This window comes from Sanguibacteroides justesenii (genome assembly GCF_003204205.1).
In the GTDB taxonomy this organism is placed as follows: Bacteria; Bacteroidota; Bacteroidia; order Bacteroidales; family Marinifilaceae; genus Gabonibacter; species Gabonibacter massiliensis.
Window position 1 is genome coordinate 115,343 of record NZ_QJPL01000005.1, and the last position, 230,686, is coordinate 346,028.

Annotated in this window: 203 protein-coding genes, 4 tRNA genes, 1 other RNA gene and 2 pseudogenes (1 of these 210 only partly in view); 73 read left to right on the forward strand and 137 right to left on the reverse strand. The window is 43.2% G+C overall.

Annotated features, from left to right (window positions below):
* Window positions 1–75, forward strand: the 3' portion of a protein-coding gene (locus tag DMB45_RS09245) for an ATP-binding protein (RefSeq protein ID WP_059025448.1). Its footprint begins 1,854 nt before the window's first position; only the last 75 of its 1,929 coding nucleotides appear in the window; its start codon lies off the left edge, out of view; it ends in the stop codon at window positions 73–75.
* Between the two features lies 1 nt (window position 76).
* Complete coding sequence (locus tag DMB45_RS09250) at window positions 77–1,258, forward strand: glycosyltransferase family 2 protein (RefSeq protein WP_041502318.1); 1,182 nt, start codon at window positions 77–79, stop codon at window positions 1,256–1,258.
* Between the two features lie 77 nt (window positions 1,259–1,335).
* Here the strand turns inward: DMB45_RS09250 and DMB45_RS09255 are convergent, their stop codons facing one another.
* From DMB45_RS09255 to DMB45_RS09395, 29 genes and pseudogenes are all read right to left on the reverse strand, one after another.
* Window positions 1,336–2,268, reverse strand: a complete 933-nt coding sequence (locus tag DMB45_RS09255; RefSeq protein ID WP_041502319.1) for a UDP-glucuronic acid decarboxylase family protein — start codon at window positions 2,266–2,268, stop codon at window positions 1,336–1,338.
* A gap of 58 nt (window positions 2,269–2,326) precedes the next feature.
* Window positions 2,327–3,940, reverse strand: coding sequence for an ABC-F family ATP-binding cassette domain-containing protein (locus tag DMB45_RS09260; RefSeq protein WP_041502320.1), 1,614 nt, complete (start codon window positions 3,938–3,940; stop codon window positions 2,327–2,329).
* Window positions 3,941–4,134: 194 nt separating this feature from the next.
* On the reverse strand, window positions 4,135–4,998 hold the full coding sequence (rfbD, locus tag DMB45_RS09265; protein ID WP_110688692.1) for a dTDP-4-dehydrorhamnose reductase: 864 nt from the start codon (window positions 4,996–4,998) through the stop codon (window positions 4,135–4,137).
* 12 nt (window positions 4,999–5,010) lie between these two features.
* Window positions 5,011–6,951 carry a polysaccharide biosynthesis protein gene (locus tag DMB45_RS09270; protein WP_041502322.1) on the reverse strand — a complete coding sequence of 647 codons (1,941 nt, stop codon included), beginning with the start codon at window positions 6,949–6,951 and terminating at the stop codon, window positions 5,011–5,013.
* A gap of 43 nt (window positions 6,952–6,994) precedes the next feature.
* Window positions 6,995–7,540: a dTDP-4-dehydrorhamnose 3,5-epimerase gene (gene rfbC / locus DMB45_RS09275; protein ID WP_059025444.1), complete on the reverse strand. Its 546-nt coding sequence runs from the start codon at window positions 7,538–7,540 to the stop codon at window positions 6,995–6,997.
* A 26-nt stretch (window positions 7,541–7,566) separates the two neighbouring features.
* Window positions 7,567–8,625, reverse strand: a complete 1,059-nt coding sequence (rfbB, locus tag DMB45_RS09280; RefSeq protein ID WP_059025443.1) for a dTDP-glucose 4,6-dehydratase — start codon at window positions 8,623–8,625, stop codon at window positions 7,567–7,569.
* 107 nt (window positions 8,626–8,732) lie between these two features.
* Window positions 8,733–9,605 (reverse strand): glucose-1-phosphate thymidylyltransferase RfbA, encoded by an 873-nt coding sequence (gene rfbA, locus DMB45_RS09285; protein ID WP_041502325.1) that lies wholly within the window; start codon window positions 9,603–9,605, stop codon window positions 8,733–8,735.
* Window positions 9,606–9,751: 146 nt separating this feature from the next.
* Window positions 9,752–10,150, reverse strand: coding sequence for a WbuC family cupin fold metalloprotein (locus DMB45_RS09290; protein WP_059025518.1), 399 nt, complete (start codon window positions 10,148–10,150; stop codon window positions 9,752–9,754).
* Window positions 10,151–10,188: 38 nt separating this feature from the next.
* Window positions 10,189–13,113 (reverse strand): FAD-binding and (Fe-S)-binding domain-containing protein, encoded by a 2,925-nt coding sequence (locus DMB45_RS09295; protein ID WP_110688693.1) that lies wholly within the window; start codon window positions 13,111–13,113, stop codon window positions 10,189–10,191.
* Between the two features lie 100 nt (window positions 13,114–13,213).
* Window positions 13,214–13,369 (reverse strand): annotated as a pseudogene (locus DMB45_RS09300) (oxidoreductase); the annotation flags it as partial.
* 63 nt (window positions 13,370–13,432) lie between these two features.
* The gene (locus DMB45_RS09305; RefSeq protein WP_110688694.1) at window positions 13,433–14,584 is read right to left on the reverse strand and encodes a DegT/DnrJ/EryC1/StrS family aminotransferase; all 1,152 of its coding nucleotides are present in this window, start codon (window positions 14,582–14,584) and stop codon (window positions 13,433–13,435) included.
* 51 nt (window positions 14,585–14,635) lie between these two features.
* On the reverse strand, window positions 14,636–15,304 hold the full coding sequence (locus DMB45_RS09310; protein WP_110688695.1) for an LbetaH domain-containing protein: 669 nt from the start codon (window positions 15,302–15,304) through the stop codon (window positions 14,636–14,638).
* A 7-nt stretch (window positions 15,305–15,311) separates the two neighbouring features.
* Entirely contained in the window at window positions 15,312–15,944 is a 633-nt protein-coding gene (locus DMB45_RS09315; RefSeq protein ID WP_181416504.1) for an MBL fold metallo-hydrolase, read from the reverse strand.
* Window positions 15,944–16,693: an SDR family NAD(P)-dependent oxidoreductase gene (locus DMB45_RS09320; RefSeq protein WP_110688697.1), complete on the reverse strand. Its 750-nt coding sequence runs from the start codon at window positions 16,691–16,693 to the stop codon at window positions 15,944–15,946. The genes DMB45_RS09315 and DMB45_RS09320 overlap by 1 nt, the downstream gene beginning before the upstream one ends.
* Window positions 16,694–16,695: 2 nt before the next feature.
* On the reverse strand, window positions 16,696–17,457 hold the full coding sequence (locus DMB45_RS09325; RefSeq protein ID WP_110688698.1) for an SDR family NAD(P)-dependent oxidoreductase: 762 nt from the start codon (window positions 17,455–17,457) through the stop codon (window positions 16,696–16,698).
* The gene (locus DMB45_RS09330) at window positions 17,457–17,663 is read right to left on the reverse strand and encodes a phosphopantetheine-binding protein (protein ID WP_110688699.1); all 207 of its coding nucleotides are present in this window, start codon (window positions 17,661–17,663) and stop codon (window positions 17,457–17,459) included. Before DMB45_RS09330 ends, DMB45_RS09325 begins: the two co-directional genes overlap by 1 nt.
* An 11-nt stretch (window positions 17,664–17,674) precedes the next feature.
* The gene (locus tag DMB45_RS09335) at window positions 17,675–18,739 is read right to left on the reverse strand and encodes a 3-oxoacyl-ACP synthase III family protein (protein WP_110688700.1); all 1,065 of its coding nucleotides are present in this window, start codon (window positions 18,737–18,739) and stop codon (window positions 17,675–17,677) included.
* The gene (locus DMB45_RS09340) at window positions 18,736–18,969 is read right to left on the reverse strand and encodes an acyl carrier protein (RefSeq protein ID WP_110688701.1); all 234 of its coding nucleotides are present in this window, start codon (window positions 18,967–18,969) and stop codon (window positions 18,736–18,738) included. The genes DMB45_RS09335 and DMB45_RS09340 overlap by 4 nt, the downstream gene beginning before the upstream one ends.
* 2 nt (window positions 18,970–18,971) lie before the next feature.
* The gene (locus tag DMB45_RS09345) at window positions 18,972–19,745 is read right to left on the reverse strand and encodes a hypothetical protein (protein WP_146216436.1); all 774 of its coding nucleotides are present in this window, start codon (window positions 19,743–19,745) and stop codon (window positions 18,972–18,974) included.
* On the reverse strand, window positions 19,732–20,454 hold the full coding sequence (locus DMB45_RS09350; RefSeq protein ID WP_110688703.1) for an SDR family NAD(P)-dependent oxidoreductase: 723 nt from the start codon (window positions 20,452–20,454) through the stop codon (window positions 19,732–19,734). Before DMB45_RS09350 ends, DMB45_RS09345 begins: the two co-directional genes overlap by 14 nt.
* Window positions 20,451–21,665, reverse strand: coding sequence for a class I adenylate-forming enzyme family protein (locus tag DMB45_RS09355; protein ID WP_110688704.1), 1,215 nt, complete (start codon window positions 21,663–21,665; stop codon window positions 20,451–20,453). The genes DMB45_RS09350 and DMB45_RS09355 overlap by 4 nt, the downstream gene beginning before the upstream one ends.
* Window positions 21,666–21,887, reverse strand: coding sequence for an acyl carrier protein (locus tag DMB45_RS09360; RefSeq protein WP_110688758.1), 222 nt, complete (start codon window positions 21,885–21,887; stop codon window positions 21,666–21,668). It lies immediately after the preceding gene.
* Between the two features lie 11 nt (window positions 21,888–21,898).
* A complete protein-coding gene (locus DMB45_RS09365; RefSeq protein WP_237143292.1) occupies window positions 21,899–23,434 on the reverse strand; it encodes an AMP-binding protein in 1,536 nt (511 codons plus the stop codon).
* A 9-nt stretch (window positions 23,435–23,443) separates the two neighbouring features.
* Window positions 23,444–24,052 (reverse strand): sugar transferase, encoded by a 609-nt coding sequence (locus DMB45_RS09370; protein ID WP_110688705.1) that lies wholly within the window; start codon window positions 24,050–24,052, stop codon window positions 23,444–23,446.
* 147 nt (window positions 24,053–24,199) lie between these two features.
* Window positions 24,200–25,204 (reverse strand): O-antigen ligase family protein, encoded by a 1,005-nt coding sequence (locus DMB45_RS09375; RefSeq protein ID WP_181416505.1) that lies wholly within the window; start codon window positions 25,202–25,204, stop codon window positions 24,200–24,202.
* A gap of 229 nt (window positions 25,205–25,433) precedes the next feature.
* Window positions 25,434–26,378 carry a glycosyltransferase family A protein gene (locus tag DMB45_RS09380; RefSeq protein WP_110688707.1) on the reverse strand — a complete coding sequence of 315 codons (945 nt, stop codon included), beginning with the start codon at window positions 26,376–26,378 and terminating at the stop codon, window positions 25,434–25,436.
* Window positions 26,378–27,169 (reverse strand): ATP-grasp fold amidoligase family protein, encoded by a 792-nt coding sequence (locus tag DMB45_RS09385; RefSeq protein ID WP_181416506.1) that lies wholly within the window; start codon window positions 27,167–27,169, stop codon window positions 26,378–26,380. Before DMB45_RS09385 ends, DMB45_RS09380 begins: the two co-directional genes overlap by 1 nt.
* Before the next feature lie 188 nt (window positions 27,170–27,357).
* Entirely contained in the window at window positions 27,358–28,896 is a 1,539-nt protein-coding gene (locus tag DMB45_RS09390) for an MATE family efflux transporter (RefSeq protein ID WP_110688709.1), read from the reverse strand.
* Window positions 28,897–29,029: 133 nt separating this feature from the next.
* A complete protein-coding gene (locus tag DMB45_RS09395; RefSeq protein ID WP_237143293.1) occupies window positions 29,030–30,334 on the reverse strand; it encodes a nucleotide sugar dehydrogenase in 1,305 nt (434 codons plus the stop codon).
* Between the two features lie 1,605 nt (window positions 30,335–31,939).
* On the opposite strand from DMB45_RS09395, the gene DMB45_RS09405 reads away from it, so the two are divergent.
* The 21 genes from DMB45_RS09405 (at window position 31,940) to DMB45_RS09505 (ending at window position 50,553) form a co-directional block, all read left to right on the forward strand.
* Entirely contained in the window at window positions 31,940–33,214 is a 1,275-nt protein-coding gene (locus DMB45_RS09405; protein WP_110688712.1) for a lipopolysaccharide biosynthesis protein, read from the forward strand.
* A 3-nt stretch (window positions 33,215–33,217) separates the two neighbouring features.
* The gene (locus tag DMB45_RS09410) at window positions 33,218–34,147 is read left to right on the forward strand and encodes an AAC(3) family N-acetyltransferase (RefSeq protein ID WP_052634387.1); all 930 of its coding nucleotides are present in this window, start codon (window positions 33,218–33,220) and stop codon (window positions 34,145–34,147) included.
* Window positions 34,148–34,151: 4 nt separating this feature from the next.
* A complete protein-coding gene (fabD, locus tag DMB45_RS09415) occupies window positions 34,152–35,090 on the forward strand; it encodes an ACP S-malonyltransferase (protein ID WP_041502350.1) in 939 nt (312 codons plus the stop codon).
* Window positions 35,087–35,314 carry an acyl carrier protein gene (locus DMB45_RS09420; RefSeq protein WP_041502351.1) on the forward strand — a complete coding sequence of 76 codons (228 nt, stop codon included), beginning with the start codon at window positions 35,087–35,089 and terminating at the stop codon, window positions 35,312–35,314. Before fabD ends, DMB45_RS09420 begins: the two co-directional genes overlap by 4 nt.
* Window positions 35,314–36,375, forward strand: coding sequence for a 3-oxoacyl-ACP synthase III family protein (locus tag DMB45_RS09425; protein WP_110688713.1), 1,062 nt, complete (start codon window positions 35,314–35,316; stop codon window positions 36,373–36,375). The genes DMB45_RS09420 and DMB45_RS09425 overlap by 1 nt, the downstream gene beginning before the upstream one ends.
* 23 nt (window positions 36,376–36,398) lie before the next feature.
* The gene (locus DMB45_RS09430; RefSeq protein ID WP_041502353.1) at window positions 36,399–37,136 is read left to right on the forward strand and encodes an SDR family NAD(P)-dependent oxidoreductase; all 738 of its coding nucleotides are present in this window, start codon (window positions 36,399–36,401) and stop codon (window positions 37,134–37,136) included.
* A 7-nt stretch (window positions 37,137–37,143) separates the two neighbouring features.
* On the forward strand, window positions 37,144–37,767 hold the full coding sequence (locus DMB45_RS09435) for an acetyltransferase (RefSeq protein ID WP_110688714.1): 624 nt from the start codon (window positions 37,144–37,146) through the stop codon (window positions 37,765–37,767).
* A gap of 4 nt (window positions 37,768–37,771) precedes the next feature.
* Complete coding sequence (locus DMB45_RS09440) at window positions 37,772–38,410, forward strand: MBL fold metallo-hydrolase (RefSeq protein WP_041502355.1); 639 nt, start codon at window positions 37,772–37,774, stop codon at window positions 38,408–38,410.
* Window positions 38,411–38,622: 212 nt separating this feature from the next.
* The gene (locus DMB45_RS09445; RefSeq protein WP_146216437.1) at window positions 38,623–39,690 is read left to right on the forward strand and encodes a hypothetical protein; all 1,068 of its coding nucleotides are present in this window, start codon (window positions 38,623–38,625) and stop codon (window positions 39,688–39,690) included.
* A gap of 62 nt (window positions 39,691–39,752) precedes the next feature.
* Window positions 39,753–40,958 carry a UDP-N-acetyl-D-mannosamine dehydrogenase gene (gene wecC / locus DMB45_RS09450; protein WP_041502357.1) on the forward strand — a complete coding sequence of 402 codons (1,206 nt, stop codon included), beginning with the start codon at window positions 39,753–39,755 and terminating at the stop codon, window positions 40,956–40,958.
* 2 nt (window positions 40,959–40,960) lie between these two features.
* Window positions 40,961–42,106, forward strand: coding sequence for a non-hydrolyzing UDP-N-acetylglucosamine 2-epimerase (wecB, locus tag DMB45_RS09455; RefSeq protein ID WP_041504790.1), 1,146 nt, complete (start codon window positions 40,961–40,963; stop codon window positions 42,104–42,106).
* Window positions 42,107–42,122: 16 nt separating this feature from the next.
* Entirely contained in the window at window positions 42,123–43,229 is a 1,107-nt protein-coding gene (locus DMB45_RS09460; RefSeq protein WP_041504789.1) for a glycosyltransferase, read from the forward strand.
* A gap of 16 nt (window positions 43,230–43,245) precedes the next feature.
* On the forward strand, window positions 43,246–43,662 hold the full coding sequence (locus DMB45_RS09465) for a sugar 3,4-ketoisomerase (protein ID WP_041502360.1): 417 nt from the start codon (window positions 43,246–43,248) through the stop codon (window positions 43,660–43,662).
* A complete protein-coding gene (locus tag DMB45_RS09470; RefSeq protein WP_041502361.1) occupies window positions 43,646–44,062 on the forward strand; it encodes a sugar 3,4-ketoisomerase in 417 nt (138 codons plus the stop codon). The genes DMB45_RS09465 and DMB45_RS09470 overlap by 17 nt, the downstream gene beginning before the upstream one ends.
* Window positions 44,059–44,580: an acyltransferase gene (locus tag DMB45_RS09475; protein WP_041502362.1), complete on the forward strand. Its 522-nt coding sequence runs from the start codon at window positions 44,059–44,061 to the stop codon at window positions 44,578–44,580. The genes DMB45_RS09470 and DMB45_RS09475 overlap by 4 nt, the downstream gene beginning before the upstream one ends.
* On the forward strand, window positions 44,577–45,677 hold the full coding sequence (locus DMB45_RS09480; protein WP_041502363.1) for a DegT/DnrJ/EryC1/StrS family aminotransferase: 1,101 nt from the start codon (window positions 44,577–44,579) through the stop codon (window positions 45,675–45,677). The genes DMB45_RS09475 and DMB45_RS09480 overlap by 4 nt, the downstream gene beginning before the upstream one ends.
* Window positions 45,677–46,930 carry a glycosyltransferase family 4 protein gene (locus DMB45_RS09485; RefSeq protein WP_041502364.1) on the forward strand — a complete coding sequence of 418 codons (1,254 nt, stop codon included), beginning with the start codon at window positions 45,677–45,679 and terminating at the stop codon, window positions 46,928–46,930. The genes DMB45_RS09480 and DMB45_RS09485 overlap by 1 nt, the downstream gene beginning before the upstream one ends.
* A gap of 9 nt (window positions 46,931–46,939) precedes the next feature.
* Window positions 46,940–47,797 (forward strand): GNAT family N-acetyltransferase, encoded by an 858-nt coding sequence (locus DMB45_RS09490; RefSeq protein WP_052634389.1) that lies wholly within the window; start codon window positions 46,940–46,942, stop codon window positions 47,795–47,797.
* Window positions 47,798–47,841: 44 nt separating this feature from the next.
* The gene (locus DMB45_RS09495; protein WP_041502365.1) at window positions 47,842–48,699 is read left to right on the forward strand and encodes a polysaccharide deacetylase family protein; all 858 of its coding nucleotides are present in this window, start codon (window positions 47,842–47,844) and stop codon (window positions 48,697–48,699) included.
* Entirely contained in the window at window positions 48,696–49,592 is an 897-nt protein-coding gene (locus tag DMB45_RS09500; RefSeq protein WP_041504788.1) for an NAD-dependent epimerase/dehydratase family protein, read from the forward strand. Before DMB45_RS09495 ends, DMB45_RS09500 begins: the two co-directional genes overlap by 4 nt.
* Before the next feature lie 7 nt (window positions 49,593–49,599).
* Complete coding sequence (locus tag DMB45_RS09505; RefSeq protein ID WP_110688716.1) at window positions 49,600–50,553, forward strand: MraY family glycosyltransferase; 954 nt, start codon at window positions 49,600–49,602, stop codon at window positions 50,551–50,553.
* A gap of 36 nt (window positions 50,554–50,589) precedes the next feature.
* Here the strand turns inward: DMB45_RS09505 and DMB45_RS09510 are convergent, their stop codons facing one another.
* The 7 genes from DMB45_RS09510 to tgt all read right to left on the reverse strand — a co-directional run bounded on the left by DMB45_RS09510 (window position 50,590) and on the right by tgt (window position 60,683).
* A complete protein-coding gene (locus tag DMB45_RS09510; protein WP_110688717.1) occupies window positions 50,590–51,735 on the reverse strand; it encodes a Wzz/FepE/Etk N-terminal domain-containing protein in 1,146 nt (381 codons plus the stop codon).
* 5 nt (window positions 51,736–51,740) lie between these two features.
* Entirely contained in the window at window positions 51,741–54,158 is a 2,418-nt protein-coding gene (locus tag DMB45_RS09515) for an SLBB domain-containing protein (RefSeq protein WP_110688718.1), read from the reverse strand.
* Between the two features lie 143 nt (window positions 54,159–54,301).
* Window positions 54,302–54,829 (reverse strand): UpxY family transcription antiterminator, encoded by a 528-nt coding sequence (locus DMB45_RS09520; protein ID WP_041502370.1) that lies wholly within the window; start codon window positions 54,827–54,829, stop codon window positions 54,302–54,304.
* The gene (locus tag DMB45_RS09525) at window positions 54,822–56,816 is read right to left on the reverse strand and encodes a polysaccharide biosynthesis protein (RefSeq protein ID WP_235375031.1); all 1,995 of its coding nucleotides are present in this window, start codon (window positions 56,814–56,816) and stop codon (window positions 54,822–54,824) included. Before DMB45_RS09525 ends, DMB45_RS09520 begins: the two co-directional genes overlap by 8 nt.
* Window positions 56,817–56,920: 104 nt before the next feature.
* A complete protein-coding gene (locus DMB45_RS09530; protein WP_059025423.1) occupies window positions 56,921–58,342 on the reverse strand; it encodes a pseudouridine synthase in 1,422 nt (473 codons plus the stop codon).
* Between the two features lie 130 nt (window positions 58,343–58,472).
* Window positions 58,473–59,552 carry an LptF/LptG family permease gene (locus DMB45_RS09535; protein WP_041502372.1) on the reverse strand — a complete coding sequence of 360 codons (1,080 nt, stop codon included), beginning with the start codon at window positions 59,550–59,552 and terminating at the stop codon, window positions 58,473–58,475.
* The gene (gene tgt / locus DMB45_RS09540; RefSeq protein ID WP_110688719.1) at window positions 59,553–60,683 is read right to left on the reverse strand and encodes a tRNA guanosine(34) transglycosylase Tgt; all 1,131 of its coding nucleotides are present in this window, start codon (window positions 60,681–60,683) and stop codon (window positions 59,553–59,555) included. It abuts the gene before it with no gap.
* Window positions 60,684–60,912: 229 nt separating this feature from the next.
* Between tgt and DMB45_RS09545 the strand changes: the two genes are divergently transcribed.
* The 3 genes from DMB45_RS09545 to DMB45_RS09560 all read left to right on the forward strand — a co-directional run bounded on the left by DMB45_RS09545 (window position 60,913) and on the right by DMB45_RS09560 (window position 66,733).
* Window positions 60,913–63,123 (forward strand): S9 family peptidase, encoded by a 2,211-nt coding sequence (locus tag DMB45_RS09545; protein WP_237143294.1) that lies wholly within the window; start codon window positions 60,913–60,915, stop codon window positions 63,121–63,123.
* A 235-nt stretch (window positions 63,124–63,358) separates the two neighbouring features.
* Window positions 63,359–64,822, forward strand: coding sequence for an aminoacyl-histidine dipeptidase (locus DMB45_RS09550; protein WP_041502378.1), 1,464 nt, complete (start codon window positions 63,359–63,361; stop codon window positions 64,820–64,822).
* A gap of 234 nt (window positions 64,823–65,056) precedes the next feature.
* Entirely contained in the window at window positions 65,057–66,733 is a 1,677-nt protein-coding gene (locus DMB45_RS09560; RefSeq protein WP_041504781.1) for an AMP-binding protein, read from the forward strand.
* Window positions 66,734–66,764: 31 nt separating this feature from the next.
* Here the strand turns inward: DMB45_RS09560 and DMB45_RS09565 are convergent, their stop codons facing one another.
* Both DMB45_RS09565 and DMB45_RS09570 read right to left on the reverse strand, forming a co-directional pair.
* Window positions 66,765–67,331, reverse strand: coding sequence for a fumarylacetoacetate hydrolase family protein (locus DMB45_RS09565; RefSeq protein ID WP_041502381.1), 567 nt, complete (start codon window positions 67,329–67,331; stop codon window positions 66,765–66,767).
* Window positions 67,332–67,369: 38 nt separating this feature from the next.
* Window positions 67,370–67,933 (reverse strand): nitroreductase family protein, encoded by a 564-nt coding sequence (locus DMB45_RS09570; protein ID WP_041504839.1) that lies wholly within the window; start codon window positions 67,931–67,933, stop codon window positions 67,370–67,372.
* Between the two features lie 136 nt (window positions 67,934–68,069).
* Between DMB45_RS09570 and DMB45_RS09575 the strand changes: the two genes are divergently transcribed.
* The gene (locus tag DMB45_RS09575; protein WP_041502382.1) at window positions 68,070–70,901 is read left to right on the forward strand and encodes a PD-(D/E)XK nuclease family protein; all 2,832 of its coding nucleotides are present in this window, start codon (window positions 68,070–68,072) and stop codon (window positions 70,899–70,901) included.
* A 294-nt stretch (window positions 70,902–71,195) separates the two neighbouring features.
* Window positions 71,196–71,810: a uridine kinase gene (udk, locus tag DMB45_RS09580; RefSeq protein ID WP_181416510.1), complete on the forward strand. Its 615-nt coding sequence runs from the start codon at window positions 71,196–71,198 to the stop codon at window positions 71,808–71,810.
* Window positions 71,811–71,871: 61 nt separating this feature from the next.
* Here udk and DMB45_RS09585 read toward each other — a convergent pair whose 3' ends face one another.
* From DMB45_RS09585 to rbr, 4 genes are all read right to left on the reverse strand, one after another.
* Window positions 71,872–74,532, reverse strand: coding sequence for a DNA gyrase/topoisomerase IV subunit A (locus DMB45_RS09585; protein ID WP_110688721.1), 2,661 nt, complete (start codon window positions 74,530–74,532; stop codon window positions 71,872–71,874).
* A gap of 53 nt (window positions 74,533–74,585) precedes the next feature.
* Entirely contained in the window at window positions 74,586–76,418 is a 1,833-nt protein-coding gene (locus DMB45_RS09590) for a DNA topoisomerase IV subunit B (protein WP_041502385.1), read from the reverse strand.
* Window positions 76,419–76,603: 185 nt separating this feature from the next.
* Window positions 76,604–77,344: a biotin--[acetyl-CoA-carboxylase] ligase gene (locus DMB45_RS09595; protein WP_041502386.1), complete on the reverse strand. Its 741-nt coding sequence runs from the start codon at window positions 77,342–77,344 to the stop codon at window positions 76,604–76,606.
* Window positions 77,345–77,497: 153 nt separating this feature from the next.
* Entirely contained in the window at window positions 77,498–78,076 is a 579-nt protein-coding gene (gene rbr / locus DMB45_RS09600; protein WP_041502387.1) for a rubrerythrin, read from the reverse strand.
* A gap of 197 nt (window positions 78,077–78,273) precedes the next feature.
* Here rbr and DMB45_RS09605 point away from each other — a divergent pair, with 197 nt between their 5' ends.
* From DMB45_RS09605 to DMB45_RS09625, 5 genes are all read left to right on the forward strand, one after another.
* The gene (locus tag DMB45_RS09605) at window positions 78,274–78,966 is read left to right on the forward strand and encodes a 4Fe-4S dicluster domain-containing protein (protein WP_041502388.1); all 693 of its coding nucleotides are present in this window, start codon (window positions 78,274–78,276) and stop codon (window positions 78,964–78,966) included.
* A 42-nt stretch (window positions 78,967–79,008) separates the two neighbouring features.
* The gene (locus DMB45_RS09610; protein ID WP_041502389.1) at window positions 79,009–80,082 is read left to right on the forward strand and encodes a CoB--CoM heterodisulfide reductase iron-sulfur subunit B family protein; all 1,074 of its coding nucleotides are present in this window, start codon (window positions 79,009–79,011) and stop codon (window positions 80,080–80,082) included.
* 24 nt (window positions 80,083–80,106) lie between these two features.
* Window positions 80,107–81,126: an FAD-dependent oxidoreductase gene (locus DMB45_RS09615; protein ID WP_041502390.1), complete on the forward strand. Its 1,020-nt coding sequence runs from the start codon at window positions 80,107–80,109 to the stop codon at window positions 81,124–81,126.
* A gap of 16 nt (window positions 81,127–81,142) precedes the next feature.
* Complete coding sequence (locus tag DMB45_RS09620; protein ID WP_041502391.1) at window positions 81,143–81,478, forward strand: 4Fe-4S dicluster domain-containing protein; 336 nt, start codon at window positions 81,143–81,145, stop codon at window positions 81,476–81,478.
* Window positions 81,479–81,698: 220 nt separating this feature from the next.
* On the forward strand, window positions 81,699–83,249 hold the full coding sequence (locus DMB45_RS09625) for a (Fe-S)-binding protein (protein ID WP_235375033.1): 1,551 nt from the start codon (window positions 81,699–81,701) through the stop codon (window positions 83,247–83,249).
* A 181-nt stretch (window positions 83,250–83,430) separates the two neighbouring features.
* Here DMB45_RS09625 and DMB45_RS09630 read toward each other — a convergent pair whose 3' ends face one another.
* The 3 genes from DMB45_RS09630 to rpsO all read right to left on the reverse strand — a co-directional run bounded on the left by DMB45_RS09630 (window position 83,431) and on the right by rpsO (window position 87,383).
* Window positions 83,431–84,531, reverse strand: a complete 1,101-nt coding sequence (locus tag DMB45_RS09630) for a PdxA family dehydrogenase (RefSeq protein ID WP_041502393.1) — start codon at window positions 84,529–84,531, stop codon at window positions 83,431–83,433.
* Between the two features lie 268 nt (window positions 84,532–84,799).
* Window positions 84,800–86,995 carry a polyribonucleotide nucleotidyltransferase gene (pnp, locus tag DMB45_RS09635; protein WP_041502394.1) on the reverse strand — a complete coding sequence of 732 codons (2,196 nt, stop codon included), beginning with the start codon at window positions 86,993–86,995 and terminating at the stop codon, window positions 84,800–84,802.
* A gap of 118 nt (window positions 86,996–87,113) precedes the next feature.
* A complete protein-coding gene (gene rpsO / locus DMB45_RS09640) occupies window positions 87,114–87,383 on the reverse strand; it encodes a 30S ribosomal protein S15 (protein ID WP_041502395.1) in 270 nt (89 codons plus the stop codon).
* Window positions 87,384–87,628: 245 nt separating this feature from the next.
* Between rpsO and DMB45_RS09645 the strand changes: the two genes are divergently transcribed.
* The gene (locus DMB45_RS09645; RefSeq protein ID WP_082027444.1) at window positions 87,629–88,327 is read left to right on the forward strand and encodes a DUF1573 domain-containing protein; all 699 of its coding nucleotides are present in this window, start codon (window positions 87,629–87,631) and stop codon (window positions 88,325–88,327) included.
* 280 nt (window positions 88,328–88,607) lie between these two features.
* The gene (locus DMB45_RS09650; RefSeq protein ID WP_041504779.1) at window positions 88,608–91,097 is read left to right on the forward strand and encodes an endonuclease MutS2; all 2,490 of its coding nucleotides are present in this window, start codon (window positions 88,608–88,610) and stop codon (window positions 91,095–91,097) included.
* A gap of 227 nt (window positions 91,098–91,324) precedes the next feature.
* Here the strand turns inward: DMB45_RS09650 and DMB45_RS09655 are convergent, their stop codons facing one another.
* Complete coding sequence (locus DMB45_RS09655; RefSeq protein ID WP_070807436.1) at window positions 91,325–91,666, reverse strand: helix-turn-helix domain-containing protein; 342 nt, start codon at window positions 91,664–91,666, stop codon at window positions 91,325–91,327.
* 130 nt (window positions 91,667–91,796) lie between these two features.
* Here DMB45_RS09655 and DMB45_RS15000 point away from each other — a divergent pair, with 130 nt between their 5' ends.
* The 5 genes from DMB45_RS15000 (at window position 91,797) to DMB45_RS09675 (ending at window position 97,540) form a co-directional block, all read left to right on the forward strand.
* On the forward strand, window positions 91,797–91,928 hold the full coding sequence (locus DMB45_RS15000) for a hypothetical protein (RefSeq protein WP_262509232.1): 132 nt from the start codon (window positions 91,797–91,799) through the stop codon (window positions 91,926–91,928).
* A gap of 99 nt (window positions 91,929–92,027) precedes the next feature.
* Entirely contained in the window at window positions 92,028–94,940 is a 2,913-nt protein-coding gene (locus DMB45_RS09660; protein WP_110688722.1) for a PL29 family lyase N-terminal domain-containing protein, read from the forward strand.
* A gap of 217 nt (window positions 94,941–95,157) precedes the next feature.
* The gene (locus tag DMB45_RS09665; RefSeq protein WP_041502398.1) at window positions 95,158–96,450 is read left to right on the forward strand and encodes an arginine deiminase; all 1,293 of its coding nucleotides are present in this window, start codon (window positions 95,158–95,160) and stop codon (window positions 96,448–96,450) included.
* A 253-nt stretch (window positions 96,451–96,703) separates the two neighbouring features.
* Complete coding sequence (locus DMB45_RS09670) at window positions 96,704–97,081, forward strand: immunoglobulin domain-containing protein (protein WP_041502399.1); 378 nt, start codon at window positions 96,704–96,706, stop codon at window positions 97,079–97,081.
* Between the two features lie 69 nt (window positions 97,082–97,150).
* The gene (locus DMB45_RS09675) at window positions 97,151–97,540 is read left to right on the forward strand and encodes an immunoglobulin domain-containing protein (RefSeq protein ID WP_041502400.1); all 390 of its coding nucleotides are present in this window, start codon (window positions 97,151–97,153) and stop codon (window positions 97,538–97,540) included.
* Window positions 97,541–97,672: 132 nt separating this feature from the next.
* Here the strand turns inward: DMB45_RS09675 and DMB45_RS09680 are convergent, their stop codons facing one another.
* The 6 genes from DMB45_RS09680 to DMB45_RS09710 form a co-directional block, all read right to left on the reverse strand.
* Window positions 97,673–101,056 carry an ABC transporter permease gene (locus DMB45_RS09680; RefSeq protein WP_110688723.1) on the reverse strand — a complete coding sequence of 1,128 codons (3,384 nt, stop codon included), beginning with the start codon at window positions 101,054–101,056 and terminating at the stop codon, window positions 97,673–97,675.
* A gap of 513 nt (window positions 101,057–101,569) precedes the next feature.
* Window positions 101,570–102,262 carry a bifunctional demethylmenaquinone methyltransferase/2-methoxy-6-polyprenyl-1,4-benzoquinol methylase UbiE gene (gene ubiE / locus DMB45_RS09690; protein WP_041502402.1) on the reverse strand — a complete coding sequence of 231 codons (693 nt, stop codon included), beginning with the start codon at window positions 102,260–102,262 and terminating at the stop codon, window positions 101,570–101,572.
* Between the two features lie 72 nt (window positions 102,263–102,334).
* The gene (locus DMB45_RS09695; protein ID WP_041502403.1) at window positions 102,335–103,063 is read right to left on the reverse strand and encodes a hypothetical protein; all 729 of its coding nucleotides are present in this window, start codon (window positions 103,061–103,063) and stop codon (window positions 102,335–102,337) included.
* A gap of 300 nt (window positions 103,064–103,363) precedes the next feature.
* Complete coding sequence (locus tag DMB45_RS09700; RefSeq protein ID WP_041502404.1) at window positions 103,364–104,407, reverse strand: DUF2776 family protein; 1,044 nt, start codon at window positions 104,405–104,407, stop codon at window positions 103,364–103,366.
* Between the two features lie 88 nt (window positions 104,408–104,495).
* Entirely contained in the window at window positions 104,496–105,488 is a 993-nt protein-coding gene (gene obgE / locus DMB45_RS09705; protein ID WP_110688725.1) for a GTPase ObgE, read from the reverse strand.
* An 11-nt stretch (window positions 105,489–105,499) separates the two neighbouring features.
* Complete coding sequence (locus tag DMB45_RS09710) at window positions 105,500–106,042, reverse strand: phosphoribosyltransferase (protein ID WP_041502406.1); 543 nt, start codon at window positions 106,040–106,042, stop codon at window positions 105,500–105,502.
* Between the two features lie 108 nt (window positions 106,043–106,150).
* On the opposite strand from DMB45_RS09710, the gene purE reads away from it, so the two are divergent.
* The gene (gene purE / locus DMB45_RS09715; protein ID WP_041502407.1) at window positions 106,151–106,657 is read left to right on the forward strand and encodes a 5-(carboxyamino)imidazole ribonucleotide mutase; all 507 of its coding nucleotides are present in this window, start codon (window positions 106,151–106,153) and stop codon (window positions 106,655–106,657) included.
* A 276-nt stretch (window positions 106,658–106,933) separates the two neighbouring features.
* The gene (locus DMB45_RS09720; protein ID WP_110688726.1) at window positions 106,934–108,997 is read left to right on the forward strand and encodes a helix-hairpin-helix domain-containing protein; all 2,064 of its coding nucleotides are present in this window, start codon (window positions 106,934–106,936) and stop codon (window positions 108,995–108,997) included.
* Between the two features lie 195 nt (window positions 108,998–109,192).
* On the opposite strand, the gene hisIE is transcribed toward DMB45_RS09720, so the two are convergent.
* The 9 genes from hisIE to DMB45_RS09765 form a co-directional block, all read right to left on the reverse strand.
* Window positions 109,193–109,804 (reverse strand): bifunctional phosphoribosyl-AMP cyclohydrolase/phosphoribosyl-ATP diphosphatase HisIE, encoded by a 612-nt coding sequence (hisIE, locus tag DMB45_RS09725; protein ID WP_041502409.1) that lies wholly within the window; start codon window positions 109,802–109,804, stop codon window positions 109,193–109,195.
* Window positions 109,805–109,809: 5 nt separating this feature from the next.
* Window positions 109,810–110,586, reverse strand: coding sequence for an imidazole glycerol phosphate synthase subunit HisF (gene hisF / locus DMB45_RS09730; RefSeq protein ID WP_041502410.1), 777 nt, complete (start codon window positions 110,584–110,586; stop codon window positions 109,810–109,812).
* Between the two features lie 11 nt (window positions 110,587–110,597).
* Window positions 110,598–111,314 (reverse strand): 1-(5-phosphoribosyl)-5-[(5-phosphoribosylamino)methylideneamino]imidazole-4-carboxamide isomerase, encoded by a 717-nt coding sequence (hisA, locus tag DMB45_RS09735; RefSeq protein ID WP_052634393.1) that lies wholly within the window; start codon window positions 111,312–111,314, stop codon window positions 110,598–110,600.
* 2 nt (window positions 111,315–111,316) lie between these two features.
* Window positions 111,317–111,895: an imidazole glycerol phosphate synthase subunit HisH gene (hisH, locus tag DMB45_RS09740; protein WP_041502412.1), complete on the reverse strand. Its 579-nt coding sequence runs from the start codon at window positions 111,893–111,895 to the stop codon at window positions 111,317–111,319.
* Window positions 111,896–111,906: 11 nt separating this feature from the next.
* Entirely contained in the window at window positions 111,907–113,001 is a 1,095-nt protein-coding gene (gene hisB, locus DMB45_RS09745) for a bifunctional histidinol-phosphatase/imidazoleglycerol-phosphate dehydratase HisB (RefSeq protein WP_110688727.1), read from the reverse strand.
* Entirely contained in the window at window positions 112,998–114,053 is a 1,056-nt protein-coding gene (gene hisC / locus DMB45_RS09750; RefSeq protein ID WP_110688728.1) for a histidinol-phosphate transaminase, read from the reverse strand. Before hisC ends, hisB begins: the two co-directional genes overlap by 4 nt.
* A 3-nt stretch (window positions 114,054–114,056) precedes the next feature.
* On the reverse strand, window positions 114,057–115,343 hold the full coding sequence (hisD, locus tag DMB45_RS09755) for a histidinol dehydrogenase (protein ID WP_041504769.1): 1,287 nt from the start codon (window positions 115,341–115,343) through the stop codon (window positions 114,057–114,059).
* Window positions 115,344–115,391: 48 nt separating this feature from the next.
* Complete coding sequence (gene hisG, locus DMB45_RS09760; protein WP_041502416.1) at window positions 115,392–116,249, reverse strand: ATP phosphoribosyltransferase; 858 nt, start codon at window positions 116,247–116,249, stop codon at window positions 115,392–115,394.
* 289 nt (window positions 116,250–116,538) lie between these two features.
* A complete protein-coding gene (locus DMB45_RS09765) occupies window positions 116,539–117,312 on the reverse strand; it encodes a hypothetical protein (RefSeq protein ID WP_110688729.1) in 774 nt (257 codons plus the stop codon).
* Between the two features lie 313 nt (window positions 117,313–117,625).
* Here DMB45_RS09765 and DMB45_RS09770 point away from each other — a divergent pair, with 313 nt between their 5' ends.
* Window positions 117,626–118,813 carry a calycin-like domain-containing protein gene (locus DMB45_RS09770; protein WP_110688730.1) on the forward strand — a complete coding sequence of 396 codons (1,188 nt, stop codon included), beginning with the start codon at window positions 117,626–117,628 and terminating at the stop codon, window positions 118,811–118,813.
* Window positions 118,814–119,001: 188 nt separating this feature from the next.
* On the opposite strand, the gene DMB45_RS09775 is transcribed toward DMB45_RS09770, so the two are convergent.
* The 16 genes from DMB45_RS09775 to DMB45_RS09855 form a co-directional block, all read right to left on the reverse strand.
* Entirely contained in the window at window positions 119,002–119,844 is an 843-nt protein-coding gene (locus DMB45_RS09775; protein WP_009292767.1) for a DNA adenine methylase, read from the reverse strand.
* A 186-nt stretch (window positions 119,845–120,030) separates the two neighbouring features.
* Window positions 120,031–120,441 carry a hypothetical protein gene (locus DMB45_RS09780; RefSeq protein WP_009292768.1) on the reverse strand — a complete coding sequence of 137 codons (411 nt, stop codon included), beginning with the start codon at window positions 120,439–120,441 and terminating at the stop codon, window positions 120,031–120,033.
* A gap of 13 nt (window positions 120,442–120,454) precedes the next feature.
* Window positions 120,455–121,798: an RNA-directed DNA polymerase gene (locus tag DMB45_RS09785; protein ID WP_032602127.1), complete on the reverse strand. Its 1,344-nt coding sequence runs from the start codon at window positions 121,796–121,798 to the stop codon at window positions 120,455–120,457.
* Between the two features lie 495 nt (window positions 121,799–122,293).
* On the reverse strand, window positions 122,294–123,730 hold the full coding sequence (locus tag DMB45_RS09790; RefSeq protein ID WP_110688731.1) for a hypothetical protein: 1,437 nt from the start codon (window positions 123,728–123,730) through the stop codon (window positions 122,294–122,296).
* A gap of 13 nt (window positions 123,731–123,743) precedes the next feature.
* Window positions 123,744–124,793, reverse strand: a complete 1,050-nt coding sequence (locus DMB45_RS09795; protein WP_032602129.1) for a hypothetical protein — start codon at window positions 124,791–124,793, stop codon at window positions 123,744–123,746.
* Window position 124,794: 1 nt separating this feature from the next.
* The gene (locus DMB45_RS09800; protein WP_110688732.1) at window positions 124,795–125,067 is read right to left on the reverse strand and encodes a hypothetical protein; all 273 of its coding nucleotides are present in this window, start codon (window positions 125,065–125,067) and stop codon (window positions 124,795–124,797) included.
* A gap of 4 nt (window positions 125,068–125,071) precedes the next feature.
* On the reverse strand, window positions 125,072–129,424 hold the full coding sequence (locus DMB45_RS09805) for a hypothetical protein (protein ID WP_227080999.1): 4,353 nt from the start codon (window positions 129,422–129,424) through the stop codon (window positions 125,072–125,074).
* Between the two features lie 30 nt (window positions 129,425–129,454).
* Entirely contained in the window at window positions 129,455–129,910 is a 456-nt protein-coding gene (locus DMB45_RS09810) for a hypothetical protein (RefSeq protein ID WP_032602131.1), read from the reverse strand.
* A 1-nt stretch (window position 129,911) separates the two neighbouring features.
* On the reverse strand, window positions 129,912–133,640 hold the full coding sequence (locus DMB45_RS09815; protein ID WP_181416507.1) for a hypothetical protein: 3,729 nt from the start codon (window positions 133,638–133,640) through the stop codon (window positions 129,912–129,914).
* Window positions 133,637–133,837: a hypothetical protein gene (locus DMB45_RS09820; protein WP_005779428.1), complete on the reverse strand. Its 201-nt coding sequence runs from the start codon at window positions 133,835–133,837 to the stop codon at window positions 133,637–133,639. Before DMB45_RS09820 ends, DMB45_RS09815 begins: the two co-directional genes overlap by 4 nt.
* 38 nt (window positions 133,838–133,875) lie before the next feature.
* A complete protein-coding gene (locus DMB45_RS09825; protein WP_005940336.1) occupies window positions 133,876–134,355 on the reverse strand; it encodes a hypothetical protein in 480 nt (159 codons plus the stop codon).
* A gap of 3 nt (window positions 134,356–134,358) precedes the next feature.
* Window positions 134,359–135,096 carry a BACON domain-containing protein gene (locus DMB45_RS09830; protein ID WP_110688733.1) on the reverse strand — a complete coding sequence of 246 codons (738 nt, stop codon included), beginning with the start codon at window positions 135,094–135,096 and terminating at the stop codon, window positions 134,359–134,361.
* A gap of 6 nt (window positions 135,097–135,102) precedes the next feature.
* On the reverse strand, window positions 135,103–135,750 hold the full coding sequence (locus DMB45_RS14895) for a hypothetical protein (protein WP_009292776.1): 648 nt from the start codon (window positions 135,748–135,750) through the stop codon (window positions 135,103–135,105).
* Between the two features lie 301 nt (window positions 135,751–136,051).
* Window positions 136,052–136,516, reverse strand: a complete 465-nt coding sequence (locus DMB45_RS09845; protein ID WP_005940344.1) for an N-acetylmuramoyl-L-alanine amidase — start codon at window positions 136,514–136,516, stop codon at window positions 136,052–136,054.
* A 4-nt stretch (window positions 136,517–136,520) separates the two neighbouring features.
* On the reverse strand, window positions 136,521–137,432 hold the full coding sequence (locus DMB45_RS09850; protein WP_110688734.1) for a hypothetical protein: 912 nt from the start codon (window positions 137,430–137,432) through the stop codon (window positions 136,521–136,523).
* A 27-nt stretch (window positions 137,433–137,459) separates the two neighbouring features.
* Window positions 137,460–138,446 carry an HK97 family phage prohead protease gene (locus DMB45_RS09855; protein WP_005779444.1) on the reverse strand — a complete coding sequence of 329 codons (987 nt, stop codon included), beginning with the start codon at window positions 138,444–138,446 and terminating at the stop codon, window positions 137,460–137,462.
* A 172-nt stretch (window positions 138,447–138,618) separates the two neighbouring features.
* On the opposite strand from DMB45_RS09855, the gene DMB45_RS09860 reads away from it, so the two are divergent.
* On the forward strand, window positions 138,619–139,071 hold the full coding sequence (locus DMB45_RS09860; protein WP_005779446.1) for a helix-turn-helix domain-containing protein: 453 nt from the start codon (window positions 138,619–138,621) through the stop codon (window positions 139,069–139,071).
* A gap of 7 nt (window positions 139,072–139,078) precedes the next feature.
* Here the strand turns inward: DMB45_RS09860 and DMB45_RS14900 are convergent, their stop codons facing one another.
* Window positions 139,079–139,351, reverse strand: coding sequence for a hypothetical protein (locus DMB45_RS14900; protein WP_237143295.1), 273 nt, complete (start codon window positions 139,349–139,351; stop codon window positions 139,079–139,081).
* Here DMB45_RS14900 and DMB45_RS09865 point away from each other — a divergent pair.
* From DMB45_RS09865 to DMB45_RS09885, 5 genes are all read left to right on the forward strand, one after another.
* Entirely contained in the window at window positions 139,344–140,579 is a 1,236-nt protein-coding gene (locus tag DMB45_RS09865; RefSeq protein WP_227195290.1) for a hypothetical protein, read from the forward strand. The genes DMB45_RS14900 and DMB45_RS09865 overlap by 8 nt on opposite strands.
* A 2-nt stretch (window positions 140,580–140,581) precedes the next feature.
* A complete protein-coding gene (locus DMB45_RS09870) occupies window positions 140,582–141,007 on the forward strand; it encodes a phage protein Gp36 family protein (protein ID WP_005779451.1) in 426 nt (141 codons plus the stop codon).
* A gap of 9 nt (window positions 141,008–141,016) precedes the next feature.
* Window positions 141,017–143,545: a phage portal protein family protein gene (locus DMB45_RS09875; RefSeq protein WP_234222745.1), complete on the forward strand. Its 2,529-nt coding sequence runs from the start codon at window positions 141,017–141,019 to the stop codon at window positions 143,543–143,545.
* A 162-nt stretch (window positions 143,546–143,707) separates the two neighbouring features.
* Window positions 143,708–144,184 (forward strand): phage virion morphogenesis protein, encoded by a 477-nt coding sequence (locus DMB45_RS09880; protein ID WP_009292779.1) that lies wholly within the window; start codon window positions 143,708–143,710, stop codon window positions 144,182–144,184.
* A 2-nt stretch (window positions 144,185–144,186) separates the two neighbouring features.
* On the forward strand, window positions 144,187–144,618 hold the full coding sequence (locus DMB45_RS09885; RefSeq protein WP_009292780.1) for a hypothetical protein: 432 nt from the start codon (window positions 144,187–144,189) through the stop codon (window positions 144,616–144,618).
* Here DMB45_RS09885 and DMB45_RS09890 read toward each other — a convergent pair.
* The 15 genes from DMB45_RS09890 to DMB45_RS09965 all read right to left on the reverse strand — a co-directional run bounded on the left by DMB45_RS09890 (window position 144,615) and on the right by DMB45_RS09965 (window position 153,248).
* Complete coding sequence (locus tag DMB45_RS09890; RefSeq protein ID WP_009292781.1) at window positions 144,615–144,962, reverse strand: hypothetical protein; 348 nt, start codon at window positions 144,960–144,962, stop codon at window positions 144,615–144,617. The two genes, DMB45_RS09885 and DMB45_RS09890, sit on opposite strands and share 4 nt — an antisense overlap.
* Before the next feature lie 108 nt (window positions 144,963–145,070).
* Entirely contained in the window at window positions 145,071–145,313 is a 243-nt protein-coding gene (locus DMB45_RS09895; protein WP_009292782.1) for a hypothetical protein, read from the reverse strand.
* A complete protein-coding gene (locus DMB45_RS09900; RefSeq protein ID WP_009292783.1) occupies window positions 145,297–145,581 on the reverse strand; it encodes a hypothetical protein in 285 nt (94 codons plus the stop codon). Before DMB45_RS09900 ends, DMB45_RS09895 begins: the two co-directional genes overlap by 17 nt.
* Window positions 145,582–145,593: 12 nt before the next feature.
* On the reverse strand, window positions 145,594–146,262 hold the full coding sequence (locus DMB45_RS09905) for a DUF3164 family protein (RefSeq protein WP_009292784.1): 669 nt from the start codon (window positions 146,260–146,262) through the stop codon (window positions 145,594–145,596).
* A gap of 31 nt (window positions 146,263–146,293) precedes the next feature.
* On the reverse strand, window positions 146,294–146,716 hold the full coding sequence (locus DMB45_RS09910; protein ID WP_009292785.1) for a hypothetical protein: 423 nt from the start codon (window positions 146,714–146,716) through the stop codon (window positions 146,294–146,296).
* 268 nt (window positions 146,717–146,984) lie between these two features.
* Window positions 146,985–147,158 (reverse strand): hypothetical protein, encoded by a 174-nt coding sequence (locus tag DMB45_RS09920; RefSeq protein ID WP_237143297.1) that lies wholly within the window; start codon window positions 147,156–147,158, stop codon window positions 146,985–146,987.
* Window positions 147,159–147,217: 59 nt separating this feature from the next.
* On the reverse strand, window positions 147,218–147,985 hold the full coding sequence (locus DMB45_RS09925; protein WP_201797294.1) for a DNA cytosine methyltransferase: 768 nt from the start codon (window positions 147,983–147,985) through the stop codon (window positions 147,218–147,220).
* A 7-nt stretch (window positions 147,986–147,992) separates the two neighbouring features.
* Entirely contained in the window at window positions 147,993–148,220 is a 228-nt protein-coding gene (locus DMB45_RS09930; RefSeq protein ID WP_110688762.1) for a hypothetical protein, read from the reverse strand.
* An 11-nt stretch (window positions 148,221–148,231) separates the two neighbouring features.
* A complete protein-coding gene (locus DMB45_RS09935) occupies window positions 148,232–148,852 on the reverse strand; it encodes a GTPase domain-containing protein (RefSeq protein ID WP_110688736.1) in 621 nt (206 codons plus the stop codon).
* A 3-nt stretch (window positions 148,853–148,855) separates the two neighbouring features.
* Window positions 148,856–149,155 (reverse strand): hypothetical protein, encoded by a 300-nt coding sequence (locus DMB45_RS09940; protein WP_237143298.1) that lies wholly within the window; start codon window positions 149,153–149,155, stop codon window positions 148,856–148,858.
* 201 nt (window positions 149,156–149,356) lie between these two features.
* Complete coding sequence (locus DMB45_RS09945) at window positions 149,357–150,226, reverse strand: ATP-binding protein (protein WP_032557934.1); 870 nt, start codon at window positions 150,224–150,226, stop codon at window positions 149,357–149,359.
* A 24-nt stretch (window positions 150,227–150,250) separates the two neighbouring features.
* Window positions 150,251–152,323, reverse strand: a complete 2,073-nt coding sequence (locus tag DMB45_RS09950) for a kinase (RefSeq protein ID WP_110688738.1) — start codon at window positions 152,321–152,323, stop codon at window positions 150,251–150,253.
* A 114-nt stretch (window positions 152,324–152,437) separates the two neighbouring features.
* Entirely contained in the window at window positions 152,438–152,731 is a 294-nt protein-coding gene (locus DMB45_RS09955; RefSeq protein ID WP_237143299.1) for a hypothetical protein, read from the reverse strand.
* A 116-nt stretch (window positions 152,732–152,847) separates the two neighbouring features.
* On the reverse strand, window positions 152,848–153,066 hold the full coding sequence (locus DMB45_RS09960) for a hypothetical protein (protein WP_005940390.1): 219 nt from the start codon (window positions 153,064–153,066) through the stop codon (window positions 152,848–152,850).
* Window positions 153,063–153,248, reverse strand: coding sequence for a hypothetical protein (locus tag DMB45_RS09965; protein WP_005940392.1), 186 nt, complete (start codon window positions 153,246–153,248; stop codon window positions 153,063–153,065). Before DMB45_RS09965 ends, DMB45_RS09960 begins: the two co-directional genes overlap by 4 nt.
* 150 nt (window positions 153,249–153,398) lie before the next feature.
* On the opposite strand from DMB45_RS09965, the gene DMB45_RS09970 reads away from it, so the two are divergent.
* Together DMB45_RS09970 and DMB45_RS09975 are read left to right on the forward strand one after the other, a co-directional pair.
* Entirely contained in the window at window positions 153,399–154,055 is a 657-nt protein-coding gene (locus tag DMB45_RS09970) for a S24 family peptidase (RefSeq protein WP_005940394.1), read from the forward strand.
* A gap of 701 nt (window positions 154,056–154,756) precedes the next feature.
* The gene (locus tag DMB45_RS09975) at window positions 154,757–155,458 is read left to right on the forward strand and encodes a PCMD domain-containing protein (protein ID WP_110688740.1); all 702 of its coding nucleotides are present in this window, start codon (window positions 154,757–154,759) and stop codon (window positions 155,456–155,458) included.
* Window positions 155,459–155,501: 43 nt separating this feature from the next.
* Here DMB45_RS09975 and DMB45_RS09980 read toward each other — a convergent pair whose 3' ends face one another.
* The 7 genes from DMB45_RS09980 to DMB45_RS10010 all read right to left on the reverse strand — a co-directional run bounded on the left by DMB45_RS09980 (window position 155,502) and on the right by DMB45_RS10010 (window position 165,914).
* Window positions 155,502–156,401, reverse strand: a complete 900-nt coding sequence (locus DMB45_RS09980; protein ID WP_052634397.1) for a hypothetical protein — start codon at window positions 156,399–156,401, stop codon at window positions 155,502–155,504.
* Window positions 156,402–156,424: 23 nt separating this feature from the next.
* Entirely contained in the window at window positions 156,425–157,849 is a 1,425-nt protein-coding gene (locus DMB45_RS09985; protein ID WP_110688741.1) for a RagB/SusD family nutrient uptake outer membrane protein, read from the reverse strand.
* Window positions 157,850–157,860: 11 nt separating this feature from the next.
* Window positions 157,861–161,454 carry a SusC/RagA family TonB-linked outer membrane protein gene (locus tag DMB45_RS09990; RefSeq protein ID WP_110688742.1) on the reverse strand — a complete coding sequence of 1,198 codons (3,594 nt, stop codon included), beginning with the start codon at window positions 161,452–161,454 and terminating at the stop codon, window positions 157,861–157,863.
* A 76-nt stretch (window positions 161,455–161,530) separates the two neighbouring features.
* Window positions 161,531–162,691: a FecR family protein gene (locus DMB45_RS09995; protein WP_052634400.1), complete on the reverse strand. Its 1,161-nt coding sequence runs from the start codon at window positions 162,689–162,691 to the stop codon at window positions 161,531–161,533.
* Between the two features lie 76 nt (window positions 162,692–162,767).
* Window positions 162,768–163,319 carry an RNA polymerase sigma factor gene (locus DMB45_RS10000; protein WP_041502420.1) on the reverse strand — a complete coding sequence of 184 codons (552 nt, stop codon included), beginning with the start codon at window positions 163,317–163,319 and terminating at the stop codon, window positions 162,768–162,770.
* A 155-nt stretch (window positions 163,320–163,474) separates the two neighbouring features.
* Window positions 163,475–164,944 (reverse strand): bifunctional metallophosphatase/5'-nucleotidase, encoded by a 1,470-nt coding sequence (locus DMB45_RS10005; protein ID WP_181416508.1) that lies wholly within the window; start codon window positions 164,942–164,944, stop codon window positions 163,475–163,477.
* Between the two features lie 896 nt (window positions 164,945–165,840).
* Window positions 165,841–165,914: transfer RNA gene (locus tag DMB45_RS10010), tRNA-Pro, on the reverse strand.
* A gap of 203 nt (window positions 165,915–166,117) precedes the next feature.
* Between DMB45_RS10010 and trxB the strand changes: the two genes are divergently transcribed.
* Window positions 166,118–167,095 (forward strand): thioredoxin-disulfide reductase, encoded by a 978-nt coding sequence (trxB, locus tag DMB45_RS10015; RefSeq protein ID WP_235375034.1) that lies wholly within the window; start codon window positions 166,118–166,120, stop codon window positions 167,093–167,095.
* Between the two features lie 33 nt (window positions 167,096–167,128).
* Here trxB and DMB45_RS10020 read toward each other — a convergent pair whose 3' ends face one another.
* Window positions 167,129–168,133: a Smr/MutS family protein gene (locus DMB45_RS10020; RefSeq protein WP_110688763.1), complete on the reverse strand. Its 1,005-nt coding sequence runs from the start codon at window positions 168,131–168,133 to the stop codon at window positions 167,129–167,131.
* A gap of 156 nt (window positions 168,134–168,289) precedes the next feature.
* On the opposite strand from DMB45_RS10020, the gene DMB45_RS10025 reads away from it, so the two are divergent.
* Window positions 168,290–170,299 carry a urocanate hydratase gene (locus tag DMB45_RS10025; RefSeq protein WP_041504767.1) on the forward strand — a complete coding sequence of 670 codons (2,010 nt, stop codon included), beginning with the start codon at window positions 168,290–168,292 and terminating at the stop codon, window positions 170,297–170,299.
* 360 nt (window positions 170,300–170,659) lie between these two features.
* Here DMB45_RS10025 and DMB45_RS10030 read toward each other — a convergent pair.
* From DMB45_RS10030 to ffs, 3 genes are all read right to left on the reverse strand, one after another.
* Window positions 170,660–170,731: transfer RNA gene (locus tag DMB45_RS10030), tRNA-Thr, on the reverse strand.
* Between the two features lie 46 nt (window positions 170,732–170,777).
* Window positions 170,778–170,851: transfer RNA gene (locus tag DMB45_RS10035), tRNA-Thr, on the reverse strand.
* A 12-nt stretch (window positions 170,852–170,863) separates the two neighbouring features.
* Window positions 170,864–170,963, reverse strand: an RNA gene (gene ffs / locus DMB45_RS10040) — signal recognition particle sRNA small type.
* Between the two features lie 217 nt (window positions 170,964–171,180).
* Here ffs and DMB45_RS10045 point away from each other — a divergent pair.
* Window positions 171,181–172,269: a PAS domain-containing protein gene (locus tag DMB45_RS10045; protein ID WP_041502423.1), complete on the forward strand. Its 1,089-nt coding sequence runs from the start codon at window positions 171,181–171,183 to the stop codon at window positions 172,267–172,269.
* Entirely contained in the window at window positions 172,259–173,392 is a 1,134-nt protein-coding gene (locus DMB45_RS10050; protein ID WP_041502424.1) for a hybrid sensor histidine kinase/response regulator, read from the forward strand. The genes DMB45_RS10045 and DMB45_RS10050 overlap by 11 nt, the downstream gene beginning before the upstream one ends.
* Here the strand turns inward: DMB45_RS10050 and DMB45_RS10055 are convergent.
* Together DMB45_RS10055 and DMB45_RS10060 are read right to left on the reverse strand one after the other, a co-directional pair.
* Window positions 173,381–173,998 carry a 3'-5' exonuclease gene (locus tag DMB45_RS10055; protein WP_041504766.1) on the reverse strand — a complete coding sequence of 206 codons (618 nt, stop codon included), beginning with the start codon at window positions 173,996–173,998 and terminating at the stop codon, window positions 173,381–173,383. The genes DMB45_RS10050 and DMB45_RS10055 overlap by 12 nt on opposite strands.
* 3 nt (window positions 173,999–174,001) lie before the next feature.
* Window positions 174,002–174,535 carry a DUF5063 domain-containing protein gene (locus DMB45_RS10060; RefSeq protein ID WP_041502426.1) on the reverse strand — a complete coding sequence of 178 codons (534 nt, stop codon included), beginning with the start codon at window positions 174,533–174,535 and terminating at the stop codon, window positions 174,002–174,004.
* Window positions 174,536–174,876: 341 nt separating this feature from the next.
* Here DMB45_RS10060 and DMB45_RS10065 point away from each other — a divergent pair.
* A tRNA-Ser gene (locus DMB45_RS10065) sits at window positions 174,877–174,964 on the forward strand.
* A 524-nt stretch (window positions 174,965–175,488) separates the two neighbouring features.
* Here DMB45_RS10065 and DMB45_RS10070 read toward each other — a convergent pair.
* From DMB45_RS10070 to DMB45_RS10095, 6 genes are all read right to left on the reverse strand, one after another.
* A complete protein-coding gene (locus DMB45_RS10070; protein ID WP_041502427.1) occupies window positions 175,489–176,010 on the reverse strand; it encodes an IbrB-like domain-containing protein in 522 nt (173 codons plus the stop codon).
* Window positions 176,003–177,298 carry a DUF3440 domain-containing protein gene (locus DMB45_RS10075; RefSeq protein WP_041502428.1) on the reverse strand — a complete coding sequence of 432 codons (1,296 nt, stop codon included), beginning with the start codon at window positions 177,296–177,298 and terminating at the stop codon, window positions 176,003–176,005. The genes DMB45_RS10070 and DMB45_RS10075 overlap by 8 nt, the downstream gene beginning before the upstream one ends.
* Complete coding sequence (locus DMB45_RS10080; RefSeq protein WP_041502429.1) at window positions 177,273–177,686, reverse strand: hypothetical protein; 414 nt, start codon at window positions 177,684–177,686, stop codon at window positions 177,273–177,275. Before DMB45_RS10080 ends, DMB45_RS10075 begins: the two co-directional genes overlap by 26 nt.
* 367 nt (window positions 177,687–178,053) lie before the next feature.
* Window positions 178,054–178,437, reverse strand: a complete 384-nt coding sequence (locus tag DMB45_RS10085) for a helix-turn-helix domain-containing protein (protein ID WP_052634402.1) — start codon at window positions 178,435–178,437, stop codon at window positions 178,054–178,056.
* Between the two features lie 215 nt (window positions 178,438–178,652).
* Window positions 178,653–181,034 (reverse strand): translocation and assembly module lipoprotein TamL, encoded by a 2,382-nt coding sequence (gene tamL, locus DMB45_RS10090; RefSeq protein ID WP_110688744.1) that lies wholly within the window; start codon window positions 181,032–181,034, stop codon window positions 178,653–178,655.
* A gap of 1 nt (window position 181,035) precedes the next feature.
* Window positions 181,036–185,784: a translocation/assembly module TamB domain-containing protein gene (locus DMB45_RS10095; RefSeq protein ID WP_110688745.1), complete on the reverse strand. Its 4,749-nt coding sequence runs from the start codon at window positions 185,782–185,784 to the stop codon at window positions 181,036–181,038.
* Window positions 185,785–186,139: 355 nt separating this feature from the next.
* Between DMB45_RS10095 and DMB45_RS10100 the strand changes: the two genes are divergently transcribed.
* From DMB45_RS10100 to DMB45_RS10115, 4 genes are read left to right on the forward strand one after another with little or no spacing between them, the layout of a single operon-like run.
* Window positions 186,140–187,684 (forward strand): acyl-CoA carboxylase subunit beta, encoded by a 1,545-nt coding sequence (locus DMB45_RS10100; RefSeq protein ID WP_041502431.1) that lies wholly within the window; start codon window positions 186,140–186,142, stop codon window positions 187,682–187,684.
* A 17-nt stretch (window positions 187,685–187,701) separates the two neighbouring features.
* On the forward strand, window positions 187,702–188,016 hold the full coding sequence (locus DMB45_RS10105) for an acetyl-CoA carboxylase biotin carboxyl carrier protein subunit (RefSeq protein WP_041502432.1): 315 nt from the start codon (window positions 187,702–187,704) through the stop codon (window positions 188,014–188,016).
* A 41-nt stretch (window positions 188,017–188,057) separates the two neighbouring features.
* Entirely contained in the window at window positions 188,058–188,975 is a 918-nt protein-coding gene (locus DMB45_RS10110; protein WP_041502433.1) for an ABC transporter ATP-binding protein, read from the forward strand.
* 12 nt (window positions 188,976–188,987) lie between these two features.
* Window positions 188,988–190,322 (forward strand): ABC transporter permease, encoded by a 1,335-nt coding sequence (locus DMB45_RS10115; protein WP_041502434.1) that lies wholly within the window; start codon window positions 188,988–188,990, stop codon window positions 190,320–190,322.
* A gap of 429 nt (window positions 190,323–190,751) precedes the next feature.
* On the opposite strand, the gene DMB45_RS10120 is transcribed toward DMB45_RS10115, so the two are convergent.
* The 4 genes from DMB45_RS10120 to gcvT all read right to left on the reverse strand — a co-directional run bounded on the left by DMB45_RS10120 (window position 190,752) and on the right by gcvT (window position 195,613).
* Window positions 190,752–192,002, reverse strand: coding sequence for a DUF1015 domain-containing protein (locus tag DMB45_RS10120; RefSeq protein WP_041504763.1), 1,251 nt, complete (start codon window positions 192,000–192,002; stop codon window positions 190,752–190,754).
* A gap of 135 nt (window positions 192,003–192,137) precedes the next feature.
* Window positions 192,138–193,058, reverse strand: coding sequence for a 3-phosphoglycerate dehydrogenase (locus DMB45_RS10125; RefSeq protein WP_041502436.1), 921 nt, complete (start codon window positions 193,056–193,058; stop codon window positions 192,138–192,140).
* A 144-nt stretch (window positions 193,059–193,202) separates the two neighbouring features.
* Window positions 193,203–194,276 (reverse strand): 3-phosphoserine/phosphohydroxythreonine transaminase, encoded by a 1,074-nt coding sequence (gene serC / locus DMB45_RS10130; protein ID WP_041502437.1) that lies wholly within the window; start codon window positions 194,274–194,276, stop codon window positions 193,203–193,205.
* Window positions 194,277–194,515: 239 nt separating this feature from the next.
* Window positions 194,516–195,613, reverse strand: coding sequence for a glycine cleavage system aminomethyltransferase GcvT (gcvT, locus tag DMB45_RS10135; protein ID WP_041504837.1), 1,098 nt, complete (start codon window positions 195,611–195,613; stop codon window positions 194,516–194,518).
* A gap of 251 nt (window positions 195,614–195,864) precedes the next feature.
* Here gcvT and DMB45_RS10140 point away from each other — a divergent pair, with 251 nt between their 5' ends.
* The gene (locus DMB45_RS10140; RefSeq protein ID WP_041502438.1) at window positions 195,865–196,203 is read left to right on the forward strand and encodes an STAS domain-containing protein; all 339 of its coding nucleotides are present in this window, start codon (window positions 195,865–195,867) and stop codon (window positions 196,201–196,203) included.
* Between the two features lie 50 nt (window positions 196,204–196,253).
* On the opposite strand, the gene DMB45_RS10145 is transcribed toward DMB45_RS10140, so the two are convergent.
* Together DMB45_RS10145 and DMB45_RS10150 are read right to left on the reverse strand one after the other, a co-directional pair.
* The gene (locus tag DMB45_RS10145) at window positions 196,254–197,255 is read right to left on the reverse strand and encodes an ornithine carbamoyltransferase (protein ID WP_041502439.1); all 1,002 of its coding nucleotides are present in this window, start codon (window positions 197,253–197,255) and stop codon (window positions 196,254–196,256) included.
* Window positions 197,256–197,370: 115 nt separating this feature from the next.
* Window positions 197,371–198,339 (reverse strand): carbamate kinase, encoded by a 969-nt coding sequence (locus tag DMB45_RS10150; RefSeq protein ID WP_041502440.1) that lies wholly within the window; start codon window positions 198,337–198,339, stop codon window positions 197,371–197,373.
* 978 nt (window positions 198,340–199,317) lie between these two features.
* Here DMB45_RS10150 and DMB45_RS15080 point away from each other — a divergent pair.
* The 9 genes from DMB45_RS15080 to DMB45_RS10195 all read left to right on the forward strand — a co-directional run bounded on the left by DMB45_RS15080 (window position 199,318) and on the right by DMB45_RS10195 (window position 207,467).
* Complete coding sequence (locus tag DMB45_RS15080; protein ID WP_394341861.1) at window positions 199,318–199,488, forward strand: fibronectin type III domain-containing protein; 171 nt, start codon at window positions 199,318–199,320, stop codon at window positions 199,486–199,488.
* A gap of 260 nt (window positions 199,489–199,748) precedes the next feature.
* The gene (locus DMB45_RS10160) at window positions 199,749–200,159 is read left to right on the forward strand and encodes a hypothetical protein (RefSeq protein ID WP_041502442.1); all 411 of its coding nucleotides are present in this window, start codon (window positions 199,749–199,751) and stop codon (window positions 200,157–200,159) included.
* Window positions 200,110–201,303, forward strand: coding sequence for a M1 aminopeptidase family protein (locus DMB45_RS10165; protein ID WP_146216438.1), 1,194 nt, complete (start codon window positions 200,110–200,112; stop codon window positions 201,301–201,303). Before DMB45_RS10160 ends, DMB45_RS10165 begins: the two co-directional genes overlap by 50 nt.
* Complete coding sequence (locus DMB45_RS10170) at window positions 201,293–201,604, forward strand: FtsB family cell division protein (protein ID WP_041502444.1); 312 nt, start codon at window positions 201,293–201,295, stop codon at window positions 201,602–201,604. Before DMB45_RS10165 ends, DMB45_RS10170 begins: the two co-directional genes overlap by 11 nt.
* A 5-nt stretch (window positions 201,605–201,609) precedes the next feature.
* Entirely contained in the window at window positions 201,610–202,035 is a 426-nt protein-coding gene (gene ruvX, locus DMB45_RS10175; RefSeq protein WP_041502445.1) for a Holliday junction resolvase RuvX, read from the forward strand.
* 2 nt (window positions 202,036–202,037) lie between these two features.
* Complete coding sequence (gene def, locus DMB45_RS10180) at window positions 202,038–202,592, forward strand: peptide deformylase (RefSeq protein ID WP_041502446.1); 555 nt, start codon at window positions 202,038–202,040, stop codon at window positions 202,590–202,592.
* 53 nt (window positions 202,593–202,645) lie between these two features.
* Entirely contained in the window at window positions 202,646–204,592 is a 1,947-nt protein-coding gene (locus tag DMB45_RS10185) for a ComEC/Rec2 family competence protein (protein WP_041502447.1), read from the forward strand.
* Between the two features lie 86 nt (window positions 204,593–204,678).
* Window positions 204,679–206,022 (forward strand): Trk system potassium transporter TrkA, encoded by a 1,344-nt coding sequence (gene trkA, locus DMB45_RS10190; RefSeq protein WP_041502448.1) that lies wholly within the window; start codon window positions 204,679–204,681, stop codon window positions 206,020–206,022.
* Window positions 206,019–207,467 (forward strand): TrkH family potassium uptake protein, encoded by a 1,449-nt coding sequence (locus tag DMB45_RS10195; RefSeq protein WP_041504761.1) that lies wholly within the window; start codon window positions 206,019–206,021, stop codon window positions 207,465–207,467. The genes trkA and DMB45_RS10195 overlap by 4 nt, the downstream gene beginning before the upstream one ends.
* A 71-nt stretch (window positions 207,468–207,538) precedes the next feature.
* Here DMB45_RS10195 and DMB45_RS10200 read toward each other — a convergent pair whose 3' ends face one another.
* The 8 genes from DMB45_RS10200 to DMB45_RS10235 form a co-directional block, all read right to left on the reverse strand.
* On the reverse strand, window positions 207,539–208,147 hold the full coding sequence (locus DMB45_RS10200) for an L-threonylcarbamoyladenylate synthase (RefSeq protein WP_041502450.1): 609 nt from the start codon (window positions 208,145–208,147) through the stop codon (window positions 207,539–207,541).
* Window positions 208,148–208,158: 11 nt separating this feature from the next.
* Window positions 208,159–208,815, reverse strand: coding sequence for a fructose-6-phosphate aldolase (gene fsa, locus DMB45_RS10205; RefSeq protein WP_041502451.1), 657 nt, complete (start codon window positions 208,813–208,815; stop codon window positions 208,159–208,161).
* A gap of 95 nt (window positions 208,816–208,910) precedes the next feature.
* Window positions 208,911–210,164 (reverse strand): YeiH family protein, encoded by a 1,254-nt coding sequence (locus DMB45_RS10210; RefSeq protein WP_041504760.1) that lies wholly within the window; start codon window positions 210,162–210,164, stop codon window positions 208,911–208,913.
* Between the two features lie 81 nt (window positions 210,165–210,245).
* A complete protein-coding gene (locus DMB45_RS10215; protein ID WP_041502512.1) occupies window positions 210,246–210,626 on the reverse strand; it encodes an SRPBCC domain-containing protein in 381 nt (126 codons plus the stop codon).
* A 64-nt stretch (window positions 210,627–210,690) separates the two neighbouring features.
* Entirely contained in the window at window positions 210,691–211,284 is a 594-nt protein-coding gene (locus DMB45_RS10220) for an OmpH family outer membrane protein (protein ID WP_041504759.1), read from the reverse strand.
* Between the two features lie 90 nt (window positions 211,285–211,374).
* Entirely contained in the window at window positions 211,375–212,055 is a 681-nt protein-coding gene (locus DMB45_RS10225) for a peptidase associated/transthyretin-like domain-containing protein (protein ID WP_041502454.1), read from the reverse strand.
* Window positions 212,042–212,662, reverse strand: coding sequence for an RNA polymerase sigma factor (locus DMB45_RS10230; RefSeq protein WP_041502455.1), 621 nt, complete (start codon window positions 212,660–212,662; stop codon window positions 212,042–212,044). Before DMB45_RS10230 ends, DMB45_RS10225 begins: the two co-directional genes overlap by 14 nt.
* Window positions 212,653–213,783, reverse strand: coding sequence for a glycosyltransferase (locus DMB45_RS10235; protein WP_041504757.1), 1,131 nt, complete (start codon window positions 213,781–213,783; stop codon window positions 212,653–212,655). The genes DMB45_RS10230 and DMB45_RS10235 overlap by 10 nt, the downstream gene beginning before the upstream one ends.
* Window positions 213,784–213,911: 128 nt before the next feature.
* Here DMB45_RS10235 and DMB45_RS10240 point away from each other — a divergent pair, with 128 nt between their 5' ends.
* On the forward strand, window positions 213,912–215,102 hold the full coding sequence (locus DMB45_RS10240) for a 6-phosphofructokinase (RefSeq protein ID WP_041502457.1): 1,191 nt from the start codon (window positions 213,912–213,914) through the stop codon (window positions 215,100–215,102).
* 658 nt (window positions 215,103–215,760) lie between these two features.
* Here the strand turns inward: DMB45_RS10240 and DMB45_RS14905 are convergent.
* From DMB45_RS14905 to DMB45_RS10265, 4 genes are all read right to left on the reverse strand, one after another.
* On the reverse strand, window positions 215,761–217,473 hold the full coding sequence (locus tag DMB45_RS14905) for a hypothetical protein (protein ID WP_236684933.1): 1,713 nt from the start codon (window positions 217,471–217,473) through the stop codon (window positions 215,761–215,763).
* Window positions 217,474–217,484: 11 nt separating this feature from the next.
* A complete protein-coding gene (locus tag DMB45_RS10255; protein ID WP_052634404.1) occupies window positions 217,485–220,601 on the reverse strand; it encodes a hypothetical protein in 3,117 nt (1,038 codons plus the stop codon).
* Window positions 220,602–220,623: 22 nt separating this feature from the next.
* Window positions 220,624–221,724, reverse strand: a complete 1,101-nt coding sequence (locus DMB45_RS10260) for a hypothetical protein (RefSeq protein ID WP_181416511.1) — start codon at window positions 221,722–221,724, stop codon at window positions 220,624–220,626.
* A gap of 84 nt (window positions 221,725–221,808) precedes the next feature.
* Entirely contained in the window at window positions 221,809–222,876 is a 1,068-nt protein-coding gene (locus tag DMB45_RS10265) for a FimB/Mfa2 family fimbrial subunit (RefSeq protein WP_041502459.1), read from the reverse strand.
* Between the two features lie 47 nt (window positions 222,877–222,923).
* Here DMB45_RS10265 and DMB45_RS15005 point away from each other — a divergent pair, with 47 nt between their 5' ends.
* Entirely contained in the window at window positions 222,924–223,046 is a 123-nt protein-coding gene (locus DMB45_RS15005; RefSeq protein WP_262509670.1) for a hypothetical protein, read from the forward strand.
* An 80-nt stretch (window positions 223,047–223,126) separates the two neighbouring features.
* Here the strand turns inward: DMB45_RS15005 and DMB45_RS10270 are convergent, their stop codons facing one another.
* From DMB45_RS10270 to DMB45_RS15045, 6 genes are all read right to left on the reverse strand, one after another.
* A complete protein-coding gene (locus tag DMB45_RS10270; protein ID WP_110688748.1) occupies window positions 223,127–224,803 on the reverse strand; it encodes an Mfa1 family fimbria major subunit in 1,677 nt (558 codons plus the stop codon).
* Between the two features lie 64 nt (window positions 224,804–224,867).
* On the reverse strand, window positions 224,868–226,295 hold the full coding sequence (locus DMB45_RS10275) for a DUF3868 domain-containing protein (protein ID WP_110688749.1): 1,428 nt from the start codon (window positions 226,293–226,295) through the stop codon (window positions 224,868–224,870).
* A gap of 12 nt (window positions 226,296–226,307) precedes the next feature.
* The gene (locus DMB45_RS10280; RefSeq protein WP_041502516.1) at window positions 226,308–226,889 is read right to left on the reverse strand and encodes a DUF3575 domain-containing protein; all 582 of its coding nucleotides are present in this window, start codon (window positions 226,887–226,889) and stop codon (window positions 226,308–226,310) included.
* Between the two features lie 525 nt (window positions 226,890–227,414).
* On the reverse strand, window positions 227,415–228,623 hold the full coding sequence (locus DMB45_RS10285; protein ID WP_059025365.1) for a site-specific integrase: 1,209 nt from the start codon (window positions 228,621–228,623) through the stop codon (window positions 227,415–227,417).
* A gap of 79 nt (window positions 228,624–228,702) precedes the next feature.
* Window positions 228,703–228,900 (reverse strand): DUF6549 family protein, encoded by a 198-nt coding sequence (locus tag DMB45_RS14910; protein ID WP_237143300.1) that lies wholly within the window; start codon window positions 228,898–228,900, stop codon window positions 228,703–228,705.
* Window positions 228,901–228,998: 98 nt separating this feature from the next.
* Entirely contained in the window at window positions 228,999–229,259 is a 261-nt protein-coding gene (locus DMB45_RS15045; RefSeq protein WP_317046868.1) for a DUF6549 family protein, read from the reverse strand.
* Between the two features lie 216 nt (window positions 229,260–229,475).
* On the opposite strand from DMB45_RS15045, the pseudogene DMB45_RS10295 reads away from it, so the two are divergent.
* Window positions 229,476–229,709: pseudogene (locus DMB45_RS10295) on the forward strand (ATP-binding protein); the annotation flags it as partial.
* A 429-nt stretch (window positions 229,710–230,138) separates the two neighbouring features.
* Here the strand turns inward: DMB45_RS10295 and DMB45_RS10300 are convergent.
* Complete coding sequence (locus DMB45_RS10300) at window positions 230,139–230,378, reverse strand: hypothetical protein (protein ID WP_146216439.1); 240 nt, start codon at window positions 230,376–230,378, stop codon at window positions 230,139–230,141.
* Window positions 230,379–230,686 lie beyond the last annotated feature (308 nt).

Genomic DNA, 230,686 nt, shown 5'->3' on the forward strand with positions numbered 1-230,686 from the left:
GGATGCAATGATTTTTTGACCAAACCGATATCCTCGTTACTCTTAAAAGAAACCCTCGAAAAATATTTAAAATAAGATGCTCGGAATAGACTATTTTTTCTGGATAGCCGCCATTATCGTTCTCTATACCTACATAGGCTACGGCCTCCTTCTCTATTTACTCGTCAAAATAAAAGAAAAACGACACCCTGTTCAACCGTTATACCTGCAAAAACCGCCCCCGACGGCAACCCTCCTAATTGCCGCCTATAACGAGGAGGATATAGTGGATTTGAAAATGGAAAACTGTAACCGGCTCAATTATCCGAAAGGTAAACTAAACATCGTATGGGTCACGGATGGAAGTACCGATAACACGAATCTAAAATTAGCTGAATATCCGGAGATCACAGTCTTGCACGTCCCCGAAAGAAAAGGAAAAACAGCTGCCCTTAACCGGGGAATGCAATATATACATACCCCTTTCACTGTATTTACAGATGCCAATACCATGTTAAACCAAGAAGCGATCCGGGAGATCCTAACCCCGTTTTCCGATCCCGTTGTGGGTTGCGTCGCCGGAGAAAAGCGAATTGTTGTCGAAGATAAAGATAACGCTGCCGCAGGAGGAGAAGGTTTTTATTGGCGATACGAATCCAAACTGAAATCGTGGGATTCCCGCCTGTATTCAACAGTAGGAGCTGCAGGAGAACTTTTCGCCATCCGTACTTCACTTTTCAAAACCATGCCGGAAGATACGCTATTAGACGACTTCGTCCTATCCATGAGCATTGCCTCTCAAGGCTATAAAATCGCTTACAGAGATGCGGCATACGCCATAGAATCCGCCTCCGCCGATATCGGGAACGAACAAAAAAGAAAAGTACGTATTGCCGCCGGCGGACTGCAAGCTATATGGAGGCTACTCCCCTTGTTGAATATCTTCCGTCACGGCATATTAAGCTTTCAATACATCTCCCACAGGGTCTTGAGATGGTCGATCACACCCGTACTTCTCTTTCTTCTGTTTCCTTTAAATATTCTACTCGTCAGTCTAAGGCCGGAACAAACAGGCTACATGATCCTGCTCGTCCTTCAATCTCTATTTTATCTTATGGCAACTGGAGGAAGTATTCTGCAACGACGACACATCAAAGTAAAAATTTTATTCATTCCTTATTACTTCGTATTCATGAATCTGAATGTAATAAAAGCCTTCTTCTATTTACAGAAACACAAAGGGACTGGAGCCTGGGAAAAGGCCAAAAGAAAACAATAAAGCCTCGAACCTACACGTGTTCCACGGCACTACCGAACAATTCCATAATTAAAAATACCTCATTCGGCCACTGAATTTTACATTTTCCGGAAATAATCAATCGTTCGTAATAACCCCTCTCGTAACGGAATAGCCGGTTTCCAATCCAATACTTTTTCTGCCATAGTAATATCCGGTTTTCTCTGTTTCGGATCATCCGAAGGCAACGGCTTAAATACGATTTTTGATTTAGACCCGGTGAGCTCTAAAATCTGATGAGCCAATTCCAAGATGGTGAATTCATTCGGATTACCTATATTCACGGGTCCTGTAAAACTATCGTCCGTTTGCATGGTACGGATCATACCTTCGACCAAATCATCCACGTATTGAAAACTACGGGTTTGCGAACCATCTCCATATATTTCTATATCCTCCCCGCGTAAGGCGTTAACAATAAAATTAGATACTACACGTCCGTCGTTTATTGACATACGAGGCCCATAAGTATTAAAAATACGTACAATTTTTATCCGAATCATCAGTTGCCGATGATAATCCATAAACAAGGTTTCAGCACACCGTTTACCTTCATCGTAACAGGAACGAATCCCGATAGGATTTACATTTCCCCAATAATCTTCAGGTTGCGGATGCACGATAGGATCTCCATATATCTCACTCGTAGAAGCTTGCAGAACCTTGGCATTGGACTGTTTGGCCATTCCCAGTACATTAACAGCCCCGATCACGGAGGTTTTCAATGTTTTTATCGGGTCATATTGATAATGAATGGGAGAAGCAGGGCAAGCCAAATTATAGATCTCATCCGCATCTTTTATAATATACGGGTATACAATATCGTGATTTACCAACTCGAAACGAGGATGATCCAATAAATGGGCAATATTTTCCCTTGCACCGGTAAAAAAATTATCCAAACAAGTAATCCGCGCTCCTGTTGCCAACAAACGTTCGCATAGATGGGAACCCAAAAAACCTGCCCCCCCGGTTATCAATATCTTTTTCATTTTTTCATATTTAGGAATTATAAATTTTCATTTACACCCCAACAGCCCCTTATAGCCCCTATCTATACATTTTCTCCGCTTGTGCTTTTATAGTATCACTCGTAATATAATCATCAAAATCCATACGTTTATCGATAATTCCGTCAGGTGTCAACTCGATAATCCGGTTACAAACCGTTTGAATGAACTCATGATCGTGCGAATTCATCAATACAACGCCTTTAAATGCAACCAACATATTATTAAATGCCTGAATAGATTCCAAATCCAAATGGTTTGCGGGAGAATCCAATACCAATACGTTTGCATTTGTCAGCATCATGCGGGCAATCATACAACGCATCTTCTCTCCCCCCGATAATACTTTCACCCGTTTATATATATCCTCTCCGGAAAAAAGCATTTTCCCTAAGAAACCGCGTAAAAAAGTCTCGCTCGTGTCCATTGAATATTGTCCCAACCACTCTACCAATGTCATATCCGTTTGAAAAAAGGCCGAATTATCCAACGGTAAATAGGCATTGGTAATCGTTACACCCCAAATATACGATCCTGTATCAGGCTTATCATTTCCGGTAATAATCTCCAATAAAGCCGTCATTGCCCGGGGATCTTTCGACCAGAATACGATCTTATCCCCCTTATCCACGGTAAACTCTACGTTCCTGAACAACCACTTCCCCTCGACCTGCTTACTCAAGCCACGTACATCGAGAATCCGATCTCCCACTTCCCGTTCCGGGGTAAAAATTATACCGGGATATTTCCGGGAAGAGGGAAGAATTTCCTCTACATTCAACTTTTCCAACATCTTCTTCCTACTCGTCGTTTGCTTTGACTTAGCGACATTAGCACTAAATCGCTGAATGAACTCCAACAACTCCTTCCTTTTCTCCTCCGCTTTTTTATTTTTAGCCTGGGCCTGACGTAAAGCCAACTGACTCGACTCGTACCAAAAACTATAATTACCGGCAAATAGCTGTACCTTACCGAAATCGATATCTACCGTATGAGTACTAACGGCATCCAAGAAATGCCGGTCATGCGATACGACTAATACGGTATTTTCGTAATTGGACAAATAATTTTCCAGCCACATCACAGTCTCTATATCCAAATCATTCGTCGGTTCGTCCAACAATAAATTATCCGGCTTACCGAACAACGCCTGAGCCAACAAAACCCGCACTTTCTGTTTACCGCTCAAATCTTTCATTAACGAATAATGCCACTCCTCCTCTATTCCCAATCCACTCAATAAAGATGCCGCATCACTTTCTGCATTCCAACCGTCCATCTCCGCAAATCTCTCCTCCAATTCGGCAGCCCTGACCCCATCCTCATCCGAAAAATCGGGCTTCGCGTATAATGCATCCTTCTCCTTCATTACATTCCATAAATCCAGATATCCCTGCATCACCGTATCCAATACCGTACACTCATTATAAGCTTGATGATCCTGTTTCAATACCGATAGCCGTTCTCCCGGACCGAACATCACGTTTCCACGCGTGGGTTCCAAATCCCCGCTTAACATCCGTAATAAAGTCGATTTTCCCGCACCATTCGCCCCAATCACACCGTAACAGTTTCCCGGAGTAAATTTTAAATTCACATCCCGAAATAAAACCCGTTTTCCAAATTGAATCTCTAAATTTGAAACTACAATCATTCTATTATATCTTTTTTATTGATAATCAACACATTTAACCTCTAAAGAAACGCCTGCAAAGATATGTTTTATTTCCAAATCTCACAAATAAAGATTAATACAATACTTTATATCGTTACTAATCCCACAAACGTTCCGATACCCGGAAAGCAATCCCCTTTCTCCCCCGGCAAATACTCTTCTCCGCCCAAATACTATGCTTTGAATCCTTTGTTCATACAGCGGATCAAGGCTTCTTTCCATTCCGGAATCTCTATTTCGAATTCCCGCTTAATCTTTGCCTTATCCAATACCGAATAGACCGGACGTTTCGCCTTTACCGGGTACTGATCCGTAGAAATAGGATTTACCCGACAACTCTCTCCGGATAAAGAAACGATCTCCTTTGCAAATTCATACCAAGAACAACTACCCTCATTCGTGTAATGATAGATACCTTCATGTTCCGGTAATTCATCATTCTCTAACATCTTTATTATAGCATCAGCCAAATCTCCCGCGTAAGTCGGAGTTCCCCATTGATCATCCACCACATTCACCTCCTCTTTTTCTTTAGCGAGGCGACAAATCGTCTTGACAAAATTATGCCCGAATGACGAATACAACCAAGCGGTACGAATAATAATATGCATGCAACCGGAACGTTTGATAGCCTGTTCTCCTTCTAACTTGGTACGCCCGTAGACAGTCTGCGGATTCGTTGCCTCTTTTTCCGTGTAAGGATGATCATGAATTCCGTCAAAAACATAATCCGTGGAGATATGTATCAATAAACAGTCCAATCTCGCGGCAGCCTTAGCCAAATTAGCGACGGCATCCCGATTGATTAAAGCCGCTTTCTCCTCCTCTTCTTCGGCCCGATCTACCGCAGTATAGGCAGCACAATTAATGATCGTATCGATTTCATGCACCTCGATGAACGAACATATTGCTTTTAAATCCGTTATATCCAACTCCTCTACATCCGTGTAAAACACCTCGTCTAACAATGAAAACTTTCTTTCCTGAAATTCCGAGCCTAACTGTCCGTTAGCCCCTGTTATCAATATATTCGCCATACCTTAAAAACACTAAACATGAACTTTATCAAATTTCTCAAATTCCGAATTTTTGCTGATGTACTCCGGTACGATCATTTTCATTTTACAAATCATTTCAGGAATATTCACAGCCGACGATAATTCACAAATCTCCTTCAACTCCTCTTTTATCTCCTCATAGTCATACTCTCTGACTTTAGCAATACGGATCTTATCGTGCATCGTGGGGCTCGTATTCTCCTTATTACTCAACAACTCCTCGTATAACTTTTCCCCGGGACGTAAACCGGTATAAACGATTTTTATCTCTTTATCCGGAACAAACCCGGACAATTCTATCATACGCCGGGCCATATCCGCAATCTTCACCGGTTTTCCCATCTCAAATATAAAAATCTCACCGCCGTCACCCATGGTCCCTGCCTCTAACACCAATCGACAAGCTTCCGGTATCGTCATGAAATAACGAATAATATCCGGATGAGTCACCGTCACCGGTCCCCCGTTTCTGATTTGCTCCCTGAACCGGGGAATCACCGACCCGTTAGATCCCAAAACATTCCCGAATCGGGTAGTAATGAATCGGGTTCGTCCCGCGTATTTCCCGTCTCGAATAGCCACACTCAAACTCTGGACATAGATTTCCGCCAAACGCTTCGAGGCTCCCATCACATTCGTAGGATTCACCGCCTTATCCGTAGAGATCATGACAAACTGATCTACCCCGTATTTTACGGAATAATCCGCCATATTGCAAGTCCCACATACATTAACCAACACGGCCTCACAGGGATTCAACTCCATCAATGGGACATGTTTATAAGCCGCCGCATGAAAAACGACTTGCGGATGGTACTTACGAAAAACGAAATCCACCCGCTCCGGAGAGCGTACGTCCCCGATAACCGGAACGAAAGAAGTCCCCGGATAACGATCTGTGAATTCCAACTGTATATTATGCATAGGTGTCTCGGCCGAATCAAAAAGAATCAACTGTCTGATCTTAAAACGAGTCAATTGCCTGCAAAGTTCGCTTCCTATAGAACCGGCAGCCCCGGTAACCATCACTACTTTACCTTCCAATTTAGCCGAAATCTCCCGCATGCTGATTCGAATCTCATCGCGTCCCAACAAATCCTCCAAGCGAATGGTTTTCATTCGGGGACGAGGCAGATTGCCATCGTATACCTCTTCGATTCCGGGAAGTATAAGCATTTCCAAACCTCTTTTTTGACAAAAACGTACCAACCGGTCCTGTTCGTCCTGGGCCGTCCAATAATCCGGAAAAACAATGCCTTTAACCTGCAAGCGCCTTACCAGACGATTAAAAGATTCCTCTCCCTTCACGGAATAAACAGAGACTCCGGATAAGCGGTAATGCTTGTATCGCCTGCCTATCGTCAAGTATCCCACTACCCGGTAATTAGGTAGGAAATTATTAGATAACGTAATATTCAACGAAGCACTTTTGCTATCCATACCATATATTAAAACCCGCTCGACCTGGCCTATCGAATGCGTCTTTAAAAATTCGTACACATTGATAAACAAGACCCTCAGGGAAACCAATACGACGGCACTAAAATTCAAATCGATAATCCCACCCAGCAACAAACGGTTTACCGAAACCTCCGGAATGATCCAATGAATGGTAAAATACAACAATATCACCTTCAAAATAATAGCCACCCCGATACGCCACGTTTCCTGCAGTGTCGTATGCCTCACGACTCCCCGATAAGCATGCAATCCCAGAAAAGCCAACAAGCTATACACGGCTGACCATACCGTCAATCCCCCCACATACCCCGCCTTTATTGGCGTTTCTGTCACATACATAATAATAAAATAAACAAACAGAGTCACGCCAACGGATAAAATCAAATCTATGGCCAATACGATCCATCTGCTTATGTATCTCGAGTGTACAATTTTAGAAGCCAAGCTCCTCAGCTCGAACAACTCATTCATGATTCACTTTAATTTAACCGATGCAACCTATAACTTTAAGGAATCATATTCCTTTTACGTCCTTAAAATAAGGACGATTCTTATCCTTTTCAGATAAAATCATAACATCCGCAGGCAATCTCCAATCAATCCGCAAATCGGGATCATCATAACAAATACCCGCCTCATACTCCGGAGCATAAAAGTTATCGCATTTATACTGAAAAACGACCTCCTTGCTTAAAACGACAAAACCATGTGCAAACCCTTTCGGGATAAATAATTGCCGCTTATTCTCTCCGCTTAACTCTATCGCCAAATGTTTTCCATACGTGGGAGATCCGGTCCGTATATCAACGACTACATCCAAAATCATACCGCTCACCGCACGAACCAATTTCGATTGCGTGTAGGGAGGCAATTGGTAATGTAACCCCCTCAATACTCCGTGTACAGAACGAGATTCATTATCCTGTACAAATACTACCTTTCCTACTTGACGTTCAAATTCCCGCTGAGAAAAACTCTCGAAAAAATATCCCCGCTCATCTCCAAAAACCCGAGGTTCTATGATCACGACTCCCTCTATATCTGTCTTAACTACTTTCATCCGATAGATTATTATACTACAATACTCTAAATAGCAGAACCGTACATCTTTTCATAATAGGTTTGATAACCGCCGCTCGTCACGTTATCCAACCACTCCTGATTTTCTAAATACCATCTTACCGTCTTCTCTATCCCTTCTTCGAACTGTAAAGAAGGCTCCCAACCCAATTCCTTATGCAGTTTCGTCGAATCGATGGCATACCGCAAATCGTGTCCCGCCCGGTCGGTCACATAAGTGATCAACTTATCGGAAGTACCCTCCGGCCGCCCCAACAAACGATCCGTTACCCGGATCATCACTTTTATCAAATCGATATTTTTCCATTCATTGAAACCGCCGATATTGTACGTATCTCCTACCCTTCCTTCATGAAATATCAAATCGATCGCCCTCGCGTGATCCACCACGTATAACCAATCCCGCACGTTTTCTCCCTTGCCGTATACCGGAAGCGGCTTATCATGACGTATATTATTGATAAACAACGGAATTAACTTCTCAGGAAATTGATAAGGCCCGTAATTGTTTGAACAATTGGAAATTTTTATCGGCAAACCGTAAGTATCATGAAAAGCTCTCACGAAATGGTCGGAAGAAGCTTTAGAAGCAGAGTAAGGGGAATGGGGATCGTATTTCGTCGTCTCCACGAAAAAACTTCCGTCGTTTTTCAACGCTCCGTACACCTCATCGGTTGAGACATGATAAAATAATTTACCCTCGAACTCTCCATCCCAAGCCAATTTAGCGGCCTGCAACAAACTCAATGTTCCCATCACGTTGGTTTGAGCGAACGAAAAGGGATCTTTAATGGAACGATCCACGTGACTCTCCGCCGCCAAATGAATCACACCATCGATTCCATATTGACGAAAGATCTCCTGAATCCTGTCGAAATTACAAATATCCTCCTTCACAAATACATAATTAGGACAATGTTCGATATCCTTCAGGTTAGCTAAATTTCCGGCATACGTCAACTTGTCCAAATTCACGATCCGATATTCAGGATATTTATTTACCATCCATCTGACCAGATGCGAACCGATAAACCCGGCTCCACCGGTAATCAATATATTTTTCATCTTATTTCAAATTAAAATATTTAAGCTAAAAATTTATGGAAGAACAAGTATACGATGAATTTACCCGTATCTTCCGACATACGCTCCGCTTCAGTTACTCATTCTAACTATTTCAACAACTTCAAAAGGTATTGCCCGTATTGATTTTTAATCATCGGTTGTGCCAACTTTTCCAATCGTTCACTTGTTATCCATCCCTTCCGGTAAGCGATCTCCTCCAGACAAGCAATTTTTAAACCTTGCCTTTTCTCTATTACCTCCACAAAAGTAGAAGCCTCGGCCAAAGAGTCGTGAGTTCCCGTATCCAACCAGGCAAATCCCCGTCCCAATAGTTGGACCTTTAACTCCTCTTCTTTCAGGAACTCCTGATTTACCGTGGTGATTTCCAGTTCTCCCCGGGCCGAAGGTTTTATTCCTTTTGCAACCTCAACAACCTTATTCGGATAGAAATACAGCCCCACGACCGCATAATTGGATTTAGGTACTTTCGGCTTCTCCTCTATGCTCAGAACATTCCCTTTGGAATCAAATTCGGCAACGCCATAACGCTCCGGATCGCTCACCCAATAACCGAATACAGTCGCTTTCCCTTCCACCTCCGCCATTTTCACGGCCTCCGATAAACTCTTCGTAAAAGATTGCCCATAAAAAATATTATCTCCCAACACCAAACAAACAGAATCCTCCCCCACAAACTCTTCACCTATAATAAATGCCTGAGCCAATCCATCCGGAGAGGGTTGCTCGGCATAGGAAAAACAAACGCCATAATCCGACCCGTCTCCCAACAAACGCTTGAATCCCGGCAGATCTTGAGGCGTCGAAATAATTAAAATATCCCGGATTCCTGCCAACATCAATACGGATATCGGATAATATACCATCGGTTTATCGTAGATGGGCAACAATTGTTTGGATACCCCTTTCGTGATCGGATATAAACGCGTGCCCGAGCCTCCTGCTAATACAATACCTTTCATTCGATACGACTATTTACTTTATGAATCGCACAAACATACAACTTTTTAACTTCAAATCTTAACTTTTAAAACAGAAATCCTTTATTAACTCATAAATTACTAATTTAAAAAGCAGAAAAGGAATATCGTTTCTTTCTCCTAAAAATCTATATCTCCATTATATTTTCCTTCCCCAAAGGCGTGTAAGGACCGTCCTTCACCTCGAAAATGACACTACCCCGCTCCAATACTTCTAACGTATGCCATTGTCCGGCGGGAATGTGAATGCCATGAATTCCCGCTAAAGGATTCAACTGGACACTCTCTGTCAATTCTCCTGTTTCATCGTAGAACAATACCTTTATTTTTCCTCGTAACAATATATAAGTTTCTGCCGTCGCAATATGACGGTGTATCGGCAAGATAGTCCCCGGTTCCAAAGCATTCAATAAACGCTGAGCCCTTGCATCCAACGTTTTATGAAAATTATAATTCATTCGTAACCTCGGATTCTCCTCCGCTTGCCGAGAAACCTCATTCAATAAATTTGTATCGATCAAATCCATATGTTTCATCTAATTCGCTAAATTAAAAATAAAAACCTTTATCCCTCCGTCTCCTGCCAGGCCTGAAACAAGACCTCGATCGGATGCAGGGCCGTTCGTCCCGTTCCATCCTTAATCTGTTGACGACAACTGGTTCCGGGTGCTGAAATACAAACGCCGTCATCCGCATTCCTTATTGCCGGAAACAGAACCTGCTCCCCTATCTTCATGGACAACTCGTAATGCTTTTTCTCGTAACCGAATGCCCCGGCCATACCGCAACATCCGGAAGGGATCACCTCCACCTCATAATTCTCAGGTAAAGACAACATGATCTTAGAAGGCTCGACCGATGCTAAGGATTTTTGGTGGCAATGCCCGTGCAATAAAATTTTCAACGGCTTACGAGTAAATTGCCCCGACCGGATATTACCTTTCCGTATCTCCCGCACTATAAATTCATCATACAAAAGGCAATTTTTCCCCAAAGAAGAAGCTTCGGCTTTCAGATCGTCTCCGACCAAATCGGGATATTCGTCTCGAAAGGAGAGAATACAGGAAGGTTCAATTCCCACCAACGGGTTCTCGTCCGTCACGATATCCTTTAATAAAACGACATTTTTACGGGCTATTTTCTTTGCCTCTTTCAACAGCCCCTTGGACAGTGCCGTTCTTCCGCTTTCCACGTGCTCGGGAATCACCACCTCATATCCTAATCCGCTCAATAACTCGATCATCCGTATACCGACCCGCACATCCATGTAATCGGTAAATTCATCGGCAAACAGGTATATTTTTCCCCGGGTCGTATCCTTATTACAAGACCGATGGCGGGTAGCCCAATGCCGTAACGTCGTTTTATACAATTTCGGTATACTCCTTTCAGGTGCGAACCGTAAAAGTTTTTTCAATAAGCCGCCTGTCAACGGATTGGAGATAAATACATTATAAAGGGAAGGCAAGTACATACCCCAACGTTGTATCCGACTCAGGTTCGCTACAAGTAAAGCTTTCAGAGGCACACCGCAAATATCGTAATGGTGTTGCAAGAATTCAGCCTTATAACGGGCCATATCCACGTTTGAGGGACATTCCGATTTACAAGCCTTACAGGAGACACAATTATCCAATATTTCCAACACTTCCGGCTGGTCGAATATCCGTTCGGTTCTCGGACGAGCCAACAGTTCCCGAAGTACGTTCGCCCGGGCACGCGTCGTATCCTTTTCATCCCCCGTCGCCCGAAAACTCGGACACATCGTTCCCCCGAACTCGGTTTCCTTCCGGCAATCCCCGGAACCATTGCATTGTTCGATAGCGCATACCCATCCCTTTTGCCGGGAAAAATCGAAATAGGTTTTCAAATCATCCTCCCCGGCATGATCCTCTTTGACCCTTAAATTCTTATCCATCGGAGGAGTATCTACAATCTTTCCCCGGTTGAATATTCCTGCCGGATCCCAACAACGTTTTACCTCCCGCATCATCTCGTATACCTCTTGACCGAACAATACCGGAATAAACTCACCCCGCAACCGACCGTCCCCGTGCTCCCCGCTCAATGCACCCTTATGTTTTTTCACCAGTAATGCCGTCTCCTCCGCCACCTGCCGAAACAACCTCCGGTCCCTCTCTTTTTTCAAATCCAAAACAGGACGCAAATGCAATTCTCCGGTCGCGATATGGGCATGGTAGACGCAACTCAATCCCATACGTTCCAACATTGCCCCGAAATCCTTCATATAAGCCGGCAAACGTTCCGGAGCCACAGCCGTATCTTCAATCACCGAAACCGGTTTCGCACTTCCCGGCATTCCCGACAACAACCCCAATCCGGCTTTCCGCAAATCCCAAACCCGTTTGATATCCGTCCCGTACAATCGAGGATAATGATAACCGTATCCGTGCTTTTTAAAATCTTCCTCTATCGTATCCGCCAACCGATCGACCTCTTCACGGGAAGAACAAGCCAACTCTACGATTAAAATGGCCGCCGGATCCCCCTGAATAAAAAAACGATTTTTATTCTGCGCTATATTTCCTTTGCTCAATTCCAAAATCGTCCGGTCCATCAATTCTACGGCCATCGGCTTATGCTTCAAAGCCACTAAATTACCCTCGAATGCCTCTTCCAGCGCAGAGCAATGAATGCAAATCACCGCCTTTTCATTCGGAGGCAAAGCCACCAAATGCAATTTCAATTCCGTGATAAAAGCCAAGGTCCCCTCGGAGCCGGCTATCAACTTACAAAGATTAAAAGGTTCATCATACCGTTTATCGAAATAACCCGAATACAATAACTGGTCCATAGCATATCCCGAGTTCCTCCGACGCAATGCCGGATCCGGATAATGTTCGAGAATTTCCGTTTTGTGCTCCCGCAACATCCCCACCACCTTCCGGTATATCTCTCCTTCCAACGTATCCGACTCCAATTTTCCTTCCACCTCGTCGACCGTCAAACCTTTCAACACGACCTTCGTTCCGTCTCCCAACACCACTTTAGCTTCCAACAGATGATCCCTGACACTGCCGTAAACCAACGAATGCAACCCGCAAGAATTATTTCCGACCATCCCTCCCATGCAACACCGGTTGGATGTCGAAGTTTCCGGTCCGAAAAACAGACCGTACGGCTTCGTGTACGAATGCAAAGCCTCCAACACGACTCCGGGCTCTACCCTCACCCACTTTTCCTGCACATTCAACTCCAGGATCCGATTCATATGACGGGAAATATCCACGACCAAACCATCCCCCACGACCTGACCGGCCAACGAAGTACCGGCCGCCCTCGGGATCAACCCGACTTCATTTTCCCGCGCAAATTTCACGATCTCCTTTACATCCGAAGCATCTTTCGGGTATACGACCCCTAACGGCATCTCCCGGTAGGCCGACGCATCCGTCGCATAAATTACCCGATGGAGCAAATCAGACTCCACTTCACCTTTTATTCTTTGGGATAAAATATGTAAGTCCATTTCAATCTTAAATCCATTACACGCTAATAAGCTACAATATTATATAAAAAAGGCATGTGATAAAAACACATGCCCTAAACTTTTTATTATTACACTCCAATTACCTCTCCCATCCGAAAGGATGCTTCGCCAAAGGCAATTTGGCCAACGGGTGATAATCCCCTTTTAACCCGACAGGGGTCGCGTGCCGGATATCATGCACGATATTGATACAATTCCGGGCCTCTTCTATCCTGAACCCTTCTCCCGCCAATATCTTTTATCACACGAACAACGGGGCGTAATATACCTTGCTGCCCCGATCAATGCATTTTTTATATTATCTGATTATTTTATGACAAATACATCCATCTATCAAAGACACGACTCGCTCAATGTCTTCATCCGTTAGTGTCGGTCCGGAAGGCAGGCAAAGACCTATATCGAACAGATGCTCGGAAGTGCCGTTCCCATAAAACGGAGCTTCGGCAAATACGGGTTGCAAATGCATCGGTTTCCACAAGGGTCGGCTCTCGATATTATCCGCATCCAGCGCCAGACGGATATTTTCCCGGGTACATCCCGCCACAAGCGGGTCGACGGTAATGCAAGTCAGCCAGAAATTCGAATCGAAATCCGAGGAAGGATTCTGCAATACACTGATTCCGGGAATATCTTTCAGCAGAGAAGTATATAAAGCATGGATTGCCCTTCTGCGAGCCACATGTTCTTCCAATACAAACATCTGGCCCCGGCCGATTCCCGCACAAATATTACTCATCCGGTAATTATAACCGATATGTGAATGCTGGTAATGCGGAGCTGCATCCCGTGCCTGAGTCGCATAAAATTTCACTTGCCCGGCTTCCTCTTCCGAACGACAAACCAAAGCTCCCCCGCCGGAAGTTGTTATCATTTTATTTCCATTGAACGACAAGGCAGCCAATTCACCGAAAGTACCGCATTTCCGTCCCTTAAACTCCGATCCCAAAGCTTCTGCAGCATCTTCTAACACCGGTATTCCGTATCGCCCAGCAATCTCACAAATCCGGTCCAACCGGGCCGGCATTCCGTATAAATGTACCGGTATAATCGCTTTGGGTAATTTGCCGGTTTTGCGCAACCGGTCTTTTATTGCTTCTTCCAACAACACCGGATCCATATTCCAGGTCGAAGCCTCGCTATCCACAAATACAGGTTTAGCCCCCTGATACATAATCGGATTGGCAGAAGCGGAAAAGGTAAAACTCTGGCAAATCACCTCATCTCCGACTCCAGCTCCCAACAAGATCAATCCCAAATGCAAGGCAGCCGTCCCCGCACTCAACGCCACCACATGCTTATCTTCCTGTAAATACGCTGCCAACGCTTTTTCAAAAGCATCCACATTCGGTCCCAGCGGAACCACCCAATTCGTATCGAACGCTTCCCGTATAAACTCCTGCTCCCTTCCCCCCATATGGGCCAAAGAGAGCCAAATTCTTGATTTCATATAATAAACGATTAAATCCCTAACAAACGAAAAAATATACCTGAACGATATCTATAGCTCTTTGGGTATTGCTATAACCCGCTCTTTATAACGATAAAAAACCGTCGCATCATCAGTCACATCTTTATCTACAATCATACCTGCCTGCACCACATTCCGGTTACCGACAGAGATTTCGGGCAATGTAGTCGCTCTGATTCCAAAATAATTATCGTTACCGATGTGATTATATCCGCACAACAAAGAGGTCGCAAAAAAATTATAATCCCCGACGATACAATCATGACTGATAATCGACTGTGAAGTCAATAGATTAAAATCTCCCAACCTCACATTAGGCCCTATCATGGTGAAAGGATCAAGAATATTCCCTTCTCCGATTATTGCCGTTTTAGCGATAATTGCCGTCGGATGAATCAAGGTCGCAAATTTTCCGCCTTTTGCTTTTATCTCACCGACAATCTTCCTCTTCACCCTGTAATTTCCCAAAGCCAAAACAAAATAATCTTCCTCCTCTACCTCATAGTCAAAAAAATTGCCCAAATAAGGACTTCGGTACTTATATTCCTTCCAATGGGTCAATCCGGCCTCATCAGACGCAACATATCCTTTGATGCAAATCCCTGCCTTTTCTCCCCAATCACTATCTTCCAGCTGTGACGTAATTTCGGCCGCAACGGCTCCTGTCCCGAATATTACTATTTTTTTAACATCTTCCATATTTAATCTAAAGAGCTTTATTCAAATCATAATTATCCAACTCGAAGCTGTCTCCGTGACCGGGATAAACGTAGATTCCCTTTCCCTGCAATCCTTTTATCCGGTTTATGGTAACGACCAGCTTTTCTTTAGAACCGCAAAATAATTTAGTAACTGTCCGGAGGTCTTTTAAAAGGGTATCACCGGTAAATAAGCTATTTCCTATTTCAAAACAAATCCCGGCATTCGTATGACCTTCCGCAACAAAAAAGGTGATATTCCACCCATTCCAATTCCAGTTAAACCCTATATCTTCGATACAAATATCTGCCGTAGGAACCTGAAAAGCTTTTTGATTATAAAACAGAGAATGATTTCTTTTAGCATCCTGTATCGCCTCAGAACACAGAGCAGAACAGATGATTTTCGAACGATATTTTTCAATCAGGTAATTACATCCCCAAATATGGTCAAAGTGCTCGTGTGTCAACAGAATATATTTCGGATACAGATTCAAGTTCTTTAGTTGCTGCTCAAGTTCGTCCGGATATTCGCTTCCCGGATCCACAACCAAACAGTCGTTATTGACTTTCCGGTCATAAAGTAGAAAACAATTTGAAGTAACCGGTTTATTAATTATCTGAACAACTTTCAGTGCCATCAACCGGTAATATTGATCGTTCGTCCGCCATCCACTGTAAGCTGTTGCCCCGTAACCCATCCGGCCTTATCGGATAACAGAAAGTTCACCGCTTCATAAATATCACCGGCTGTTCCCAAGCCTAAAGGATAGGTAGCAGCCATCCGGCCGATCAATTCCTGATCCTGATACATATGTTCCGTCATTGCCGTACGAACCCCTCCGGGCAATACGGAGTTTACCCGAACCCGTGGTGCCAGTTCCACGGCAAGCGAACGCATCAATGCATCGACAGCCCCTTTTGAGGCACCGTAAACTGAAAATGCTTTAGCACCGAAATTGCTGATATTGCTGGAAACCAAAACCACACTTTTCAATGCTGTATCATTGATTTTCCGGTTCATCAGGGATTTGACCAATAGAGCACCGGAAATCACATTCACATTGAAAGTATCCTGAAAAAGCCCGGCAGTAACCATTTTCAATGGATAAATTTTCATAAAACCGGCACAATGCACAAAATAACTGACCCGAATCTGATGTGCTGACATAAAGGCGGCAAAAGAGTTTTCCAATTCTTCTACCTTTGCCAAATCATACTGCCAGATCAATTGCCCTGCTGGATTTGTACACAACTGCCGGGTTTCTTCCAAACGCTTGGCGTCACGACCGTTCAAGATCACCCGGTAAAACGCAGAAAACCGCACAGCCATCTCCCGGCCCATCCCGGAAGAAGCACCGGTAATTAAAATACATGCTTTATTTTCCATACTTATTGAGCTGTAAAACCGCCGTCTACATTCATCACCGAACCCGTAACCCATTTGGCCATATCCGACAACAAATAAGCCACTGCATTGGCTATATCATCCGCTTCTCCCAAACCGAGAGGATGCAGGCGATTTAAGGTTTCAAGATAATTCTGATCGAAAGAGTTTATATTTGCATCCATCATCGGGGTACGGATAAAACCGGGGGCGATACAATTAAACCGGATTTTCTTAGCTGCAAATTCCATCGCCAAAGCTTTGGTAATCCCGATTATAGCAGACTTGGTCATAGCATAGCCCACGTTGGCAGCCGAACCAACCACACCATAAACGGAAGAGATCAACACCACAGAGCCGTTTTCTCCTGCATAAATTTTCCGGTTGGTAAAGAGTTTAGCCAGTTCGATAGCTGCGTAAGCGTTCAATTTATATACTTCCGTACATACCTTTTCACTTACCCCTTTCAGGGGAGTAATATAAGGTCGGCCGGCGATATGTGCAAATCCGTTTAAGGTTCCGAAATCAACGACAGCTTCACTTATTTTTTGTTTCATCTCTTCCGTATCCGTCAGGTCGATAGCCAAAAAAGAGGTCCGGTTAGGACACAACTGTTGTGTAGCCTGTAAACCTTCAGCATTCAAATCGACAAGCAAAAGTTCCGCACCCAGGCGGGATAAAAGAATACATGTTGCCTTACCTATGCCGGAAGCGGCACCGGTTATCAGATAACGTCGGTCGGCCAGATTCAACGGATTGAATTCCATTACTTTAACAAAGCTAAAAGTCCACCGACCGTTTTGGCTTCATTTACATCCTTTGCCAAAAGTGTTTTCCCGTAATTTTCGGAAGCCCAGGCTATAATAGAAAGAACCGTTAAAGAATCCCAGCATTCAAAGTCTGCCAAGACTTCATTTTCTTTTATTTCGTCTACTTCCAGTAATTCTGCCAATTCTTCTTTCATCTTTTCCATAGTGTATTTTTTTAGTAATAAATAATCTCATTAAAATCCAGATTTCCCATATTCAGAAGCAGCGCCCCCCATGTCAGTCCGACTCCGAATCCGGCCAGACAGAACGTATATTGTTCCTGTTTTAAACGGTTGCCGATATTAAAGCTGATATTGGTCGGTATCGTCGCTCCGCTGGCATTACCGAAATTCTCTACAATATTGGAAGGCATTTTTTCATGAGGCACTCCTAACTTATCGGCCAGTTTATGTAACATAAAACGATTGGGCTGATGAAACATATACCAATCAACCTTTTCTTTTGGACATTCTGCTTCCTGCAATAATTCCTCTATCATCGGAGGTACTTCACGCTGAACGAAATTGAATACTTCATCCCCTTTCATCACCAGATTGTCGAGTGAACGAAAATTTCCGGCCGCATCTTCAGTCATCCTCCCGGTTTCTTCTGAAGCAGGCAAACGGAATCCTCCTGCCGGAATCATAAGGGCATCGGAAGCGGTACCGTCCATTTTCAGGAAACCATAAATGACAGTATCCACATCACTTTTTTCGACAATAGTGATCGTTGCAGCATCTCCCGTCAAGGGATTGCTATTGCGGTCTCGTTTCGATACTTTGCGACTCAAAACATCCGCATTAAGCAACACAACCTTATGAATACTCTCCTGCTCCAACAGCATAAATGCTTCCATCAAACCAACGATAAAACCACAACATCCCTGATTGATATCCATACAAAAAACATCTGTTCCCAAACCCAGTTTTCCCTGTATGATATTGCTCGTCGCCGGCATAAAATGATCAGGCGATTGGGTAACCAATAACAGAACATCGATATCCTCCTTGCGAAGCATCCGGTTTTCAAAAAGGAAGTTCAAACCATGTACACACATATCCGACACGCATACCCCTTCTTCCACAATCCGGTGCCTGTTATACCCCATTGCCATCTTCAGTTTCATCGATTTGGCGGCAGAAAAATTGTAATTCTCCATCTCTTCTTCGAATGAAACCTCCCTGGAAGGCAACACGGTCAATATCCCCGTTATTTTTTTACGATGAAATTTCAGTTTCATGCCTTTACTCCGTTTTTTCTTAACAAAGCCTCTATATTTTCCACCGACGAAAAATTATCGGGCAAAACATCCGTACCGTCGATAGAGATACCGAATTCACTGTCCAAAGCAGTCACCAGATTAATGACATCAAAAGAATCCAACATACCCTCTTCGATAAAATTCAATGGTTCATTAAAGTCGAACTCCGGACGAAGTTCCGCCAATATGCTTACAATTTTCTCTCTCATAATTATTTTTTTATAAATGTATAATCCTTCAAACCATCGGGAACTGCACCTAATAACTCATGAATTTTTTTTACATTCGTATTCGTACTGTTTACCCAGAAATAGGCATAGCTAATATTTTTCAAATGCATAATACAATACACATCAAACAATAATTTCAAGCCGTTCTCCCCTCTGTCATACCAGGCCCTCAGATAACATTTACGTCCTTCCAGTTCATATACAAAGGCACCGCATACCCGACCCTCCGAATAATTTACAATAACATTCCCTTGCTCCACCAGTCCGGCTAATTCGTCTTTCGCCGGTAAATAATCCGTATATGAAGAAAAATGATTCTGAAACAAAGCATATATTACCTCTGTTTGCTCTTGTGTCGCATAGTTTATCGCCTGTGCGTTTTTCCGCTCTTTGACCTTTTTATAATAATATCTCTCATACATCGAAATCATATCAAATCCGGCAGACTGCATCAAAATTCTCCACTCGGGAATATCATTTTTGGCCGGTATATTCAAAATATTGACTCCCGGCAATTTTTTAAGAATATCAACAACATCAGCGCATGATACCGACATGATATATATTCTGTAAAAATCTCCCTCTTTCTTTCTGAGTACCAGCGAAGAGTCCGTCTCAATATAATCATCTCCCTCCTCTAATTGACGACCGTAATAGTTCGAGTAACGGGGTTTTAAAGAGAAAGCCCGGACAATTGCCAAACGGACCGCTTCTTGCTCGTATGGCCGTATATTTAACATGCTATATCGTTCCATTGTCTATATGAATATTTTGTCCCGTTATACTGCAAGCTTTTTCTGATAACAGAAAAACGGTTGTCTCTGCAACGGAACGAACAGAAGTCGCCTGTTTCATCGAAGTCCGTTTGTATATTCTGTCTTTTTGTTCCCGGGTTAAACTTGCACTCATCTCGGTTTCCATAAAACCGGGAACAACGACATTGGAACGGATTCCCAATTCTCCCCACTCCCGGGCCGTATCCTTTGAGAAAGCTTCCAATGCTCCCTTACTGGAAGCGTACATTGCCAATCCTTTATATCCCGTATGTGCACTTATCGAAGATATATGAACAATACAACCTTTTTTACGATGCAATAACATATTGCGAATCGCATATTTCGTTATCATCATCGGAGCAAATACATTAACGGCATACATCGCTTCCAATTTCTCCAGTTTAAGATTTGTAACAATATCATCATAAGCCATCGCTGCATTATTTACGACACCGTCCAAAGCTATCCGATTGGTCACGAATTCCTTAAATACTTCCTGGTGAATTTCTGCAGGACCCGATAGATCAACACTTTTAAAAAACAGTCTGTCTTTATACCGTATCGCCAATTCTTTCAAGTCATCGGTATAATTGCGGGCCACACCATAAACGGTATGCCCCTGCTCCAGTAAAACCCGGCATATCTCTAACCCGACTCCGCGGGAGCAGCCTGTAACCAATATATTCATCTTTTAATCTTACCTGTACGTGTTAATAAAAATTGTTCTACGAACTTAATGCGGCGGGGAATTTTGAAATCCTGTAACTTTCCCTGAAGATATTGACGGATCTGAAGTTCTGTCAATTCCATACCGGGTAATACTTTCAATTCTGCACACAATACATTCCCCAGTACAGAATTCGGCTTTCCATAAACAACGGCTTGCTGTACGCCCTCTATCTGCAGCAGGACATCTTCTACTTCTTCCGGATTTACCTTATACCCCCCGGTATTGATCAATTCATTTTTACGGCTTTTAAACTGGAAAATTCCTTTACTTTCATCCACCCATTCGATCAAATCCCCCGTCCGGTAATAATCTCCGGAATATTGAAAACTTTCCGACTCCCCCAATAAAGATTTATGTATCAGTAATTCGCTGTCCTCGACCCTGAATTTTCCGGAAAGACTTTCCGGAATCTGAAAGTTTTCGCCTCTGGCAGCAAATAAAGAACCTGCCTCTGTAGAAGCATATACATTATTTATCTTGGCACAGGGAAACAATTGCCGAATAAAGTCATACAACTTCTGATCCGACTTCTCTCCCCCCAAAGTAACCCGCTGCACTTTCTCAAAAACCTCTTCTACGGGCAACAACAAACGGTAAAAAGTCGGCGTTGCGGAAAGATGCGTAATTCCTGCAGATTTCAGTACGGTATTTACTTCCGAACGGCTGCGATTAAATATATTCACCAGTGTGTTCAAATTTTCAAAAGCCTGAAAAAACACCTGTAATCCAGCCATATGTGTAGGATTATAAGCGAATCCCCATACTTGTCCCCGGTAACCTACTCCTATTCTGACAGAACGAGCTAAAGTCTGAACGGTATGCCGGACCTGTTTGGGTTGTCCTGTGGTTCCCGAGGTAAAAATAGTTATCTCCGAAAGAGAGGTCTGAACGGCCTTCACCAAATCCTCCAATGTTGCATATTGCTTTTTTACAACAGACTTCTCAACATTGATTTCCCAGACATTCAAGCCGGATAATTCTGAAAGATTCAAATCTGCGTCCAGCAACATCAAAGGAGAATCAGAAACAAGCCCCAACAAGAAATTCGTAAAGAAGTCATACAAATCATTTGTTTGGAAACAAGGCTTATAAACAGAAGAATGATTTATACGATAAAGTAAATCTTCATACCTGTAAACCTTATCGAGATCCTTAAGAAAAACAGACATCTACCTTAATTTTGAATAAATTTCTCCGACCGTATTAATTAACCCGTCCTCAAAAATATCCACCCCAAATTCATCCTCTATTCGTACAGTCAATTCTGCTAAATCCAACGAATCAAAACCCAATGTCTCTCTTAATCTATCATTGGGAGACAAATTGTTTACTTTCGATTTAGAACGATTTTCCAAAACTAGATTTACAATCTCAAAAACACGTTGTTCCATAATTTCTTTATTCAATCGTTAACTTGTTTATTATAATATAATCGATCTATTTTGCCGTTTGTATTCCGTTTCAACTGCTCCAGACAATGATAAACCGTAGGTATCATATATTTCGGCAGTTCTTTACCGATAGCCAGCCGGAATTCCGCAACCGTCAATTCCTTTTCCGCTTCATAAAACAGCGTAATCTCTTTCCGTGCAAAACTATAAACGATACATCCGTTCTTTACCAACTTCAATTTATTGATAATCACATGCTCGATTTCTCCCAATTCGATGCGGTATCCCAAATGTTTTACCAGCGAATCTTTTCTTCCTTTAAACACGATCTCACCAAGTTCATTGATAAATACGATATCACCGGTACGATAGATAATTTCCGGATAAGCTTTATTCAAAGGATTCTGAACAAAGGCGGCAGTCGTCTTTTCCGGATTATTATAATATCCCATGGCCAGCGAAGTTCCCCTGACACATAATTCACCCTCCTGATGTTTTTTCGCTACCTGTTGATTATTTTCGTCCAAAATCAAAATATCTGTATTCCGGCAAGGAAATCCGATCGGAATAGGTTCTTCATCCTTTAACTCACGTTCCACTTTAAAATAGGTACAATCCAGCGTGATTTCAATAGGTCCGTATAAATTGGCGAACAGGACATGAGGCAATTTACGATGCCAGTAATTGAATTGCTTCGTCGGAAACACCTCTCCGGCAAACCAGCATAATTTCAAATCAGGCAACTGCATCTGACTCAATAAATCCATATTAGCGATATTGACCATAATAGTCGGTACCCAGAAAATAAAAGAAACTTTCTTCTCTTCCAAAAGTTTCAGAATGGTTATCGGAAAAGCCGAAAGATTATCCGGGATCAATACCATTGTACTTCCCCGGGACATCAAAAGACACAGTTCGTAACTATAGATATCGAAAACCAAAGGAGATAAAGAGCCGATAACCTCATGATCCGTAAAACCGAATTCTTCCTGCGCCCATTCAGTAAAGTCGAAAAAACTACGGTGATTCAATACAACCCCCTTGGGCGTCCCTGTCGAACCGGAAGTATTGATAATACAAAGCGGATCGGTATCAATCAACGTCTCCAAACGTTGCAACAAAGTTTTATCATCACATTTTATATCATCCCATATCACCGAATCCAGATTAATTACGTCGATTTCGGTTGGTATTACATCTTTTATATTTTTCTCAAATTGGTTATTTGTAATAATCGCTGCAGGTTGTATAAGCTCCAGTATGTTTTTTATTCTTTCTGCCGGAGTCTTTACATCCAGATTCATATAAAAATTACCGCTGTAAATAATCGCCATATCTGCATAGACACTCTCGATGCTCTTATTCAGATAAACAGCTACCGGCTTTTTCATTGTTCCCTTATCCCGGACTATTTTCCAGGCTAAAGCTTTACTGTAATTTTCAAGACCGGCAAAAGTCACATGGCGCTCCTTATCCCATAGGGCAACTTTATCGGCATATTTTTTTACCGTATTTTCAAAATACTCAATAAGGTTAATCTTTATCATATCTTAAACTTAATTATGTCCGTTAAACGGAACTGTGGTTGACATACCTTCCTTTGCGACACCGTCACGCTTTATCACTTTCCAAACTGTCAGAAAAGCGATCTTCAGATCCAGTCGGAACGAAAGATGGTTGACATACCAAAGATCCAATTCAAATTTTTTACACCAACTTATATCATTTCGTCCGTTCACCTGTGCCCAACCTGTAATTCCGGGCCGGACATCATGCCGGCGAGCCTGTTCCGGTGAATACAACGGTAAATATTGCGGTAAAAGAGGACGCGGACCGATCAGTGCCATATCACCTTTCAATACATTTATTAACTGAGGTAACTCATCCAAAGAGGTCGAACGGATAAACTTCCCGATCCGGGTCAGGCGAATTTCATCCGGTAATAACTCTCCGTTTTTATCGCGTTCGTCGGTCATCGTTTTAAACTTGATAACGTTAAATATCTTTCCGTTTTTCCCGGGACGTGCCTGAAAGAAAAAAGCTCCGGCCCTCTTATTGGTATACATCAGTACCCCTGTTGCAACCAGCAATACAGGCAACAAAACCAAAATTCCAGACAAAGACACCAGAAAATCCAAACAACGCTTTAACCCGTTCTTGTACATCATTTATAGTATTTCCAAAGCATTAACAATATGCATTTTTAACATCTCGCTTGCTAGTCGATAAGCACGATTCGTTCAGATTAGAATTTTTTATTTTCTCTCATGAGAACTTTTCATGAATTTCAGAAAAAATTCATATAATCAGTTTTATTTTACTAAAGGCCGCAGTTTCTTTTCCAAAAGCCTTTTATACATTAGAGATACGGCTATCATATAAGATAAAAAAAAGTATCTGTCTGAAAATGGGTTTTCTATAAAACACATACCTAAAAAAAAGAATTGCCCGTAAAACGAATATATAATATCCTTAGGGATAACATGATATTGTTTGATTATTGACAATGTTTTGATTAAATTATACAGGAAGAAAGACAGTAAGATAACGGCTCCTACAATCCCGGATTCACACAATAGCTGAAGATAGGTGTTATGTACGTCTTGCCCTTTAGCATCAAAAAAGAATTTAAATCCCTTTCCCCAAACCGGACTTTCACTGAAAAAATTATAAGCATGAACAATCAAAGACAATCTTGAAGATGACAACTCGTTGACCGAATTATAATCCATCAGGTTAACGGTAGAAATATCAAATCTGTCAAATACTTCAAAATCCAATCCAACTATTTTCAAACCTTCTATCAAAACAAAAATACCCAATAAGGCAATTCCTCCAAGCATGATCATTTTTATTAAAGAGTACTTTTTTACAATCACCCAACAGGAAAAAATGCCTATAAACGAAAATGCCAATGCTCCTCTTCTACTGGTAGTAAATAAAACGAATAGAATCAATAGGCTTAAAAATACAAACTGTAAGTTTATTCTGCATCTGTATTTTATAAATAAAACTCCCAATAACTGAATCAAATAAAAAGCCAAAGGAAAGGTCTGGGCATTAATGCCTGTATTTCTCCCATCCGCATGAAATTCCCGCATAGCAGTTAAAACATTTTCTGGTAAAAAATACTGGAATATAGCTAATAAAGAAGAAAAAGACAGCAAATACCACAAGCCAAAAAAGAATTGAATACATCCAAAAATGATAATCCATCTTTCTATAATCTCATATTCTACTTTTTGAATCAAAGCAATTCCGATCAAAAAAGTAGTTAATGTTCCTAACAAAAATGACGGACTCTTATAAGGAGACAAAAAGAAATGTATTATCAAAAACAATATAATATAGCAACAATATCGAAAAGGAAAAAATTGCCATGTAAGACGACAATCCGTTTTATAACCATTAAACAAAAATAAACACGCAATTGAAAGGAATAGATAAGTTCCTATACTTCCCAGTATTCCAACAAAAAAAACATAAAATATCAACAGAAACAGAAGAATCCTGTCAACTGTTGTTGTGTAGGGAAAAGAAAACATATCAGGATTTTCCTTTTATTAGATTTTTTCTATTGATAAATTGTGCACGTTTAGAACGATTAAAAAATAGTTTTAGCATCTGAACATTCAGATTAATCAGATCAATCCAAAAATAAGACATATAATACCCCAATGTTAACAGACGCATCCGCCTGAAAAATGAACGCCTTTCCCAATATCGTATACACAACAAATAAGGAATCAAATTTATTCTGTAACTACTTTTATGTATATCATGTAAGAAATAATTGATATTTCGAAATACCAATAAGCGATCTTTTGCAATTGCCTCTGAATATTTGTGACTGACAGAATTTCTGTCACAGGTTATGCAATAAATCTTTGTAGCATCTACCTCTACTTTTTCGGCATAATATCCGGATTTCACACTAAACATCGCATCATTATTGGCTAATGTTTCATCAAACTTCAAATGATTTTGTCTAACCAATTCACTTCGTACCATCTTGCTGACCGGTCCTAAATTTTTGTAACGAAGCTGATCGAAATCCTTTGTTGTTATAGCATTCTTAATCATCTGGTCGATCTCGACTCCCCTGAAACCAGGTTTAAATGAATCGGAATAAACACTATTCACAGAAAAATATATAATATCTGCCTCGGAATCCACATATCGATCAATAGTTTCTATAAAGCAAGAATTGAAAAAATCGTCCGCATCTGCAAAAAACAACCATTTCCCCTCTGCCTTTTGTAAACCTTTATTTCGCGCAGCCCCGGCACCTTTACCCTCCTTTGAAAAAATAACCTGAACATTATCGATATCGTTCCCCGGAAAATGCTCAAAATCAACTTTCTCCGGATCACTGTTATCATCAATAATAATAACCTGAATATCTTCCCGACAAGGAATAGAAGCCAGACAACGTTGTAATAAATCCGGGGTATTCTTATGTGGAATTATAAATGAATAATTTACTCCCATTACAATACATTTTTGCCAGGTAATACAAGCTGTGCCCCCAACTCCTGTCGATATTCAGGCGTATAATAGGTTTGGAAACCAGCTCCGGGTGTAAAAGTCATTTCACTGAAAACCGGTTCACCGTTTATTTCATACCAATCAACTCTGATTAACGGAAATTCTTTTGCAAGAATTTCACTATATGCCAACATTTTATCAAACGAAACAGGTTGGGGATATATCTTATGCGTTCTGTAATGAGCTGTTATTTTTTCCGGTTGTAAATTCCAGTTCAGATCATAAATAGAGTAATTTACTTTTTCTTTTATTCTGTCCGAACAAAGGAAAACAGAATAAGCCTTACCATTATAACAATTGAATTTATAATCGACAAGAGAATTTTCATCTTTCAAATCAGAATTCAAGTATTTTTCAATCAGAATCCGGGGTTTAATTTTTAAATAATGAGGCTCTGCACTTATTAACCCAAACGGATATTTTAACCATTCATTTAACTCTTTTCTTAAATATGTGATATTCAAATTTCCCTTGTTTTGAACAAGTTTTACATATTTTCCACCTCCACCATTTGTCAGTTTTATGACAAAAGACTCCGGTAAAGTTTCAAAATTTATATCTTCGCTTTTTTCATATACACCGTAGATTGTGTTCAGCGTATGTCCCAACCCTTTATTTTCTACATACTGCCGTGCCAGATATTTATCCGTCAGTTCCGACCACTTGTCCGTATTTGTATTAAATTTCAACCAGTTTATTTTTTCATCTATATCAGAAGGATTTTCTAAATCCATACGATATCCGTGACATTTCTTAAATAATATGGCAGCTAATTCTTCGGGATCTTTTTTCCCGATTTTCGCATAATACCCATCCCTGAATTTTCTATACAAAGGCAAAAATGGACTGATTATTTTTCTGCTCAAACTATTCTCTTTCATTTTTTTTATAAAACCGTATAATAATTGATATACTTTTAATCCTAAAATATCTGCAACAATCTCGCTTTCAATCTATGCATAAATGATACGGTCAACTCTTTCTCTGTACGGGTCAATCCGCAATAATAGACTGAAAAGATAAAAAATAGACCGACAATAAAATAAGTCACCAAAAAGAAATGCTCTGGAATGAACAGTGAACAAATATAGGTCATAGCTAAAAGTACGGCAACTGGTATTAATTCATAAACAAATACATTATTAATAAAACTGGTAACAGACAATCCGCTTTCTATTTTAAGTAACAAAACCCTGGAAAGCGTACATACTATTTCAAAAAATACATAACACACCATAACGGAAACGGCAGACATTCCCATTTTTAAACAGAGATAAGCAAATGGTAAAGCCAAAATTTTTATGGTACTTGTAACAATTGAATATATTTTTATTTTTCCTATTGCTCTGTTTGCCACACCCAACCCCATCGTAAATTGATCCATCCAGGCTCCAAACAAGCTATACCGGCAAAAAGAAACGGCATAATCAGGTATTTCTCCCAACCATACCTGTAAAATCCGGTCCATATAAAAAAGACTGGGAATCGTTATCCAGGCAAATAGCAAAAAAGAAAACTTACTTGCCATTTCTGATAATTGAAACATTTTATTCCGGTCTTTAGCCCCTTCCGCCTTAACGATTTGTGGCTGCATGGCATTTATTAAAGAAGTCGATAAAAAAGAGATTTGTCCTATTACCTGTTGAGCGATCCCGTATGAAGCATTTAACGCTGTTCCGAAAAAACGATTCAATAATATAGCAATCCCTTGTGTACGCCCGACGATACAGCCAATACTATAAACTGTCCATCCCGTAAATACAAACAATTCTTTAAACAAATAAGGCTTAAATTTAAAAATAGAAGCCTGTTGACACTCGACATAATTTTTTTTACAATAAACATAATAACAAACAAAATCAAACAATGGCACCAAAGCAATTAAACAGGCGTAGTAAATCAGTTTATCAAAACCGACATAGGCAAGTGATATTGAGATAAATAATTTCAAAATGACATCTATCATCTGTATAATGGAAGTGTATACGATATTTTCATGCGCAATCAAAACGGCAAAATAAGAAGTACTTTGCATCGTAAAAAAGAGCATAAGCAACATACTATTATACACCCAATAAGCAGCCTCCACCCGGCTTTTATCAATATTCAGAAATTCTGTCAATACAAATTTCCGGCATAAAAACAAGAGCAAAACCAGACCTATGCTTGTTAACGATGTAATCACCAAACTGTTGCTCAGAATATCACATTGCTTATTCAAATCATTTTTCCCTTGATAAAAAGATAAAAAACGCTGAATTGTCGATGCCAAAGAATCTTTTATAAAAGACAACAGAGCAATAACCCCCGCAATAAGACTGTATAAACCGAAATCATCTACTCCCAGTTCTGCCAATATCAAACGAGAAGTATACAACAATATACCTGCAGATAATATACTTCTGATATATTGAACACCTGTATTTACAAAAACTCTCGTTGAAGTTCTTTCTATCCACACCTCTCTATTCTTATTATAAAAGAATTTTTACTTTCTATCACTGTAGATTTGCCCATTTACCAATGTTATTCGATTAAATTTCAAAATCAAAAAAAACAACAAATCTTTATATCAACAAATTACTCCTTTCATCCTATAACCTTCCGTCTACGATCGTCTTTTCGAGCACACCTTTTACATCATAAATCACACCATTATCTTTCAAAAATTTTTGAATCGGTAATTTTTTAAACTCATCGTGAGCGACAGCTAGAATAACAGCGTCAAATGAATGTTGCAAATCTTCCAATCCGGAAGCAAGAATTCTGATATTATATTCGTGTTCAACCTTTTCTTGATTTGCCCACGAATCATAAACGGTAATATTGGAGGAATATCCATGCAATGTAGTGTAAATATCTACAACCTTTGTATTTCTAATATCAGGACAATTTTCTTTAAACGTAATACCCAGAATTAAGATATTGGCATCTTTTACCAAAATCCCTTTTTTGTTCATCAATTTTATCACTTGATTGGCGATATAATTCCCCATACCGTCATTTAAACGCCTAGCAGCGGACATGATCCGGGGCAATACGCCGTATACCTGAGCTTTCTGTATTAAATAATAGGGATCGACACTGATACAATGTCCACCGACTAATCCCGGTTTTAACTTTATAAAATTCCATTTAGAAGAAGCAGCAGCAATCACCTCATTGGTATCGATTCCCATAGCATTAAATATTTTAGCCAATTCATTCATAAAGGCAATATTGACATCACGCTGGGAGTTTTCAATAATTTTAGAGGCTTCAGCCACCCGGATAGAAGATGCTTTATGAGTTCCGTTCACTAAAACGGAATTATACAAATTATCAACTATTTCAGCAACCTCAGGCGTAGAACCGGAAGTCACTTTTCTGATTTTTTCAACAGTATGTTCTTTATCTCCGGGATTGATCCGCTCCGGAGAATAACCGGCAAAAAAATCAACATTAAACCTTAATCCGGACACTTTTTCGACAACCGGCAAACACTCTTCTTCTGTAACACCCGGATAAACAGTTGATTCATAAATAACAATATCACCGGAAGAAATTACGTTCCCGACAGTTTCACTTGCTTTTATCAAAGGGGTTAACAAGGGTCTGTTATTATCATCAACAGGTGTGGGAACAGCAACGATATATACATTACAATCACGAATATCGTCTAAAACAGAAGAACAAACAAAACCATTTTTTAAAGCAGCTTGCAATAATTCGTCAGAAACCTCCAGAGTCGAATCATGACCTGACATTAAGGTATTCACACGTTCAACATTCAGATCAAAACCGACAGTTTGATATTTTGTCGAAAACAAACGCGCTAATGGAAGTCCGACATAACCCAAACCAATTACAGCAATTTTAACTGCACTATAATTATATCCCATTGATTCACTGAAATTCATACCAATAATTATTTACATTATGATTTCATTAATACTTATATACCAGCCAATTCTTATATATCACAAGACATTTATATTTATTAACTCCTAATAATCAGTAATCTGTACACCGTAATATTTTTATTTGGAAAATAAAAAATCATGTAAAATTCACGATCACCATTTATTGAAAAATTGCGGTCTCTAAATACTATTTGTAAGTTGATCAAATTCAGATATTTAGATTTTTGTCATTTCTTTTTGAACATTATTTAGACGAGTGTTTTTATTGAATTGGGTGTGCTCAGTGATTGTTTTTGTTGTTTTTCAAAAATCATTAATTGCTTTTGTGTCCATAAAAATCAGTCCGTTGTTTTTCCTGAAGAATAATCAGATAATAAATTTGACATTTGATTATATTTTCTGTTTTTTACAGGCTATTGAAATATTATTTTTAATAATTGCCCTCATGATACCTAAAGCTTTATGGTTAGAATTTTTTCTTACTGCAAAATCTTTTTATTCCAATATTTTGCATATATCCTTCTCGTGCTAAATAATTTTTTGATGACTAATAAATATTGCTGTATTGCGATACAATATTATGAATATTTATAAAAAGCGGATGTCGGTATACCAACTTCGAGTCTTGGCTCGATAATATATAATTTCTTTTGATTGGTCATTATAACTAAACACGGGTTAATATCTCTTCCGTATACATTAAATGCTATATTTGATGATAATAATTATATAGACAGTTCGTTATAGTCTGAGTCCATAAAATGAACTTTCATTTGTATAAATTGTTTAGTCAATAATATTAAGTTACATTTTGTTTATTTTGAAGTATAGCTACATCTTTAATTGTCAATATCATATTGTGTTTGTGTTAAATGTATTTATGTTAAATATGTGGCGTGTTTTTATCTTTCAATAAACGACCGATTAATGATAGTCATTTTTACATATAAATAAATCAGAAAAAAGATTAATATATATTATATTGGAATTTCTAAGACCTATAAATTATTTTACAGCTCCGCCCGGTCAATCCCATGTGGGATCTAATCAGACTTTTCAGTTTTGTATCATAAATGATACATTTTCGACCGCATTATAACGAGTGCAAAAGTAAAAAAATAATACTACATACAAAATAAACGACTCTTTTATCTCGCATTTAGCAAGCTTTTTTATCGATCATGCTCTTCACTATCATTTTATTGTTGAATTCATTTTTTCTGTTGCCGACATTTATTTTTTATATAAACCATTCATCATAGAACGTAAAGTTCTGTCAGGATTTATTATGTATATAAATTAACTTAATTATATATATAATTACATATCAAACATCAACTGAAAATATCATTAATCGGTCGTTTATTAAAAGATTTTTCACAACATAAAAAAACATTTAATAAGGTTATATAAACCACTAACAAACAATAATTTGACATAGTCAAATATAATAAAAAACAACTAACAATATTTTATAATTTAAAGTACTAAATATCCGCTTGCTGAGAATTAAAATACAATTACAAATTAGTTATATCCCAAAATAAGTAATCATTGAGATACAATCGCTCATCAGGATAGTACTTCGCAATTTATTAATTAATGGCATTTGATTTTTTAGGTTTTTATAAAAACAGTTCTTTTGCGAGAAATGCATTGACCTTAACCATAGGTACAACCATTGCTCAATTTTTGCCACTATTAATTTATCCTGTTCTTGCGCGAATTTATAGTCCTGAGCAGTTCGGCATCTTGGCATCATTAACTTCGCTCATATCGATTCTAACTGTTATCTCTACAGGAAAATACGAATTTGCTATTCTGGTAGCAAAAGATGATAGAGATGCCGCCAACATCACTTGTTTATCACTGGTAATCAGTGCTCTATTCTTATTATTTATTTTATTGCCATTGTTTTTCTTCCGGGACGAAGTTGGGAGATTATGTGGTAATAATTCGGAATATTGGATATTAATTTGTCCGTTTGCTGCTTTCTTTATCAATATTTTTAACTGTTATAATGAATGGTGTGTCAGAAAAAAATATTATTTCAATTTATCTATAAATAAAATTACCAATTCCGTATCCGTAACGTTAGGTAAACTACTATTCGGATTTACAAAATTTCAAAATTCAGGTTTGATCATCGGAGATATCATTGGGCGAATAATCACTGCCTTATGTTGTGTTTTCCGTGTGTTAAATAAAGATTGGGATATCTTTAAAAAGGTTACCTACAAAGGGATAAAAACAATGGCTCTTAAGTTCATCGAATTCCCTAAATATACAATGCCAGCCCAATTACTGAATACTATAGGAGGATCTGTTCCAATATTAATACTCGGAGCTTATTACAATAACACTGACGTCGGTTATTTTTCTATGGCAATAACAATACTCAGCGTACCGATCAGTGTAATAAGTATATCAATACGAGACACTTTTAGACAAAAAGCGAATGAAACATATTTGGAACAAGGAAATTTCAGGGGACTATTTGTGAAATTATTTAAGATTCTTTTTGTATTAACTTTAATGGCTTCCCTAACCGTTATCTATTTTTTACCCGATCTTTTTGCATTCGTATTAGGTAAGCCATGGTCAGTAGCAGGCAAATACGCCCAAATATTACTTCCCATGATCGCCATTGATTTTATTGCAATATCCTTATCTGGGGTATTAATCATAACCAACAAACTAAAACAAAATTTAATATGGCAATTATACTATACATTCGCCTCTATCGCACCGTTAATAATCGCTTATCTATGGGATTGTAACATTTACTATGCGTTAATATTATTTAGTGCCTTCAGAGCTTCTGCCTATATATACTTATTGTTTTTATCGTTCTATTATTCAAAAGGAGAAAAATAGACAATGATTCATTATCAAGGTTTAAGAAAAAAATTAATTAGAATCGCAAAAAGAATTTTGGGTATACCTCAAAATCAAACATTAACTCTTAGAAGTTTTCAGAAGTATTTTAGGTTAAGATTCGGACCTTGGGTATATAAAAAGAAAATAAATACTAAAGATATTATAGAGGAGATGAAAAAAATGGGAATGAAAAATGGAAGTAATATCTTCATTCATTCTACCTGGGATGAAATGTATAATTATAACGGCTCTGAAGAAAATCTGATAGATGCGATTTTAGAAGTAATCGGCCCTGAAGGGACATTAATCATGCCGGCCTTGCCCCTATTACGTAAAGGGAAAATTTTTGATGTGAAAAAGAGTATTACAGGAGCAGGGACTTTGGCCGAAACTTTTAGAAGGTATCCCGGCGTAAAAAGAAGCATCAATGTGCAACATTCGGTTTGCGCTTTAGGTCCCCAAAGTGACTTCTTACTCAAGGAACACCATTTAGGAGAATCTTGCTGGGATGAGAAATCTCCTTATTTTAGGTTGTCTCAGATTGACGCATTAGTTTTTACACTCGGTCTAAGAAGATATTATATCGGAACAATGCTACACTGCGTAGAATCTGTATTAAGAAAAAGTTATCCTTATTATTCTTCTTTTTACACCCGGGAGCCGGTCAAACATGAATATATAGATTATGACGGCGAACATAAGTATTATTACTGCTATGATAATAGATATGTCAGATATAAGTTTTTCGCAACCAAAAGAATGACAAAAAAGCATTTCAATAAAAATTGGTATGCCTGTTCTCAAATCTCAAATTTAATTATCGGAGTATATCACGCAAAAGAGATAATACCTCATTTAATCAACTTGGGAAAAAAAGGAATCGACGTGTATCAAAACTCAGGAAAAAGAGGTTATAAATTTGACAAGTAATAAAATGAAGAAAGCATTCATATTTCCAGGACAAGGCTGCCAGAAAGAAGGCATGGGAAAAGAACTTTACGAAAACTTTCCCCGGGCCAAGGAACTTTTTGAACGGGCTAATGATTTTTTCGGCAGGCGTATAACCGATGTTATGTTTCGTGGAGATGAACTGGAATTAATGGAAACTAAAAATACACAGCCTGCCGTTTTCGTGTATGAGGTCGCCACGGCCTTAACACAAAATGAAATTCAACCGAATGTTGTCGCTGGACATTCTTTAGGAGAATTCGCCGCTTTGGTTGTAAACGGTTGTTTATCCTATGAAGATGGTTTAAATCTTGTTTTGAACAGAGCTTTAATCGGCCAAAAAGTATGCGAAAAATTTGACACGGCCATGGGAGCCGTTATCGGTTTTCCGGATGAATATATTCAAAAAAGATTAAAAGAAATCTCTGAAGAGTCCGGTGAACCTATCTACTTTGCGAACTATAACGGCCCCGGTCAGGTAGTCATTACAGGCTCGAAGGCAGGAGTAAAAATAGCCTGCAAAACATTTAAAAAAGAAGGAGCCAAAAAGGCCGTACCCTTAGCCATCGGGGGATCGTTCCACTCCCCGTTTATGTTAGAAGCGGAAAAAGAATTAGGTAAAATAATCAGAGACACGGAATTCAGAAAACCACGTTGTCCCATTTACCAATGCGTGGACGGGAAAGCTCATGTCAACCCCAAAGAGATCCAAGATAATCTCGTTATCCACATAACACATTCCGTATTATGGACTGCCATGGTCAATAATATGGTAAAAGACGGAGTAACGGATTTTTACGAAGTCGGCACGGACGATACGCTGCAAAAGATCGTTACTCGCATGTATCCCGATAAAAAAGTAACTTCCATTTGGGAAATAGAAGAGTATAATAGTATAAATCCATTTAAAGAAAAAGAATCATGAAATTAGAAGAATTCGTACAGTTATTCGCAGAACAATTTGACGATACCCCGGTTGAAAAATTCACACCTTCAACAATCTATAAAGACTTAGGTGAATGGGGATCATTGGTGGCACTGTCTATAATTGCCATGGTCGACGATGAAATGGGGAAACGCATTTCGGGAGGAGATTTAAGATCTTGCAAAACCATAGAAGATTTGTATAATTTGATTGAGTCCAAGTAATGGCATTTCTTGAAGTCAAAAAAGTAAAGGTAGCAGGAATTTCAGCTTGTGTTCCTTCCGGCGTGGAAGAGACATTCGATTACGATCTTTTACCAAGAGAGATGCTGGAAAAGTACGTAGAATCAGTAGGTGTATTGAAAAAACACCGGGCAAAGGAAGATCAATGCACCTCTGATCTCTGCTGTGAAGCGGCTGAAAAATTGATAACGGATCTGCAATGGGATAAATCTGAAATCGATTTGTTAGTATTTGCCTCGCACACGGGAGACTATAAACTCCCTTCCACGTCTTGTACTCTTCAGCATCGTTTGGGTCTACCGACAGACATCATGGCATTTGACATAAACCACGGATGCTCCGGGTATTTATACGGTCTGAGCATCATCGGCAATTTGATGTCAACCGGATCTTTTAAAAAAGGTTTACTTCTGGTCGGAAATACGCAATCCAAAAATGTCAGCTATTACGACCAAAGTACCTATTTGATATTCGGCGATGCGGGAACGGTTACCGCTTTGGAATATCAACCGGACAATTACGACTTAATGAAGTTTCACTTTCTCACGGACGGTTCCGAGTTCAGCTCCGTGTATATTCCCGAGGGGGGATACCGGCATCCTATCACTCCGGACTCTTTCGTCATGGAAGAAGACGAGGAGGGCATAAAGCGGAACAAGACACACCTGAGAATGAACGGGACAGATGTTTTCTCTTTTGCCAATTCTTATATGCCTAAATCTATCGGGGCCTTGATGAATCACTACGATATCAATAAAGACGATATCGATTTCTTAGTCATGCATCAGGCCAACAAATTTTTATGCGAAAAGATTCGCAAAAAAATAAAGATACCGGCAGAAAAGACTCCTTATACGTTTCCCGATTACGGAAATACGAGTGGGGGTTCCATCCCGTTAACCATGACGTTAAAATTAAACCAGCCGTTAGCGAAAGAGAAATTAAAGTTACTGATGTCGACTATTGGAGGTGGGTTCTCCGTGGCATCTGCATACATCGAGACGCAAGGTGATATACATTGCTCTGACCTTGTATATTTATAAATCTACATGAATAACGCGAATACATGAATCCCTTCAATTTACAAAACAAGACCATACTTGTCACGGGAGCCTCGTCGGGGATAGGTAGGGCTACCGCCATAGAATGCTCAAAAATGGGGGCCTCCCTGATCATCACGGGACGTAACGAGTCCCGTCTACGGGAAACATTGAATTTATTGGAAGGAGAAAATCATCAATCCGTGCAGACCGATTTAACTTCCGATGCCGGAATTGAAGCACTATGCCATCGGATTGATAAAATAGACGGGGTCGTGTTATGTGCCGGTATTAATGATAAATCGTTAATTAAGCATGTCAATCGGGATAAAATAGATCGAATGATGAACATTAATTTATTCGCACCGATTTTATTAATTCGCTCTCTATTAAAATCAAAAAAACTGAACAAATTCGCATCGGTGGTCATATTATCATCCATTTCCGCCTACTATCCGGCAGTTTCCAATGGATTGTATGCAGCCTCAAAAGGAGCATTAAATTCATTCTCTAAAATATTAGCGTTGGAATTACTACCTCTAAAAGGCAGGGTTAATTGTATCCAGCCCGCTTTCGTTGAAACCGAGATGCTAAAAAAATATACACTGCAAGAAGAGATTGAAAAAATAAAAGAAGATTACCCATTAGGAAGATTTGCCCGACCGGAAGAGATCGCCTATGCAGCCATCTATTTTTTGTCTGACGCATCCCAATGGGTAACCGGTAATTTTTTCATCATGGACGGAGGATTTACTTTAAGGTAAGTATGTTATGAAAAAACTGATCATAATCGGCACCGGCAATTTCAGCAAAGTCGTTGAAGAATACGCACGCAAAAGCATGGCATACAACAAGGAGTGGGTGATAAAGGGATATCTAAAATCTGAATTCGATACACCGAATGACACACCCACCCTCACTTCAACGGTAGAGGAATACTCCATAGAACCGGAAGACGTTTTTATCTGTTCGTACGTGAACGGACAGGAACGGGAGATTGTAACACGGTTCATAGAAGCTAAAGGCGGACATTTCATCAACATTATTCATCCTTTCGCTAATATTTGTTCTTCCGCCAAATTAGGAAAAGGGAATATAGTAGGAGCTTTTACTACGATATCGGTCAACACGACAATCGGGAACCACACTATTGTACAAGATCATTGTAACGTGGGACACGACTCGGTAATCGGGGACTATTCCCATCTTTACGTTGGAACACTTGTCTGCGGTAAAAACAGGATCGGGAACGGAGTATCCGTTTTCACGGGATCGGTTATTTATCCCGGTTTACCAATCGGGAATAAAGCAACCGTAGGAGCGGGAAGCGTCGTGATGAGAAAAGTGAAAGAAAATTCGATCGTGGTGGGAAATCCGGCAAAGGTAATGGATTAAAGACTTGGTTCAGATAAAAAGAATAATAAATTCTCCGGTCTCTTCCAATTGCTATATCGTGTCGCTCCCGAATCGGAACGATTGCATTGTGGTGGATCCGGGAACACCCGATCCTGTTTCAATCGTTTCTTTCTGCCGGGAGAATAATTTGGAACCAGAATATGCCATACTGACACATGAACATTATGACCATTGTATCGGATATAACGAATTAAAAAGATATTACCCGGACATCAAGTTAATATGCTCATCCGTCTGCGCCCAAAATATCCGGTTACCGGAATGGAATCTTTCCAAATATGCAGAAAATGTCATGCAGACAAGTATTCAAGAGGCAGATATCCATATTGAAGATACAAGTAATCCGCTAAATTGGAATAATTGTTTCATTCGCTTCTTTCTAACCGAAGGGCACAGCAAGGGAAGTATCTGTTTCAGTATCGACGAGAAGTTTTTATTCACGGGAGATACTCTTATACCTGGTTATAAAACGATTACCAAATTAAAAGGCGGTTCAAAAGAAAAATTATCGGAATCTTTGAATAGATTATCAAATTATTTCAAGGGTAAAGAAAGTGAACTAATAATCTACCCGGGACACGGGGAAAGTGTTTTGTTCAAAGAAATTAATCATAAAGATTGAATCTTATTACAATTCGAAAAATGTTTGAAACCAAATACGGCAATCTTTGGATTATTCTTTCAATTATCTTATACAGAATAACATTAGATTATTCTTATGAATTGGTTATATCAGATACATTCGCCTATATGGGACTTGGTAATAATTTTAATACAAGCAATTACATCATATCATGGTGTTTTTTATTGACATTCGTTCCGTTTATCACGAATATGAATAAAAATATCACATATTCCAATTGTGTATTATTACTGCTTTCCGCCATATCGCTCGTTCCTTCCACGACTTTAATAGCCTATTTGGATTTCGATGCTAAGTTTGTTTTACTGCTGTATATTTATTGGTTATGTTTTTTTTCATATAACGCCTTTTTTCCTAAATTTCAAATCAAAACGAATAGTAATAAAAAATTGTTTCTTCTGATAAGCCTGTTATTATGCATGAGCGTACTGTACATATCGTGGAAATACACCGGATTCAGATTCCATTTCGGGCTTAAAGATGTTTATGATCTGAGATTAGAGGCAAGAGAATACAACGTCGGAGCGATCGTCGGTTATTTAGCAACAGCAGCCAATAAATTATTGCCCATTATTTTGATTTATTGTATTTTAAAAAACAAGAAAATCGCATCTATCGCATTGATAGTTGTTATCCTTCTCAATTTTGGTATAGAAGGTAGTAAAGGTGTTTTATTTTCATTGTTTTTGTGTGTATTAGGTTTCTATTTTTTTAGGTATAAACGAACGATACTGGTATACGGAATGCTTGCTCTAATGAGTACTTGGAGTATTGTGGAATTTATTTTTCTTAAAAAATTTTTTTCCGGTTTTATAATTTATAGAATGTTATTGATTCCGAGTCAATTGAATTATTGCTATTATGACTTTGTTAAAGATAACGAGCTCGATTTCTTCAGACAAGGTTTTTTAAGACATTTGGGATTCGAATCTCCCTATGAAGGGGGAATCGAATTTTTAATTGGTTCCAGATATTTCAATGATTATGAGACACGGGCAAATAATGGATTATTTACCGATGCCTATTATAATTGCGGGATCATAGGAATATTAATGTTTCCCCTGATATTGATTTTTTTATTAAAATTAATAGAATCCGTATCGAATGGAGTAGATGAAAGATTGATGTTTGTTCCTGTGTATATGGTCGCTTTGGCATTTTTAAGTACGACATTTACAACGGCACTATTAACCCATGGCCTTTTATTGTTGATGTTGATGTTATACTGTATTCCCCGGAATAAAGATGTCTATCAATAAACTATTTCCACCCAACTATTCTTCTGTATTCTGGATTGTTTAAATTAATATATAAATAATTTATGAAAGCATGTTTTATGGGGTTAGGCTATATTGGCTTACCCACAGCTATTATTGCCGCCAAGCATGGCATACAAGTAACCGGTGTAGACATCAACCCTCAAGTGGTAGAACTTACCAGCAAGGGACAACTACATATTATAGAGCCCGGACTGGAAGAATATCTTCAAGAGGTAGTTCAAAACGGATATTTGCGTGCTTCTTTGCAACCTGAGACAAGCGATGCTTATTTCATCGTGGTCCCCACTCCTTTCAAAGGGAATCATGAACCGGATACCTCTTACGTTGAAGCTGCGACCCATAGTGTTTTACCTTTCTTAAAAGAAGGAGATTTATATGTCATCGAATCAACGTCCCCGATCGGCACCACGGATAAAATGAAAGAATTAATATTTTCTAAACGCCCGGAACTAAAAGATAAAATTTACATTGCTTATTGTCCTGAACGGGTTTTACCGGGAAACGTGATTTATGAGTTGGTCCACAACGATCGGGTAATCGGGGGTATAAATCCTGAATCTACCGAGAAGGCTTCTGCTTTTTACGGTCAGTTTGTTCAAGGGACCTTACATAGGACCAATGCACGAACGGCTGAGATGTGCAAACTTACCGAAAATTCCTCCCGAGACGTCCAAATCGCCTTTGCCAACGAGTTATCATTGATTTGTGACAAAGCCGGGATCAACGTGTGGGAATTAATAGAACTGGCCAATAAACATCCGAGAGTCAACATCCTTCAACCGGGTTGCGGAGTCGGTGGACATTGTATAGCGGTAGATCCTTATTTTATTACGGCTGATTTTCCCATGGAATCCAAAATTATTGCCGACGCCCGGGAAATCAATAACTATAAATCATTTTGGTGCGCAGAAAAAGTACAGAATGAGATGCTGAAATTCGAATTGAAGAACCATCGTAAGCCGGTCGTAGCTATGATGGGACTTGCGTTCAAACCCAATATCGACGATCTCAGAGAATCTCCGGCCAAATACATAACCAGCAAAGTAATGCAAAGCTGCAATAACGCCGATATTTTAGTTGTTGAACCTAATGTTCAGGACCATAAAGTATTCAAACTGACTAACTATAAGGAGGCTTACAACAAAGCTGACATCGTTGTTATGCTCGTCGCACACAATGAGTTCAGGGAACTACCTTGGACAACTCAAAAAATAATGCTCGATTTCTGCGGAATCTATAAAAAATAAGGATGAAAAAAATAATGCTCGTTTTTGGAACGCGTCCGGAAGCAATTAAAATGGCTCCTCTGGTAAAAGAGTTTCAGAAATACCCGGAACAATTTCAGACTGTTATCTGTGTTACAGGTCAACACCGAGAGATGTTGGATCAGGTACTACAAATTTTTGATATAAAGCCAAATTATGATTTGAATATCATGAAACAAGGCCAAGACCTGTATGACATAACAGCCAGGGTCTTAACAGGTATGCGAGATGTATTGAAGGAAGTTCTACCGGACGTCGTGCTTGTTCACGGGGACACTACCACCTCGACAGCCACGGCTTTAGCTTCTTTTTATCAACAAATCCCGGTCGGACACGTAGAAGCGGGATTGCGCACGCATAATATTTACAGTCCCTGGCCGGAAGAGATAAATCGACAAATTACAGGAAGAATTGCAACTTATCATTTTGCCCCGACGTCTTTGAGTCGGCAAAATCTATTATCGGAAGGGATACAAGAGGGAACAATCACCGTAACGGGTAATACCGTGATTGATGCCTTATATATGGTAGTTGAAAAAATAAAACAAGATGCGGCTCTAAGCTACCGATTAAAACTCTCTATACAAAACAGCGGCTATGATGTGGAACGGTTAAAAAACAATCGCCGCCTGGTTTTAATTACCGGCCATCGTCGGGAGAATTTTGGGGAAGGTTTCATTCATATGTGTAATGCAATAAAAACTTTGACAAAAAAATACCCTCAGGTAGATTTTGTTTATCCTATGCACCTTAACCCAAATGTTCGTAAACCTATTCACGACATTTTCGGTTCAGAGCAACTAATCAATATGTTTTTTATCGAACCGTTAGAATACCTGTCGTTTGTTTACCTCATGGAAAAAAGTACTATCGTACTCACGGATAGCGGCGGCATACAAGAGGAAGCTCCAGGGTTGGGAAAACCAGTTCTGGTAATGCGAGACACAACAGAAAGACCAGAAGCCGTAAATGCCGGAACAGTAAAATTAGTCGGGACTGATTATGAAAAAATCATTTATGAAGTATCCGAACTATTAGACGATATGAACTATTACAATCAAATGAGTAAAGCAGTAAATCCTTACGGAGATGGAAAAGCATGCGAAAGAATTATAGATAAATTAAAATAATCATCATTGAACAATAATGAAAATTTGTCATTTGACGGTAGCACACGGACGTTATGATGCACGTATATTAAAAAGAGAGTGTTACAGTTTGAAAAAAGTCGGCCATGAAGTAATACTACTATGCGCTGACAATAAACCGGATGAGGTTTTAAACGGTGTGAGAATTGTCTCCTGGGGTAAAAAAACTTTATCTAAATTTCAACGCGCAAAATTACTACTATTCCCAAGGAGGTTAGCGAAAGATGCATTAAAACAAAATGCTGATATATATCAATTTCATGATTTGGAACTTATCGTCTTGGGATTATATTTAAAAAAAAGAGGAAAAAAAGTAATTTTCGACGCTCATGAAAACTGGGAAGCCTATATAACAGAGATAAATTTTTTACCGAAATTTCTTTCTAAAATTTTATCAAAAAGGCTGACCTTTTTCTACAAAAAACATTTGAATGACTTTGATGCGATCTTCACGGTCTCCCCTAATATGGTAAGCAATCTGAAACAATATTCGGATCAGGTATATTTCGTTCCTAACTATCCAATAATAAATCATTTACATGAAATATCCCAACAAAAAGATCAAACATTCATATATGCCGGAACCGTATATGAAATGAGTAATCAAAAACAGATTTTACAAGCCCTCACTCGCGTGCCAGCAGCCAAATATACGATTGTAGGCAAGATTAATCCCGAATTAAAAAAACAACTTCAGACCATGCCGGCATCAAAACGTGTTACATTTATAGATTGGGTTTCCAAAACGGATTTAGACCAATATTATTCTAAAGCACTCGCCGGACTTGTCGTTTTTGATTACGTGGGAATCTGTTGTTATACCGAGGGACAGTTGGGATCGAATAAAATCTTCGAATACATGGACATGGGATTACCTGTAATCTGTACAGATTTTCGACTATGGAAAGAATTGATCATAGACAAGTATCACTGTGGAATATGCGTACCTCCAGGAGACAGCAAAGCCATTGCCCAAGCCATGCAATACATCATTGACCATAAAGATGAAGCTTACCAAATGGGTAAAAACGGACAAAAAGCAATCTCGGAAGAGTTTAATTGGGGAAAATACGAAAAAGAATTTTTGTTGAGATACAACGATTAAGTAATAATTTTAAATTATGACGTTAAATAACGTAGAGATTATACATCTCCCTCAATTTTTAGATAATCGAGGGAATTTATCTTTTATAGAGCAAATGAAGCACATTCCTTTTGATATAAAACGCTCCTACTGGATATACGATGTGCCTGGCGGACAGATTCGAGGAGGACATGCTTATCGTAAAAACGAGGAATTCATCGTGGCTTTGTCCGGAAGTTTTGATGTCGTTTTGGATGACGGAAAAGAAAAAAAGATTTTCTCCTTAAATCGTTCCTATTTCGGATTATACGTTCCTAAATGTATTTGGCGACAAATGCAGAACTTTTCAACGAATTCCTTAGCCTTGATATTAGCGTCAACTCCATTCGATGCAAACGATTATATCTACGATTACGAACTATTTAAATCATTATCAAATGAGGAAAGAGAGTAGAGTTTACGATTGTACGATCATCGAGCTGGATAAACACCATCAAGAAAGAGGAAATATTTCCGTTGTAGAGAATAACAAGACCATACCTTTCGCGATTAGACGGGCTTACTATTTATACGATATTCCGGGAGGAGAATCAAGAGGAGGGCACGCTCATAAAAATTTGTATCAATTGATAATTGCGGCAAGCGGTAGTTTCAATGTTACTCTCGATGACGGAGACGTGAAACGTACTTTCACATTAAACCGCCCTTATCAAGGCTTGTTAATCGTTCCGGGAATATGGAGAACATTGGATGATTTTTCCTCCGGTTCGGTCTGTTTGGTTTTGGCTTCGATGGAGTATGACGAAACGGATTATGTAAGGGATTATCAAGAATTTTTAAATCTCAAAAAATGAGTTTTATTCACCATTTATCTGATGTCCAGTCTAAGAAAATAGGAAAGGGGACAAAAATATGGCAATACTGCGTTGTACTTCCCAATTCGATTATTGGAGAAAATTGTAATATTTGTGCACACGTGCTGATCGAGAATGAAGTACAAATAGGGAATTACGTTACGGTAAAATCGGGTGTACAGCTTTGGGACGGAGTTATCGTGGAAGATCATGTTTTCATTGGCCCTAATGTTACATTTACAAATGATTTAGTCCCTCGTTCCAAAATTTATCCTCCCGCATTTATAAAAACTTACTTAAAAAAAGGATGCAGCATCGGAGCCAATACCACGATTATAGCAGGAGTAGTGATCGGTGAATACGCATTTATCGGAGCAGGGAGTGTTGTTACTAAAGATATTCCTGCTAATACGGTTTGGTATGGAAATCCTGCAAAACAAAAAGGGTACATAACGTGTGACGGAATTCTTTTAGACATGGAGATGAAGGATAAAAACGGAAAACAATACAAGATATGATTAAATTTTTAGATTTACAAAAAATAACGACCAAGTATCAGGGAGAAATCCATGCAGCAGTTAAGCGAGTTATAGATTCCGGTTGGTATTTGCAGGGAAAGGAAAACGAAGCATTTGAAATTAATTACGCCCGATATATAGGAACGAAATATTGTGTCGGTTGCGCAAATGGATTAGATGCATTAATTTGGATATTTCGAGCATATATAGAGATGGGAATCATGCATCCCGGCGACGAAATCATTGTTCCTGCAAATACTTATATAGCTTCCATATTAGCGATTACGGAAAACGGTTTAAAGCCTGTCTTGGTAGAACCCGATATAGAAACCTACCAAATAGACGATACAAAAATAGAAGCTGTGATCACGCAAAGAACGAAAGCGATTCTAATTGTTCACCTGTATGGGCAATGCGCCTATTCCGAACAAATCGGAGAGCTTTGTAAAAAATACAATCTGAAATTGATTGAAGATAACGCCCAGGCTCATGGGTGCCAGTTTAACGGTAAAAAAACCGGTTCGTTAGGAGACGTCAGTGGTCATAGTTTTTACCCGGGCAAAAATTTAGGAGCATTAGGAGATGCAGGTGCAGTTACCACGAATGACAAAGAGTTGGCAGAAGTAGTCAGAGCTTTGGCTAACTACGGGTCAAGTCAAAAATACATTTTCAAATATACAGGACGGAATAGTCGCTTGGATGAAATTCAAGCAGCCGTACTAAATGTAAAATTAAAATACCTGGATCAAGACATTGCGATCCGCAAACAAGTAGCCCGACATTATATAAAGAATATTAACAATCAAAAAATTACTCTTCCGATCGTGAAAGATTGGAAAGCTCATGTATTTCATTTATTTCCGATCCGTTGTAAATACAGGGACGAGCTTCAACAGTATCTTACTCAAGAAGGAATTCAGACTATCATTCATTACCCAATCCCTCCACATAAACAGAAGTGCTATAAAGAATGGAATGATCTATCATTCCCCATTACAGAGCAAATTCACAGAGAAGAACTTAGTCTCCCGATAAGTCCTGCTATGACTGAATATGAGATACACACGGTTATTGAAACTGTAAACTCCTTCAAATAATGGAACAGAAAAAAACGGTTTGGTTAGTTTGTGTAAACGCACAACCCCCAGAATTAGATACACATTTAAGACATCAAAAATTTGCAGAAATGTTAATAAAGAAGGGGTATCATGTTATCATTTTTGCAGGTAGCTTTTTACATTATAATAAATCGAACTCTATCAACAACTCTCAAAAATACCTCCTATCAAAATACGGGGACAAACAATACGTTTTCATAAAAACTCCATCTTACACTTCCAATGGATTAAAACGAATATTTTCCATTTTTTTATTTGCATGGAGATTATTGTATTACAGGAAAAAATTTCCCAAACCTGATATTGTAATACATAATTTAAGGGTCCCTTTCGATTTTCCCGTATATGTTGCCGCTCGAAAGTTAAAAGCTAAATATGTTACAGAAGTATGGGATTTATGGCCGGAAGATTTTGTTGCTACCGGACTCATGAAACCCAAAAATCCATTTATTAAAATAGCATATCGAATTGAAAAATTTCTTTACGAAAAAGCTGATCGATTGATATTTACAATAGAGGGAGGAAAAGATTATATAGTAAACAAGGGGTGGGATACGGAACACGGCGGAAAAATAAATATCGATAAATACAATTACATCAATAATGGCATCGATTTAGATGAATTCGAATATAACAAAAAGAACTACATCCTACAAGACGATGATTTATCAGACAACTCTCACTTTAAAGTCATCTATTTAGGTTCAATACGTTTAGCAAATAACATACAGCAATTAATAGATGCCGCCGCTTTTCTTCGTGACAATTCTAAAATCAAGTTTTTGATATACGGAGATGGAGACGAAAGAGAAAGACTAATAGAATATTGTAAAAAGAATAACATAAAAAACGTCATTTTCAAAGAAAAGTGGGTCGACATAAAATACGTTCCCTATATCTTGTCGTGTAGTTCTCTAAACTTAATGAATTATAAAAAAGTAGAAACTCAAAAATACGGAGGAAGTCAAGGTAAATTATTTCAGTATTTGGCGAGCGGTAAACCAATCTTATCCAATAACGTGATGGGATACGATATTGTAAACAAATATAAAGCGGGTATATCGAAAAATATAAGTAACGCCCAAGAATACGCGGAAATTATCAATGAATTTGCATCGTTGGATAAAGAGGAGTATAATATGCTATGCAATAATGCGCTAAAGGCTGCTCAATTTTTTGATTACAAATATTTATTCAAAGCTTATTTTAAACTTATAAACGAATTATCATAAAGATACTTTATGGACTATGAAATCAGACAATTATTTTTTGATGACGGTATAGCATCATTGCAAAAGATAGTTGATTTACAAAATATCGTATATGCCGGCTCTAACCACGAGTTCTCTGTTGCCGGGTTTAAATACCTGTACTTGGACAATCCTTTAGGAAGAGTAATTTCATTCAACGCTTTTCAGGGCAACGATCTTGTCGCTCATTACGCTTGTATCCCCATGAAAATGAACATCGCCGGCAAGCTTGTTCTCGGCTTGTTGGATATAGCGACGGTAACACATCCGGATCATCGAGGTAAAGGACTCTTTAAAATGCTGGCTCAAAAGACATTCGACCACGCTAAAAAGAGCGGTTTCGGGTTCATTTTGGGAGTGGCCAATGCCAACAGCATACACGGTTACATGAAGTACTTCAACTTTACCCTTATCTCTAAACTAACGGTAAAATACGGCTGGGGAACAAGCATAAGACCCGCTTCGAACAAGACGTATAGCGTTTACTGGGACGAGGAGTTGTTGAACTGGAGATTAAGAAAACAGGAATACGCTGTCCATAAAACCTCTATCGTCGGGAAAACGAACTTCTACAAATTCCGAAACGTGTTGGGAGTAAAAACATTCATGGGTGTTTTCCCGGAAAAATTGCTGTCTAAGCTAAATTTGAAAAAATCCAACAATTTCTTGCGACCGCTAAATCTTTACGTGGGGCTGGGGGCAGACTTGAAAAATGGCCACTATTTCGGTATACCGAGTTTTATCAAACACTCTCCTTTCAATTTAATCTTCATGGATTTAACAGGTAACTTACCTCCTGTTACGAAAGACAATATCTTTTTCCAACTGATCGATTTCGATGTGGCTTGATCCCAATTTATCATCCGGCATAACCCTTTTACCACATTATTATAATGAACATTCTGACCTTTGATATAGAGGACTGGTATTGTCATGACAATTACTCCCAAAACATGGAGTGGGACAAGCACGAAGTTCGAATACACGAGCCCCTGGAAAGAATATTATCGGAACTGGAAAAAAAGAAAGTCAAGGGAACTTTTTTCTGCCTGGGATGGCTCGCGCAAAAACATCCCGAAGTGATCCGGACGATTCACGAGAAAGGACACCACGTGGGATGTCACTCTTACCAGCATGAACTGGCATTAAGATTAGATTATAAAGCATTCAAAAACAACACTTTCAAATCGAAAGCTCTGCTGGAAGACATCACCGGAGAAGCGGTGGATGCTTTCAGGGCCCCCTCCTTTTCCGTCATGAAACAAAACCTGTACGTTTTTGACGTGCTTGCGGAGCTGGGTTTTAAATACGATTGCTCTATATTTCCCGCCAACCGGGAATTCGGGGGATTAAAAGAATACGGGGAAGGTGTTCCCGGGATTATAAACGTCAACGGTTACCGATTAAAAGAATTTCCGATGAACGTGTATCGTTTCCTCGGTAAAGATATCATTTTTTCCGGCGGCGGGTATTTCCGGATTTTACCTTACCGGTTAACAAGGTATTTCATGCGACATAGCGATTACGTGATAAACTATTTCCACCCGAGCGATTTCGACCCGGCACAACCGAGGATGAAACACTTGCCTTTGATGCGCCAAATCAAAAACTCGATGGGCTTACGAGGCGCTTTCGAGAAATATCAGAAACTCATCCGGGATTTCGACTTCGTCGATATTCGCCAAGCCGATTCCCTGATAGATTGGGACAAAGCAAAAACTTTCGACATCAAAAACATACAAGTAATATGAATTTACTTTTCACGGGAGCTTCCGGTTTTTTAGGGAAAGAGGCAGGTCCTTTATTATCAAAAAAGTACGAGTTAGAAACGATCGGGTTAACCTCGTTTGATAATTACACGGTAAACCTGGCCAAAGAGGTACCGGTCTTGTCCAAGAGGTACGACGTGGTACTGCATGCTGCCGGTAAGGCTCACGTCATTCCCGGAACGGAGAAGGAAAAACAGGAGTTTTACGAAGTAAACCTGCAAGGCACGAGGAATTTATGCGAGGCGTTGGAAAAAGCGGGAGTACCAGGTTCATTCGTTTTCATCAGTACAGTTGCCGTTTACGGGTGCGAATCGGGAAGGTTGATCGGTGAAGATCACCCGTTAAACGGGAATACTCCTTACGCCGACAGTAAAAAACAGGCGGAAATCTATTTACAAGAGTGGTGCTCGATACATAACGTCATATTAACAATCCTGCGCCCCTCTCTATTAGCGGGAAAAAATCCCCCGGGAAATTTGGGATCCATGATCGAGGGGATCAGAACCGGACGTTATTTAAGTATTGCCGGAGGGAAAGCCCGTAAGAGCGTGTTGATGGCGGAGGATATAGCCAGGTTATTATTCATGGCTGTCGACAAGGGGGGTATATACAACGTGTGTGATAACGAACATCCGAGTTTTCGGCAACTCGAAAAAACGATCTCGGTTCAATTGGGCAAGAAATTACCGGTGAACATACCTTACTGGTTGGCTAAAGCATTAGCGTTAGCAGGCGATTGTTTGGGAAACAAGGCCCCGATCAATTCCTCGAAATTAGACAAGATAACGAGATCGTTGACTTTCAGTAACGAGAAAGCGAAGAGAGTGTTGGGCTGGGAACCGTTAAACGTGTTGGAACATTTTAAAATTCATTGATCCGGTCGTGTATTATTTTTTAGTTTTTGCTTTATTGCTGGTCCTCGAATTGATCTATTTCCATATAGCGGACCGATTCAATATTATCGATAAACCGAACGAAAGGAGCTCGCATACACGAGTTACCCTACGGGGAGGCGGAATTATATTCTATTTCGGAGCCTTGTTTTACTTCCTTACAAACCGTTTTGAATACCCGTGGTTCGTAACCGGGCTGACCCTGATAACCATCGTGAGTTTTATCGATGACATTCATTCCGTGTCCAAAAGGGCACGTTTAGCGATACACGTCACGGCCATGTTACTGCTATTCTACCAGTGGGGACTTCTTACTTTGCCCTGGTGGTATATCCCGATCGCCTTGATCTTCTGCACGGGAATAATCAACGCATACAATTTCATGGACGGTATTAACGGCATTACCGGGGGATATAGCTTGGTCGTAACGGGAACTTTACTCTATATAAACGAATACCAGGTGAATTTTATAGAAGCGCAACTATTATGGGTTATGGTGATCGCCATCACGGTATTCAACATTTTTAACTTCCGCAAAAAAGCGAAGTGTTTTGCCGGGGATGTCGGATCAGTCAGTATAGCGTTTATCATTTTATTCCTGTTAGGGAAGTTAATTATACAAACACGAGATCTCGGCTATATTATTTTACTGGCGGTATACGGGGTCGACAGCATACTCACGATTATACACCGGCTTCTATTACACGAAAACATCAGTCTCCCTCATCGAAAACACCTCTACCAAATAATGGCAAACGAACTTAAAATTCCACACGTTGCTGTTTCTGGGTTTTATATGTTACTCCAAAGCATCATAAGCATAGGCTACATCTATTTTGAAGCTTATAAATCCTGGTACTTTATAAGCATCATCCTGATCTTGAGTTTCGGGTACATATGGTTTATGAGAAAATATTTCGGATTGCATTCCATAACACAATAAAAAAGCGGGAGACTTATCGATTTCCCGCTTTTTTATTTATTCTTTAACTATCCGCCTCAATTTCGCACTTCCGGAGATTTCAGCCACGAAGGGCAAACCCAACACCAAGCCGATACCGGCAAATCCTCCCAAAAAAGTAAATAATACACAAATCAATGCCCGCTTAGGTTTGGATCGTTCATTGGGAATAACGACCGGATCCACGACCGTCAATATGGGAGTCGTCTCTTTTACGGCAATTTTGGCCTGTTCCAATTGTTTGGCCAACTCATTGTAAACATTATTAGCCAAAGTATACTCTGCCGTCAATCTCTCCTCTTCAATCTTAGCCATGGCCGAAGAGAAATTTTTATTACGATCCTGAAAACGGGCCAACTCTTTCTGTTTCTCTTCAAAATCATTCTTGGTCTCGTTATAACGATCCTCGACAAACTTCAAATTAGAAGCCACTTTTTCTAATTTAAATTCCGTGATATATTTCTGTAACAAAGCCTGTGCCTGTTGAGCCAATTGAGCTACAGCAAGCGGTTCCGGCAATTCCGCAGATAGTTGGACATATCCGTCTTTATCATTGACATTAAGAGAGATGATATCTTTCAATTTTTTAGATACTTCCAATTCATCTTTGGTCATATACTGAATCAGAGAGTTTACCCCTGTCGGTACGATAGAAGTCGTATCCTTCCCACGAATCGCTTCCATAATAACTCCTGGTAAACCGATCGTATACTTTTTAATAAATCCGATCAAACTAAATTGCTGGTATTGATCCTCCGTGAAGTACTCGAAAAGCGTCACCGGGTGGTCAATACCCTCAAATGTCAAAGGAGCATTCATCAACTCTTTTTGAAAAGGGACACTGGCGATAATTTTCGGATAGATTTTAGGCGAAAGGACCTCTCCCGCACTCATACTTCCCAAATTGATACCCACCATCGAAGCCAACCCCGACAAACCTCCCGACATATTCTTCTCTCCCGACTGGGGTACCATCGTACTACCGGCCGTATATACTTTAGGGCTAAAAAGGGCTACCAAAATTCCGATCACCATAAAACAAACGGTCACCTTCAAAATCAATTTCCTGTTTTTCCACAATTTACGAACCACTTCAACCAAATCGATCTCTTGTTCTTCAGGACGTATTTTATTTTGTTGTGATATTGTTTCGTTCTGTTCCATATCGCTTATTTCGAATTATTCATAATGGTTGTAATCATGGCCGCCATCGAAGTCGTAGAAGAAGCTAAACTCATGATTTCAGCCAAGCTCATTCCCTTCCTTATCGGTCTAATCGGTACGATGATCTCACATCCCGGTTCTATCTGTTTCGCACTATTCCCTTTTCTCTTAGCCACCATTCCATTCATATAAACAATATACGTCCCCCGTTTTTTAGCTCTGAAAGCAAAACCGCCTGCACTGGCAATATACTCTTTCAATTTCTTTTTAGGATTGTAGGTAGTGGTATTGGGACGCATCACGGCTCCGTCTACTTTCACGGTTCCGTCATAAAGCGGAACGATAATGCGATCTCCTTCCCGAAGTACCACATCGTAATCCGATCCGGGATTAGCCATCGCCTTATCCAATTCGATACCCACGTAATAGGTATCACCTAACTCTAAAGTTTTAACGTCGATAGAATCCTTACCGACCCCCTGAGTCATCAACTTCAATTTGGATTCCAATCTCCTGCGTTCATCTTCGTTCAATTTTCTCTCCAAACGGGCTCCTTTAATATAAGCCTTGGTGGTTAGTCCTCCCGCACGATTGATAATACTCGATAAGCGTTCATTTTTTACCGATTTAGCGTATTGACCTTCATACATCACCTCTCCTTTTACCATCACATTCTGTTGTTCACTATAACCGGGAGAACGACGGACCTCGATCTCGTCGAAAGGTTCCAAAACAAAGTCCTTCGGACCGTCGATAATCAAACCGTCTTTTAGCGTATAACTAAATATTTTCGCCTCAAAAAGAGCCTCCTTTTTCGCTTTGGGATTTTTTACCCGACGAGCCACATCCACTTTTACCATAGAAGCCGATTCCAAAAGTCCTCCTGCCTGCAATACCAAATCTTCCAACGACATATTCTGTATATAAGGATAAATACCCGGTTTCTTTACTTCTCCGCGGACCGTAACAATATAATTTTCCTGCAGTTCCGAAGTAGAAGGTATATAAAGCAGGTCATTCTTTTGTAAGAGCATATCCTCTTCCCTTCCGGACAATATCTCTTGCAAATTCAAAGATTGAACCTGCTTCGTCAAATCCGGATTTTCCCGATACAATAAAACCCGTCCCGTAAAAGCATCTCCTTTCAAACCTTCAGCCACCTTTACCAACTGGGCCACCGTTTGAATATCCTTATCCAAGGAGTAATCCCCCGGACGATACACGGCTCCCTGTACAGAAACCTTATTCTCAAAACGCGACACGATAGGATCGACCTCGACCACATCCCCGTCATCCAATAGGAAAGAAGGAAAATCCTCCTTTTTCACCGTGTGGATCTGGTATTCGGAACCGCTCTTGCGAATCAAACGTACATTCTTTTTATATGCATCTCCCGTAAACCCTCCGGCATAGTCCAATAACTTCTGTAAGTTCTCTTCCGCAGTCATTTCGTATTTCATGGGTCTTTTCACCCTTCCTTTTATCTGTACCAAATCTTTATAAGGACCGACAACAACGTTATCCCCGTCCTGCAAAACGATATCCCCGATATTTCCCCCCTCCAGAATATACTTATATACATCAAGGGTTGCAATCTTATTTCCCTTTCTAAAGATATTAATCTCCCTTAAAGTACCGATATCGTTAACCCCTCCGGCAGAATAAAGCGCATGAAAAACGGATGCCAAGGAAGGCAAGGTATAGCTCCCCGGAACAAGCACCTCTCCCATCACGTTCACCTGAATACTTCGGATCTGTCCCAATGTCAGGTTAACAAAAGTAGTCGGTTGCGCGGCCGTTATCGCGGAGTAAATCTTAGAAAATTCGTTTTTGATTTTTCCGTTCGCCTCTTTTACGGAAAGACCGCTCAAATAGATCGGCCCTAAATTCTCGACGATAATACTTCCGTCCGGGGATATCACCGACCGCACGGTCTGTTCCGAATCCCCCCACACATCGATGATAACCTCGTCACCCGCCGCCAACTTGTAATTTTCAGGAGTGGGGATATTCAATATCGGCTCAAAAGTTAATTTTTTATTATTAAACAGATCCTTACCGAACACCTCCTCCGAACGATCGGCAACAAGGGCCGGAATGGAATCCATCATGACAAACAAAGAGTCCATCGAACTCAACATCTCTTTGTTTATGGTCCTCAAACGATTTCCCCCCGACTTAGTATCGGTCATTTTACCTGCTCCCCCCTCCTTCTCTGCCATCATCTTTTCGTATTGTGCCTTCAGACGTAACATCTGTTCCTGAGTCACTCCACGGTCTTTTAACATCAGCATCATCTCCTGCTGTGTTTTTCCGTCTTTTTGAGCCTGCTTCAACAATTGAATGACCTGCGCATCGGTCATCTGGGCAAAAGAAGTGACAACCGCACCAAACAAAAATACAATAAGCAACAAGAATCTCATATAATCGATTTTAATCGTTTTAAAGTTTTCACTAAAATATTTAACCGCAAAACCACCAAAACAACTCTATTTTGCAGGCGACGGCAAAGATACGTTTTTAATTGAAAATCAAAAAAACATATCTGAAAATTATCTATCCGTAGCTACGTACCGGAAGCGACTCTTCGATAAGGTTCCACACAACTTAAAGGCACCGTGGTCAAAGCACACCCCAAATGCTCCAAACGGACCATAATTCGATGTTTCCCCCTGACCTCAACCAACTCTCCTTCCAACCCCGCCAGCTTTCCCAACACAACCCGCACATAAGAACCGACAGGCAAATCCACGGTAGAAATTTCCACCTCCTCTTCCGCGTTATCGTTCATAAAACGCAATGCTTTTATCTGTTTATCCGGTATCGGAGCCGGTATCCCGAATTCCTTCAAAAAAGAGACCACTCCAAAAGTCGTCAAAACCTTTTGCATCTGCAATAAATTCACGTATACGAATATATATCCGTTTATCAAAGGGATCTCCACCTTTTTGCTACGGTCACTCCATTTTCTGATTACGACACGCAACGGCAAATAATTTACAATCCCCTGCTGATCCAATCGCTCCTTTACTTTCTTCTCTGCCCGGGAAGCCGTGTAAACAGCGTACCAACGCGATTGATTTTTCTCAAACATCACCCGACACCTCCTGTTTCTCTAATACTTCCATACGATCGAGTACGCCTTGCATCTGTTTGTTCATTCCCTCTTCTTCCATTTGGAAATCGATGGATTCGAAAACAGAGTTTTTAGACTTGAATTCAGGAACGATGTTTTTCATCTGTTTCACAACCATAAAACTATCCGCGGTCTCCAAGGCTGAATGCAATCTATTTATCTCTTCCAATACCCCCCTGTAATCGTATTCCCTGACCTTAGCTATCTTTATTCGATCGTGAACGGTGGGAAGAGTTGTCTCCTTTACATTCAAAACTTCCTCGTATAGCTTCTCGCCGGGACGCAACCCGGTGAAGACAATATGAATATCCTTACCGACTTCAAAACCGGACAATTTGATCATTTTCCGAGCCAAGTCTACGATTTTCACACTTTTCCCCATGTCAAACACGAAAATTTCCCCTCCATGCCCCAAAGCACCCGCTTGCAAGACCAGTTGACAGGCTTCCGGAATCGTCATGAAGAAACGGGTTATTTCCGGATGAGTTACCGTAACCGGCCCCCCCGTTTCGATCTGCTTTTTAAAACGAGGGATAACCGATCCGTTCGATCCCAATACATTTCCGAAACGGGTCGTTATAAAATTAGTTTGTGATATCTTGTTTAAAGATTGCGTGTAGATTTCAGCAATACGCTTACTGGCTCCCATGACATTCGTCGGATTTACCGCCTTATCCGTGGAGATCATAACAAAACGCTTGCAGCCGTATTTTACGGCACAATCCGCCATATTCTTGGTTCCGAACACATTGGTCTTCACCCCCTCCACGGGATGCATCTCAACCATCGGCACATGTTTATAAGCCGCGGCATGATAAACGATATCCGGATGATACATTCTGAACATACCTTCCACCCTCTCTTTATCACGAACATCCCCGATTTCAATCTTATAATTAAAAAAATGAAATTCCTCTTTCAATTCCAGTTCTATATCATACAACGGAGATTCTGCCTGATCAAAAAGCACAATCAAAGAAGGTCTGAAATGAGTCAATTGACGGATGATCTCGCTTCCGATGGATCCGGCCGCACCGGTCACCAAAACGACCTTATTAAGTAATTGCTTCCGCAAATTATCCTCATCCAATTTGATCTCTCCCCGCTCCAACAAATCTTCGATCTTTATATTTTTTATATGCCGTATACTCAGATCCCCGTTAATCCAACTTTCGAAACGAGGAACCTCCAACACGTTGACATTATATTTCAGACAGGTTTCGACAATCGTTCGCTTTTTATCGTAAGCGATCATCTTTTTAGCGATAATAACTTTATCCACCTTATTCCGCTTCAACAGATACCCCAAAGAAGACATCTTGTAAATCTTAATTCCCTCCAATACTTTCCCGGCTTTTTTATCATTCACATCAATAAACGCAAGGATATTATAAGACACGTCCTCCGCGTTATCCAACGCGTGCTTGGCCATAATCCCATACTCATCGCTTCCGCAAATAATGACATTCTTCTTTGCCTTTTCCGCTCCTATATATTGGATAAAAAGAGTTTTTACAATCAACCGGCTCACAATCATCATACTCATTAACAACACGTACTCCGTCAAAAGCACGGAGATAGCGATCAATAGGCGGCCGGTCACCAAAAAATAAGCACCGCTTCCTAAAAGAAGTACCAACTCTCCAGCCGTTAATACATAATAAATCCGTAAAGCATCTTCTGTTCCTGTAAATCGAACAATACCGGAATAAGTTTTTCCCCAAATAAAACTAACAATCCTTACCCCCACGATACAAATCGCCCCTCGTGAAACAAGAGACATGTTTATGCGGTCTAACTGAAAATTCCCAAGTATCAAATAAGTGACACCGACCGCGACGCAACTCAACATCACGTCGATTATAAAAACGATCCATCTTGGCGTATAGGAGAAAGAGTGCAGCGCTTTCATCCTATTCAATCCATTTGTAACAAATGCAACCATAAATTCCCGTTATATTACATCTCTCATGGGTCTATGCAACCGACCCATGAAAGATGTTGTTAAAGTATAAAAAAACACAATAGTATCTACAAAGATCTACCTATTTAATAAACTTTTAACACAGTCACCTCTTCAGGCGTCAAGAATCTCCATCTTCCGCGAGGCAAGTTCTTTTTCGTGATTCCGGCAAAATAAACCCTATCCAATCGAAGAATCTGATAGCCGAAATGTTCGAATATACGACGAACGATACGATTCTTTCCGGAATGAATTTCGATGCCGACTTGCGTACGATCATCAGCAGCTATTTGAATATCGTCGGCCTGAACAAAACCGTCTTCCAACTCAATTCCGTCCCGGATGGATTGAATATCTCCCATACTCACAACCTTATCCAAAAAAACGTGATATATTTTTTTCTGATTGTACTTCGGATGCGTCAATTTTTTAGCCAAATCGCCGTCATTCGTGAATAAAAGCACTCCCGTCGTCTGGCGATCCAAACGTCCGACCGGATAAACCCGCTCCTTACAAGCCCCCTCGATCAGAGACATAACCGTCTTGCGCTCCATGGGATCATCTACGGTAGTCACGTAATCTTTAGGCTTATTCAATACCAAATACACTTTACGTTCCGGCACAACAACACGATCGTCCACTTCTACCCTATCTTCCCGTTTAACCTTCACACCTACTTGTTGTATCACCTCACCGTTTACTTTTACCCGTCCGGCTAAAATCAATTCATCTGCATCCCGGCGGGAACAAATTCCCCCTTTGGCAATATATCGATTCAACCGCAATTCCGTTTCATCGCCTTCGTTCTCCAACCGATGAGCCAACTGTTTCTTCTGAGAATAGACACTTCTCTTTCTCTCTCTTGCTTCCGGAAAATTTCTACGTTCACGATTGGGACGATCTACCCGGTTGAAACGGTCGTTTCTCTCTTCACGTTCTCCCCGGTTATACTCTTCCCGCTCAGAACGTGCTCCTCTCCTGAATTCATTTCTTTTTCCCGGCTCTTCCCGGTAATTCCTCTGCTGGAAACGCCGTTCTCCCCCCTCGCTCCGGTTCTCCCTGTCGGAAGTATACCTTTCGTTTCTATCTTCCCGGCTTTCTCTTCTCGGAAAACGGTTTTCCCTCCGTTCTCCTTGTTCTTCCCGTTTCTGGTAATTTTCGTCCCGGCGACGGAATGAACGTTCTTTTCTTTCCCCGTCACGATCTCCCTCGTAACGATCTCTACGGAATCTCTCCCCCTCATCGTTACGTTCCCCTCTGTCAAAACGATTTTGACGAACAAATTTACCTTCTCGTTCTTGATTCAAATCCCGAATCTCAACCCGTTTAAACCTTCTGACCGGACGATCCGACTCTCCCTCTCCGGAAAAAAAATCATCTCTCCGCTCCCTGTTAAAACGATTTGCCCTCTCATCTCCCTCACGGGTGTCAGGCTTCCTTTGCCGATTCTCGTCACGATGCCCGGCATTTCGACTAATCCTTGGTCTTTTCTCTTCCCGATTGTACATAACAGACTTCTAATAAATTAAATATTAATTATAACTGAGCATACTATAAATCAACAGTATATTAAATGCTCTTCGATTTTTAGACAACTGATCTTTCTATTTTTTAATTCAATTGTACTCCCGACTCAACTTACTTCGGAGCCGTTCGATAAACAAAAAATGCCACGAAAGCATACAAGATATTAGGTATCCATACCGCTAATAACGGATTCATATTTCCATTGGTTGCAAATACCGTCGAAAATTGCATGAATAGAATATAAGAAAAACTGATCAACAACCCTAATCCTAAATGAAATCCCATACCTCCCCGAATTTTTCGGGAAGCAATACTCACCCCTATCAATGTCAGTATAAAGGTGGCAAAAGCATTGGAGAAAATTCTATATTTCTCAATCTGAAACTCAACAACATTACTACTTCCCCTCAGCTTTTGTCTGTCGATGTATTCATTTAATTCCGGCAAAGTCAAACGTTCCTTTATCTTCTTGGGATCTTCTGAAAATTCCGCCGGAGTAAAATTTAATAAGGTATCGATCTGTCTACCCGTCGTATACGTCTCTTTCATTCCGTCGAACTCCCTGTAAGTCCAATCCTTAATCGTCCATTTTCCTTTCTTCTCGTCCCATTCGATCAACCGGGCGTTCAATTTATTTATTAACGTATCTCCCCGGAAATTCTCATATGAAAAATCATATCCTATTTTAGGACCAACGGAAAAAGAGGACATATATATATAAGAACCGGGAGCCACTTGACGATGAATATTCTTCTCTCGATTTTGAAAAGTTTTCCAAATGTATTTCTCCGAAAACTCTATCCGTTTCTTATTGGCATTAGGGATGATAAAAGCAGTCAACAACAGGGACAACGTCGCGATAACACCCGCCGAAATCATATAGGGACGTACCATCCGGCGAAAACTGGTTCCCGTACTCAAAATGGCTATGATTTCACTATTGTAAGCCATCTTGGAAGTAAAGAAAATAACAGAAATAAATGTAAACAGAGAAGAAAACACATTCGCGAAATAAGGAACGAAGTTGAGGTAATAGTCAAAGACAATGGCGTTGACCGGAGCACTGTTCTCTATAAACTTCTCCAAACGCTCCGAAAGGTCGAAAACGATAACGATACTGAGAATGAGTACCATTGAGAAAAAGAAGGTACCCAGAAACTTTCGTATAATATATATATCCAGTTTTTTCATCTACAGCCGAGTTGTCACTTTTTTTACTGTTTTCGTTTTCCATGCAAGGAAATCACCTTCCAATATATGCTTCCGCGCCTCTTTTACCAACCACAAATAAAAGGACAAATTATGGATCGAACAAATTTGCAACCCTAAAATTTCATCTGCCTTAATCAAATGGCGCAAATAAGCTTTTGAATAATCTTTATCCGCGAAAGAGAGAGCTAAAGGATCAATGGGGGAAAAATCCTTTTCCCACTTTTTGTTCTTAATATTAATTACCCCCTCCGTCGTAAACAACATTCCGTTTCTTCCGTTCCGGGTAGGCATAACACAATCGAACATATCGACGCCTAAAGCAATGGCCTCTAAAATATTCTCGGGCGTACCGACACCCATCAGGTAGCGGGGTTTATCTTTCGGTAAAATCCGGTTCACCACCTCAATCATCGCGTACATCGACTCCGCGGGCTCTCCTACCGCCAAGCCTCCGATAGCATATCCTTCCCGCTCCAATGACACCGCATGCTCAGCAGCACGTTCCCGAAGATCTTTATACACACATCCCTGAACGATCGGAAATAAAGACTGACGGTAACCGTATAACGGCTCCGTCGCATCAAAACGTTTTACACAACGTTCCAACCACCTTTGAGTCAACTCCAAAGATTTTTTAGCATAGACGTAATCGCTTTGACCGGGAGGACATTCGTCGAAAGCCATCACGATATCGGCCCCTATCTTACGCTGGACATCCATTACGTTTTCCGGTGTAAAAAGATGTTTCGACCCGTCAATATGAGAACGGAAGGTAACCCCTTCTTCCGTGATCTTCCGGCTATCGGTCAAAGAAAATACCTGAAAACCGCCGCTATCGGTCAATATCGGTCTATCCCACGCGTTAAATTTATGTAAACCTCCCGCGGCTTGCAACACATCTGTACCCGGTCGCAAGTAGAGATGATACGTGTTTCCTAAAATAATTTGAGCCTGAATATCCTCTTTCAACTCCCGGGCATGCACAGCTTTTACGGTCCCTACTGTCCCCACCGGCATGAAAATGGGAGTTTCAATAGTTCCGTGGTCTGTCGTTAACAGGCCACATCTTGCTTCGCTATGCTTATCTTTCGCTAAAAGGGTGTAATTCATTCGCTTTCATTTTTGAATCGGCAAAGATAGTGATTATTTTAGATTAAAATCGTCTCTCTTTCCCCTAAATATCGCAAAAACGTACCCTTCCCTCTCAAATCAGGCCGAAAATTTAAAATCCAAGCCATTAAATCGTTATTTTAAACTTAAAATCAGCAAATCATTTTCAAATAAAAGAAAAAAATAGAATCTTTGGAACTTGATTCAAAATGCTAAAAAATTATAGGTTATGAGAATGTTTTACAAGTTAATTGTATTCCTTTTTATGGTGGGGTTGGTTTTACCCGGATATGCACAAAGCGAAAATAAAAAATTTAGTCTGGCCGATTTCTGTCTCAATTATACATTTATGCCCACGGGGGTTCGGGGACTTCGTTCACTGAACGACGGAGAACATTATACGGTTTTGGAATCCAACGGACAAAAATTAGTCATGTATAGCTACAAAACCGGAAAGGCCGTAAACACCCTGTTAGATCTCAGTGATCCCAAATATAAAGAGGTAAAAACGATACAAGACTACGAGTTCAGTCCCGATGAAAGCCGTATTTTGATATGCACGAACGTAAAACCGATTTACCGTCGTTCTTTCACGGCTGACTATTACGTTTTCGATTTTAAAAACAGGGAACTGAAACCGTTATCCACAGGTGGACCTCAACGTTTGGCAACCTTCTCCCCGGAAGGAACCAAAATAGCATTCGTACGGGATAACAATCTCTTTATCGCGGATTTACGCTTCGGCTCCGAATTACAGATCACCTTCGACGGAAAATTCAATCAAATTATTAACGGGGCTCCGGATTGGGTCTACGAGGAAGAATTTGAATTCAATAAAGCATTCGAGTGGGCCCCCGACGGATCCGCCATTGCTTTCATGAAATTTGACGAATCGGATGTAAAGATATACCATATGAACATGTTCAAGGGAGAGAGACCGGAACTGAAAGAAAATGCCGTCTATCCTTCCAACTATTCTTATAAATACCCGAAAGCCGGTGAAGCGAACTCCAAAGTCAGCGTACACGTGTACGATATAAAAGATCGCGTCACAACTCCCATGAACATCGGGGACGAAACCGACATCTATATCCCGCGTATTAAATGGACCACCGATCCTAAAAAATTAGCCATACTGAAATTAAACAGATTTCAAAACAAGCTGGAAATTTTGCTGGCAAACGCCCGGGTAGGCAATACGACAATGCTGTACAGGGAAGAGAATAAATACTACATAGACGAGAATAACTTCGATAACCTTATTTTCCTGGAAGACGGACAACATTTCGTACTCAGCAGTGAAAAAGACGGTTATCTCCATCTTTATCTCTTCGACATGGCCGGAAAGGAAAAACAAGCCATTACCTCCGGTCATTTCGACGTGGTCGATTTTTACGGTTACGATCCCGAAAAAAGATTATTCTACTACTCTTCTCACGAAGTATCTCCTATCGAGAAATACGTCTATTCCATCGATCTAAAAGGACGAAAAAAATTACTAACTCCCACGCAAGGTTGGAATAATGCGGAGTTTAGCAAATCTTTCAAATACTATGTAAACACGGTTTCCAATGCCGACACTCCTCCTGTCATCACTCTTTACGGGGCGAATGGAAAAGACATCCGTATACTGGAAGACAACGCGGCGCTAAAGGAGACCTTAAAAGATTACTCCGTGGCTCAACGGGAATACATTCAAATACCGGCCGCAGACGGGACGACACAACTCAACGCGTGGATTATGAAACCCGTCGATTTCGATCCTGAACAAACTTACCCCTTATTGATCATTCAATACAGCGGACCGAATTCTCAACAGGTACATAATTCTTGGGCCATCGACTGGACGCAATACTTGGCACAAGAAGGTTATATCGTAGCTTGTATCGATCCCCGGGGAACCGGTGCAAGAGGAGAAGAATTCCGAAAATGTACTTACATGCAGTTAGGTAAAATCGAAAGTGACGATATGATTGCCGCGGCCAAATGGTTGGCTGAAAAACCGTATATCGACCCGGCAAAGGTCGGAATCTGGGGGTGGAGCTACGGAGGATTCATGTCCTCTCTTTGCCTGATGAAAGGAAACGATGTATTCTCCACGGCCATAGCGGTAGCCCCGGTTACCAACTGGAGGTTCTATGACTCCGTGTACACGGAGCGTTTCATGCGTCGTCCCCAGGACAACCCGAACGGCTACGATGACAACTCTCCGATCAACTGGGCAGATAAACTGAAAGGACATTTATTAATTTGTCACGGAACGGCAGACGACAATGTTCACATCCAGAATGCTTATGAATTATCGGAAGCCTTGGTACAAGCCAACAAACCATTCGACATGCAAATTTATACCAACCGCAACCACAGTATATTCGGAGGCATGACACGTCTGCATTTGTACGGCAAATTCATGGATTACCTGAATCAGCATTTGAAATAAAAACTATTTCAATAACCTTTATACGCCTGGTTTCTTCTCGATTTCATTTGAAGAAGCCAGGCGTAATCTTTAAGTACGAAAACCATTTTTAACCCTTACGTTACTTTATCCAACGATTTTTTTATAACTTTAGGCGTTTAAAACGACATGATAGACAAATTATACCCGAATCTTTCGGGAAAATATTCTTCATTGCCAACAAAGTATGAATCGTTTAACTTAAAAAATAAAGATTATGAGCAAATGCATATGCACGCTGGAACCTCAGGCTATCTGGGAAAACTTTTATAAACTCACGCAAGTTCCCCGTCCTTCCAATCACGAAGAAAAAGCAAGAGAATTCGTTATGAATTGGGCAAAAGAAAACGGAATAAAAGCCGAGATGGACGAAGCCAATAATATACTATTGAGCAAACCCGCAACACCGGGAATGGAGAACCGTAAAGGAGTTATTTTACAAGGACATCTGGATATGGTTCCTCAAAAAAACGAAGATAAAAAACATGACTTTACCAAAGATCCGATCGATGCTTATATCGACGGAGAATGGGTAACAGCAGACGGCACGACCCTGGGAGCTGATAATGGGATCGGCGTCGCCACCGGCATGGCTTTACTGCTGTCCAAAGATATTCCTCACGGGCCGTTAGAAGTGTTGATCACCGCCACTGAAGAAACAGGAATGGACGGAGCCAACGGCATTCGTCCGAACTGGTTAAAAGGTGATATCCTTTTGAATTTGGACTCGGAAACGGAAGGCGAATTATATGTCGGATGTGCAGGTGGTATTGACGGAGAAATTCAATTTACTTATACTCCGGAAGCCGTGCCGGCCGGAAATAAAGCCTATAAATTGGCCTTAAAAGGATTGAAAGGCGGCCATTCGGGTATGGACATTAACCTGGGAAGAGGAAACGCGAACAAGTTATTTTTCCGCTTTTTAAAAGCCGTAGCGCAGGAACTCGATATAAGAATCGCTTCCATAGAAGGAGGAAACATGAGAAATGCCATTCCGCGCGAGGCATTTGCCATTGTAACCCTTCCCGCAATCCATGTTGATAAATTCCAAAACAGAATCAAAGAATACGAAACCATCTTTAAGGCGGAACTCAGTGCAAAAGAACCGACATTGCAACTATTCGCAGAGGAAGTTTCCATGCCCGGAAACGTGATGAATGCTCAAATTCAAGCTAATATCATCAACGCAATCGTGGCTTGTCCGAATGGAGCCATGAGAATGATCGATTCTATGCCCGACACGGTGGAAACATCCAATAACCTTGCCATCGTCAAAGGAGGAGAAGGCAAAGTAGAAGTTTATATGTTGATGCGCTCTTCTGTTGAAACGGCAAAAATGGCATTAGCTCAATCCGTTCAGGCTGTGTTCGAACTGGCCAAAGCGGACCAGATCAATTTCGTGGGAGAATACCCGGGCTGGAAACCCAATCCAGACTCGGCAATCCGTAAAACGATGGAAAACGTATACGAGAAATTATACGGTAGAAAACCGGCTATTATGGCCATCCATGCCGGATTGGAATGCGGTATTCTCGGATCCACGTACCCGAACTGGGATATGATTTCGTTCGGACCGACCATCAGCTCTCCGCACTCTCCGGATGAAAAGGTAAACATCGCATCCATCGTTAAATTCTGGGATTTTCTGAAGGCTACCTTACAGGCTATTCCTGAAAAATAATACATCTTTGAAGACAGATTTATTTTTCGTCTTTTGAATGCTATTCAAAACATAAAAAATAAATCTGTCTTTTTCATAAACGCGACATCTCCAAACGCAAACGTTAGCATCTTTTACGAAACCGCCCCGCATCCGCCTTTCATTTAACAACATCCCCTCTCTTTTTTTTATTATTTTAACCATAAGGGACGATTTTCTGTATTATCTTTGTTGGGAAAATTCAAATGTTTAACTATGACTTTAAAAAAATTGACGTTACCCGAACTGCTGAAACACAGCTGTTCTAAGTTCGCAAAAAACCTCTCGTTAAATTTTGTCGCAAACGGAAAAAGAACTTACCAAGATTTATATAATGACGTCATTGCTGTTGCCAATCATCTGATTCGCTTAAATATAAAAAAAGGAGATAAAGTAGCCATCTTAAGCGCTAATATGCCCAACTGGGGAATCACTCAATTTGCAATAGCAAGTACGGGAGCCATTGCCGTTCCGATTTTACCCGGGTTCTGCTCCACGGAACTTCAAAATATACTGGAACATGCTGAAGTAAAAGTAATTTTCGTATCCCGCCTTTTGGCCAAATGTTTAGAAGATGTTAAGACCCCGTTCTTAAAACATAAGATTCTAATCAATAATTTTGCAACCATCCCGGAAGGCTGTTATGCCCCCGAAGAATTAGATAAGTTGACTCCCGATATCGACCTCAACGACTATACTCCGCTACCCGATATTACGGTAGAAGAGGAAGATACGGCATCCATTATTTATACTTCCGGCACGACAGGATTCTCCAAAGGAGTAGAATTGACACATAAAAATTTAGTATGGGATGCCCGTCAATGCCGTACGATACAGCATGTAGACGAATCGGACCGTTTCTTAAGTATCCTCCCTATGGCTCATACCTATGAAAATACTTTGGGCTTGCTCTTACCGCTTATGTTCGGATCCCAGGTTTTCTATCTGGACCGGGTGCCGACCCCCAAACTTTTGGTTCCGGCCATGCAAAAGATTCATCCTACGGTTATCCTATCCGTACCGCTTATTATCGAGAAGATATACAAGACTCAAATCGTTCCCAAATTCAACAGTAACAGAATCATTCGAGCCTTATACGGTTTTTCCGTAGCACGTAAATTCTTCCACCGGATGGCAGGTAAGAAATTAATGGAAACATTCGGGGGAAAATTAAAATTTTTCGGTGTCGGAGGCTCTAAACTTGACGGAACAGTAGAAAAATTTTTGAAAGAAGCACGCTTCCCTTACGCCATAGGTTACGGACTGACCGAAACAGCCCCCATGGCCGCCGGCTCCAACCCTTCAGGAACATTCTTGCAAGGCGTGGGACCGATGATGGAAGGTGTTTCTATAAAAATCAACGAACCGGACGAAAAAGGAGAAGGAGAAATCTGGATCAAAGGTCCTAACGTGATGAAAGGTTATTACAAACGCCCCGAACTAAATGCCGAAGTCTTCACGAAAGACGGGTGGTTTAAAACGGGAGATTTAGGCTCTTTCGACAAAAAGAATCGCTTATCTATCCGAGGCAGGATTAAAACCATGATCCTGGGAGCATCGGGAGAAAATATCTATCCGGAAGAGATCGAATCCATCATCAACAATTTCCGTTTTGTTAACGAATCCTTAGTCGTGGAAAACAGCGGTAAGTTAGTCGCTATGGTTCATTTCAACATGGAAGAGTTAGAAAAGCATTACAAGAACCTCAAAAGCCAAGCTGATAATTACAAGACAATGATCAGCGACTATATCGAAGAACAGAAGAAAGAGTTACGCGAATATGTAAACGCCCGGGTCAATAACTTCTCCAAATTACAGTTGGTCATGACTCAACACGAACCTTTCGAAAAAACCCCTACCCATAAGATAAAAAGATTCTTATATAACAAGTAAATTAAAAAGGTCGAGTTCTCACTCGACTTTTTTAACGAATACAAAAATCCAACAGTAACTTCCCGTCGAGGTATCCTTTAAGATGATCTCCAATCTGAAGCCCGCGATAGCGAAAAGGATTTCCACAGTATATATAATCTCCGATTTTCAACATATAGTACTCGGACATTGCGGCTATAACCTGCTCCGGCGTCACGGAAGAGTCCGTCACATTCCCTCGAAAGATCTCTTTCCCGTTCAACTCCAAAATATACTCTCCCCTTATCTTATCCCGGCTGCACAAGGAAGAAATGGCAGCCGCCCCGTCAAACGAATAAGCCACGGCCGGAGATAATCCCTTCTCCAATAACTCCCTCTCCCGGTTATCCGCGTAAAAACGAATACCTATTCCTACCTCCTCGTAATACCGGGAAGCAAAGCGTTCGGATACACACTTACCAATCTTGCAAATACGCAATACCAATTGCGGGACACAACTCAATTCCGTTGCAAAAGCCGGAAGATAAAAGTCTTCATTATTCCGTAACAAAGCATTATCTCCGAGAGTCACCCCTGTCCGTTCTCCGAAAACATTATACTCCGTACACAACAATTTCATTTCACCAGTATTTATGAATAAAATAACGCGTCTTTCGTCTAAACCAACAAATCCTGCACCGGACGTTTAGGAACATGGTGAGAACCGTCGTTTTCCCTCCAATATTTATAATCTTTCCCCCGCATCTCTTCCAATACGACGGTCTCTTTCGGCTTTCCCAAAGCAATCACGTACGTGATCTTCAAATGATCCGGCAATTGCAGGATAGTCCTCAACGACTCGTTTTTAAAAGCCTTTACAATACATCCCCCATACCCTTTTTCTACTGCCCCGAGCAAAATCGTCTGCGCCTGTATCCCGTCGTCACACAAACAATTCTCCACGATACCCGTGTCCAATAACTGTATCAAATAAGCGGAAGGGCGTTCTCCCTCATCCGGTCCGGCCCAATCAGTCAAATAACCGGCCCAAGACAAGGTATGAAAAACCCGGTCGCACTCCTCTTCTCCCGTAACCATTCTGTATTTCAAGGGTTGCGCATTCCTACCGGAAGCACAATAACGGGTTAACCCCACGAGATCCGTCAGCCCTTCGGACGTTATCCTCACCTCCTGATAAAAGCGACGATAACTTCTATTTCTCAACAACAACTCTTTCAACATAAATCTGATTTTAGATTGTAAATTTAAATCGTAAATTTGCTTCGAAGCAAAATTAATAATAATAATTCGAAATCCCACGGATATACAGGCTATCGGTAACAAGCACGACAGTTTGCAATCCATAATAAATAAAACGATGAGTTCATTTCTGCATCTATTGGCAAAGGACCTGATACAAAGACAGGGTGATCATTTCGATGACCTGTCAATCATTTTTCCCAATAAACGCGCCGGTCTGTTTTTTGCAAAAGAATTAGCCACTTTTATCGACAAACCAGTCTGGATGCCGGAAATTATTACGCTGGGCGAATTTATAGAACAACATACCGGACTAAAAAAAGCAGACGACCTTCCCCTCATTATCAAACTCTATAAAGCCTACCAATCCGTCTCCGGAACAACGGAACGCTTCGATGATTTCTATTATTGGGGCAATATGCTACTCGGGGATTTTGACGACATAGATAAATACCTCGTTAACGCGAAAGATCTTTTTTCAAACCTGACGGCCCTGAAAGAAATAGAACGATCCTTTCCCTATCTCTCCCCGGAACAAGCCGAAATCATACAAAGTTTCTGGAGCAGTTTCCATCCGGACAAATTTAGCCAGGAACAACTGGAATTTATCCACGTGTGGGAAAAACTATACCCGACCTACCGATGCTTCAAAGAAAAACTACTCTCCGAAAAACTGTGTTACGAGGGTATGGGACAACGGCTTTTCTGTGAAAGCATACATACCGTTCATACGGATAAATCCATCATCTTCGCCGGATTTAACGCGTTGAACTTTTGCGAGAAAAAAATATTCTCTCATTTTAGAGACAATGGAAAAGCTTTATTCTACTGGGATTACGACCTCTATTACCTGACAAACGAAAATCATGAAGCCGGGAGATACATCCGGGAAAACATGAAGCTATTCCCCAATGCTTTAGGCTTGGAACATTTCAACAATTTCCGTTATAACAATAAACACATCGAATACATCTCGGTTCCCTCGGTTATCGGACAGGCCAAATTAATTCCTTCTTTGCTGGAATCTTTCCACCTGGATTCGAATATTTCCCCTATCGATACGGCTATTGTTTTATGTGACGAAAAGCTACTGACGCCGGTTTTACATTCCATTCCGGATTTTGTCAAAAAAATCAATATCACGATGGGGTATCCGGCCAGGAATACGGCCATTGCCGCCCTGATCTCCATGTTGGGAGATCTGAAACACTATGCCAAGAAAGAAAGTACGATGACCTATTACTATTACAAACCCGTCATCGCCCTGCTGAATCACGAACTGATTCAGCCTACTTGCCCCGGGGAGGTCCACCGAATAACCGATTATATAAATACGCGAAATATCGTATACGTGAAAGAAAAAAGTTTACAGTTCAACGAAATAACCCGGACTATCTTCTCTTCTCAAGAAGAGAGCTTACCGACTTATCTGTTGAACGTGTTAAAAAAACTACTCGCATCCCTACCGACGGAGAGTCAGGCTAACGCCGCTATTGAAAAAGAATTTATCTTTACCCTGTACACGATCATACAGAGCATCGAAAATACGTTCCACGAGGAAGAAATTACCCCGGATGACCCTTTCTACATTCGAATGATCGGCAAGATTCTTCAAGAACTTTCCATCCCCTTCTCGGGTGAGCCTTTGGAAGGTATGCAGATCATGGGATTGATGGAGACCCGTATGCTGGACTTCAAAAAACTGATACTTCTATCCGTCAATGAAGGTATTATTCCCCAAAACAGTTACAGTTCCTCTTTCATACCGTATAATCTTCGAATAGGTTTCAATTTACCCACCCCGGAACATCAGGATGCACTGTTCGCTTACTATTTTTATCGGCTGCTTCAAAGAGCGGAACAAGTTGAATTATTATATGCGAACACCACCAAAGGAACCTCCGGCGGGGAAATGAGTCGTTTCCTTTATCAAATAAAATACGAGTCGGGATTACAGATCCGGGAAACGAACTTCCAAAACGATATCTCCGTCCAAAACATTCCCTCGCTAACCATTCCTAAAAACAAAAGCATACTACAACAATTGGAGCGTTATACACGACAGGGTGAAAAGGGGATCTCACCTTCGGCGTTGAATACCTATATGGAATGCCATCTGAGGTTTTATTTCAAATACATAGCCCGCATCAAAGAAAAGGAGGAGATAGCCGAAGAATTGGATCAACGCCTCCTGGGTACTATTTTTCATCAGGCAACCCAAACCCTGTATCAAACGCTCTCGCGGGAAGAGATAACCCTCGAAAAATTAGAAATACTTTCTCAAAACGATACCTTAATCGAAGAACACATCCGGCAAGCCTATTCCGAATTGTACGATACCGCGGTATCCCAAATGATGGAAAGCGGGACCAACGATTTGGTATTAAGTGTAGTAAAAAAATACATCAAAAAGGTCTTGGAATACGATAAAACGCTCTGTCCTTTTCAGATCATCTCCATGGAAAAAAATTACCGGAGCTCCGTTCGTATTCAATCCTCCGAGGGTGCTAAAACCGTCTACGTGGAAGGAGATATCGACCGGGTAGACAAGACCTCCCGGGGAATTCGGGTGATCGACTATAAAACGGGAACGGACAAAACCGAATTCAAAGATCTTGCCTCCATATTCGACATGACGAATAAACAAAGGAATAAAGCGGCTTTTCAAACCTTACTCTACTGCATGATGTACGAGTACGGAAATCCCGATGCAGACCCGATACAACCGGGGATATACAGTACTAAACTACTGTTTACCCCCAATTACGACTATTTGCTGAAATACAACAACGAACCGATCTACCGGTTTAAACCTTACGAACCGGAATTCAACCGTTTACTCGTCCGGCTGCTGGAAGAACTTTTTTCTGCCGATCATCCGTTCGAACAAACCCCGATACGTGAAAAATGCAAACATTGCCCCTACAATGAAATCTGCAAACGGAAATAAAAAGATTGTAGATTCAGAGATTAAGTGATTAGGTGATTGCCGATTGCGGATTGAAGAAGCGGGGATAAAAACGGAGGGGCATACATAGTGGACGGCGAGCGTCGTGTTAGCTTTTAGAAGCGACCGGACGACGGACTGTCCGAGCACGGCGAGTCACGGAAGAGTTATCCCCTTTGCAATTGCAGATGAACGATAAAAAACGGCAAGGTCAGAATTGAATCGTAAATCAAAAAATTCATTTAGACCTTATAATAAAAATCACTATTTTTGCATAAAACAATCAAGACGGTCATGATAGATACAACCATCATAGGAGTAGCAGGCGGAACAGCCTCCGGCAAATCAACCCTGGTGCAAAAATTACAGGAAGCTTTCATCGGCGAAGACGTACTTACCTTATGTCACGACTACTACTATAAGGCACATGACGAATTATGCTACGAGGAACGTACGAAATTGAATTACGACCACCCGGCCTCCTTCGATACCGACATGATGATAGAACACATCCTTACCCTAAAAGCCGGTGTTCCCGTCGAACGCCCGGTCTACTCTTTCGTGGAGCACAACCGGTTGCCGGAGACCGTTAAAATCTATCCGGCAAAAGTAATTATTCTCGACGGTATCCTGATTCTGGAAAACAAAGAACTCAGGAATCTCATGGACGTTAAAGTATACGTGGATACCGATGCCGATGTCCGCTTAGGACGCCGCTTGCTCCGGGACGTCCAAGAACGGGGTAGAAGTATGGATTCCGTTTTGGCCCAATATTTCGGAACCGTAAAACCTATGCACGACGAATTTGTCGAACCCTCCAAAAGATATGCCGATCTCATCATTCCCGAAGGCGGTTTCAATTCCGTCGCTCTCGGCTTACTGATCGAAAACATCCGTTCCCTGATCCGCTGAATTTATAGCGTAAACTCCAAAAGTAAAATAAATCAAACTTTTGGAGTTTATTCATTCGTTATCATTCAAAATCTATGGTCATCTGAGATTCACCGCTCAACATATCCGGATTGGTAATTTCAAAGTCGACGGTTCCCTCTTCCTCTTCCGACGTTGTCTCCTTCTCTCCCACCTCCAAAGGTTCTATTTCCCGGATTTCCTTCACCTCATAAGTTGTCATCCGTTTTCCACGGGCCTTATAAGACTTTTCGGCAATAAACTCGTCGGCAACAATGATCTCGCCCGGCCGTTTCTCGTAGCGTCCGCCGAACAGAATCTCGAACCGGGGTCTGGTTTCTCCGCTTAAACATACTAAACGAGAGCCTTCCGTATCCCCTATAAACGACAACAACTTCGCACTATCTTCAAAACGGAACCGCTTCAGATAATAAAATTGTTGCTCGGCATCAAAGAAGACAACCGACCATATTTTATCGGGTTCAAATTTTTCTAATTTCAGAAAACCCTCTTCATAATGGTTGCTTAAATCAAAGTCGGAAGTATAATAAGTCCCATTTTTATTTACCACCAATATTCTATCGTCTCCCTGAAACTCTCCTAAATAGCGTCCCCGCTCGTCCGTGCTCAACCGCAAGATGTCCTCGTCAAACCAGATCTTCCGTCCGCCTAAGGTCGAGATTCCTTTCTGCACCAACGATATTTTGTGAATATCGTTCTTACTCAAGACATTTCCCTGCGAATCGCGACCTTTGATCGCCAGATTGGCAAAATCATACTCGAAAACCAACTTTTTCATTCCCGGCTTCGGTTTCAGACAAACCTTAATCACCTCTGCCTCCCCGTTAGGATTAGCACTAAAATAAAGCACCCTGGAACCGGCAGTGCCTTTCGTCAGATTATATTGCTTATCTCTTGTCGTTCCCGTCACAAAAAAACGTTTCACGTACGAAGCCCCGACTTTTCCATCCCGGTAAGCTACATTATAGATCGTCCGTTTATCACTCTTCTTAAATACGCTCACGTATAATACATCCTTTCCGACAAACAACTTATCGGCCACCTTAGTCACGTAATACGTACCGTCCTTACGGAAGACGATCACATCATCGATATCGGAACACTCACACACGAACTCATCTTTTTTCAACGCGGTACCGATAAAACCTTCCTCCCGGTTGATATAAAGTTTCTCGTTAGCGACAACGACCTTCGTCGCTTCGATATTCTCAAAATTCCGGATTTCGGTAAGCCGTTCCCGCCCTTTTCCGTACTTGTCCTTGATGTTTTTATAGTATTTTATCGTGTAAGGAATAATATGTTCTATGTTGTATTTCACCCGCATAATCTCCTCTTCCAACCCTTTGATATAATTTTCTGCTTGTTCCGAGTTGAATTTAAGAATGCGCTTCATCTTAATTTCCAACAACAGTTTTATATCCTCATCCGTAACGGGGCGTAACAATCGCGGCAAGAAAGGCTCTAAACGTTTACGCACATGACCGATAACCGCCTCTATCGTGGCACTCTCTTCAAACTCCTTATCTTTATAAATCCGTTCTTCGATGAAAATCTTTTCCAACGTGGAATATTGCCAGTCCGCCTCCAACTCTCCCAAACGGATTTTCAACTCTAATAAAAGCAAAGCGACCGTATCGTCTACCGACTTTTTCAATATGTCGGTTATCGGCATAAACACGGGCTTATCGTTCTCGATCACACAGGAATTGGGAGAAACAGAAAGTTCACAATCCGTACAGGCGTATAAGGCATCGATGGTTTTATCCGAAGATACTCCCGGAGCCAAATGAACCAAGATTTCCACGTCGGCCGCCGTATTATCATCGATTTTCTTGATTTTGATCTTTCCCTTTTCGTTCGCTTTAAGTATACTGTCTATCAAAGAAGAAGTGGTACGACCGTAAGGAATCTCCGTGATCTTTAAGATTTTATTACTTGCCTCCTTCTCGATCTTCGCCCGAATTTTCACACTTCCCCCCCGAATACCGTCGTTGTATTTCGAAACATCGACCATGCCTCCGGTCGGAAAGTCCGGGTACAAAACAAAATCCTCGCGTTTCAAATACGCGATACAAGCATCCAATAACTCGTTAAAATTATGCGGCAATATTTTAGAAGCCAAGCCCACGGCAATACCTTCAACTCCCTGAGCCAACAACAAGGGAAATTTCACCGGCAGAGTAATAGGCTCCTTATTCCGTCCGTCATAGGATAATTTCCAGTTCGTGGTTTTGGGATTAAAAGCCACCTCCAAAGCAAATTTAGATAATCGAGCCTCGATATAACGGGGTGCCGCCGCCGAATCCCCCGTCAATATATTTCCCCAGTTTCCTTGACAATCGACCAACAAATTTTTCTGTCCCAGTTGTACCAAAGCATCCCCGATAGAAGCGTCTCCGTGGGGATGATACTGCATCGTACTACCGATAATATTGGCAACCTTATTGTAACGTCCGTCATCCATTTGCTTCATTGCGTGCAAAATACGACGCTGTACGGGTTTTAACCCGTCATTCACGTAGGGAACGGCCCGTTCCAGTATAACGTAAGAAGCGTAATCCAAAAACCACGTCTCGAACATTCCCGACAAATGACGTATGGAACGGATCTTTCCATTCTCATCCTGTCGCTTCTGAACTTCCGCATTTTCGGTATCATTCTTTAGCTCGTTTTCTTCCGTCTTATCCTGATCTTCTTCCGCCATAGTATTAATCCAAATTTAAAACTTATGATTATGTCCGATTTTACATCCGGACCTCAAATCTCATCTTTTTCCACGTAAAGATTCTCAATAATGAAATCCTGACGATCATTGGTATTTTTCCCCATATAATAAGCCAGTATATCATCTATCGAATCTTGCCTTGTCATTCGTACGGGTTCCAAACGAATATCCTTCCCGATAAAATACCGGAACTCATCGGGAGAGATCTCGCCTAAACCCTTGAATCGGGTAATCTCGGGTTTCGGCCCCAGACTTTTAACCGCCTTTTCCCGGTCCACGTCAGAATAACAATACCGGGTCTCTTTCTTGTTTCGCACGCGGAATAGAGGCGTCTGTAAAATATACAAATGACCCGCCCTGACCAAGTCAGGGAAAAATTGTAAAAAGAAAGTCAACAGCAGCAAACGAATATGCATACCGTCCACATCGGCATCCGTGGCGATAATAACATTATTATACCGTAAATCCTCCAAACCGTTTTCAATGTTTAAGGCAGCCTGCAAAAGATTGAACTCCTCGTTCTCGTAAACGACTTTTTTCGTCAATCCGTAAGAATTCAAAGGTTTACCGCGCAAACTGAATACAGCCTGGGTATTCACATCCCGCGACTTCGTAATAGAACCGCTGGCAGAATCCCCCTCGGTAATAAAGATCGAAGATTCCGTCTTTCTCTCGTGATTCGAATTAAAGTGGACCCGACAATCCCGTAACTTCCGGTTATGTAAACTTACCTGTTTAGCTCGCTCCCTGGCAATCTTCTGGATTCCGGACATAGCCTTACGCTCCTTCTCCGCCTCTATGATCTTACGCAATAACAACTCGGCCGTATCCGGATTCCGGTGCAGGTAATTATCCAACTCTTTTGTCACGAAATCCATGATAAAATTACGAACCGAAGGCCCTCCCGGAGCTATATCTTTAGAACCCAATTTGGTCTTCGTCTGCGACTCGAATACCGGCTCTTGTACTTTTATGCTGATGGCAGCGATAATCGATGTACGGATATCGGACAATTCGAAATCCTTTTTGTAAAAATCACGGATTGTCTTTACCACAGCCTCCCGGAAAGCAACCAGATGCGTTCCTCCTTGCGTGGTATTCTGTCCGTTCACGAACGAGTAATACTCCTCCCCGTATTGACGTCCGTGCGTCATGGCCATCTCTATATCGCAACCTTTCAAATGAATAATCGGGTAAAGTCCCTCCCCGTTCATGTTCTCCGTAAGAAGGTCATATAGCCCCCGTTTCGAGTAAAATTTCTGTCCGTTAAAAATAATGGTTAACCCGGAATTCAAAAAAACATAATTCTTAAACATGGATTCCAAATACTCCATGATAAAATGATAATTCCCGAACAACTCCTTATCTGCAACAAAGGTGACTAACGTACCGTTAGGCTCTTTCGTCGGCTCGATCCCCTTCTCCTCCACGACGACAGCCTTACTGTAACGTACGTATTTTGTCTCGCCGTCCCGAAAAGACTGAATGGTAAAATTTTCAGAAAGAGCATTGACAGCCTTAATACCAACTCCGTTCAACCCTACGGATTTTTTAAAGGCTTCGGAATCATATTTCGCCCCGGTATTCATCTTAGAGGAGACATCCACCAATTTTCCCAACGGAATGCCTCGTCCGAAATCCCGCACGGACACGGTCCGTTCCTCTACTTTTATGACAATCTCACTCCCCGCCCCCATGGCAAACTCATCAATGGAGTTATCGATCACCTCTTTCACCAAAATATAAATTCCGTCATCCATTGCCGCCCCGTCGCCTAACTTCCCGATATACATACCCGGCCGTAGCCGTATGTGTTCCCGCCAGTCCAACGTTCGAATAGATTCTTCCGAATAATTCTCTACCATATTTTATGTTCGTTTTGCACAAAAATAATAAATATCTTTTTTCAATCCTTCTCCTGCACTTCACTTCCCGGCATTTTTTAGCCTTATCTTTTTATTTATCAATAAGAAAAAATTAGAAAATCCGTAGTCCGACGTTTATTCTATCCGGAAATCAGATACTTCCGCCTATCACTACCCGAAATCGTCTAAAGATACGCCACCTCTTTAAAACCGTAAATCCGCTCTTTTCCCTCCGTATCTCTCAACAGGAGCTGTCCGTATTCATTTATACCCAGAACAGAGGCTTCGAAAGTCCCTTGCCCGTCTCTCCAGCGAAACATACCTTCCCGACGATAAAGTCCGGATACGAAATCCTTTTCTAATTTATCGTAATCATAAACTTGCTCGTATCTTCGACCTATTGCAGACAACAACTCGGCTAACGCTTCGGTCAGATCCTTCTCTTTTCCAGTCAATTGCACGAGGGAGACCGGATTAGGAGCATCCGATAAAAAACGGGATTGGTTTACATTCAACCCGATGCCGCAAAAAGAAAAAGCGACCTTCTTCCCCACAACCGTATGTTCGATCAATATTCCTGCGATCTTTCGTTCGCCCGCGTAGACATCATTCGGCCACTTCACGGATACATCTTCCACATAACGGGAAAGGAAATCTCTTGCCCCCAAAGCGATCACCATCGACATGGCAAATTGCTCCCCCGCAAGTAAAGCCTCCGGTTTAAAAACAACGGTCATGGAGATATTTTTACCCGGTTCGCTCTCCCAACGGTTCCCCACCTGCCCCTTACCGTGCGTCTGCCGGTAAGTCAGAATCACCATTCTATCCTCCAACTCATTCCACCTCAAACGAGCGGCTTCACTATTGGTAGACTCCAATTCGTCATACTCGAGAATTCGGAATCCACTTAATCGATATTCCTGCATACCCATTGTCTTTAACCAAGCAAAAATAACAAGAATAGTCGAATCTTCCTCATAAATTCAAAAACAAAAGATGCCGTCCCCAAAAAAGACAGCATCTTTTACATTTCCCGAAATCGTCTAAAACAGAAGACCTGCTTCAACCGAATACCCACATCAGTAGTTCTCCTTAAATAATTCGAAATAAGCTTGCGGATGCAAACAAGCCGGACAAACTTTAGGAGCTTCCGGTCCCTCATGGATATAACCGCACCTCCGACAATACCACCTCGTCGGTTGAGAACGTCTAAATACGATATCCTCATCTAAATTCGACAAAAGTTTCAGGTAACGGGCCTCGTGATTTTTTTCGGCTTCAATAATCATCCGGTACATCGTGGCAATTTTTTTAAATCCCTCTTCCTCTGCAACCCGGGCAAATTCAGGATAAAGATGATGCCATTCATCGTATTCCCCCTCTGCCGCCTCTCGCAAATTATTGGCCGTATCCGAAATAATTCCGTTAGGATAAGAAGCTGTTATCTCCAACATACCTCCCGGCAACTCGCTGAAAAAACGCTTCGCGTGTATCTCTTCCTGAAGAGCCGTCTCGTAAAATATCCCCGCAATTTGCTCGTACCCTTCTTTTTTAGCCACTTCGGAAAAGAACGTATACCGATTCTTTGCCTGTGATTCTCCGGCAAATGATTTTAAAAGATTGGCTTCCGTTAAAGTCCCTTTAATCTTCTGTTCCATAAAATAATTGTTTAAAGTGATTCATATCTTTTGTATACGGAAAGCAAAAATCTAAGTTTCAAACGGATGGTAAAGGGGTGGTATAAATACACATTCGTAATAGGTATTTGCCTCCTTTAATATACCGATCATAAGGTTTAATTTTGCAAAATCTCATCGTATGGGAAATTTTTTATAAAACGGTAAAATCGAAAGACATGTCCGAGATATTAAAAAAATTACGCGAAGACATCCATTTCATCGAGGGAATGAACAGCTGCATGAATTGCGGGGTATGTACGGCAATCTGTCCTGCTGCCGAATTCTACAACTACGACCCGCGCATGATCGTGGAGACCGTTCAACGGGGTGACGAAAAAGAAATTGAAAATTTACTGAAAAGCGATACCATCTGGTATTGCGGAGAATGTATGTCTTGCAAGACCCGCTGTCCTCGCTGTAATACCCCGGGACTTATCATCATGGCGTTGCGTCGGGCCTCCCAGGAATTAGGTTATTTCGTTTATTCCGAAAAGGGACGCCAGCAATATGCCCTCAAGCATGTCATCGGAGAATCGGTACTAAAACGGGGATATTGCGTGACTCCCGACCTGGTCAAACCGGAAATGCACCCCGAACAGGGACCGGTATGGGAATGGATATACGAACACCTCGACGACGTGTATGACCGTTTACATTCCAATTACCGGAAACCGGGAGCAGGAGCCATGAGGGAAATCAACGCGGAAAGCATGCAGGAACTCCGGGAGATATTCAACGTTACCGGCGGGACCGAATTTATGAACCACATCGAACAATGCTCGCGAGACAAAGCGAAAGAGACCGGTACCGACCTGGAAGAATCCTATTTCCTGAAAACTTATATGGAGAACAGCAACAACCACCAGTAAGGTCATTCAAAATCGTAAATCATAAACCGTAAATAGCATAGTATGAATCTCGAGGGAAAACAACAAATATGGAAAGACTATCAAAAAGAGATTGCCGATGATAAATACTACTACGCGAGGAGTTGTATCCGTCAGACTTTCTTTCCCGGATCGGAGTGGGCTTATGTGGATATCATGAAAAACAAACTGGGAAAAGACCTGTTGGATGATCCCCGCCATACAACGTGTACCGGAATAGGCTACCATTCCGACATCGTCCCTGCCGAAACCATTATGACGGTCGTCGCCCGCCATTTCGCGTTAATGACAGAAGCAGGATACGAGAATATGACGCCCTCTTGCATCACCTCTTTCGGTATATATACGGAAATCTTAGAGACTTGGGAACACCATCCCGAAATAGAGGAAAAAATACGCGAATACCTTTGGAAAGCCACAAAACGGGAATTCAACAAACCGAAGAACTTAGCTCATACCTCCGACGTGATGTATAAATTCCGGAATGAGATCTTTCAACAAGCTCAATACAAACTCGTCGATGTACACACCGGCAAACCGCTCCGGGGAGTGGATCATATCGGTTGTCACTATTCTAAAATGTTTCCCACCAAAGGCATCGGTGGAGCGGAATTTCCGGCAGTACTTTCAGGCATGATCTATGCTTGGGGAGGGGACGTTATCGACTATCCGGAACGACGCCACTGTTGCGGATTCGGATTCCGGCAATACTTAGTCATGGCGAACCGGGGATATTCCGTGGCAAACTCCAAGAAAAAATTCGAGTCCATGCAACCTTACGAACCGGATTTCATCGTGGCCAACTGCCCGGGATGTGCCATGTTTTTAGATAAATGGCAATACACGATCAGCGAAATGGAAGGCATCACGTACGGTCCCGACGGCTATGGAATCCCCGTACTGACTTACGAGGAGTTAGCCGCGTTGGTGTTAGGATACGATCCCTGGGAAATAGGGCTGCAAATGCATCAGGTATCCGTCGAACCTCTCCTCGATAAAATGGGGGTCCGCTACGATCCCGAAGCCAAATATAAAAATAAAAAAGGGGAGGATATCGGCCGCCCGAAGTGCCCTACATATCTAAAAATCAGAGAATAAACATCACAAATTAAAACAAGATAGATGGAAACCGTTATCATCATAGGAGCAGGACCGGCAGGATGTGAAGCCGCCTATCAATTGGCCAACCAAAATATCCGCGTGGAATTAGTGGAAAAAAACAATGAAACGGGAGGTAACCTGAATAACTGGTACCAGCTATTTCCAGACCGGAAATATGCCCAAACCCTTAACGACCAACTGAAAAAGCACCTGAATCATCCTAACATCAACCTACACGTGGGAATGGAACCCCGGAAAACAGAAAAATCGAAAGAAGGAAACTATTCGGTATTACTGAGTGACGGCAGCCTGATAGAAGGAAAAGCCATGTTGATAACGACGGGTTTCAGATTATTCGACGCCAGACGAAAAGAAGAGTACGGTTACGGTATATACGAAAACGTGATCACCTCCGTCGAATTGGAAAACATGTTCTATAATCACTCCATCCGAACCCGTAAAGGCAAAATACCCCAAAGGATAGGAGTCATTCATTGTGTCGGTTCCCGTGACGAAAAGGTATGCAATTACCATTGCTCCAAACTATGTTGTATTACCGGGGTAAAGCAAGCCATTGAGTTACGGGAATTGCTTCCGGAAGCCGAAATTTTCTGTTTCTACATGGATATGCGCATGTTCGGACCGGGGTATGAAGAGATGTACCGGGAAGCACAGGAAAAATATAACATTAAATTTGTTCGGGGACGACTTTCGGAAGCCGCTGAAAACATGGAAAAGCAAATCATCATTAAAGTGGAAGACACATTAGTCGGTAAACCGTTGCGAATGACTCTCGACATGATGGTTTTATTGATCGGCATGGAATCTTCCGAAGGCAATCGTTATATGGCGCAAGCACTGGGACTGGAGCTGGCTCCGAACGGTTTTATCAAATCGCAAGATCCTCACTATCGGAACAACCTGACCAACAAGGAAGGCATTTTTATAGCGGGATGCAGCGGGGCCCCGATGAACCTAACCGACACCTTAGCCGATGCCCGTTCTGCCGCAACCCATATTTCGGAATACGTGAAACAATAAAAGAAAGCAGACTGTCATGAATTTTTGGGGATTTAACATATCGGAGACCAGAAGTATCAACTACGATACAAACGACAAGGGCATGATGGAATATGTAGCAAAAGAGGTGCCCAGCAGTAAACTTTGTATCGGATGCGGAGGCTGTACAGCCGGCTGTACGGCGGGCAATCTGACTGATTTTAATATCCGGAAAATTCAGATGCTGATGAAACGGGGAGAATACAAAGAAGCGAGAGAACAACTACATAAATGTATGTTATGCGGAAAATGCATGTTGGTATGTCCCCGCGGGGTGGAAACCCGGAAAATGATTTTAGTAATGGAAAACTATATTAAAAACAACTCGAAATAAAGAGCTTATGTATTACGATCATTTTGTTTTACCCTTTACTATCGGGCTCAATATATTACTAATCTATTTGTGTTTCAAATACTACAGATGGATCAAAAGTTTTCCGAAAGCAGACCGGATAAAAATACGAAAAGGATTGTTTTCAACCCGGACAATCCGTTCCGCGAAAGAAATTTTTCAAGAAAGTTTAATACATCGCAATATATTCAGAACCAATCCTATGTTGGGATATATGCATATGACCTTTGCTTTCGGTTGGTTTCTGTTGATCGTCATCGGAAAGATCGAATCCATGGTCTACCACACGAGTGCGTTCAATCCGCCCTATTTCGCCATCTTTTTCCGTTACTTCCATCCGGCAAAGGAAACCTTCCCGTATAGTGAAACCTTTGCCTTCCTGATGGATACGATTTTGTTGTTTTTATTGATCGGAATCCTACTGGCCGTAACCAAACGCTTCTATTCCGCCTTATTCGGAATGAAAAAAACGACCAATCAGAAACCTTACGACCTGCTCATCCTGACCGTATTATGGCTTATTTTCCCGGTTCGCTTTTTAGCGGAAAGTTTTACCAGCGGGACAAACGGGGCCGGTAGTTACCTTACTTATAACGCTGGAAACTTCTTCGCCCAGTATCTTCCGGTGGAACATCTCTCCTATGCGGCGTGGTGGACCTACTCCTCCTTGCTCGGGCTATTTTTTCTGCTTCTCCCGTTCTCGAGATACATGCACATTCCCACGGAAATGGTCTATATTTTCCTGAAAAACTGGGGAATAAAACAAGGGAAGAAATACAACGGTTTCAGTGAAATACAAGTCAACGCCTGTTCCCGATGCGGAATATGTATCAATGCTTGTCAGCTAAATTCTTCCTGTGAAATAAACGATGTACAACCGGTCTATTTCTTACGCCGGCTAAGAGATAAAAAAGAGTATGACAAACAGGCCGAAAACTGTCTGATGTGCGGCAGATGCGAACAATCCTGTCCTGTCGGCATCAACCTGAATGCCATTCGGCTCAGTAAACGCCCGGATATAAACAGAGTCACGAAGGAGACTTACGCGTACATCCCCCAACCGGATATCCAACCGGCCAAAGTAGCTTATTTTGCCGGTTGCATGAGCCACCTGACTCCGGGTATTATAAAATCCATGCGACAAATTTTCGAACGGGCCCACGTAGACTACACTTTCATCGACAAAGAAGCCGGTATTTGTTGCGGACGTCCGTCTGCCCTCAGCGGTAACTGGAATGCCGCAAAAATCATCATGGATCACAACCAGGAAGCGATCGAGGCTTCCGGGGCACAGATTTTAGTAACCTCCTGTCCGATCTGTTATAAAACTTTCAAAGAAGATTATACGCTGAAGTTACAAATTATGCATCACACGGAATACCTCGACCTTCTGATCGAAAACGGTCAGCTTCAAGTCCGCTCCAACGATCTGAAGACCGTGTTCCATAATCCTTGCGAATTGGGTAGAGGATGCGGAGTCGTGGAAGCTCCTGAAAATGTCTTAAAACAGGTGAGTCGTAAAATAGCCACAGCCTACGACGGGAAAAAATCGCTTTGTTGCGGGGGCAGCTTAGCCAACACGGCCATCGATTCGAACCAAAAGACAAAAATCAGTACAGATACCGTGAAAGCCTATGCCGCCTATCAACCCGATGTGATCGTTACTGCCTGTCCCCTTTGCAAAAAGACCCTCATGAAAACGTCCCAGAACATTCCGGTAAAAGACATAGCGGAAGTCGTGGCCGACAATTAATAATCGGCAATTGGAGAGGGACGATCTTAAATAAAAAAATAAGTGATTAAGAACTTAATCACTTATTAACCGTATCTTCCAATCTACAAAATTACATCCGAAACTATTCGCTCCCCCTCAATCACATAATCTCCGAATCCCTCAATCACTTATCCTTACAATTTAGACCGCTTGTTCGTTTTCAATCGTCTATTTCCTCCCTCACTCCTTCGATCTGCTCCACGTTCAGATCGGTTTCGTTACTGCCGGATGCAATATCATAATGAGGCAGTGGGTTTTCCTGAAGGAATAAATTCTGTTGACGATTATTAAAAACATCCATAGCCAAATAGACGGCATTCCTCAATCCCTGTTCGTCAGCTACTCCCTGCCCGGCGATATCGTACCCCGCATCGTCTAAAGAAGAGGTGCAAACGACAGGTACTCCCGCCACATAAAAAGCCCCGTTATCTTCCTGGATCGTACTGAAAGGAACAGCTCCCTGGTCATGATACATGGCCAAAACCGCATCGAACTTCTTGTACATCTGTTCCGCAAAGAAACGGTCTGCCGCGAAAGGCCCTATGGCAATGACACCTTTCTCCCGGGCACGTTCAATAGCCGGATGGATCACGTTAATTTCCTCTTCCGTCAACTGTTTGCAATCCACTTGGGGATTTAACCCCAACACGGCGATTTTAGGTTTCTGAATCGTAAAATCCAACTTCAACGCATCGTTCAACAGATTCAACTTCCTCTCGATATTTTTTACCGTAATTTGATGGGGAACATCACGAAATTTCACGTACTCCGTCACAAACCCTATCTTTATATTATCGTTCACCAAAATAGACATAGCCTCCGGCTTATTGTACCGTTTCGACAGGTATTCGGTCAAAGAACCTACCTCCTCCAAAGCGAAACTTGAATTTCCCTGCGGAGTAACGACCAGCACATCGACAGCCTCCTTGTCCAATTGTCCTAACGCGTAAGCGAGAGCTGTCATAGATGCGGCATCCGATTCGGAGGTCTCCTGACCGATATCCACCTTCACGTTATCGTCAACGCAGTTAACTACATTTCCTCTTTTCGGATTGGCTTCCGAAGCTTCCCGAATCGTATTCAGACTAAAATTCTCCACATTCAACGCCTTCCGGTAATAAGCAGCAACCTTGGGTGAACCGTAAAGAACGGGAGTACATAACTCACAAATTCTATTCTCGGCCAATAATTTTATGATCAACTCATAAGATATACCGTTCACATCCCCTTGCGTAATCCCTACTTTTAATCTGTTTTCCATAATACTGATTATTTCATTTTCGCAAAGGTAAGAAAAAACAGTTAAAAAAGAACGAGGCGGCCCAAAAAGAAAGCAGGCCGCCTCGTTTCTTCCATTTCTGAATATTTTCAAAAATACGGATAATTCAACTCTATATCGTCAATCCGTAATCGTGACTCTCTCCCCCAATCACATCCTATCACGGAGTCCCTTAATCACGGAATCTCGAAATCTCAGAATCTCGATAATCACCCAATCCCTGAATTACCCCATTTTTAATTACCGAATCTTATTCCGGTTTATTTTCTTTCCGTTCCGGTCTTTGGGGGCGAGGTCCGCGATTCGGACGTTCTCCTCTCTCCTCTCCCTCCGGACGTTCCGGTTTCGGAAGCAAAACTTTTCTGGAAAGTTTAAACTTACCGGTTTTCGGATCGATATCGATCAATTTCACTTGGATCTTATCTCCCTCCTTCAAAGCATCTTCTACTTTCTCCAAGCGCTTGTGGTCAATTTCGGAAATATGAAGCAATCCGTCTTTTCCCGGCAGGAATTCCACGAAAGCACCGAAAGTCGTGATATTCTTTACCACACCCTCGTATACCTCGCCGATCTCCGGCTTGCTGGCAATCGCTTTAATCCGTGCCACGGCAATAGCGATAGACTCGGCATTAGAGGCGGAAATATCTACTATACCTTGATTGCCGACCTCTTCGATAACCACGACAGCCCCGGATTTCTCCTGAATATCTTGTATGATCTTACCGCCGGGGCCAATGATCGCACCGATCTGATCCTTATCGACCGTCAAAGTAACCATACGGGGAGCATGCGGTTTCAGATCCGGACGCGGTTCCGGTAAAGTCTCCTTAATAATATTCATAATATGCAAACGTCCCCTTCTGGCCTGATCCAGGGCTTTCTCCAAAATTTCATAGGGAAGCCCGTCCACTTTTATATCCATCTGGGTAGCCGTAATACCATCCACCGTTCCGGTCACCTTAAAGTCCATATCGCCCAAATGATCCTCATCACCTAAGATATCCGACAACACGGCATACTTGGCGCATCCTTTATCGGTAATCAACCCCATGGCAATACCCGTTACCGGCTTCTTCATCGGAATTCCGGCATCCATAATCGCCAGTGTTCCGGCACAGACCGTAGCCATAGAAGAGGAACCGTTGGATTCCAATATATCGGAAACCACACGTACGGTATACGGATAATTATCAGGCAACATCACTTTCAAGGCGCGATGAGCCAAATTCCCGTGACCTACTTCCCGGCGTCCCACTCCCCTCGAAGGCTTCGCCTCACCGGTAGAGAAGGGCGGGAAATTATAGTGCAATAAGAATTTTTCTTTTCCCTGTTCGGTAGCTTCGTCCACGATCTTCTCGTCTAACTTCGTTCCCAAGGTTACCGTTGCCAAAGCCTGTGTTTCGCCCCGGGTAAAGACTGCAGACCCGTGAGGACCCGGCAAATAACCCACTTCACACCATATCGGACGAATTTGTTCTGTCGTACGACCGTCCAGACGAAGTCCCTCGTCCAAAATCATCCGGCGAACGGCCTCCTTCTCCACGTCGTGGTAATAACGTCCTACCATCATTTTTTTCTCTTCCCTCTCCTCTTCCGGAATCGTCTCCAGGTATCCTTCTCTCACTTCGGCAAACAACTTCTCGCGCAAATGCTTGTCGGCATTACATTGACGAGCGACCGCATAGGCTTTGTCATAACACTTTTCCCATACATCCTTACGCAACTCCTCGTCGTTCACCTCGTGGCAATACGTTCTCTTCTCCTTGTTCACGGCAGCAGCCAGTTCCATCTGGATCTGACATTGTTCCTTGATAGCCTCGTGGGCGAACTTAATGGCATCCAACATCTCTTTTTCAGATACCTCTTTCATTTCACCCTCCACCATCATGATATTATCCATCGTGGCGGCTACCATAATATCCAAATCGACCTCTGCCATCTGGCTCTTCGTCGGGTTAATCACGAACTCCCCGTTGATACGGGCCACGCGCACCTCTGAAATCGGTCCGTGAAAAGGGATATCGCTCACGGCAATAGCAGCCGAAGCGGCTAATCCGGCTAAAGAATCCGGCATTGACTCTTCGTCGGCTGAATACAAGGTCACCTGTACGAAAGTCTCCGCGTGATAATCATCCGGAAACAACGGACGCAAAGCCCGGTCGATCAAACGAGAAACCAAAATCTCGTAATCGGACGCCCTTCCCTCTCTCCGCGTAAATCCTCCCGGGAAACGACCGACAGCGGAAAATTTCTCTTTATAATCCACGGACAACGGCATAAAATCCACGTCCGGCCCAGCTTCCTGAGCTGAAACAACAGTTGCCAGAATCATCGTGTTGCCCATCTTTAACATGACGGCACCGTCAGCCTGCTTGGCCAACTTCCCGGTTTCCAGCGTAATTACCCGACCATCTTTCAGGGTAATACTCTTTTCAATCACATTCATAGTAATAAATAATACAGTTAAAATATCAATAATTTTAACGGAATTCTTTTAGACAAGGAGGAGGGAGGGAGGGTAAATAAAGCAAATCCGAGGAGTACCTCGGATTGCCTCTATGTAACTACTTACGTATATTCAATGCTTTAATAAGTGTACGATATCTTTCGATATCTTCTCTCTTCATGTAATCAAGCAGTGCTCTACGCTTTCCTACTAATTTGATCAATGATCTTTGCGTTGCAAAATCTTTATGATTTGCTTTCATGTGCTCAGTCAAATGAGCAATACGGTAGGAAAATAAAGCTACTTGTGACTCAACAGAGCCGGTATCCTTATTAGACTTCCCGTACGTTGAAAAAAGTTCTTCTTTCTTTTCTGATGTCAAATACATGATGTTCAGTCTTTTAATTTTAAAGTTTATTTTAACGCCGCAAAGATATACTTTATTACGATACAAAACAAGACATTTTAATTGTAGATTGCAAATTGACGATTGTAGAATACAAAGAGTTAGTAATTGAGAGATTACAATTTCAATTACCACAATCACATAAATGCTCAACCTTTTTAATTTACAATTTAAAATCGTCAATCTACAATCATCAATTATTTATATCTTTGCAAATAAAATAAGTAATGATCAGAAACTACATTATATTCATATTTCTGCTTTTTCCGACGTTGCTGTTCGCCCAGAAAGCAAAAATAGCCTTTGACTCCAAGGAGCATAATTTTGGCCGAATACAGGAAAAAGGGGGGAAAGTATCCTTTGAATTTACCTTTAAAAACGAAGGAGATTCTCCTCTTATCATTCGTCACGTGGAAGCCAGTTGCGGATGCACCGTTCCCAAATGGGACAAACGTCCCATACCGCCCGGAGGTACCGGATCGATTACCGTGACCTTCAATCCCCGCTCACGTCCCGGTAATCTTTTAAAAAAGATTGTCGTCTACACGAATGCCACTCCCCCGAACCATCTCCTGAAAATTACCGGGAAAGTTGTCGAGGAGCCTATCGATATTCAAAAGGAGTATCCTTTCGCCATAGGATCTCTGCGTTTCACGACCGATACCATCCGTTTGGACGCGCACCACCCGAAACAAATCATCGGTATGTTTCAAAATGAGAAGAAAAGAATCTCGTTAGATCGGATACAGAAACCGACCTATCTCGAATTGGACTACTCTCCCTTAATCATTCAAAAACAACAAAAAGGAGATATTATCATTACATTAAAAAACGATATGATGAGAAACGTTTCCCCTTCCGACACGCTTATTATCACGACCAGTGAAGGAGTACAAGGAAAATTCATTATCAAAATAGAAAAATAATCCCGAAATGATCAATAAAACATACAAAGTCAAAAGTATCACCGAATCCCTCAATCACAGATTCACCAATCCACCACCGCTTATTGTAAATTTCAGATTGTATTTTAGGGGAATTCTGCCATGCAATACTTTCGTGATTACGAGATAAATTTGAATCACCTAATCACTAAATCACCTAATCGCTCAATCCTTAAATCTACGATCCTCAATCTTTTTAATCACCCAATCACATAATCACTTAATCATTTAATCACTTAATCATTTAATCACTTAATCATTTATGATTTATCCCGAAAACTTTGAATCTAAAATAAAATTCGACAAAATACGTCAGTTGATCTCTGCCTACTGCCTCAGCGATATGGGCAAAGAACTGGTCGACGCTCTATCGTTTATGACCGATCCGACGGCCATTCAGGCCGCCCTGGAAGAGACCGGGGAACTGATGCGCATCTGTCAGGAAGAAGACCATTTTCCGGTCTCCTTTTATCATGATGCGCGACCGTTTCTGACTCGAATCCGGGTAGAAGGACTTTTTTTAGAGGTTCATGAATTGGTGATACTGAAAAATTCATTAGAAGCACTAAACGCCATCATTCGCTTTTTCCGGGGAAAAGAGGAAAAATACCCCCGCCTAACGGCACAGGCAGGTAACCTGCAAATGTTTCCCTACATTCTGCAACGTCTCGACAACATAATCTCCAAATACGGAACCGTCAAAGATTCAGCCTCTCCGGAACTGAATACCATCCGACACGCCATCATGAAAAAGCAATCGGGTATCTCCCGGCGGATGCAGACACTCTTACAAAAAGCCCAGGAAGAGGGTTGGGCCGACAAAGAAAGTGCCGTATCCATCCGCGACGGCCGCATGGTCATTCCCGTTCCCTCGGCATTCAAACGTAAACTGAACGGTATCGTACATGACGAGTCGGCTACCGGAAAGACTTCCTATATCGAACCGACGGAGATTATCGAAACAAACAACGAGATACGGGAATTGCAATTGGAAGAAAAACGGGAAATCACCCGTGTTTTAAAGCGGTTCGCCGATGACCTGCGTCCCTATATCGACGACCTGCTCCCGGCTTACGGTTTCATGGCTTTTGTCGATTTTGTCCGGGCAAAAGCGCTCTTCGCCTTAAACCTGAACGCTATCGTTCCGGTTTTCGAGAACACCCCTTCCATGTTATGGTACAAAGCCAAGCACCCCTTACTCTACCTGAACTATAAAACAAGCGGAAAAGAGGTTGTTCCGTTGAACTTAGAGATCGACGAAAAACAACGTATCATTCTGATATCCGGTCCCAATGCCGGAGGAAAATCTGTCTGTTTGCAGACCGCCGGCCTCCTCCAGTACATGTTCCAATGCGGCCTCCCCGTCCCGGTAGAAGAGAACAGTAAATTCGGTATTTTTCACAAGATATTAATCGACATCGGCGACGAACAATCCATCGATAACGACCTGAGTACTTATAGTTCACACCTCCTGAACATGAAAAATTTCGTGCGCTACGCCTCTTCCGATACCCTTATCCTGATCGATGAATTCGGTACCGGAACGGAACCCATGCTGGGGGGTGCCATTGCCGAAGCGATCCTGAACGCCTTAAACGACCGGCAGGTCCGGGGGGTGATCACCACCCACTACACCAACCTGAAACACTTTGCCTCCTCCGTTGCCGGAATAGAAAACGGGGCTATGCTTTACGACACCCATCACATGCTTCCCCTGTTCGAATTGGAGATCGGCAAACCAGGTTCTTCTTTCGCTTTCGAAATAGCGAAAAAGATCGGATTGCCGAAAGAAATTTTAGATGAGGCTGCCGGGAAGATCGGGGAAGAACATGTCAACTTCGACAAACACCTGAAAGAGATTATCCGGGACAAACGCTACTGGGAAGAGAAACGTAAACGGATACACCAAAACGAAAAACGGTTAGAAGAAATTCTCGCCAAATACCAAAAAGAATTGGATGAAGCCTCCAAACTCAGGAAAGAAGTATTGAAAGAAGCCAAAGAAAAAGCCCGGCAGATTATAGCCGGGGCAAACAAAACCATAGAAAACACGATCCGGGAAATCAAAGAAAGCCAAGCGGAAAAAGAACGAACGAAAACGGCAAGAACTGCCTTCGAACAGGAAAAAGAGCGTCTTTTTGACGAAAATACGGAAGAGGAAGAACGCCTGAAACGAAAGATCGAGAAATTGAAAAACCGGGAAAAAAACAGACGAACAAAAGGGCAACAACAACCCGGACAGATAGAAACGAGCCAAGAAGACGAAAAGGAAAAAACCGTCGTCTTTAAAAAAGGCGATCCGGTAAAAATCAACGACAATACCGTGGGAGAGATCATCGAAGTAAACGAGAAAACCGCGGTCGTCGCCTTAGGAGCTCTGCTGACCACGGTAAAACTGGAACGCTTGACAAAACTCTCCGGCAGTCAGGCTAAAAAATTAAAACAAAATAAACCTCAAACCGGTTATTCCAACTATTTGGAAAACATCAGTCAAAAACGGATGAGCTTTAAACCCGATATAGACGTCCGAGGCCTCCGGGGAGACGAAGCCCTGCAAAAGGTAGTCGCATTTATCGACGAGGCCGTCATGCTGAACATGAAAGATTTACGAATATTGCACGGCACGGGTACTGGGGCTCTCCGGCAAATCATCCGGGATTACTTAAAGACCAACCCTGTGGTCGGACATTTTGCCGACGAGCAAATACAACTCGGCGGAGCCGGAATCACGGTAATCAAATTGGACTTATAATTAGTTAAAACCGTAAGAATGACTTAGCCTTATCCGATCACCCAAAGCCGCTTTAATGTATCCATTGATTGTCGTACCCGCTTCTTGTACAAGCTGGGTTATACAGCCGAATTCAAGCGATCATACGGCCAAATTCAGTTTCAAAACAAAATTAATTCAGCCATTTCTGTCAGACGAACAGAATCATGAGCTCAAAAAAAACAAGCGAGATCAAAATCCCGCTTGTCCTATTTTTTTTCCTCTAAAAACTTAGTGATTAATTTCCGATAAACATCGTCCTCGACCTCCATCTCTACCATAACCTTCCTTTTGGAAGAAAGATTCTCCGATCTGCGACTACACGCCTCAACCACAACATTCTCCTCTCTCAACTTCTCCGAAAACAAACGGAACAAATCGATATTCAAGGCCATGCTGATTTTATACAACAAATCCGTGTCTATCGATTGACGCTTAAAAAGATGATATACCAGACTCCTCTCCTTATTGATCATCCGGGCAAATTGGCTGGCTGATAAGCCACTCTTTTCAAATTCCCTCTTAATTATTTCTCCTATATCCAATTCCATAATAAGCAAAATTACAAGATTTATCGGGAGAAAAGATTTAATGTTTGTGATATTATCCTACATTTTTGTTGAAAAATATTTGCACATGTGAATTTCAAAACATACTTTTGTGAAATAAAATCACATTTTAATGAAACATGTGGAAATATTCACACAAAATTATGATAAGGTTTTCACGGATAAAACGATAAAAAAAACAGGACAATATACCGGAGACGATTTTTTAACGGCATTAACCCATAAAAAAGGAGGTAGAAAATAAAAAAGACATTGAAAAAGAATAGAACCTAAATCCGAAACTATGAAAGAAGTTTCTATCGCGTGACTTCAAATTTTATTTACTAATATAATTTTAATACGTATGAATAAAAAAGGGAATTTTGCAAAAACCGCATTGTTATGTGCACTGCTTTATGGACTTGCAGGACCTACATTCGTCGGTTGTAAAGACTATGACGACGATATCAAAAACCTGCAAACACAAATCGACGCCAATAAAGAGGCTCTCGCTAAAATCAAAGACTTGATTGACAAAGGAGCTGTCGTGACGAAAGTAGAGACCGATAATGAAGGAGGTATCTTCTTAACTTTATCCGATGGAACGAAACACCACATCACCAAAGGTGATAAGGGGGAAGACGGAGCCGAAGGACCGCAAGGTCTTCCGGGAGCAACGGGAACAAACGGTAAAACACCGACCTTCTCCGTAATCGACGGAACTTTAGCTTATCAATACGAAGGTGAAGAACCTGTAAAAATCGAAGGAGCTACGCTTCCCAATATAACCGTAGACGATTTTGTTTTCACCTACGACGAAGAGACCAACCAATTATTACTGAACGGTAACCCAGTGGCAACCTTACCACAAGGACCAGAAGGACCAGCCGGAAAAGGTGTGGTAAAATTCGAAATCATCGACGGACACCTGTGGTGTACCTATACCGACGGCAATAAAGCCGACCTTGGCCAGGTAAAAGGCAACGACGGTACGACCCCGGAAGTACAAGCCCCGAAATTCGAATTCTCTATCGTGGACGGCAAACTGATGGTCAAAGACCTCAACAACCCGCAGGCACTACCTGCTGAAGCAGGTGACCTTAGCGGTATGTTCCAATTCGGAGCCGACGGAAACGGCAACTGGACCGTGAACGGAACCGTTGTCGGTCAAATCGCACAAAGCGTGAAATTGACCGTGGTGAACGACGTGCTTCACTTAAACGGAGTAGCTATCGAGCCGGAGATCCGGATGAACAGCAACATCTACATGATCAAAAACGCCAACGGAAGCATCACGATCAACATGCCGAAACAAGAAAACGAAACCATCGTGTACGAGCAGGTAACTCTTCCGACTGTGGAAATGCTGGGTGCCGCCCTGAGAAGCATCGCTTTTATCCCGACCAAGTTGGGCGACACGGACGTGGAGATCAATACACTGAATACCTATGCGACTATTGCTGAAATGACAGCTGCTTCCGGCGGAGAGATTTTGGCAGGTAACAAAAACGTGGAAATGTTATTCCAGGTATATCCGACCACCTTCGACCTGACACAAGCAACATTGAAGTTCAATACCGAAGCTCCTATCGCAAGAGCTGCCGGCCCGGCTTTCGGAACCCCGGTTATCGAAGCCGTTACGGGTACTCCCGGTAAGTTCAAAGTAACAGTTGCCGTAAACGGTTTACAAGAAGGTAAGGTATATCCCGTTTCTGTCGTGGTAAACGACGAGATCGCCTCTTCTTTTATCAAGATCGAAAACGCGGCTCCCCTGGCAAAAGCAGACGTGAATATCAAAACAATCGACGGAGAAGGTGTTGTCGGTAGCATACTTGCCAATACCCAAAGACAATTGAAATACAACAACACGACCGGTATCAGTTACCAGTTAGCTGTTGTAAGAGACGCAGACGATGTTTTATTGAATAATTTAGGTTTCACAACCGGTATCGAATTGGCATTTGCCGATCCGACCGATCCGAACAACGCCTATTTCGAGTTGGATCAAGCCACGCTGACCGTTAAAGCCAAAGCAACCAATACCCCGGCAGAAGCTCTCGAAAAAACATGTAACGTTATTTTCTACGCTAAAAACGGTGCGAACTACATCACCTCCAGCGTCGCAATCCCTTACATCCTGAAAGAGCAGGACGAAACGACACCGCCGACCCCGGGTACGATCCCGACGGCCTTCACGGCGACCTTGTCCGCGCAAAGAAACACAGGTGATGCTATTAACCTGAACACGGCAACGGGATGGAATTTCAATGCCATCGCCAACGAGTTGGTTATCTCCGCCACGACCTTAGAGGGATATACCTATAATACCTCGGCCGGAGACGGAAAATATACCGTGGAGATCGAAGGAGAATCTGCAGGAACTATAACTAATAGTAACTGGAGTGTAACCAACATAGACGGTGTTCCCACGATCACAATCCCGGGAACGGCAGCAGTAGAGGATTACACCATCACGATCACCTACCAAAAAGATGCCGACACGAAAGTACAGGCTAAAGTGAACCTGACCGTAACGGAAGAGGCTTCTACCTTGCAAAAAGTACCCGGATTCTGGACGGAAGGAAATACCACGTTGAATATCAAAGGCAAACAAGCCGCCGGAGGTGATCCTCAAAACTGGGACATGAGTTTCGACCTGACGAAAGCCATGACCGTAACAGGTACTCAGACGTTGGCCTTCGAAATGGTTGACCCGAGTAATCCTTACGCTGAAATGAACGGGGACGGTAAGACATTGCAATTGAAATCAACAGCATTTGACGGGGGAGACCTTAGTGCCATTCAGGGAGTACAAGTGAAGGTAATCGTTAAGAACAGCGCGGATGCAGCAATTTACGAGGAAAATATCGTTGTAAAATACGTGAATCCGTTAGGAAACTTCACGAAAATAGCAGGTGCCGAATTTATTGCTTACAATGCAGCCGGAAACAACACGGTAGAAATCACCAAACAATTGTCCTTAAAGGCAATCGACGGTTTCGAACTTGTTGCCGGAAACGGCGAAATTGATGCGACCTCTCCTTCCGTATTCGAAGGAACAACCGAAATCGAGGTTTTCAATCAAGGTACTTCAACCCCTGCAATCAACGTAACGGTAAACCAAACAAACGGATTGTTGACCTGGACGGTAGTTGAAGAAGCACGATTCACTGAAATCACCGTAGATGTAGTAGTGACCTACTCGACGAAATACGGTGACCGCACGATCACGATCCCGGTAACGATCAAACCGGCAAGTGAAGTGCCTGCACCTTAAAGGATAAAAAAGTTATGAAGATATAGCTTTAAATTTCAGACCAATGCAACCGTTCGGGAGCGAGTGCAAACTCCCGAGCAGGAGAGGGGGTACGGAGGTACCCCTTCTCTCTTTTTATGCATAATTATTTTCTCTTTTTGCATAATTATAGTGGTGATTTATACGATTTATCCTCCATTATATACTATTTTTGTGGTGTAAATCAAAAAAATACATTATGTCTAAGATTGTTGAGGTAAATGTTCAATCCGAAATCGGTAAACTAAACGGAGTGATACTCCACACGCCGGGAGAAGAGGTGGAAAACATGACTCCTGAAAACGCTGGCAGAGCACTCTACAGCGACATTTTAAACCTATCCATTGCCAAAAAAGAATACAAACAGCTCAGTGAGGTTTTGGGGAAACTGACCAAAACCTATCAGGTAAGAGACTTGTTGACAAACATTTTGAAAGACGACAAGATCAAGCAAACCGTGCTCGATCGGATCGAAAAAATCGAACCCTTTATCGCCGATGTTACCCCGAAAGGCTCCATCAAAGAGCGGTTATTGGATGAAAATGCGGAAGACCTGGCCCGTCTGCTCATCGAGGGAGTGGAGATGACACGCGACACGTTGACCAAATTCCTGAACAAGGATTGGTACGACCTGCGTCCGCTACACAACTTCTTTTTCACGAGAGATGCCTCCATGAGCATGTATAACGAGGTACTGATCGGTAAAATGGCCAATGCCGTACGCGATCGCGAATCCGTGATCATGCAGTCGATTTTCGACTTCACCCCGGAATTCAAAACCAAAACCCTGAACCTCGATCCGGCCTGCAACGCGGCCAGTCGCAAATGCACGATCGAGGGTGGCGACGTACTGATCGCGCGGGACGACATCTTAGTCATCGGAAACGGATGCCGTACCAACACTCACGCCATCGACATGCTGATGAACGAATTCATCAACCGCAAGGAAGAACGGGTACAACACATTCTCGTGCAGGAACTCCCGCACACCCCGGAATCCTTCATTCATCTCGATATGGTATTCACCTTCCTGGATCGGGATAAATGCATGGCGTACGAGCCCCTCATCATGAGCCCGGGCAACTACCAGACCGTACACATCAAAATCCAACACGGCAAACTGATCTCCATACGCCGGGAAAAGAACTTGCTGCATGCCTTAAAAAAATTGGGCATGGACCTGGAACCGGTATATTGCGGAGGAGAAGACGACACCTGGAATCAAGAACGCGAGCAATGGCATAGCGGGGCGAACTTCTTCTGTGTAGCCCCCGGAAAAGTGATCGGTTACGCCCGCAACAACTACACGGTAGACGCCATGAATCAGGCCGGATTCGAAATCATCCGTGCCAACGACGTCATCAACAACAAAATAGACCTGAAAAATTACGAAAAATACATGATCACCATCGAAGGCTCCGAACTCCCCCGCGGAGGAGGCGGAGCCCGCTGCATGACCATGCCGGTCAACCGCGACAACGTCGAATGGTAAAAACACAAAAGAGAGCTCCCGCTCTCTTTTTTTATAACCCACAGGGAAGGGTACAATGTGCTATCAATCCAATATACACCTATCTTCTCGCAAATTTTAGATTTTCTCCATCAATTAGCTTATTTATTATTATTTTAATTTTATAAGTCTTATACTTATATATATTTAAACAAAATATCAAATAATATTTTTGATATATATAATTATTTTTAGTTAATTTGTTATTATTATATAACACATAAAATTTTTAATTATGAAAAAGAAAATTCTATTCATTATGATGTTCGTCATGACTCTCACGGGGAGTTATATTGGCACGACAAATGCAGCAAGTAGTTCAGGAGAAACAATGCCAGAATTTAGCTCCGTACCGCCACCCAGAAAATCTGCATCAACAGACCAAAACATTGAAATTGAGGCCAAAGCTGTAGGGACTCCAACTCCCGAAATTCGTTGGTATAAACATGGCCGCAGAATCGTCGAGAGCGATAAGTATTCCATATACTACAAAGATGGAAGATCTACATTAACGATAAAAAACGCAAAAATCAGCGACTCGGGTGTATACGAAGTGGTGGCAGAAAACGATTTAGGCAAAGTTAGTGCAACTTGCGAAATTCTTGTATTATAATTTTGAGTTGAATTTAGTCTTTATAAATCCATCCTATTTACTAAACTTGTAATATATAAATTTTTAACCATGAAAAAGAAGATTTTATTTATCATGACATTATTCATGGCGCTCACAGGAGGCTATATTTGCACGACAAATGCGACAAGTAATGCAGAAAATTCCATGCCGAAATTCATAAAAAAACCATCCGACCAAACAGTACCGCAAGGCGGAACAATTAAGATTGAAGCTATCGTCAAAGGAACTCCAACTCCCGAAATTCGTTGGTATAAAGAAAACCGTAGAATATACAACAACGATAGAACAACGATAAAAAACGATACAACAACGGGTAAAGCAACGTTAACGATAGTAAAGGCAAAGCAAGAAGACAACGGAGTTTATGAAATAAAAGCAGAAAATATAATAGGCAGAGTAGATACGACTTGCACGGTACATGTATCAAAAAAACGATAAATTCATCTGGCTCGAAATCGAGTTCATGTCTTACCCATAGAAAAGAGTCTGTTTGACAAGCAGCCTCTTTTTCTTTGTCCCGACTCTATTTAATAGTATCAGCTATTAATCTAACCTTTAAATCCACTATCGTCAATCTATTTTCACCCATTTCACAGCATCGGCAGTCAATACTTTACCGGGCAAAATTCCCTTGTCTAAAAGCACCACTTTTACATTACCCGGAGAAAGTTTATATTTCCCAGAAATAATCCATCCGTTAAAAAAATCAGAGCCTTTCTCCTCTGTCGAATAATTCAATTTAGTCTCCTCTTCTCCCCCGACAGCCGGACGTAATTTAACCGTAAAATCGTACTCTCTTTTCGTCTCATCGGGAGGGATAAAAAATATTTTATCTTCCACACCATCATGAAAAAAAGAGTATTCAACCGGTGAATCTTTTTGAAATGACAAAGGACTTCCACTAGTGGGAACATGCTTGATAAACAGCTCGTATGTTCCGGCTTCCCCGATTGAAGCATTCCACTCCACCCGGGATTTACCGCTGCCCCCCGCTTTACTGTAAAAACTTTTCACCACATCACCGTAAGCGTAATCCGAAACAAATAGCGTCCACCGCCACTCGGATTGCTTCGGGGGATAAAGATTATACTTTTTATCCTTACCCGGTTTTTCAAAATATGAAGATCGTTCTTCTCGAATCACGAAACCCTCATCCTCGTTATCCACGATAATCTCATTCACGGGAGAAAAATAAGTCGTGTCGATCTCCCGGATCGTGTCTCGCTCCACCCAAGCCTTACCCGGGTTCCAAACAGAAAATTCTTCCGGGATATTTCTCGAGAAACCGGTACTGAGAAAAAAATAATTCGAATAACCTTTCAATTGAGCGGCCAGAGCGACCTCTTCACAAGCCCGGGGAGCTACCGCAACGTATCGCAACACGCCCTTTCGGGCAAGACCCGTTTGCATTATATATTGATAATCCACACGGACGAGACCTTCCACGTCACTCTTGTTCCAAATTTTGAAATAAATCGTCGCCTGCTTTTCATTCCGGTTCTCGTTTATCTCGATATCCCGGATAGCAAACGCCGGGACTCCCTTGCCCGTGTACCAAACGCTCAACACGGGATAAACATCTATATTAAAGCGACTATTCAACTCGTCACAAAACACGTCAAAATCCACCTCCCGGTATTTATAGCGTTTCTCGAAATCATCGACAAACCGGATCAAGGAATCCCCCGTCAAATTCCGCAAACGATTCCACAAATCGACGCCCTTCACTCTCACGACATCTTTCATCCCGGGAATTTTCGCCCCCGGCTGAAAAGCTTGCTCCAGGCTATTCCCGGAAAAATACTCGATAGCTTCCATGTCTCTTGCCACTTTGACCTCCGTAATACCCGTTATTTTATCCGGCTTCATCGCCTTAAAGATCGAGTTGATCATGGGATAACAGGAGGAACTCAACAACAGGGTCCCCTCTCTCCCGAGGAAGGAGCACTCGTACTTGTTCCAGGAATCTGCCGTGAGAGAACTACGATCCTTATCTTTTCTCACGAGAGGCAACCACGAGAAAAATTCCCGTACTGGCCCCGCTTTATAATGCATACTGAAATTATTTACAATGATATCGGCCTCAATGTCTGGCAACGGGGTATCTTTTATTCCTTTTGACCTTAAACGCGACTGTTCATTCCGTATCCTTCTTTGAATCACCTCCTCGCCACCTCCCAATTGACTTGTTCGCCGTTCCGGAACAAGAAAAAGTTCCGGGTGAATGTAATCAGTCCCTTCTCTCCACGGCCGAATAAACGTGCAAAAAGAGACGGGAACTTCCACGAGAGCGACCCTATCGCACGGGTAACCGTAATACGTGACAAATTGCCACTTGATCTTTTCAGCAGCTTGACTCTTTCCCTCCTCCGACGCCCAAAAGGCTCCTGAACAAGGAAACTCCCCACGAGGATAATAATACTCGCTTAAAAAATCTTGGGCTTGGAATTGTTCTTTATCCATATCACCCGCCACCAAACCGATCCCGAAAAGATTTCGCTCGTTATTGAAACAGGTCGTGTCGCCTTTCTCGGACATCTCCCCCTGCGAGAGCACCGTTTTCCTATCGGGATTCAGCACTTTCAACTTGTATTGCGTGTAATCACGACGGGAGATCCACGGGAACCCCACGTTCACGACAGGGATCGTCGTGGGATACCAGAGCGACTCGGGGGTCAACAAGGCGAAATCATCCGTCAAAAAGAAAAAACGATGCCCAAGGCACAGCATGTTGTTAAAATCCATGGCGGTAAACTCCTTGTCATCGATTTCCGGATAACAAATATTCTCCTCGATCTTACCGGAATATTTCATCGCGACGAGCGAACGAGATCCCGGCTCCATCCTAAACGGTACCACGATCACCTGATCCTTCCGCTCGAAAGACAATTCCTTGCCATCAATTACTAAACTGGAAAGCTCCAAACCCGGATTAAGGTAAAACAATACCGTATCTACTACTGTCACGTTACGGTTCTCGATCAAGAGTTTACTATCCGACGATAAACGCTCTCCCTCCCGTCGAAACGTGATCTCGTGCTCCACCGTGTTCACTTTAGCGGCGTTATCGTACTCCCGGTAAATAGCCCGGTAGTGTTCCCGAAGCTCGCTTTGACACGTGAAAGGAAAAAGATAAATAAAACTCGTCACGATACCCGCCACAAAACAAAAGGTGATAATCAACCCGGCCCGTCTCCACCTCCCGGTTAATCGCTTAAAGCCGACAACGGAGAGAGCGAATAAGCCCAGGGCAATCCAGGTAAAGATCATACGCTGCAACAGGTAACTCCCTATCCCGGGATGACCCGCCAAGGGCGAGAAAATATTCGGCACCCGGGAAGCCGTGAAATCAAAAACACCGTGAGCGAGAAAAGGAAGCAAGGCTAACGATGCCCACAGGTAGAGTAACAACCCCAACAAAACAAAAATTGGCGAACGAACGAACATTTTCACGCAGACGACCAAGGCCGTGGTGAAAAGAATCGTCGGCAACGTCAGCGTGAGGAAATAAAACAGGTACAACAAGGGAGAAAAGACAGAGTCTGTCACGAAAACGTGAAGCATCCCGGTCAATACCATCAACACGACATTTAACATGATCAAAAGTTCCACGACGGCCAAGCCTTTCCCAAGCAGGTATTCCATGTTATCGACCGGGCGGGACAGCAACGCCTCGTTCGTGTTTTTCGACCGTTCGCGTTTAATAAAATCTCCCGCCACAAAAATGGCCCAAAAAGCCTGAAACACGCAGAAGAGGTAAGCGTTCGTGTAAGGGATGGCGGAAGGAATATCCGCCCGAAAAGCGTAGGAATCGACACGCCAGTAGCTATGAGCGAAAACGTGAAAACCCAAAATACCTCCCACTAACAAAAAAGCCAAAAGAATAAAAACGAAATTCCTCGTCATCATCTTTCGCTCGTAACCCGCAACTAAATTTATATTCCTAAAATTCATCTCCCGTCTATTGTTTAACAGTTAAATCTCATCTTATTGTTTTCAATATTTTAATAGAGCAACCACATTTTTATTCCTTCTATTAATAAAGAATACTAAAATATTAAAATCGTACCACAAGATAAGAATAAATAAATATAAAATATAAAACATATGTCATAAAAACATATTTTATAAACTACACTTAGGAAAACAAGTATTATGCGACGCTTTATACCCATCAATTGTAAATAAAAAGAACAAGGAATTCTAAAATTAAGTGATATCCTATTTACAATTTACACCTATCTATAAGTTACGATAACGATGGAAAAGCAATGTTAACGATAAACAATGTAGAAACAAGTAATTCAGAAACTTACCAAATAGTAACAGGAAACCCCGTAGGTAAAGACGACAAGAAATGCGAAATGGTTGTATCAATAATTCCATAAAACCATCTGACACAAAATCGAATTTATTTTTTATCTTTTACATCCATTCATCACGAAATCATTCCATCGTAAATTACTCTTATTTTTCCCCCACGTAGAGAGAGGCGATACCGAAAGTCAGCCGACACTGAGTGACCTGTCGATAACCGCATGAACGCATAATCTTCAAAAATGCTTCCCCTTGAGGAAAAGCAAAAACGGAAGTCGGCAAATACTCGTAGGCCTTTCGATTCCCGGAAACGATGCCTCCGATCCAAGGAAGTACTCTTTTAAAATAGAAACGATACAACTGCTTCATGGGAAAACGCTCCGGTGTTGAAAATTCCAATATCACCACCTTTCCTCCCGGCTTTAATACTCGGTACATCTCCGTCAGTCCCTTTTCCAAATGTTCGAAATTCCGCACTCCGAAAGCCACGGTTACCGCATCGAAGGTATTATCCGGGAACTCCAAGTTCTCGCTATCCCCGTAACGGAAGTCCAATTGCTCCGTCAATTTCCGTTCCTTTGCCTTCTCCCGGGCAACAGTCAACATATTTTCCGAGATATCGGCTCCAATCACCTTCTTTACCCCGTGTTTCAAGGCCTCCATCGAAAAGTCGCCCGTCCCGCAAGCCACGTCCAAAACAATGTCCTTACATCCCGCTCCGACCACCTTCATTGCTTTTTTCCGCCACCTTTTATCAATCCCCATCGATAAAAGATGATTCAGCAAATCGTATTTCGGCGCAATTCCGTTGAACATCTCCTGTACCCTCTCTTTTTTCGCCATCTTCTTTTATTTAGTTTCAACAGAGCAAAAATACAAATTTAAACGAGATTTGAATCACACCAACCCTCTCCGTTATTTATTTTGAGGTTTTAATACAAATTGGAGTCGATCCTGCAACTGTACTTGTTGAATAAATAACTGAAAACTCTCGTAAGCCTCTTTCGGGTAAACTCCGGCATTCAACACAAAATTTCTTTTCAAATAAAGATTGTCTTTAAAACATGATATCTCCGTAGAGTACTCCCCATAAGGGCTATACAAAAAAACCGGAGAAATTCCCATCTCCACGACATAACCTTCCGGTATACGCACGGAAATCGTATCTTTTTGAGCAACCGGATAACGCACCTCCTCTTCTCCGGGAGACAAACGAAGATTCTTTATCCCGGAAAAAGAAAAAGGAGAAAAGAAAAGCCGATCTCCAATTTTACGACAAAAACCACTTAGAGTTCCTTTTATCTCATAACCGATCTCCTGTACTTCGTCCCCCTCCGATTCGAAAAACCGAAAATTCTTCAATTCCAATTTTCCACACGCCACGTGATCCAATATCCATTTGTGTCTTTCACTCTCCGACTTTTTCATCTCCAAAAGCAAACTATCCTGTTCCGCCTTTAGTCGCGGAAATACCCATTTTATATCCAACCCGACCTTACCGCTCGAATCAATATCCATATTAACCCGCACCTTTTGAATGTTCTCACTCCCGGAAAACTTCTGCGCACAATACAATTCGTCTTCTTCCTGAGCAAAAATAAAACCGAACCAAAAAATAAAACCAACAGTCAATAACCACTTCATACTTTTTTTTCTTTAACCTGAAATTACTTCGATAAACCCGAACAACGATTCAAAAATATTCAAATCGAAATAAAAATCACAAGCAGAAATTTCCAACTCTTTTTTACTGAAGGTTAGAACTTCCTTTGTCCATACTTATTCTTTTGATCTTACTTTGGGATAAAGGTATCATTCTGTTTTTAATTTGTAAATTCTTTCATAAAAAAATGTATCCCGTTCCTGTCAAAATATTTTCCATAAAAAAAAGGCAACTGAAAATTAATTTTCAATTGCCTATATATCAAATTGTACATTTACATTTTACTTCCCGGAAGTTCCGCTCTCCAAAATACTGACGATGGAGAATAACGAGAAGCAGATTCCCCCTAATCCGACAAGCACGCGGGCAGGAACAAAAAACGCCCCATCCAACATAGCCTCTTCAAATAGAAAAGCTCCTAAGAACAAGCAAAGCAAAGCCGTTATAACGGGGATTAAAGGAATACGATTTGCCAACTTAAACTCCTGTTTCCATACCTTAGCCAATAAAAGGATCTTACTGGAAATACTGAAACAAACCAACCCCAAACCGATCAAAATAAAACCGGTCGTATTCACCGGAGCTGAAGCGGCAAACAACTCGACCAATCCCCATACCACACAAACACTACCCATGAAAAAAACCAACATAGGCCAGTATTTGCGATCCCGGTCGGTATAGTCATTTCGTATCTGCCGGGCAATACTCGCCACCAAACCGATCAAACTGGTACAAATACAAGCAAGGCCCCCCATAACGCTACCCGCAACAAAAGAATTCGAATCCGAAGAGTCGGACAACAGGACAATAGCCCACACCCAAGCTACGGCCGAAAACAAAATAACCAGGGCAATCAAAACACTTTCCGTTTTCGCCGAAAATCCTTGAATATTAATTTTATTACCGGGAGTATGGGAATTCGTGGGAATAAGTGCAAACTCGGTGGAAGAAGTCGCCGCGGTAGAGATACAGGCGGATATCAATCCCACCCCGCAAATCACATGACCGGAAACAAACAATTCCGGCATATCGTGTGCACTGAATATCCATATGCCGAAAGCGATCGTACCGAATGCCAGCAAATAAGCGAACCCCGGCAATACATATTTAAAAACAGGTTTATACGTGTGGATCAATTGTCGAATGATTGTCGCCGCAGTTGCGAATAACGCCATACAAATCACTCCCAACGAAAAAACGACCGGTCCCGCAACAAATCGAGCCGTATCGCTTCCGTAATAAAAAATATAACCTCCCAGGAAAAAACATATTAATGCCATAAACACGGGAATTCCTCTGAACAAAATACTAATGCCGTAATTCATATCCAATTCTTTTAAAATTCAATGAATATACGAGGTCATATCTCCCCTATGTTCCTGATTTTTTCGTAAATTTCCCTAAATTAAGCCTTTATTCTTCATTCAATACCTTCCAAAGCAGATCTTTAAGCTCTGTAATTCCCTGCCCGGTGACGGAAGAGATAAAAACATAGGGGATATCCGGTAAATCCGTCTCCATCTCCGCTATCAACTCCTTATCCGCGTAATCCGATTTGGTAATGGCCAACACGCGTCTTTTATCCAATAGCTCAGGGTTATACTGTTTCAATTCATTAAGCAAAACATTATAATCGTTATGAATATTAGGACTATCGGAGGGAACCATAAACAGCAGAACGGAATTTCGTTCGATATGACGTAAAAAACGAATTCCCAACCCTTTTCCCAAATGGGCCCCCTCTATAATTCCGGGAATATCCGCCATCACGAAAGAGCGATCATCCCGATACTTCACAATCCCCAGATTAGGTACCAAAGTAGTAAAAGGATAATTAGCGATTTCAGGCTTTGCCGCCGAAACCACCGATAATAAGGTCGACTTTCCGGCATTCGGAAAACCGACCAATCCTACATCCGCCAAAACCTTCAGCTCCATGATAACCGTCCGTTCGACGCGAGGTTCTCCCGGTTGGGCAAAACGCGGAGTCTGATTCGTGGCCGAACGGAAATTCCAGTTTCCTAATCCGCCGCGGCCGCCGGCAACAACGATACATTTCTGCCCCTCTTCCGTAATTTCACAGATCAATTCACCCGTATCCGCATCCCGTGCCACCGTTCCCAACGGCACGTCAATGACGACATCATTTCCGTTCGCCCCGGTACTCCGACACTCGCTACCGCTCTTCCCATCCTCGGCAAAAATATGCCGCTGGTATTTTAAATGGATCAACGTCCAATAGTTTCGATTGCCTCTTAATATCACATGCCCCCCCCGGCCGCCGTCTCCCCCGTCAGGTCCACCCTTGGCCGTCATCTTATCCCGGTGAAGATGGGTTGAACCGGGACCTCCTGCCCCGCTGCGACAATATATCTTTACATAATCAACAAAATTGGTTGCTGCCATTATAATCAGTTTTAATCTTTACACAACGTATACAAGTCCGGGAGGTTACGCCCTAAACCGTCGTAATCCAACCCTCTCCCCACGACAAAATCATTTTCCAAGGCAAAGCAATGGTAATCGACAGTCAATTCATGCACCAAAGCCTTAGGCTTATAAAACATCGCTACAATCTTGATCTGTTTGGGACTCTTCTTCAATAACATCTCCTTCAGATGTACCATGGACTTACCCGAATCGACCATATCCTCTACGATCACAAGCGTACGTCCCGTTATATCTTCATTCAACCCGATCAACTCCTTTACCCGACCGGTAGAAGAAGTTCCGGCATAAGAAGCGATCTTCACAAAACTGACCTCCGTTCCCTCCAAGGTGATGCATTTCAACAAATCGGAAGTAAACATGAATGCCCCGTTCAATATGCTTAAAAACAACGGACGTTCCCCCTGCAAATCACGGTTAATCTCTCCTGCAACCCGTTCGATCTCCCTATCAATCGCAGCCGCCTCAATAGAAACTTGAAATTCCTTATCGTGCAATCTGACTTTTTTCATTCCTGTTTAATTTAATCCATTGAAGATCGGGCCAATTCGTCCCGAATTCGTTTTTTTTTATTTACTTTGCGCAAAAGTACAATTTTGAATTTAAAATCCCGTAAAAATATGAACCCAAAAGTAAGTATTATTATGGGCAGTACCTCGGACCTGCCCGTTATGGAAAAGGCTGCAAAAGTATTGAACGACTTTTGTATTCCTTTCGAGATAAATGCCTTATCGGCCCACCGCACACCTGCAGAAGTAGAAGAGTTCGCAAAGAATGCAGGGAAACGAGGCATCGAGGTGATTATTGCCGGAGCCGGAATGGCCGCCCACCTTCCCGGTGTCATAGCCGCAATGACCCCCCTACCCGTTATCGGAGTTCCCATTAACGCTTCTCTTGACGGCATGGATGCCCTGTTAGCCATCGCCCAGATGCCCCCGGGAATCCCCGTGGCAACAACAGCCATCAACGGTGCCATGAATGCCGGAATTTTAGCCGCACAAATTTTAGCGGTCGGAGATGCCGAACTAAAAAACAAAATCGTGGAGTTCAAAGAATCACTTAAAAAGAAGATTGTCGATGCCAACAAAGAGTTGGCACAAGTAAAATACGACTATAAAACCAACTAAAAATAAATCCGGTTTAAAATAAACCGGATTTATTTTTACAGAGAGTTGGTTCCGTCCCGACTTTTTCCCGGGATTACCGTTATCCCGCCATAAATTGACCCGTAGCCCCGATTTGTTTTAAAAACAACCCGTCACATTCATCCAAAAATATATCATTTAACACCACATACGGAATACACGTATTTCATTTTTCCATAACTTTGAAAAAAGAATAGCTCCCGTGTGTCTGTTCACACACTCTTTTACGATTAAGACCTCATTTACAATTGGTATATCATGAAACGAGTACTCCTCCTCATCGGTCTGTTTCTCCTTCCATGTTGGGACTGTTTTGCCCAAGAGACATCCGATATAGAGAAACTTCTGGAAGAGAACGGCATTCTCGATTCAGAGGAAAACTACGAAGAGATGCTTACCACCCTGTTCTATCTTCGACAACATCCCCTCGATATAAATACGGTCGGATTCGATAGCCTGAAAATGTTATTTTTCCTCTCGGATAGTCAAATCGACCAAATCCTAATTTTCCGAAACAAAATAGGAGCCTTCAAGCATCCGAATGAACTCCTGTTAATTACCGGCATTGGAAAAAGGGATCTGACCAATATTCTCTCCTTTATTCGAATCGGTACATCTGCCACGACACCCGCTTTCAAGAAAAAAACTCGCGTTAAACAAGAATTATTAGCCAGACTCAAAACAACATACCCCACACAAACAGGTTACCGAAAATATACGCGGGAGGCTTTCCTCAAAGAGAAAGACTTAAAAAAAACTCAGGAAAAACAATTCCGGGGGCCACCGTTCGGAACCCTGTTAAAATACAAAATAGGAAACCGTTCCCGTTGGGCAGGAGGTCTTACGCTCGAGAACGACCCGGGAGAAAGCTACTTCACGAGGTATCAAAAAAGCGGTTTCGACTTTTTATCCGCACATTTGATGTTAACCAACAAACATTGGCTTCAAAAAATCATTATCGGGGATTACAAATTACAATGGGGACAAGGTCTGGTCGCCTGGCACGGATTCTCAGCCGGAAAATCCGGAGCCTCTCTGAACAACGAAAAATCAGGAAACGGAATCGCCCCCTATACCTCTACCGATGAGAATCATTTTCTGAGAGGAATAGGCATATACATGACCCCGCACAAAAACATCAAAACCATTCTGTTCGTTTCTTACAAAAAAACGGACGGAAATATTATCAACCGGGACAGCCTTGATCCGGAAGAACTGGAAACAGCCTCTCTCTATCAAAGCGGCTATCATAGAAACCTATCCGAGTGTAAAAAAAAGCACACCTTAAAAGAGTTCACGACCGGAGGTTCCTTTAACCTGAATCATCAACGTTTTCGAATCGGCATCCACGCCTTATATTACGACTTCACCCCACAACTATCCGTTGGAAACCGCACATACCAACGTTATAACGATACCGGCAACAAACGATTTCTAAGCAGTCTGGACTACAAAACAGGTTTTCGAAGCTTTTACCTTTTCGGAGAGTTTGCTCTAAGCGATAAGGGCGCCATCGGAACCATTCACGGACTGCGTTACAGCGGATTCTCCAAAGCCTCCGCCTGCATCATATACCGCCATTACGACAAGAATTACCGTTCCCATTATAACCAGGGATTTGCCGAATACTCCAACACCTCCAATGAAGAAGGAATCTATATTGGCATAGAAAGCTCTCCCGTGAAAAACCTGAAAATAAATCTCTATTACGACTGGTTTCGCTTTTTTGTCCCCCGCTATCAGGCCACGATTCCCGGTTCCGGTCAAGAAATAGTATGCGACCTCACCTATTATTATCGCAAATGGGAATGCTATTTCCGCGTTAAACACGAATCCAAGCCCGAAAATCCGGTAAGACAAACATTAGCCCGTGTTCAACGGCAGAGAAACGAGCTCAGATTCCAATTTTCCAACAAAAGCCTGTCTTTTCTCGAATTTCGTAGCCGTCTGGACTATATTCATTATCAAAAAGATACACGAAAAGAGGAAGGAGTACTTATCTATCAAGACTTTATATTCTCCATCCGTAAGCAAAACGTCAAAACCCAATTCCGTATAGCCTATTTCAACACGGACGGATACTATTCCCGGATCTATACTTATGAACATAACGTATTATACGGCTACTCTTTCCCGGCTTATCAGAATAGAGGCCTCCGTTCCTACCTTAACCTGAACTGGAAGGTACTCCAATCGATTACTTTTTACTTGAAAGCAGGAATGGTATACTATCCCGCAAAAGAATACCTCAGTTCCTCTCTCACCCGAGTCAATGATAATAAGCTATTCGACCTCTCCTTCCAAATACGCATCTCCATTTAAAGATTCTGAGATTGAGAGATTGAGGGATTCTGAGATTGAGGGATTAAAATAGATTGCAAATGGTAAATTAAAAAGCCGTGTTCAATTCACAATCTGCAATCAAAATGAATGCGTGGATTAGGAGATTGAAAGATTAGGTGATTCAAATCTAATCTTTCAATCACAGAATCACCAAATCACTAAATCACTAAATCACTAAATCCTATTACATCTATGTCTTTCTTTCAACACGTTTATCACATCTTCCAACTCATATCCCTTTGCCATCAACAGAACCAAATAATGATACAGCAAATCGGCCGCTTCGTTTAAAAACAATTCCCGATTTTCGTCTTTTGCCTCTATAACCAGCTCCACAGCCTCTTCTCCCACCTTCTGGGCCACCTTATTTATTCCCTTTGAAATCAATTTTGCCGTATAAGAATCCTCGGGAGAATCATTCTTACGTTTTTGCAAAAAATGTTCCAGGTATAATAAAAAATTATCCGAACCGTTCTCCTCACCCCAACAAGTATCTTGTCCCGTATGACAAGTCGGACCCTCCGGTTTCACTTTTACCAGTAATGAATCCCCGTCACAATCCACAAGTATATCCCGTAAGTACAAAAAATGCCCGCTCTCCTCACCTTTCGTCCACAAACATTGCCGGGAACGACTGAAAAAACACACTTTCCCGGTCTCCAACGACCGCCTGACAGAGATTTCATCCATATACCCCTGCATCAAAACGACACGGGTATTCACATCCTGAATAATAGCCGGAATCAAACCGGACTTATCAAATTTTAAACGACCAATATCTAACATAACATTTATATCTTATTGAATAATACATTTCTTACCTCGACTCCTTTCGTTGCCAAATAGGATTTCAATCCCGGAATTTTAATCCTTCCGTCATGAAAAACACCTGCCGCCAAAGCCGCATCCGCCTCTCCTCTCGTGAAAACATCATAAAAATCCTCGTACTTCCCGGCCCCACCGGAAGCAATAATCGGTATGGTCAACTCGTTAGCCAAGGCAGCTATCGTATCACAAGCAAATCCCCGACAGGTTCCGTCATGATCCATGGAAGTAAACAAAAGTTCTCCAGCCCCTAAATCAGCCGCTTCCCGTGCCCATTCCCGCAAAATCAAAGACGTTTCCCGATTCCCTCCATGACTAAATACCCTCCATTCTCCCTCTCTTACAGAGGCATCAATAGCAATGACAACGCATTGTTTCCCGAAATTAGTTGCAAGCCGACGAATCAAGCCGGGATCCCCGATTGCCGCCGAATTAATAGAAACCTTATCGGCTCCGCATTTTAATAAAACTTCAACATCCCGTTCCGAGGCAATGCCGCCTCCCACGGTAAAAGGAATACTTATTGCTTCCGCAACCTCCTTCACCCACTCTGACACCGTTCCTCTCCGATCAGTACTGGCCGCAATATCCAAAAACACCAATTCATCTGCTCCCCAATCAGAATAAAAAAGAGCCAGATCCACCGGACTTCCGACATTTTTCAAATTCTGAAAACAAACCCCTTTTACGACACATCCCGCCTTTACATCCAAGCAAGGAATAATTCTTTTTGCTAATCCCATACCAAGCCTTGTTATAATTTCATCCGTACCATCTCTTCCCAAGTCAACCGTCCCTCGTAAAAAGCTTTCCCGATAACAACCGAAGTTATCCCTAAACGAAATAAAGCCGTTACATCTTCGCCCGAACTTATACCCCCCGAAGCGATTAAATTTATTCCCGGATACTTCGTCCGCAACTTACCGTACAACTCTAACGAAGGCCCGGAAAACATTCCGTCCCGTTCAATATCGGTACACATCAGGTTCCTCAACACGCCATCGTATTGTTCGATCAGGTCATAAATCGTTTTATCCGACCTACGTTGCCAACCGTTGATACAGACCTGTTCTTTCCGAACATCCGCTGCAATTATAATTCGATCGGTCCCGTACTTCGTGATCCAACACCTAACCTCCTTCGGATTTGTTTGAGCCATACTCCCGATGGTTACCCACCGGGCCCCCGCATCCAAAATCCGTTGTACCTCTTCTCCGGTTTTTATTCCCCCGCTGAAATCCACCTGTAAACGGGTCGAAGAACAAATCTTCCTCAATAAATCGAGATGTACGATTTTTCCTCTCCGGGCTCCATCCAAATCTACCAGATGAAGCCTCCGGACTCCTGCCTTTTCAAAACAAAAGGCCATATCAACCGGATCCCCGGTATAAACACAACACCTATCGTAATCTCCCTGACTTAAGCGAACACATCGTCCACCCATAAGATCTATTGCCGGTATAATCTCCATATTCAAAACATTAAAAAGTTACGTAAAATCATTTCTCCCATGGCGGAAGACTTTTCCGGGTGAAATTGACACCCCCAGAAATTCTCTTTCCGAACGGCTGCACAAAACTCTCCCCCGTAATCACAACCGGCAATCTGATACTCGTTACAAGGAAGATAATAGGAATGAACAAAATAGCTCCACTCCATTTCCCTTACCCGTCGAAACAGGTCGGAATGCAAACCGTATATTCGATTCCAACCCATATGAGGAATCTTTTTTCCGTTCTTCATCTGTTTCACCTCCAACGGGAATATACCCAACCCCGTGGTATCTCCCTCTTCCGAGAAAGTACACATCAACTGCATTCCCAGGCAAATACCCAAAACCGGTACTTTCAGTCCCGGAAGAATCTTATCCAATCCCTTTTCCCGCAATTGCTCCATAGCAGTAGCAGCCTGTCCTACTCCGGGAAAAATAACCCGCTCAGCTCGACAGACGACCTCTGGATCCGAAGAAACAACGACCTCTTCCCCCAAGCGCCGAAGAGCAGTCTGCACGGAAAAAACATTTCCCGCTCCATAATCGATAATTGTCACCATACCTCTATCCGTTAAAGTTGTCCTTTAGAAGAGGGTATACTGGTTCCCGTCACTTTTATCGCCGTATTGATACAGCGCCCAAAAGCTTTGAATATGGCTTCAATCAAGTGATGGGTATTCTCCCCTTTAGCCACCACATGCAGATTACATCCGGCTTCCCTACAAAAAGACTCGAAAAAATGCCGGGTCATCTCGGTTGGGAACTCCCCCACGTATTCTCGTTCGAACCGGACTTCCCAAACCAGATATCCCCTCCCGCTGAAATCAAGTAATACTTCGGCACGGGAGTCGTCCATCGGCAAAGCAAAACCGTAACGCTCTATGCCTTTTTTACTTCCTAAGGCCACCGCAAAGCACCGCCCTAAAAGAATAGCCGTATCTTCGATGGTATGATGCTCATCCACCTCCCGATCACCATTCGCCACGACAATCAAATCAACTCCTCCATGACGAGCTACCTGTTCCAGCATATGATCGAAGAAGCCTATGCCCGTACGGATATCACTCTCTCCAGCTCCGTCCAAGACTAACGTTACCCGAACTTCCGTCTCGGAAGTCTCACGGGATAAACTTACCCGACGGGAACAGGATTTCAGATAACGATATACCTTCTCCCAGGAAGAACAAACTATTGCTTCCGGACACCCTTCCGCTTTCTTTTCCCCGAACAAGATTCCCTTTAGTCCCATATTCGACGCCAGCTCCATATCGGTCAAACGATCCCCGATCACATAAGAGTTCTCCCGGTCCAACCATTCGTCGATATACTTCTTCACCATACCGGTTCCGGGTTTCCGACAAGGAGAATTCTCTTCCGGGAAACTACCGTCTATCAGCACCTCGTCAAAAACAATCCCTTCACCCGCCAAAACTTTTAACATAAAATCGTGCGGAGGCATAAAAGCGGTCAAAGGAAAAGCAGTCGTTCCCAAACCATCCTGATTACTAACCATCACCAGGCGATAGTCCGTTTCTTCTGTTATTTTCCGCAGAGCGCCGATAACTCCCGGCTTAAAGCGCAATTTATCCATTCGATCCACCTGAAAATCACCCGGAGGTTCTTCTATGATCGTTCCGTCCCGATCAATAAATAATATTTTTTTCATAAATAACCCTGTTTTAAATACCTGTCTTCCAATTCAGACAACACATCCATAAAAAAATCATTTTCGCGCGAGGTCCCGACCGAGATACGTAGTCCGTTCTCTATTCGAGGAGGCATCCGCCGGACCCTGACCACGATTCCCCGTTTCAGTAGCTCCAGATACAAACATTCATATTCTTTGCTACATACTAAAATAAAATTAGCTTCCGAAGGGAAAACCCGGTCAAAAAGGGCATTCCGTTTCAGGTAATCATAAAGCCTCTCCCTTTCCCGTTTTATTTCATCTAAACACCTTTGAAAGAATTCTGTATTTTCCAACATTCGTAAAGCTTCCGTTTGCACCAAAGAGCCTACATTATAAGGCAATCTTACCCGATTCAAATAACGGGTTAACCCGGGATGCGCCGCAAGTAACCCCACGCGCAAGCCGGCCATTCCCCAAGCCTTGGATAACGTTTGCAAAACAACTACATTAGGATAATCCCCTAATCGGCCGATTATCGATTCTTGACTCGCGAAATCGATGTAAGCCTCATCGATAACAACCAAACCGGAACACTTTTCCGCCATCTTCAATACACGTTCTACGGGCAAAACATTTCCTACCGGATTATTCGGATTACAGAAAAAAACGATTTTACTTCTATCGTCCATACAGGACTCCACCCTATCCCATTCAGGCATAAACGCCTCATCCAACCTCAATTTCAAAACCTCTATCCCGTTGATCCGGGCACAAACCTCATACATAGAGTACCCCGGATCAAAAAGGATTACCCGATCTCTCCCCGGTTCGCAAACTGTCCGGATCAACAAATCGATCAGTTCGTCACTACCGTTCCCCAAGACCAACTGATCCGTAGAAACCCGCTTCAGATCTGCCAAGCGTTTCTTCAATTTCTGTTGAAAAGGGTCCGGATAACGATTAACCCCCGTCTCAAAAGGATTCTCGTTCGCATCCAAAAACAGGATTTGTTCGCCGGCGAATTCCGCACGAGCGCACGAGTAGGCTTCCAACTCTTTTATACAGCCACGAATAATACTTTCAAACATATTCTACTCTTTTTCAGCATTCATTCGTACGGTTATCGCGTTCCGGTGTCCCCAAAGTCGCTCGTACTCCGCCATGATCTCGATCGTTTCGCCCAACACGGACAAACCTTCGGAAGATATTTCCTGAAACGTGATTTTTTTCATAAAAGAATCCAGATTCACCCCACTGTACACCCGGGCAAACCCGTTAGTCGGCAAGGTATGATTCGTACCCGATACATAATCACCCGCACTTTCGGGAGAATAATTTCCTAAAAAAACAGAACCTGCACTTTTGATCTCCGCGAGCCAACGTCCATAATCCCGAACACAAAGCATTAAATGTTCGGGAGCATACCAATTGGCCAACTCCATACATTCCCGTATCGTCTCCAACACGATGCATTTCGAGTTCTCCAACGCCCTTGTTGCCAAATTCTTCCGGGGAAGTTCTTCCAATTGTCGTTTTAGTTCGACCTCAACCTTTTTCGATAAATCTTCACGGTCAGTAAGGAGAAACACTTGACTATCCGGCCCGTGTTCAGCTTGAGATAATAAATCGGCCGCAATAAAGCCGGGCCGGGCAGAATCATCCGCAACAATCATCAATTCCGAAGGTCCGGCAGGTATATCTATCGCTACGCCATAACGCCCGGAACGTAATTTGGCCGCAGTCACGAACCGGTTCCCCGGACCAAAGATCTTATCGACCCGTCCGATCGAAGAAGTTCCTATTGTCATGGCCGCTATCGCCTGAATTCCTCCCACCTTATATACCTTCTTCACCCCGCACAAGGCAGCCGTCCATAACACGACAGGATTTACGTTACCATCGGCAGACGGCGGAGTACAAAGGATAACCTCCTCACACCCGGCCAACCGCGCAGGTACAGCCAGCATCAGGACGGTAGAAAATAAAGGAGCGCTCCCCCCGGGAATATACAACCCGACCCGTTGTATGGCTCTTGCTTCCTGCCAGCAGCAAAAGCCCCGTTCATCCTTGACTTCGACTTTCAACGGTTTTTGCAAAGCATGGAAACGATAAATATTTTCCTTTGCTTCCCGAATAGCTACTTTCAATTTTTCGTTTACCGACTCATTCGCCTCATCAAACTCTTTTTCCGTAACCTCAAAATCATCCAGTTTTACCCGATCAAAATACCGGGTATATTTTTTTAACGCCTCGTCTCCATTTCGCTTTACTTCCTCAAAAACAAGATCACACACCTTTTCCAAATCAACCGTCTGATCCGATGGACGCTTTAACAACTCCTTCCATTCTTCTTTTGTAGGATATACTATCTTTTCCATATCTATATCATTAAATTAGCTTTATAAACATCATAAACGCAGATCAAATTACTCGATCATCTTTTCTATCGGAACGACCAATATTCCCTCCGCCCCGGCCTCCTTCAATCGATCGATCGAATCCCAGAACTGATTCTCGTTTACCACGGAATGCAAAGAATACCAACCGGACCGTCTCAAAGGCATAACCGTGGGACTCTTCATTCCGGGCAATATTCTGCAGATTTCATCCAGACGCACTTCCGGGGCATTCAACAAAATGTATTTATTGCTTTTTGCCGCCAACACGGCCTTCATCCTAAAAACCAACTGCTTCGCTAACATCTGTTTTTCCAGATCCGGAGAAGGATTCGACACCAATACCGCGGTAGAACGGAACAAAGTATACGCCTCGGAAAGGCCATTTTTAAACAAGGTGCTGCCGGAACTCACGATATCGCATATGGCATCCGCCAAACCTATATTCGGGGCGATCTCCACGGATCCGGAAATCACATGAATCTCGGCCCGCAAGCCGTTTTGCTTCAAAAAAGCATTCAACGTATTCGGGTAAGAAGTGGCAATTCGCTTTCCTTCCAAGTAAGAAAGTCCCGTAAAAGTCTCCGACTTCGGGATAGCGATGGAAACACGACAGGAGGAAAATCCCAAATCCAATAATTTCGTAACCCGGGATTGTTTCTCTATCAACGTATTTTCACCGATAATGGCCAAATCGACAATACCATCCTCCACGTAATGAGGAATATCCGAATTTCGCAGATAGAGAATTTCCAATGAAAAATTGGACGCTTGAGCTATCAACTGATCTTTCCCGTTATTGATCGAGATTCCGCACTCCCGCAAAAGAGCTAAAGAATCGTCATACAATCGTCCCGATTTCTGAACAGCAATTTTCAATCTCGTCATAATTTTTGATTTAAAAACTCGCTGAATCCGGGAAGGCCAAAAGAATAAAAGACAAACGAGCCCGCCTGAATCCAGGCGAGCTCGTTTATACTTTCTATTTCAAATTACAGCACAACAGCATCATCTCACCTGAACACAGTGATGGTAATGATGATGGATATGATGTAAATTTGTTCTCATATTTTGTCTTTTATCGCTGCAAATATAAAACTATTTTTATAAAAACCATCCATAATAAAAAAATCCTGCGGTTTTAACGGCAGGATTTTTATCTTCTTTATCGGAAAAACTATTTCTCCAATCTGATTCCTATTTTGAATTCGGTTGTTTTAGCCCAAACTCCGGGAAGTGCTTCCACTATCGGTTTGATCATTGCAATCGTCTCATCGGTTGAATCTTCCGGAATTAATTTGGAAAGTACCGGCAGCAAAGCCATTACCTGATCAAAGAAAGCCTTATCAAGAGAAATCTCGAGCTTCTTATCCTGATCAGTCATTTTGTAAGTTGCAGGAATTCCCTCTGTCGTCACCTTATTGACAAAAGTCATAAGCGTTTGCAAGTCGGCTTGCGACAACCCGAGGGTTCCCAAAGACTCCAAACTCAAATCAGCCTCAGCCAAAATATTAACGATATTGGGATAAAGAGCGATTTTAGTTCCGGATACGATCTTATAACTCAAATATTTCGGTTCAGATGTTTTCCAGGTAGGAGTAACTGCTTCGTCAAGACTTACTCCGGCATCGGAATAAGTGGCTACCACCTGTCCGTTCTTCTGGAAAGTAACATCTTTCAATACCTGTGCTAAAAGTATGCTTCCAAATCCTTCGGCCATACCGGAAATAGACTCTATCGGGAAAGGAATTCCGAACATAGGAAAAGTGGTTCCCTCCTCAGCTACCCATTGGAAAGACAAAGGACCGGAAACGAACGTCTCACCATTGTCCGTTTGCACGCTTCCTAATTTCCAAGTACCGACAAGAGCATGATCGTTATCGTCATCATCACTACACGCCGAAAAGAACGTAACACCTAAAATCAATAATAACAAAAGTTTGTTTTTCATAGTCATTAAATATTAATTAAACATATTGTTTTTCATCATTAAACCTTCCTTTTTTGATAGGGAATAAAATAAAGAAAATGAAAAAGGTTATAATTGTGTGTTTTTATTTAACATTCGTAGTATAATAATGCATGATGCACGCAATTAGATATATAGGAAAATAAAATGTTAAAAAACAAGGGGAAGTTTAATTTTTGATTATTTTTGCATGTTTTTTGCTGCTAATAAATTCGTCGTACTGGAAAAAAGAACGTTTTTTGATAGAAGGTACGGTTATTTATAATATAAAAATTTAATTAATAATTAATGACTTATGAAAAACAAATTACTCCTTATTTTAATTTTAGGCATGAGCATTTTTTCCGCTTGCCATGATGACGACAAACCGGAAGCTCCGCCTACCATCGACGACATTGTCGCCACTTACTCTTCCGACAAGCTTCAAGCTACTGCCAACGGAAAAAACCTCCCATCGAATGCCGCCGTCAATATCATAAAAGAGACCGATGAAACGAGTACGATCAAACTACTGAATATCGTGCCGGGTGTTCCGGAATTCGCTATTCCCAATGCAACTTTTGAAGCGGTAAGCAAAAGTGCTTATTACAGTAAGCTTGAGGGAAGCGTAACCGACAGTATTGCCGGATACGATGTACAACTGACAGGAAGTGTCGAAGCGGGGATCCTAAGTGCCACGATTACGATAACCGACATGGGTGGGGAAAGTATAGATGCTACAAGTTTTTATAACAAAACTTACAAAGGAGAGATGACCATCAAAGTTTCCAACCTGACCGAGCCCGTGGTTATGACCCAACGAATCTACACCTCGCGTCCTTCCACTAAAGAGAAATCTCGTATCCAATTGGAGATAAATAATTTCTCTTTCTCAGGCATGTCGTTAGGAACGATAAAATTAGATACCCTTCCTGTCCTTCAAAGAGGACGTTATTATTCCTTCAAATCAATAGACCAAGAGATAGAAGTACAGGGAATCGGAAAAGTGCAGGCGGATGTCAACGGAGTAATTGTCGGTAACAACATACAACTCTCGTTAATCGTAAAAGCAGGCCCTTTAACCGTTAACGTTTCGTTTGACGGAGAGAGCGTAACGGAGAGTACGGACATGAAAGCTACGATTACCATAAACAGTAACGTTCTACTCGATCCGATCGCGGTCAGCGGGTCCAACTACACGTTCAAAGTATGGGATTCCACCCCGACCGAGCTATTGGTTCTACTCCCTGAAATAGAGATCCCGGCAGGAGCAACTTTGGACTCCGTTATAATTTATAATGCCGCGGATAAGAGCACTACCCCAATCGATAATAAGACAGCTATCGATTTTTCTAAATTCACCCCGGAGTGTTATGTAGCCTACTACATTACAGCCGAAGACGTTCGTAAGAACAGCATAAAAAAATTATTCGTTGTAAAAATAGAGGATAAAGACCTGGTATATACGATGTATAATCGGCAAAACGAAATGCGAGCGGTGTAAAAAACGAAATGTGAAAATCAGGGTATAAAACGAAATGCGAAAAAATTATCGCACACGCACGATAAAAGCAAGGCTTTCAAACGTCATTCGAACAGCGTTTGAAAGCCTTTAAAATCATTGTATTTTCACACAAAAACACATTCAAATATTTGTGTAATTCATTAGAAATGACTATCTTTACAAAGTATTTAGGAGGCATCTGTTGTATCAACATCGCTGCTATCTTTGTAATCAAACAAAGTTCGCTGCGGGTGTTCTTCATAATTGCATACCATCCACTCCTCCTGCTTTCTTCGGCTCGTCTTTGATGCGCTGATGGTTCTTTCTACCCGGTGGATTATCCATCCGTTTTTGTTTGCGTATTCCTCTATCATTGGCAGGGGAAACATTGTCAGCATGAACTTGCCTTTCACCTTCTCCAAAAGCTGCAGGAGCTTTTCCATGCAATATTCATCAAACGTACCCTCGTAATGGCCGCAATCGCTATTGATATAGGGAGGATCCACAAAATGAAACGTATCGGGCGAGTCATAAGTGGAGATGACATCCAGCGCATCCCGGTTCTCTATGGTCACGTTATCAAGCCGGGAGCATAGCCATTCGGTAAACTCATCCTTTGCGTTACGCAGTTTTTTCGGCATTCCGCCGCCAAAGTCATAACCGAACGAACCGTCCATCATGCTGGCAAAGGACATTTTACACAACGCCCAAACAGCCCACGCCCGCTGCACCGGTTGGAAGAATTGAGGATACTGCAGGATATGTCCGGCATGGGCGTGCATATCCCGGCTGTGCAAAGTCTTCTCAATCTCCTGTTTCAGGTCACGATAATAGACTTTAGCCATCCAATAAAAGTTCGTTATATCCATGCTGATATCGTTTATAACTTCGCCATCAGCCGGACGCTTGGCAAACAATACTGCAGCACCGCCGCAGAAAGCCTCTGTATAAAGTTTATGATTTGGGATCAGAGGCAGAATATGTTTCAGGAGGGTTTGCTTGCCTCCGTAGTAAGAAATAGGTGTTTTCATTGCTGTTATTCCTTTAAATATTACTATCTTTGCGACATCTCACTCACATAACATACAAATGCGACCAACCGCAGCAGAGGGTATTTAGCCCCCGGCTGTGCGGTTGGTCGCATCTTTGTGTAAGTATGTGGGTGAGATAACTACTTACAGGCCGGGGGCTTTTTCTTGCCTGCCCCCGACAGGCATTTATCCGTTTATAAGCGCATTGGCTTGTTCCTTGCATTGTTCCCGGTAAGACTGGAAATCATCCCACTCGGAAATAAATTCAGCAGCCCGTTCATGCTCCGGATTGACAAAGGCTATCATACGGTTTGACTGGATTGCCTCCACCCGGCTGGCCGAGTACCTCGTGCGGATCAACCCGGAAACAAATTCGTCATAAGTAGCCTCTCTCGCTTCAATCAGAGTACCTCCGTCCGCCATACTTCCTGTATAGGCATATCCCAATATGGGAGCGGACACCGGTTCAGTCACCTCACCCGAACGGGCATCCGGTTCAGGAGAATACTCCTCACGCTGCTCGTTCAGATAGCACAAATAATGTTCGTTATCGAACTTTGAAAAAGTCTTTTTTTCTGCATAAATCCCTTTGTACATAATCACCGATATTTTAATCGGGATCGGTTATCTTATAAAAGCATTTACCCCGGTCACCGATTGGTTGTTTAATAATCTTTGCCGAACAGGGTTCATCCAACACCACATCTTTCAACTGTTTGATAAGAGCCTCCGAACCGGTGAAAGTGATATGCTCCACCCAATCCATTTTTGGAGAACCGTCATCATCAGCGAGCAAAGCTCCGGTCTTGTCCTTTACCTGCTCGTAGATGTCATACTGGATGATCAGGCATTCACCCTTGTACTTGGAGGCTTTTATCTCGAAGCCTTTCAGGTGGATTTCCCTGTTCAAAATGTCATCAATGTGGTACTTATCTCCCGTGAGATTACCACTGCTGTTTGTTACTTCACTGAATGTTTTCATATTGAGAGTTTTTAATAAATAAATGCTATTGCAATGCTGCATGAACCCCAACCGGCTGGATGCCTTTATCCGGATCTCCTCATCGCTCAGCCCACGTTTTCGTAATTTTGCCACCTCCCGGCAGAGGTTTTTCTTGTTCTGCTTGCGGGCAAGGCAATAATCATGAAACGTCACGTATCCCACGTAATTGACACCCCTGCTCTCTACCGGGAAAACCTGATAATTAGGTTTTATACTCAAAGCACGTTCATTATTCAGGTAGTGGTTGATAAACACAAGGGTTCCGTGGAGTTTCCCTTTATCCCCATCCAGCAGGACAATATCATCCGCAAAACGATAATAGTACCGGATACCCATTTCTTCTTTAATGACATGATCTAGCTCGGACAAATAGAGGTTGGCAAAGAATTGGGAGAGATAGTTCCCGATGGGCACCCCGTTCTCCGCCGAGTCCACGATACCGTCAAGCAAGGCGAGCAATCGGGCATCTTTCAGTTTCCGGCGGATCACTTGTTTCATGATCTCATGGTCAATACTCGGATAAAACTTGCGCACATCGATTTTCAGGCAGTACCGGGTTCCCTCCGGATCCGCTTTCAAATCACGGCGAAGCTTGTATAAAAGAGGATGAATACCACGCCCACGGATGCAAGAGTATGTATCACGGGTAAAATTGGAGAGCCATATCGGTTCAATCACCTGCATTATCGCCCAATGAACGACACGATCACGGAATGGCAGTTTGAATATCTTCCGCTCTTTGGGTTCGTAAATGGTAAAAGTCTTGTACTCGGAGGTGCGGTAAGTACCGGTGGTAAGTTCACGCTGGAGCTGTAATAGGTTCGCCTCCAAACGGGAGCCGTACTCTATTACTTCGCTTCGGCGGGTTTTGTGACGGGCGGCGTTGTGAAACGCCTCTTCGAGATTGCCGTATTCGACAACTCGTTCAAACAAGTTTCCATACCTTTTCATGGCCTGTGTCTGCGGTTCTGAGTGTCTGAGTGTCTGCTTTGCCTTACTCGGAAGCGTTCGAACCGTTAGCGGCCTACCAGCGTCCTTCCAGAGCGTTCGTCATCTTTTGCCAAGTGGCAAGGCCTTTCACCCATCTAACCGTTTCCTAACTGCAAAGTATAGGGGAGCGGACACATTCGCATTCGAATTCGAGGCTGCATTGTTCGTATTCGTAGCAAACGCCCCTGCATTCGTGCCATTGTTAGCGTTAGCACCGGAGAGGCGGACACGAAGCCTGCGTCACACTAAGGGTAAAACAACCTGTTAAACTTGGTTTAACGATGCAAAGATAAGCCTTTTAACGCCATTTACACCATACTTATTCAAAAATCACAAAAATCGACTCGCCTTACGGCGAGTTTTGAAAACAGCTGAACCGCTTTTACAAAACTCTCAATACAAAATTTCAAAGAACGCTCTTTTCTCGCTTCCCGTTTCCGTTTTTTCGTTCTCGCTTTAAGCTGACATGACCGGATCCGCATCAAAGAAGCAGAGGGGAGCGGACACACTCGCATACGAATACGAGGCCGCATGGTACGTATACGCAGCAAACGCCCCCGCATCCGTGCCATAGTTAGCGCTAGCACCGGAGAGGCGGACACGAAGCCCTTTGGATGATGCTGAATTCTCCCAAAAATAGTCACAGAAATAAGTCGAGGCGGTCGCTCCGATTTCGGTCGGCATGGCGCAAAGCAAGTAGTAACTTTTCTGCTTGATATAACCGGAGGTTCTCGGAACCTCGCAAACCTTGATAAGGCCGGAAATCGAATTGTCATCATAACCGGCATAAAGGGACGGGGCAACGTAAACCTCGGATTTTTTCTCTCCCACGTTATCAACAAGCCCACGGACAATCTTCCAAATATGACCGAAAGGATGTTTCAGGCCGAAGAACACCGGAACCTTTGCTGCATAATGCAACGAGCCGTCCTCCTTTAGCACGTTAAAGGTGGCTTCACCGCAACCGTCACCAAGCTCGATACCGGCAGAGGTCGGAACAACCGGGTAATAACCCCACTGATCCCAATTCGGCATATTGGTGGTGCCGGATCCGAGGCCACCCTGATACAAACCGTTGCTGTCCTTTTCCGCAATCACGGTCTCCTGCATGTTGCGGGTTCCGAATATGATCATGAAAAGAATTTCAACCACCGCCTGAGCCACGTACCAGTTGGCATCCCAACCCTCGCCACGCTTGCGGGCATAAGTTGAAAAATTACGGTACTGCATATTGGTTGCAACCATCCCCAACTGCGTGCGGTAAGTACCGTCCCGGCTTGCATCATTGTTTCCACCACGATATTGGGCGGCATCACTCACAACCGAACAAAGGATATTGTTCGTCCTGTCCATCACGCCACCACCGAGGGCGGAAAGGCCACCGGCGGGAATATACACGCACTGTTTGCCTTTGATGGGAGAAAGGGAAACCGCATAATATTTCAAATTACTCACTTTCCACTCGGCAAAATAAAAACCAATATTCCAACACCACATATACTGTCCCATCGTGCCGTCCAGCTTCGCCGGTGTACCGTCCTCAAAACGGTAGTGGTTCGTGGGATCCAGCTTGCGCCGGGTACGGTCATCCTGAACGAGGTAACAACCAAGTCCTAACAGCTCTGGCAGCTTGCGGAGCATATCAAGGCTGCCATAGTAACCGGCAGCCCGGTACGTGGAATTCGATTCATTCCAATAACGCCCACAAACGCCGTTTGCGGCGGTGGTAACCGCCTCGGACAAATTCATAACTTTGGACTCTCCGTCCGTGTCCAGCACCTCGATGCGCATATCGCTCACGCTGCCGGAGGCAGTATCAAGGTCACTGATCTTCTTTCCGGCCTCGAAAGCCGCAAGCATCGCTAACACACGGGTTTCCTGATCGCTTGTCATATTTATCAAGTTTTTAAGTTAAACGTATTCTACCTTTACTGTCAACCCGGATTTTACCGCCTCCGGTAAGGCGGACGGACGGAGCCTGAACCGTCACGTTTATGGTCTTGTACAAGTGGGTGGCCTGTGTCGGGATCACGTGGATCCGGCTCGTCCCAATTTTCAACGGGGTTACAACACCCGCAGGATCCACGCTCACGGCCACGTCATCACCCAAGAACAAAACATTCTGCAGCGAGTACGAGGGGAACATCTTGGCCACGATACGCTGAACGTAAGGATTACGCTGGGTGATGCGTTTCGTGTAGGTCAGTTCCATTCTCGTGGGAGCCAACGAAGCCGCACCCGATATGGACTCCTGCAGCTGCTTCATCTTCTCGATCTCGGCCTCTGCGGTGGTGGCCGTACTGCTCGCACGGGCGGCAGCGGCAAGAGCTTCCGATTTGGCCGCATTTACAGAGCTGGCCTCCTTGTTCGCCGTATCAGCGGCGGAGGACGCTTTCGTGGCGGCATTCGTGGCATTTGAAGCGGCTCCGTTAGCAGCGTCCGTGGCTTTCTTTGCCGCTTCGATAGCGGTTCCCGCAGCACCGGCGGCATCATTGGCACTTTTGGCAGCGTTATTGGCCGCAGTGGTTGCCTTGTCTGCATTCTGTTTGGAAGTATTCGCGCCGGAGGCGGCATCATTGGCGTTTTTGGTTGCAGTTTCCGCTGCCGTTTTTATCTTGGTCAGATCCGTACCGGCATCATTCGCATTCTTGGCGGCATTGGTGGCATTTGTCGTGGCCTTTTTCGCTTCGTTCGTGGCTGTTATCGCTTTTGCCGTGGCATCAGCGGCCTTTTGGGTCGCATCCGCAACCGCATCGGTTGCCACGTCCTGCAGCAAATTAACGGGAGCCTCGACAACTTCCGGGATACCACCGTTCATTCTCAAGGCCGGGAGTGTCAATACTCCATCCAAAGAGGAAACAACAGGAAGCTCACCCACACCTTTGGATTCGGCTCGCAGTATGTTCCGGACACGGGCGGCTATCGCCTGTATTTGGGATTCTGTCAAGTTTTCCATATCAGACCTCCGTTCTTAACTGTTCTATTAAACCATCTATAAACATGGGAGTACACCATTCATTTGCAACCCTCACGATAAGCTGTTCCTCTTTTCCCGTGATCGCAACCGGTTCTTCACTATTATAGATCTTAAAAGCAAGGGCGTGGGCTTCTATCCCGATCGTATGCTGGTATATCAAATCAGCAAAATCCTTACGTGCGTCACCGGTAATTTTCTTTTGCCTGGAAATTCCGGTATAAGCCTCAAATTTTTTAAAGTTCACTTTTTTCATATCGTCATTTGTAATATTTATAACTGAGAGAGTTAAATCCCAAAACACACCACCCACATTTATTTAGGAAATCAAAACCATAGGTGATCTCCTCCATATGTTCCCCGGTGTATATATAAAGATACTTCCACGTGGTCATGTATATCGAATTTTTTTTCGGATCCTTTGGTGGCGATGATAACATTCCCAGCCACGTTATGCGTAAATCTTCGGATTCGTCACCATAAACAGGAAATTCTACCCATTCGCCATACCAATACAAGTAATTCCGGTTTTCTTTCTCGTTATAATAGAGCCAACCACTTTGAGGGTTTATTGGCGGTTGTACGAGTTCCCCTCTCCACGATATCAGACCGGCCATTTCTCTGCCATTATGTTCCGGCGTGCCAATAAGTTCGATTATTCCGCTTATCCATTCTATCTTATAAGGATCGCTATACGACAACAAACCATCTTCGCCCAAACCCGAGTTGGTTCCACGAATCTGACTTCCATCATCAATGCGCACGGAACTGTAACGGATAGAACCCACCGTTCTCGTGTAAGGAGGATGACATCCGTTATACAAGATCACTCGTGATCCAATATACTTTACATCATTTGACAATATGATATCGGCTCCATTAGTTGCTCCTTTCATATCAACCTTCAAACTTAATTCCTTGTTGATCTTGTATCCGTATTCTTTTCGTGCGGAATCAGTCGTGTATATGGCATCGCTCGATTCCACTAAATGAAAATTAGTCTTTAAATATCCGGAAAACGTACCCGCATTCGCTTCAATCGAACCATCCTCCAACACCTTAAAATATTCATTGGCGGTAACGAGCCCCTCCAGCCTGATATGTTCCGCATTTATTGCCACGTCCTCAGCCGATTGGTTGATAAAGGATACGATTGTACCGCCATTCTCCAACGACTTGCTTGCCCATAACCTGTTACCGTCAGCAGAGGTAATCCACCCGGCCCTGCTGATGGTTCCGTCTATCGTGTCCACACGGCTCACGATGGCGTTGATCTGCTGCGCCGTCACGTGAAAGCTGCTCTCATGGGTGGTCAGGCGGTTACCCAATACGTCCACCCTGTCAATGGTCGCCCATAACTTGTTGCCGTCCGCAGTGGTAATCCAGCCTGCAGTCTTTATCGTGTTGTCAATAATTCCCAGTTCATCCTCCGCCTTATCGATACGACTCACGATGGCATTGATTTGATCCGCCGTCACGTGGAAGCTGCCCTCATGGGTGGTCAGGCGGTTACCCAAGCCATCCACCGTTGAAATTGTAGCCCATAACTTATTGCCGTCCGCAGTAGTTATCCAGCCTGCTGTCTTTATCGTGTTATCAATTTTATCCACCGCCTCGGCCACCGCAGAGATATGTTCAGCCGTTTGCTCAAATTTCGTGCTTACAACCTTTTGATAATCCTCCAGCGGGTGGTTGGTCAAAGTGAGCCGCTCGACATAAATATCACCGGTAAACTGCAAAAGGAAATCACCGGATCCGCTCCATTCTCCCGATACCTCCAACACCTGAAATCCATCGGCTGCCTCGATAGCTTTTGAAACATAAGGAGCGGATCCGCTGAAACCGGCAGTCAGGGTTCCACCGGCATCACAATGGTATTTTATAGTCAAATAAAGGATACTCCCTTTTTCAGGTTTGGTTATATCTTTATTCAACTGCTTTATATAACTACGTTTAACACGGAGCATGAAACGCCCGTCAAAAGAAACCACGTCCGAAACCTTGTTCTTTTCGGAATAAAAGTTTATACCCAAATCAAGCAGCTGCCCGTTCACGTCATAGATGCTGATATCATTCTCCCGGATCCAGCCGGTCAGGTCATCCTGAAAGGTGGCGTTCGTCAGGTAATTGTCCTTTTCGGTCATCGTGTTGATAACCCCCTGCATGGCACTCTGCAACATCCCCTCAACGATTTCAAATTTCGTCCGGACATCCTCTCCCGTACGCAGGCGAAAATCACCGGTCAGGTAAGCGTTCTCCGAATACAGCCCGTAACCTTTTAACTGTCCCCAGCAATAAGTGATGATTCCAGCCAAACGTCCCAAACGGGTACGGACGGCATTGTCAGGATCCGTTTTCATCCCGTACAGGACATCGAGGTAAGGGCTGCCCTCCTCCACGCTGGTTTGCTTTAGGATACCTTTTCTGTCTGAGTTCGTCAAAGAGTCCACACGGGTAAGCACGTCACGGGCGGCCACGCTGCCCACGTCACCGACAAAATTTTTATAGGTGACACTATCCATCCGGTTCTCTCCATCAGCCAATGCCCCGACCTTGGCATCCACCACCTCAAACTCGTATTGTTTTCCACCGTGGCCATTCACGGAAAATTGTTGCACCATCACGATATCACCGGCACGGAAAGGATTATAAAGGACACCTTTCTCAGTGTCGAGATATATCGTTTTTGTGGCCGGGTTGATAGAATGAACACGCATCATGTCGGAGGTGATACGGGTTCCGTTCTCACCCACGAGCTGGGAGATCACGAACTCGTAAACTCTCATCACGCCACGGATGGTCATGTCATCAAGCTCCATGACCGCTTTTTTCTCCGTTACACCGGCGGAGTTAATGACCTCTTTCCAGAACAAAGCCCAGCCGGATCCGCCCGGAAAACCGGAGATGAAGTTCTCGGAGGAGAGGGTATCTTTAAAGAATGCGTTTTTATCGACCGTGAGCTTTTCAACCAATGCCGTGCCGATCACGCTGATCCCCTTTAAAAAGGTTTCAAGTTCACCCGCCTCGTCAGGAATATCTTTCCGCAGGAATTTATCGGAAATTTCCTTTTCCAGCCTGCTGATCGAATTCGCTATCGCTTTGATAGTCCGGACGGCGGAAAGGACATTGTATTCAGTAGGATCAATGCTGTCCCAGCTCTTTAAAACAGCCAGCACCTCCTTGTTCAGCTGCTCCTTGTAAGCGGCCTGTATATCCACGATATTGTTCTCTATTTGGCTGATACGCCCGTAATCAACCGCATACGTGCATTCAATATCCGCCTCGAAGGGATTATTCAATTTCCGGGAGATTTTCGTGATACGGCTCTCGTGCGCCCCTGCCGGAAAATAGATCTCATTTTCCAAAAGAACACGCCTACCGATTTGCAAGGATATCCGGTTTTCTTCCAAATAGACATAATCAGTGGGAGCCTTGTACACGGAAGTATCAATACTGATTTTATCCATGTATTTGGCCACAGCTTCTGCAAATTCCTGCTCGGCCAGCGGATAATATTCTTTAGGCATCCGGATGTTATACAGGATATATTCATCACCCGGTTTCGGGATCAACAAACCGCCCGGCAGCTGCTGGTTCTCGTAAGGGAATTGCGTTACGATTTCAAACTCTTTCGTTTTGGAATTAAAATTCAACTCAAAATCACGCCCGTTCAGCTCTCCGCTTTGAAACACCACATTCTTGACAAGCCCCTCAATCTCATAATCATTCGGATCGAAATCGAGAGAGGAGTCCGTAAAGTAATATATCGTGAATTTATTGCCGTCCTCACCAGTGGCCTCCATGCTTCTAACCGTAGATACTTTACCGGTACGTCTTGGATAAATATTGGAAAAGAAGTTTTCCTCAGATTGCTCCACGATACCGAGGTAGGTATTCTTTTCTACATAGCGCACGCCACCGGGTAACTGCAGACGCTTATAACCGTAATCAGACTGCACGATATTACGGGTGCTGCCAAGCGGGTAAAGACGGGTAAAAAACGGAACCGTATCATTTGCCACACGGGTGAGTTTTTTCAATCCTTTCCCATATCCCAAAGGAACGGCAGTGCCATGCTCGCACCGGCTCAGGTTGATGGTCGAACCCTCGATCCACCACTCCGTGTCGAAGTTCTTGGCTATCTCGGAAAGAGCGTCAAAACAAAATATATTATCGTATTCTATGTTCACGTTACCCGTGGAAACAACCTCCCCGATAACCCAAGCATTACCACCCTTGATCCGGTTGATATTGTCGCATATAAGCTGGAGATGTTCCGCAGCGGTGGCATCATAAGAGAAAGACAACTCATTCTCGTTATCTACCAGCTTGAGGACTTTCGCCTTTTTAAGTTCACTCTCGATCCCGTAAAATTTGCAGTTATACACGTATTCCACGGTGGAATTCTGCTCAGGTTTATAATCCTCCAATAACGTGAAACGCTCCCCGTCAAAGTCCACGTAATCGTTCACGCCCAGCCCGACATACTCGTAAAGCGTGAATGACAAATTCAGTACATTGTCATTCATCACCTCCTTAACATGACGATCCGAGTCCGAGGGTGACACGGTGGCTTTTAAAACGCCTTGCTGATTGTATATTTTAAGTTCCATTTGAACGCCGTTTGAATTTATTTGAATAGCCTATAACACCGGAGCCGGTTCCCTGAATTTCACGCTGAATTTTGCGGCAACCTCGCCACCGAAATCGGTCAGCTGGCTGTAGTCCGTGCATTCCTTGTAATACAGCCGGAATGAACGGTCAAGCTCCTGCAGGTATAAATTTAGCCACCCTTTATTCCCGGCCTTTAAAAAAGCCAAGAAAGCGGAATAACGGATAAGGAATTGCCGCCGGTCTGATGCCATGATCGCAAAATGGAGTGTCACGTCACGAGCCTCCCAAGCCGGAACAAGTGTTTCAGGCAGTTTCTCGCCATCCTGTTCCCTGAATGATACAGCCGTGTGCGTTTTGGTTGCAGGTGGTTTCAAAAGTGAGGAGTAGTTCTTGTTCTCACCGGGCTTTTCCTCCACGAGGAAAGCCCCGTAATCCGTGAATATATCCACATCATTAATCAATAATAAGCCTTTCAATACATCCATATCATTTCATTTTTAAACCGTCACGCTTTATTTCCACGATCTCATCATATATTTTCGGCAGACTGTCGGTATTCTCTTTTATCTTGTTGATGGTATCAATAGCCCCGCCGAGTCCCTCGGAGATATTCTCCACGTTCTCATCGATGGAGGCATCGTGCATCTGCAGGGAGGTCATCAACCCCTCCAGCTTTGTACCCTGATCCTGAGAAAGGGATTGAAACGCCCCGGCTTTACCGCTCTGAGTCGTGGTATCCTCTTTCCAAAGGTCGAACCCCATAGCCGCCGCTTTATCTTTCCACGATTCCATCCATGACTGCGCAGCATCCACGTTACTGCCGATATTATTGTAAAAGTCATCCACGAGCCGCATGGCATCATTAGCAATCTGTTCCTCGCTTTTACCACTGCCGTAAACCTCTTTGAGCTGCTTCTGCAGGTCATCAAATTTATCAGCGAAAAACAAGGAGTATGCGATCTGCTCACCGAGATCCTCAAACACGGATACTGCCTGATCCGCAAAGTTCTCCAAAGCCGTACCGCCCCCTTTGATGGCGGAGGTGATGGAGTCCAGCATACCCGGGCCGAGGCTCCCGAATGTTTCCTGCAGGTAATCCTCCAAAGCCTGCTCTGCCTCGTCCATCGCATCTTTCAGGTCGATCAGGTTCTCGAGGTAGTTCCGGGTTTCATCACTCATCTTACGGGTATCGAGGATCACTTGGAGCATTTCCGTATCCAGCTCACCGTTGGCCTTGATCAGCTCCGGGTAAACATCGAGAATGCCGCTATAAACGTCTTTACCCTTTCCCCAACCGAACAGACCGGTTTTCTTGTGGCCGGTTACGATCTGGGCATCGTTCAGACCGCCGAAACCTTTCTGATAATTTTCCAACCGTTTGCGGTAAGTTCCGGCAAAATCTCCCGTCATGCGTTCCATCCAGCTCATGGTCGGGGCTTCTCCGGAAAGCTCGTCCTTAAATTGGGAGAGGGCATCCCGGTAAACCTCTATCGCATTGGCGGCCTTTGCCACCTGACGTTCCCCGAATATATTCTCAGCCTTTTCCAGCAAAAGATTCTGCTCCAGCAAAAGGAGATTGTATTGCCGCTGAAAATCGAGCTTTGCCTTTTCAATCTCTTTTAAAGCCTCTTTGTGACGGGCTTCCGCCGCAAAAGCCGAGGTGATAAAATTGGCAGCCTCGCCGATGGCCGCACCTATACCGCCGATCAAACCGCCTTTTGCAAATCCTTGCCCGATGTTGGAAACCGCACCCATGACCTGCTGCATTCCACTCAGGGCATCCGCCGTCTGAGTGTCACCCATTTGGTCGAACATATTAGCAAGCTCGCCAGCCGCATCTGATGCAGCACCGCCAATCGTGCCGATAGCTCCGGATAGTTCTTTGGCTCCTTTGGCTCCCTTTAGTTCGGCAAAGCCTTTCTCGAATGTCTTGAAAATGCTTTCCCACTTGTTATTGCCGCCTTTGTCGGAATCGAGCAATTTGTCAAGTGCTTTCTTTAACTTTTCAAGTTTTTCCGGGCTTTTCTCTATATTCTTTAATTGCTCAGGCGAAATAAACGTGATGCCTTTCGTATCCCCGTTACCGGAAAGATACGCCCGGAGCTGTTTGGCCTGCGAAATAAGTTTTTGCAGCGAATCAAAGGACATGGAAGAATAGTCCCCGAATAATTTCTTTAAAAAATCGTTATCTTTGGATGCCTCCTCGGCCTCGGCATCATTAATGGATTGGATGCCTTTCGTTACTTGTTCCTTTGCAACCGCTATCGCACGGTCAATCTCATCGGAATTTTCCGCTGTACGCTGGGATTCCAGCTGGGCGATATCATCATCACCCTGTTTCTTTATGGCGGCTCTTTGCGCCTCGAAATCACGATATTTGCTCAGGAGTTCTTGCAGGGTTTCCTGCTGTTTCTTTTTCTTCTCGGTGGCATCCCTGTTTTCCCTGCTATCAATATCTGCAACGGTGGCATCATATATCTGCGCCGCTTGTATGCGTTGCGTGGCCGCCTGAGCGGATATATTGGCAAGTTGTTCAGGAGTAACCTTTTCCCCGGCGGCTTTCAGCTTATTGTACAGTTCAATGCGCTGCTGTTCCTCACCCGTGATACGGTCTTTTTCTCTCTCGAAATTAAGCAAGGCCTCCGCACGCTCCCTCTCGTATCCCTCTTTCGTCAGGGCGATACGCTGATCCTCTATCTTTTGACGGGCTTTTAGTTCCAGCTCGGCAAGGTTATTCACAATTTTAGCGGGCTGTTTCGGATCCTTGTTATTTTTATTCGGATCCACGAAACCACCGATACCGGACTTTTTACCCAGCTCTGCATATTCTTCCTGCAGCTTCTTTGCCTCATCCAAATAAGCATCCCGCTGTTCCTCTGCAGCTTTTATAGCTGCGGCCTTTGCCTCTTTATTATGCTTTTCAATCAAAGCCTCGGCATCGAATTGGCCATAGGATTCAGCCTGAGCCATACGCAGCCCCATTTTAGAAAACCACCCCATTGAACCCTCGACATCAGATTCGGGCGTGACTTTTACCTCGTTCACCTTTTCGTCCGCTTCCACGGCTTTGTTCACGAGGCTTTGGGCTTTCGCTTGCAGGAAAAGCATTTGGATATAGTCATCACTCTTTTGGATCAGCACATCGTACCACTCGGCAACGGTATTGTAATATCCGAAGCTCTCGCCGTATTTCCGGTTCAACTCCTCAACTTTGGCCTTTTCCTGCTCCTTGCTACCGGTAAAGTCTTTCAGGCTTTTCGTGGTATTCTCTATCTCAAAGCGGGTTTTGATCATTTGGGAACGCCCGTCACTTTCTATTTTAACCCGTTCTTTGGCCTTTTCCGCCGCTGCCTCCTGAGCATCGCTGTATTTATCCCAAAGCACGATAAGCCCCGTTATAACGGCGGAAAGCCCCAGCGTAAGGGTGGCCATCAAAGCGGTGGCAGCCGCATTGGAGATGCCCAATGACACGGCCAACTTTGTATTGGCCGCCGTCAGCAGCTTTTTCATCTTGACAACGGTGACCAGCCGGAAAGCGGAATCCTTGTTCAGGGTATTCATGACTTGCTGCAGCCCCATAGTGACGGCCATGACGCTCTGCACACGGGTTTGTATCTTTATCAGATCCTCGTTTTCCGAGGCAAAAATCCCCATGACACCGGTGGCGGTCGTGAACAGACCGGACAAGCCGTTCACACCGCTCATCACTCCCTGCAAGGCTGCATCATCATTGGCGAGAATATTCGTTTGGGTACGCAGATCACCGATGGTATCGGCTAATACAGCGGCTTTATCGGCCATCTCCGCATACTCTTTGGTGTTCTGTTTGCCCTCCAAACGCAGGCGAGCCATCGCATCCTGCATCTCCCGGAGCTGCATCGAAAGACGTTTGGTGGAAACGGATGCCTTGTCATGCTCCGCCTCAAGGGAGGAGAGAATGTTCTTGTCCTCCTGCAGGGCTTTGGTACAGGCATCTATCTCCGCACGCATCTCCAGCTGCGCCTTTCCGGGTGCAAGGTTGTCGTATTGCTTCTTTAAATCCTTGAGACAGGATTCAACATACTTGATCTGCTCTTTTTGGGCGGCAATACGGTCTGTGATGCTTTTAGACACCTGCTCGGCCTTATCTCCCAGCGTTTCGGCGGACTTGCCCGCCTTGTCAATGCCGGGAGAGAGCTTGTCTCTCATTATGAATTCTATCTCAACGGGTTTCATTGTTCTTTCAATCGTGATTGGAAAAATCCGGAAAGGCTTTTAGGTTTCCCTTTACCGCCTTTGCTTCCGGTTCGGTTGTTATCATTCTCTTTCTCGTAATGTGGCGCATCGGCAAGCATCATCCGGAGGGTTTGGTAATTGACACCCCAAAGAATGTATTTTACACTCCAGCCGGTGGCCGCAGCTATCTGCCACACTATACCAAAGGGGCTATGGGATCCGACATATTTCGTTCTTAACTCCCCTTTCTTTTTTGGCTCTCTCTCGGTTTCAGTGGATTGGATATCTGAACCGATTCGATAATACGCATAAAAGACTTTGTACCAAGCAAAGTGACAAAACGCTGGTTAGCACCCTGCAGGTACTTGTCAGGAACAAACCATCTCAAGAGCCATGCGACAATACCGGAAAACAATAGACCGGAAACCGCCCCACGGCAGATGGTCAGGGATACCATCTTGGAAACACGTTTGCCATGAATGGCAAGGAACGCCATCTCCTCATGCTTGTTGAACTGCTCCATCTCCTCGTATGTGATACCCAACTGCAGGTATAGCCTTGCGATCCGGATCTGACTCCCCAAGCAGGGACGTTTCATGGTTACCCTGATCGATACCGGTTTCTTTCTGAATGGCATCTTAAACTGCAAAAAAGGCAGGGAAACCCCTACATCAAGCAAAGCCTCCGCTGCCTCTATTTCCACGTTCTTTTTCATGGGTTACGCATTACCAGCCGCCTGACTCAACGTGAGGGTGGCCTTTTTGGTATTATCAGCCGCAAGGATAAACTCTACCGATCCGTTTCTCACAGCCCCGGTATTGGCATCCGCCGTGATGGTAATCCTGCCGTTTACAATCTCAAGGCTGAAACCGGCGGGAACCTTTCCAACGGAAAACGCTCCGGAGGCTTCAATATCCACCGTCTTGCTTTCTCCACCTTTGGCGAATGACAAAGAGGTGGGCGTTATGGAAATAAATGGAACCGTGTCATCAAAGCTGAAAGGAGAACCTCCATCCAGCGGGTTCAACATTTCCATTTCACACTCGATACCCAGCGGATCATCACCGCCAATCTTGCCACGTACAACACCGTCCAGCGTCATACGCTTGACCTCGATAGTCTGGCCGGTTCCGCAAAGGATTTTCAATGCACCCTCTAACGAAACGGATTCCGAGGGAGCCTCCCATTTTGTACCGTCCACCGTTCCGCCCATCACGTCCTTACAGTTCTGAGGAACAAGTTCAATCAGGGTAAACTTTAGCAGATTGGTAGCATCCTTTTTCTTTATTTTCTTGACCGGGGCATTACGAACCTGTGCGGCAAAGAGCTTGATATATTCAGCGGCATCACCGCCCCAATCGATACCGTCCTCAGAAACATTGCCGATCTTTTTACCATTGAAATAAATGGCATCAAGGAGCATCATGTATCCATCATTCACATATACTTTTGACATCGTTCTCTATTTTAAAAAGGTTAATATTCTATTCTTTAGTTTCTTTAGTGGAGAGGTAAGCAGCAAACCGCCCACGAATCCGGCTAAAAGCCATTTATACCATGTAGCGGGAGGTTTTTCCTTGATACTTTCAGCGGCATCGCTCTCCGCCTTGTAGGTTTCATCACTCCGGCTGCTCGTCTGTTCCATCCGGGAAATAACCCGTTTTAAGCTATCCACCTCGTTGCGCTGTCGGAACACCTCACGCTCGTAAAAAAGGCATTGCCGGGCGATAGAGTCACATTTACCCGTAACCGTGATATTATCGCCATGCCTTTGCACGCTTACCGATGCCTGACCGTCTTTGGCCGTGTAGCCAGCACCATCCGGCAGGTTAAGGAGGTTCTGTATCGGAACATCCACTTTCGCCTCCGACTCCGGAATCCCCTCCCGTGTCAGGGCGGTTATCGTCTGTCCCTGCAGTAGTTCCCCCGTCCTCTGAGCCGTCACGTCTGACTGCTCTCCGGTTACTCCGGTGGTGGTTCCGCTTTTCGTCTGTTCCGTCAGCGTGTGTGACTGCTGGCTCTTGGTTAATTTCGCCGTGGCACATCCCATCAGGCAGAACACGGCTATAAGTAGCACGAGGGTTACCCCTCGGATTGGATTTCTCATCATTTCCTGTTTGTTTATTGATTACTTTTCTTAATCTCTCCACCTCTTTGGTAAGACGGGAGAGCTTTTGGATCATCTCCTCCTGATTCGCTTTCAGGTCGGCATTCTCTCTACGGAGTTGGATATTCTCATCCAATATCTTCCGGTTCTCACTACTGAGCATATTGATGGACGCCTGAAGCTGGGATAACATATCATTGTTCTGCTTTCTACGGCCAACAAACCATGTGAAGATGCTCCCGATAAAACCACCCGGCAGGGCGAACATTAAAAAATCCATCAGACCGTCCATCTCTTTGCTTTGTTATTGGTTAATGCCTATTTTCCTGAGCCATGCCTGAACGTCAAATGACGGGCACGCCTTGGCCGCAATCTCGTTATGACCGATGATTCTCACCCGTGGGAAACGGCGGTGGAAGTCTTTCACGTAATCCTCCAACGCTTTCAGCTGGCCGGGAGTACGGGTGTCTTTGGGAGTCTTGCCGTCAGCGGCCACACCGCCAACGTACACAATGTGCCGGGAAATGGAATTGTACCCTTTTGCTCCATTGGTAATCTCCCACGGATCCACCCGTGCGTCCTCGTTGTTCCGGGCCAATCGCTCCACCGTTCCGTCAAGGTGAAACATATCGGTATATCCCACCTGCTTCCAGCCACGCCCACCCTTACTCACCGGGTTCGTGTGCCATGCCCGGATATCGTTACCCGTTACCTTACGGCCTTGAGGCGTGGCGGTACAGTGGATTACCAAATATTTCAATTCTGCCATAACCTTATCCCGCTGCAGGGGTTCCCTGCACTAAAGCGATTACACCCTTTTTATCTTCCCGCATGATACGGCCACCGGCACGTACAAGGAATGAATAAATATCACCGTAATAGGTTGCGTCACCCTCGTTCTCGAACGCTTTCACCTCACCCAGCGCACGGCAGACGCTTTGCTCGTGCCATGCAAGACCGGCGGCGAGGTCGGTGGCTGCACCGGCGGTACTCCATGCTTTGGGAGCTTTGGCCGCAGTGTAAAGGGCTGCCCTGCTACGCATCATGATATTAAAGCTGAACAGCTTACCGAGGATACCGTTCTGCGCATCGGCGGAAGCGAGGAACGCCGTGTTCTCGTTCTCCGTCAGGCTGTTCAACAGTTGGGAGTACATCTGCGCATCCAGCAGCAAATAACGCCCCTCCTGCGGGATATCATCATTATTGAACTTGGTCATCAAGCCCAACACGTCTGCCTTGCAGATACCTTTACGTTTGCCGGTAGCCTTATCCGTGTAGGCATCGATCTCCGTACCGGTAGTTTCAATGCACTGTGCGGCGGCAGGACTCCAGTTGAAAACGAAATCGAGTGCCACATCATCCTGCAGTTTGAGTTTATCCTGACGCAGGACGGACTCCCGTTTGTCATAGCTGAGTTCCACCGTGTCGGCGTTAGGGATAAGTACCGGATCAGTGGTGTATTCATCCAGCGGGAACGTCACATCGATATCCGTTCTTTTGGTTACCGTAGCCGGGAGGCTGGTTCGGTTTTTCTTGGTTCCGGATGCTGCACCGGCATTCGGGATGTGAACAATCTTGCCGTTGTTCACGTACTCATCGGCGTTGAACGCCTTGCTCAGGAAGCTATTGGAGGCAAATAAACCCTCCACGATAGCCGCCATCCAAATTTCTTTCTGAATTGCCATTTCTATTCTTGCTTTAATGGTTAATAATTACAGATTCGGTTCGATACCGAAACGCTCTTTAAACTTGGACTTATACAAGTCCGGAGCGGCATCTTTCAGCTCAACGAGCTTACCGGCTTTATCCAGCTCGTTCCATGATTTGTCTTTCCAATCACCGAGTGTTACACCGGATCCTTTATCCGTGTTGATTTGACCGGCCACGTTTGCACGGCACGGGATAGCTGCCAGCATAGCCTTTGTTCCCTCGAAATCCTTATCGAAAAGGTTCAGCAGGTTCTCACGGCCTTTCGCATCATAGCGTCCGTCTTTAATGGCCGCATCGGTCAGGGAAATCGCCTCCCGCTTTTGGGATTCCTTTTTGGCCTCGTTCATTTTATCCACTGCGGCGGCCAGCGTCTTGTTTTCTTTTTCCAAGCGGTCGGCATTGGCAATGATTCCCTGAATGGCGGTTACGATTTCCGCCTCGCTTGCAGAGTCCTGCAGCTTCAATACTCCTGTAAGTACGCTCATTTTTAATTGTTTTTTGGGGTTATTACTGTGATCTATCAACCGGATAAGATTACCCTTATCATTCAGGTCGATAATCTGTTTGCTCTCTCTGTCATAGAATACCAGCGCATTGTGATTGGCTCCGATTGTAACGACACTGCCCTCACGAACCGTCCATCTTGTAACGGTAGGGAGCATTTGTCCGGGGAGCATCAGGTCATAGGCATCGCTTTTCTCCTCCGGAGGCCACGCACCGATAGAGGCCATACGGATAAAGTCATTCTCAACTTTACGCTTTACCTCTGCGGCACGGGCATCTCCCTCATCGAACACGGCATCGGCTAAAATCTTACCTCCCTCAACACGTATATTTTCCCACCGGCCAATCGGCAGGGAGTAATCATCGTGATTCAGAAGCATCACGGGATTCTTTTTAAACTCCTCCAAATTGGCTCCGCTGGTGAGCATCCTAAACCCGTAGGTGTTCACCGACTCATCATGTAATACAAAGGTTAATTTGCCCATTTCGCTCGTTTGATTTTGTGACAAAATTCAGGGTAAAAAACGGGCTGTACAAATCGGCCTGTAACCGTTTCAACTTAAACCGCAGCCATTTCAGTTTAAACGTAAACCATTACAAACCAATTATTTTCACTCACCGCAAGGCTTTACCTTTGGGCTATAAAATGATATAGCTATGGCGGAAGAATTGAAAGCAAATCAACGGAAAGAATGGGCGAAATTGATGTATCTAAAAGAGAACATCACCCAGCAGGAAATTGCCGACCGGGTGGGTGTTTCCCGTGTCACGGTGAACAAATGGGTTAAGGAATGGGAGGGCTTAAAGCTCAACCTCCTGCAGACACGGGAGGAACGGATCAGCTCCACGCTCACGCAGCTGGACGAACTCGACCGCTCCATCGCAGGCAAAGAGGAGGGAAAACGGTATCCCTCAGCGGCGGAGGCCGATATACGGCGCAAACTGACGGCTGACCTTGAGGCGTTGGAGCAGGATGCCTCCATCAGGGACATATACAATGTTTCCCGTGGGCTGCTCGATTGGCTCCGACAGCAGGATCTCGAAAGGGCAAAGGAGCTGAGTGATTATTTCGATGCGTATATAAAGGAGAAAATGAAATGGGTAAAATAGATGATATTCAAGCATACAAGGAGTGGACTGAATACCACCGTTCACTCAAAAGGGACAAAGCCGCCGACAACCTCTCGCCGGTGGAACGAAAAAAGAAGCTGGAAAAGCTGGAGGCGAACGTCATCGAGTGGATCCTGTTCTTTTTCTCAGAATTCGCAAAGTACCCCTTTACCAAATTCCATAAAAAGGCCATCAAACGCATCACCACGAATATGGAATGGTACGAGGTTCTATCGTGGTCACGTGAGCTGGCAAAATCCACCATCGTGTTCATGTGCATGATGTACCTCGTGCTGACCGGAAAGAAAAAGAACGTGCTACTCATCTCAAACAGTCACGAGAACGCCGTCCGGCTTTTGGAACCTTATAAAAAAGCCTTTGAGAGCAATTCCATGCTAAAGGCATATTATGGTGATTTGAGGGAGTTCGGGAGCTGGACGGCGGACGAATTCACGCTCACTACCGGGGCAACGTTCCGGGCTATCGGTGCGCTGGAGTCACCCCGTGGTACGAGAAAGGACGCTGTACGTCCGGACACGGCTCTCGTGGATGACTTCGATACGGATGCAGACTGCAGGAACCCGGACATCCTGAAAAAGAAATGGGAATGGTTCGAGGAGGCTCTGTTTCCAACCCGATCCATCAGCGAGGATTTGCTGGTGATATTCTGCGGAAACCTGATCGCTCTCGACTGCTGCGTGAAACGTGCCGGTGATAAAGCTGACCATTGGGATATCGTGAACATCCGGGACAAGGATGGCAAATCCAGCTGGCCGGAAAAGAACACGGAGGAACGCATTAACCGCATTCAGTCCAAAATCAGCACAAAGGCGTTCCAGCAAGAATACATGAACAACCCGCTCTCCGAGGGTGACACGTTCAAAGAAATGGTATGGGGCAAATGCCCGCCACTCTCAAAGCTGCAGTTTGCCGTTGTTTACGGGGATCCGGCTCCGTCCAACTCAAAGAATAAGGCCACCTCTTTCAAAGCCTGTTTCCTTATCGGGTATTATGACGGTAAATTCTACGTTTACACCGGTTATCTTGACCATGTGGTAAACGAGGAGTACGTGAACTGGTATTATTATCTTCGGGATTACGTGGGGCAAAAAACGCAGGTATATAATTACATCGAAAATAACAAGCTGCAGGATCCTTTCTATGAACAGGTGTTCGTTCCGCTATTTAGCGAGAAAGGAAAACAACTCGGATTTATCGGGATCATACCGGATACCCGGAAGAAACCGGAAAAGTTTGACCGTATCGAGGGAAACCTTGAGCCGATCAACCGGCGAGGACAACTCATCCTCAACATTGACGAAAAGGATAATCCGCACATGAAAAGGCTGGAGGAGCAGTTCCTGCTCATCAACCGAGCTATGAAATCACCCGCTGACGGCGTGGACTGCATCGAGGGTGGCGTGTGGATCATCAACCAAAAGATAAGCACGCTCTCGGCTGGATCCTACACCGTGGGCGCACGTGTAACCAATAAAAAGAGATTTTAATCATGGCATTTATCACACCCAAAGAATTGGAAACGCACCTCTATAAAGAGAATATAGAGGCTATCAGCAGGGAGGATGAAACAATCCTCACGGCAGCCATAGACGCTGCCCTGCAGGAAGCATACGGATATCTTGGTGCGTATGACCGCAAAAAGATTTTCGAGGCCACAGGGAGCCAAAGAAACGCCCTCCTACTCATTTTTGTAAAGGACATAGCCGTGTGGCATTTCGTGAACCTATGCAATGCCGGTACTGACCTGCAGCTCCGGCAGGATAGGTACGAGCGTGCCGTGGCATGGCTCCGGCAAGTGCAGAAATCAGACATTAAGCCTAACCTCCCCATTATAGACGAGGACGGTGACGGGAAACCGGATACTGCAGGTGAATATATCTACGGGAGCAATCCCAAGCGTAATCAACATTTTTAATATATGACTATGGCGAACAAGAAAAAAAAGACGGCCACGACAAATGCCGGGGCAAAATCAAAGGAGCAGCTGGTCATCCATCAGATCGTAGTCAAGGCTCCCCAGCGGAAAGTGTATGACGTGGGGAATTGGCGGACGGCTCTCTCCTCTGCAGACAATGGACGAACAAAGCAGCTGTATGACCTGCTCGATGATATCATGATTGACGGCGTTTTGAGCGATGCCGTTCAAAAGCGCATCGATGCGGTCACGAACTCGGAGCTTACTTTCCAAAATGCGGCTGGGGAGGAAGTGGAGGAGATCGCAGACCTGATGGACACCACCGCATGGGAGGATCTGCTGACTGAAATCCTGAAAAAGAAAATATACGGGCGTTCAGGCATTGAAATGACCTTTAATGACGGTTTCAACGTGGAACCGATTCCGGCAAAGCATATCAACCTGAAAAACCGCACAATCCTCCGGCAGGACACGGACGAAATAGGCATACCATACGAGGGAGATTCACAGCTGCTCATTCTCGGCAAAGACCGGGATTTCGGTTTGTTACTCAAGGCGGCTCCCTATGCCATCTACAAACGTGGAGGCTTTGGGGATTGGTCACAATGGATCGAGCTTTTCGGGATGCCCCAGCGCATCGGTAAATACAACACGTATGATCCGGAGAGCCGCAAGCTGCTGGAGGAGGCTTTCGATAAAGCCGGATCCGCACCGTATGTGGTCATCCCAAAAGAGGCGGATGTGGAAACCAAAGAGGGCGGAACGGGTTCAGGATCCTCGTACAACGAATTCCGGCAGGCCAACAACGAGGAGATGCTGATCACTATCCTCGGACAAACCATGACCACCGTACAGGGAGAGAAAGGCGCACGTTCATTGGGTGAGGTTCACAAGGAGGTAGAGGAGGGAAAGAATAAATCTGACCTCCGGTACGTGCAGCGTGTCCTCAACCAAAAGGTACTCCCCATGCTGGAGGCGAGAGGGTATCCCGTTGCTGGCGGAAAGTTCATTTTCCCCAAAGCGGCGGAGCAGCTCTCCGTTGCCGAGGTGGTGCAGCTCTCCGACATCATGGATATCCCGCAGAGCTACCTGCATGAAAAATATTCGATTCCCGTGCCTAAAGATGGGGAGCCGGTCGCAAAACGTGCCTCCTCTCAGGCCGCTCAGTTCGATATAGGAGAGGATTCGGAGGAGGATACAATCAGTAATGCAGACCGTAATTTCTTTATGCGCTTATGGGATTTTTTCGTGCAAGCCCCGCAGGTCGGGGCATCCATTGGAAAAGCCCCCATCAGGCTGAATGATAACGCTCCGATGTCGGAAAAGCTGGCCGCAAGGATTGCAAACGGCGAAACCGGGAAGTTCGATGCGGAGTTGTTCTCCTTTATTGCTACCGACTTTTTGAGCGGTGTTCAAAGTGCGTTCAAACGTTCAATGAACCATGCGGATGTAAGATTCGCATACGGCCTGCAGGATGACGCTTTTATCACCGCTTTGGAGATGAACCTGTTTCATTTCTCCGCCGGTAAGACGCTGGCGGAAATTCAGGAGCTGAACAAGGCGTTCAGGGAGAGCGGTAATTTTCAGGAGTTCTCCAAAAAAGCAGAGCAGATATGTGGCACGTTCAATAAAACGTGGCAAAAGACGGAATACGAAACGGCGGTACTAACGGCGGAGTCCGCCAGCAATTACCACCGGCTCATGGGAAAAACGAAAATGTTCCCTTATTGGAAATATGTCACTGCCGGGGATGAAAAGGTAAGGGAGGAACACCGGAAGCTGGACGGGGTGATATTACCGGCCAACGATCCACGATGGAAAAAGATATTCCCGCCTAATGGATGGAAATGCCGTTGCCGGGTGGTTCCGCTCATGAAACACGAGGTAGAGGGTATAGACATCAACGCCATGCGTGCCATTGTCGATGAATACCTCGGTACGGGTGAATGGAAAATGAACGAGGCTCAGGGATGGGATTCCAACCGGGGAGAAACGGCTGAGGTGTTTTCCAAGAACCAGCATTATATCCGAAAGTTCCCCGATAAGGCCGCCTCCCTGCTGGGTGACTTGCATTATAATGACTATGGACTGGATTCCTTTGGAAAGAAAGCGGCTGCAGCAACCGAAAAAGCACCGGTGTTCACCGGGGATCCGAACGAATGGAGGAATTCGCATCAGGTGATGGATGACTATAAAGGCCGAAAGGTACAACTCACGGAGGAGGTGTTCAAACGTCACACCACAAAGAAATACGAGGAGGCTCGTGTCCCGCTCGTGGAGTGTATCCCGGACGTGCTTAAAAACCCGGACGAGGTATGGATAAACGACTATCAGAAAAAGTTCGATAACCTGAACTTTATCAAGTTCTACGAGGATAAGGTGATAAACGTGGTTTGCGAGGTCAGGAACGGGAAGCTCTATCAGGTCACGACATGGTTCGAGATAGAGCGGAACGCCAATATCAAGGTGAAAGGACGCAGGAGCAGAAAGATAGATCCACGCTGGAGGTATCGCCGTGGGCTGCTTATCAAAAAGTAAAAGGAGGCTCTGAGAACCTCCTTTTATCTACGGATTGACATCCCGCTCCGCCGTATAAAGCCCGGACTTTTTGATGCCCCCGTCATCCGTCAGGTGTTGGCACATTCGATTCATCCCCGGAGCGATATGCTTACGGGAGCAAATATACAAAATTATTTTAATATGAATATCAAGGAATTAAATAAATATCTGCAATCGCTCCCGGAGGAGATAATCTCCGATGCGGCAGAAATCGTGGCGGAAACGGCCACGGAATACTATAAATCGACTTTCAAGAAGAAAGCCTTTGACGGGAACCCGTGGACTCCGGCAAAAGTACCGAAAACAACCGGATCGCTGCTGATCGACTCCGGTGCGCTGGTGAATAGTATCAGACCGGCAGTGATAACTCCCCAGCGGGTGGTCATCTCTGCGGGGAATGAAAAGGTGGATTACGCTCAGGCACATAACGAGGGTTTTAAAGGAGTAGTGTCCGTACCGGCTCATACTCGAAAAACCAAACGGAAAGATGTGTCCGTCAAGGCGCACACCCGGAAAACCAATATCCCGAAACGTGAGTTCATGGGAGATTCAGAAGAATTGAACGGGCAGATACACGCACGGATAGAGGGATATATTGACTCACTTAACAATAAATAGCCATGAACAAAGAAATTTTTATCGCCGTTTGTGACCGGCTGAAAACAGAAGTGCCACAGCTCAGGTGGATAGATGCCGAGGAGGGACAACTGAACACGGGAGAACGACCTGCAGTGGCTTTCCCGTGCTGCCTGATAGATATCTCTTACCCGTCTTGTGAAACCCACATGGGTGGCCGTCAGAAGATAAAGGCACAGATACAGGTCAGGGTGGCCTTTCAATCAGGAGGGAGTACAAACGCCGCAGCCCCAAAACTCGTGAGGGAACACGCCCTCCGCTGCATGGACACGCTGGATAAGATACACGAGGCTTTGCAATGGTGGAACGGGGGGAACCTTTTCAACCCGATGCGCCGCCTCCGGGGTGCGCCGGAAAAGAGGGCGGACGGCCTGAAAGTCTATAACGTGATCTACGAAACAGAGTTTATGGATTAGTTCCAGTCAAAGCCGGGAAACATCGCTTTGAGCTTGCGGGCGGATGCTTTGGAACGCAAGAGTTCATTGTAAAAATCATCCTGCTCCACCAGCGTGTTGCTGATGGTTCGTTCCTCGACAAAGAACTCGTTATCGGAAAGGATCCTCAGCACATCATCAAAGCGGCGGCGTTTGATCTCAGTCCAATAGTAATAACGGGCGGTCATGATACGGTTCCGCTTTTCGAGCCGGTCACGGCGGGAGGTGATGGCAGCATCGGAGGAGGCAACCGTGCGTGTTCTGCGGCGGTTACCGGCTTTCTCTATTTCCGGGCAAAAAAAAGGTATCACGAGCTGCTCCTGCATATTCATTGGATTACTTAATGCAAAAGTACATCATTTGCACCATAGTACGAAAAAAAGTCCGCTGAAAATTAGGAATTCAGCGGACTTTTATTATTGATCAGCGGGCTTTTACATGGTAAGTTCGCCCTCTTTGTCATCCTTACCCGGAACGAACGGCTTTATAGTGGTTACCACCGAGCTGGTCACTTTCACCCTGCCGGATCCGAGGCAGGTCGGACACCTGCAGGATCCGGACACCTTTGTCCTGTTCTCATCGCTGTACTCGAATACAACGCCTTTTCCCCCGCAACGCTTGCATACAGCCACACGGGTGGGAATATACCGGGCTTTCGCATTATTCACCTGTTCCATCTGATTCCTCCTTTATTACGGTTAATTCTTCACTTGATTTCGGGTGATACATGAAATCGGTTTTGAGCTTTTTGAAAACCGTAAGTTCCACCTGAAAATTCTCAAATTCCTTGTTCCGGCTGGAAAGCTGGCGTTTGATGAACTCGGTAACGTCACGTTTCATTTCAGGAACTGACATCTCGCCACCCGTTTCCGGGACGTACAACCCCTCAAGCCGGAGCTTGCGGTAACCTCTGCGATGGATTTGGAATTGAACTTTGTATATCATGACCACCCCTCCTTATGCCTCTGTCATACCGAGGGGAATGGTCACCCACATACCGTCCTCGTTCTTCATTTCCGCCCTCACGAACTGTTTGCTGATCGCTGGCTGGTATGCCTCCTCAATGATACGCACCCCCTCCATGAAACGCTCGTTGTCGCTTTCCTCGGCAACCTTGCGAAGCTGGACGATGCGGCTGGCTTTTAACGTGCCTTTGGAATCACGAGCCAGCAGTCTCAAGACCATGTTCACGAGTGATTTCGTTTTAGCATTGTCGGCGAGGCTCTCGATGTACTCTTTCACGATGGCGATGCCGTCCTCCACCGTGTCACGGTAACCGTCCGTCACGTACACGCCGAGGGTAATGCGCTTGTTCCCCTCCGAATTGGTAAAGGTATGGCTGCGCTGGTCATCCTTTACGACTTTCAAAACCTCGCATTTCATGTCGAGGATACTCTTAAAGTTCTCCAGCACCGTTTTTTTGGTTTCCTTGATATCCTCACTCAAGGAGAGGAGTACCGGGATTGCGCTGTTCACTTCGTCATCCACCATTTGGCGGTACGTTTCACGTTCGGCTTTCGCCTTTTCCTGTGCCTCTTTTTTGGCCTTTTCCTTACGGAATACCTCGAACTGAGCCTTTTCCTCTGCCGTCATTTCAACGGTCTGCTTTTCTTCAATCTGTGCCATAATATCACATTTTAAATGGTTTATAAATAAGTTAATTGAGTTCTTTCTTTGCTTTCTGCATATCCTTTTGCCGTATGGAACGGATTCGGAGCAACACCGCATCCAAATCATCGGCAGATAACTCCCTGAATTTCTTTCCTGCGATACGAACGCCCAAACAAAAGTTATCCACCGCCGCCCAATTTGCCGTATCAATACCCATCAACTGCATTTGGTGGAGAACGGCGGAACGTTTCTTTTTCAGAACCTCGTAACTGACCGGACGGCTGGATCCGGTCTGCTTCTCCATCTCCCGTATCATCGAGTTATATTCACTCAAAGTCATTTCTCTCAGAGAGTCCGTCCGGCCATTCGTAAAGCTGGATACAAGCTGCAGCTTTAAACCGTCCCTGTCAGAACAGGGTATTTTCGCCAGCAGCGTCCAAAAACGTGAATAACTGTTTGTCTTTGCCATAATCAGTCAAGTTCAGGGGTTTCACTTTCTTTTAAGGATTGCAGGACGTACAATTCGGTAATAGCCGGGTTCGTCCCCAAATTACTTTCGCCGGAGTCATAGGCCAACTCAAATTCACGCTGACAAATGGCTCGCTGTTCCTGCAGCTTGGATGCCGCATACTATTTCATCGCATCGACAATACGTTTCAAATCTTCGTGAGAAAACTTTCTGCCGAGTTCCTCGTTCTTTTTCAGGCTGAATACCTGTCTTAATGCTGATAATGCTTTCATATTTGCACGACTTTTACAGGTTGTTGTACTACTTTTACCATTGCCTCCGGCACGTCCTTGATGATAGCTGCGGCCAGCTCCGGGTTCCGGAGTTCAACCACCGCCCATTCATCTTTCTTGGCCGGGCTGATCAGCAATTTCTCCGGTCGATTAGAGCAAGTCCAATCCATCAGGACTGTACTTAAAGAGGCTACCGGTAAGCCTATTTGATAAAGTTCTTCGTTCATATTCATATACTTTCACGGAATTTTTTAATACACTCAAACAAATAATACGCAATAAGAGGGATGACAGCATTTCCCATATCCTCTATTCTTCTTTTGTCCAATTCACGGGAAAACCCATCATCCATTCGTACATTATCATAGCTTGATTTGCCGTTAAACCGTTCAATTGGAATTGAAATAGGGCTTTGTCTTGGTGTCCTCTCATGTAATATTTCTTGTATTGGGCGGAAGATCTCAAGATGATTTTTGCGTCCGATTTCGATGGCGTAGGCAATACCGTAAATTCGTTCTCTCTTATGATTGAAACCAAATTGTGTAGCCGATAAACATTGCCATTGACAATCATACCCGCTTTTGGTAAGATCGCAAAGGACTTGTTCAAATCCTCGAATAGTGAGCATTGGGCTGTTTTCAAAGACGATGAATTTAGGTCTAATTTGCCCCACAATTCTTTTATATTCTTTCCATAAACCGGAACGTTCTCCATTGATTCCTTTAACTTTTCCATCTTCCCAAAGTTTTTTATTTGAAACATTTGCTATTGATATATCTTGGCAAGGAAATCCTCCGCTAATAATATCCACACAAGGGGGATCAATCATTGCACAAACATCTACAAATTGAACGGCATCGGGAAAATGACATTTAAGGATGTTCCGTTTATGCTCCTCACATTCGCAATTCCAAATTGTTTTTATTCCCGACATTTGGGCTCCAAGGTCAAAACCTCCAACCCCAGAGAACAAACTACCATGTGTCATTGAACTCATACAATAATTATTTTGCAGGTTCCCACTCGATTGTTATCACGGCATCGAGTTTACCGCTACCTTTACAGACCGGGCAATCTATTTTCACCCGTTCCCGTTGTTCCTCTCCCCAAAAGAAACCGTTACCGTGGCAATGGCTACACCGGTGGCCTTTGCTGGAGATACTTTCTTTCCTGTTTCCCTCCCCGATAAACATGGGAGGCGATATCAATATCATTTGGTTGTTTTTGCTCATTTCCATTCGTTTTAAATGTTATCTCCCCAATATCTTACCGCACCCTCGTCCCAAATCGTAAAATGCCCCACGGAGCCGAAAAAACGGCCTTTCGAGAAAGCCCGGAACCCCTCCACGTAAATTTTCAGGGAGGCATCATACATCACTTTCTTTGCGCTCCGGCCATCAGGGTTCCGCCCGTCCGCATGGGAGATAAAGATCAGCAGCTTGTTCCGGTGCGCCTCCTTGAATTTGATGTACTCCTTATAGCTCATTTGGGTGTATTGAAAACTGTCGATGACGTAAAAATCGGGGCTTTTATGTTTATCCATCCTCTCACCAAGTTCGGACATCGGCTCACAGTCGAGCAGCTGGAAACGGCGGTTTACCTCGGCCATATTGAAACGGCGGAGCGTGTTCTGCATGGTAAGGCTCGCACCCTCTTCGAGGCTGTCATAAGCCACCCGCCCGAACTTTGCCAGCTCCTTGCAAAGCTGCATGACAAAGCTGCTTTTCCCGTTACCGCTGTTGCCCCAAATAAACCAAACGCCGATCCGTTCAGGCTCGCCGAAAGCCTCCGCCCATGCGCCTGTCAGCTTGAGCGTTTCTTTCTTCATGCTTACTGCCTCTGTTACCGATAATGCCCGTGCCATAAATCAATACCTGAAATCTGTAAAATGAATAACCACTCCCTCGAAAGTATCAGAGGTCTTAAAGAACCAGCTTACGAAATCATCGAGAGTCATCCCGTCATTGGCTGCCAGCTGCTCCACGTTCAGAAGCTGTTTCCCGTCTATGAAAACGGACGGCTGCTCGATATCGGAGTCCCATGTCATCCTTACCTGCTGGATACCGATTTTTCTCAGCCTTTTCACCTCCAGCTGCGGGGTGTGATAAGGGCGGCCAATCCACCGGCGGATAGATAGCTCCGCATTGCGGGAATTGATCTGTTTCATGTTGTACTCCCATTTGCCCGGATCCTCACGGAACGTGTGGATCTTGGTTCCTTTAATCACTTTCTCAGGAAAGCCGGTGAGCTGGCCTCCTTTAAGATGGCCTGCCGGGAACCGGCTTGCGAGTGGTAAAACAATTTGTTTCATATACTTTTTGAATTACGTTCAAACGCCGTTCAACCGGCATTTGAACAGGGTTCTATACTATTTCGCTGCCGCCACTTTTTTCTCCCGGTGAATGGCATCTTTCACGCATCGCAAATCAAACTCCGATTTCTCCGTCACATCGATCACGTTTGCAATAAGTTTTTTATCCATCAATCCGTTGGCTTGGCAAATGGCAAATACATCATTACAGGAGGTTGGTTCCAGCTTAAAGAACTTACGCCCAATGCGGGAATAAATCTCGTTATAGCCTTTCCGGTTGTGGTTCAAACCGCAGTCAATACGATGCTGGATGTAATCGGTGGATAAGAAAGTAATCCCGCATTTACCCTCCAACCGATTATACAGGTTGATAAAGTAGTGGAACACGTTATCGTTCAACTTGTCACCCTCATCGAACACCAAAAGCGGATTTTCCATCTGTATGATGCTCTCGATGGCCAAGTCCAATATTTCACGGATACGCATCCCGCAAGTCTTAAAACCGAGTTTACGGGCGATCTCCCGAACAAAATCACCTTTCCGCATATCCTCATCACAAAGGATGACGAACACCTCATGATTCTTTTGAGCGTACATGGTGGCTGTCGTTGTTTTGCCACATCCCGCACCACCCACGATCCAGCGGACTTTTTTAAACTCCTGCGCATCGCTCAGGGCATACCATATTTCCTGAAAGGAGTTCGTTTCCACGAGCTGCCATCCGGTGGCTGCAGCTGCCGGAGTAATTTGAGCGATGATATTGCGGAACATATCATCACTGATACTCTCATACTTGCCGTTAATCACGGCACTCAGTGTCCCTGCAGACACGCCGTTCAAACTTGCCGCAGCCTTTTTTTGGCTGGAATACTTCGCTGCATATACCCGGAGAGCCTCACGGATATCATCTTTCTCTTTCTGTGTCATTGTACTGTTCATTTTATATTAGAATTATAATTTTCCTGCTACTTTCTTTTCATTCAGGCGGATATCACCATTCAGCTGGTCAAACGTGATGTTGCTTATTAGCTTTGTCACCTTACCGGCGGAGAGCTGTTCCGGATCCTGACTGTACCGGCGGACTCGGCGTTCAATTTCACGCTCCGTTTCGCTCTTTGCACCTTTCAATTTCGGACGTTTGAGTCCCTGTTGTTCCATACTCACGCCATGCGCCTGCTCGATGATACGTGCATCAACCTGACGCTCGATGCGATCCTCCGTGTTCGCCTCTATATTCCGGCGGATAAAGGACATTTCACCCTCGGTCTGTTCCTGAATATTCCGGTGGATAACGATATAAGGCTCTGCAGTCCGTACAAATCGCAGCTCTCCTGCTTTATCTTTCTTGTATAGCCGTACCGAGGTATGATCATAAGGATCATACATGGTGTAGAACTTTTGCCCTCTATTTTTTCTTAGGAATTCGTGATCAGGCACACCCGGAACCTCGTAAACCTCGTATGTAAACTCACGTTTTTTAATGGTTATTTTCAGACCGTTATCTGTATAAGTGGAGGGCTTATCAGTCATCACCCAAAACATCTCGATCATGTCGAGAACGCCCACTGTCGGGGTATCAGGATTCACGCTGTTTCGGTACATCTCGATGCGGTTCATCCCGGTAGCAAAATGCTTGCTTTCGTTCCATTCTTTCCGGGCGGCAGCGTATGCTGCTTTCAGTTCGGCCAAAGTGTAAAGTTTATCCTTGTTTGCCTCGATACGCTCTAAATTCGGGCGGCTCGTGTCCTTTTTGGTGGTGATATTTTGACCGGTGAACCTCCAATCCTTATGCAAAACCTCAGCCTGAAAACGTCCGAAAACGCTCTCTATCGTTTTGGATTGCCCGCTGTATGGAGCCGTGGTTCTATGAACATGGCCGACAATCTTATCAAAGAAATGGCTATTCTGCAGTTTCTTGTGGCCTCCCTGATTATCATGCACCAGCTCGTAAGGCTTATGACCTGATACCTGAATGGCCATGCGGTAGGCATTATATTGCGCCTCGTAGTCCTCGCTGTCTGAAATGTGGTATCCCAAAAATACCTCCGAATAAGCATCGATGACCTCGTAAACCTGAGTGGTACGAACCACCAGCTTACCGTCCTTGTCATAGTCTTTATAGTACAAATTGATTTTCGTACCGTCACCATACCACAAGGAGTCACGCATCGAGGGAAGCTCGGTTTTATTCTTGCGGCTGTAACGCTGGTGGGCTTTCAGCTCCCCGTGAACGGCATCGTACCACAACGGTTCGATGTCAGGACGGTTCAGGAACCCACGGAGGCTCTGAATGCTCCGGAGCTGCTTCCAGCCTTTCTCTTCTGCAATCCGGTTGAATTCCACGAATATTTGAGCATCAGTATAAACGGGAACGCTACTCCGCTTTAACGCTATAATCATGTTACCGGCTTCCTCGGTTATTTTCAGGGTATTGTCATTCCCCATTTTCTTGCTGATCAGGCAGGAGTAACCCTCTTTCTTGTATTGGTTTATCTTGTCTTTCAGCCGGGCGGCGTTTTCAGGCAGTGTGTGGCCATAAGAATCACGGAGGCGGTCTGCCGTTCCGATAATCGTTTCCCATACTTTCTTTGTACTTCCACCCAAAGCCTTGCGATAGCCCTCCCGGTCATTCAGGATCGATATCAACTCGTTCAGTACCGAGGCGTTTATGGTGTATTCCTCTTTTTTCCTTTCGGTAAGGCTCACCATCTCGCCGGCCTTGTCATACCGGTAATCCTCAAAGAATGTTCGGGTGGCATCATCTATTTTAAGCCTGTCTTTCATGCACTGCTCTTTGATTAGCTCCACCGGATCACCATACTTTTGCTCAAAGCGGATCCGGTAACGTTCAGGTAGGGAGGAATAGACATATAAAGCGATGTTTCCTTCACCGCCTCCACGAGAAATAACATCAACACGTTTCCTGTATTGCAAGGACTTCAATGTTCCGGGTTTTATTACCGGATCATTTCCTGATGTTAATTCATCGTAAGTTGCACATACTGTTTTTCCAAAATACTCCATACCTTTTTAAACTTTGTCCCCGGAGGCGGAGTCGAACCACCTCAAAAGACCGTCCGGGATTTTTCTTACCTTTGCAAAATCAAATCGTTATCATCATGGAAACATCATTTTGTATCACTTTTTACATTGATCAGGAGATTGCCCAGCCTGACAACGTTCGCACAGCGTTTGCAAATCAGCTAAGGAGATTGAACCTGAGATACAGAAGTAAGCCTTATTATCCCGAATCCGGATGGTTAACCCCCGCGTTTGGAGTTCCGGTGGAGTTGAGTTTCTATACGTCAATTCCAAAAGGCCGGCCAAGCGGAAGTAAGGCTCTTCATCAAGTTCTAAAAAACGCCGTGAACGAGATTGAGAGGGAGCATAAGGAGGTTGTAAAGACAGCCATAGAGAGGGCGTGTCATCCATCTCGTTGACGATTTCGGGGCATCTTGCGGAGTACAAGGTTCTTTCCGCATCAAGCAGATCTTCAAACGATTTTCTGATAGTGTCATCTTCTTTAACGTGAAATACTCTTTTCATGATTAATCCTCCTTTATATTTAATGGTACTTTTTTAATCAGGCGGGCGGCATTGGCAAAATTCAAGACTACCACTATAATAGCCCATATCGGACTATCATCAGTTATACATAAAAAGCATAAACTTAGGCAGAAATACCACACGTAAAACTTTTGCCTCGCAGTCAAAGAGAAATACTCCCTGAACTCATCTCCAAAGAGAAGTAACAACACCTCTTTCATACCGCCTCCTTTTGATCTCCGATTTCAACACCTCCACGTTCAAGGGCTACCTTACGGATAAGCCTCGCCTTGCTGCTGTTACTGCGATAAACCAGTGCCTCCCAAACGGCTTTGCTCGTGACTTTAAAATCCTTTGAGATTTTCTTGATCTCACCACGATCTACTACTATTCGCTTTCTCATATCACATTGTTTTTAAAAGTTATTCATTGTCATATCAGCCGTTTTCACTACCTTTACAGCCGGTAATATTAATACGGTGATGCAAATATATAGGATAATTATCACAATATAAAGCAAAATCGTGATTATTTTCACAGAAAGAATAAAATTATGATTGAACGAATTAGCCAATTTATACAAAATCAAGGGATTAGCGTTAGATCTTTTGAACAGTCAATATCTGCGAGCGATGGCATGATTAGGCGAGCCATAAATAATAAAACAGATATTCAAAGCAAATGGCTTTCCGTTATTGCGGATAATTATCCTCACCTCAATTTAGAATGGCTAATAACAGGGCGAGGCTCTATGCTAAAGGAAACCCCACAGCCGCTATCACTCCCGACTATTAATTATGAATATAAGGGAGCACCTTACTACAATGTAGATTTTATCGGTGGATTTGATCTCGTTTTAAATGATCAAACAATTAATCCGGATTACTATATAAATTTTGAGCCTTACAATAAACCCGGTGTTGTGTGGTGTAATATTACAGGTCATTCTATGGAACCCGAATTAAGCAACGGAGACTATATCGCCCTCAAAGAAATGACCGATCCCGTCCAATATCTCCCCTATGGAGAAATATATGCCATCGTGACAGAAAGCTATCGGACTGTTAAACGAATAGGAAAAGCAGACCAAAAAGATTTTATTCGCTTAATCCCCACCAATAAAAGCCCGGAATACAGTCCGCAAGACATTCCTATTTCCATGATACAGAAAGTATACGCAGTATTAGGAAGTATGCACAGATTGTTCTAAATAAAAGAGACACACGCACGTTTTCAACACAAATAAAACAGAAATTGCCAGATACCTTTTTATAAATCAGCATATTACTCTATTATATATGCTGATTTGCATTATTCTTTATATGGTATTTTCCCCCCTTGAATAATACATAAAGCCATAAAAACGGGTAGTAAAATGGTAACTTGTATAATTCAACCCATCTTAATTTTGCTTAAATTGCATATCCAAACGCATACCCAATCAACACATTTCGTTTTTTTCTTGACAAATTTGCATACCCAAACGCATATCCTACTGCATATCCAATCCTCAAAAAACGAAATATTCCCGTTAAAATCGCCACTCTCCTCCCCCATCCCTATTTTCGCTATTTTGAGCACTAAATTTCAACTATTCAAAAGTAGGAAGCCAATCTATCTATAAAGCACAAAAAGGGCTGCAAAACGCCTAAATAAAGCATTTCGCAGCCCATGTACCGCATTTCTCCTACCCTACTCTACTCCGTTTATCACATCTCCATTGCCATGTAAAGTTGACGGGCGTTCAAACCGTTCAAAGTAAAGTCCAAAGTAAAGCCAAAGTAAAGCAGAGTAAACTTTTCGTTTTTTCTCTCTCCCCTCTCCTATTCGTACATAACTATTTGTATATCAAAACTATTACCGTTTATGCGGAATAACTCAATTTATCGCATTTCGTTTTATCCCCCTTAGATGGAAAACTGGAATTCCATTGGTAAATATTTTGAACCTGCAGGGCTCACCTCTTCCAACACGGCAGCCTCTCTCTTCTCCATCATGGGCATTCCCGTGGAGCCTTACCCCGTCTCAAAAGCTGAAGACGGAGCCGCAAAGGTCATAACCAGAAAAACCGTTAGCGAAACGTCTCCAAGCGGTATGGTTCCTGCCATGACAGCCGGAACGTTGTTCAACGGTGAATTCAAACTCAACATTTTAGATCAACTGAAAAGCACCAAATTCGGTGTTCCTTACCGGAAAAAACCGGTATCCCTGAAAGTTTCTTATAAATACACCCCGGGAGCACTTTATTATAAAACGGAAAAAGTATCGAACGGAAACTCCACGATCAATACGGCCGTAGAGATGCCGAATGCAAAAGATACTTGTTCCATCAACGCTTACCTGTATGAAGTAAGCTCTTACGATGAAACCTTAGACGGAAGCAATATAAATACTTCCCCTTCCGTAATCATGAAAGCAAGCCTTATCGACGGGAACTCGACAAGCAGCTATACCGAACGAACCATCAATTTCACGGAAACGGGTAACGGAACATTCGATCCCTCGAAAAAATACAAATTAGCTATCGTTTGTACCCCCAGTAAAGACGGGGATCAATTCATGGGAGCCGAAAGTACGCTATGGATCAAACACATGGAAATAATTTCCGAATAAAAAGAGAGGCGGCCCTAAAGGCCGCCTCCTTGCTACCACCAACCTACTGAAGTGATGAGATATCGAACTCACCGCATTGTTTCATCGCTTCTTTCAATATATCGTATTTCTTTTTCATCAGGGGATATGCTTCAAAAATGGCATCTCGTTCCGTTTTCGTTACCCTGAAAACGAACTCCAACCATTGAGAAATATCGATATCTTTCGATGGTGCCTGAATCCACCAACCTCCCCAATCCGGATCCGGATCAAAATTCGTCATCCCCGGATCATAGGAGACAAATCCCATTTCATGCCAGTCGACATCATCCGGGGTTTCCACATCCCAGTCCCAATCGGATTGCTTATAATACTCTTCACTCACTTCATAAAACTCCTCCGGAATCTGAAATACACCTTTGATGGCCAGTAAATAATCCTTCCAGAATTTACCGTTCACCTCTCCTCGAATTTCCCGGATATCGGCATCCGTGTAACTGTCCATCTCCGGACGAATACCGGCAATCGCCACATAGTTCGTGCTTACGAAAGCATGATAACTGGGAGTCTGATCCTCCATCCCCAAAAAGAAAATGGAGTCGGCCATGATCACGGAATAAGGCAGGTATTCCTTTAAGAAACCCTCGGTATAAACATCGACAAACACGTCTTTTACCAAAGACAACCCCTTTTCAAGGAGCTCCTTTTCCTGAAGAGGAGAGACTACTCTGATATTGTTCTTCTTCTTAAAGTTATAACGGTAATCCCGAATATCCGGATCTTTTACTATAATCGTCTGGTAGGTTTTGTAAAATTCATAAATATAATGTTGAACGGGATCCGACGGATCGTCCTCTAAATTATACCAGCTATCTCCTACGGAAGCATGAATCTTATCCTCATCGGAACAAGCATTCAAACAACATACCAATGCACAAAACAGTATTAATTGTATTGTTTTCATCTTCATCTAATTTTTGGTTTTCATCATTTTCTCCGTTGCGGACGGTCTATTTGCTCTATGGAAAGATTCATATCCCGCTCTTTCTGCGGTATCGGCAAGGTATAAGCCGGATCATCTCTTCTCAACACATACTCGGTATAGTTGCTCGGGTTCTCTACCGATGTATATCGATGTACGATCTCAGGACGATCCCAACGACGTAAATCAAACCAACGGAATCCCTCGAAACAGAATTCCATCCGACGTTCCTCCTTCACGTAATTCAAAGCCTGTGCCGTCGTCGTGGCCGAAAGAGTGTAATCCCCTGAAATTCGCTTCTCCCGGATAGCATTTACATCCCGCATGGCATTTTCTATGTTTCCCTTATTGGCATAAGCCTCTGCCCGATTCAGATAAGCCTCCGACAAACGGAAAGCGTAAGCATAAACTCCATCGGAAGAAGCCCCGTAAAATTTCAACGGTTTTTTCTTCGTGTTGTCAAAAAACAAGTTGGTCGTTTTCCGCTTATCGGTAGCCGGATAGAGATTCATCAACTCTCCCGAGGGAATAAAAGAAGCCGCGTAAGAAGAACCATAAAGAAATGCCTGACTCTGGGTCGAGAGATTGCCATAAGTAAACAGTATCTCTCCGTTTTTTATAGACATAAATCTCTGATTCGAATAGCTTCCATTCATATCAAACAATTCGGCATTCGTCGTCATTATGACCGAATCGGCATAAGCAATTGTCCGGTCATAATCCTTCCTGAACAAAGCAATCCGACAAGCCAACAAATAAGAGGTGGATAAATTCGGTCGAAAAATCGTTTTTTCCATTTCAGCCTCTCTAAAAGAAGCAATCGAACGTTTAATATCCGCCTCCATCAAATCATACACCGCTTTAACAGAGGAACGGGATAACAATCTGTCTTCTATGCCTGTCGCGGAGTTGATCGGTACACAAAAATCGATGGCAGCCTGCTCCTCGTTAATATAAGGCTTACCGTACAAATTAGCCAGCATAAAATAGGACCAGGCTCTCAGGAAATAAGCTTCTCCGGCCAGATCGGCTTTCTCCTTCCCGCTACCTTCCATACTATTTAAATTATCAAGAATCACATTTGCCACAAATATCCGATGATAATACTCCCCCCAGGCCTGATCTTCCATCAGCGCATTATTCATTTGCAATTCAGGATATTGTTGCCAGGAATAATAGGACCAGAACCTGGCTCGCTTGTCTTCCCGATCAAGTCTCTTTAAATTAATATACTCTTCCGCATCATCCGTCATCACATCCAAGTAATCACATAGGATAAGCTTATTGTTCAAACCTTCCCCGTATAAAAACTCTTTATAGTTCTGAACGGTTTTGGGAATTAACAAGTCCTGCGAACTTTCATCCAGAAAATCACTACAAGCTCCGAACAATAGGATAGATATAATATACAATAAATTATGTTTTTTCATCACAGGCGATTTTAAAATGAAACATTCAATCTTAACGAGTATCCCCTTTGAGGAGGAACAGTCCCGGATCCCATGGTTACTTGTTCCGGGTCTCGTCCTTTCAGGTCTTTACTCTTCACCACAAAAGGATTCGTCACGTCAAAACTCAGGCTTGCCGAAGAGACGCACACCTTTTTCAGCAACTCTTCGGGAAAATTATAACGCAGCGTCAAAGAACGACATCTCAAAAAGTCTCCCGATACGACTCTCAAATCACTCTTATTATACATATCCCATCGGTTATTGGCTATCGGATACTTTCTTTCATAAGTGGTAAATGCCATATCGTCATCGGACAGAGCCGGAATATTCGTATAATCCTCATCTCCTTTCTGGCGCCAACGATCCACAAATTCGCTCGACATATTCTGTTGAGGGAAAGGCAATGCTTGTCCGGACGACAAATAGAGGTCGTTCAAACGGACCTTATTACCTAAAGCAAAAGAGAAAAGAGCATTCAAACTGAATCGTTTATATCTTAAATCCGTTGAAAAACCTCCGGCAAACGTCGGTTCCCTCCGTCCGGCGTATACAAAAGCAGCAGCATAGGCTTCTTCTTGCGAATTGATCACCTTTTTCCCGGTTTCATCCGATTCCGACTCTCCATAGAACGTAGGAAGCCCTTTATCATTCAACGCCTTAAACCGATAAGCATAAAAACTATTGATCGAACGGCCGTTCCGTACTAAGGTCCCGTTGATATAATCGCTCCAAGATACGGATTCCGCCTCACCCGCGTTAGTAACCTTATTATAATTTTTCGCCGTATTAAAAGAGATTCCCCATGCCCAATCTTTCGTACGAATCGGATTCACGTTTACACTGATCTCCCAACCCGAATTATTTACGTCACCATCATTAATAGCCACATAATTCGCCCCGGTAGAAGGAGCAATTATTTTCTGTACGATCTGGTCTACTCCCTTCTTTTTATACACCTCTACCGTACCGAATACCAATCCTTTAAAGAAAGAGACATCTATACCCAGATTGTAGGATTTAGTCTTTTCCCATTTCAAATTATTATTCGGAAATTTATATAAGGTCGATTCGTATTCCCTGGAAACATCATCCAAAGTTCCCATGCGCACGATCAGGTTCGGCGTCTGATCGGGATGTACATTACCCTGAATACCGTAAGATGCGCGTACGGCAAACTCATCCAACCAATTTATCCCCCTCATGAAATTCTCATTATGCATATTCCACCTCCCGGAAACAGACCATACCGGTAAGAAACGAACACTCTTATCCTGTCCGAACTTATTGGATCCGTCCGTCCGAATATTGAAATTGGCAATATACTTATCGTCATAAGAATAGGTAAACGTACCGTACCAGGATACAATATTAGTCAGATTATCCGTGATCACGTCCGGCGTATTGGTTATATTCTGAGCCAATTTTCTCCATTTTGTCAGATCGACTTGGGCAAACTTTTTCCCACGTTCGGGCAGGTATCCCCATTGGGTAGATTTCAGGGCGTCGTATTTGGAAGAAGAGATCTCACTTCCGACCATCGCCGTTACATTATGTTTTCCGAAATCCTTGTAAAAGGTAAAACTGTTTCTTATGGTATAACGAACGTTACGCGTATCCTCGTTGACAAGCTCTCCTCCCATAGGGATCTCACACCTATCCAGAAAATCGTTCGACGGATCTTTCGGAAGCGGTGTTCCGTAAGGCGTCTGGCGCTTCATCGAAACATAATAAGACTTTTCACCAGCCCAATAGGTCTGGTAATTATTATTCGTGGAAATACCCAGCAAAGAACTAAATTTCAAATACGACAAAATATTCCAATCCACTGTCAGATTCAACCTGACAGCATGATTCTTTACTTTTGTTCCGCTCTCGGACAACTCATTCAAAATATTAAACGGGATCATGTCGGAATAACCTATTCCGTTATCGTAAAAGAACAAATCACCGTTTGCATCATAAAGAGGAATCGCTCTCGACGTCTGCGCCGCGTATTGATACACGTCAATGGAATTATGGGGTCGCTTGGTATTGGTCAAAGCAGCACTCAGGTTCATACCCACTTTGAAACGATCGGTGAAACGGGTATTTACCTTGATCATCGCATTGTAACGATCCACGTCTTCCTTTTTATTCACACTCTGGTCGTCCGCGTATCCCAAAGAAAAGTAATAATCTCCCTTATCGAAAGCACCGGAAACAGAAATCGAATGCTGATGGCTGACCGAAGTACGAAATAAAAGATCATACCAATCCGTGTTCAACTCTTTCAACTCTTTTACCTGTTGCCGAAATTCATCGTAAGAGATCGTCTTGTTCCACAAATCCATCAGTGCTCCTTCATAACCCATATGAGTGGGTTTATAAGAGGTAAATTCCAATCCTTTTTCATGCATCTCTTCCGACATCTCAATCCGCTCTTTGGAATCCATTAAGCGCATAACCTTATAAGAAGGAGGAGTCATGATAGAGATCCCGCCGTAATAATTAATACGTACTTTGCCCTCCCGTCCTTTTTTCGTGGTCACCACGATTACGCCGTTTGCGGCTTTCACTCCATAAATGGCCGTCGCACTCGCATCTTTCAATATATCGATCCGTTCTATATCACTCGGATTCAAACTGGAGATGGCATTCCCGATCAAATTTACCTTGTCCATGCTATTCAACTCTTCTGTAGAAATCTGTACGGGCTCGTCCAAAATAATCCCGTCGACCACCCAAATCGGCTCGCGGTTTCCCGTGATAGAGGATGATCCTCTAATTCGAATTTTCGGTGCAGCTCCCGGAGTCGAGGTCTGGTTCAATACAGTAACACCGGCTAAACGTCCCTGTAACATCTGATCCACAGAAATGGCCCCGCCCATTAATATATTTTCTCCTTTTATAGAAGTCACCGAACTGGACAACCTTCTCTTATCAATTTGTTGGTAACCGGTTACGACCACTTCATCCACCTCCTCCACCGACTCTTTCAAAATTACTTTCATAAAAGCGGTATCGGCTTTTATTTCCCGTTTTTCCATTCCTATAAAAGAGAAAATCAGGAAAATCTCTTTATTGGCCGGAACACTTATTTTAAATTTTCCGTCAATATCCGTTACCGTTCCCACGGTCGTTCCTTTCAATAGAATCGTAACTCCCGGTAACTTCAATCCTCCCTCATCCTGCACGACTCCTTTTATCTCTCTTTTCGCAATGACGGAATCCGTTTTAACACCCCGGTCCGGCAAAATCAAAACATACCCCGTCGTGATCTCGTAACGGTAAGGCAAGATCTTAAACAACTTAGCCAAAGCCGATTCCAAAGACATGTTATTCAGTTCCACGCTTACTGTCCGATCGACATCCACCTCCCGGTTATTATACATAAAATAAACACCGGTCTGTGTTTTGATCTCCCGCAAGACCTCTTTCAAAGCCTTATTTGAGAATTTCGCATTAACCACACGCTGTGCCGAAGTTTCAGCCGCCAGATGCAATGTAAAGACAAACATCAATAGCCACGTTAATTTCATAATTTTCATGATTTTGTTTGCACATTTTCCCCGTGCAAACGTGTACCATCTACTCTTTTTTTTCATAATTTTGTTTTTTACGTTAAAATCAACTCCTGTTTAGCCGACAGGAGTTCGGAAAGGAGTGTTAGCCGCACTCCTTTCATTTTTTAGAAACAGTAATAATCCTATCTTTTTTAATAAACTGAATTTTTGACAATTTCTCTATCATCCCCAGGATAACACTCATATCCCGGTGCCGATCGGCCGCCCCGGTAAATAGAATATGACGTAAAGATTCATCGGAATAAATAAATTCCACGTCATACCAACGCCCCAACTGGGCGGTAATTTGTTGCAACTCCATCTTCTCAAACTCGAAAACACCCGATTTCCAAGCAACGTATGTTCTGACGTCCACCTGCCTTACATCTATTTTCGTAGCATCGGAAACAGCTTGTTCTCCCGGTTTCAACAACAACGAATCCCGCCCGTTAGATATCCGCACACAACCTTCAACCAAAGTCGTTACCACTTTCTCTTGTTGTTCGTAAGCCGATACGTTAAAATGAGTTCCTAAAACCCTTATTTGTGCCCCCCGGCTCTGAACCAAAAAAGGCCGGGACTCGTCTTTTGCCACCTCGAAATAGCCCTCTCCCTCCAATCGTACGCTTCGATTCTCTTTACCAAAAACAACAGGATAAACTAACTTCGAATCCGAATTTAACCAAACCTTCGTCCCGTCCGACAGCTGTAAAAAATACTCTCCCCCGCGAGGAACAAGAATCGTATTTACACAAATCTTTTCCCCAGCCTCTTCACCCTTCGCGACATATCGGATTTTGCCCGCCGTATCCTTTTCTATCACAGCCCCGTTCACCTCGTTTAATCGAAATAAAGAATCCCGGGAAAGATCTACCTGCTTCCCGTCAGACAACAGCAATACCGCCTTGGAAGAACCCGGCAAAACAGCCATGCTTTTCTCCCCGGAAGTGTCCGCATTTTGTTGCATGTACCAGTAAAGCGAAACGGAAAGTAACAAAACAAGCATGGCCGCATAGGGATAACAACGGGTAATCCATCTCCTCTTCCCGGTATCGGAACGCCTGATCTTTTTCTCAATCTTACACCAAGCCTCACTCGTATCCGCCGTATCCCAAAAGGCCAGTTGCCGGCCCCGACGATATCTCTTCAAGTACCCCCGAAAAATCTCCACGTGCATTCGATCCTCCCGTAACCAACGCCTCAACTCGCTCGCATCCGTAGAAGTCAACTCTTTCTTGCAGTATAAAACGACCCATTCGATAACTTTTATCTCATCCATTTTTTAAGGCTTTTATACGGATAAGCCCAAAACGATTCAAATGGGTGAATTAATAACGAATTTTTTTTGATTTTTTTTAATGAAGCAGTACCAACACAATCGTGTTCAACGAACTCCTCAACTGTTTTAAAGCCCTTGACAAATGTGTTTTCACCGTATTTACGGATAAATCCAAATACTCCGCCGCCTCCTTGTATTTCATATCTCTCAATACGACCGCTTCAAATACCTTACGGCATTGTTCGGGTAATTTTTCAATTTCCGCGTATAATTTTTCCCGCTCCTCCTCTATGGCCTCGGCAGTATACTGGACATCCAGCATCTCTCCGTAAGGCTCCAATTCATCAAATTGATATTTCCGTCTGATTTTTACCAACTTGACACAATTGTGCCGAACAGACGAAAACAAATAGGAACGCAAGGAACCTTGAAACATCGTTTTTTCCCTTCTCTCCCAAAACTTCACGAATAACTCCTGGATCACATCTTCTGCCTCCTCATACGAATCAATGTAATTCAATGCAAAAACACACAAAGGTTTATAATACAAGTCGAAAAGTTCTTTTAAGCCAGACTCATCCCCTTTGTTGATTTTTTCCAAAAGATTACGCTCATCCCGATTTATCATACACCACCCGTTTATTTCTGCATTTGACGAAAATATACAAAATAGTCAACGCAACAAAATAAACAATTAATTTCTACAATATCGAAAAAGTACGCGCGATTTAATAATCGAGTGATTAAATCCTCCCATCACTTCATCCATAAATCCTCCATCTCTTACTTAGGATTTATAAATGTACGCTTTTTGTTATAAACCACCGGTCCCGCCTTTTGTAAATATTGCATTACCGCCTCCGTGATCGATAAGGATTTTTCTCCTTTACCCTTTCCCGAAAAATCATAAGTAGTACTCACGTAATTGCTCAATCCGATCTTATACCGCCGCCCCTCGTTCAATTTACGACCGTTCTTATCTTTAAAAACCACATCCACGCCTTTTCCCGTCTTATCCCGCAAAATCGTATAACTTCCCTTGGAAATAAAAAGATCGACACGACGATATTCATTACTCGTTTCACTATTGAATCGATTCAAAACCAACGCCTTCATTTCCGGCAAGGAAAGCTCGTGTTTCACCACATAATTATCAAAAGGTTCTATCTGATAAATCATTCCCTTCGTAATATCTCCTGCCGGAATAGTATTTAAACGAATCCCCCCGGAGTTATAAAATGCAAAATCACACTCCGCCCGGTCGGCCATAGCATCCGTTACCAGAGAGGCAACGTTCTCCTTATATTTCATTGGTTCGGCCGCTTTCCCGACCACAACCTTAAAATCAGGATCATTGCTGTAACTTTCAATCATAGCGGCAACCTCAGCATCCGGAGTTTCGATATTCGCCAAATCGACTACATGGTAGGATTTATCCGTTAACTTACCCTTCTCAAATTTTAACACCGTAACTCCGGCATAATGCAATCGACTTCCCGTTTGGCTGATCATGACCCCATTCACCATTTTAGGTTCTTTCAAAAGCGTATGGGAATGTCCCCCGATAATAACATCTAATTCCGGCATGATCGCGGCCAACACCGAATCGGCATATACCCCCAGGTGTGTAAGTCCGATAAAAGCATTACACTCGTTCTTCAATTTCCGGTAGGTATCTGCCTCACCCGTAAAATCGGCAAATGTAATACCCTCCAGATGCTCGGGATTCGTGGCGGGGATATGACTCGTCGGACTGATTTCGATAAAACTTAAAAAACAGAGTTTTATCCCGGCCTCTTCCACGAACAAATAAGGCGGTAATTGTCCCAACTCGCTCCCATCCGAGCGAATGTTGGCGCTAATCACTTTGAATTGCGCTTCGGAAAGTCGTTTTCTTAATACCGTTTGACCGTAATCAAAATCATGATTTCCCATCGTTGCAAGGTTGTATCCCATTTTATTCATCAATTCGATCATCGGCTTTCCCCTCTCTTTAGCATGATCGACGAAAGGACTGCCGGAAAAACGATCTCCCGCATCTACCAATATTACATTAGGAAACTTCTCTCTCGTCTCCTTCACGAAAGTAGCAAATTTAGGAAATTGGCTGATCTGAGCGTGCATATCATTCGTAGAAATAATAACGATTTCGGCATCTCCTGATTTGGATGATTTCTTGTTGTTAAAACATCCAAACATCACTACAACAACGAGTAGTATAAAATAAAGATTAAAGCTTTTCCTCTGTTTCACGACCATTTTGTTTTAAATTAATCCTAAACAAAAATAAACAAAAATAACGGGGAAACAACAAAAAAAGGCGGGTAACCGTCACGGCCCCGCCTCAAAATTAGAATTTTCAAAAGTTGCTATACAAAAATATAACAATATTTTCAGTCCAACGTTCAAACGACACAGAAGATTGTAAAAGCCTCCGGTATTAAATAAAGATCTCACTCAAAATTTAATAAAAAACGTGCAATTGCACACCGGAGGCACTATCTTCCTATGCAATGCACGTATTATTACTTGAGTGAGATATGCAAATGTAGAAATTAAAATTTAAAAAAACACTATTTTCATGAAATTATTCATTTATATTCATTCTTTTCTACATCTAAAACAAGGTCTTTACGACTAAAATCAGCCATCACACAATCGTACAATACCCGCATTAACATCCCGATCGAAGTTTACACGTTTAAATAGAAATCAAATCACATAAAGAGAAAACAAGAAATACCCCCACCCAAATAAACACTCACAAAAAGATCAAGACCAAACCGCCCGGCATGTGTTAATAATCAATAATTTAAATCATTTATTACAAAATTACACATATACTTACACGAAAAGTTTAGCATTACAACAAAAGGGACGGCCACTCAAAAGTTTTATCGCTAAAAAACTTCCTTTAAAGGATAGACGCTTCATCTTTCCTCACTCTTGTCATCGTACAGAGTATAACCAATAAACGATCGATATTCTTTCGCGGACCGGCATCGGTGTCTCATCGCTACACTATTCCCGCTGGCATAGAAATCCTCTCTCTTTATTTTTCGGGGCCAGGCATTAGTCAGCTTACAATATATCGCACCCGCAAAATAAAAGAGGTCGGACTTTTGGTCTAACCTCTTGATGCTCAATAGTCGGGATGACAGGATTTGAACCTGCGACAACACGCCCCCCAGACGTGGACTCTACCGGGCTGAGCTACATCCCGAAATGCAGGTGCAAATTTAGAAAAAAAATTTTAGAATAGATGCATTCCGGTACAAAAAATATTTATCAAGCACAAGCGGGTAGTTAATATTTTCATTCTAAAAGAATTAACGCGAATGACCAATTGACCGTAGGTGATAAAAGTTGGTGTTCCGATTTTAATTTGATAAATTTGCAGGTAAAGGAAAACATAATAAGAAACCAATGAATACAAATATGTCATCAGAAGAGATTCCCGAAAGAGTCAAATGCCTTATCATCGGCTCAGGACCAGCCGGTTACACGGCTGCCGTTTACGCCGCGCGAGCCAACCTCGCTCCCGTACTATACACCGGATTACAAATGGGGGGGCAGTTAACCACTACCACCGAAGTTGAAAACTTCCCCGGATACCCGGAAGGAGTCAGCGGTCCCGTCCTCATGGAAGACATGAAAAAACAAGCCGAAAGGTTCGGAACCGATATACGCTTCGGTATTGTTACCCAGGTTGACTTCTCCGGTCACCCGCACAAAATAACGGTCGATGACACGAAAAAAATAGAAGCGGACGCCGTTATCGTTGCCACCGGAGCCACGGCAAGGTATCTGGGACTACCGTCGGAAGAAGCCTACAGAGGCTCAGGAGTCAGTGCTTGCGCCACCTGTGACGGATTCTTTTATAAAAATAAAGACGTGGCTGTCGTCGGAGGAGGAGATACGGCATGCGAGGAAGCGACCTATCTCGCAGGATTATGTCGCAAAGTGTATCTCGTTGTTCGAAAAAACTACCTGAGAGCCTCGAAAGCCATGCAAGCGAGAGTCTTCGCCACACCTAACATCGAGGTATTGTTCGAGCACAATACCGTTGAACTGTTCGGCTCCGATATGGGGCTGGAAGGAGCCCGGCTCGTTTACCGGAAAGGGACTCCGGAAGAATGCACGAAAGAGATCAAAATAGACGGCTTCTTCTTAGCCATCGGTCATACTCCCAACACGGATATTTTCAAAAAATACTTGCAATTGGACGAACAGGGATATATCCTTACGGAAGGTGTAACCACGAAAACCAACATCCCCGGTGTTTTTGCCGCGGGCGACGTGATGGACCCCATCTACCGTCAAGGGATCACTTCCGCCGGTAGCGGCTGTCGCGCCGCAATCGACGCGGAGCGTTATCTAAGCGAGTTGGAGTGTGGAATTTAAAATAAAACACCGGGAGATCTCCCCGGTGTTTTGTTATTTTATCGTTACCATCGTTGCTCCATAACCATACTGCTTGAAAGAAGCATCCTGATGTTGAAAGCGTTTATATTTAGTCTGCAACTCCCATAAAATACGTTGTTTTAAAACTCCGTCCCCTTTTCCGTGGATGAAAACAATTTTTTGTCCCCGACGTAATTTATACTCCTCCAAAGTTTTACGAAATACATCCAACTGATATTCGAGCATATCCTTACTTTCCATACCCGCTGTCGTCTCAAGCAATTGAGAAATATGAAGATCTATTTCAAGCATGTTTCCCACCATTTGTTTTGCAGGTCTCCTTCCCGGCAACTCATCGATTTCTTTTTTGGAGGCCTGCAACAACGGTCTCGCCTCCAAATCGACTCGCTCCGTCATCGAACTATCCCTTTCGAGAGGGCGAACGAAAGCTACCGGTTCAAACCAACGCACGTGCTTATAAGCGCCAGCCTTACACAAAGAAACCGGATTCAGTTTCACAGGCGCATCAATCGCACTTTTGAAAGTAAAATACCCCTTTTGATAAAAAATAGCTTGCACTTGAATGCTTTTCACCCCGTCCAACTCCTTCAAAGAATAATTACCGACAAGATAAGCAGCATCCGGATTACAATTCCCGGCCGTAATCCCATTGTATCTTTTACCATCATAAAAAGCAACGGAACACAAGCATACCAAATCTGTATCGTTGACTAAATAAAGATCGAAACGACTTTCGTTCAAATTATTAAAATTCTCCGGAACAAAAGCCAAATACAACGTGTCCGACGACGACATCTCCACTCCCTTTTGTGCCTGAACCGGCACATCTGTCGCAACAGAAACGGTTGTCGCGTGAAAATCCGAGCGAATGACCACCAGGTCGTTTATCGAAGCCGGGATCTCGAAACCATACTCATCGCAATATACGTTTACGCTGTTCGCATCAATTATTCCGGTAACCTTACCTTCCAGTTTCTCGGAAATAAAGCGAACGATATCACCTATTCTTACATTCATCGTATTCCTTATTTTATTTTGCAAAAATAAGATTTTTCCCGTAGAGGTAATATAAAAGAGAGCTGCAAGTAAAAAAAACGGCATGAATGCGAAAAAAAACATTAGAAATTATTAACTTAGCCCTTGAATTGGATCATAAGTTAAAAATACATAATAATGACATTACAAGAATTTCAAAAATCCATCACGGAGGGTATTCCCGATACATTACCCGCCCCAAAGCCTTACGAGCCTGAAATCAATCATGCCCCGAAGCGGAAAGATATTCTCACGAAAGAAGAAAAGCGATTAGCCATCCGAAATGCATTGCGTTATTTCGATCCCAAGCACCATGCCGTTCTTGCAGCCGAATTTGCAGATGAACTTGAAAAATACGGACGTATTTACATGTATCGTTTTCGTCCGGACTATAAAATGTACGCCCACAACATCAACGATTACCCGCACAAAAGCTTACAGGCTGCCGGCATCATGTTGATGTTAAATAACAACCTGGACATAGCCGTCGCCCAACATCCGCATGAATTAATCACTTACGGGGGAAACGGGGCCGTGTTCCAAAATTGGGCCCAATACCGATTGACCATGAAATACCTGTCCGAAATGACGGACGAACAAACACTCGTCTTGTATTCGGGACATCCCATGGGATTATTTCCGTCACACAAAGACGCACCGAGGGTGGTTGTAACGAACGGAATGGTTATTCCCAACTATTCCAAACCGGATGATTGGGAACGTTTCAATGCCCTGGGAGTCTCTCAATACGGACAGATGACTGCCGGCTCGTTCATGTACATCGGTCCCCAGGGAATTGTTCACGGAACAACCATTACCGTGTTGAATGCAGGACGCAAAATTTCACGGCACGGGGAAGGATTAGCCGGTAAACTCTTTATTACCGCCGGATTAGGCGGTATGTCCGGAGCTCAGCCCAAAGCAGGGAATATCGCCGGATGTATCAGCATTACCGCGGAGATCAATCCGAAAGCCACTCAAACCCGTTACAACCAGGGATGGGTAGATGAAGTCATCGATGATCTGGACAAACTGGTAGAAAGGGTAAAAATAGCCAGAGAGAAAAAAGAAGTTGTTTCCATTGCATTCCAAGGAAATATTGTAGACGTCTGGGAACATTTCGCAAAAGGAGATATCCCCGTTGAATTGGGTTCGGACCAAACCTCGTTGCATAACCCGTGGGCAGGCGGCTATTATCCCGTCGGAATCAGTTTCGAAGAGAGCAAACGCATGATGGCCGAAGAACCGGAGCGATTCAAACAAAAAGTTCAGGAATCTTTACGCCGTCACGTGGCAGCCATCAACAAATGCGTGGAACGGTTCAATACTTATTTCTTCGACTACGGTAACGCCTTCCTATTGGAATCCTCCAGAGCAGGTGCCGATATCGTAAAACCGAACGGAGACTTCAAATACCCTTCGTATGTTCAGGACATCATGGGCCCCATGTGTTTCGATTACGGGTTCGGTCCGTTCCGCTGGGTATGTTCCAGCGGCGACCCGAAAGACCTTGCCAAGACCGATGAGATCGCCGCACAAGTATTGGAAGGGATCATGTCTCACTCTCCCGAAGAAATTCAGCAACAGATGGCCGACAACATCCGTTGGATTAAAGCCGCGGGAGAAAATCATTTAGTGGTAGGTTCTCAGGCACGTATCCTGTATGCAGATGCAGAAGGACGTATAAAAATTGCAGAAGCATTCAATAAAGCCATCGCAAATGGAGAAATATCCGCTCCCGTTATTCTGGGACGGGATCACCACGACGTATCCGGCACGGACTCTCCCTATCGCGAAACGTCTAATATATACGACGGCTCGCGCTTCACCGCCGATATGGCCATTCAAAATGTCATCGGAGACTCTTTCCGCGGAGCAACCTGGGTCTCCATCCACAACGGCGGCGGCGTAGGCTGGGGTGAAGTCATCAATGGCGGGTTCGGAATGATGCTGGACGGAAGTAGCGATAGCGACAGACGCTTAAAGAACATGCTGTTCTGGGATGTCAATAACGGAATTTCCCGTCGCAGCTGGGCCCGTAACGAGGGGGCCATATTTGCGATCAAACGGGCCATGGCAAATAACCCGAATCTGAAAGTCACACTCCCCAATTTAGCTGACGACCAACTCATCGAATCTTTATTTTAATCAATAAATAAAACGTTAAAGGATCGTGCGGATAATTTCTTCCGCACGATTTTTTTTAATTTCATATTGCCGAAATATAAAAAAATCGTATATTTGTTTGGTCAAGGATGTGGTTATGTTGATACGAAAGCACACTACGATTATTTAATGTTTTTATCAATAGATCACGGAACACGCACTGAAGTGATCTTTGTATAATCCTTGACATAGCGGCCTCCCTCCCCGGTGGCCGCTTTTTTTAACGAACAACAATTCTCGTACACACAAATCGGGAACGGTTTTCAAGGATCAAAATGCCACCCAAAAACCGTCCCGGGGGATTATAAAACAAAAAAAGCCATCATTTCTGATGGCTTTCTGAGCTGTTATCGGGATTTGAACCCGAGACCTCTTCCTTACCAAGGAAGTGCTCTACCCCTGAGCTACAACAGCATTTAAATCCCTTATTCTCCTTCTCCGGAGATATTTCCTTCACTTGAGCCTCTTGTCGGATTCGAACCAACGACCCCGAGATTACAAATCACGTGCTCTGGCCAACTGAGCTAAAGAGGCGAATTTCATAAAAACGGGTAAGCTTACTATGTCGCACCGCTACAACCATCTACCCTTGCTGCCTTCCGACCCTGGGGGAGTTCGACAGGAGCTGGTCGCATAGGACTTACCCGGGCACAAAAGTACAAAATTCTTCTTTCGTACCAAACATTTTCAAAGATTTTTCTTACATAGAATTTAACCTTAAGATAAGAATCTGAATATAAAAACCTTAATCTGAAAAAGGATGCGAATAGAATGCAAAAAACAGATTTAACGTAACATGTTCTACCCGAATGAAGTATAAAAGTAAAAACAAAAGTAAAGAATAAAAAATATCGATACAATATATGCAGAACAATATACATTCATCGGATTCGGATTTTCTTTCAGCATTAAGTGTTTTGCTTGCCGCAAATCTGGAATCAGAAAAGAATATTCAACTGGCACTTAAAAAATTGGGAGAACACGAGAAAGCAGACCGAATACATATCATTGATATAAAACACGACATGAGTTTTTCTATCTCTCACGAATGGCTGAGGGAAGGGATGACCTCCATCCAAAACAATATGTCCCAAAACATCTTCTTACTCGATAAAAAATTAGCAAAACAACTTGATGAAGATAATTATATTTACATCAAAAATATAGACGACGTCGCGGATCCGAGTATAAAAAATATCCTGAAAGCGACTCATGTTCGTTGCGCTCTTCTTCTTCCGCTCTTCATCTCCAGTCATCTTCTGTCGTTTTTAAGTCTTAGCAGAGTGGATTGCAAGGACGAATGGCAAGAGGAAGATATCCGCTTTCTAATCCAAGTGGCCAGCGTATTTTCAGGTGCGCTTGAAAAGGAACTTATCCTTTCCAAATTAGTGAAGCACCACACGTTGTACCAAGACTTCATCGAAAACAAAATTGATTTTATCCTCCGTCTCGATCGGAAATTGCATATCAACTATTCCAATAAAAGATTCTACTCCCTTTTCGGAAAAAACCCGGAAAGTGTCCTCGGCTGTAAATTTACAGAACTAATCCCCGCACTGATTCCCTATACCCAAGATATAGAAGATCTTCAGGATAATCAGGAATTAGTCTTGTCTATAAACACTCCATTAAAGAAAGGGGAAGAAACGTTATGGATGAAATGGCATATTTATTCCATTCGACTTGAAAAAAACTCGGTAGAGCTCCATATCATCGGGCACGATATTTCCGAATATTATAAAGAATTTGAATTATTCAAATCGGAATTACGAGCCTTCAATCAAAACATGTACCCGATCTGGCTTGCTATAAAGGAAGGATTGTCCAATTGTAAACTATCGGATTGTAACGGTTCCATGGATAGCATACACGAAAAGGTTTTCGCGTTCAACCATCGTTATGAAGAACTATTGTTAAAAATAGATCCCAAATTCACTACCCATGCACATTGATTACCACGAATACACCATACTTATCGCGGACGATTCAGCCTCAAATCTCGAAAAAACAAAATATATTCTCGAGCAGGAGGCTTTTAATGTAATCACGACTCCCGTGGGTGAAGAAGTTATTCCCATTGTTAAAACAAAATCCCCGGATATCATCATATTAGCTTTAACACACGTAAACGGGGAAGGAATGAAAATTACTCAAACACTGAAATCCGACCCACAAACGAAATTAATCCCAATCATCTACCTGACTACAGGTAATAAACATGAAGAATTTGTCATGGTATCTCAATATGAAGGTGTCGAATTCATTTCCAAGCCACTAAGTAAACAGGAACTGCTCACCAGATTAAATAATCAGTTGTTGCTATTGGAATCTTTACGGATCATTGAACGACAAAATGAAAAACTCCAAAACGTAGTCCGGGCAAAAGATAAACTTTATTCCGTCATTGCCCATGATTTACGGGCACCGATCGGAACTATCAAAATGATCCTGGAAGCAATTGACAATCAAAAAAACAAAATCCCGGATGAAAATATACGCCAATTGCTACGGATGGTAATAGAAACCACGGATGAAGCTTTCTCTCTTCTGGAGAACCTTCTGTTATGGAGCAACAGCCAAAACGGGAGACTGGAAGCGAACCCGCGGGAGTTCAATTTAACTGCCACGATCCAACAGGTTATCGCCCTCTTGGATAACGTCGCCAAAGCAAAAGGGATCACGATCTTTAACGAGGTAAAACAACATTTTGAAGCTTATGCCGATACGAATATGATAAATACGGTCATTCGCAACCTGCTCTCCAATGCCATAAAATTCACCTATCCCGACGGAGAGATACATGTTGACTGCCGACAGAACGAGAATAAATTGATTATATCCGTAAAGGACAACGGACAAGGCATCAAACGGGAAGACCAACGTAAACTATTGGATAAAGGGAGCTATATTACTTCATTCGGGACCCAGAAAGAGAAGGGCAGCGGATTAGGTCTTCAACTCAGCCAAGAATTCGTAAAATTGAATCACGGGAAACTATGGTTCGAATCAACGGAAGGGAAAGGAACGACTTTCTATTTCTCTGTTCCCATAAAACCTTTGCGATCAATAAAGTAAGATATTTTGCTTCTCTCCGGAACGTAAAGCCTCGTACATTCTCAAAGCCCCCCAAGCGTCCGTTGCCGCGTAACGTATTTGTGCGGTCGTTAACACGGGAGCTTCCCAATTCGATGTTCTTTGCCGTTTTGAAATCTTCACGCCAAAGACGATAGACATCAATTTAGAAAACGACATCTCTTCAATACCAAAGGCTTTTACAAACAACTGCAAGTCCACAAAAGAAGCCGGTAAAAAATCAGCCATTTTACGTAATGCCCGAATATCATCCCGGATTCCCACCCCGACCTTCAAAACATCCTCGTTCACCAATAATTCCCGTAAAGAGTAAGGTAAACCGCATTTATTCAACCGAAACAAATAAACCCGTTCCTTCGACGCCAATTGCAATAACCCCACTTGATGAACAACCCCTTTCTTAAAAGAAGGCTTGGTTTCCGTATCGAAACCTAAAACAGCATTATCTCTTAAATCTGCAACAGCAGCAGCCACCTGTTCCGGTCTATCCACCACGATAATTTCTCCCCTATATAAAAAAACAGGAAACTCTTCAACCTCATCGGGCTCTATCTTCCTTTTATATTCTTGCATGACAATTTTCCCCATGAATCACTCAACCTCATTATCCATTATTCGAAAAACGGCTACATGAACAGCTCTTAAAACACTTGCACATGCCCGTCCCCAGTAAAGTTCAAAACTATTATTCAATTGCCACAAGGCCTCCTCTATCACATCTGTCATTCCATGCCTGTAAGCCGATATAAAATTCTTCAGGTCTTGATAAACATCACAAACTTTCTCCGCTATAGAATTAACAATCGGAGTCTCGCTATATTGCATATTATCATCAAATACCTCCAGGTATTCATCCTGTTCCCCCATCAATTGATGAAGCGCGGCATACAAAGCATTATAATCTTCTTCGGTTACCGTATCCTCCAACAGTCCCAACTCGTCACTCTCGCAACGAGGCAATAAACTCCCCTTCAAATAGATCAAAGGAATAAATTTTTGCAATCTGGAAAGAAAAAGCTCTCGCCCTCCACCCGCGGCAGCTTCAACAAAATCACAAAATTCCTTTGCCACAGCCACGAACTCGATTACCTCTTTACTATAACCGACATGCTGAAAATCGTCCATATTCATTTTATTAAATTCACCACAAATTTACCAAATATATCAGACTATGTATATAGACCGATTCAAAAGTTTCAAAGAAAAGTGCGGTTCACTTCATCACGAAGAAAACCGCACCGAGACTAGCAACAATCTACATTCACGTGTAATCCCAAGATTGTATACCAGGGATTCTCTCCTACCCTAATGCTAGTAGTCTCTTTTCCAATCCCCATATCATATCTCCCCACTAAATTGTACTATTGATACGCCTTCCATTTCATTTTCGTTGTTGATTTTCCGTTAAAAATCGATAAGAATGGAGTTGTTAATAGAAAATTATTTCTATATTTGCCTCCGCATCCGGAGAGATGCAGGAGTGGCTGAACTGGCACGCCTGGAAAGCGTGTATACCCCTAAAGGGTATCCGGGGTTCGAATCCCCGTCTCTCCGCTTAAGTAGCTAAAAATAAAAGAGAATTGGCAATAAACCGATTCTCTTTTTTTACATTAAAGGGATTCGAACGAAGCGCAAGACGGGGGTCGTAACGAGTTCTCGAGGGAGCACAACTCCCGAGTCATCCCCGTCTCTCCGCTTAAGTAGCTAAAAATAAAAGAGAATTGGCAATAAACCGATTCTCTTTTTTTTACATTAAAGGGATTCGAACGAAGCGCAAGACGGGGGTCGTAACGAGTTCTCGAGGGAGTACAACTCCCGAGTCATCCCCGTCTCTCCGCTTAAGTAGCTAAAAATAAAAGAGAATTGGCAATAAACCGATTCTCTTTTTTTTACATTAAAGGGATTCGAACGAAGCGCAAGACGGGGGTCGTAACGAGTTCTCGAGGGAGTATCTCCCGACTCATCCCCGCCTCCACGTGTTCGATTTTGATTTACAACTTACAAGCAACGGAAGCGGTCAATCGTTTAACCTCCTAATTACAAGATCATCGAATCCCTAAACTGTCTTTATCACTTAATTATCTAAGCAAAGTTCTCTTGGGAATGCTGAAGTTTTTATCGGCGAAGAGTTCAGCCAAACCGGAGATCTGTTTCAATCGTAACAACTCGTCTTTATCCATACCAATATTTTTAAGGATCCACTCATCCGACATACCGGCTTTTGTCAATTCGGAAACAATCTCCGTCATCAGCTCGATGCTATGCGATCCTCTTGCCCTATTATGCCGTATCGTGGAAGCCATCCGGTTCGACAAGTCTTTTTCAATCACGACAATCGGCAACAAACCCTTTTCCCGTTCGTAAATACGTTTTGAGTTTTTCAATACCTGATAACGGTGATACCCGTCCACCAGCTCATACACATCTTTTTCGGCAAGGTAATAACATACGCAGGGCATCGTATAACCATCCTCCCAGATAGAAAGTTCCAATAACTTCATTTCAGGAGGTGCGACGATATTCGGATTGTAATTATTGGCACACACTTTTTCAACCGGCACGGCTATCACTTTATATACGGGACTTATGTAATCACTCATAGTGTAACAACGATTGATATTTTTCCATTATGCGTTTTTTACGCTCCTTTTCGCTTTTATTCAATGCAAATCCCATGTATTTACATGCATGATCATTTTTCAAAATACAGATACAGACCCGCTTAAACGTGGGTAAATCTTTAAACTCCGGCAGATCAATATCATCAAGGTATTCCATGCGAACCGGCTTTTTGAATGTTTTATAGTTACTCTTTTCTCCTACTTCTATCGTTATTCCGGCTTCACGCAATTTCTCTATCGTTTTATCTGCCAAACAACCACCCCTTTTCCTCCAAAAATCGATACTCACGGACAACTTTTCCAAGTAATTCTGTCGAGTCTCTTCCGGTAAGGTTTGCAACAGAAATTCCATATAGCTCACCCACGTATGTCCCTGAGGTAATTTCACGGACTGCCAACCGACAGCAGAAGTTCCGCCATATATCCCGACGAAATTTATTCCGTTCACCCGATTCACCATTTTCCCCCAGGTATTGGGATCCAGTACCCTGTACAATTTCAGGCTGGTTTGAGCCGGAGAGATAAACGGACTCGACACCCGTTGCTTCTCAATGGGTATTCCGGCCTGATAATAGAGATCGTACAACCTATTATAGTCCCAATGAAACTTACCATTTGCAGTCCACACATCCGTGGTCAACCAATCGTATATGGGATAAGCATTATAAACATAATCATACAGCTTACGCGTCCATCTCATTCCCCGATAAGTATAATATTTCTTCTCCCCGTGTATCGAACGCCATCGATTTAAGCTCTCTTGCGTCCGGATTCCCACCAAACAACAGGTTCTTTCCGCTTTCTTATACTCATGAAACCACCGAGCGAATTGCATCTGGAAATCATAATCCCATAACTCTTCCGTATAAAAAGAAAAATCTTTTCGGGTATAACTTCCCCGAGGTAAATTCCGCACCCAAATAGCTCGACTCTCTTCATCCCAAGGACGCCAAAAATTCTGATACATCGAAGTACAAGTCGGTACTTTAAACGGCACGCAAACATGATATACCTCCAAGATATCGGCATTGGAACTTAACATCCGTTCCACGTAACGGGTAGTCTCTTCATATTGTACCTCGTAATCCATATGAAAAACCCCCAATTTACGATTCAACTTGTTTCGCCGAATAAAATCGATACAAAGATTGAGCAAGACGCCACTGTCCTTGCCTCCCGAAAAAGAGACGTAAACATTATCAAAGTCAGCAAAGATCTTACTCAAACGAATCAAAACCGCCTCATAAACGTTTCTTGCCATCTTCATTACTTTTTTCCATTTTTACATATTGCTTCCACTCCCGCACGGAACGAAAACCATTTTCTTTAAACACGGAAACATGGCGGGACAGCGTCACGGATGTAATTTTACACTCCCGGTCGAATGCTTTTAAGACCTCCTTAATCAAAGAAGAAAGCAAAAGCGTGTCATCACCTCTTACATAATAATTATTAATAATGGCTTGTTGTGTTCGGAGTTCTACCGGAACGAAACCGTACACCCACCGCTCGTCACACGCGATAAACCAAACATGATTTCGAGAAGTTTTAAAAGGATAGTTGTTATTTTGACGCAATACATTGGGACTCATCACCAAAGGTGCAACCAGTTCATACAATCGGGATTCCGTACCTGTCAATTTCTCAATTTTCATAATTCTCTCATGATAAAAAGTTTATTTTATACCTGGAATCCGGCACGTATGACCCATGATAAACATCTACCGCACAACGATTAAAACGCCCATTCTTCCACCCCTTCGGAATATTATACTACCACACTTTTGATCACATGTTCCAATATATACCCATTCCCTGGACCATGAGTAATAATCAATCTACTTGTTTTATAATCCCATCCCCCCTTATTCTATACAACCCACTTAAACTTTACAAAGATATAAAAATTATGACAAATAAAAACAAAGAAAAGCACAAACATTCAGCCTTATAGCAGTAAGCGTTATACATAAAAAAACGGAAGATCATTGATCTTCCGTCCATTCCAAGATTTTTCGACATCTATTTTTCATTACCTAACGGAGGCAATTTACTTATCAACAACTCTGCCGTATTAATCAATTGAGATATTTGTTGGTCTTTCTCCCGGATACTATCCGTATGTTTTTCCAACAAATTCAAAAGCCTATTAACCGTATTCTCGTCTTCTTCCGGTTTCCCGTCTTCCGCCACTAAACGTTCCTTTTCCCCCTCCCCGGAAATCAACCATTTTCTGTTTACGCCAAGATAACGACTGATGACTTCCAATTTTGTAATATCAGGCTTAGTGCGCTCGTTCAAATAATTGGAAAGCGTGGTAGCTGATAGATTCAACTCCTTAGCGACACGATAGTTCGTGTAGCCTTTCTCATCCATAACTTCTTTTAATCTCTCTGAAAATCCCATAATAGTTTATTTAGAATCATTTAAAATTTTACTTACAGCTTACAAATAATCCAATTTTATTTGCGCGACTATTAAAATTGTATTATATTTGTGATCTGTCTACTACAAATATAACAATTTATTGATAACATTGCCAATATTCCCATGGTAATGTTATAGATTGGTGGTGTCTACATAGAAAAGAGGTACGTTATTGAATTAACGTACCTCTTCCGTCAGAACGGATAACCAATGGCCAAATGAAAAGCCAACCCGTCTTTAAATTTAGAAATGTTATAATACCCGCGTTTATCCGGATTTTTATACGGAGTATGAAGTGCAATACCTAAATCCGCCCTTAAAACAATGTAACTGATATCGTATCGCAAACCGAATCCGGTACCTAACGCAATCTCTTTCCATAATCCTTTCAATTTAAATTCTCCGCCGGGACGCTTCGGATCGTTTCGAAGCAACCAAACGTTTCCCGCATCCAAAAAGATAGCCCCGTTCAAACGATAACCGATCTTAAAGCGATATTCGATATTTCCCTCCAATTTAATATCTCCGGTCTGGTCCAAATAGGCCGTCGAATTACGACTCTCCTGATGATAGCTGCCGGGACCGATAGAACGAATCGTAAACGCCCGGATGCTATTGGCTCCCCCGATATAAAATTGCTCGCTATAAGGCATCACCTCCGAATTTCCGTAAGCATATCCTATTCCCCCCAATAAACGCATAGCCAATAACGATTTTTCCGTCATTCGACGATACACGACAATTTCCGATGTCAATTTCAAAAACTGAGAGTAAGGATTACCGAATATGGTTTTACCGCTCCCCTGACGATTACCTGTCAAGAATAAAATTCCGGACAAAACATTTCCGGCGGACATCAACGTACTCTGCCACATAAATCGATTCGGATTCCGAGAAGTAGCCGCACGGTCATAAGTGTAAGAATAAGACATAGACGGAATAAACTGGTTCTTAAAACTCAACGCGATGGCCGGATTATTCGTCATTGTCGAGTCAAATGCAGAAGAGGTCCGAAGCAGATAAGTATAATTGATTTTTAAAGGCGTAATCGTATGGTATTTCCTCAAAGATGACTGGAAATTATAATTAGCAGCCCCGGTAAAAGAGATCATCCGGAAAAAGGTATGGCGATTTAAAAAATCCACTCCTAACTGAAAATGTGTCCTCTCCGCAAAATCCCTCTCTCGTTTCATAAAGCCGGGAACCAACAGACGAGGAACGGATAAATCGGCATTCAAGCCGATTTCATAAGAATTAATCAGGCCCGAAGTCGATTTTCCCTGTTTTTTTCCCGTTTGCCATTCATAAGCTCCATTCAAGCGGAATGATAGATTTTCTCCGCCGCGGAATAAATTTTTATTCGTAACGCTTAAAATCAAACCTGGTCCCAGTAAATTATTGGATTTCGAAGAGACATCAACCTCTATTTCAGTTTCTATCGGCAAATCATAAGCTGCCGTAATCCTTACATCCAATTTTCCGAAAGAATCCCTGACCAAAGTATCAGCCGGAGTTACGGCCAAATTCGCGTATTTAAAAATCCCCAGACGAATCAAATTAGCCTGCGTCCTATTTTGCCGGGCGGCGGAATACACCTCCCCCGGCAACAAACGAATAGAGGAAGCTATGATTTTAGGTTTTATTCGCAAAGGCTTCGCGTAATCTATATTAAACCCGTGAAAATAAAAAGAATCCCGAACCACACCCGTGAAAGAATCCTCCAGTAGCAAATCGACCTGATTGATCTTGTAAGGTCGGAGAGCGTTTTGAGGAACGCCCCTTTTTAAAGCAACCCGAATATCAACGACTCCTCTCTCCTGCGTCGTATCGGCCAATATCTCTATATAATCCGGGCGAAAATAATAATATCCCCTATTGCGTAAAACGGTCGCCACCCGTTCCCTCTCATCCTCCAACGTGGTAAGATCGTATTCGTTTCCTTTGACCAACAAACTTCTTCCCCACGTATTTTGAAGAATACGCGACATCCGCCCTTCCCATCCCCACAAATGAATATCCCCCAACACATAAGCTTTAGGGATATATACATGATAGCTGATTTTCGCCTTTTTGGGATTACGCTTATTATAGATCAATCGATAATCGGATTTCACTCCAAAATAACCGTAATCTTTAGCCGCATAATCGACAACCTTAAGCCGTAAATCCGGTTGAACATCCGAAATCAAGACAGGCTTTTTCGCTAATTGTTTATACAACCAATATTTAAAACCTTTTTTCTTCTTAATATTCCAGTTATACACCCACAAACCTATCGGAAAAGGAGTCCGCACGTAAGGTGAATACAAAGGATTGTTCGGAGGATAAGACAAAGGACCCGTAATAGCGGAACTTTTCGGACCTTCCAATCGGACACCCTTTTCGGTTTCGATTTTCATCTTTTTTACCCCGGTATACAATACCTGCCCTTCCGTCAGCTTCTTCGTAGTAGAACATCCTCCTAAAAACAGAACCCCTGCACAAATACCAAAGAATAACACCTCCCGGAATAGATTTACTCCGTAATACCTATGTTTATTCCCTTTCGCGGCAGGCCAATAAATTTCTTCCCTCATGCTACTTTTCTTTTTCTGTTTTTAAAGTTCCGTTTCTAAGTTCTCTTACACTCTTTTTCCGGAACAAATCTAAGAATTTCTGAAATTTCTTTCTTAAAACGACACCAATACCGGTTTGAGTCACCTCTCCTTCCAATACGCTTTCATATCCGGTATGCCTGAATATTTTTAAGAAAAAATTCGGATTCTTTCCAAACAAATATTCCACGGAAATATCGTCTATCAAATTCTCTTCAAGGCCACCACCTCCCTCCGCCGGATCATTGTCCGTGGAAATGCGCCCCCCGACTTTTACTCGCACCTTATTGTTAAACAGTCGTTTAGAAAACTGATACGAATAATCCGTTTTCTGTGTTTCCCCCGACTCTGTTGTCTGATTATAAGTGTTTATACCAAAACTTAAATCCATCCCTTTCAGGTATCTGCGAGACCATTGGTTCAGCTCCTTTTCAATCAATCCGTTCAACGCATTATTGGACGCGTTCGATTTTGCCACCGTCCCCGGACCGTTATAAGAACCGTATATCATCAGATTCATGGCTTCTTTAGACCGCTCTTCCGGAGTCATGGCAGCCAACTGGTTTTGTATGGTCATATCTCCGGTTGCCGACAAATCAAACGTTATATCCGGATGCTGCAAGGTATTGGTAATCCGTATCAATGCTTTGAAATTTACCATCCTTGAATTTTGATTATCATCGGAAACATTAGCCGAGATATTTTCCGCCGCCGTGATATTCAACATCGGATTAGCCATATCCCCGGTCCACTCTACAAAATTTCCATCCTGAATCGTGAAAACCTTTTCTCCAATTACGGGGATACTATAATTCACAGAGCCGCCCGTCAAAACGTACTTACCCACCAAACGACTTTCATTCAAAGGGCTCAAAGAATAAGTCAGTTCTCCGCCGCCATTAATAACGACCCGATTCTGTCCGTTATCAGAAAGCAAAACGTTCAGATTAACTAAAGGAGAAATATTCAATAGCAATAAAATATCCAAACTACTATTTTGTATTGTTCCGATACGATCATCCAATTCCGCCAGGGTCGTATCCCTGAAAGAAACAAAACGCACGATATTAGAGCTTTTATCATTTACTTCCAAAGGCGATGATTTCAAAACATAGTTTATTACGCTATTATCCAACAGGCCTACATTACCCCTTATAAATAAAGCATTCAAAGCTCCTTTAACCTGAACGTCCAGATCAATAAAAGCTTTACCGTAAACCATGGTTGTATCATTCGGGTTTACCTTGATCACTTGAAAATTTTTAGCGTTTACAGTCGTATTCATTCGAATATCCGAAAACGAAGCAAAATTTACATCTCCCTGCAATTCCATCCGTTGGCGATTGGGTGCTATCAGACCGAAACCATTAAACGACAAACGATTATCTGCAATTGAGATTCGATTCGAATCGATTTGAAATAATGTGCCGACAGGTAGAACTGTTACGCGGCCTTGCTGAAATAATATTCCTCCGTTAATCAGGGGATGCTCCGGATCTCCCCGAAAAGCTATCGTCCCACGCAGATCTCCTTGCAGATCGACAAGACCGGAAGGAATAAAAGCGTTTACCACACGCAAAGGGAACTTGGGAATATCTATATCTATAGACATGTTCTTATCCTGATTCCCCGTCAATACCTTTCCTTTGGCCAAAACGGTTTTCTCTCCATCCAAATGCAAGGCAAAATCCATTTCATGAAGCTGCTCCCGCGTCAAGCGATATCCTGCATCCAACTCCAGGTTGCCGACCCTCCGGTGTTCATAAAAAAATTGATCAAGCCGGATATTCCCGGTCACATCCAATACATGTCCCTGGTTTTTCAACTCCAAGCCGGCAGAAAAGATTCCCGCCATATTCGGAATAAAAGGGAGCATCTCCGAAATCAATCCCACCTCGATACCCTGAATATCAACACTCAAAGTTTCTCCCGACCTCTCTGGTTCCTGAAAGGACAACAGCTTAAATCTCTTTTGCCCGCTTGTCAATTGCAAATCAGCCGACAATCTCTTTTCCGGAGATAAACGAAGATAATTATCCTGGTTTACTTGCCAGGGAAGGTAACCGAAAATCAAAGAATCGGAAGCAATATTAAAGGTAAATACACTATCGCGCAACGTAAAATTCATTCCCACGTTAACCGCCGTCTTTCCTGACAAGGTATTTCCTTTCAATCGAGCATACAATTGATCAAAAACGGCTCCTCCGCTTAAAGAAATCCGGGAAAAATTGGCTTGTATATCCTTCGAGTTGTAAAGAGTCAGCCCGTATTTCAATACAGCTCCTTCCTGCCATACTCGCACCAATAAGCTGTCCGCCCTCATTTTCTCCATAACGATTCCCCGTACCTCTGTTGTGATATCCAACTCTTTTCCCTGAGGAACCCTCATATCTACATCTAAACTTTTAAAGAGGATACCGTTCATTTTTAAATACTGATTCAACAGATTGTCGGTTCCGGCAGTAAGGTACAATCGGAAATCCGGCAAACTTCCCCGAATGGAGTCCATATCCAAGGCGTACTCTTTTATCTGTTGAACCATTCGCTCGCCCGTAGCCGTAAATTGACGGATCAGTTCTTCTCTTCCCTCGCAGCTTTTAAAAGAAAACCTCAAATCACCCGTTTCCATGTTCACATCCGTATGGCCTACTCCACTGGAAGCGGACAGATCGAATTTGCCCAGATTCAATTTTCGCCCCTTTTGGTTTAATTTGATCTCAGAGAGTTGCAGCTGCAGGGAAGACTCTCCATCCGTTTTTAATGACGCATCCAAATGGACGCTCGATGCAAAAGCCAACTCGTCCGGCATAAAATGCAATTCCCGCAAATCGACCCGGTGAACTTCTCCGTCTAAAACGGCACGATAATCCCCGCGATCAGAATCTAACCCGAAATTCAAATCCAAAGACATATCTTCAACCGGACTTTGCAGTTTGCCTTCTAATTTTCCGGCCTCAAGAGAAGCGTTCAGAGTAATATTCTCATACAAATATCCCCGATAAACCAACGATTGCAATTCCATGGCTGAAGTAGCTACCGCCCTTTCCCAATCCCATCCTCGTCCGGATGCGGAAAAATTCATCGAGACCATCCCCAAGGAATCTCCAGGAAAGAATTCAGCAAGATCCACCTGTTCGATATTCACATCAAGCCGGTACGAATCCGTTTTCAATCCATAATTACCGTTCAATTCGACCGCCCCCTTACCGGGAGTTACTCCCAATTTAAAACTAATATCCCCATGGGATGCCACCACCCCTCCATCCATTTCAATCGGACTGGGGAGTCGAAACCCGGAGGTGGAATCACTCATCAAAAAAGGAGATAAAAAACTGCTATCTTCAATTTCCGCGATAAAATCAAATGTACCTGTCAACCGTTCCGGATCATTCCAAAAAGCAACCGTTCCGTTCCCGTCAACAGAAAAATAAGCATCCGAATGTACCCGCAAATATTCCAAATTGACCCGTTCTCGTGTTCCCTCCGCCTTTACGCCCCAATCTATGGATTTACCGTATAATTCATTCTTCAATTGATTATTACTATCCGGAACAAACAAGGCAATATCTCGACCGGAAACACTCCCCCGCGCCAATACTTCCATCGGAGTAGAAGAGTTCACTCCTGACAAGCCGCTTCCCACTTTTGCCTGTAAAGAAAAATGACTATACGGCGTTTCTACGGCCAAATCGGATATTATCATTACCTGCTCTCCCATTTTCACGCGTCCCGACAGATTACGAATATCCAATCCGTTCTTTTCTTTCAATCGGATACTCTTAATCACAGTGGCTATCTCCGTCCCGCGATTATAAATGCTATCCATCGCAACGGCTAAAGAATTGATATCGATCACCTCCGGGAATGCCATGCTATTTTCGTGCTCAGGCCCCATCTTAAAACGTCCGTCCTTCAGATCCAGCTCATCCATTTTTACTTCCCAAGCCGCTGTATCCGCCGCGTTCTCCCGGACGACAGAAACCGCGTTGCCCGTTTTCTCTTCCTGTTCAGTGGTCCGAAGTTCACAATAAGCCCCTTTTAATTCCAATCGCCTGATCGCAACAGACTGACGTCCCATATCGACCAGACCGGCATCCAACGTCCCACTTCCCACTCCTGACCGAAGCTTTCCCATGGGTAATCCCATCATCTCGTAATTTACGTTCTCCAAAGAGATTTTATCCAATAAGAATCGCCATGCCAAAGGAGTAGTAGCCGTATCGGCAACATCTGCCAGCCTTTCACCCGCCCGAAATTCAACCTTTCCATCCGTTAACGACAATGAATTTATCTCCGCATCCTGCCGACTTAAATCGGCTCTACCCGACTGCAAACGCAATTGTCCCAAAACGACGTCTAATTTCATTCCCGACAAGCTGTCGGATAAACGGACGACCACCTTTTCCAGTAGCAATCGACGAACCTCGACCTCTTTTTTCAACAACTTTAGCAAAGAAACATTGACCTGAATCTGGCCAGCAGCCAGTAATGTATCTCCCTTTACCTGCTCGACATAAACCTTCTCCACGTAAAGATCCAGGGGAAACTTCAACAATACTCTTTTCACCGATAAATTCACTCCGAGATTTACCGCCGCATAACTTTCGACTTTTGTCTTTACATAATCCTGAACTGCAGGGATATACAAAAGCAGCACGAGTAGTACGATGACTCCCCATAAAAACAATACGCCTCTCAATATATATTTCAGAACCTTACGTAAGACTTTCATTTTCTTTTACAGTCAAAAATCTCAACAAAACTACAACTATTTCTTTTTAAATCCCTACCTGCAACACCTTAAATCTCTCTTCGGCCGCCACTCCCGCAAGAACCCTCCCTGTTCTCGGTTCAGAAAGAATAATCCTTAGATTTACTTCAACGAATAACCCGAAATACAAGTTACGAAAACCCGTTCATTTGCTCTTCTCAAAAAACAGCGAATAAGCATTTAAGTATCAAATCATTATATCAAATCTCGATTCAAGCAGTTTTTTTCCTCGTTTTTTTTTCGTAATCTTGCAAGCTGGTAGATGTGTTTTTTCTAAAAAAGAATGACACATTATTTATTAACCAAAATGTAAAATATGTCACTTAAAAGAAATGTTCTTGATTTAAGAAAGAGAAAAGAGATTGTTCTTCAAGGAGGTGGCGAAGAGGCGATTAAGAAGCAAGTTGCCATGGGAAAACTGACAGCTCGCGAACGAATTGAAGCCATTCTCGACAAAGATTCTTTCCACGAATACGACATGTTCGTAGAGCATCAGGCAAAAGATTTTGACATGGATAAAAAGGTTCTTCACGGGGACGGTGTAATCATCGGTACCGGTACCATTTATGGTGAACCTGTATGTATTTATGCACAAGATTTTACGGTAGCAGGAGGTTCCTTAGGACTTATGCATGCCCGCAAAATCACCAAAATCATGGACCATGCCTTAAAAATGCGTATGCCTTTAATCGGTATCAATGATTCCGGTGGAGCGCGTATTCAAGAAGGAGTCGACTCTTTAGCCGGATACGGAGAAATTTTTTTCCGTAATACCCAAGCATCCGGAGTAATCCCCCAACTATCTGTTATTTTAGGTCCTTGTGCAGGAGGAGCTGTTTATTCTCCAGCTTTGACAGACTTCGTTTTCGTGGTAGATAATATCTCTAAAATGTTTATTACTGGACCCGAAGTCGTGAAAACAGTTTTGGGAGAAGAGATTTCCATGGAAGAGTTAGGCGGTGCAAAAGTACATAGCCAGGTCAGTGGAAACGCCCATTTCTTCGCATCAACCGAGCACGAATGTTTTGAGCAAATCAAAAAGCTATTAACCTTCATTCCGTGGAGTAATCAGGCGAAAGCAAAGCCATTCCCTCCTAAACCTCCCAAACCGGAATATAAAATCGAAAAAATAGTTCCATCAGATCCGACTCAACCTTATGACGTGAGAGACGTCATCAGGGCTGTTGCCGATGACTCGGATTTCTTGGAAGTTCAACAAGAATTTGCACAGAATATCGTTGTAGGTTTCGGTCGTATCGACGGAGAAACAATCGGTTTCGTCGCCAACCAGCCTTGTGTATTGGCAGGTGTACTGGACTGCGATTCCTCTGATAAAGCCGGAAGATTTATCCGTTTCTGCGACGCTTTCAATATTCCATTGGTAACTTTCGAAGATATGCCGGGATATTTACCGGGGACCGAACAAGAACACATGGGAGTTATTCGTCATGGGGCAAAAGTTTTATATGCCTATAGCGAAGCTACCGTACCCAAAGTAACCGTTATCTTGAGAAAAGCCTATGGTGGAGGTTACATTGCCATGAACTCGCGCCATTTGAAAGCAGACTTCATGTTCGCTTGGCCAACGGCAGAAATTGCGGTAATGGGTCCTGAAGGTGCTGCCAACATTATTTTTAGAAAAGAGATCATGTCGGCCGAGAATCCGGAAGAGATGCGCAAAATCAAGGTAGCCGAATACCGGGAAAAATTTGCAAATCCTTATGTTGCCGCATCTAAAGGATACATAGACTCTGTTATCGAACCGGAAGAAACCAGGAAAATATTAAAACACTCCATCGAGGTATCCAGCAATAAATCGGTAATGACTCCTGCTAAAAAACACGGGATTCCTCCATTTTAATTTTAAAACATACCACGATGAGTAATTGTAAATACGATAGCCTGGAAATCGACGGGTTAAAATACAAGACCCATCTGACGACAAAATTCACGAATCGCCAGAAATGGGAAAAGCCAAATCCGGGAAATGTTACAACTTACATTCCGGGATCTATTATTGATATCTACGTTCAAGAGGGGCAAGAGGTCGAAGCAGGTGATTTGTTATGCCTGCTGGAAGCCATGAAGATGCACAATAAAGTGCTTGCTCCGATTTCCGGACATGTGAAAAAAATCCATGTGAAAAAAGGAGACAAACTTCCTAAAAACACGTCAATGTTCGAGATAGAATAACGAAGCCGCCCCGAAGGGCGGCTTTAAACCAACCTTACATCATGAGTTTCTTTAAAGCGATAGACATCGTTAAAACTTATACCCAACACGTAGCTTTAGACCATGTTTCCATTGACATTCCGGAAGGTTCAATTTACGGTCTGTTAGGTCCCAATGGAGCAGGAAAAACCTCTTTAATCCGAATCATCAACCAAATCACCGCTCCTGATTCCGGAGAATTGTTATTCAAAGGTAATCCCCTACAACGGTCAGACGTCAACCATATCGGTTATTTGCCGGAAGAACGGGGATTGTACAAAAAAATGAAAGTCGGGGAACAAGCCGTATACCTTGCTCGCCTTAAGGGAATAAGCAAAAAAGAAGCGATAGACCGATTAAAAATGTGGTTTGAAAAATTTGAAATCGGAAATTGGTGGGATAAAAAAGTGGAAGAATTATCAAAAGGCATGGCACAGAAGGTTCAATTCATCACCACAGTCCTCCACGAACCGGAATTGTTAATCTTCGACGAACCTTTCAGCGGATTTGACCCCATCAATGTAGAGCTATTGAAAAAAGAAATCCTGGAGTTACGACGTAAAGGGACAACCATCATTTTCTCTACTCATAATATGGCGTCTGTCGAAGAAATTTGCAGCCATATCGCTTTGATTAACAAATCCCGGAAGATTATAGAGGGGCCCATTAACCGAATCCGGGAAAAATACGCGAACAACACCTATAAATTAACCTGTAGGTACAATCCTTCATTTTTTCCGGAACAAATCCTCGGAAACGAATTTGAAATCATATCTCAACGGGTAGAAGGAGACATCCAGGAAATCGTCCTGCAACAAACCCGGCCTTGTACTTCGAATATCTTATTAAACAGAGTATTACCCGAAACAGAAGTCATTTCATTCCAAAAAATCATTCCCGGAATGAATGATATTTTTATTAAATTGGTAAAAGAGCAATAAGATCAAACTATTATGAACAAGATTTTAATTATTATCAACCGGGAGTTCACGACAAGAGTTCGTAAAAAAACATTCCTGATCGTCACCATCTTCGTTCCGATTCTTTTTGCTTTATTTTACGCCTTCTTAATGTGGATGTTATTAAGAAACGACCAGCAAAAACGAGACGTCGCCGTCATCAACCACTCTTCTATCGAACAACCGTTCGAGCAGATTAACAATACCAGTTTCACCTATTTGGACCAGGATATTCCGGAAAGTGATTTCGCCCGATATTTGAAACAAAACAATTTTTACGCCATCACAATCATTCCGAAAGAGGTCATGCGTGACGGCGAATTTTCTATTTACTCTTTCTCACAGGTCCCCATGGAGCTAAAGAACGAGTTTTCGGCCCAATTGCGTCAGAAAATTGAAAATATCAAACGTTCTCGAGTCATCGCGGAAAGCCAAATTCCCGATTTAGAAGAAAAATTACAAAACACGCGAACACCGGTATTGGTTCGCACGATGGTCGTATCGGAAAAAGGTGACGCCAAAGAAAGTTCCTCCGAAATTGCCTCGATCATAGGACTTGTTCCGGGCATAATCATCTACTTCTTTATTTTCATGTATGCCTCCCAAGTTTTAAAAGGTGTTATTGAAGAAAAAACGAACCGGATTATAGAAGTGCTCGTCTCTTCCGTAAAACCTTTCCAATTTCTCCTGGGTAAGATCATCGGGGTTGCCGCTGTCGGTCTTTTGCAGTTCCTGATCTGGATCGTAATATGCTTGCTCGTAATCATTATCGTACAGATCGTTTTCATGCCTAATATAGATATAGAAGCTCTGAAGAATGCGACCGATTTAGGAATAATGGCCCAAGACTCAACCTTCAACCCGCAGCAACTTGCCGTTATTCAAAGCCTCGTGAAGACGATAGACCCGTCATTTATCCTCAAATTCATCGGAGCCTTTCTTTTCTATTTCATGGGAGGATACCTATTATACGCTTCTCTGTTTGCAGCCATAGGCGCCGCCGTCGATAACGAAACGGACTCTCAACAATTTATGACGCCTCTGTCCATTATCTTAGTCGTTGCTTTCTATATTGGTATCGCTGCCATGAAAAATCCGGACTCGTCGATCGCATTCTGGGGTTCGTTGATTCCGTTTACCTCTCCCGTTGTCATGCTTGTCCGAATTCCTTTCGGAGTTCCCACGTGGGAAATTATAACCTCCATGCTCTTGTTGGTGGCCGCCTTCCTGTTCTTCACCTGGTTATCCGGCAAGATCTACCGCATCGGAATTCTAATGTACGGCAAAAAGGTCACCTGGAAAGAATTGTACAAATGGTTAAAATATTAAACGAAACCGGGTAGGGTCACTACCCGGTCAACAACACCACCTCTGTCACCAACATGAACACTTATCTCTCAACCGCATCTTTAAATTCCTATAGAGAAATGTAGTCTTTCCTGCCTCCCGGTAACCCTATGCTACATATCACGTATACTCTAAGCGATCTTTTTTCGAACTAAAACCAGTTCTTATTTTGTATATCCTATCTGTTTCTGTTACTTTTGCTCGTACAAAAAAAGAGCAGGGTTCCTCACTTTGCCAAAGTATACACGGATAAATACACGTGCGAGGAATTCCCTGCTCTTATATAATAAGACGGACACCATCTACTGCGGTATTTACCCGATAAATATACTTTGGCAAAACAAAGGTACAAAATTGTCTAAATTAATAAAGCTTCAAGACATAAAAAAAGCGGCCCGAAGGCCGCTATAATCAGATTTTATGAATTACCATTCCGGAACGAAGCTTCGGTTCAAACCAAGTAGTCTTCGGCGGCATAATATTACCCGTATCTGCAATGTTAATCAATTGCTCCATAGAAACGGGATAAAGGGCAAAAGCCACTTTCATTTCACCGTTATCGACACGACGTTTTAACTCACCCAAACCGCGGATTCCACCGACAAAATCTATACGAGTAGAACGACGCAAATCCTGGATATCAAGAATATCCGCCAACACATGATTGGACAGGATCGTCACATCCAATACTCCGATAGGATCATTATCATCGTAGCTTCCCGCTTTAGCTGTCAGTTTATACCACTTGCCACCCAAATACATGCTGAATTCATGCAATTTAGCCGGATGGTATATTTCAGTTCCCATACACTCCACGGTAAAATGATCGGCTAATTTAGCCAATAACTCCTCCTCCGTCAACCCGTTCAAATCCCTCACAACCCGGTTGTAATCGATAATTTTCAACTGAGTATCCGGGAAATGCACGGCCATGAAGAAATTGTACTCCTCTGTTCCGTTATGGTCCGGATTCTTAGATTTGAACTCGGCTCCGATACGGGCAGCAGCAGCTGTTCTGTGGTGTCCGTCGGCTACATAAGTATAAGGAACTTTTGTCGCGAACAACTCTTCCAAACGTTTATTGGTTTCCGGACAGTTGATAGCCCAAAAATGATGTCCGAAACCGTCTTCGGCCACAAAATCATAATCGGCTTTCCGGTTTTTCACGATATCATCCACGATAGCGTCAATCTCAGGAACAGCCTTATAGGCAAAAAATACGGGTTCCAGATTGGCCTTCACGTAACGGGTTAAGATCATACGATCCTCTTCCTTATCCGGACGAGTCAATTCATGTTTCTTAATGATTCCGTTCATGTAGTCTTCGCAAGCGGCACAACCCACGATACCGTATTGAGTTCTTCCCTCCATCGTCTGAGCGTAAATATAAAACTTAGGTTCGGCATCCTGTATTAACCAACCTTTGTCCTGAAACATTTTAAAGTTCTCTACACTCTTGTTATAAACGGTTTCCGAATGAATATCCGTACCCGGAGCACAATCGATCTCCGCACGGGTAACATGCAATAAAGAACGAGGCTTTCCGGCAGCCATCTGAGCGGCTTCCTCCGAATTCATCACATCATAAGGCAGACACGCCAACTCTTCGCAAACCTCTTGGGTTGGTGGACGTAATCCTTTAAATGGTTTTACTATAGCCATATTTCATTTTGATTTAGCAGTTTACGACTTAACTATACGAAAAATTAGTAATTGGGCGATTATCTAAACTCTATATTCAACCTTCGAATCACCTATTTCCCGAATCCTCTTCATCGTAAACCCAAAATTTACAATTTATTTGTTTACTTTAAATTTTTGATCGCCTTTCTCGAAGAAATTAACAATTTGATGCGCTGCAGCCAAACCTGCATTCACGTTAGCCTCTTCTGTCTGAGCTCCCATTTTTTTAGGAGTGGCAAAGAAGCGACCTTCGAATTTACTGAAACAATCACATACCGGAGCAATATCGGTAATATAGTGGAAATCGTTTCTCTCTTCCATCAATTTAGCCAACCCTTCTTCGTCGATTACTTCCTGACGGGCTGTATTTACCAGAACGGCTCCCTTCGGCATGTCTTTCAACAAATTGTAATTGATCGATTTTTTAGTTTGTTCCGTTGCCGGGATATGCAACGAGATGTATTGACATTTTTTATACATCTCCTCAGCAGAGTGCAACGGAGTAGCACCAGCAGCTTTGATCTGCTCGTCCGTCATGAAAGGGTCAAAAGCGTATACTTCCATACCGAATCCCCGGGCGATACGTCCAACATTCTGCCCTACATTTCCATAAGCATGAATACCGATCGTCTTGTCTTTCAACTCGGAACCCGATTTTCCGTTATAGAAATTACGGGCCATGTAAATCATCATACCGAAAGCTAATTCGGCAACGGCATTTGAATTTTGTCCCGGAGTATTCATGGCAACAATGCCACGTGCAGTACAAGCGGCCAAATCGATATTGTCGTATCCGGCTCCCGCACGAACGATTACTTTCAAATTCTTGGCAGCATCGATCACTTCCTTGGTTGCTTTATCAGAACGGATAATCATAGCATCCACATCAGCAACAGCTGCAAGCAACTCGGCCTGTGAAGTATATTTTTCTAATAGGACGAACTCATATCCCTGAGCTTCAACAATCTCTTTAATTCCTTTCACTGCAACAGCAGCAAACGGTTTTTCTGTTGCGACTAAAACTTTCTTTGCCATCTCGATAAATTTTAAATCACGAGTCTCCTGAATCGGAATACATCGTATGTTTTAAATAATAAAAAAAAGATTTACGATTCCGGATCACAGTCGGCCCGCCCCAAGCAAACCGAATGTAGATCTGAAATCGTAAACCTATAATCGTTAAATGTGTTTTGCTTCAAATTCTTGCATAGCGGCGACCAAAGCTTTTACATCTTCAATCGTACATGCGTTATAAGTAGAAGCACGGAAACCACCTACTGAACGGTGACCTTTAAGACCTACCAAATTCTTGGATTTTGCGAAATCAAGGAATTCTTTCTCCAAAGACTCGTATCCTTCTCTCAACAAGAACGGAATGTTCATTCTGGAGCGAGAACCTTCTTTAACGACCGGACGGAAAACTTTACTTCTCTCCAATTCAGCGTAAACCATATCGGCTCTTTCGATAGCCAACTTCTCCATGGCTTTCACTCCACCCATCGCTTTAACCCATTTCAACGTCTCTTTTACGCCAAAGATGTTGATACAAGGAGGTGTATTGTACATCGATTCTTTGTCTACATGAGTCTGATATCTCAACATCGTCGGAATCATTCTGTCTTTTACCACGTTATTCAAAAAGTCATTCTTAATGATCACGAAAGTAACACCGGCAGGTCCGAGATTCTTTTGGCAACCGCCATAGATCATTGCATATTTAGCCACATCAACCGGACGACTGCAGATATCAGAAGACATGTCGGCAATCAAAGGTACCGGAGAAGTCGGATCTTCAAAAATTTCAGTACCGCGAATGGTATTGTTTGAGGTAATGTGCATATAATCCACGTCAGAAGGGATAGTAAATTTCGGATAGTAAGTAAATCCGTCAGCTTCAGAAGAAGCCACGATTTCCACCTCACCCCACATTTTAGCCTCCTTAATGGCAGCCGTAGACCAAGTTCCGGTATTCACGTAAGCAGCTTTTTTGTTTAAAAAGTTGTACGGAATCATACAAAACTGCATGCTGGCTCCACCTCCCAAGAAAAGTACAGAATAACCTTCCGGAATGTTCAACACCTCTTTGAACAAGGCAACGGCTTCATCGTAAACAGCTTGAAAATCTGCAGAACGGTGAGATACCTCCATAATAGATTGCCCCGTGTTTCCGAACTCAAGAACAGCCTTTGATACATTTTCCAATGTAGAATCCGGTAATTTACAAGGACCGGCATTAAAAATATGTTTTCTCATCACTAAAATTATTTAATAGATTTAATACGAAAATCTTATTTATAAAAACACTACAAATATGCGAAATAAGTCTGTATAAAAAACCTTTTTACCGTTTTTTTATTCGTTTTTCTTATTAACTGAAAATCAAACAACTTGCCTCCTTACCAAAGTCCTTTACAGACCTACTTTGTATTTTAAAAAAAGAGGAAGCATCCGTCTCCGGATGCCTCTCTGATTATACGACTCCGTGCATCCGATTAAAAGAACGGCGTCTTTACAATCTTTGCCTTAAGAGCTTTATTTCTTACCCGAATATAAATCTCAGTATCCAATTTATGGAAACCGCTCTTCACGTATCCGGTTCCGATAGATTTTCCAGTCCAAGGGGAAACAGTCCCGGAACAAACGACTCCGATCTCGTTTCCTTCGGCATCTTCGATCACATATCCCTGACGAGCGATACCTTTATCCAATAATTCGAACGGTTTCATGTAACGGGAAGGTTTATCCGCTTTCAACTTCTCGTGATAAGCCCGGTTGATAAAATCATTTCCCGGAACAAATTTGGTAATCCAACCCAAGCCTGCTTCTATCGGAGAATGAGTATCGTCAATTTCATGTCCGTATAAACAGAAGCCCGCCTCTAAACGTAAAGTATCCCGGGCTCCCAATCCTGCCGGCTTTATTCCGAATTCGGCCCCGGCTTCGAATACAGCGTTCCAAATCTTATCGGCATCTTTATTATAAGCATAAATTTCACATCCTCCCGCCCCGGTATAACCCGTGGTGGAAAATATCACTTTGTCCACTCCTGCAAAAGGAATTTCCTGGAACGTATAATACTCCATATCCTCAACATTTGCCGTAGTCAATTTTTGCATCGCTTTCAATGCCAAAGGTCCCTGAACTGCTAACTGACAAATATTATCCGATGCATTTTCCAAATCCGTATCGACATTCATTCCCAACTCTTTGGCCCACTTTGTGCACCACTCCCAATCCTTGTCGATATTGGCGGCATTTACCACCAACAAATACTTTTCCGCGCTGAAACGATATACCAAAAGATCATCCACTATTCCACCCGTCTCGTTGGGGAAGCAACTATATTGAACTTTTCCGTCCGTTAGCGCGGCTACATCATTGGACGTTAATTTCTGAACCAATTCAAAAGCCTTGGGGCCCTTCACCCAAAATTCGCCCATATGGGAAACATCAAATACCCCGATCTTTTCCCGAACCGTATTGTGTTCTTCCTTGATGCCAGTATATTCTATCGGCATGTTATAACCGGCAAACGGAGCCATTCTCGCTCCAAGCGCTTCATGAAAATGTGTAAAAACGGTAGTTTTCATTTTATCTGTTATTTTTATATTTATATTATTTTCCGCACGTTGTGTCAAACGTTCCGCAAAGTTAAAATTTTTATTTATCCTTGCCATCCTTTCTGTAAAAATATTATCTTTCGGAATTATTCTGCTTTTTATTCCAATAAAAAATGATTACTTTTGTAACATAGTACCCGGATAAAGGGAAAAAACAATACCTTTTCGAATGAAAAAACATAAACTACGATAAATATTAATCCTTAATAAACCAATTAACAATGATTCTCAATGTAACAGAACAAAACGGAATTACTCTTGTCGAGTTTGTGGATGTAACCCGATTTACATTATCCATCGCCGACGAAGTAAAACAACAACTCAGACCACTTTTAAACAACAAGGAGTGTAAAATGGTTTTCGATCTCCATGGAATTGATTTTATCGATAGTAGTGGTATCGGTTGTATCATTGCTCTATTCAAGACTGCTAAAAGTATCGGATCTACTTTGAAATTATGCAATCTTACCCCAGAGGTATTAGAGATTTTCAAATTACTGCACTTGCAAGTAATCTTCGATATTACCGGAACCAGAGAAACTTGTTTACAATCGATGTAAATAAAAAAAAAGCGGGTTTCAACCCGCTTTTCTTGTTATTGTATCTTGCATTAGTCACCTAAAGTAGCAACCATAACAGCTTTGATCGTATGCATACGGTTTTCGGCTTCATCGAATACGATTGAATTTTCAGATTCGAATACCTCTTCGGTCACTTCGATTCCATCCATCCCGAATTGTTTGTTCACGTCGCGCCCTACCTGAGTTTCCAGATTGTGATATGCCGGTAAACAATGCATAAATTTACAATTCTTGTTTCCTGTCATCTCCATCACTTTCTTATTCACCTGATACGGGGTCAAAAGTTTGATTCTCTCCGCCCAAACCTCTGCAGGCTCGCCCATAGACACCCATACGTCCGTGTACAAGAAATCGCACCCCTTCACTCCAGCTTCAACATTATCCGTAATCGTAACTTTGGCTCCGGTTTCCTTGGCGATCTCCTGACATGTGGCTACTAATTCCGCATCGGGCTGCAATCCCTTCGGTGCAACAATACGTACGTCCATTCCCATCTTAGCACCACCGACCATCAACGAATTGCCCATGTTAAAACGAGCATCCCCGAGATAAGCAAAAGTAACCTGATTCAACGGTTTGTCCGAATGCTCCATCATTGTCAGGAAGTCAGCCAGGATTTGGGTCGGATGAAACTCGTTCGTCAATCCGTTCCACACGGGTACACCAGCATACTCGGCCAACTCTTCAACTGTTTTCTGAGCAAATCCGCGATACTCTATTCCGTCGTACATGCGTCCCAGAACACGAGCCGTATCCTTCATCGACTCCTTCACGCCGATCTGAGATCCGGAAGGACCGAGATAAGTCACGTGAGCTCCTTGATCATAAGCGGCTACCTCAAAAGCACAACGCGTACGAGTAGATGTTTTCTCGAATATCAAAGCGATATTTTTCCCTTTCAAACGAGGTTGTTCTGTTCCGGCATACTTCGCTTTTTTCAAATCAGCAGCCAAATCCAACATGTATTTAATCTCTTTCGGAGTGAAGTCCAATAACTTCAAAAAATTCCTGTTTCTTAAATTAAAAGCCATACTAATATAATTTTAAATTTATGATTCCCTATTTCATATTGAAAAGGACAATATTCTTTCCGTTATAAAATTCCGTCAAATTTACAATATAGAAGCGAGAATAGAAAGTGAAAAATCATCTTCTGTCGTCCTCGTACTCCATGGTGATTTTCGAACCGTATTTTTTATCTTCCAACTTCGTGGCCTCCGTAATCACGGCTTTTTGCCCCCCATTCTTTACAAAGCGCAGACAGGCCCTGATTTTAGGTGCCATACTCCCTTCCGCAAACGTACCATCCTCCAAATATTTTACCGTATCGGCATAATCCAAAAACTCCAACACCTTTTGAGTCGGTTTTTTATAATCCTTATAGATATAAGGTACGTCCGTCAATATATAAAATTCGTCCGCTTTCACCCGACTACCCACCATGGAAGAAGCTAAATCCTTATCGATTACACCTTCCAGCGGTTTAATTTCTCCTTGTTCGTCCAGATACACGGGAATTCCTCCCCCCCCCGTGGTAATAACGATATTGCCTTCCCGGGCCAAGCGTTCTACCAACTCGGCATTCATAAAATCAATAGGCTCGGGAGAAGGGACAACCCGTCTCCAACCTCCTTCCACTTTTATCTCCTCCTTAAATACCCATCCCTTCTCTTTTGCCAAGCGGTCGGCCTCCTCTTTCATGTATATCTTTCCGACACGTTTCGTCGGATTGCTCATGGCGGGATCATTCTTATCCACGATTACCTGAGAAACCATAGAGATTACATTCCGTTTAATTCCATGCTTTTTCAGAATATTACGCAGATTCCGTTCAATCATATACCCGATTTGTCCCTGAGTATAAGCGACACAAACATCTAAAGGCATTGCCGCATTTCCGAATTTCTCCACACCGGCAGCATTATCCATCAAAACATTTCCCACCTGCGGACCATTCCCGTGAGAAATGATCAGATTATATCCGTCTTTCAATAAAAAGACCAAATTTTCCAAAGTATCAACCGTATTCGCATTTTGCTCCTCGATTGTTCCTTTTTGATTTCCTCTCAGCAAAGCGTTACCTCCCAAGGCAACCACAGCCAGTTTCTTTTCCATACAACAACTTTTATAATTATTTTTCTAACTCTTTTCAATGTTTCATTTTCGTCCACAAAGCTAACGAAATAAGTCATACGAAAAATAGGTAAATTCCATTTTTATATTTACATAAATCACTGATTATAAGTTATATGTATAAATATTCCCTTCGTTTTTATAAATATGCAGCGCAAAATCGATCTTTTCCCGTAAAAAATTTCCACCAGAACTTTCGTTTAACTTTCTCTTTTTTGCATATCGGATGTCGTTGGCAGATATTTGTTTGACTACAATAAGCTTACAAGAGTTTATCGAGAAAGAAGGCTACAACAAAGCATTAGATACACTTTGATTTACACCATTAAACGACTCAAATACCTGAACTACATTCTACTCCATTTAAGAGAATTTTCAATCCCCTTCTGACTTTTCGCCGATAGTCGCGCAAACCAAAAATACAAAGGGCTGTCCAAGTTTTTCGGACACATTCTTTTAATCTTCCCAAAAGTGAAATACTGGCATTCCATCAGGGGATATATTCTTAGTCAAACCCTGCAAATTTGCAATCTCGTCTTTGTTTAAACATTTAAATCAGTTTTATACGACGCAAAAATATTCTTGTTATACTCGCAAGTTACAGCTGGCCTCAAAACCACGTTCCCCTCTTGCGGAATACCGCCCCCTTTACAAGAATGTCCTACTAATTAAAAGGCTTAAACTCCAATTTTTCGGTAACAGGAAAACCTCATCCCTATTTGAGATAGGGATAATTGAACTCTTATCAGCACCGCAGCTATTGAAAAAAGAAATACGGATCAATAGCAATAAAAGCTAAAATTTCTCTTCATGAATAAATTTTATTAAAAGAATAATGATAATTATTTTCAATATTAGATCATATTATTTCTTTTAAAACTTAATTACACTATAAACATCAAAATTAAGAAAACTATTAAAAAGAACATTTTGAAACTATTCTTGTTTGTCAGTTTGGGCTTGATCACGACACTTGTATTTACGAGTGCAAACCTACATATTGATGCTCTTGGTCCTCCGGGACGGCCCGTTATTACTGATATAAACAGACATGGATGTACTATAACATGGACACCACCCCGATATGACGGGGGGGCACCAGTGACACACTATCAGGTGGAGTATAGATAGGTAACGTCGGAGAGTAGGTGGAAAAGATTCGAAGCTGATCCGCCTATTACTGCTATTACATATACCGCCACAAATATGGTTGAAGGAACTCAGGTGGAATTTCGAGTGTATGCTTTTAATGCAGCAGGACCGAGTAAGCCATCATTAGTTAGCGATCCTATCACATTTATGGATCCATACGCAACATACTAAAAATGAAAACTCCCGGGAAATCATGATATGAATTGCCCGGGAGTTAAACGAACAATGATTGAAATAACATGACGGCCCTAAAAACCGCAACCTTTTACGTGAGCAAACTGGTAAGAAGAAACTGGTTGTTTTACTTCTTTATTCTCGGGATACTGGGATACACGATAGGTGTATTGATCCCGCCGGATACGAATCGCGTTCTAGGGTCGAATATCGCATTCGCGTCATCCATTCCCTTACGCGGGATTTACTTTTTGAACCTGTTTCAATCGTTAATCATTACTTTCATCGTTTGCGACACCCGGAGAAAGCAAAAAAAAAGCGGATACCCGGGAAGTGCTTTCCACGCGACCTGTCGGCAACGGGCAATCCTATTTATGGGAATTTTCAGGTGTTCTTCTTCCGTTCCTTGCAGTAGATGTCATTTTCATGATTGCTTGCGTGTTTATCAATATATTCGTGCCGGATTCACCGGTTAACCCCTTGATAAATCTATTTTACCTTCTCACGCGCATACTGCCCTCGCTCGTTTTCATCACCGGGTTATCCTTGCTTGTCAACAGGTTGGTCAAACGCCCTTTTTTAAATTGGCTTATCCTGACCGTTTTTCTCTACTTGGCGTACGCTTACCTGACAACACCCCTTCACGGGATACTGGATTTCCGCGGCAATTGGTTGCCAGACTCTTTTTCCACGATAGCCGGCTTTATGCATCTCGAGGATTACCTGCTCCAGCGCATCGCTTTTTTATTGTTAGGAACCAGTTTTCTTTGTTTTGCCGTTCCACTCGCGAAGAGATTACCCGGAGTCCCCGGACAAAAGCCTTATTTTATAGTTTCCGCCTCCCTGCTTCTGGTATTTTCCTCGTGCCTGGGGTACATTTACGTCGAGAAGTTTCAAACCCGCTTGAAGAATAGAATCGCCTATCGCGAAGCGTTTCTCGAATACAATAAATACCCCACCTCACGCATGCTCACCCACGACATCACGTATCAACCCAAAGGGAGTCAGTTTTCGGCAACAAGCCGGATGAAGGTCCAAAACCAGAAAAAAGTAAAAATGGACCGGCTCTTACTCTTTTTAAACCCGGGACTCGAGATCGACAAGATTGAATCCGACGGGCAAAACCTTCCCTTTCACAGGGATCGCCAGATTGTCGTCATCGAACATTCCCTGGCTCCCGGCGAGAAGATCGAACTGGAGATCGAATACGGGGGAAGTATCGACGAGGATATTTATCAGGTAAATATCCCCGACGAGGATTTCTTCGCACCCGTCGTCTACACCTCCTTCCATGAAAATTACGGTAAACGCTCGGCTTTCGTTTCAGATAAATTCACGTTGCTTGTACCGGAAGTGATGTGGTACCCGACAGCGGTTCCACCGGTCGAAATGCAGGCATCCAAAGAGGTTAATTTCACAGCCTATACCCTTCGTGTTAAAAAACCGGGCGAGATGACCGTCTCGACCATGCACATAGGTAGAACGGTAGTTCATAAGCGTGTTCTTCTCTGTGTCCACGCCTGCACGCTTTTGAGATTTTCAACCAATTACTTAGCTATTTTCGTCCAGGTTTTGCATATTTTCCGCGAATTCTTCGTATCTTTGTCATATGCAAGGTGAAAAAAAACAACCTATCCGGTACTTTTTTCAACGATTCGCAAACAAGTACACGTTTGTTACTCTGGTATTTGTTATTTGGATCGTTTTATTCGATAAATACAGTTTTATCGACAAGATCCAATTACAATCCAAAATTCTCAAACTGGAAAACGAAAAGCGGTATTACAAGAAAAAGATTGAAGAAGACAACCGGAAAAAAGAGGAGTTATTGAGTAACCGGGATAATCTCGAAAAATTCGCGAGAGAGCAGTATTTAATGAAAAATGAAAATGAAGATATTTTCATTGTGATAAAAAAGTAAACGTATTGGGAAGAATTGTTGCTATCGATTACGGGAAAAAACGGGTGGGAGTTGCCGCAACAGATCCTTGTCGTATTATTGCCAACGGTATCGCAACGGTCGGATCACATGAAATTTTACAATTTTTGGAAGTTTATACTTCTAAAGAAACGGTTGATCTGTTTGTCGTGGGCTACCCGAAGCAATTGAATAACACGGATTCCGAGAGTATGGTTTATATTAAACCTTTCCTCACGGCACTAAAACGAAAATTTCCGACCATTCCCGTGGAAATGTACGATGAACGTTTTACCTCCGTATTAGCTCATAAGGCCCTGTTGGAAGGAGGAGCTAAAAAAAAACAAAGGCAGAATAAAGCGATCGTCGACACGATCAGCGCAACTATCATCCTACAGTCTTATATGGAAAAACAACGGAATTTAAACATTTAACTATGCTTTTACCTATTTATATCTACGGACATCCGATCCTTCGAAAAATATCGGAAGATATCACACCCGATTACGAAGGACTACCCAAATTATTGGAAGATATGTGGCAAACCATGTACGAATCGGATGGCGTAGGACTCGCCGCACCCCAAATTGGAAAAAACATCCGTATCTTCGTGATAGACGGAACTCCGTTTGAAGAATACGATCCCCGGTGTAAAGATTTTAAAAAGACCTTTATCAACGCGCACATCATAGAACGGACAGGAGAGAATGTATTACAAAACGAAGGATGTCTCAGTATCCCCGGGATCCACGAAGATGTTCTCAGAAAAGACAAGATAAAAATTGCCTATAAAGACGAAAATTGGGAAGATCACGTGGAAGAATTCGAGGGGATGCGTGCCCGTATCATACAACACGAATACGATCATTTGGACGGGATAGTATTCACGGATCATCTTTCCGTATTGAAAAAAAGACTATTAAAGAGCAAGTTAAACAATATTAGCGCCGGTAAATTTAAAATAGACTACAGGGTCGTATTGCCGAAATAATCCGGCCGTCCAAAAACATACGCCGTAGTTTATTCATTATAAACGAATCGCGTATGTTTGCCTTATTCAAACATAAATATCCTTTTATACTGCTATCCTTTCCGGTAACAGGCGGGATTTTATGGAGCAGCCATATAACGGCCTTCACGCTCCAAGGATACACGGTAGGTATACTTCTCTCGCTCGCGTCGATTGCATACACTTTCCTACTATCCCGAAATTTTCTATTTCAAAATCTATCCCTTGTCCTGTTCCTCTTTTTCCTCGCCGCGTATAGAAATTATTCCCCTGAAGTTCCTATTCCCCTGAACGGGAAAAACTATGCCATAACAGGAGAATACACCGGTCAATTCTCCCCCGATCACTACATCATAAAAAACAAAGCGTTATGCATACGTTTACAGGTTAAGGATTCTCTCTGCCCGGAAATCGGGGATTGTTTCTATTTCCAGGCCAGGTTATTTCCCCTCTCCTCCCGTTCCAACATTTATGAATTCGATTACAACGATTATCTCCGACAACAGGGAATTCATCTACAAGGGATCGCACTCTCTCCGCTGACTCCCGTCAAACACCGATCTTCTTTTTGGGGACTTTCGCAAAAAATCCGGAAAGCGTTACTTGAAAAATTAAATCACACGGTAAAAGATACGACGACACGCTCTCTCTTACAAGCACTTTGTCTCGGCTACAAATACAATATCCCCCCGGATTATCGAAAAGTATTTCAATCCACCGGAACAGTCCATTTATTAGCGATCTCCGGTCTGCATATGGGAGCCATCTATCTGTTATTAACGTCTGTTTTATCTGTACTTCATCTAAAAAAGGGAGAATGGCTGCTTATTCCTTTATTATGGCTGTTCGCTTTCGTATCGGGACTCTCTCCGTCGGCATGCAGGGCTGCCTCGATCTTAAGCTTTATTGTCATAAGTAAATTATTACATAAAGACCATACCCCTTTAAATGCCGTCGGGGCCTCCGCTTTTTTCACCCTGTTGATAAAACCGGCGCTACTTTATTCCGTAAGCTTCCAGATGTCCTACGCGGCATACACGGGAATCGTACTGCTTTATCCCGTTTTTCGGGTAAAATCCAACCGCCGGCCCGTCGTTATTCAAAAAATATGTTCGCTTTTTTTTCTCAGTTTAGCGGCACAGATCGCCGTCCTCCCCCTGACAGCTTACTATTTTCATTCTTTGACGTTAAACAGCGTTATCATTAATATCGCGGCCATTCCCTTGGCCACGGCTCTATTATACGGGGGTATTTTAATACTTGCATTGCCGGGATGTATCGGCTTGCTTGTCTCTCCTTTTATCGTAGGTATAGAACGATCTCTTTTATTCCTACTACATATTTTTGACCGCTTTTCTCTCGTGCAGGATAATCTTTACCCTACCCCCGTACAACTCGTTTTAATTTACCTCCTCCTCTTGTCTTTTCGGGCCTACACAACCAATCGCAAATCATACATCCGACATATCATATACCTCGTCTCTCTCTCTTTGCTCCTCTTCAACGGTATCTCCCGATACGAAAAACAAAGCAATCAAGAGGTCGTTATCTATCACCGCTATAACAGCTCTATGATTCTTTTGAATTACAAGGGATATTATACCTTTTTAAAGAATACCTATCCCCATTCACGGCATCTTCCCTATATCGAAGCGAACCGTCTGAAAGCCATCCCTCCTCATCACAGCTTCATTGCGGACGAGATACAACGTTTGCATAATCGGCTTATCTCTCCCTCCTTTTCATTATATATTGCCGACTCTTCAACCCGGAACATTCCTCCTACCGACTACCTCGTTATCACCGGCAATATTTTTCCGCACCAGCTCTCCTGTCTTTCCGAAAGCCAATTGAAAAAAATCATCCTCGACGGCTCCAATCGCAGTCGTAGCATTGAAGCCTGGAGGATATGGGCAAAAGAAAAAGGACTTCCCTTGCAGACCACTAATGAAAACGGATCGCTACAACTCAAACTAAAATAGCTCTTTTATTGCAATTTCATTCGGCAAAATTATGGTATTAAAATTATAATTCTTTATTTTGCTGGCTTAAATAACACCTAACTAAAATGAATATCGTTATAGCGGGAGCAGGAGAAGTCGGAACACATCTCGCGAATATGCTCAGCAAGCAAGAGCATAACATCATGTTGATAGACAGCGATCAGGAAAAACTCGAATTACTCGAAAACCAACTGGACGTGTTGTCTATCGTGGGGTCGTGTACCTCTATCGGAGCCTTAAAAGATGCCGGTGTAAACAAATGCGATCTCTTCATTGCGGTAAATCATTTAGAAGACCAGAATATCAACTCAGCCATATTGGCCAAAAAATTAGGGGCAAAACAAACGATCGCCAGAGTAAATAACAGCGAATACTTAGAAAATGAGAACAAAGAGTATTTGAAAATGATCGGGATCGACTCTTTGATCTATCCAGAACGTTTGGCGGCAGAAGAGATTGTCGCCTCTTTAAAGCAAAGCGGGTCAAGACAATTACATGAATTTTCCGACGGGAGGCTTCAGCTGCTGGGTATTAAGCTATGGGAAAATGCCCCGGTTTTGAACCTGACCCTGATCAAAATGGCAGAACGCTATGGAGCACAGAACTTTCGGGTCGTCGCTATCAAAAGGGCAGACAGGACCATTATTCCCAGAGGATTAGATTCATTCATGTACGGGGATTTGGTCTTTATTGTGACAAAGCCGTTTTATGTACCCAATATCTTTGCCCTCTGCGGAAAATCACAATACGAAATTAAAAATGTCGTTATCGTGGGAGGTTCCCGCATCGGAGTGAAAGCAGCCTCCTTGCTGGAAAAAAATTACAATGTAAAAATTATCGAGAAAGACCGGGAAAAATGTATCCTCTTGGCCGACAAATTAAAATCGACTTTGGTTATCAATGGTGACGGAAGAGATCTCGCACTCCTCCGGGAAGAGGGAATAAAGAATACGGATGCATTCATCAGCGTTACGCACTCCTCCGAAACAAATATATTGTCTTGCCTATTAGCCAAGAAATTAGGAGTGAAAAAAAGCGTGGCGGAGGTAGAAAATATCGATTATATCGATCTCGCCGAAAATATAGGTATCGGAACATTAGTCAATACGAAATTAATCGCCGCTTCACACATCTATCGCTATACCATGAATGTAGATGTAAAACACCTGAAGTTCCTGACGTTTTCCGAGGCGGAGGTTTTCGAATTGACAGCAGAAGCAGGCTCCAAGATTACCAAAAAAACATTGGCAGATATAAACTTTCCCCTCAACGCCACAGTCGGAGGGGTCATCCGGGATGGCGAAGCCATTATCGCCAAAGGAGACGTGCAAATTGCAGCCGGAGACAACGTGGTTATTTTCGCTTTGCCCAATGCCGTAAAAAAAGTAATTAAGCTCTTTCAGAAATGATCAACTTCCGATTTATCGTAAACATCATAGGAAAACTTTTATTAGTAGAAAGTGCCTTTCTCGTGCTTTGTATCGTTGTCGCTTTAATTTACGGGGAAAACGATTTACTGGCATTCATCTACTCCGCCGTAATCACCTTGACAGCCGGATCGCTTATGGCATTTACGGTAAAAGTAAAGGACCGGGTTTTAGCAAAGAAAGACGGATATTTTATCGTAACCTCTACCTGGGTCATTTTTACCGTATTCGGTTGTCTACCTTACTTGTTTGGCAATACCATCCCCTCTATTGTCGATGCCGTCTTCGAAACGATGTCCGGATTCACCACGACGGGCTCTTCCATTATTAACAATGTCGAAGCCCTACCGCACGCGACTTTATTCTGGCGCTCCCTGACCCAATGGATGGGAGGTATCGGTATCATCGTATTGCTGCTGGCCATCTTACCCGGTTTCGGAATTGAAGGACGGGATATGTTCGTGGCGGAAGTAACAGGCCCGACCCACGATAAATTCACGGCCACCTTCACCTCAACGGCCCAGCGCATGTGGACTCTATACTTGTCCTTGACCCTTCTGCAAACGGTTTTCCTTCTTTTAGGCGGGATGGATCTTTTCGATTCCATCTGTCATTCATTCACCACCATGGCGACCGGAGGGTATTCAACGAAACAAAATAGCATCGCTTACTGGGACTCAGCCTATATTCAATATGTATTTATTATCTTCATGTTTTTGGCAGGAACCAATTTCGGACTCATGTACTCCGTAATCTTAAAAAAGATACGCAATCCTTTCCGGGATGAAGAATTCAAACTCTATTTTCTTATTGTCGTCGTATCCAGTACGATCATCGCTTTAGGGCTCTATTTTAACGGATATTCCGATTTAGAGAAAAGCATTCGCGATGCCCTGTTCCAAGTCGTTACCATACAAACGACCACCGGCTACGCGACGACCGATTACCTTCTGTGGCCTCCTCTCTTGGGTATAATTATTTTCGTCTTGATGTTTGTCGGAGCCTCGGCGGGTTCCACCTCCGGTGGACTAAAATGCGTTCGCATAAGCCTGTTGTTTAAAAATTCGTTCATCGAGATGAAGCGAATCATACACCCCAACGGCATCATTAACGTGAAATACAATAACAAAAGCGTGCATCCGAACATCATGAGCGGAGTGATGGGATTCGCCATTCTATACATCTTCATATTCGGCATCTCCAGCGTTATCATGTCTTTTTTCACGAAAGATATCGCGACAGCCTGTAGCGCCGTTATTACCTCCCTGAGTAACGTGGGACCGGGATTTGGAGAGATCGGCCCGATGGGTAACTTTTCCATCCTTCCCGGTATTGCAAAAATATTCCTGGCAATCCTAATGTTAGTCGGTCGTCTGGAGGTATTCACCGTACTCGTTTTATTTAGCAGAACTTTCTGGAAAAAATAATTGCGTTCGGAACAAACAATAAAAAACGGCGCCATCTTAAAAGAAAGCGCCGTTATAGCATAAAAGCGGTCTTATAATTCCCCTAATCCCTGACGGATCACGGCTATTTCATCTCCCGTACAATCCAATACGGTAGAAGGAACATTTTTACCGTACCCTCCGTCAATGACCAGATCTACCAATTTTTCATATTTTTCATGAATCAATTCCGGATCCGTAATGTATTCGACCTCTTCATCGGGACCTCCCTTTACGGAAGTCGTCAGCAAAGGCCCGTCCAACTCTTTTACAATGGCCTGCACTATAAAATTATTTGGAATGCGAATCCCTATCGTTTTCCGCTTATTCATCAACACATTCGGTAATTTATTCGTGGCAGGCAACACGAAAGTGTAAGGGCCCGGTATATACTGCTTCATCGTCCGGAACACCTCATTATTCACTTTTGCATAAATGGATATGTTACTCAAATCTTTACATATCATCGAGAAATTCGCCTTTTCCGCTTTCACGCCGCGGATGGCCGATACCCGTTGCACCGCTTTCACGTTATTAATATCGCATCCGATAGCATAGATCGTATCGGTAGGATAAATAATCACGCCTCCGTCGTGTAACAAATCCACAATCTTTCGAATCTCCCTTTCATTGGGATTATCCTCGAATAAGCGTACAAACATAACCCGCTGATTTACGAGTTCACCTTCTTGTAATCAGCCAGAAATGCGGCTAAACCACTATCCGTCAACGGATGTTTCAATAACCCCTTGATAGCATTCAACGGACAGGTCGCTACATCGGCTCCGGCCTCTATACATTGAATAATATGTTGCGTATGACGAATCGAAGCGGCTAACACCTGAGTATTGTATCCGTAATAAGCATACATATCAACAATTTTTTCCACTAATTCAATACCGTCACTACTGATATCATCCAATCTACCAACAAAAGGAGAGACGTAAGTAGCACCAGCTTTAGCAGCCAATAAAGCTTGCCCCGGTGAAAAAACCAAAGTACAATTCGTACGAATTCCTTTTCCAGAGAAATATTTTATCGCTTTAATTCCATCCGCGATGCAAGGTACCTTCACCACGATATTGGGATGTAAAGCAGCTAATTCCTCTCCTTCTCTTATCATTCCTTCATAATCCGTAGCGATCACTTCCGCACTTACATCACCATCTACAATATTGCATATTTCGATATAGTGTTTTTTGCAATTTTCTACTCCCTTTATTCCTTCTTTGGCCATCAACGAAGGATTTGTCGTCACTCCGTCCAATACCCCCAAATCATTAGCTTCCCTAATCTGGTCCAAATTTGCGGTGTCAATAAAAAACTTCATATAATATCATTTTTAGGTTTAACATCATGAACTGCACACAAAAATATAAACAATATCCGAATATTATTAAAAATGAAGAATTAAAAATATCATTCTCAACTCAATACACCAAATAACAGCCAAGCTATCAATAAGGTAAAAAACACATTAAATACCTGGGCTCCCAGAAAAGCATAAGTCGAACGTCTGTTTTCGGAGGTAATCAAACTCCTGAAATCCGTTTCCAAACCGATTGAAGTAAACGCAAGGGCAAACCAGAGACCCTGAATATTTTTCAGAATCGGTTTTGCCTCACTCACAACGGAAGGGTCTATCAGAAAAGAAAATACCAAAGAAGCAGCTACAAAACCCAACACGAACTTCGGGAAACGGGTCCATATCACTTTTAAAGTCGGTTTTTCCTCTACGCCCTCTACCTCCTTTTTGGTATAGGACCAATATATGCTGATTAAAAAAGCGGCAATACCCAACAATACGTTCTGAGAAAATTTCACAATGGTACTGGTCTGTAAAGCGACTTCCCCGTATATAGCGCCTGTTGCGGCCACCGCCCCGGTAGTATCGATAGTTCCCCCGATCCATGCTCCGGCCATATCTTCCGGCAAATCGAGCAATTTAGCCAGGGCCGGCATAAGTATGATCATCGGAACCGCTACTACCAAAACCAACGAAACGACATAGGACAATTTGGTTTTATCCCCTTTGATTGCTCCAGCCGTGGCCACGGCTGCCGATACGCCACAGATGGAAACAGCACTGGATAACATTAAAGCCATCTCTTTATCAATACCCATTCTCTTGCATAACCAGAAACAAAAATTCCACACCACGAAGACAACGATACAAGACTGTATCAACCCCAGCGAACCGGACTTCAGCAAGTCTCCGAACAATACGGTCGTTCCTAATAACACCAATCCGATTTTCACAAAAAGCTCCGAAGAAAGGGACTCTTTCAACCACTTGGGAATAGAAAAAACATTGCTGATGAAAAGGCCGATTAATAAACTGAATATCACCGTCTCCAATCCCCAATCCTTTAAAAATTTATTCCCGCCGACCACCATAGCCAAAAGCGTCAAAAAGAACACGACAGGGAAACTATAGATAACGGATCTAAAACTACGGCCGTTCATTCTTCCGGCAATCAACGCCATAATAAACATAAACCCAAAAACCAAAAGAGCATGCCCCACGTTATCTAAAGCAAATACCTTATTAATCAAGACATCTGCATCCGGCCAGCTAAAGGAAGGCCACTGCGGTTTCAACTGAAAAATTATCAATAAAATAATAAACCACCCCACTATTGCTGAGGTCCAATCTTCGGAAATCTTACATTTACTCATCTGACTAATTCTTAAATTTATTCAGCGACAAAAATAAGATACATTTTTTTTCAATACATCCGCATTTTTACTGATTTTATATCAATACATTTCCAACATCCCCTTTATCGCCCCCCAGTAATACTCTTTCCAGCCTTCCACGATTTCATCATACACCTCGTCCGGAATATGAGTATGCAATAACTCCACGCGAGTCGTCTCTTTTTTCTTCTTCAATTCGATCGTTACTACCGAAGGGTTTTCTGTTTCTCCGAAAAACCACTCCTGCACCACCCTCTTGTAAGGCTCTATCTCTAAGTTCACACCACAGATATCTCCTTCCCAAAGAGAAAAAACAAACCCCTTCTCAGCCTTCATTTGTGCCGGATAACCGCTCCAAAGCTCGATTTGAAAAGGATTGGTCAAAGCTGCAAACACCTCTTCCGGATCGGCAACTATTTCAATCGTATACTTAAAATCCATAAACTTTTTCATATAAAAGAAAAGGCTGATTTATTCAGCCTTTTCTCTTTATTATCTATCCTATTTATTTCTTCTTATATTGTGCATTCAACTGTTTCAATATGTCTTGCGTTATATCAAATCCGTCTTCTGCATAAAAAACAGTTCCACCCAAGGTTGTACTCAAAATTAAATTATAACCTTTTTCCTTGTTGTATTCTTTCAAAAAAGCAATAATAACATCATACAACTTTTTATTGATTTCGTTCTGCTCACGCAGTATACTCTCTTGAGTTTCCTGTTTCAAACGCTCCATATTCTGACTTTCGAGTACGATATCGTAATACTCCTGATTGGCACTCTCCCGGGTCACGAACCCGTTATTCTCCAACTTACGTTGATATTCGTCTTGTCTCTTTACCAGGGATTTCATTTTCACGTTCATGTCCGTCTTATACTTCTCTATCTTTTTCAAAAAAGCCTCATTCAATTCTCTCGACTGAGTGTAATTACTCAATAAGGTATCCATATTGATATAGACGATTTTAGCCTCAGGATTAACAACTTTTACTCCTTCCGATTCATTGCCTGCTTTATTACTTCCTGCAAAATGCAAAATATACAACACGACCACGGCAACTAACAATAACACATTTAATCCTATCGAAAAATTTTTCATAAAATATAACTTTGTTATTAATAAATCGATTAACTGGAAACGGACTTCCCGGTGGAAATAGTTTCAGTTACAAAGATAGTCTTTCTTCTTTTAGTTGGCTCGTTTTTCCCTTTTTTCTACATAAAAAATTTTCTTTAACAGGTCCACTTCATCCTGTCGAATCGGGCGAAACCGTTCATATAATTTCCGAGACATATAAAGCTTACGAATCGTCCTTATCGATTGGACCCCCACTCCAAATCCAACATCCACATGTCCCTTGTTCTCTACCGTATGAGCAAATTTTTCTATCTGCATTTTCCGATTCATCTCCCGGTCCATTTTCGTTACCGGAGAAAAAGCCCCGGCAACAATCCCTTTTTCATTATATAAGGCATTCTCCATACTGCGGTCCGGCTTATAATCTTCCAATACATAACGGGGGATGACCACAACCTCCGCCAATAATACAGTATCCCGAGTCATAAAAATCCCTAACAGATAATCTCTTTGAGTAAGCGTATCGCTAACGACTATTTTCACGGGCACATACCCCACGTGAGAAAAGACCAACGTATCCCCCATCTTTACCTCAAAAGCGAAACGCCCGTCCTCGTCTACTCCCCGGTAAGTACTATCCAATCGGCAGAGAGCGTTCCGGAGCGGAAAAATACTATCCCGATCGCACACTACTCCCGTAACGAACAGATTATCCTGCTTCTCAACCTGTCCGTTAACACTATATATGCCATAAAAGAAAAAAAATAACAGGAAAAACTTAAATCCTCTCATTCTCCCGAGCAATTTCACTATTCTGCAAAATATTCAGCAATAGCTCCCTTGCCCGAAACAACTGAGCTTTAACAGTTCCTAAGGGAATCGCCAACTCCTGAGCAATCTCTTCATAAGAAAATTCGTCAAAGTAACGTAATTCGATCAATTTCCGATAACGTCCTTTCAACATCGCCACTTTTTCACGCATGAATTCTGCGCGTTGATTGCGAATTGTCTCTTCTTCCGGGCTTAATACATCCGCCGGAACACTATTGATATATCCCCGGTCGTCCGGATTGATATCATCTTTATCTAAAGAAACGGTTAAAGCTTTTTTCTTTCGTATAAAATCAATGGTATTATTCGATGCGATCTTAAATAACCACGTACTGAAAGCAAATTGAGGTGAATAATAATTTAAACTCGCAAAAGCCTTTTCAAATGCTTCGAACATCAAATCTTCCGCATCGGTACGGTTATTCACCATCTTCAATATCATGAAATAGACGGAATCTTTATACCTTTTAAACAACTCTGCATAAGCTTTTTCGTCACCCCCAATCGCTCGCTTTACAATTTTATAATCATAAAGCGCTTTTTCTGATAAATTATTCGTTATCTCCATTTCTTTCTGTTAAAAAATGAATATCCATTCCAGTACCATCGATAGGCAAAACCCACTGTACTTACGACTAACGAAGTTAGGAATAATTTTCTTTGTTTTAGATGCTTAGAGTAAATATTTAACAATATAAAATCTAATAAAAATGTTAAAAGAACTAATATTAATAAATATTCCTCAAAAACACCCATAATTATAAAGCAAAATGACAAGCCGTAAAATAAAATACGCACAATCTCATCCCCTTCCACTTGCGCACGCAACGCGATCGGCCATTTGAACTTACTGGCAAAGTAATAAGAAATCTCATCCACTCCACCCTTCTTATCGTTTTCATCTACAATCATATAACTATTCGGGTCTTTTACCACTCGAACCTTTCCAAATTTAGACAATTCCCTAACCATATCGTTATCGTAACCTAAATATGATTGCGAATTTCCCGTGAAACCGCGATTCTTTATGTAATACGATTTTCTATACGCCATGTTACATCCATCACCCAAAATATATTTTTTCGATTTCACAAGAAAACACATTTTCAAAAAACGTAATAACCGAAAACACCGCCGTTTCATTATACCCGGTCCATCCTCGATATAATTGGAGAATCCCAATACGACCGCCGTATCTTTATCAAAATAGGATTGCATCGTTCTTACCCAAAAAGAGGAAGCAGGACGACAATAACTCTCTGAAAACAGCAATATGTCATGTTTCGCCGCCAATATTCCTATATTAATCGCCAGTTTCTTCGTAAAACGAAATTTCGTGTCGGGAAAGATACGCGTATAGCGTAACTGAGGATACGCCTTTTGTATCTCGGCCAAAACATCCTGAGTATCGTCCTCCGAACACTCATCAACCACGATCACTTCGTAGTTTTCATAAAACTGCATTAAAAAACTCGGCAGATTTCTCTTCAGGAATTCGGCATTATTATGGGAAACAATAATAACCGAAACCCCTTCCTTCGAACCTCCCACTCTTTTTTTATCCTTTCGCAAAACGGAGGTACTCTTATATATGACGTAAAACAGGTGAATCCCCCACAAAAAAAGCAGAAAAATCGCCACATACCCGTAAAACCCATACCCTTCCCATATAATCCGAAGATTCTCCATAATAAAAATATTTGTTCCATCGTGCAAAAATCGGACAAATATACATACTTAAACCTTAAATTACCGTATCTATTGAACAATTTTATTTACATTAGAAGAGAATTTACGAACACAAAAATAGCTAAACTATGAAAGGACAAAAAACAAAAGGAATCATTGGAATATTAACGGGAGGAGGAGATGTCCCCGGCCTGAATCCGGCCATCAGAGCCGTAACAATAAGGGCTCTGAGAGAAGGCTATAAAGTAATCGGAATACGGAGAGGTTGGAAAGGACTCATTGACATTATCCGTGATCCCGAGTATGACAATTCGGATAACTTTTTCGAATTGACGGAAGAAATCGTAAACAGAGCAGGACGTACGGGAGGAACTTTTCTCCATACCTCGAGAACACGGGCATCCCATGTACCCAAAGCAAGCGTTCCGGAACATTTACAAGACAAGTACACGGACGATATAAACGATTTAACACCGGAAGTATTGAAGAACTTAGATTTTATAGGAGTAGATTTTCTAATACCCATTGGAGGAGACGATACCCTCAGTTACGCGGTCAGATTGAGCCAAGAAGGGGTAAGAGTTGTCGCCATTCCCAAAACGATGGATAACGATGTGCCCGGAACCGATTACTGTATCGGCTTCAGCACCTGTATTACCAGAACCATCTCCCTTACTCATGATCTAAGGACCTCTGCCGGTTCACACGAGCGTATCCTGGTTTTGGAAGTGTTCGGCCGATACGCCGGATTCACGGCCATGTTACCCACGTTGGCCGGAGCAGCCAATCGATGCGTTATCCCCGAATACCAGTTCGATATAGAGCTGTTGACGGAGTTGCTCTGCGAAGACCGGTTTACCAATCCAAGCAGGTATTCTGTCGTCTTGGTTTCAGAAGGAGCGACTTATTCCGGAGGAGATATGATTTTCCAAAGCGAAGAAAAGGATATGTTCGGGCATAAAAAGTTGGGAGGAATAGGAGACCTGATTTCTCGGCAACTGAAAGAGCTGACCCCCCAATTCAACCGGGGAGAAGCCATTGACACCATTACCCAAAAATTAGGTTATCTCGTGCGTTGCGGAGATCCGGACGCTTTAGATTCTATTGTTCCTATGGCATACGGGAATCTCGCCTTGGATTTAATCAACAAAGGATTACACGGACGATTGGTCATCCTCAGGAACGGTCGCTACGACAACGCTCCCATCGAGATCGTCACCAGCTCGAAAAAATTAGTCGACGTCCAAAAATTCTATAACACGGAACGGCTTCGTCCCAAATACAACAGTTTTGAATTTATGCCCCAAATGATCTTATAAAAAAGCGGTCTCTTTGTGGGTTACCTTTATTTTCGAAATGAATTTTAATTTTGCTTAAAATTCACTGATTGATAACGTGTTAACAAACGATACAAGTACGGATTAAACCGTATAACCACTATTTCGCCGAGAGTCCTACACTTTTCAAATAGGCTTCTATGTAGGTTAATTAAGCTGACTTGATGCCTACCAAGGCGAATTAAAAGTACCATTTAACTAACACGTTATCCTTATTATGTACACGATCAACATCCGGGGCAAACAAAACCCCAAGGACCAGAAAATGGTCAAGCTGGAGATGATATTCTTTAAAACCGGCTATACCCGCGTACCAAGGGTATTAATATATTACCGGTTCATTAGAGGATTGAGACGCCAAATCACAGAGTTTCCGTGTCGGCCGTGCGGAAGCGACTGCCAAGAACAAACTGTTGTTCGATTTGCGTACCAAATACCTGCATATGGCCGACACGCGGGAATCGGAAGAACGCAACAGGTCTCCGGTTCAACATTCACATTGCTTTGACGAAGTGAAACAAACCTAATCGGAGGTCAAGTCGGTTCTTCAGACTATCTCGAATTACGTTTCAAAGAAAAAAAACGCATCAAAAACAACCAAATCGTCGACAGTTCCAACAACGCGAAAAAATACGCCGAGTTACGCAGGACCAATGCCTGTAGGATGCACTTTTTCCTCGGTCTCCTTTTTCAAGGCGAATTCGGTAGATTCCGACCGCTCTTTTTCGCCTTTCCGGTTCCTTTCTTTTTCCCGCAGGTTACGGCGTTCCATAAGTTCGGGGAAATGCCGTTTGATAAATTGTCCCAGCGAGCAGGCGTGCAGTCCGAAACGGCGGGCGATGGATTTCAAGGATTCCGGGGTCGTTTCATACAGGCGTATGGCTTCCGCGTATTTCTCCATGCTTTGAGGCGATACCATTTTACCGTTCTCCGTCTTTTTCATTCCCAAGCTGGCGTGCAGTTCCGGCTCGTGTTCTTTCAGGTATTGTCTAAAGCATTCCGGATGCAGACCGAACTCGGCGGCGACCTTTGCCGTTGTAAGTCCGCCCTCTTTCAACCGGGCTATGGCGTCCGCGTATTTGGCTGCCGTAGCAGGGTTATATCTTCGCACGGATGACCAGTCCACAGGCTTGCCTTCCTCGTAAGGAATGCCTTTTCGCCTGCAAACCAAGTCCTTGTGCCATGTTTGCAAGTATTCGTAAAACCCTTTTATCGACACCCCCGTCTGCTTGGCTATCTTTCTGGCGGACAACGGCGTAGTGCGGTACCAGTGTAGGGCTTCCGCGTATTTCTCAATTGTTTCAGGGGAAGGAGCATGAAGCGTTCCACGCCCCGTTATCTTGCCCTTGCGTTGCTGTCTTACAGCCCGTTCGCGTATCTTGATGCGATTTTCAACCAACTCCTTGTGGTAGAATATCAAGTGTTGTTTCAATCCGGTGTAGGAGACATTGCAACGCTTGGCGGCATCCTGTAGCGTGATATAACGGTCGGCACGCAAAAGTTCCACCGCCTCGGCATACTGTTCTTTGCACCACTGGCGCATACCGCGCGGCAGGTTATCGTTCAAACCCAACTGTTGACGTGTCCGCTCACGAAATTCCAGCACGTCGGGATAATGTGTAATCAACTGTCTGGCAAGGTTCGTACCGTCCAATCCGAATTCACAGGCAATCTGCGATACGTTGCATGCAATATATTCCATGCTGTCACACGCCGCAATAGCCTCCTTGTATTTGGCATGTGTTTCGGGACGCTGTCCGCATCGCTGACTTATTTTAATACTGCCGGCTTCCTCCAGACTGTATTTGATACCCTTTCGTTTCAGCATCAAATGGCGATGATAGGTACGGATATATCGGGAAAATCCGCTGAGAGAAACTCCGCACTGCCGACCTATCTCGACATAGGAAAGATCAGTGGCAGTGTACAACTCCAGTGCTGAACGATATTTCGCTTCCGTCTCCGGCTTGCACCCTCTTACCCGGTTAGACCCGTTCTCTTTTTCAAGGCTGCTCCGATTGATTTTGCTTTTTCTGGTGATGTACAAACCACTTACACCACCGCTAATCGTCAAATCTCCACCGGTGACTGTCAGGTTATGCCCCGTACCATCAAGTGCATATCCATCCGGAATGGTAAGCGTGATGTCTCCTGCTAACCCGAGCTGCAAATCGTTATAGACGCGGATAACCTTGTCCTCGCCGCAATACGCATCCAGCTCTTCCGCGTTGCCGGAGGCGAGGGCCGTAATGAGGTTTTCCAACTCTTCCTGTTCGCGGATTTCTTTCACGGCCATCTTGACAATACGGTACCGTTCCTGCACGGTGCTATAACGAAACTCGGCATCTTGCATAACGACAAACTTTAAGGCGTGTTTATGCCGTGGTTACCGTTGCGGACCGGACGCACGGGGAAGCCGTCACAAGGATAGAAGGTGTTTTTCGGGCGTACATAGCTATTGCTTCCTTCATCCATGCGCGAAAACTCGAAATTGTAAGAGTTGTTGTCGTCATTTTTCACATTTCCCGCTGCCCAGACATAGCCGATCTTGTCCAGATGATAGACATCCGCATAACTATTCCAATCCCGATAACCGGTCTGGGGGAATATGATCGACTGGTATTTATCGGGATTCGTATAAAACTCGTAGAGGTTATCCGAATATATTCCGCACGACTGGGTCGTCTCATCGTAGTCAGCGATGTTCTCAACCCGCACATCGTACCATTCCGGAGAGTAATCGGTGTTGTTACCCGTGGTCGTGAAGCCGGTGAAAGCATTATAATGGGATACCTGATAACCTACCGGACATGGATCATATATGGTCTTAAGAATTTGAGCTGACGGGTCTGTTCCGGGGCGTCCTTCCCACAGATTGGCGTATGTTTTGTTGTCGCTGTCAAAATCATGTCCTCCCGTCCCCGTTGTTCGTGGTGGATTGTGCCATGTATCTGGTTTCTGTATAAGCAAGTGCAGGGCAGCACGTGTGGTCAACTTTGAATCATCGAAGTAACCTGTGAGCAGCGGAGGATTATCGTTGACATCATATCCTATGTAATTCCATCTCTTCTTATTAACCCTGTCTTCTGTTCTTCCACCGAAAGGATCCTTGCGCCCCCACTGGTAATAGGGATTATTGCCACGGGTGAAAGCCATGTGCGATTTTTTGACAATCTTTATCGTCTGTATCTTATTACCGGAAATAAACTGGACCTCACACTCGCGTTCTTTGTAATACTTTATTTCCTCTCCGTCTTCGGAACACCAGCCTAGATTCATCGGCATGAATTCAAACTTGCGATTAGTATCATGGGCGGTGACCTTGATGGTCTTGTCGCTGTCCTCGACATCGAGACGGGTTACCCAGATGTGCCAGCTCCATATAGCATTGGGATAAATAACCCTCCACGTACCATCATTTACTTTTTCAGGTGCCTTGTCGCTTATCGCTATAATGGCATTTCCCTGCTTAATATTCGCACCGACATAGAATCTGATTCCTCCTTTTCCATCGTAAGCATCCGGTAAATATGTCGGGGATTCGTCATGCGGCTCACTTTCCCACGTATAGCTTGGACGCAGAAGATCGTTCACGTCCTGCCATACGAAGTACGCGTTTGTGGGGTTGCAACCTTCGTTTTTTTTGATATAGGGACTTGTAATAGGCTTATTGAGATGGTTCCTGAACACTGACAATATATTATCACCAGTACTTCCGCCGGTATATGTGTAGGAACTTTTATTATCTATCCCGTTGTGAATCGCATTGCCATATACCAAAGGAAAGATATACCATCCCGGAGCATCGACCATGTAGCAGTTGGCCGTGCAGACGATACTGTTAGGTGTACCATTCGGATCTGCAAGATTGTAAGGGGCGTCTTTCGAACCTTTCGAGGGAGCGGATTGCAGTTTGGCATTTATGTTTATTTTTTCATCGGGTTGCAGTCTCTCTTCTTTGACTTTGAACCCCACCTTTTTCTCGTATGGGACATCGCCATCTTCAATAACGCATTCGAGCCACTCGGAAGCATCGGAAAAATCCGCCTTACCGGAGTCACGGTACTTTATCGAGAAATCCATCTTTATTTTCTCGTTCTCCTCTATATAGCTCGTAACTGTTACAGTGTTTTTGTCACTGAACTTATGCCCGCGGTTGGGCAATGAATTGTCAGGGACGAAGACCTTTCCCTGGTAATTCATCACTTTAGGCTCTGTCACCTCAAGGACCTGTTCCTTGTATTCTATGTGCCAGTCATAATCATTGGCGAAATTGTTGAATTTCAGGGTCAGTTTGTAGTGATGGTTACGTTCTGCGTTGTAGTCCCTGTATATGTCTTTGCCGAGCATGAAGCGATAAGTTATGATTCCGTTTCCGGGGCGCTCGGTATTCGTCGATTGGTATATCGCCTTGACCTCGATATAAGTGCCGTAAGGTTTGTTGTCTTTCCAGCCGGAACCCTCGACATCTTTATCCGGATTGGGATAGCCTATGGCATGGTCATTGCCGTTGTTATTTCCCGGTCCGGGGGCCGTCTGCGTCTTGTCCTTACCTTCGCCCTGCATATTCTCGTAGAAGAAGAGAGCATCAGCCGTTTCCGAATGATCCGACCCGTATGTCGGCGTTTGGTTAGTGATAACGGCCTTATAATGGTCTTTGAAACCGTCCACATCGGGTTGGATATCGCCCTCGAAATATTTTATAATACCTCCGTCATGTACGAGTAAATCATTGTGGGCAGGTGTATTAGGCATTCCCAGCGGACATGATCTGGGTATGTCCTTTATGGAGGCAGCCATAATATAGATGGATACATCTTTTTTGAGGTTCGAGCCGTCATAAGCGATGGTCACTTTGGAAGCCGCACGGCGCACCCACGCGTGGAGTTTTACGCTTTTTTCATTCACTACAAGAGACTCGTCGTCCGCTGATAGAGCGGGAACAGATTTTTTTGTAAAAAAGCCTATCATCTGGCCATTGTTAGCTATGTTTTCGGAGTCCCATGCGAGGGGAATATTCTTGAGGTCTTCCACTGTTTTTATGGCTTCAGAGTACTTCGAGTTTGTAAGTAAGTCGGGGATGTTCGCAACGGCATACATATAATACTTGCCGAATTCGATTTCTTCCGGCAGCTTGAAAGTGGCGCGTCTCGTTTTTTCTTCCGCGCTGTGCCCGTTTTCCGCATCCGTGTTTTTACGGTCTTCATCGGACATGGTGTATCCTTTTATCTCCCAGCTCTTTTTCAGTGCCTTTGTTTCGTAATCATACAACAATACATGCAGAGAGCTGATATCCTTTAGGGCATCCCCGGCAGTCCGTGCACGGGCTAGCGCCGAGGACATGGGTTTGAAGTCCAATGTGGCGGAAACCATCGCGTGACCTTCGCCTATGGTTTCTTCCTTCAGAAATTCGTCCTGACAACCGGCAACGATAAAACTCATCAGGAAGACAATCATATATTGTGTAAAACTCTTCTTCATATACTTCTTTCCATTTATTTTTTTACAATCCAAATGCTGGATAAAGGAATTTTTCGCTATATGGAATCACATCAACTACGATTTCATTACTATTATACAATGTTATGTCCACCACGACATGGGTGTTACGAAAAAGTGCCTTCAAGTTGGGCAGCGTGTAGACAAAAGGTTCACTCCTTCCGTCTATATTAATTGTCAGGGTGTACTCCTGCTCGCCATCCGTTGTACCCGCCTTGGGGTTCATGCTCTCGGGCAGGTAGAAAACGGGAACATTCTCTGCTACACCCGGTTTTGAGTTATCAGGGTTTTCCATATCAACTGCCGGTACTCCTAAAGTAACCGTCCCGTGGGTATAGGTCTTTGTCTTATCCGCTTGTGTAGGTAATTGGTAGTCCTTCAACCAGCCGGCGGCTTCCGTGGTGGCGTAATCGTCATTTTCGGACGAAGCGTCGGAAACCTCCTTCAACCAATTTATCCAAGTTTTCCCATTGAATAATTGTCGGTTCTGTTCGGTGTCATCGACATGCGCCATCAGAAAGTTCTTGTCGGCATGGCTCGCTATGGTGAAATTGTTCACAGTCACTTTCTCGCCACGCCAGTTCATAAAGTTCACCGTGAACTTGGTGGCGACACGTACCACGTAGAACGTCCCATAGAAACTTCCTTTTTCAGGGAAATCTATTTCGTACATGGAGGACATCGGGATGGATTTTCCGCCCGAGTAGTCCGGAGCGAAATAGAGCCCGTTCACCGCAGCTTCAAAGCCGGACGTACTCTCTGCATAATTGTCGAAGAAACCGGTCAGCGTTTGGTTTGGCCCCGCTACGCCTTCTACAGTCGATACGCTCTCTTCATTGGCGAAGAGGAATATCTTTTTCTTTTCGTTGGGTTTTACCTTAAGTAATATGTATTTTCGCTCTACCGCACCGCCCAACCGATAAAATTCGTTATGTTCCACCGTCCCATCAGCATGCAGGATCACGACGCGCACACTTTTCATCTTCTCGTTGTCAGGCAGTTCTGCCAGTTCCGACCTCGTCTGTACAATCGGCTCTATATTCAAACAAAGAGCAGCTTCCATAGTGTCCTCCGGTAAGGATTCTTCCCGACTGCTGCACGCCACCATAAAAGGCAGTGCGAATGCCGCCAGGCAGACTGCAATGCTATGTATAATGTTCGGTTTCATCAGTCCAATCCTTCTTCCTAATTATTCAACATCAACGTTACTCAGCACCACCCGCCAAGATTGAATCAGTATGTAGCTGCTAATCCACTTGTTGTTCTCGTCGAGGAAGAAGGTCATCACATAGTCGTCCTCGCGGTCCAGAAACTCCTGATCGGTCATCGTGCGATTGTACTCCTCCTCGTAATAGTCTTTCGCCAGCAGAGCATGGTCGATCACCGGGATGCGGGCCACAATCCCGCCCTCTCGGTTGGTGATGGTAAGGAACATCTTTTCACGATGGGTTTCCATCATGCGTCCTACAGTCAGGTCAGCGATAGCACCCTTTACATGGATGATGGCACGGGAATCGGCTTTCCCCAGGCCGGCCTCGCCGTTCTGCATTTTCCAAGGACGGTAAGTGATGTTCTCGTCTTCCAGCAACTCGTTGTCATGAGCCATCAACCCGTTCTCGTCCTCTATGCGGAAGGTGAATTGATTGACATCCACATCCTCTCCCGATAGATGATGCAGTATGATGCGGATATGGTTGGTGTTCTTGGTCAGGTACATGGTATAGTCGTAACTGCCTCCGTCGTCGTTAGAAGGCAGCGATACATCCAAAGTGCCGTGAAAGAGTCGATAAAGCCTTTCTTTGCTGTAGGCACCTGACTCGTCATGCTGGCGGTTCAACGCACATTGCAACTGCTCCATCCGGGTCTCGCCGACACGGGCTTCAGGTACGGAGAAGGACTCTTCATGCCCGCCGTCGTTCCTGAGACCGCACCATGCCAACAGCCGATAGTCGCCGGCAGGCAGGTCGAGCGATATCGAATAGTTCTCCGCCGTAGACGGATCTATCTGTTCTTCCCGCTGCCATGTCAGTATGCCCGACGTGTCGAAGGCATACAGATGCACCGATGAAACCTCGTTTGCAAAAGCATCCGCCCACTTCAGGTTCCTGTCGTAACGGAATTTGAGCCGGTAATACACCGAACAATCGCCTTCTTCTTCATTGAGCCAGTTGTTACTGCATGACGGAAGAACCAACAGGCAGACCGACGCCACGCCGACCTTCACTACCACATTCCTTATCAATGCCTGTATATCCATATCGTATACTCTTTTGTATAGTTTATACCAGTGTTACTTATATATGTATGATGTGCGGAACTTCCGCATCCGGATTTCCTCGTCAAGTGGGATACCTGTTTTATGTACAGGTTTCCGATGCCGCACCTCCCTTGTGTGCCGGTGGGCGGGTACTGTGTTTATTTATTTGATTATTGTATGATGCGTGGGAGACGGTAGCCGTTTCCCACTCATCATAAGTATCAGGAACGCCTTCGGGCGGTCAGGTTCATTACCAATCCAAAGTATAGTCATTATTGACAATGCGCCAGGACAGAATCTTGACTTCAGCCGCAATGTAGTGATCATTGGGGTCGGGCTTCTCGGGATAAATCACCTGCTCAGGATCGTAGACAGGGGTGCCGAAGCCAGCTATCCCTGTCACGTTTGTCTTATACACGTGGTTGCGGACTACGCCCTTAGTAGCATTTTCACCTTCACCATTATGAATAATCTCGTAATAATAGTAGGTCATACCGGATTTCCAAACCAAAGCCCAGTCAATTATATTCTTGTTCTTAAGTTTCTCGTTAATCGTATCTGCTTTAATAGTCTCTGTTACAGTTTGATCCGCAGAATTGTACCATGTTTTCTTTTTTGCGACTTCTGTCAGTTGGGCATATACATAACAGTTGTTCGTACTGTTCTCTTCTTCCAGCTGTTTAGCAATTACAATCTGAAGATCGTCGGTACCAATCTGTGTACGCGTTGTACTGTTTCCATAATAGTAGTTATAGCCGTTGGCTTTCAGCTGGGCAAGGATACTTGCCTTCAGGAGGGGGAGGTTTTCAGACGGTATCTCGGAATATGTATCGGCATAGTGGGAACCCATGTGTCTTACCAAAGTCAAGCGAGAGCCGTCTTCATTGCAGAGGAACCCCTTTAGGATAACCTTGGTTTTGGCCAGTTCGGCAACATCACTACCATCAGCCTTAGCGGCGTTCTCATTGGTGTACAATACAGTGTCAATAGCATTAGGGATATCGGCGTACTTATTATACTTGTTCTTTGCATTAGAAGAATTCATGGCCCAGAAACTGCGGTGTGTGCCGTTCCACCAATCACTTGGCCACGTGGGATTAATTTTCTTGACAAGTCTGCTGTTATCGGTTTCTGCGGTCAGGGCCCAGCCTTCAAGTGTTAGGTAAACCTGCTTTCCGTCAGCTGTGAGTGCATTCCCTTTCTTATCTTTCAGTGGCAGTTTGTCAGTGCCAGCGAGTTTTACTGCACCACCCAAACTGACCGTAACTTTGGCCACACTGCGCTCAACATATATGGTGACGGGATGTAATTTGGCCTCAGACTCTTCCTTACACAGGTTTTCAGCCTTTACGGGAACAGCGCAGACCTCTGCACCCTTATTTCCATATACGGAGTTGAACATAACGAACGAGCCCTCTTTGGTGAAGTCGTCGGAAGCGTAATCTTTGGAAATCGCCTTTAGGTCATCAAGACTCTTTGACTCGTTGCCCAAATTAGTGGTGGGATTCAGCACAGCCGCCATCATCTGGGGAAGTTTGTCTCCGGACTTGGTGCTGATGACAATAGTGGCCTTAAGTTTACTTTCAATATCATCCGTGTCAATTGTACCACCTATCTGCTCCACGTTCGGCCAGTCGTAGTAATTTACATAAGTGGAGCCCTGAAGTTTGACATCAGTGGCGGCACCGTTCTCGGTGAAGAAATAGAAACGAACTTTGGTAACTTTGTTTTCATAATCTTCTCCATCCTGGTAACCGGAAGCGGCACGTGCACGTGTAACATCTGAAGACACCAGGTTTACGGCAATGTAGCTGGTATTAGCCTTACCGTTGCCTACATCCTCCTCGTTCGGAGCAATCTCATCCCGTGAGCATCCCGCGATAAACAGGGATACCAATACAGATATAAATAAAAAGTTCTTTTTCATATCGTTAAATTAAATTGTTTGAAAATATGTTTCTTCTCTTTTGATTTATATTATTGATTTGATGTCATTTCTGCCTTTCGTTCAGTTCGTCAAGCGTCCTGCCGGCCTGTTCAAGTCCCATCTCTTTCGCCTTGCCGAGGTAGCGGCGTGCCGTGTCGTAATCTCCCTCCCGCACGGCAAGCGCTCCACGTGCATAGACAGCCTCGGCGGAGTCGCCGGCCTTGTCGAGATACTTGCGTGCCGTCCCGAAATCATCACGGCGGATGGCGGCGTTGGCGGCGTTCAGGTTGGCTGTTTCATCGTTCGGGAACATGCGCACCGCCGTTTGAAAGACATCCGTGAACTCGTCCGTGCCGGGTTCATACTTTCCGGCAACGAGGTAAAACTCGTCCAAGCTCAATTTCTGCGGCTGCTCCGCCATGATGCGTTTTATTTCATCCACTTCGCTGAACGTGCGGATGTTGTAGTCTATGCGGTAGTCGGTATGGCGCAACGCGGGATAGAAATTTTGCAGCATGAAGCGATACTCGTTGGGGTAAGTGCGCTTAATTTTCGACTCTTTGGCATCCGGTTCCATATCGCTGTCTATCAAAGCCAGAATCTCCGCACGGTGGTCGATATTCGATTGTTCCACGTAACGGCGCAATCCAGTCCAGTCCTCAGGCTCGTAATCGGTTTGGATGACGCTATCCGCAAAACGGTATAGTTGTCCTATGTGCTTTTTGAGTGCGGCGGTACGTCCGATGGCAAGTTCCGTGTTGTGTTTGTAGGGGCTCTCCGGCGAGGCGTACCCTTTTAACCATACGGAAGTGATGGTGACATCCTTGTCATTGCGCACGGAGTCGATGGTCGCCTGTATCTTGCCTAACTCGACCGTATTCCGACGGTAGTCGGGATAAATCACCGTTTGATCCACCGGGAAGTCGATGTATGCCGAACCGGATAACGAACGGCTTTTCATGATTTCTGCCTTGGGCTGCACGAATACCAGTTCGGGGAAAAACGCCTCATGGTGGCTTCCCAGATCGCCTTCGTATTCCGCCAGTATTTCCTGACAACATCCCCAGTCGCTACGATGTAGCTTGAGCGTGGCTCCGTTCATCCAATCTTCGTAGAGAATAGGGTTGTTATACTCCAGTTGTTCCGGTTTTTTCGATACTTGAAATGACTTCTCCGACCCGCCCGAAATGGTGCTTATACCATTTCGTACATAATAATAATACCGACGGCGTCCGTAAATACCTATCGACGGCAAGTCCAGAGAATCCGCCCCGTTGACCAATCGAGGGGTAAGCAGTACGGTGCGGTTGGCGTCCACGTCGAGTGCGGTCAAATCGACATCCATCTCTACAGTAAGGTATTTGCCGTTACGATTCATATTGAAATTCTCGATGGAAACACCGGGTAGAATGTTTTTTGTGTCTTGCGCCATCGCTCCCGACATATTTCCCATGCCCAGCAAGGTTGCCAGTATGAATATCGTCTTTTTCATGTTCGTTGCAATTTAGAATAGATAAACCAGGTTAATGGCCGCCTTGGTGGGTCCCACGTAGTGGTGCGGCTTGTTCGTTTCTATCTTTTTCCCACATCCTGCACACCGGAACTTATCGTAACGGGTATAGGAATAACCGAAACCGATTTCCGCCTCCAAGTTCCAATAGTGACCGAGAATCCATGCATAGCCGTATGCCACGCCCGCACCTACAAACCAGCCTTGATAACGAGAATCCTTCAGTTTCCGGGCATCCGTCCCCAAAATGTTGATTTTGCCATCGAAACCGCCGATGTTGTACTGTCCCCCATGTAAATGCGCACCGAAAAAATGTGCGCCGAAACGATCACACAGCCAATAACGGACCTCGGGCTGCACGGCCCAGTGTTTCCAGCGACGGTCGTGCGAGAGAGTCCACGCGTTGAATTGTCCCGTAATGTCCAAAGTCCATTTCGGAGCAAGCCCCACCTCGATACCGAGGTTCGGGTTGAAAAAGCCATCGGCGAGCAGGTTCGTCTTCAATGCTACATCCTGCGCCTTGACACTCGAAAAAAGTGTCAGCATGACAGCGATGACAGTTAATTTCAGTCTCATATCCATTATATGTTACATATGTTGTTTTATATATCCTTCTATGGCAATCATTTGCAATACATGTATAATGCGTATGCAAATACAAGAAAATTAACACGACACGGCATTTCTTGATATACATACAACTTTTTCTAACCACTTCTCTTTTTAAGAGAAAGACAGAAATAATATTGCCTTATTTTTAGGGAGTTATAGTTAAAGGATGGCAGAATTGTACAACAAATTCCGGTATTCACTTAACATCCGACCAGATTCATTTTTGAAAACCGATTTTTTTTTATCGGTTTTCATTGTCGTTTTCAGCGTTTTCACTAATTTTGCGTCTGTATGCTATTTCTCTTAAAAAGAATTTTACGGGTTACAAAGCAGACTTACGCTATTTTTAATTTGTGCAGGCATTTTTTTTTTTTTTTATCTGTCCGAGATTTAATGTTTGCCACGTTTTCACTAATTTTGCAACTGCGTACTATTTCTCTTAAAAAGAGAACTTTACTATTGTCCGACAAACTCCGGCGACCTCATCACTTACAAAGATTTCAATATCTGGCTGTTGGCCTTATCCACAGCGGACGTATCCAGTGAAGCCAGATAGATTCGCGTAGTTTTCTCGGAATCGTGCCCCATCGCCTCACTGATGGTTGCCAGCGGCACGTTCTTGCTTTTGGCGATGGAAGCCCACGCATGGCGGGCCACATAACTCGTCAAGGGCATGGCCAGTCCCAGTTTTTCACCGAGCCGTTTAAGCTTACTATTGACCAGATGCGCGGCATTCTTGTACTGCCAGCGTTCATCCGCATTCACGTTCTTTATAATCGGCAGCAGATAGGGACTCCCGCCCGTATCGTACTTGTCGATGATCTCCTGCATCGGTCTTTCCCATTTGATGAAAAGTAGCTGACCCGTCTTTTGCCTGCGGTATGATAGTATACCGTTTTGCAGGTCCTTCTTTTTCAGGTAGGCCATATCCACAAACGACATTCCGCGTGTGTAGAACGAGAACATGAAAATGTCCCGGGCGAAGTCCATGGCCGGAAACAATGTCAGGTCGAGTTTCCTTATCTGCCGGATGATTTTCAAGGGCACGGCACGTTTGACGGTCTTGTCGATTCCTGTATAGACGTGCTTGAAAGGGCTGCGCTGTATGGTCAGTTCCTTTTCGACGGCACGGTTGTAGATGGCCCGTAATCCCCGCATATAGTAGGATGAGGTATTCGGACACGCATCATTCGCATGCAGAAAGATTTCATACTCGACCATCAGGTGGGAGTCCACCTCGTCCAGAGGAACGTCCTTCTCCCCGAGAAACCTTCCGAAACTGTTCAGGACGGTCGTATAACGCTCGGCGGTACGCATTTTGCAGATTTGTTTCAACTGCCGCACAAGTTCACGGCCGAACGACATGAACCCTCCGCTGTCCGCCGAGACAAGGAAGCGTTCCGCCACCTCTTCGGCCGTATAGTCCCGGGCCGCCCGTTCGAAGCGGGTGATGATGCCTTTGAAACGTCTGACATCTTCCGCCAAAGCGCTTTTCAAGGAAACAAGATAATTCCGGCGACCGCTTTCTATACCCGGAGGAAAGACGATTTCCGCGTTTGCCGTATCCCATTCATCCGGGTAGAGTTTGTAACCGGGATTGACTTGTCGTACCACACGGTTATGAATCACTTGATAAAATACTGTGCCTTCCTTCGTCGGGATGGTAGAAGCACGAAATTTCACTTTTACTGTTGCCATACGATTTGTTTTTGATTTCAGCCAATAAAAAAGCCTTCATTAAAAAAATGAAGGCTCCTATTTTTATTTTTACGTATTCCTATACATTCGGAATACCTGATTCCGCATACGGATTGTCACCCGAAATCGTTTGATAGACCGCCTTCACCCGACTCCAAAACCACCAACCTCGGTATTCTATCCATACAGCCTGATGCAACGTCACCGCTACCCGCATCTTACCATGCGGCCGGTTATCCTCGATAATACCGGCCAACCGGATGTACGGCGTAATCATCTACACTTTCCGTCTCAGAACCGAAACCGTATCCCGCCCTACGACCGTATCGCGGATAGCCGCATCAATGGGACCTGCAACCTCCAACTCATGCCGTGTCACTGCTTCAAGGTTTTTAATTTCACCCGGAGCCGCTTGAGGGATGCGGCATCTTCCGCCCTGAACCGCTTATATGCGCCGAGAGTCAACCGCAATGTCTCGGAAGCAAGCGCCATCGTCACCGAATCAACCTGCATGCGCTTTACCTCAGAAAGCAGCGCCGTACTATTTGATTGGTAACGGTACCGTTCCGTCCTCAGCCGCACGGCATGTCGGTGTCGTAACCATATGACTCCGCCGAGAACCACGAAAGCCGCCATCTGGAATATCCAGCGGAAGCTGCCCCCATAAACCAAGCGATTCTGCCCCTTTGTGCCAAATAAACATCCCCCTTGATACCAACATAAAAATGCCCCTGCCGAACGTTGTCTGACAGAGGTGTTTTCGTAGATTTGATTCCCGTCTTGACCGGTGGGATAAAATCATTCTACTATGCAACAAAGATAGCAAACATTCTCCAATGTCATGCATTGGGGATGGGAATAAAGCAGATAAGCACGAGCTTTAAACTGTCCCGCAACACGTTGACGGTCGAACCGATGAACCATATGAAACTCCGCGGCATGACTACCGCCTCCACTGAAAGCCTAACCTCTACTATGGCCGAGACAATGACAATCGACTCCTTTCTGCACATGTTGCTTGCCAGGGAATGGGATTACCGCACCGATGCGGCCATCCAACGCCTTATACGCGGGGCATCGTTCCGCTAAAGGCATGGAACACATTCTCGAACACGAGCACATAGGCTTGCTCGTCAAACCCGTTTCAAGGAGATATTCCTGATTCGGCAAGTGGACAATACCGAACTCCGACTGCAACCAATAGCAATGGAGAGTACGTAACATCAACCAATATAGACGAATAATAATCAGCGGAATAAGTAAGCGGCGCATGTACGGTAAAATTGCCCCCCTACACACGTCGCTTTGTTTTGTATACGCATTCCGGTAAAAGAGACTCTCTTTCTGTGTTTCAATCCAAAAATTTCATATACCTTTGTATTCGCAATTAGTTGGCTGTCCATGCCATCTATGTATACTTACAAAGACAGATGCGCAATTCTCAGCAAAACCAGTACTGATAATCAATCAGTCAAAAACCAAAAGAGTAGTCCAAATAGAGACCGCCTCTTTTCCTTACTTCGTAGGTTTGGTTTGCTTCGCCGGAGCCGTTGTATCGGGGGCGATGCTATCCGTTACGATAAGAACCTCCGATTCTTCGACAACAACATCCGTAGAATCAGGTACCGATTGAGATTGCGTTACCGACTTTTGATTCGCATTTTGATTTTTTTGCTTATTTCCACAAGCAACAAACGTTAAAGCCGCAACGACCATTAACAAATTAATCCATCCTATTCTTCTACAAGTTTTCATTTTTTTCCCAGTTTAAATTAACAAGTTGTTCCAACACTTTCCCTTACGGATGTATACATAAAAAGTTTCACCCGAAGCCTTCTCTTTCCCCTATTCTTTTCCCCGAAAATGAAAAGTGCCGATGAAATGAATCATCGACACCCTGCACACTTTATAAATACTGTCTGGTTGCATGACAGTCTCTTTTAAATAATCTACCACTCTAATTATGGTAATTATCCATATTTATCATTAAATTATAAACGATATTTAGGACAAAAGTATTGATTTTGTGAATAAATATGTATGGGAATCAATACATGTATTGA

What these genes read in the sequence shown, in the direction of transcription:
- DMB45_RS09515 (WP_110688718.1), bottom strand. Translation starts at nt 54,158, where the DNA reads ATGAGATTCTTGTTGCTTATTGTATTTTTGTTTGGTGCGGTTGTCACT.
- DMB45_RS09620 (WP_041502391.1), top strand. Translation starts at nt 81,143, where the DNA reads ATGAATTTTTGGGGATTTAACATATCGGAGACCAGAAGTATCAACTAC.
- DMB45_RS09860 (WP_005779446.1), top strand. Translation starts at nt 138,619, where the DNA reads ATGGCGGAAGAATTGAAAGCAAATCAACGGAAAGAATGGGCGAAATTG.
- DMB45_RS09880 (WP_009292779.1), top strand. Translation starts at nt 143,708, where the DNA reads ATGAATATCAAGGAATTAAATAAATATCTGCAATCGCTCCCGGAGGAG.
- DMB45_RS09615 (WP_041502390.1), top strand. Translation starts at nt 80,107, where the DNA reads ATGGAAACCGTTATCATCATAGGAGCAGGACCGGCAGGATGTGAAGCC.
- DMB45_RS15045 (WP_317046868.1), bottom strand. Translation starts at nt 229,259, where the DNA reads ATGGCGGCTTTCGTGGTTCTCGGCGGAGTCATATGGTTACGACACCGA.
- DMB45_RS09905 (WP_009292784.1), bottom strand. Translation starts at nt 146,262, where the DNA reads ATGGCACAGATTGAAGAAAAGCAGACCGTTGAAATGACGGCAGAGGAA.
- DMB45_RS09930 (WP_110688762.1), bottom strand. Translation starts at nt 148,220, where the DNA reads ATGAGCAAAAACAACCAAATGATATTGATATCGCCTCCCATGTTTATC.
- hisB (WP_110688727.1), bottom strand. Translation starts at nt 113,001, where the DNA reads ATGAAAAAAATATTATTTATTGATCGGGACGGAACGATCATAGAAGAA.
- DMB45_RS09720 (WP_110688726.1), top strand. Translation starts at nt 106,934, where the DNA reads ATGAAACGAGTACTCCTCCTCATCGGTCTGTTTCTCCTTCCATGTTGG.
- DMB45_RS14910 (WP_237143300.1), bottom strand. Translation starts at nt 228,900, where the DNA reads ATGATTACGCCGTACATCCGGTTGGCCGGTATTATCGAGGATAACCGG.
- DMB45_RS09470 (WP_041502361.1), top strand. Translation starts at nt 43,646, where the DNA reads ATGAGGAAAGAGAGTAGAGTTTACGATTGTACGATCATCGAGCTGGAT.
- DMB45_RS09480 (WP_041502363.1), top strand. Translation starts at nt 44,577, where the DNA reads ATGATTAAATTTTTAGATTTACAAAAAATAACGACCAAGTATCAGGGA.
- DMB45_RS09900 (WP_009292783.1), bottom strand. Translation starts at nt 145,581, where the DNA reads ATGATATACAAAGTTCAATTCCAAATCCATCGCAGAGGTTACCGCAAG.
- DMB45_RS09320 (WP_110688697.1), bottom strand. Translation starts at nt 16,693, where the DNA reads ATGGAAAATAAAGCATGTATTTTAATTACCGGTGCTTCTTCCGGGATG.
- DMB45_RS09675 (WP_041502400.1), top strand. Translation starts at nt 97,151, where the DNA reads ATGAAAAAGAAGATTTTATTTATCATGACATTATTCATGGCGCTCACA.
- DMB45_RS10080 (WP_041502429.1), bottom strand. Translation starts at nt 177,686, where the DNA reads ATGAAAATTGAGAAATTGACAGGTACGGAATCCCGATTGTATGAACTG.
- hisC (WP_110688728.1), bottom strand. Translation starts at nt 114,053, where the DNA reads ATGTTTGAAAGTATTATTCGTGGCTGTATAAAAGAGTTGGAAGCCTAC.
- DMB45_RS09610 (WP_041502389.1), top strand. Translation starts at nt 79,009, where the DNA reads ATGAATCTCGAGGGAAAACAACAAATATGGAAAGACTATCAAAAAGAG.
- DMB45_RS09565 (WP_041502381.1), bottom strand. Translation starts at nt 67,331, where the DNA reads ATGAAATTGTTGTGTACGGAGTATAATGTTTTCGGAGAACGGACAGGG.
- DMB45_RS09665 (WP_041502398.1), top strand. Translation starts at nt 95,158, where the DNA reads ATGTCTAAGATTGTTGAGGTAAATGTTCAATCCGAAATCGGTAAACTA.
- DMB45_RS09970 (WP_005940394.1), top strand. Translation starts at nt 153,399, where the DNA reads ATGATTGAACGAATTAGCCAATTTATACAAAATCAAGGGATTAGCGTT.
- DMB45_RS09850 (WP_110688734.1), bottom strand. Translation starts at nt 137,432, where the DNA reads ATGGCAATTCAGAAAGAAATTTGGATGGCGGCTATCGTGGAGGGTTTA.
- DMB45_RS09830 (WP_110688733.1), bottom strand. Translation starts at nt 135,096, where the DNA reads ATGTCAAAAGTATATGTGAATGATGGATACATGATGCTCCTTGATGCC.
- DMB45_RS09655 (WP_070807436.1), bottom strand. Translation starts at nt 91,666, where the DNA reads ATGGAATTGGATATAGGAGAAATAATTAAGAGGGAATTTGAAAAGAGT.
- DMB45_RS09575 (WP_041502382.1), top strand. Translation starts at nt 68,070, where the DNA reads ATGAGTTCATTTCTGCATCTATTGGCAAAGGACCTGATACAAAGACAG.
- DMB45_RS09405 (WP_110688712.1), top strand. Translation starts at nt 31,940, where the DNA reads ATGGCATTTGATTTTTTAGGTTTTTATAAAAACAGTTCTTTTGCGAGA.
- DMB45_RS09800 (WP_110688732.1), bottom strand. Translation starts at nt 125,067, where the DNA reads ATGAAAAAAGTGAACTTTAAAAAATTTGAGGCTTATACCGGAATTTCC.
- ubiE (WP_041502402.1), bottom strand. Translation starts at nt 102,262, where the DNA reads ATGGCGAAAAAAGAGAGGGTACAGGAGATGTTCAACGGAATTGCGCCG.
- DMB45_RS09520 (WP_041502370.1), bottom strand. Translation starts at nt 54,829, where the DNA reads ATGTTTGAGAAAAATCAATCGCGTTGGTACGCTGTTTACACGGCTTCC.
- hisH (WP_041502412.1), bottom strand. Translation starts at nt 111,895, where the DNA reads ATGGTGACAATTATCGATTATGGAGCGGGAAATGTTTTTTCCGTGCAG.
- DMB45_RS09360 (WP_110688758.1), bottom strand. Translation starts at nt 21,887, where the DNA reads ATGGAACAACGTGTTTTTGAGATTGTAAATCTAGTTTTGGAAAATCGT.
- trkA (WP_041502448.1), top strand. Translation starts at nt 204,679, where the DNA reads ATGAATATCGTTATAGCGGGAGCAGGAGAAGTCGGAACACATCTCGCG.
- DMB45_RS09495 (WP_041502365.1), top strand. Translation starts at nt 47,842, where the DNA reads ATGAACATTCTGACCTTTGATATAGAGGACTGGTATTGTCATGACAAT.
- DMB45_RS09475 (WP_041502362.1), top strand. Translation starts at nt 44,059, where the DNA reads ATGAGTTTTATTCACCATTTATCTGATGTCCAGTCTAAGAAAATAGGA.
- DMB45_RS10170 (WP_041502444.1), top strand. Translation starts at nt 201,293, where the DNA reads ATGCAAGGTGAAAAAAAACAACCTATCCGGTACTTTTTTCAACGATTC.
- DMB45_RS10275 (WP_110688749.1), bottom strand. Translation starts at nt 226,295, where the DNA reads ATGAAAAAGACGATATTCATACTGGCAACCTTGCTGGGCATGGGAAAT.
- DMB45_RS09340 (WP_110688701.1), bottom strand. Translation starts at nt 18,969, where the DNA reads ATGAGAGAGAAAATTGTAAGCATATTGGCGGAACTTCGTCCGGAGTTC.
- DMB45_RS09510 (WP_110688717.1), bottom strand. Translation starts at nt 51,735, where the DNA reads ATGGAACAGAACGAAACAATATCACAACAAAATAAAATACGTCCTGAA.
- DMB45_RS09250 (WP_041502318.1), top strand. Translation starts at nt 77, where the DNA reads ATGCTCGGAATAGACTATTTTTTCTGGATAGCCGCCATTATCGTTCTC.
- DMB45_RS15000 (WP_262509232.1), top strand. Translation starts at nt 91,797, where the DNA reads ATGAAACATGTGGAAATATTCACACAAAATTATGATAAGGTTTTCACG.
- DMB45_RS09865 (WP_227195290.1), top strand. Translation starts at nt 139,344, where the DNA reads ATGTGCATGATGTACCTCGTGCTGACCGGAAAGAAAAAGAACGTGCTA.
- DMB45_RS09645 (WP_082027444.1), top strand. Translation starts at nt 87,629, where the DNA reads ATGATCAGAAACTACATTATATTCATATTTCTGCTTTTTCCGACGTTG.
- DMB45_RS09325 (WP_110688698.1), bottom strand. Translation starts at nt 17,457, where the DNA reads ATGGAATTCAATCCGTTGAATCTGGCCGACCGACGTTATCTGATAACC.
- DMB45_RS09960 (WP_005940390.1), bottom strand. Translation starts at nt 153,066, where the DNA reads ATGAAAGAGGTGTTGTTACTTCTCTTTGGAGATGAGTTCAGGGAGTAT.
- DMB45_RS10060 (WP_041502426.1), bottom strand. Translation starts at nt 174,535, where the DNA reads ATGGACGATTTTCAGCATGTCGGTTATAGTAAAGAGGTAATCGAGTTC.
- DMB45_RS09525 (WP_235375031.1), bottom strand. Translation starts at nt 56,816, where the DNA reads ATGGTTGCATTTGTTACAAATGGATTGAATAGGATGAAAGCGCTGCAC.
- DMB45_RS09995 (WP_052634400.1), bottom strand. Translation starts at nt 162,691, where the DNA reads ATGGATGAGATAAAAGTTATCGAATGGGTCGTTTTATACTGCAAGAAA.
- DMB45_RS09985 (WP_110688741.1), bottom strand. Translation starts at nt 157,849, where the DNA reads ATGAAAAAACATAATTTATTGTATATTATATCTATCCTATTGTTCGGA.
- DMB45_RS09895 (WP_009292782.1), bottom strand. Translation starts at nt 145,313, where the DNA reads ATGGAACAGGTGAATAATGCGAAAGCCCGGTATATTCCCACCCGTGTG.
- hisIE (WP_041502409.1), bottom strand. Translation starts at nt 109,804, where the DNA reads ATGTTAGATATTGGTCGTTTAAAATTTGATAAGTCCGGTTTGATTCCG.
- DMB45_RS09395 (WP_237143293.1), bottom strand. Translation starts at nt 30,334, where the DNA reads ATGAATTTCAGTGAATCAATGGGATATAATTATAGTGCAGTTAAAATT.
- DMB45_RS09350 (WP_110688703.1), bottom strand. Translation starts at nt 20,454, where the DNA reads ATGAATATATTGGTTACAGGCTGCTCCCGCGGAGTCGGGTTAGAGATA.
- DMB45_RS10200 (WP_041502450.1), bottom strand. Translation starts at nt 208,147, where the DNA reads ATGTTTGTACGCTTATTCGAGGATAATCCCAATGAAAGGGAGATTCGA.
- fabD (WP_041502350.1), top strand. Translation starts at nt 34,152, where the DNA reads ATGAAGAAAGCATTCATATTTCCAGGACAAGGCTGCCAGAAAGAAGGC.
- DMB45_RS09590 (WP_041502385.1), bottom strand. Translation starts at nt 76,418, where the DNA reads ATGGTAGAGAATTATTCGGAAGAATCTATTCGAACGTTGGACTGGCGG.
- DMB45_RS09940 (WP_237143298.1), bottom strand. Translation starts at nt 149,155, where the DNA reads ATGAAACAGATCAATTCCCGCAATGCGGAGCTATCTATCCGCCGGTGG.
- DMB45_RS09790 (WP_110688731.1), bottom strand. Translation starts at nt 123,730, where the DNA reads ATGACAAGCGATCAGGAAACCCGTGTGTTAGCGATGCTTGCGGCTTTC.
- hisG (WP_041502416.1), bottom strand. Translation starts at nt 116,249, where the DNA reads ATGACGAGATTGAAAATTGCTGTTCAGAAATCGGGACGATTGTATGAC.
- DMB45_RS09545 (WP_237143294.1), top strand. Translation starts at nt 60,913, where the DNA reads ATGAGAATGTTTTACAAGTTAATTGTATTCCTTTTTATGGTGGGGTTG.
- DMB45_RS10255 (WP_052634404.1), bottom strand. Translation starts at nt 220,601, where the DNA reads ATGAAGAAGAGTTTTACACAATATATGATTGTCTTCCTGATGAGTTTT.
- DMB45_RS10215 (WP_041502512.1), bottom strand. Translation starts at nt 210,626, where the DNA reads ATGGATTTTAAGTATACGATTGAAATAGTTGCCGATCCGGAAGAGGTG.
- rfbB (WP_059025443.1), bottom strand. Translation starts at nt 8,625, where the DNA reads ATGAAAAATATATTGATTACCGGTGGAGCCGGGTTTATCGGTTCGCAT.
- DMB45_RS09825 (WP_005940336.1), bottom strand. Translation starts at nt 134,355, where the DNA reads ATGAAAAAGAACGTGGAAATAGAGGCAGCGGAGGCTTTGCTTGATGTA.
- DMB45_RS09270 (WP_041502322.1), bottom strand. Translation starts at nt 6,951, where the DNA reads ATGAATGAGTTGTTCGAGCTGAGGAGCTTGGCTTCTAAAATTGTACAC.
- DMB45_RS10145 (WP_041502439.1), bottom strand. Translation starts at nt 197,255, where the DNA reads ATGGCTTTTAATTTAAGAAACAGGAATTTTTTGAAGTTATTGGACTTC.
- DMB45_RS10150 (WP_041502440.1), bottom strand. Translation starts at nt 198,339, where the DNA reads ATGGAAAAGAAACTGGCTGTGGTTGCCTTGGGAGGTAACGCTTTGCTG.
- DMB45_RS10095 (WP_110688745.1), bottom strand. Translation starts at nt 185,784, where the DNA reads ATGAAAGTCTTACGTAAGGTTCTGAAATATATATTGAGAGGCGTATTG.
- DMB45_RS09950 (WP_110688738.1), bottom strand. Translation starts at nt 152,323, where the DNA reads ATGGAGTATTTTGGAAAAACAGTATGTGCAACTTACGATGAATTAACA.
- DMB45_RS10140 (WP_041502438.1), top strand. Translation starts at nt 195,865, where the DNA reads ATGATTCTCAATGTAACAGAACAAAACGGAATTACTCTTGTCGAGTTT.
- DMB45_RS09945 (WP_032557934.1), bottom strand. Translation starts at nt 150,226, where the DNA reads ATGACACAGAAAGAGAAAGATGATATCCGTGAGGCTCTCCGGGTATAT.
- DMB45_RS10050 (WP_041502424.1), top strand. Translation starts at nt 172,259, where the DNA reads ATGCACATTGATTACCACGAATACACCATACTTATCGCGGACGATTCA.
- DMB45_RS09870 (WP_005779451.1), top strand. Translation starts at nt 140,582, where the DNA reads ATGGCATTTATCACACCCAAAGAATTGGAAACGCACCTCTATAAAGAG.
- wecC (WP_041502357.1), top strand. Translation starts at nt 39,753, where the DNA reads ATGAAAGCATGTTTTATGGGGTTAGGCTATATTGGCTTACCCACAGCT.
- DMB45_RS09345 (WP_146216436.1), bottom strand. Translation starts at nt 19,745, where the DNA reads ATGGAACGATATAGCATGTTAAATATACGGCCATACGAGCAAGAAGCG.
- DMB45_RS10240 (WP_041502457.1), top strand. Translation starts at nt 213,912, where the DNA reads ATGAAAGGACAAAAAACAAAAGGAATCATTGGAATATTAACGGGAGGA.
- DMB45_RS09805 (WP_227080999.1), bottom strand. Translation starts at nt 129,424, where the DNA reads ATGGAACTTAAAATATACAATCAGCAAGGCGTTTTAAAAGCCACCGTG.
- serC (WP_041502437.1), bottom strand. Translation starts at nt 194,276, where the DNA reads ATGAGAAAACATATTTTTAATGCCGGTCCTTGTAAATTACCGGATTCT.
- DMB45_RS10045 (WP_041502423.1), top strand. Translation starts at nt 171,181, where the DNA reads ATGCAGAACAATATACATTCATCGGATTCGGATTTTCTTTCAGCATTA.
- wecB (WP_041504790.1), top strand. Translation starts at nt 40,961, where the DNA reads ATGAAAAAAATAATGCTCGTTTTTGGAACGCGTCCGGAAGCAATTAAA.
- DMB45_RS09785 (WP_032602127.1), bottom strand. Translation starts at nt 121,798, where the DNA reads ATGAAAAGGTATGGAAACTTGTTTGAACGAGTTGTCGAATACGGCAAT.
- DMB45_RS09255 (WP_041502319.1), bottom strand. Translation starts at nt 2,268, where the DNA reads ATGAAAAAGATATTGATAACCGGGGGGGCAGGTTTTTTGGGTTCCCAT.
- DMB45_RS10070 (WP_041502427.1), bottom strand. Translation starts at nt 176,010, where the DNA reads ATGAGTGATTACATAAGTCCCGTATATAAAGTGATAGCCGTGCCGGTT.
- DMB45_RS10285 (WP_059025365.1), bottom strand. Translation starts at nt 228,623, where the DNA reads ATGGCAACAGTAAAAGTGAAATTTCGTGCTTCTACCATCCCGACGAAG.
- DMB45_RS09845 (WP_005940344.1), bottom strand. Translation starts at nt 136,516, where the DNA reads ATGGCAGAATTGAAATATTTGGTAATCCACTGTACCGCCACGCCTCAA.
- DMB45_RS09585 (WP_110688721.1), bottom strand. Translation starts at nt 74,532, where the DNA reads ATGGCGGAAGAAGATCAGGATAAGACGGAAGAAAACGAGCTAAAGAAT.
- DMB45_RS09775 (WP_009292767.1), bottom strand. Translation starts at nt 119,844, where the DNA reads ATGAAAACACCTATTTCTTACTACGGAGGCAAGCAAACCCTCCTGAAA.
- DMB45_RS10120 (WP_041504763.1), bottom strand. Translation starts at nt 192,002, where the DNA reads ATGGCTATAGTAAAACCATTTAAAGGATTACGTCCACCAACCCAAGAG.
- DMB45_RS10270 (WP_110688748.1), bottom strand. Translation starts at nt 224,803, where the DNA reads ATGAAAAAGAACTTTTTATTTATATCTGTATTGGTATCCCTGTTTATC.
- DMB45_RS10280 (WP_041502516.1), bottom strand. Translation starts at nt 226,889, where the DNA reads ATGAGACTGAAATTAACTGTCATCGCTGTCATGCTGACACTTTTTTCG.
- DMB45_RS09465 (WP_041502360.1), top strand. Translation starts at nt 43,246, where the DNA reads ATGACGTTAAATAACGTAGAGATTATACATCTCCCTCAATTTTTAGAT.
- rpsO (WP_041502395.1), bottom strand. Translation starts at nt 87,383, where the DNA reads ATGTATTTGACATCAGAAAAGAAAGAAGAACTTTTTTCAACGTACGGG.
- hisD (WP_041504769.1), bottom strand. Translation starts at nt 115,343, where the DNA reads ATGGAAAAGATAGTATATCCTACAAAAGAAGAATGGAAGGAGTTGTTA.
- DMB45_RS10110 (WP_041502433.1), top strand. Translation starts at nt 188,058, where the DNA reads ATGAGTTTCTTTAAAGCGATAGACATCGTTAAAACTTATACCCAACAC.
- DMB45_RS09710 (WP_041502406.1), bottom strand. Translation starts at nt 106,042, where the DNA reads ATGAAAAAAGTCAGATTGCACGATAAGGAATTTCAAGTTTCTATTGAG.
- fsa (WP_041502451.1), bottom strand. Translation starts at nt 208,815, where the DNA reads ATGAAGTTTTTTATTGACACCGCAAATTTGGACCAGATTAGGGAAGCT.
- DMB45_RS09980 (WP_052634397.1), bottom strand. Translation starts at nt 156,401, where the DNA reads ATGAAAACAATACAATTAATACTGTTTTGTGCATTGGTATGTTGTTTG.
- DMB45_RS10020 (WP_110688763.1), bottom strand. Translation starts at nt 168,133, where the DNA reads ATGAATGTAAGAATAGGTGATATCGTTCGCTTTATTTCCGAGAAACTG.
- DMB45_RS10210 (WP_041504760.1), bottom strand. Translation starts at nt 210,164, where the DNA reads ATGAGTAAATGTAAGATTTCCGAAGATTGGACCTCAGCAATAGTGGGG.
- DMB45_RS15005 (WP_262509670.1), top strand. Translation starts at nt 222,924, where the DNA reads ATGATGTGCGGAACTTCCGCATCCGGATTTCCTCGTCAAGTGGGATAC.
- DMB45_RS09560 (WP_041504781.1), top strand. Translation starts at nt 65,057, where the DNA reads ATGACTTTAAAAAAATTGACGTTACCCGAACTGCTGAAACACAGCTGT.
- DMB45_RS09855 (WP_005779444.1), bottom strand. Translation starts at nt 138,446, where the DNA reads ATGGGCAAATTAACCTTTGTATTACATGATGAGTCGGTGAACACCTAC.
- DMB45_RS09630 (WP_041502393.1), bottom strand. Translation starts at nt 84,531, where the DNA reads ATGGAAAACAGATTAAAAGTAGGGATTACGCAAGGGGATGTGAACGGT.
- DMB45_RS09660 (WP_110688722.1), top strand. Translation starts at nt 92,028, where the DNA reads ATGAATAAAAAAGGGAATTTTGCAAAAACCGCATTGTTATGTGCACTG.
- DMB45_RS09420 (WP_041502351.1), top strand. Translation starts at nt 35,087, where the DNA reads ATGAAATTAGAAGAATTCGTACAGTTATTCGCAGAACAATTTGACGAT.
- DMB45_RS09385 (WP_181416506.1), bottom strand. Translation starts at nt 27,169, where the DNA reads ATGGATTTAGAAAATCCTTCTGATATAGATGAAAAAATAAACTGGTTG.
- DMB45_RS09975 (WP_110688740.1), top strand. Translation starts at nt 154,757, where the DNA reads ATGGAAAACTGGAATTCCATTGGTAAATATTTTGAACCTGCAGGGCTC.
- DMB45_RS09435 (WP_110688714.1), top strand. Translation starts at nt 37,144, where the DNA reads ATGAAAAAACTGATCATAATCGGCACCGGCAATTTCAGCAAAGTCGTT.
- DMB45_RS09795 (WP_032602129.1), bottom strand. Translation starts at nt 124,793, where the DNA reads ATGGAAAACTTGACAGAATCCCAAATACAGGCGATAGCCGCCCGTGTC.
- DMB45_RS09500 (WP_041504788.1), top strand. Translation starts at nt 48,696, where the DNA reads ATGAATTTACTTTTCACGGGAGCTTCCGGTTTTTTAGGGAAAGAGGCA.
- DMB45_RS09810 (WP_032602131.1), bottom strand. Translation starts at nt 129,910, where the DNA reads ATGGATGTATTGAAAGGCTTATTATTGATTAATGATGTGGATATATTC.
- rbr (WP_041502387.1), bottom strand. Translation starts at nt 78,076, where the DNA reads ATGGAACAGAAGATTAAAGGGACTTTAACGGAAGCCAATCTTTTAAAA.
- DMB45_RS09335 (WP_110688700.1), bottom strand. Translation starts at nt 18,739, where the DNA reads ATGAAACTGAAATTTCATCGTAAAAAAATAACGGGGATATTGACCGTG.
- DMB45_RS09535 (WP_041502372.1), bottom strand. Translation starts at nt 59,552, where the DNA reads ATGAAAAAACTGGATATATATATTATACGAAAGTTTCTGGGTACCTTC.
- DMB45_RS09305 (WP_110688694.1), bottom strand. Translation starts at nt 14,584, where the DNA reads ATGAAATCAAGAATTTGGCTCTCTTTGGCCCATATGGGGGGAAGGGAG.
- DMB45_RS09890 (WP_009292781.1), bottom strand. Translation starts at nt 144,962, where the DNA reads ATGCAGGAGCAGCTCGTGATACCTTTTTTTTGCCCGGAAATAGAGAAA.
- DMB45_RS09380 (WP_110688707.1), bottom strand. Translation starts at nt 26,378, where the DNA reads ATGGGAGTAAATTATTCATTTATAATTCCACATAAGAATACCCCGGAT.
- DMB45_RS09310 (WP_110688695.1), bottom strand. Translation starts at nt 15,304, where the DNA reads ATGGAAGATGTTAAAAAAATAGTAATATTCGGGACAGGAGCCGTTGCG.
- DMB45_RS09370 (WP_110688705.1), bottom strand. Translation starts at nt 24,052, where the DNA reads ATGTACAAGAACGGGTTAAAGCGTTGTTTGGATTTTCTGGTGTCTTTG.
- DMB45_RS09650 (WP_041504779.1), top strand. Translation starts at nt 88,608, where the DNA reads ATGATTTATCCCGAAAACTTTGAATCTAAAATAAAATTCGACAAAATA.
- DMB45_RS10100 (WP_041502431.1), top strand. Translation starts at nt 186,140, where the DNA reads ATGTCACTTAAAAGAAATGTTCTTGATTTAAGAAAGAGAAAAGAGATT.
- DMB45_RS09955 (WP_237143299.1), bottom strand. Translation starts at nt 152,731, where the DNA reads ATGGATGACACGCCCTCTCTATGGCTGTCTTTACAACCTCCTTATGCT.
- DMB45_RS10105 (WP_041502432.1), top strand. Translation starts at nt 187,702, where the DNA reads ATGAGTAATTGTAAATACGATAGCCTGGAAATCGACGGGTTAAAATAC.
- DMB45_RS09885 (WP_009292780.1), top strand. Translation starts at nt 144,187, where the DNA reads ATGAACAAAGAAATTTTTATCGCCGTTTGTGACCGGCTGAAAACAGAA.
- hisA (WP_052634393.1), bottom strand. Translation starts at nt 111,314, where the DNA reads ATGGAGATTATACCGGCAATAGATCTTATGGGTGGACGATGTGTTCGC.
- DMB45_RS10115 (WP_041502434.1), top strand. Translation starts at nt 188,988, where the DNA reads ATGAACAAGATTTTAATTATTATCAACCGGGAGTTCACGACAAGAGTT.
- DMB45_RS10075 (WP_041502428.1), bottom strand. Translation starts at nt 177,298, where the DNA reads ATGAAGATGGCAAGAAACGTTTATGAGGCGGTTTTGATTCGTTTGAGT.
- DMB45_RS09430 (WP_041502353.1), top strand. Translation starts at nt 36,399, where the DNA reads ATGAATCCCTTCAATTTACAAAACAAGACCATACTTGTCACGGGAGCC.
- DMB45_RS09570 (WP_041504839.1), bottom strand. Translation starts at nt 67,933, where the DNA reads ATGTTGAAAGAGTTGTTGTTGAGAAATAGAAGTTATCGTCGCTTTTAT.
- DMB45_RS10125 (WP_041502436.1), bottom strand. Translation starts at nt 193,058, where the DNA reads ATGGCAAAGAAAGTTTTAGTCGCAACAGAAAAACCGTTTGCTGCTGTT.
- DMB45_RS10160 (WP_041502442.1), top strand. Translation starts at nt 199,749, where the DNA reads ATGACGGCCCTAAAAACCGCAACCTTTTACGTGAGCAAACTGGTAAGA.
- DMB45_RS09365 (WP_237143292.1), bottom strand. Translation starts at nt 23,434, where the DNA reads ATGATAAAGATTAACCTTATTGAGTATTTTGAAAATACGGTAAAAAAA.
- DMB45_RS10025 (WP_041504767.1), top strand. Translation starts at nt 168,290, where the DNA reads ATGACATTACAAGAATTTCAAAAATCCATCACGGAGGGTATTCCCGAT.
- DMB45_RS14900 (WP_237143295.1), bottom strand. Translation starts at nt 139,351, where the DNA reads ATGCACATGAACACGATGGTGGATTTTGCCAGCTCACGTGACCACGAT.
- DMB45_RS14905 (WP_236684933.1), bottom strand. Translation starts at nt 217,473, where the DNA reads ATGCAAGATGCCGAGTTTCGTTATAGCACCGTGCAGGAACGGTACCGT.
- DMB45_RS10265 (WP_041502459.1), bottom strand. Translation starts at nt 222,876, where the DNA reads ATGGATATACAGGCATTGATAAGGAATGTGGTAGTGAAGGTCGGCGTG.
- DMB45_RS09770 (WP_110688730.1), top strand. Translation starts at nt 117,626, where the DNA reads ATGAAAAACAAATTACTCCTTATTTTAATTTTAGGCATGAGCATTTTT.
- DMB45_RS09990 (WP_110688742.1), bottom strand. Translation starts at nt 161,454, where the DNA reads ATGAAAAAAAAGAGTAGATGGTACACGTTTGCACGGGGAAAATGTGCA.
- DMB45_RS09595 (WP_041502386.1), bottom strand. Translation starts at nt 77,344, where the DNA reads ATGCAGGAATATCGATTAAGTGGATTCCGAATTCTCGAGTATGACGAA.
- DMB45_RS09490 (WP_052634389.1), top strand. Translation starts at nt 46,940, where the DNA reads ATGGACTATGAAATCAGACAATTATTTTTTGATGACGGTATAGCATCA.
- rfbD (WP_110688692.1), bottom strand. Translation starts at nt 4,998, where the DNA reads ATGGCGAATATATTGATAACAGGGGCTAACGGACAGTTAGGCTCGGAA.
- tgt (WP_110688719.1), bottom strand. Translation starts at nt 60,683, where the DNA reads ATGAATTACACCCTTTTAGCGAAAGATAAGCATAGCGAAGCAAGATGT.
- DMB45_RS09290 (WP_059025518.1), bottom strand. Translation starts at nt 10,150, where the DNA reads ATGGATTTGATCGATACAAATTTATTGAATGAGGTTTCTCGGCAAGCG.
- DMB45_RS09695 (WP_041502403.1), bottom strand. Translation starts at nt 103,063, where the DNA reads ATGAAGTGGTTATTGACTGTTGGTTTTATTTTTTGGTTCGGTTTTATT.
- DMB45_RS09815 (WP_181416507.1), bottom strand. Translation starts at nt 133,640, where the DNA reads ATGAAACCCGTTGAGATAGAATTCATAATGAGAGACAAGCTCTCTCCC.
- DMB45_RS09670 (WP_041502399.1), top strand. Translation starts at nt 96,704, where the DNA reads ATGAAAAAGAAAATTCTATTCATTATGATGTTCGTCATGACTCTCACG.
- DMB45_RS09550 (WP_041502378.1), top strand. Translation starts at nt 63,359, where the DNA reads ATGAGCAAATGCATATGCACGCTGGAACCTCAGGCTATCTGGGAAAAC.
- DMB45_RS10055 (WP_041504766.1), bottom strand. Translation starts at nt 173,998, where the DNA reads ATGGGGAAAATTGTCATGCAAGAATATAAAAGGAAGATAGAGCCCGAT.
- DMB45_RS09445 (WP_146216437.1), top strand. Translation starts at nt 38,623, where the DNA reads ATGAATAAAAATATCACATATTCCAATTGTGTATTATTACTGCTTTCC.
- DMB45_RS09425 (WP_110688713.1), top strand. Translation starts at nt 35,314, where the DNA reads ATGGCATTTCTTGAAGTCAAAAAAGTAAAGGTAGCAGGAATTTCAGCT.
- DMB45_RS10185 (WP_041502447.1), top strand. Translation starts at nt 202,646, where the DNA reads ATGTTTGCCTTATTCAAACATAAATATCCTTTTATACTGCTATCCTTT.
- obgE (WP_110688725.1), bottom strand. Translation starts at nt 105,488, where the DNA reads ATGGCAGCAACCAATTTTGTTGATTATGTAAAGATATATTGTCGCAGC.
- DMB45_RS10000 (WP_041502420.1), bottom strand. Translation starts at nt 163,319, where the DNA reads ATGATAAATCGGGATGAGCGTAATCTTTTGGAAAAAATCAACAAAGGG.
- DMB45_RS09965 (WP_005940392.1), bottom strand. Translation starts at nt 153,248, where the DNA reads ATGAGAAAGCGAATAGTAGTAGATCGTGGTGAGATCAAGAAAATCTCA.
- trxB (WP_235375034.1), top strand. Translation starts at nt 166,118, where the DNA reads ATGAATACAAATATGTCATCAGAAGAGATTCCCGAAAGAGTCAAATGC.
- DMB45_RS09260 (WP_041502320.1), bottom strand. Translation starts at nt 3,940, where the DNA reads ATGATTGTAGTTTCAAATTTAGAGATTCAATTTGGAAAACGGGTTTTA.
- DMB45_RS09605 (WP_041502388.1), top strand. Translation starts at nt 78,274, where the DNA reads ATGTCCGAGATATTAAAAAAATTACGCGAAGACATCCATTTCATCGAG.
- DMB45_RS14895 (WP_009292776.1), bottom strand. Translation starts at nt 135,750, where the DNA reads ATGATGAGAAATCCAATCCGAGGGGTAACCCTCGTGCTACTTATAGCC.
- DMB45_RS09315 (WP_181416504.1), bottom strand. Translation starts at nt 15,944, where the DNA reads ATGGCACTGAAAGTTGTTCAGATAATTAATAAACCGGTTACTTCAAAT.
- DMB45_RS10230 (WP_041502455.1), bottom strand. Translation starts at nt 212,662, where the DNA reads ATGGAGATAACGAATAATTTATCAGAAAAAGCGCTTTATGATTATAAA.
- DMB45_RS09625 (WP_235375033.1), top strand. Translation starts at nt 81,699, where the DNA reads ATGTTGGGATATATGCATATGACCTTTGCTTTCGGTTGGTTTCTGTTG.
- purE (WP_041502407.1), top strand. Translation starts at nt 106,151, where the DNA reads ATGAACCCAAAAGTAAGTATTATTATGGGCAGTACCTCGGACCTGCCC.
- DMB45_RS09460 (WP_041504789.1), top strand. Translation starts at nt 42,123, where the DNA reads ATGAAAATTTGTCATTTGACGGTAGCACACGGACGTTATGATGCACGT.
- DMB45_RS09765 (WP_110688729.1), bottom strand. Translation starts at nt 117,312, where the DNA reads ATGAAAAACAAACTTTTGTTATTATTGATTTTAGGTGTTACGTTCTTT.
- DMB45_RS10220 (WP_041504759.1), bottom strand. Translation starts at nt 211,284, where the DNA reads ATGAAAAATTTTTCGATAGGATTAAATGTGTTATTGTTAGTTGCCGTG.
- def (WP_041502446.1), top strand. Translation starts at nt 202,038, where the DNA reads ATGCTTTTACCTATTTATATCTACGGACATCCGATCCTTCGAAAAATA.
- tamL (WP_110688744.1), bottom strand. Translation starts at nt 181,034, where the DNA reads ATGAGGGAAGAAATTTATTGGCCTGCCGCGAAAGGGAATAAACATAGG.
- DMB45_RS09700 (WP_041502404.1), bottom strand. Translation starts at nt 104,407, where the DNA reads ATGAATTACGGCATTAGTATTTTGTTCAGAGGAATTCCCGTGTTTATG.
- DMB45_RS10300 (WP_146216439.1), bottom strand. Translation starts at nt 230,378, where the DNA reads ATGAAAACTTGTAGAAGAATAGGATGGATTAATTTGTTAATGGTCGTT.
- DMB45_RS10225 (WP_041502454.1), bottom strand. Translation starts at nt 212,055, where the DNA reads ATGAGAGGATTTAAGTTTTTCCTGTTATTTTTTTTCTTTTATGGCATA.
- DMB45_RS09410 (WP_052634387.1), top strand. Translation starts at nt 33,218, where the DNA reads ATGATTCATTATCAAGGTTTAAGAAAAAAATTAATTAGAATCGCAAAA.
- DMB45_RS09295 (WP_110688693.1), bottom strand. Translation starts at nt 13,113, where the DNA reads ATGGACTTACATATTTTATCCCAAAGAATAAAAGGTGAAGTGGAGTCT.
- rfbA (WP_041502325.1), bottom strand. Translation starts at nt 9,605, where the DNA reads ATGAAAGGTATTGTATTAGCAGGAGGCTCGGGCACGCGTTTATATCCG.
- DMB45_RS10235 (WP_041504757.1), bottom strand. Translation starts at nt 213,783, where the DNA reads ATGGAGAATCTTCGGATTATATGGGAAGGGTATGGGTTTTACGGGTAT.
- DMB45_RS09680 (WP_110688723.1), bottom strand. Translation starts at nt 101,056, where the DNA reads ATGAATTTTAGGAATATAAATTTAGTTGCGGGTTACGAGCGAAAGATG.
- DMB45_RS09355 (WP_110688704.1), bottom strand. Translation starts at nt 21,665, where the DNA reads ATGTCTGTTTTTCTTAAGGATCTCGATAAGGTTTACAGGTATGAAGAT.
- DMB45_RS10195 (WP_041504761.1), top strand. Translation starts at nt 206,019, where the DNA reads ATGATCAACTTCCGATTTATCGTAAACATCATAGGAAAACTTTTATTA.
- DMB45_RS09925 (WP_201797294.1), bottom strand. Translation starts at nt 147,985, where the DNA reads ATGAGTTCAATGACACATGGTAGTTTGTTCTCTGGGGTTGGAGGTTTT.
- DMB45_RS09330 (WP_110688699.1), bottom strand. Translation starts at nt 17,663, where the DNA reads ATGGAAAAGATGAAAGAAGAATTGGCAGAATTACTGGAAGTAGACGAA.
- pnp (WP_041502394.1), bottom strand. Translation starts at nt 86,995, where the DNA reads ATGAATGTGATTGAAAAGAGTATTACCCTGAAAGATGGTCGGGTAATT.
- hisF (WP_041502410.1), bottom strand. Translation starts at nt 110,586, where the DNA reads ATGGGATTAGCAAAAAGAATTATTCCTTGCTTGGATGTAAAGGCGGGA.
- DMB45_RS09530 (WP_059025423.1), bottom strand. Translation starts at nt 58,342, where the DNA reads ATGTACAATCGGGAAGAGAAAAGACCAAGGATTAGTCGAAATGCCGGG.
- DMB45_RS09920 (WP_237143297.1), bottom strand. Translation starts at nt 147,158, where the DNA reads ATGGATTGGACTTGCTCTAATCGACCGGAGAAATTGCTGATCAGCCCG.
- DMB45_RS09875 (WP_234222745.1), top strand. Translation starts at nt 141,017, where the DNA reads ATGGCGAACAAGAAAAAAAAGACGGCCACGACAAATGCCGGGGCAAAA.
- gcvT (WP_041504837.1), bottom strand. Translation starts at nt 195,613, where the DNA reads ATGAAAACTACCGTTTTTACACATTTTCATGAAGCGCTTGGAGCGAGA.
- rfbC (WP_059025444.1), bottom strand. Translation starts at nt 7,540, where the DNA reads ATGAAAGTAGTTAAGACAGATATAGAGGGAGTCGTGATCATAGAACCT.
- DMB45_RS09910 (WP_009292785.1), bottom strand. Translation starts at nt 146,716, where the DNA reads ATGGCAAAGACAAACAGTTATTCACGTTTTTGGACGCTGCTGGCGAAA.
- DMB45_RS09935 (WP_110688736.1), bottom strand. Translation starts at nt 148,852, where the DNA reads ATGGCACGGGCATTATCGGTAACAGAGGCAGTAAGCATGAAGAAAGAA.
- DMB45_RS09780 (WP_009292768.1), bottom strand. Translation starts at nt 120,441, where the DNA reads ATGTACAAAGGGATTTATGCAGAAAAAAAGACTTTTTCAAAGTTCGAT.
- DMB45_RS09485 (WP_041502364.1), top strand. Translation starts at nt 45,677, where the DNA reads ATGGAACAGAAAAAAACGGTTTGGTTAGTTTGTGTAAACGCACAACCC.
- DMB45_RS10165 (WP_146216438.1), top strand. Translation starts at nt 200,110, where the DNA reads ATGATTGCTTGCGTGTTTATCAATATATTCGTGCCGGATTCACCGGTT.
- DMB45_RS10085 (WP_052634402.1), bottom strand. Translation starts at nt 178,437, where the DNA reads ATGGGATTTTCAGAGAGATTAAAAGAAGTTATGGATGAGAAAGGCTAC.